The organism is Rheinheimera sp. B2H12 (assembly GCF_059620065.1).
Genome location: NZ_CM184363.1, coordinates 2477023 through 2707708 on the forward strand (window position 1 = coordinate 2477023; position 230686 = coordinate 2707708).

The window sequence follows — 230686 nt, forward strand, 5'->3', positions numbered from 1 at the left end:
ATCCCATCAACTGGAAGCGGCCGGTGATTTTTTTCTGATGCCGAGTTTATTTGAACCTTGTGGTTTGAACCAGATTTACAGTTTGCGTTATGGCACTGTGCCTTTAGTCAGAGCGACCGGTGGTTTAAAAGATACAGTGGTGGCATATCCGGCCGGTGATGCGACTGGTATCCGTTTTGACGAAGCCGAAGTGCCGGCTTTATTGGCGGCATTACAACAAGCTGAGCAGTTGTATGCTGATCCGGCACAATACCGGCTGGTGCAACAGCGTGGCATGCAACAAGTGTTTAGCTGGCAAGCGTCAGCCAGCCAATACCTGCAGCTATACCACCGTCTTCAGGCCTGAGCTGTGGTCATTTCTGCGGGTAGCTGCGCGTCAGCTTTGTCCATAGATACAGCAATCGGGGCAGCAACATGCGAAAACTGTTGTCTGCCTTTCACTTTGTTTGCTAGCCTTATCAGGACTTTTTTCAAGGGCTGACTTTATGGATGCGATTACCTTATTAACCACGCGATATTCTTCTTCTCGTTTGACTGAACCGGCACCGGCTGGCGAAGCCTTAGAAATCATTAAACAAGCAGCGTTAAGGGTACCGGATCATGGTGCATTAAAACCATGGCGTTTTGTTATTTTTAATGGCAAAGCCGCACTGTCCAAACTCGGCGATATTTTTGCAGAAGCGGCGGTGGAAGATGATCCTTCGATCGCTAATGAACTGCTGGAACGGGCGCGGCAGTTACCATTGCGGGCACCTATGGTGATTGCCTGTATTGCTAAATGCACTGAACATCACAAAGTGCCGGTACAGGAGCAGGTGCAGTCTGCAGCTTGCGCTGTGATGGCCATGCAACAAGCGGCCTTTGCCTTAGGTTTTGGCGGTATTTGGCGCACAGGTGCTTATACCCAGTATGAGTTTGTTAAACAAACCCTAGGGCTGGGTGAGGATGATGAAATTGTCGGTTATCTGTATCTGGGGACTTGCGTTGCAGAAGCATCTGAGCGTAAAGCAGTGGACAGTGCAGACTTTTTCTCTGACTTTAGTCAATAGCCAGCTGGGCTGAACACCGGCAGATAAATATTAAAAGCCATCAGAAGATGGCTTTTAGATTCGAAAGCTTAAAAAAATCAGAAGTCGGCATTGCCCGGTGTGCGTGGGAAAGCAATCACATCGCGGACGTTACCAACACCAGTGACATAAGACACCAGTCGTTCAAAACCTAAGCCAAAACCAGCATGCGGCACAGTGCCATAACGGCGCAGATCACGGTACCAGCTGTAGTCTTCTTTATTCAGACCCATGGCATCCATCCGTGCATCCAGGTGTTCCAGTCGTTCTTCCCGCTGCGAACCGCCAATAATTTCACCGATGCCTGGTGCCAGAATATCCATGGCTGCCACAGTTTTACCGTCTTCGTTCATCCGCATATAAAAGGCTTTGATGTCTTTTGGATAATTTTGCAGGATCACCGGGGCACCGACATGGACTTCGGCCAGATAACGTTCGTGCTCAGACTGTAAATCGACACCCCATTGCACCGGGTATTCGAATTTCTTACCGCAATTTTGCAAAATTTCCACAGCTTCGGTGTAATCCATCCGCACAAAGCTGGAGTTGATAATATCCTGTAACCGGCTGATGGCTTTATCGTCGACCCGCTCAGCAAAAAATGCCATGTCGTCAGCACGTTCTGCCAGTACGGCCTGGAATACAAACTTCAGCATGTCTTCGGCCAGTTGCGCCACATCTTTTAACTCGGCAAAGGCAACTTCTGGTTCAATCATCCAGAACTCTGCTAAGTGACGGGTGGTATTCGAATTTTCTGCCCGGAAGGTCGGACCGAAGGTATAGACATTGGACAGGGCGCAAGCATAGGTTTCTACGTTCAACTGACCTGACACTGTCAGGAAAGTCTCTTTGCCGAAGAAATCTTGTTTGTAGTCAATATGGCCTTTGTCATCCCGTGGCAAATTTTCCAGATCTAAGGTACTGACGCGGAACATTTCGCCGGCACCTTCAGCATCAGCACCTGTGATAATTGGGGTGCTTATCCAGTAAAAACCACGTTCATGGAAAAAACGATGGATAGCTTGAGCTAGACAATGACGGACGCGGGTGATAGCGCCAACCATATTGGTGCGCGAGCGCAAATGCGCCTGTTCGCGCAGGTATTCCATCGAATGGCGTTTAGGAGCCATTGGATAAGTATCCGGGTTTTCCACCCAGCCGACCACTTCGACGCTACTGGCCTGGATCTCAAAAGCCTGGCCCTGACCTTCAGAACGGGCGATAGTACCGCTGACAATCACAGAGCAGGCGGTGGTCAGGCGTTTAATTTCTGATTCGTAATTATTCAGTTCAGCCGGAGCGACGGCTTGCAGTGCATCAAAACAGCTGCCGTCATGTACGGCGAGAAATGAAATACCGGCTTTAGAATCACGGCGGGTACGGATCCAGCCTTTTACGGTTACCTGGTCGCCGACTGCATATTTGCCGGCTAAAACTTCTTTAATCACTGCATGGGTCATGCAATTGCTCCAACTTGCTATCTGAAAAGGTTTGAAAATCCGATAAGAGGTGTAATCATACGCAGGCCGCGTTTCAACACAAGTAAAAAATCACAGGAAGCCTGTTTTGACTGAGCAAAATTCACCGCCACAGCGCCCAAACCGGCGAAAAGGTCCAGATTGGTTATTGCATAGCCTGAGTTTGCTCTCTATTGCTGGCTGGGTGGTCTTTGTCATTGCGCTTGGCTTCGGGCATATGGCTAAACCTGAATTTAAATCTGGTTTGGTGAAATACTGGGGTATTCAAGTGCGTGAATATTGGCATCCGGAACTGACACCCCAATTGGTGTATTTGCTCTGGTGGTGCTGTGGCATCAGTTTGTTAAGTTTATTGCTCAATCGCGCCAGACTGCGCCGTGCCGGTGATCGACTGCGTTATAACCTGGTGGTCTTGCTGTTGGTGTCTGCTGTCATGTTGGTGTACCTCTACCAGGTGGTTTAGCTGGTTGCCTTCAGTTTCAGTTCAGTTTCAATAGATTAATGTTGCATTTTTATCAATAAAAGGTGCTGTTATGCGGGGTCTGTGTGCTGTTTTGGTGTTGCTGTTAACGGGGTGTGTTCAGGTGCAAACCGGTAATGATGTGATTGATGCAACATCAGCAGTGGCAACGGGTTTATATTTGCAAAATAAAATAGCTGAAGAACAAGAGAAATCGGCGCGGCCTGATCCCTTCAAGCAAGCAGATCCAACAGTGCAAAAATTAGATGCTGCTATTGAGAAGGCCAGGCAGCAGGCATTACCGGTCGAAAAACCTGCGGCCACTAGAGCACCGAACAGTTTAAAAAAGCGGCAGCAGCCGTGGGCAAAACAGCACTCAGACAAGGCAAATGTCTGAAGGTTTAGTGAACTAAACCGAAGGAATTTAACGCCGTATGAGGATGTTTTGCCCCGGCCCTGCGGGAGCGCCGGAAAAGCACGCATCCGGCGTTGGGCAAATTGCGCAATAGAATGACTATTGCTCAATTTCCCGCCTTGCCTGCGAGTTTTTCCGTCAGCTCTGCTGCTCGCTTTTTGAACTGATCGGTGCTCTAGGTAGCTATCTGGTGTAAGGCTTGAGATCCGGCTCTTGCCGCATGCTGATACAGTCTGGCTGCGTGTTCACAGCCAGACTGTCGAGCCGGCTTCAGGCGCCTGGTAATGGCATTTGCCGGCTGAAAATGTCTTGCTGGCACACTTGCAGCAGGGCAGACGTTAATTGGCTGAGTTGGTCTGGACTGATGATAAAAGGCGGCATCAGATAGAGCAGTTTACCAAAAGGCCGGATCCACACACCAAGTTCTACAAACAAACGCTGACAAAGCGCCACATCAACATTTTCCTTTAGCTCAATGACGCCAATGGCTCCCAACACCCGCACGTCTGCAACCTGCGGCAATTGCCGGGCCGGACTCAATTCAGCTTCGAGTTGCTGCGCTATGGCTGCAACCTGTGAGGGCCATTGCCCGTGGGCAATGAGTTGCAAGCTGGCGCAGGCGACACTACAGGCCAGCGGGTTGGCCATAAAGGTGGGGCCATGCATCAAAGCACCGATAATGCCATTGGCGACTTTGTCACTGCATAAGGTTGCCCCCAGCGACAGATAACCGCCACTCAGGGCTTTACCGACACAAAGAATATCCGGGCTGATGGCGGCATGTTCACAGGCAAATAATTTGCCGGTCCGGCCAAAACCGGTGGCGATCTCATCCACAATCAGCAGCACATCATACTGATCACACAAACGACGGCATAAGGCCAGATAGTCAGGGTGATAAAACCGCATGCCGCCAGCCCCTTGCACTATAGGCTCGACAATCATCGCAGCCAATTTCTGATGATGCTGGGCGAACAAGCTCTCCAGAGCCAGTGCATCAGCAGCAAGGAACTCAGCATCAAACTTACTTTGCGGCGCCGGCGCAAACAAATGCGGCGTCAGTTGACTGCGAAACATCTGATGCATGCCATCATGGGGATCGCAGACCGCCATCGCTGCAAAGGTATCACCATGATAAGCTTTTGACAGGCTTAATATTTTCTGTTTTTCCGGTTGCTGTGTTAACCAGTATTGCAGTGCCATTTTCAACGCAACTTCCACCGCAATAGAGCCACTGTCAGCAAAAAACACTTTAGTCAAATCCACTGGCGCCATCTGCAGTAATAACTGCGCCAGATTGACCGCCGGCTGATGCACAATGCCGCCAAACATCACATGGCTCATTCGGCTGAGCTGATCGGTAATAGCCGCGTTCAGCACTGGATGGTTATAACCGTGCGCTGCCGACCACCAACTGGCAGTGCCATCAATTAAACTGCGGCCATCTTCTAAATACAGCAAACAGCCATCAGCTCTGCTGATCGGATAGACCGGTAACGGCTGTTGCAATGAGGTGTAAGGGTGCCAGATATGCTGGCGATCAAATTCCAGATCTATTGCCATAGGGGACTCAGTAAAGGTTATTGCAACAGTAACGCTTAAATATTGTGCAATGGTAAACCTGCGCAACTGGTTGGCGTTGACTTCAAAGGGCAGGCGGCTAGACTAGCGACAAAATGTCAGAACTACAATGCTGATTTCAGCTGCAGGGAAATTTATGTCTTATTCTGAAGTGCGTCACAACTGGACCTTAACCGAAGTCAACGCGCTGTTTGCGTTGCCATTTAACGAGTTGATGTTTCAGGCGCAACTGACCCACAGAGCCAACTTTAATCCACAAGAAGTGCAAGTCAGCACCTTGTTATCAATCAAAACCGGTGCCTGTGCCGAAGATTGTAAATATTGCCCGCAAAGTGGTCATTATAATACCGGCCTAGAGCGGGAACGGCTGCTGGAAGTCGAAAAAGTACTGACCCAGGCCAAAGCGGCCAAAGACAAAGGCGCCAGTCGCTTTTGTATGGGGGCCGCCTGGAGTAATCCAAAGCAGCGTGACATGCCTTACATCATGGAAATGGTCAAAGGAGTCAAGGCGATGGGGCTGGAAACCTGTATGACGCTGGGTAAACTGGATGCGGGTCAGGCCCGTGAATTGGCGCAAGCCGGTTTGGATTTTTACAACCATAACCTCGATACTTCGCCTGAGTTTTATGGCGAAATCATTACCACCCGTACTTATCAGGACAGATTAGACACCCTGTCGCATGTGCGGGATGCCGGTATGAAAGTATGTTGTGGCGGTATTGTGGGGATGGGCGAAAGCGCCAACGACCGTTCAGCGCTGTTGATGCAAATTGCTAATTTGCCAGAACATCCACAAAGTGTGCCTATTAATATGCTGGTGAAAGTTGCCGGTACTCCACTGGAAAATGTCGAAGATTTAGATGGCTTTGAGTTTATCCGGACTATTGCGGTGGCACGTCTGATGTTGCCAAAAAGCCATGTCCGGTTATCAGCCGGCCGCTCGCGGATGAACGAACAAATGCAGGCTTTGTGTTTTATGGCCGGCGCTAACTCGATTTTTTACGGTGACAAACTGCTGACGACTGAAAATCCGGAAGCCGATGCCGATATGCAATTGTTTGCCAAACTTGGCTTAAAACCAGAGCAGCGGCATGACGTCTCCGACGAAGCACATGAAGCGGCCATGGCCGATGCCATTGCTGAGCAATTGACGCCAGCGTTATTTCACGCGGCCAGCTGATGCGGCAGGAAGTGATGCAAGCCCGGCTGGCTGAACGCCAGCAGGCCGGGTTATTCCGTCAGTTACCCCAGTTGCAGCAGGTCAAAGGGCGGCTGTTAACTTTTCAGGGCCGGGAATATCTGAATTTTTCTGGCAATGATTATCTTGGGCTGGCGACAGATCCGAGCGTGGTGGCTGCTTTCTGTCAGGGCGCGACTGATTATGGTGTCGGCAGCACCGGCTCGCCGCTGATCAGTGGCCAGCAGCGGCCACATCAGCAACTTTGCGCTGAAATTTGTGATTGGTTGAATGTTGAAGCTGTGCTGTTGTTCAGCTCAGGCTTTGCTGCCAATCAGGCGATGTTGTTAGGGCTGGTGGCTGCTGATGAATGTCTGCTGCTGGACAAGCTCAGTCATGCCTCGATGATAGACGCTGCGTTGCAATTGCCAGGTGGTTATAAAAGGTATTTGCATAATGATCTGTCCTCGTTACAAAAACTACTGTCGCACCAAACAACGCCAGCTGTGGTGGCCACCGAAGGGGTGTTCAGCATGGATGGCGATAGCCCGGATTTAGCGGCGCTGGCGGCTTTATGTCAGGCCGCACAGGTGCCATTCCTGCTTGATGATGCGCACGGGCTTGGTATTGTTGGGGCGCAAGGCGCGGGCTCATTGGCCGCAGCGGGAATAGCCACTGCCGCGGCGCAATGTCTGATGGCCAATTTTGGTAAAGCGCTGGGTGGACAGGGCGGATTTTTAGCCTGTAGCACCCTGGTGGCCGACTATCTGATGCAAAGTGCCCGGCATTTTATCTACAGTACGGCGTTATCACCGGCGCTGGCCGTGGCGATGCGGCAAAGTATCCTGTTATGCCGGCAGCAGCAATGGCGGCGTGACCAATTGCGCGATAACATTGTGCTGTGCCGGCAACTTGCTGCACACTATGACATCGCTTTGTTGCCTTCCAACAGCGCCATTCAGCCATTATTGATTGGTGACAGTCATAAAGCATTACAACTGAGTGCCGAATTGGCCACTGCAGGGATCTGGCTCAGTGCCATTCGTGCACCGACGGTACCGCGCCATCAGGCCAGGTTAAGGATCACCTTATCAGCGCTGCATCAGCCGGCTGATCTGCAGTTATTGTTTGCTACCTTAAGGTCGTTGTTATGAGCCTTAGTTTTGCCGAAACGCTGCTCTCTCAGCCACGGATTGCGGCACATTTTGATAAAGGTGCTGCTAGTTATCTCAATGCCGCCAGTTTGCAGCAAAAAGTTGCATCGCAATTGGCTGAGCTTTTACCCGCATATGTGCCGGTGATACTGGATTTGGGCTGCGGACCCGGCTGGCTGCAGCCGACCCTGGCCCGCCATTGTCAAAACCTGTGGGCGGCTGATTTAAGTGCGGCCATGCTGCAGCAAGCCAGGCAAATTGGCGCCGCCAGTCAATTTTTTCAGGCCGATGCCAGTGCCTTACCGCTGCCTGATGAAAGTGTTGATCTGGTGTTTAGCAGTCTGATGTTGCAGTGGTGCCCAGAGCCGGCGGCCGTGCTGGCAGAAATCAGCCGGCTATTAAAACCTGGCGGCCGCTTGCTGCTGACGACTTTAGTTGCAGGCTCACTGGCAGAATTCAGCCACAGCTGGGCCACAGTTGATAAGCAACCGCATCAACTGACGTTTTTGCCAGTTGATGCGTTATTACCGCAACTACAGCAGCCCGCACTGACGCAGACGTATCAGGTACAGCAGTATCAGCTGTTTTATCCGGATGTATTTAGCCTGGCCCGCAGTTTTCAGCAGATCGGTGCTAATTATGTGGCTGGGCGCCAGCCTGGCCTGACCGGCAAGCAACGTTGGCAGCAATTCGCCGCAGCTTATGAACAATTCCGCTGCCCGCAAGGACTGCCACTCAGTTATCAGGTGTTGCAGCTGCAGGCGGTGAAAACAACCGGGCTGCTGGTCTGAAGCCGCCCATTCCAATGCGCTGCTATTGTGCTGCCAAGATCATTTGCCCAATCTGAACAGGAGTTTTGATGTATTCAGTTTTTATTACGGCCACTGATACCGACGCGGGTAAAACCTATGTCAGTCGGTTATTGCTGCAAGGGTTTAAAGCCCATGGCAAAAAAGTGCTTGGATTAAAGCCAATCGCAGCTGGTGTTGATGCCGATGGTTTGAATGCCGATGCTAAAATTTTGCAAGCCATCTCGGATGGAGCCCCCGACTATAACTTCATCAATCCATTATTGCTGACACCACCGGTGGCGCCTCATCTGGCGGCAAAACTTACCGGTGTACAGCTGGATGGGGCTGTGCTGGATCAACAGTTGGCGCAAGCCAATCACATAGCACCAGATCTATGTCTGATTGAAGGCGCTGGTGGCTGGTTATTGCCCTTGTCAGAACAAGTCTACCTGGCTGATTGGGTGATAGCCCGGCAGTTGCCGGTTATTTTGGTGGTCGGCATGAAACTCGGCTGTTTAAACCATGCCATGCTAACGGCCAGAGAGCTACAAAGATCAGGGGGGACGGTGCTGGGCTGGATTGCCAATTGCGTCGATCCAAAGATGTTATTGCTGGATGAAAATATTGCCGATTTGAGCCAAAGACTGCCTTGGCCCAGACTCGCTATCTTGCCTTATCAGCCTTTGCAAATACAAGGCGTTACCACAGCAACAGCGGTGCCGGCCGAAGCGCTGCAATTGGCAACAGCAGTTGAGTCACTGCTGAAATAAAAAGGCGTGGGAGCTATTGCACCTTCGCATTAACATTGGCCGTGCCAGCACCATTCGCTTGCACGGCCTGTGGTTTTATAAAAATGCCGATAAATCCGCGCCAGGTAAAATCGCAGTTTTACTGCCGCCGATAAATAAATATCCGTCGCTTTGGCCGAGATAGGTCAGCTTATCAGCCTCCCGCCGTAACGCACTGCCTTCAGGTAGGGCGATAATCGCCGTACTGGGTTCCAGATGCATAAACTCAGCCAGTCGCATGTCGCGGGTTTCGCCATGAAATCCTGCCGGTTTATAGTCGGTATAGTGCGGATTCAATTGGCATGGCAACAATTGCAATGCTTCAAATGACGCTGGTTGTACAATCGGCATATCATTGGTGGTGCGGATGGTTAAACCGGCAATATTGGAGCCGGCACTCCAGCCGATATAAGGCGTGCCCTGCTGAACTTTGTCGCGAATGGCCGTCAGCAATTGCTGTTGATACAACAGATGCAGCAACTGAAAGGTGTTACCGCCGCCGACCATAATCGCCTTCGCCTGTTGCACAGCCCCCAGCGGGTCTGCCATTTGGTGAATACTCTGCACCTCAATACCCAGCGGGCTCAGCGCAGACTGAACCATCTGCTGATAGCCATCGTAACTGACGCTCACGCCAGCAAAAGGAATAAACAGTACCTGGTTGATGCCCGTAAGCTGATCGGCAATGAAGGGTAAACCCGGTGCCAGATAGTCGCTGTTGCCAGCTCTGGATGAGCTGAGTAATAACAATTTCATCGGTAAACTCCTGTCCTGAAGTTGTTATTGTACGGTAACTTGCAGCATTGGTGTGATACGATTTGTTACAAATCACGCTGCTGACAGTGTTGAAAGCTGGCGGCATGCCCATATAGTAACGGAGTCGGATTTGATTGTGCGTGCTATCGTCAGCTACGCAGTCAGATCTGGCATTGAATTCTGGTCATCATGAGGTAAATATGAAACGTATAATGCTGTTTTTACTGACGAACTTAGCAGTGATGCTGGTACTGTCAATCGTTCTCAGTGTCGTGTTTTCAGTGTTTGACATTGATCGGCGCAGCATGGGTGGATTATTAACGCTGGCTGCCGTGTTTGGTTTCGGTGGCTCGCTGATCTCGCTGGCAATGTCGAAATGGATGGCAAAACGCTCGACAGGCGCTGTGGTGATTGAACGGCCACAAAATGCCACTGAACAATGGTTATTTAACACGGTGAAACGTCAGGCGCAACAAGCTGGCATTGGTATGCCAGAAGTAGCGATCTATGATTCGCCGGAAATGAATGCCTTTGCCACCGGTATGAACCGGAATAACGCCCTGGTGGCGGTCAGTACCGGTCTGCTGCGCAATATGCGTGAAGATGAAGTTGAAGCTGTATTGGCGCATGAGGTATCCCACATTGCCAATGGCGATATGGTGACCCTGACGCTGATCCAGGGTGTGGTCAATACCTTTGTTATTTTCATGGCGCGGTTGATCGCCGGCGCTATTTCCAGTGCCACCCGCAGCAGCGATAGTGAAGAACCGGCGCAAGGTGGTTTTGCCTACATGATTACCGTGTTTGTGCTGGAAATGATTTTTGGCGTGCTGGCCAGTGTTATTGTGATGTGGTTCTCCCGCCAGCGTGAGTATCGCGCTGATGCCGGAGCTGCCAAATTGGTAGGTGCCAATAAAATGGTGGCTGCGCTGGAGAGATTGCGCAATAACCATGAAAGTCAGTTAGAAGGTTCGATGATGGCCTTTGGTATTGCCAATAAACCGGCGGCCTCTGAACTCTTTATGAGCCATCCACCGCTGGAAAAACGCATTGCAGCGTTAAAAGCAGTTTAAAGTGCAAACCCAGGTCTGATGTGGTGCTGATAAACCACTCAGGCACTGGGCCGGTGTTGCTGCCAGATATTTTTTTATTTCAGTTCCCAACCTCAGACCGCAACCGCGGTCTTTTTTATCGCTGCTGAAAACTACAGACTGCTTTAGGGCACTAAGCTACGCGGCGATCTAAGCTTCAGCGCCGCCACTAAACCAGTGCCTGAGGTGATCTGCCGTTTTTTTTACGCCCTGGAGTACATAATCTGCTCACTCTTTGTTATGTTGATGAAATCAAATATAAAAAGAGAAGATCACCATGTTCAAAGCTCGACTTAGTTTGTTGGCCAGTTGTTTATGTTGCCAAGTGGCTGTCGCCGCTGCCAGTCAGGGATATTACCGTGCACCGGCACTGCATGGCGAGCAACTGGTCTTCACTGCTGAAGGTGATTTGTGGCTGCAGGACTTAGCGAGCAAGCAACCCGCCGAACGTTTAACCACCCATCCAGCGGAAGAAATCAATGCACAGTGGTCTGCTGACGGGCAATATCTGGCTTATCAGGCTAATTATGTTGGCATCAGCGAAGTCTATTTGCTGGCCAAAGCGGGTGGTCAGCCAAAACGACTGACCTTTGAAAACAGTAAAGTCAGATTACAGGGCTGGACAGCGCAGGGTGAAGTCCTTTACAGCACCGACAGCAAAGCTGGCCCCGTCAATCAATGGCTGTTGAAAACTGTCGATCCGCTGACATTACAAAACCGCACCTTCCCTTTAACCGATGCGGTCGAAGGCGTCATCGATAGCAAAGGCGAGTATGTCTATTTCATCCGTTTTGGTTTGCAGGTCACCGGCGACAACGCCAGACAATACCGGGGTGGTGCTATGGGTCAGCTATGGCGCTACCGGCTCGATGGTCGCCAGGAAGCTGAACGTCTGGCCGCCGCACACCAGGGATCAGTGCGGCAGTTACAGTTGTGGCGCGATAAAATATTGCTGATCAGTGACCGGGATGGCCAGCCGAATATCTGGCAACTGGAATTGGATGGCAGTGGGGGGCAGGCCTTAACCACGCATCAGGATTTTTCGGTACGTTCGTTACGGGTGCATGGTGATCAGGCTGTTTATCAGCTGGGTGCCGATATACACCGACTGGATTTAACCAGCAAAGACAGTCAATTGTTACCTGTGAGTCTGCGTTCGGATTTTCCCTATCTGCGCACCCGCTATCTGGATAAACCGCTGACTTATCTGACCGCCGTAAGCCTGGCTGGTGCAGCCGACAAAGCGGTGCTGACCCTGCGGGGGCAACTGACTGTTGTTGGCAAGCCGCCGCTGCGAGCTGTCAATGTCGCGACCGCGGCCGGTAGCCGTTCCCGCAGTGCAGTGTTAAGTCCGGATGGCCGTTTTGTCTACGCCATCAACGATCAGAGTGGTGAAAATGAGCTGTGGCAATTTGCCGCTGACGGTAGTCAGAGTGCGAAACAACTGACCAAAGATGGCAGCACTTTTCGCTGGGGCATTTATCCTTCACCAGATGGCCGTTATCTGGCGCACGATGATAAACAAGGTCAACTCTGGTTACTGGATTTACAAAGTGGCCGCAATGAAAAAATTCAGTCACAAGGCAGCGGCCTGACGCCTTATACCGATGTGGTCTGGTCGGCTGATAGCCAGCAATTAGCCTTTACTTACCACCCGGTTGATGCTGAACGCAGTCGTATTGGCTTGTACCGGTTAGCGGATAAACAAAGTAAGCTGCTGACCAGTGAAAGTTATCTATCCTGGAGTCCGGCCTTTAGTCCTGATGGCCATTGGTTGTATTTTATTTCCGAGCGGCAGTTTACTGCTGAACCAGCCTCGCCCTGGGGCGACCGCAATATGGGACCAGCCTTTGACCGACGGGCTTTGGTGTATGCGATCCCATTGCAATCAAAACTCAGATCACCATTTGCTGCTGCCACTGAACTAAGCGCGGACCAGGCAACGGGTGCACCTTTAGCACTGGCGCAGCTCCCTGGCAGCTTATACCCGCTGCCTTTACCGGCTGGGAATTACGCTAAGCTATTGTTAAACGACAAATTTATCTATTTACTTGAAACTTCAGTCAACGGCGAGCCCGGTCAGTTGAAGTCAGTCGCCATCGGTAACAGTAAAGCAGAACTCAATTTGTTCAGTCGCGATGTCAGCGACGTGATGCTAAGTAATAATGGCAGTCAGTTGTTGCTGCACAAAGGCAGTGGCGATAAAACCGAGTTATTACTGCTGGACGCCACTGCGACAGCACCGGCCAACACCGCCGATAACATGCTGGCAACTCAGGCTGTCAGTGTGCAACTGGAACCAAAAACTGAATGGCGGCAAATGTTTAACGATGCCTGGATCATGCACCGCGACTCATTATTTGATGCCAGGATGCGCGGTCTCGATTGGCAAGCCCAGCGGCAGCATTATCAGCCATTACTGGCTAGGCTGACCGACAGATATGAGTTGGATGACGTGCTGGCACAACTGATTGGTGAGCTTGATGCGTTGCATTCTCAAGTGCGCGGTGGAGAATATGCCAAGGCCACTGAAACTGGTCAGCAAGCAACTTTGGGTGCGGCCTTGAGCCAGGATCAACAAGGGGTGGTGATCGAGCAGATTTATCAGACTGATGCAGAATTACCGCAACTGGCCGGGCCTTTGGCTAAAGCCGGTACTGATGTGCAAAACCAGGATCGTATTGTGGCGGTGAATGGTCGCAGTATCAGCAGTATTGCCGAGTTAAATCAGGCGTTATTACAGCAACAAAATAAACAAGTGTTGCTGCAACTGCAGCGTGATGGTCGCAGCCATCAAACCGTGGTCGAGGCCATCAGCCCGGCCCAGGAAGCACAACTGCGTTATCAACATTGGGTTGAAATAACCAAAGCCCAGGTGGCGTCACAAAGTCAGCAGCAAATTGGTTATTTACACTTAAATGCCATGACCGCGGCTGATTTAACTGTGTTTGTCCGTGACTTTTATGCCCAGTTGGAAAAGCCTGCTTTGATCATTGATGTCAGACGCAATCGTGGTGGCAACATTGACAGTATCATTATTGAAAAACTAATGCGCCGGGCCTGGGCCTTCTGGCAACCAATCCGGGGTCAGGCTTATCCGAATATGCAGCAAAGTTTCCAGGGTAAATTGGTGGTACTGGCCGACCAACTGACCTATTCCGATGGTGAAACCTTCACGGCCGGAGTGAAAGCTCTGGGGCTGGCCACTGTGATTGGTCAACCGACCGCGGGGGCAGGTGTTTGGTTATCAGGTGCTAATTTACTTAGTGATCATGGGGTGGCGAGGGTGGCGGAAACGGCCCAATTTGCCATGGATGGACGTTGGGTTATTGAAGGCCGGGGCGTTAGTCCGGATCTGGCGGTCGAAAATTACCCGCGTGCGAGCTTTGATGGGGCTGACGCCCAACTTTCTGCGGCAATTTCTTATTTAACTGAGCAACTTAAACAAAATCCGCCGGTCAGAATGCAAGCACAGCCGATTGGTCAGGGCATAGCTGCCGATGTTGTGCCATCATCTAAACAACAACAGGAATAAACCGATGAAATTATTAGCCGGATCAATGTTGCTGGTGCTGCTTATCCTCAGTGGTTGCGCCAGTCATCAGGGCAAAACAGTCGATAAACAACGTCAGAGCATTGAAGCGATGCGGGCCAATACCCTGAATGCACTTTACAAAGAAAAACCTTATGCTGCTGATACTATTGAACGTTCTGCCGGTTACGCGGTGTTTAGTAATGCCAATGTCAACCTGCTGTTTGCCAGTGCAGGGGGTGGTTATGGCGTCGTGCACAGCAACAGTGGTGCTGTCACCTACATGAAAATGGGCGAAATCGGTTTAGGCCTTGGTTTAGGGGCCAAAGATTACCGGCTGGTCTTTGTCTTTCATACCCATAAGGCGCTGCAACGTTTTGTCAATGACGGCTGGGCTTTCGGTGGTCAGGTTGATGCAGCCGCCAAGTCGAATGATAAAGGGGATGCCATCGGTGGGGAAATTACCGTTGATAATATTACCATTTATCAGCTCACTGAGTCGGGGCTGGCGCTGCAGGCAACGATTAAAGGGACGAAGTTCTGGCGAGATGCCAGTCTGAACTAACTGAGGATAAATGCCGTGGTATTGGGTTGGCGCATCAGGCCAACCAGGGCTATGGTTGTTGGGTATGTTGCAGAAGGAATGATTATGCCAGTGAATGCCGAGTTAAATGATGAAATTAAAATTTTAAATCTGTTTAATTTAGACAGTAGTCTGGAGGGGATAAAAGCGCACAAAACGGCAGATCCACAAAGTTTGGCTGCTATCGCCAGGCTGCATCAAAAAGGCTTACTGACGCAACCTGATGGCGGTTATCTGACCGATTTGGGCCGGCATTGTGCTGAACATATTCAGGCAGCTTTGCGAATTTTGACGGCTTAACGCTGTTATTGCCAAGGCAATTACCTGTTGAAATAGGGTTTTAATAACTTGGCCCTGAGTTGTTGTCTTCGCAGCTGAGCCTTGATCTGTTGCAACAATTGCAGACACTGGCTGGCGGTTTTTGCACTCTGATCAGTGGCAAAACTCAGTTGCTGGTAGTGCTCTGCCAGCAACTGTAGTTGCGATTGCAGCGCAGGTTGTTGATCCGCTATCTGTTGCAGATAGGCGCTGATGGTTTGTCCTTGCACTTTTGGTTGCCAGGGCGTCAGATATTGCAGGATCAAGGTCGCAGGGGCTGTCTGTAACAACAATCGTTGTTGCCAGATTCGATAGCGATGCCAGCTCCAAAACAACAGACTCGCAGATAACAAGCCAGTGCAAAGCAGCATCAGTCCGTGGCTGAGACTGAACACGCAGCCGCTGAATGCTGCAAGCCAGCGCTGCCAGCTTGTCACTGGCCAAGTTGCATTGACCTTGTTCAACTGCGCTTCCAATTGCGCTAGCATCACAGTTGCACTGTGCTGGATCTGTTGCCATAACTGCCATTGTGCGGCCGGGGTAAATCCTAAAATCCAGCGACTCCAGAAATAATCAAGTTCAGACAGCGGTTGCAATAACCAGCGTTGCCAGTGCTGTTGTAAAAACACCGCGACCGGACCTGCCAAACTGTCGGCCGCAAAGAGTTCATCCAGTCTGCTAAAAGCACGTGCTGGTGCCACTGCAAGCGTTGGGTCATATCGGTGCCACTGTCCTTGCTGATAATACTCCACCCAGGCATGGGCTTCTTTTTGCGTCACCTGCAGATAGCGGCCATTGGCCAACCATTCGCCGCCCAGATAACCACCGACGATCCGACTGGGGATCCCAGCTGCGCGCAGCAAAAATACTGCTGCTTGCGCATAATGACTACAAAAACCGTTTTTGCTGGCAAATAAGAATTGGTCGATTTGTTCGCCTTGTAATACGGGCGGGGTCAGGCTGTAGACAAAACCACCTTGTTGCAGATACTGCTGGATTTGCTGCACCAGCAAGTGGGCATCACCGCCAGCAACACGCTTCAAATCGAGTGCCAATTGCCGGCTGGTCGGGTTGCCGGACGGCAGCCGCAGATCGGCCTGCAGTGCGTTCGTTGGTCGCGGACGTAATTCGGGCAGTGGGCCTAACCAACTTTGCAAGGCGAACTGAGTTTGTTGACTCAGTGGCCGCCGGCTTTCCAACAAAGCCAAAGTGGTCAGCCGACTGCGTTCTGGTAGCGTGACCGGCAATGCCAGACTGAACAAATGTTGTTGCTGATGTGGTTCAAGTAATAAATTGTATTCAATCCGCTGGCCCGCTGCGGCTGGATTGGGCTGGCTTGCAGATAATATTTCCGCTTGTTGTAAGGCCCAGGCTGGATCCACGCTGCCGACTGAGTCGGCCTGAACCCAACTGTTGCCATCAAAATGCTGATAGATCCTGGCCCGCCAGTACAATTCGGCATCGGTGGGCGCAACCCCGTTAAACTCAGCCCGAAATACCAGCGCATCCGAACTGACCAGTTGGCTGATACTGCCTGGAGACAGCACTTCGGCTAAACCGGTTTGCGCCACGGACGTGACGGGTAATTGCCACAAGGGCGGTAGCCTTGGCAGAAACACAAACAACAGCGCCCACAGCGGCAAGATCACCAGGCTACTTTTCAGCAGCGCAATCGGCTGAAGCCGCACCGGTTGGCTGGCAAATGCGAGATAATGCGCCCCAAGTTGTCCTAAAAAGACCAGCAACACCACAAGTGCAATCACCAGGTCCTGCTGCAATATCAGCGCGCAAGCGAGCAGCAGGTAATGCACCAACATCAGTTGCTTGGCATCATTGAGCTCACTGGTGCGAAAACCAAGTAAACGCAATAATGCCGCCAGATAGAGCAAATGCACCATCAGCGCCAGTACCCCCTGGCTGCGGCTGGTCAGGATAAATAGTAGCACCAGTACTGCGGCCACCAGATTGGCTTCTGTCAGTCGCCAGGCCCGCCAGTGCCAGCGTAGTTGCAGTAATTTCAGCAACAGTAACAAAGCAAAACTCAGTAAACTGACACTGGAAAAGGCCGGACTCAGCAACCAGCACAATGCCAGTTGGACCAGCCATAACCGCCAACTCAGCGACTGTTGCAGCGCTAACATAACGCCAGCGCCTGCAAACAAAGTTGCTGTTGCTCCGGACCTGAGCCGTACTTGATCAATGCATCGGGTAGCTGCAGCGAGTAGGACTGACCTGCAGCACTCAAATCCAGTATTTGCCGGGTTAATTGTTGTAATTTCAGCTCAAGCGCAGCGCCTTCAAGCTGCGGTAGCACCAGGCAAAGCTGTGGGGGGCGCGCCTGCTCCGACTGATAGACTTTGACGACAGGTTGAGTGGGTTGACGGGCCAGCTTTTTCCAATCGATGCGTTGCAGTTTGTCGCCCTGAACATAAGGTTGCAGGTGAGACCAGCTTTGATCCGGGTTGCTGCTGCCAAGCGCCGGTGTTTGTGAATGCGGCAATGGGGTTGGATAGACCCAATACTGCTGCTGTAGTGCCAGATAACACCAGCATTTGACCAAGCCAAACGGATGCACTGAAGATAATTTCAGTCTGGGTAACTGATATAAACCCCGTTTGGTTGGCCGATGTTGCAATTGCAACCAGCCTTGTTGTTGCTGGCATTGCCAGTGTTCGAGTTCAAATTGCAACGATTGACGATGTTGCCATTGCTGCAGGGAAACGATCAACTGCAGTTGCTGTCCGGCAAAAGTCGCGACAGGCGGACCTGCCAGTAACCTGAGGCCAGCCAAGTTCTGATAACTTAATACGATACAAAGCAGCAGCAGGCTGAGCAGCAAATAGCTAAGCAGCAACACCAGATTATTCTGATAGTTAGTTCCAAGGATATAGAGCAATAAAATTAAGCCGCTAAAAGCAAGCCCATAGCGACTTGGCAACACCAATAAAAAACGATGGCGTAAGGTCAGACTTGCGACTGCAGGTTGGCGGCGTGCCAGCCAGCGCAGCAGACGTTGCCGGACCCAGGCCCGGCTGGTCAAGCGGCTCAGACCGGACATGGCGTTTGCGCCAGTAACAGTTGACTAAAGTGAGCCTGATGTTGCTGTGAATTGGTTGTGCTCTGTAAGCGGTGCTCAGCCACAGCGGCAAACACAGCCTGCACATCGTCTGAGGTGACAAAATTTCGCTGTTGCATATAGGCGTAGGCTTTCGCCGCCAGCAGCAGCGCCTTACCAGCTCTTGGTGATAAGGCCTGCATATCAGTACGGCCCCGGCTGTGCGAGAGCAAATCAAGCAGATAATTTAATAATGCAGCACTGGCATGGACTTGCGGAATTTGTTGCTGGATCTGTAATAACTGCGCTGCAGTCAATAACGGCAGTTCAATCTTTGGTTGATGTTGTTGCTGCAATAACTGCAGCTCTGCGACCCGGTCCGGAAACCCCAGCGTCAGCCGCATCAAAAATCTGTCCAGCTGAGATTCTGGCAATGGATGGGTACCACTGTGGTATTGCGGATTTTGCGTCGCGATGACAAAAAAAGGACAAGGCAAAGGCCGGCTTTCACCATCAACAGACACTTGCTGTTCTTCCATGGCTTCTAACAAAGCACTTTGCGTCTTTGGGCTGGCACGATTAATTTCATCGGCCAGCAGTACCTGACTGAACACCGGACCGGCCCGAAAACTAAAATGTTGACTGCTGGCATCATAAACACTAAAGCCGGTCAGATCTGCCGGTAATAAATCGCTGGTAAATTGGACCCGTTGATATTGTAAGCCAAGCGAAGATGCCAAGGCATGGGCGAGGGTGGTTTTGCCCATACCTGGTAAATCTTCCAGCAGTAAATGGCCTTTGGCCAGTAAACAACAAAGTGCCAGTCTGATTTGACTGCTTTTACCTAAGATCACCTGATTCAAGGTGTGTTCAACGGCGGCTATTGCACTGTACATGAGGCTCTGCTGAAAAAATGGACTAAGACCTTATCTTGCCTGAGCCTTCGTCTGTTGTCAGCAGCCGGACTAAAGCAAAGGTAGCTTTTCCAGCGATAAAAACTGGTCGAAACAAGGGCCGCAGTGGCGGCCCTTCGTTATCAGGATGAGCTTAAAACAGTGCCTTAACGCTCAAACCGTACCGTGACAGGCGCAGAGAATGCTGTGCTGCCCACTTGTTTGAGCTGATACACCGCTGTAGGTGCTGTCGAGTTAAAGCGATCACGGTACTTGCCGTTGTTGTCTAACTGGCCAACCAGCACACCATCACGATATAACTCCACATCAGCGGAGGCTCCACTCCAACGTAAGTCAACAATAGTTGAACCTGTTCTGGCGCGTTGCGAACGAAGTACAGACAATTCAATGCTGACATCGGCCAGACTTAAGGTCTGAGTCGAGGTGGCACTTAAATTGGTGGCATCCGTCACCGTCAAACTAACATCGTAACTCCCGCCTTGTGCGTAACTGTGCGTTGGGTTTTGCTCAGTTGATGTGCTGCCATCACCAAAGCTCCATAACCAGCTGATAATTTCGTTATCGGCATCTGTCGCCTGACTGGTGAAACTCAGGTTCAGGGTATCGGCACTGTAACTAAAGGCTGATACTGGTGCGATCGGATCCGGGCCGGTTTCTGGCAACACTTTCAGATTGAGTGACCACTTGTTCAGTGTACCGGTATCCAGATTGGCGGTATCACTGACAAACAACGACCAATCACCTTGTACCTGTTCACCATTAAACTGGCTTAAAGTCCAGGTTTTAACAATGTTATCAGCACTGCCACCTTCTTTATTGTGCAAGGTATACTCAGTGCCTGCCGGTGAGCGCAGTTTCACAGTCAAATCGCCAATCCAGGTATGGGTGATATCGACACTGACCGTCACCGCAAAAGCGGTCGCTGCATCAGGCACGTTGATCAGACTGGTGGTACCGGCTGGGTTATTATCAGGAATGGCAACTGGATTATTGTTTTCAAAAGGTAAATCCTGCAAGCCTTGCGGCAATACCGCCAGGGCAGCACTGACAGTTTTCACCAGCTCGCCGGTTGCGGCATCTGTGCCTGTGACCGTCAGTTCATAATTACCCCAGGCCGTTGCGGCTGTGGTTGGTGCTGTCAGCGTCAAGCTTTGTCCAGGCTGTGCCGAGCTGGCGGATAAAGCCAGGCCAGGTAAGGCCGGGTTGCTGCTGACGGTAAAATTGACCTGACCTTCCCAATCGGCAATATCAGAGACAGCCAACTGATAAACAGCATTCTGACCCGCGGTAATTTCTTGCCGGGCAGGCGTTAAACCAAGTCCAAAGCCAGGTACCGGATCGGCTGCTGCCAAAGCGGCATCCAGATTAATCCGTTTGCCGGATAAAATCTTCCCTGCCAGCGCCGGTAAACTTTCGCCACTGTCGAGCAGAATTTGTTTCACTTCGCTGATGGTCAGATGCGGTGACAATGACCAAATCAAGCCAGCAGCACCAGCCACATGCGGTGTCGCCATTGAAGTACCGGATAATGAACCGTAGGTGTTGCCCGGTAAAGTCGATAAAATGGCAGAGCCTGGCGCTGCCACATCTACCGTGGTTGGGCCATAGGTAGAGAAACTTGACAGGTTGTCATTGCGATCCGTTGAAGCCACCGCGACTATACCAGGCAAATCATAACCGGCCGGATAATGTGGCGTCACATCAGCGTTTTGGGCTGAGTTACCTGCCGCTGCAATAAACAGGATCTCGGCATCATTACCGGCTTTGATCGCCAGTTTTAACGCTTCAGAATAACCACCGCCGCCCCAGGAGTTGTTGGTGGCCCGCACGTTGACACCATGATTGAGCTTCAGATTGGTGAAATAGTTGATACAGGCAATAGCACCGGCCGTACTACCAGTGCCATCCGGGCCTAAAAACTGGCAAGGCAATAAAGTGGCATTCCAGTTGACCCCGACCACCCCGACGCCATTGTCACCGGCTGCACCTATAGTTCCAGCCACGTGGGTACCATGACCTTCACCATCAAATGGATCGCCATTGTTGCTAAAAGCAGAGTAACCATAGACATCATCAATCACGCCGTTATTGTCATCATCAAGACCATTACCGGCAATTTCGCCCGGGTTGACCCAGCGGTTGGCCGCTAAATCCGGGTGGTTATAGTCCAAGCCTGTGTCAATGATACCAATGATGGTATCCCGGCTGCCCTTGGTGATTTCCCAGGCTTCAGGTGCATCGATATCGGCATCGACCCGGCCACCGGCCTGTCCTGTGTTATGCAAGCCCCAGAGTTCGGCAAAACGTGGATCTGAAGGGGTCACTTGCTGCCGCTCTGTGCTGATAGCTTTGATGATGTAGTTCGGCTCAGCAATGCTGATGGCTTTGTGTTTGCTCAGCTTCTTCAGCAGCGCATCTCGGCTGACCCCTTTTGGCACGGCGATTTCGGCAATACGGCCATCTGCCAGATAACGACTACGGCGGTCCAGGCCGTCGGCATCGGCATAACGCAGCGATACGCCATTGGTTTTTAATACCGCAGCGCGCTCTTGTTGGCTGACGCCTGGTTTAAATACTACCAGCACTGAATCGCTGGCCGCTTCGATGCTATTTGCCTGCGCAGAGCCGCTGGCGAGTGCACTGAGCACCGCAAGCGTAAGAAAAGTTTTTTGACGCATGGTAAGTCCCTTATCAATTTAAGTTTGCTTATTGGGTGTCATCACAAAGACACCTATTAACCAATAACATCAAATTGGAATAAGAAAACAGTTTATCCAAAAAAAATGGAATAAAGTATTAGTTCTTTTGCCATATTTTATTCATTTTATTGCAATAACTTGCTGATTTTTCTCTGTTTTGACTACTCACCACTGCGGCTGGTTGCAGAAAAAATAGCCTTTTTGTCTGATTGTCGCGCCAAACCACTGCTTTAGATTGAATAAAGACAGCAAGGCATAAGAGGGCACCAATGAAACAACAAAGCTGGTTCGTACTGCTGGTTTTGCTGTTGCAAAGCAGTAGCTGCTGGGCTGAACCCGAACTGTCGGTGACGCTGTCAGCTTTGCTGGAGAGACAGAATCTGGCAAATCTGGCGCATATCCAGCAACAGGGGCAACACAACCAGTTGAATTTGCAGCAACAACAGGACGCTAATATGGCGCTGATCTGGCAATTCGGCCTGAATAATCAAGCTGATTTGTTACAGACTGGCCAAGGCAATGCACTGTTGTTGTTGCAAAAAGGAGATGACAACCACGCGACCATTTTGCAGCGGGGAAATCACAACTTTTTGCAACTGGAACAACAGGGAAGCGCCAGCTTCAGTATCGAGCAAATCGGTGATGGCGGCGCTGTTTCTGTAACGCAATATTAAAAATCAACAAGATAAAATCGAGCATGGAGAATTAAAGATGAAAACAACTGCACATAAATCAATGTTAGCGCTGGCGATTGGTCTGGCGATTGCGGGACCAGCAGCGGCGGCCAGCGATGACAATGAAGTCATTATCGTTCAAAGCTCTGTGGCTGGTGTCGCTGAAGGCAATACCGCAACTGTGGCACAGACCGGTACTTTAAACCTTGCCTTAGTCGGCCAGCAAGGTGAACTCAATAGCACCAGTATCAGTCAGAATGGCGAATGGCATGAAGCGAGCGCTGAAACTGAAGGTCAAAACAATACCCTATCCGTGCAGCAGCAGGATGACTGGCACATAGTGCAAATTCAGGCACAAGGCGATAATAATCAGATCAGCAGCAGCCAGACTGGTTTTTTCAACCAGGCTACGGTCGTCGTCAGCGGCGATAACAATCAGGTCGACTTCACGCAACAAGGCGAAGAAAACGAAGCCACCGCAGATATTGCGGGTTCCAGTAGTCAGATCACAGCTAGTCAAACTGGCGATCGCAATTGGGCCAATGGCACATTCAGCGGTGACGGCAACCAACTGACAGCCAGTCAAAGTGGCAATATCCAGGAAGCGGGTCTGATCAACGTCACTGGCAATAATAACCTGGCGGATGTTGAGCAGGAAGGCAATGCCAACGTGGGCGGGATCGTCGGGTTAACAGGGTCGCAGAATGAGTTTTTCATTCAACAGGATGGCAATCTGAATACATTCATCGCCCGTGATGTCAGTGGTGATGACAATCTGGTGGATGTCTATCAGCAAGGCGATGACAACCAATTTTTACTGCAGCCTTTTACCGGTGATGACAATGTGGTGTTCATCCAGCAAGAAGGCAATAGTAACCGCATTGAAGCAGCCGCAGGTCTGGTCGGCAATGACAACGTGGTGGATGTTTATCAGCGTGGTGATGAAAACTCCGCCACCATCGCCACCGGCGGTGACAGTCTGGACATCGAAATTATCCAACGCGGCGATGAAAACCTGGCGGTGGTTGATGTCAAAGGCGCGGATAACAGCATTGAGCTTAAGCAAAGCGGCAATAGCAATGAAGCTGTGGTCACCGGCGAAACGACCAATACTGTGGCGGATATTCAACAGAGTGGCGATCTGAACCTGGTTGATTTACTGGTGTCCGGTCAACAGAACGAATTAACAGTGCTGCAACGCGGCGATGGCAACTGGATCAGCGGGGATACTGCGCCTGCCAGTGTCGTGGGTAGCGATGGTGTAGTTGATGTCACTCAGACCGGCAATGATAACCTGGTGAACTTATCACAGGCAGGCAACGGTAATGTGCTGACTGTGCTGCAAACAGGTGATTTTAACGTTGCCTCTGTCAGCCAGAATTAACCCACTGATGAAATTTTGTCTCAAAAGTCACGCTGTGCTGCTGGTCTTAGGACTGGCAGTGTCGTGTGCCTCTGCGACTGAGCTTAGTTTAGGCGGCATGGTGCTTGACCGCACCTTGTCGCGTTTTGGCAAAGACTTTAGCTTCTATTTCGCCAGCTACTGGCGGGAGTTGCCAGGCACAGAAGGCACCACCATCGTGATCTATGAACAGGTGTACCCACAAGCCGGCACCAGATTGTGGATCGAAATGGACCAGCAGCGCATTTACCAAACGACATTTGGCCGGCGCCAAAATGATGTCAAAGCGCAGGCGGAACAGGCTATTTTGCAAAGTATTCAGCTATTGGCATTAAAAAATGCCGATGCTTTATTCGGTAGCGACCCTGAGTACGCTGCGACCGAATTGAACCCCGGGAGTCACTGATGAAGAAGTTGGTATTTTTGTCGCTGTGTTGTTGGCCGCTGCAGGCGACTGAGCTGGTGTATACACCAGTCAATCCTAGTTTTGGCGGCAATCCGATGAATGGCAATTTTCTGCTGCAAAAAGCCCAGCTTCAGAATAGCCATAAGGCTGAAGTTACGGATAAAACTTTTGTCGATAAATTCCGTGAAGCGCTGGAACGTAACATCATTAACACTTTAACCCGGCGTATTGCCGACGGTGAAATGGTGGAAGGCGTTTATAACACCGGGGAATTTAATGTGGTGGTCAGTCATGACACAGATGGCAGTATCATAGTGCAAATTACCCGGCTCGAAAATGGCGAAGTCACCCTCATCCGGATGCCAGCCGTCAGTGGAGACATCCAATGAAGTGGACTTTTGTCGTTGTTAGTCTGACTTTATGGTTGTCCGGTTGTGCTTTTGTGCCAAAACCAGAATTAAAACATGAAGCTGCCATGGTTGATGCCGCCAGTAGCACTATGCAGACATTGCAGCAGCAACCCAAACCCAAGTTTGCCATTCCGGTGTCCGTCTATGCTTTTCGTGATCAAACCGGTCAGTATAAACCGCAGGCCAATGTCTCCAGCTTTTCCACCGCAGTGACTCAGGGCGCGACGTCGATGCTGACCCAGACGTTGCTGGAATCCGGCTGGTTTGTGCCATTGGAGCGGGAAGGGCTGCAAAACTTGCTGACCGAGCGAAAAATTCATAGCGGCAACAAAAAAAATGTGGAATTACCCCCGCTAAAAGAGGCCCGTCTGGTGCTGGAAGGTGGCATTGTCGGTTATGAAAGTAATATCAGCACCGGCGGCATTGGTGCTGAGTATTTTGGTATTGGCGCTTCTGAGTTGTATCGGGAAGATCAAATTACCTTGTATTTAAGAGCAGTCGATGTGCATAGCGGCCAGGTCCTGTTGTCGGTCTCCAGCAATAAAAAAGTATTTTCGCAAGAATTACGCAGCGGCTTATTTCGCTATGTTGCTTTTAATCGGTTGGCGGAGATGGAAGGCGGCTATAGCACCAATGAACCTGTGCAACAAGCTGTTAAACTGGCATTAGAAGCTGCGGTGGTGGCTTTGACAGAGCAAGGTTTGCAAAAAGGCTTCTGGCAAGCAGAGCAGCCTGGCAATTAAACCTTGCCTGAATAATACAGTCCAGCCTGAATAGCCCGGAGAGAGCCCCGGGCATTCTGTTCAGATGGATCAGGCTTGCCTTGCAAAAGCTAATTGCAGCGGTTGTTGACCACTTTGCTGATACCAGCGTAATAGCTCCACTCGGTTGCGGGCCTGCGTTTTGCGAAAAATAGTCGACAGGTGTGCTTTCACAGTATGAGCACTGATATTTAAACTGTCGGCAATTTCCTTGTTACGTGCACCTTCAGCTACCAACTGAATAATTTTACGTTCTTGCCTGGTTAATAAGGCCGCATGTTGTAGTTGTAACTTATCCTCTGGTTGCTGTGCTGACTGGACAAACAAATCATCCACCACAGCTGATAACACGGCACGTGGGTAATATAACTGGCCCTGAAACAGCGCCTGGAGCGCTGTCATTACTTTATCCATCGCATCATCCCGATAAATCACCCCCCTCAGACCCAGCTGCAACGCCTGCGGTAAATCGAGTAAATTCTTTTCGGCCTGACATAAAAACAACGGCGCTTTTTGCTGCAGGTAACGAATGTCCTGTACTAAGCTGCGCTGGTCCAATTTTTTGCCGTAACAAGGCAGCGCAATCAGTGAATGAGAGCAGACGTCAAGTTGCAATAATTCGTGTTTAGGGATCTGGCTGGTTTTGATCCCAACGGACTGGGCCAGTAGTGTCAGATGTTGCAAAGGTTCGCGTTCGGTGATCACTATTAATTTATTAAATTTTTGCATTACCAATCCTGGGTCTGAGTTGAACTACATCCTGAAAGTTCGTGCTGACATTATTTCTGTTTTAAACTTTGCAACTTAATTATTATAACAATGCTGCATCAGTAATTAATTATGTAATAGCTTTAATGCAGAACTGCAAATAACAAATTGTTGTAAATTATGTGAAAGTTTGTGGTTGCTGTTATATTCGGCCATCCGGCCATATGATAAAAAATTGAGGTTGGCGGTCCAATGCGCAGTAATTGCGGATTTTGACTTTAATATTGCTGTGATGAATGCAACAAGACAGTGGTAGCATGACAATAAATATCAACAAAATGTCAGAAGGGAGTGTTGCCGGGAATGAAAATTTTATTTGTTTGCCTGGGGAATATTTGCCGCTCGCCGACCGCATTAGCGGTATTCCGGCAATTGGCCACCGAACATAACCTGCAGGTGGAAGCGGATTCGGCTGGTACGCATGCGATGAAAAACAGCCCGCCAGATCCTCGTAGTGTGCGGGCTGCCGTTGGTTATGACTTTCGCCATATCTATGGCAGGCAAATAAAAGCCAGTGATTTTGCCGATTTTGATTTGATCCTGGCGCTGGATAAGCAAAACCTGGCCGATTTAAAGCGTCAATGCCCGGCACCGCAGCAGACAAAACTGCAACTGCTGATGAGTTACCATCCAGCTTATCCGGCGCAATCTGAAGTGCCAGATCCCTATTATGGTGGCAGCAAAGGCTTTGAACTGGTGTTACAGATGATTGAACTCAGTTGCATGGGGTTATTGCAACATCTGAAGCAAGCAAGGCAGCAATAGCGGCGTTGATGTAGTGATTTTTTTTCATTTTAACGTTGCTGGCGCTGAATTCGCGTTTTATTTGTGCAGTAAGGCGAATAGTTTTGGCTTTTTTCCAAATAGCGATTGAATTTCGCGGTTAATAAATTTACTTTGTCTGTGGATTAATAGCCAAAGTGAACTCAAACCATTTCATAACCTAGATAGGATACGCAAAGTGACGACGTGGACGCCCCAAAGTTGGCGAGATTTTCCCATCCAACAACAACCTCATTACGATGATCTGAATTTATTGGCCAATGTTGAGAAACAACTGCATTCGTTTCCGCCTTTGGTCTTTGCTCAGGAAACCCGTGATCTCTTTAGTCAGTTAGGCCAGGTTGCCGAAGGCAAAGCCTTTTTACTGCAAGGAGGCGATTGTGCGGAAAGTTTTAGTAACTTTAATGCGCCAAAGATCCGCGATACCTTCAAAGTGTTACTGCAAATGGCGGTGGTGATGACTTTTGCTGGCGGCTGTCCAGTGGTCAAAGTTGCCAGAATGGCAGGACAGTATGCTAAACCTCGCTCCAGTGATCTGGAAACGATCAATGGGGTGAGTCTGCCAAGCTACCGGGGCGATATTGTTAACAGTTTCGAATTTAACGAAGCGGCCCGGACGCCGGATCCAAACCGGTTATTGACGGCCTATCATCATTCCGCGGCGACGCTGAACTTATTGCGGGCCTTTGCCCAAGGTGGTCTGGCTGATTTACATCAGGTCAGTCGCTGGAATATGGGCTTTGTTGAGTCAAACCCGCTCAAAGGCCGATATCAGGATATTGCGCAGCGTATTCAGGAGTCACTGCGCTTTATGGAAATTTGTGGTATTAGTGCGCAAAATTCGCCGTCTATCCGCGAAACCTCGTTGTACACTTCGCATGAAGCCTTATTACTCAATTATGAAGAAGCCTTAACGCGGCGTGATTCGCTGACCGGACTCTGGTATGACTGTTCGGCGCATATGGTGTGGATAGGTGAAAGAACCCGCCAACTTGACCATGCACATCTGGAATTTTTCCGCGGTATCCATAACCCTATCGGTGTCAAGATTGGTCCTGGGATGGATGAACTGGACTTAATCCGGCTGATTGATCAACTTAATCCGGACAATATTCCTGGTCGTTTGACGCTGATCACCCGGATGGGTGCCGATAAACTGGCGGAAAAATTACCAGCGCTGGTACGACGCGTCCAGCGCGAAGGCCGTAAAGTGGTATGGAGCTCGGATCCAATGCATGGGAATACCGTCAAAGCCAGCAATGATTATAAAACTCGTGATTTTGAAGCCATTCTGCGCGAGATCCGCAGTTTCTTCCAGGTCCATCAAGCCGAAGGCAGCCATGCCGGTGGTATTCATCTGGAAATGACCGGCGAGCATGTCACTGAATGCACTGGCGGCGCCTACGGCTTATCAGAACATGATTTAAGCCAACGTTACCTGACCCAGTGTGATCCGCGCTTAAATGCCGATCAGGTGCTGGAGCTGGCGTTTTTAATCGCCGATACCTTACAAAGCGTCCGCAAGTAAGCTTTGCCTGCAGCAAGCCTCAGTCATGCACCCGCCTGACTGAGGCTTTGTTATTTTTGGTCACACTGATGCCTTGCGTAGTGTCGTGTTGTGAGTTCTGAACTCTGTCGGCGGTTAAGCTGACAGCAGTTGCAGACTGAGGCCGGATAGCCCAGACTGATGATCTGAGTTAGTTGCCAGAGCCAACCGTCATGACAAATCAGGGTTTTGATACGATAACCAGCCGGCAGCCGCTGCTGATGACGATGCCACAGACCTTAGGTATTGTCGGTGCCGGTACTATTGGCTGTTTCCTCGGTGCCTTGCTGAGTCAGCACAAACAATTGGCGGTGCAATTTTTTGGCCGCGAATCATTAGCTCTGGAACTGGCTGCCTATGGGTTAACTGCCAGTTGCCCGGGACAATCGCCGCAATGTTGCAGTCCGGCTTTTTACACATCACTGGTCAGTCTGATTGAATGCGACTTGGTGCTGTTGACCGTCAAAGCTACCAGTTTGCCCAGTCTGATCCCACAATTGAAAAAGTTTCTGCGTCCGGAAGTCCCGGTGCTGGCGTTACAAAATGGCATTGGTATTGCTGAAATGTTGCAGCATGAACTGCCAAATCCGGTGTATCGGGCTATCGTGCCTTTTAATGTGGTAAAAAGCAGTGCTGGTCATTTCAGCATGGCCACTGAAGGCGCTTTGCTATGGCCGAAAACCGCTGATCAACGACTGAACTATTTGGCAGCTCTGTTACAACAGCAAGGGCTGACATTGCGTTATGTGGCTGATATGCAGCGGGCAGAGTACGGCAAGTTGCTGTTGAATCTAAATAATGCGCTCAATGCTGTGTCTGGTATGCCATTACGGGCGCAATTACGCGAGCCGCAATTGCGCCAGGTACTGGCTGCGGCGATGCAGGAATGGTTGGATGTTTGCAAGGCACTGGCATTGCAACCGCTGGCAATGACCCTATTACCCAATGCCTGGCTGCCGGCATTATTGCGCTTGCCGACTTGGCTTTTTCAACTCTTGGCCGGCTCAATGCTAAAAATTGAGCCGCATGCCCGCTCTTCGATGTGGGATGATATCCAGGCCAGAAGGCGTACCGAGATTATGTATCTCAATGGTGCAGTTATCCGGCTTGGGATCCAGACCGGGGTACCAACGCCGGTCAATTCGGCTATTGTCGAATTGGTAAAACATCTGGAGCAAGGTGAGGTGATGCAGTTTTCACCGACTGAGCTTTGCAGGCGTTTAACCAACAGGACTTGCTAATGGCGGTTTGGTCGGCACTGGCCGCTGTTAAACCACATCATCGGGTTCAAATGGAAAGATCCGTCGCCAGTCTTGTGCCATATCAACTAGTTGCCATTGATATTTAGCTGCCGCCTGTAAGGTTTTTGCGCCCGGGCTGTACTGGTATTCACGCTTGGCATCGGTATGGTGAACCAGCATGCATAAGGCTGCCGGATGTTGGCCCGCCCAACGTAACATCTTGATATCACCGCTACTATTGCCAAAGGCTGCGATTGGTTGGCGATCAATCCGGCTTGCTATTGCCAGCACTTTGCCACTGCCATTGTCGAGAAACCAGGGCACGGGCCTTAATTCAACCTGTAATCGACCGTTCTTTTCCGTCAGTCTCGTCAGTACCTGACTGCCAATCGCCTGCTCAGGTGGGATCTGATAACTGCTTTGCGCCATAGCACGGATAAAATAATTACTCCCCCCCGACACCAGATAGTTTTTAAAGCCATGCTGTTGCAGCAAGGCCAGCACCTCCAGCATCGGTTGATAAACCAGCTCCGGATAAAGACAGTCAAAGCGTGGATGGCGGGCATGTTGTAACCAATTTTTTGCAAAGTGCTGGTAATCATCTGTACTGATCCCATCAATAAACTCGCGTAACAGCCAACGGCCATCCGCCAGTAACTGCCGCATTAACAGCGCAAACCAGTGCCGGATATAACTGAGCCATTGGCCAAGATGATGACCAAATAAACCACCAAAAAAACTCTCACCCTCGGTCACGGCATGTGTTGGATCATGCCGCAGTAAATCGGCAATAAAAGCCAGTTCTGTCACCATAGGTTTTTCTACCCATAAAGTGCCATCATGATCAAACACCGCGACACGTTGCTCTATTGGCACAAAATGCTCACCGGCGTGGGTGACCCTATCAATAAATTGCAGGATGGCGTCTTTGGCTGCACCAGCTTGCCACGAGGCTAACGGATCTATCCTCTGCTGCATTGCACTCTCACTATAGCTTTATGATGATGATCTACTGATAGCATATAACAAAGTGCGTTTGACTGGTATCACTGATTCGGTCGAAGAAAAGTATATTTTTTTCATTTGAATCAATGAGTTTTAGCTTTTCTTCTGATTTCATCACAGATTTATCAACAGCTGGCACGGCGGTTTTTTTACATAAATTTGATGAATAGATTATTAATCAAGACATTGATTAACCATTTTTTTATTGTTTGATACCATCTTTGTGCAGTGACCGGCTGTGATGGACAAAACCGGTATTTCGTCGCGTTCGGATTTATCTGCAGCGCAGCTAGCAAAAAGAAGGGATGAATCATGAACTTAATCTGGCTGAGTTTGATCATGCAGTTTCATCTGACCAGTTCATGGTCAGACAGCTATAGACTGCATTCAATGCCACATCTTCGTCTGCTGGCCGCAGACTGGCAGCATAAAGTGACACCCGCAGCAACCAGATTGCTCGCTGGCAAGGGTGCAACGACAGCGCACCAAGCCCCGGTGGCGGTGGCGCATGTCAGCCGCAATTTTTATCTGCCACGACCAAATTCTCCAGTGCATGTGGCAAGGCTCAGCGCTGGTTTTTCCACTGACGCGGATGGCGAAATTGTCGAATTTTTGTGGCGGGTTGATGGAAGTTCCTATCGGGGAGCCGAAATAGACATTGTGTCTTTTCACGAACCAGCCGCACAAACCAGGGTTCAAGTGCAGCTGACGGTTCGTGATAATGATGGTCAATCCAGTACCCTAAACACAGAACTGGTGATCGCTAATATTTCTGTCGTTTCAGACCGGTCTCCGCCATGATTTTGGCTGAAATTTCTTCAATCGATAAGGTCGTTGAATTTAAAAATGGGATCCGTTCTTTTTTATACAAATTTTCCACTTCATCCAATTCAATTTTACATTGCCGCAGTGAGGCATATCTGCTATTTGGCCGACGCTGCTCACGAATTTGTGCCAGCCGCTCTGGTGTGATGGTCAGGCCAAATAGTTTGTTTTTATTGGCGCGTAATACTTCAGGTAAACGTAGCATATCCATATCTTCTTCGACAAAAGGATAATTGGCAGCTTTAATTCCATATTGCAGTGCCAGATATAAGCTGGTGGGGGTTTTACCAGAGCGGCTGACGCCCACCAGAATAATATCGGCTTTAGCGTAATCTTTTAAATTGGAGCCATCATCATTGGCCAACGCATAATTGACCGCATCAATGCGAAAATCATAAGTTTTTTCATGAATGCTGTGGGTGCGATGGGTTTTTGGCATGGCCTGAATGCCCAGTTCCTTTTGCATCGGCTCCACAAAGGCATTTAAAAAGTCGTAACAGACCGCTTCTGAGCTGTTAATAATGGCTCTGAGTTGTTCGTCAACAAAGGTAAAAAACACCAGCGGCCGTACGCCGGTTGTTTTATAACGATCGTTTATCCGTTGTTTGGTCTGTTGTGCTTTTTCAGTTGTTTCGACGAACGGGATGGTAACGTGGTCGAATTCAGCCTGAAACAGTGAGAGTAAGGCGTGTCCGAACACTTCTGAAGTGATACCGGTCCCATCCGAGATATAGAAGGCTGTTCTCACGTTATGCTCCTGATTGTTGTTATAAAATTACATGAAAAATTAAGGTTTTATTTAAGCCGTCTGGCAGTGTAAAATCATTTTGCTTATGTAGCCAGTCTCGTAAGCTTACCTAACCTGCAACAAAAATTGGAGACATACTGTGCAAGAATTCGTTGTTTGGTACCAGGATCTGGGCATGGAAGATGTCCCTCGGGTCGGCGGCAAAAATGCCTCATTGGGTGAGATGATCAGTAACCTGGCAAATGCCGGTGTACAAGTACCAGGCGGTTTCGCCACGACTGCAGAAGCTTTTAATCAGTTTCTTGAGCAAAGTGGTGTCAATGAGCGGATCTATCAGTTATTGGATAAAACTGATGTAGACAATGTCACTGAACTGGCCAAGGCCGGTGCGCAAATCCGGCAATGGGTGATTGAAACCCCATTCCAGACTGAATTTGAACAGGCTATCCGTAGTGCTTACGCCGAACTTTGTGCCGGTATGGGCGATGACGCTTCTTTTGCTGTTCGCTCTTCAGCGACTGCTGAAGATATGCCAGATGCTTCTTTTGCAGGACAACAGGAAACTTTCTTAAACGTACGTGGTTATGACGCAGTCATCGAAGCCGTCAAACATGTATTTGCCTCGTTATTTAATGACCGCGCCATTTCTTACCGCGTGCATCAGGGTTACGACCACCGTGGTGTTGCATTATCTGCCGGTATTCAGCGGATGGTGCGCTCAGATTGCGCCTCTTCTGGCGTGATGTTCTCTATTGATACTGAATCAGGTTTTGAAGATGTGGTGTTTGTCACCTCATCTTATGGTTTAGGTGAAATGGTGGTGCAGGGAGCCGTGAACCCTGACGAATTTTATGTGCATAAACCAACGGTCAGTGCCGGTCGTCCGGCCGTGGTACGTCGTACTTTGGGCTCTAAATTAGTGCAGATGGTTTATTCTGCCGAACAGGGCCATGGCAAACAGGTCAGGATTGAAGATGTTGCCATGGCGAAAAGCCGGCAATTTTCGCTCACTGACGCCGAAGTGGAAGAACTGGCCCGTCAGGCTATCATCATTGAGCAGCATTATGGCCGCGCCATGGATATCGAATGGGCTAAAGATGGGATTGATGGCAAGCTGTATATTGTGCAGGCCCGTCCTGAAACTGTGCGCTCTCGCGAAGACAGCAACTCGATGGAGCGTTATCAATTAGAAGGCAGCGCCGCTATCGTGGCTGAAGGCCGTGCCATCGGGCATAAAATCGGTTCAGGTACCGCCAAAGTGCTGGCCAGCATCGCCGATATGGACCAAATTCAGCCAGGGGATGTACTGGTCACCGACATGACGGATCCGGACTGGGAACCTATCATGAAACGGGCGTCGGCTATTGTCACCAACCGTGGTGGCCGGACTTGTCACGCCGCTATTATTGCCCGTGAACTTGGCATTCCGGCGGTGGTCGGTTGTGGTAATGCGACGGCCCTGATTAAAACCGGCCAGCAGGTGACTGTGTCTTGCGCTGAAGGCGACACAGGTTTTGTCTACGAAGGTTTGCTGCCATTTAATGTGGTGACCTCTCGGGTTGACCAGATGCCACCGCTGAAAATGAAAATCATGATGAACGTGGGTAATCCGGAGCGGGCGTTCAGCTTTGCTAAATTACCCCATGCCGGTATTGGTCTGGCGCGGCTGGAATTTATTATCAACCGTGGTATTGGCGTGCATCCTAAAGCCTTGCTGAACTATGATGTGCAGCCGGCAGATGTCAAAGCCACCATAGATCAGATGATGGCAGGTTACGCGTCACCGGTTGAATATTATGTTGGTAAACTCACTGAAGGTATTTCGACACTGGCAGCTGCATTTTCACCAGAACGTGTCATAGTGCGGATGTCCGATTTTAAATCCAATGAATATGCCAATCTGGTGGGTGGCCAGCAGTACGAACCGCATGAAGAAAACCCGATGATTGGTTTCCGCGGCGCGTCCCGTTATATTTCAGCAGATTTCCGGGATTGCTTTGCGCTCGAATGTGAAGCTTTAAAGCGTGTTCGCAATGACATGGGCTTTACCAATGTCGAAATTATGATCCCCTTTGTCCGGACATTAGAAGAAGCGGCGGCAGTGATTGATTTACTGGCAGAGCAAGGCTTGAGACGCGGTGAAAACGGTCTGAAAGTCATTATGATGTGCGAACTGCCAAGTAACTGTTTGCTGGCGGATGAGTTCCTGGAATATTTTGATGGTTTCTCTATCGGTTCCAATGACTTAACGCAGCTGACCTTAGGTCTGGACCGCGATTCAGGTTTGATCGCGCATTTATTTGATGAGCGTAATCCTGCCATCAAAAAATTGCTGTCGATGGCGATTTCAACGGCTAAAGCCAAAGGTAAATATGTCGGCATCTGTGGCCAGGGCCCTTCTGATCACGAAGACTTTGCGGCATGGCTAATGGAACAGGGCATTGATTCGGTGTCATTAAATCCTGATACCGTGCTCGAAACCTGGTTATATCTGGCGCAGAAATACGGCGGTTAAAGCAAGGTTAAGACCACAAGCCAGTGCCGGGTAGCCGGCACTCACAGCGCGAATGGCTGTTCTTGGGTAAGAAAGCTGAGGCATAGTTCTCAGCTTTTTTTGCTTGCTAAGACTTGTCAGCCTCTGGTCCAGTTAATAGAGGTAAAGCCCTGGCTGTGGTGATGTTCGCTGCAGGCTGGCTGCTCAACTGACCAATCAGGACAGATGCCAACACCAGCACCATGCCGATACTTTGTTGTAAATCCAGCTTTTGTTGCAACACCAGCAATCCCAGCAAGGTCGCACTGACCGGACTTAATAAACTGATACTCGACACCGCCGGTGCCGACAATCGCAACACACCGCGTAACCACAAAATATAGCTAAAACCTGTCCCCACCAGTCCGAGCCAGATGTAGGCCAGGATTTGACTGCCTGTCAGCGCAGGCGGCAGCTGTTCGAACCAGAGTGCCACAGGCAGCAGCACCAGACCACCGGCTGTGAGTTGCCAACTGGTCAGCACCATCGCATTGACCTTGGGTTGCCATTTTTTAGTCAGGATAGTGCCCACCGCCATTGCCGTCGCCCCTGTTGCAGCGGCAAGCAAACCGACCCCATCAAAACGAGCAGCCGGTCCTAGTACCAGCAGCGCAATCCCCGCCAGACCTCCCAGTGCAGCCAGCCAACTGGTCAAACGTGAAGGCTGGCGCAACACCAGCACACTTAACATCACCACGACCAAGGGTTGAATAGCACCCACAGTGGCTGCGACGCCGCCTGGTAACCGATAGGCGGCGACAAATAACAGCGCCTGAAATACGCCGATATTGAGCAGGCCGAGCACTATCGCTTTCCACCACCAATCGCCTGTTGGTAATTGTCTGAGCCAGCACAGCATGAATAAACCAACGGGTAAAGTGCGCAATGCGGCGGATAATAAAGGTACATCCGGTGGCAACAATTCACTGGTGAGTAAATAAGTACTACCCCAAATCAGTGGGGCCAGTGCGGTGAGCCATGGATCATACCATTGGACAGTTTTCACATTTTCTCCTCGGATCTGCCTTGGCAGAGTAATATCGGTTTAGGCAACCAAATCAGGCAAGGGCGACACTATAAAAGCTGAGGTTAACTTGAGGTCAAGCGTTTCACTGCTGTTTTTGTTGTGTTTTTTTTTATATTTAGCACAGAATCAAACTCTGATAATTTATCAACAGCAACTATGACGAGGAATGGTGATGTCAACGACGGTGATCAGATTGGCCGAAGCGAGCGATTTATGCCAACTTTTGAAATTATATCAGGAACTGCGACCCAATGATCCGGCCTTGACACCAGCATTGGCCCGGCAGCAATTAGACTTGATCCTGGCCAACCCGCAGCAACGACTGGTCGTTGCACAGACGGGTGAAGATTTAACTGCCACCGCCATGCTGGTGCTGGCGCACAATCTGGCTTATGGTGGCCGGCCGTTTGCACTGATTGAGCATGTCGTCACAGCCAGCCCATACCGTGGTCGGGGATTGGCTAAAGCAGTCATCCAATATTGCCTGGACCTGGCCTGGCAGCGTGACTGTGCCAAAGTGATGTTGTTATCTGGCCAACAAAGACCTAAAGCCCATGCCTTGTATCAAAGCCTGGGGTTTAATGGGGATACTGAGCGTGGTTTTGTGCTGAAAGCGCCCGATTTAACAAAAAACAGGGTTATATAACCATCAAAAACTGGTAAATAATCAATCCCTTATGTAAGCTCATTAGCATAAATTTCTAAGCGGAGCCGATAATGAAAGCAGCACAGCAGCCAACCCAGCAGCAGGCACAAATTTATCGGGCGCAAGCCGCCTGGCTGAGCTTTTTTGCCGCTGAAGCGCTGGGGAGTCAGGTTGAATTCGAGACGCCTGCACAGCGGCAGCAATACAGCCAAAACCAACTACTGACTTTGCATGAGCATGGGCCCTGGCATACGCTGGCAGGCCAGCCAACAGAAGATGGTGAATTGGTGTTATTACTTGGCAGGATGCTGCAATTTTATGCTGCTTATGATGAAGATCATGCCTTACATGCTTATCATTATTGGTTGCAAACCGACCCTTTTGCCGCTTCTGCAGCGATGAGCCACGCGCTGAAAGTACAGCCGGAAGAGCGTGATTTTAGCGCTGCCGCGTTAGCGCGGTTATTACCCATTGCTTGTTTGGGTGTGCAGGTGTCCTTGCCACAAATTGCCGCCTGGGCCATTGAAGATACTGCGTTGACCCAACCTGCACTGTTATGTCAGCAAACCAGCGCTTTGTATGCAATGATGTTGGCAAAAGCGATTGACACTGGTGCTGACGCTGAAATTTTGTATCAGGATCTGCTGTTGTGGGCAGACGAGCTGAAAGTTGAATATGCCTTGCATAAGGTGATTGAACAGGCTTTGTTTATGCCACCAGCCGATTTCACCACGCCGATTAAACCTGTGCTTTGTGCTTTTCATAATGCGATTTGGCAAATGCTTTACGCCAAAAGTGTGGAAGAAGCAGTGGTCGAAACGATCCGACAGGGTGGTGATACCGGTACTAACGCCGCCATCGCTGCGACTTTGGTGGCCGCAGTTCAAGGGATGCCGGAAAGCGGCGATCAGTGGCTGCAGGCGATAGAGCAATGCAAACCGCAGGAAGGGGTGACAGGTGTCGAACAACCCAGACCTCAGGCGTTATGGCCGCAAGATATTCTGCAACTGGCAGAAAAATTGATTTGCCTGATCCCACAAACAAAATAGTGGCAGCGAGTTAATGCTGCCACCTTAGACGATAGTTCAATCATTGACGATATGGCTGATCATCAGCCAATCATCCACCAGCCTAACAACAGATACCCAAGCAGGCTGAGCGCGGCACAAAATAACGCATAGGGCAATTGTGTGTGGACATGCTCCAATAAATTACAGCCAGCCGCGACTGAACTGACTGCTGTGGTATCTGAAATAGGTGAACAATGATCGCCAAAAATACCGCCGCCCAGGATAGCAGCCAAAATTAACGCCGGTGGCAATTGTAATTCCGCCACCAATGGCATGCCAATAGGGATCAGCAGGGCAAAAGTGCCCCAGGACGTGCCGGTGGTAAATGAGATCAGCGCACCAGCCAAAAACAACATCGCGGGCAATAACATCAGTGGCATCGACTGCGCCAGCAAAGATGCAATAAAACTACCGGTGCCGAGTGTCTTCATGCTGGCGCCCAGTGCTATGGCCAATAATAAAATGGTCACCAGGCTCAACAACTCGCTCATTCCTTTGTAACCCATATCTACCAGTTGCTGATGACTAAACTTTTTATCCATGACTAGCAGCAAATAAGCGACTATAGTGGCCAATCCGGTGGCATATAACACCGATTTAGAGCCTGAACCGGCGGTTAAATCGCCCTGGCCGGTCCAATACATAAAACCAACCATCGACAGCACCATCGTCAGCAGCGGCAGCAGCATATACCGAGCTTTACCCGGTACAATTTGACTTTCTGTTGGCAGCTCGCTGCCACTGATTTGTAATTGCTGATTGGCCAACCGCATCGGGCCATAATGCCGACCAGTCAGAATGGTAAATAACACCAGCGCCAATGTCAGCAGAGGGTAGAGATTCAGCGGAATGGTTTGGAGTAAAATACTGACTGGATTATCCGGCAACTGATAGCTACTTAATAAACCCAGCACATAAGCACCCCAGCCGTTGAGCAGGATCAGAATACAAATAGGTGCGCTGGTACTATCAATGATATAAGCCAGTTCGGCGCGTGATAACCGGAATTTATCAAACAATCCGCGGGATAAAATACCGGCAGTTAATACCGACAGATTCGATTCAATAAAAATCACCACCCCAGTGCTAAAGGCCAACAAGCGGGTTTGGCGGGCGTTTTTGGCAATACCGCGGTTGACCAGCTTATTGACCAGCGCACTGACACCGCCAGAGTAGCGCATATAAGCCATCAACACGCCGACTAACAGTGAAAACAACAGCAAACGGGCATTGCCTGCATCTGTCATCACCTTAACCAGCGCCTCCAGCGTCTGGATGCCACTCATCGCGATGGCGCTGCCGGTTGAGCTGCCAGTTTGCAATAATAACAACAGTTCGGCACAGAGCAGGGCTAACAACAACGCAACTATGACTTCTTTTTTCCACAACACCACCAGTAGCGCAACCAGCGCAGGTAGCAAGGTTAACCAATCCGACACATTTCACCTCAGTTGTTATTATTATGGCTTGATTTCAGCAGTCTGAACTGCCGCAGATTTTTGCTGCAAGGCTGCAGGCCGATATTTTGCCAATAAGGCAGCGAGCACAGCCAGGGTTTTACGATTCGGCTGGGCATCCATTTGCTCAGGCACAAAATGACGCTGAAAGGCCAGCAGATAACTATGGCTTTGTGCATCTAACTGGCCTGTGACTTCAATCGCATAACCATAATGTTTTAACGCCTGTTGCCAGGCTCTGACGTCTTCGGCCTGCCATAACGGCTGCTGCCAGAACTGTTTAAGCTGATGCTTGTCATACCAGGCGCCTATGCCACGGCTTGCCAGCCATTGCCAGGGAAAGCGTGGTCCTGGATCTTGTTTAAGCTCCGGCGCCACATCACTGTGCGCTAACACCCGATCCGGCGTGATATCCGGGTAACGCTTGAGTATATCCTGCAGTAACTCGGCCAGTAATAACAGCTGTGCCGGATCAAAGTCCGGTGTGATACACAGCGGTTGCTGCGGTTCTGCTAGCGCATCTGGCAGTTGTTCACATTGCGCTTCGTTGACTAATTCAATACCAATGGATTGATCGTTCAGATTATGCCTGTCCTGCCAGCGGCTGGGGCCAGCATGCCAGGCACGCTGCTGTTCGGATACCAACTGGTATATTTTCAACGGTTCTGCCGTTGGATAACTGGCATCCTGCGATTGTGGGATCAAATAATGACTGCTGACTGGCCTTACACTCTGCTCAGTCAGTGCCTGCAAGGATTGTTGCCAGTTGCCTGCGGTGTAATGCAAAATCACAAAGCGGATCCGCTGATTTTGATTGGCGGAAGGATAAAATACAGCGCCATGATGGTCCAACACCGGCTGGCGGATTGAACCGGGAGCAGTGGCACAGGCTGCCAACAGCAACAGACTTGCCAGCAGTATACAGTTCAGTTTGACTTCTTGACGGCACAAACGCATCGAAACAACCTGTGTTTCTTTTAAAATCAAACAATAACACATCAGAAGCTGCTGCAGCCAGTCCTGTACAAGGGCAACAGGGCGGTCGCGATTTTTTTGCGAACCATTTTTGGCGAATGAATGTGAATTGCGATGATGTCTGCAGTCATCAGACAAAGTGTAGCGTTGTCAGAACCACCTAACACAGCTCAAATCGCATTCAACTGAGCTGAAAGGACAGAAAATTTGTGCCGTGCTATGATTCGGGCATGACTTTAGGCACAAGCTGTTACCCTATCATGAACCTGGTGTATGTTTTGTCAGCCATGATGGTTGTTTGACCATCAGATCGATGCAACCTAAAAGTATTTGTGTGTTGTAGTTCCCGGGAGGACTCATGGATTACCCATTTAGAAGACAGGCATTTCAGATTTCGTTTTTTGTCAGCAGCGGCTTATTGTTGTTAGCTTTTGGCTTGGCCAGTTGGCATGGCAGCTGGCTGGCTGTGCTGTTGGTCGGTGTGCCTGCTTGGTTGGTTCCTGCGCTGTTATATCGGGCGGTTGGCGATCAATTAGTCAGTCGGGTGGCTTATGGCTGTAGTTATATGCTGTTTTGCGCCTTACATATTCACCAGTCGACAGGGATGACAGAACTACATTTTGGCATTTTTGTGTTACTCGCGTTACTGATTGCCTTCCGGGACTGGCTGGTGATTGCCATCGCCGCGGCCTTTATTGCCGTCCATCATTTGTTGTTTATGGGGTTACAGTTACAGGGGCATGCGGTTTACGTGCTGCCGCCAACGGATCTGTCCGTCAGCATGGTGTTGATCCATGCCGCTTATGTAGTCGCTGAAGCGCTGGTGTTGATGCTGATTTGCCATCATAGTCTGAAAGAAGCGCAGCAGGCCCAATTCTTTATGCAGACAACCAGCGAAATGCAGGACCAGCAAGGCCGGATCCGGCTGCAATTCCAGCAGCCTGAGATCCATACCAGATTAACCAAAAACTTTTGTAATGTATTGACAAGTTTGCAGGCTACAGTGGCCCTGATCGATGCTTCTGCCGCCAGATTGTCGGTTGAAACCAGTCAACTGGTGCAGGAAGGACTGACTTTATCTGATCGGATTGATCACAAGATGCGCGAAGTTGCGCGTATCGCGGCAGCGACTGAACAATTATCAGCTTCCAGCCGTGATTTAGTTGCACTGGCGGCACAGGTGCTGGCACTGGCACAACAATCCTCGGCTGCCGCTGGTACAGGCCAGGACACTGTGATGCGAACCATTGCGGTCGTTGATGAACTTTCTGACACCCTGACTGGTGCCAGAGATCAAGTGAATCAAATGGCGATGTCGACCAAAGAAATCCAGCATGTGCTGGATGTGATCCAGCAGATCGCTGAACAAACCAATTTATTGGCCCTGAATGCGGCGATTGAAGCCGCTCGTGCCGGTGAGCAAGGCCGGGGTTTTGCGGTGGTCGCCGATGAAGTTCGGACTCTGGCGTCCCGAACTCATAGTTCAACAGTTGAGATCAGGCAGATGATCAGCCGGTTAGTACAGAATAGCGCTGGCTCTGTGGCTGCAGTGGAACAATCTTTATTAAAACTGACAGCGACGGTTGAAATTGCCGGACGCAGTAAATCACAAATTCAGTTGATCAGCGCTCAGGTGCAGCAAGTGTTGAATTCAGTGAACCAGATGTCTGCAACCTTACAACAACAAGGACATGCCAGTGCCGAAATAGCCAGATCGACCGGCGAGTTAAGTGAGCTGGCCGCGGAACAACAATTACAAGGTCGTAAAGTTACCGAAATTGCCCATCATGTGGAAGGCATTACCACGCAACTGAAGCAAGAAGCTGAACATTTTATTCTGCCTGCAACCGATGAGCCGCGAGTCTAAGCGGATGCGCAAAAAAAGTTACCGTTGGTGTTGGCTGGTTATGTTGCTGTGGCTTGGCAGTGCACTCTCGACCTTAGCCTGGCTGCAACAACGCCAACAAGGTGTTTTTGATCCAGAGCGGCAACTACAACAATTACCGCTCAATTGGGCGGACTGGCGATTGATGGCGGGCAAAGTTCCAACTTCACTCGGTACCGCCGCTGGCTCTGAAAAAATATTATTGCTGGTGACCGACGATGCTTGTGCTTGCCAACAAACAACCAAAGCTCAGTTGACTACTTTAGTGCAGCAAACTGATTTCCAGTTGTTGGAAATCAGCAGTGCCGAGGTGTTGCGGGCAGGGATTTCTATACCGGCTGTTCCTTTACTGCTTATATTTGCCGGACAACAATTACGCTACGCAGGTCCGGTCGCGGCTGGCCAGTTCTGTGGTGCCAGCGATAATTTATTGCTGCCTCTGTTACAGCAGCCACAGTTGTTACCTTCCGTCTGGTTCAATTCCGAAAGTAGTAGCTGCCGCTGTGTGGTGCAGCAAGCCTGAATAGATCCTTATTCTAAGCTTGCCAGTTGATTCACCCAGCGGTCGAGCAGAGGTTTGCCGCGAGAAATCGCATCCGGGTGGTTGACCAGGCTGACCCAGACCCAGGGGCGTTGCTGCGCATCCCAGACAAAACCTGCCAGTGCAGTGACATCGCGTAAAGTGCCGGTTTTTAGCCGGGCCTTGCCAGCTGCCGGCTGATTGACAAAGCGATTTTTCAAAGTGCCATCCACTGCTGCCAGTGGCAAACTGGCGATCAGTTCCAGACTGGCAGGTGTTTGCCATTGCTTTTGCAGCAATTGCGCTAATAAAAGTGCTGTGATCCGTTCGGTTCTGGATAAGCCTGCGCCATTGTCGAGTTGTAAGCCACTGTGATTGAGCTGGTTTTTCTCCAGCCACTGCCGGATGCGCTGGCTGGCAAGTTGCTGATTTGGCATTCTTACTGGCAGTGGAGTGGTCTGCTTGCTTGTCTCTGAGACGCCAAGCTGTAAAAACAATAACCGGGTCAACGCATTATCCGATTGTTTATTAACGCGTTGCAATAACTCACGCAGCGGACGGCCACTGTGTTGGAGCAAAAAGTCTGCGTCCGTAGGTTTAGCACCAAAACGCAACTGCCCGCTGAAACTGGTCGGATCCGACGTTGTGCCTTGGCGGCGCCATAAAGTTTGCAGGGCCAATTGTAATTGCAGATCTCGATCCAACACCGCCAGCCATTGCTGTTGTTGACAGCCTCTGGCAAAGTCGCCGCTGATCCGCAATTGATAGCGCCTAGTTGCAGCGCTGGAGGGCAGCGGCAACTGCTTAGTTTCAAATTGCCAACGGTTAAAATCGGTGCCGCCACAAGGACGGTCGGTCAATCTGACGTTGGACCAGTCGAGTTCTAATCCATCCCAGCCAGGTTGCAGCTGGACAGATAATTGCTGTTGATCAGATTTAACCGTCAGTTGCTGCATATTTTGCGCAAGATCAAGTGCATCCGGTTGATGATTATAATAAGCGCGCGGGCTTTCATCAAAAGGCACGCCTTGCACATCAGTGCGCTGCGGGGCAAATAAACTGCGGTCCAATTGCACACCGGCCGGTAAATGCCGCACACCAAGTTCATACAGTTGCCGCAGGAGATCAGACAAAGCGCCATAATCCAGATCGGTATCGGCAGCGCCCACCAGATACAGCGGATCAACTAAACTATTGGCTCCCTGGGCCAGTCTGAGCTGATCTTGTTTACTCAAATACAAAGCGCTGCTGCCATGCCAGTCCGGGCCCAGTTCCGCCAGCGCCACAGTTGTGGTGAGTAGTTTCATGGTAGATGCCGGTGCCATTGGCACCTCAGCTCGATAATACACAGCTTTGCCAGCAGGATGCAGCGGGATGAGTGCTAAACCCAATGCATCAGAGGGTAAACCTGCCGCAGCCAAGTCTTGCTCAATTTGCTGTTGGCTCAGTGACTTTGTCGCCAACTGATGCTGTGAGTTACTGCAAGATGTCAACAGCAAGCTTAACGATAATAATAATAACTGGCTGCGATGACGGACATCAACACGGCGGGCAATGGTTCTCACCAGGGTCTGCGGCGAAATACTGCGGCTTAACATAACACCTCAACACAATCCATCAATGCAACCTATCAACGCAATTTGGCCAGGGCGCAGCAGCGCGGCCAACCAGTTAAAATAGGTATCTTAACGCACAGTCGGCTGACTACCAAGTGATGCCTATCGCTGCCGCACTGAGCTTTGTCAATTTCATTAAAATAAATGATTAAATGCTGCAAAAATGGTATTAAGTAAGTCTTTTGCACAAAGCTGAGTCAATGTCTGCGATAGCATAGCACCATCACAACAAGTCGTCGGGACTTGGCCTGATGCATGCTTTTAAGTCAACAGGAGAGAGGGATACGAATGTTGTGGATAGGGTTGTTGTTGCAAAGTTCAGCTGTGCTGGCAGCAGCTCAGCCTGCCGAGAGTCTGGAATTAACCCTCAAATTAGCACAGCAACATGGCTATTATGCTGCGAAAGTAGATTGGCCAAGGATTAGCAGTGAAGCCAGAGCCCGGGCGCAAAGTAAAAACGAGGATAGTGCCATCCATTATGTGCTATCAGCGTTGGGCGATGGTCACTCGTTTTACCGGCCACCGCCGCCACAGGCAGCAAGGTTCTGGGCCGACAAGCCGACCAAAGCATTACCGGCCAACAGTTTATCTAAACTCCGGCAACAGACCGCAGAAATTGCCGTCATCAGTATCCATGGCTGGTCTGGTAGCGGTAAAGCTGCTTTGGAGGCTGCTATGGCGTTGAAATCTCAGGTGCATCAAGCACTCACTGGCCAGCACTGTGGCATAGTGCTGGATTTTTCTGCCAACAGCGGCGGGAATATGTGGCCAATGTTAAGTGGATTAAGTCCATTGCTGAGCGAAGGACAATTAGGTGCTTTTCAGCATAGCAGCGGCGAAAAAATCATCATAGAAAAAAAGGCGGGCAGCATCTTTTATAACGGTCACATTGCTTCGGCGCAAGCTGCCACCTTCTATCAGCAGCATTATCCGGTCTTGCCTATTGCGGTGATTGTCAGTGCCAAAACCGCCAGTTCTGGTGAAATAGTGCCGATTATGTTTGATGGTCAGCCAAATGTGCGGAGCTTTGGCCAGCGCACCGCTGGGTATGCGACCGCAAACACCACGTACCACTTGCCAAACGGTGGCAAAGCGATGATAACCACCGCAGTGACTCTGAACCGCAAAGGGAAGGTGTTTGAACGTTTTATGATGCCGGATACCATCACTACAGAGCCGTTGGCCGCTGCGACATCCTGGCTTCAGGAGAGTTGCCAGCAAGGCAGTAGCAACGCCCGCGAATAAAATGGGACAACTGCCAACGTTGGGTGTCACACGTTGGATGCCAAGTGTTGGACTGCCCCGGCTTGCCGGGTCGAGTCCAACCTACCGAAAGTATATTATCAATCAAATGATAGCTTGACGCTGTCTGACCTGGTCAATTTGCTGACAGAGTTGCTTGAGCCCTGGCAACATCCGCAGTGTGGTGCGGTGCAATACATCGGCATTTGGCTGGATGATCTGTTGTTGTACCGCTTTGATCGCGGGCCATTGTTGCCAGTTCACCAGTTGCCGCTTCTCATTGGCGGATATCGGCTGGATAATCAGTGCTGGATTACGCACCAACACTTGTTCCAGGCCAATTTGCGGATAATCACCGACCGCATCGGCAAATACATTGCTGGCGCCACACAATTTCAGTTGCTGGGCAGGCCAGGCTTGATTGGCGGCTGTGGTCAGCGGATTGCCCCACAGCTCATAAAAGGCCGGCACTGGTTTGGCATGCTGATACTGCTGCGTGAGTTGTTGCAGTTGCAGCAAATACTGCCTGGCCAGAGGCCCGGCTTGTGCTGAAGTACCGGTGAGTTCACCCAGCAGTTCAATATGATGACCAAGCTCTGTCAGATCTTTGATATCGGTCACCACCACCGGCAAGCCCAACTGTTGCATTCGTGCTAAGTCAGCGGCCGGGGTGCCGGATCGCCAGGCCAGAATCAGATCTGGTTTGAGCGTGAGGATTTTTTCAATATCCACGCCGCTGTAATGACTGACTCTTGGGATCTTCAACGCAGCAGGCGGGTAATCGGCGTAATCCGAACTGCCGACAATCCGTTCGCCAGCCCCAATACTGTAGAGGTTTTCTACCAGATGAGGCGCCAGTGCAATAATACGTTGCGGATTTTTGGTCGCTGGCTCGACAGCCTCTGCAGCTGTCTTGGTCTGTGCTACAGCTGCAACTTTTAGGCTAGTGCAAAGCAGGGCGGTCACAATAAGCCGTGAACAAGTATTCGCGGTCACCAATCCACTCCTTGTTGCACCCGGATACCGGCATCAAAAGCGTGTTTGACACTGGCAATTTCGCTGACCGTATCGGCCAGTTCAATCAGACTGCGGTGACAATTGCGACCAGTGATCACCACATGTTGCATCGGCGGCCGTTCGTTGAGTGCTTTGATAACCCTCTCCAAGGGTAAATAATGATAGGCCACCATATAGGTCAGTTCATCCAGCAACAGCAAATGGATGCTGTCATCTTTAAGCAGTTGCTCCGCGCGCTGCCACACAGCTTCACAAGCGGCAATATCGGCGGCACGGTTTTGCGTCTCCCAGGTAAAACCTGTTGCCATCACCGCGAACTCGACGCCATGTTGTTGTAACAGATTACGCTCACCGCAGGCCCAGGTGCCTTTGATAAATTGCACCACCGCAGCTTTATAGCCATGACCGACACTGCGGCTGACCATACCAAAACCGGCGGTGGATTTACCTTTGCCATTGCCGGTGATCACCAGCAGCAAACCTTTGTCTGTGGTTGCTGCCTGGATCCTGGCATCGACTTTTTCTTTTACTTGCTGCTGTCGTTGCTGATGGCGTTGTTGTTGTCTGTTGTCATCTGTGCTCATAAGGGTCTCAATAAAAGGGTTAGGAATTTATCTGGCTGCCGTGACCGGTGTTAACAATTGACGTAAGCGGTCTAAATCTAAATGCTGTCTGCCTGCTGCGGCCAGCCGATCAAAACTATGTTGCTGGCGGCTATCCAGATCATCAACCAAATCAATAGGCCGGCCGGCCCAACTGGCAAGCAACTGCAACGCTGTCGGATCATCAAACAGACCATGCCAATAACAGCCAGCCACCTGATTATCTGCTGACAGATAACCAGGACAACTGCTGTTGCTGTCGCGAAATAACGGCCGGCAAGGCGCCGAAGTCGTGGTCTGCCCCAGATGTATTTCATAACCTTGCACTCTGGCGCTCCGATCCGCCAGTTGCAGTGTGCCTTTAATCCGGGTGAGGGTTTTTTCCTGTTGCAGCACAGTGTAGAGCGGCAGATAACCTAAACCTGCGCAACTTTGCTGCTCACTTTCCATGGCAAAAGGATCGGCAATATGCTGTCCCAGCATTTGCAGGCCACCACAAATACCAAAGATTTTGCCGCCATAGCGTAAATGCCGTGCCAGACAACCCGCCCAGTGCTGGCGTAAAAACGCCAGATCAGCAATGGTTTGTTTGGAGCCAGGTAAAATAATTAAATCACATGGGGGCAGCGGCTCTGGTGCATAGACCAGTTTTAAATCAACCTGTGGGTGAAACCGCAGTAAATCCACATCGGTGTGATTACTCATGCGGGGGAAGACCGGCACCACCACGGTCAGCCGGGTGTCCTGCTGTTGTTGCTGTTGATTGACCGCATCTTCTTCGGATAATTCCAGCCCATGCAAGTAGGGCAGTACACCAAGTACAGGCCGGCCGGTTTGTTGTTCTAACCAGGTCAAACCGGGCTGCAACAGCTGCAAATCGCCGCGGAATTTGTTAATGACAAAACCGACCACCCGGCTTTGTTCGCTGGCTGATAACAATAACAGCGTCCCCATCAGTTGCGCAAAGACACCACCACGGTCGATATCAGCCACCAGCACCACAGGCACATCGGCGCTCTCGGCAAAGCCCATATTGGCAATATCATTAAGGCGCAGATTGACCTCAGCCGGACTACCGGCACCTTCGACAATAATGGCCTGATACTGCTGACTTAGCCGCTCAAAAGATTGCAACACCGCTCGCTTGGCTTGCCGTTTATACGCCTGATAAGCCATCGCATCCATTAAACCAGCTTGGCTGATCAGTACTTTTCCCTGAATAATCACCTGAGCCCCGGTATCAGAGCCGGGTTTTAATAATACCGGATTCATATCCGTGGTTGGTTCAGTACGGGCGGCTAAAGCCTGGCTGGCGGTGGCGCGGCTGATTTCACCGCCATCGGCGGTCACTGCACTATTGAGCGCCATATTCTGCGGCTTAAAAGGGGCGACATGCAGGCCTTCATCGGCGAAAATACGACATAAAGTAGCCACCAGTAAAGATTTACCAGCATCAGAGCTGGTGCCCTGGATCATCAGCGCCGCGGCAGAAAAATGGCTGCGGACTGGCGAAAATTGCAACTTGGGCTGGATCATTTGCTCCGGGAGCAGGTATTGCAAAGTCATGCGAACTCCTTCAAACAGCTGCCGTTTCAACGGCGATAGCGACTTAGCATAATGACAATAAAAAACACACTGCCAAGGGCTGAGGTAATCACGCCCAGTGGAATTTCCTGGTTGGGTAAAGCCGAGCGGGCCAGCGTATCGACGGCCAATAAAAACCAGCCGCCGCCAAGGGCACAGCCGAGCATCAGCACAATGGTATTGTTACCGAGCAATAGCCGGATCAGATGGGGCACCATCAGGCCAACAAAGGCAATGCCGCCACAGTAAGCCACGATACCAGCGGTAATAGCGGCGCAGCACAGCAGTAAACCAAGCCTGAGCATAGTGACAGGCACACCCAGTGCGCTGGCGCCTTCGTCTCCCAGTTGCAGGGCATCGAGTTGACGACGAAACATCGCCATCAGGCCAAGCGCCAACAGTACCAACGGCAGCACCACAGTGACCGCCTGATAGTCCGCCCGCGCCAGACTGCCCATTAACCAGAACATCACCCGGTTTGCGGCAAAAGGTTCGGCCAGATAAAGCAATAATGTGCTGAGGGCACTGAGCATAAAACTGACGGCAACGCCAGAAAGCAATAAAGCTTCCACCCGGCCAAAACCACAGCGCCAACTCAGTGTCATCACCAGGATCACCGCTAGCATAGCGCCGACAAAAGCGCCAAAGGGCAGGCTCCAGTTGATCCACGCGGCCGATACACCAAGTTGGGGCAGCAGCAGACTGACTACAGTGGCACCTAGGGCGGCCCCTGACATCAAACCAAATAGATAAGGATCGGCCAGTGGATTCCGGGTCAGATTTTGCAGCATAGCACCACAAAGCGCTAAGCCGGCGCCGGCGCCCAGTGCCAGCAACACTCTGGGCAGTCGGATCTGCAGCAAAATACTCTGCTGCATCGGATCGGCACAGCTTTGCAGCAAACACTGCATTAATTCAGCTGTGCTGAGTTGCAAAGGGCCGGTTTGCAGTGCAAGGACCGCGGCGACAACAGTCAGTAGCGCCAGCCATAACAAACGCCAGTTGCGATGCTGCTGCCTTGGCCTGTTCAGAACCTGGCCTGTCGCTGTAGTGAACATCAGGTTGCTCCTGTCGTCAGCGGATTAGCCACTGTTGTCGTCGTAGCGAGCGCGAAACTGACGCGAATTTTGCCGGTTAAAGGATGGCGATCGACCACGCTGGGTAATTGAAACACCTGGCTCAGTACAGCTTGCTGCAACACTTGTTCCGGTGTCCCGCTGGCGACCAATTGCCCCTGGTGCAGTAAGAAGATGCGGTCACAATAAGTGGCTGCTAAATTCAGATCGTGAATTGACGTTAGCACAGTGATATCAAGCTGGCGCAGCAAAGCCAGCACCTGATGCTGGTAATGCACATCCAGATGGTTGGTCGGTTCATCCAGTAACAACAACTTTGGTTGTTGCACCAAAGCCCGCGCAATCAATACCCGTTGTTGTTCACCACCAGACAAGGTGGCGAAGGCGTGATCGGCAAACTGCGCCATCCCCACTTTGTGTAACGCACCAAGCAACTGTTGCTCGTCCTGCTGGTTGTCAGCCTGATACCAGTTTTTGTGTGGTAATAAGCCAAGCCGCACTACATCCAGTACCTTGCTGTGGAGCAATTCGCTTTGTTGCGAAACTACGGCGATCAGTTGTGCCAGTTGGCGGCGGCTGAAGTGAGAGAGTGGCTGTTGTAGCAGTTGGATTTGACCGGTGCTGGGAGACAACTGGCCTTGCAGTAGTTTTAATAAACTGGATTTCCCGGCACCATTAGGCCCAATCAGACCAACAATTTCGCCCGGTTGCAGACTAAAACTGATCTGACGAAGAATGTTTTGTGCACCGACCTGCCAGCCTAACGCACTGACAGTAAAAAACTGCTTCATCTGTGACTCCGCAGGTGGCGGTCACAGCTGAATTGCTCGTCACTGCTGCAAACCTGTGGCGCAACAGTGGACAAATTCACAACTGTGACCGTGTAAGCCCGCACGGTAAATATCAATAAACTGTTGCGTGGCAACAAGCGTCAAAGGCAGGTCTCCTGGCTCACCAAACCAAAAAATTTGGCCACAACAACCTTCCCACAGGCTTGTTCAGGCTGCAGTGGTCTTGTTATCAGTGTGTAGACACTGTGGTGTACAGTTGCGGGTACAGCCGGGTTGTGCCGAACCGAGTGCGCAGATATCAACATCTGCCGCCATCAGTAAAGCAGCCCTGTTCCCTTTTAACCGGCTATCGCCGGTACCTTCAGGGCGACAGTGTAGCAGAAAGCAGTTGGGCTCAGCCAGCGGCATGGTCAAACGCCACTGGCCGCTTCAGTTACATATAAGCTTTGGCAAACGCCTCTTTCGATTCGCGGATATACTGGCGGGCTTTACTGGCGTGTTGCTCCCAGGTGGCTTTGTCTTTGGCATCGCTAAACGGATTTTGCTCGGCGGCAATCGAACGTTCGAACCTATCATAGAAGGTTAACGCCTGGGAGGTGATTTGATTAAATCGTTCTTTAAATTCCTGCATGCCTTCGAGCTGCTCTGAGGTTTTTAATACATACTGCACCAATTGGGTATTGTCATTCAGTGCCAGATATTGCAAAGCTTTGCTGCTGACATTCAGGCTGAGTTCCTCCGCGATTTTGGCGCGGATACTTTCCTCTTTACTCATCACCCGGCTGTAGTTTTCCTGTGAGCGCGCCAGACCGCCATGGCGGATATAATCACGCAGATGTTTGTCTAAATCCTTGCGAAAACTTTCGACCGTGCGCAGCATCAGGTGTAATTCCTGCTCTAGCGCCGTCATCTGTTGCAGCTCACGTTCCAGCTCAGCAAGGAATTTTTCTGCTTGCTGATAAATTTTTAAGCCATTTTCTTCAGCAAATTTCCGATCTTTACGGCTAAGATCGGCATTTTCATAATTGGAGCGGTCAAAGGCGCTGGCTAAAAAGGATTTAAATGGCTCAGAAAAAGCGGCAAAGGCACCGGCACTGACCACAGTCAGCGTGGCCGTGACCAAATCTCCAAATGGCTTCACCATGGAGTTCAGCCGCTGCTGCTGGAGAGGGGATGCCACTCTTTTAGTATCGGCCAGGATGTTACGAAACGAGGTATAAGCCATCGGATTGGACATTTTATTCCGTTCTGAGCTGGCCAGCACAAAGGTAATACTGGAGTAAATGGCATTGGCATATTCCAGATACTGGCGCTGACTTTCTAATTGCGAAGCATAATTTTTGCCAAGGGTACGAAAAGATTCAGCCTGGACCTCATAGTTTTTGTTTTGTTTCAGTTGCTCTAGGATACCGCCGATAATTTTCTGCTCATTTTTTTGCAGCGCAGTATCAAGCAGAATGCGGTCTATGCTGACATCATCCAGCGCCACATCGCCATTGACGGCTTCAATATCCAGCCGGATATATTTACGACCCGGATCATCAATTGAAATGCGATGCGTCAGATAATCGGCCGAACTGGCCAGACTTTCAATCAAGCCAACTTGCTGCCATTCACTGCCCAATTGCATCGAAGCAGAGGTTAAAATGTGAATACGATAGCTGGTATTTTGTTGTTGCGGCTTTAACCAGAATTCCAGTAAGCCTGGCTCCGCCACCGGCTGACGTGTCACCAGCGAACTGTGCCCCTGTGCACATAACAGTGCTTTGTGGCCGGAGCGGGCAATTTCAGTGCTGATTTGGCAACCGGACAAAATATTAAAACTCTGCTGCTGTTCAAAATCACTGTTAAAAACCACTTCGGCGGCCTTGGCAGACACTGCACTCGTGTAGAGCGCACAGAACGGCAACAGCGTTTTTAACAAGCCATGGCTGACAGGTTTAAGCACAGTTCGGAGCATAACAGATCCTGTATTATCAAAAGGCTGGCACTGAATCGAGGCAGACAACGCCGCATATAAAGCCAACTTAACTGGCATAGACTTTACCAGAGCTGAATCAGCAGGTTAAGTCGGTCTGAGCTGACAGTGGCATTTTTCTGCGCGGGGGCAGTTTGACTTGTATTTTATGCAAATGATAACTATTATCAAGTGAGTGTGTGGGTAGTGTTCTGAGCTGCCCACTTTTAGTCGGGGCTAGCCTGTGGCAAGCCGCGCTGCGAAGGTCCCGGAACATCAACGAAAGGAGTTATTATGCCAAGTTATGCGCAATTGACCGCAGTCGCGGCTTTATCGGCGTTGTTAAGCCTCAGTGCCACTGCTCACGATGAGCGGCCTGATCATTTCAGCGGTAAAACAGTGACGACTGAAGCCGAGGCCCGCAGTTATTTCAGTCAATATAATCAGAAACTGGCTACCTTATTAGCGTTACCAGAGCTAAGCCCGGTGCAGTTGCTGGAAATTCATGAAATCACCTACACACTGGAAAATGCCTTAAAAAAATTACCTACTGAAGCTGCCTCAGTGGCTGATCTGCTGGAATCTTTACATTTAGCCTCGGAATATGCCAATGCGGCAGATGCAAAAAAACATGGTGAACAATATTTACAGGCTGTTGCCGCCCTGGCTGGCAAATAAGCGCTGAAGATTCACCATGACAGCCCTTGCAGTCAGGTCCATACTGCAAAATCATCAACTGACTGCTGCTTTGTGTTAGCACCAGTCAGTATCACGGCTTCCAGCACATGACCGTTTCGTTGCACAGCTTGCTAAGGACAAATTGCGATGACCGCAGAAAAAGCCGTTTTGGCTGACTCCGGGCAGGCGTCTGCCAGCTGGAGTGGTATTTTTTATCGTCAATTACGCCGTCACCCCTGGATTGGCAGCAGCTTACTCGGTTGCTTGTTGCTGTTTGGCTGGTTCAGTGGGCAAAGCCTATTTATTCTCAGCAGTCCCGGCATGTCGACAGTACTGGGTTATGTCGTGCTTGGTGGCATGGCAGGTTTCTTGGCGACGACGCTGGGAGCCTTACCTGCGCTGTTTTTGCAAAAGGTATCGCAACAGGCCGAAGACGGTTTACTTGGCTTTGCTGCTGGCATGATGCTGGCGGCCAGCGCTTTTTCTTTGATCCTGCCAGGTTTGGCGGCTGCTGGCACCTTATTTGGCTCAGCGCCAGCGGGTTCACTCTTTATTGCCACCGCTATCAGTTTTGGCGTATTGCTGATGCTGGGGTTAGATACTTTTACCCCGCATGAGCACAACAGCACCGGACCTTGTGGTCCCGGCCATCAGCATTGTCCGCGGTTATGGTTATTTGTGTTTGCCATCGCCATCCATAATTTGCCGGAAGGGATGGCCATTGGTGTCAGTTTTGTCGATGCCGATTTATCAGTGGGTGTCCCCCTGACCTCAGCCATCGCTATTCAGGACATTCCGGAAGGGCTGGCGGTTGCACTGGCATTGAGTCGACTGGGGTTGCGTCCGCTGCTGGCGGTGTTGATTGCTGCTGGTTCCGGTTTACTCGAACCCTTGGGCGCCTTGCTGGGGGTAGGGCTGGCTGCTGGCAGTCCGCTGGCTTATCCACTTGGCTTAGGTTTAGCAGCCGGCGCTATGTTATTTGTGGTGTCGCATGAAGTGATACCTGAGACTCATCGCAATGGTCATCAGACCACAGCTACCTTAGGTTTAATGGCTGGATTTATCCTGATGATGGTGCTGGATACGGCATTAGGCACTGCTTAATAACAGCGACTTCAGTCAGCACCTATGCTGGAAACAAAAAAGAATGACAAATGATACTGCAAATAGTTCGCAATAACTATTGACAGCGAACTGAGAATCACTATTATTGGCGCAAATTTTGTACCACACATCAATGCGTTGTGTGGCACAAGCAGTAGTTCAATAAGATTGACAGGAGTATCAGATGTTCAACACCAAACCGGCTAAGCTTGCGCTGGCATTACAACTCGCTTTGTTGCCAGTATCCGTGGTGCAGGCTGACACCAGTGCAGCGGCAGAGGATAAAACTGAGCGGATGGTGGTCACAGCTGCTGGTTTTGAGCAAAAGCTGGTCGAGGCACCGGCCAGTATCTCTGTGATTAGTTTAGAAGAACTGCAAAGCCGGCCCTTTACCACATTGCTGGACGCAGTGCGGGATGTGGAAGGGGTTGATATTGGTGAAACCCGTGATAAAACCGGCCAGGGCAGCATTAGCATGCGTGGCATGGGGTCGGATTACACCCTGATCCTGATTGATGGTAAACGGCAAAACAACCACGGTGATATTTATCCGAACAACTTTGGCGGTAACCAGTTTGGTCATATGGCACCGCTGGAAACCATTGAGCGAATTGAAATTATCCGTGGTCCTGCCTCTACTCTGTATGGTGCGGATGCCTTAGGTGGTGTCATTAATATCATTACCAAAAAATTTGCCAATGAGTGGCAGGGCTCTGTCAATCACAGCCGTAGTCTGCAAAGTAATGATAATTATGGCGATGAAATTACCACTGATTTTAACGTGATGGGCCCGCTGATTGCCGACAGCTTAGGTTTTGCCTTACGCGGTAGTGCTTATAACCGGATGGCTTCAACCCCAACTTATGCGCCAGTCACATACCCTGACGGCACTGTGCGTAACCGTTCATTGGGATTTGGTGCCGGTGGTAAAACAGTGGATAATGACAGCACCAGTCTTGGTGGTCGTTTAAGCTGGAAAATGGCTGAAAATCAAGAACTTTGGTTTGATATTGACAGCTCAACACAACAATATGACAACACACCTATCATCAATGATGATGGCAGCCGTGAATATCCGGTTGGCACTGTAGATAATATCAGCAGTGTCTGGCAAGCCGGCGGTTTTTGTCAGGGCGCGAGCGGGAACAATCAAAAAGCCTGTCTGGACAATAAAGGCAAATGGGCGCGACGTGCCAACCCACAAGTGGGTTACAGCGACACACAGGAATTCAGCCGCGATAGCTGGTCACTCAGCCACCAGGGGCGCTGGGCATTTGGTAACAGTTTTGCGGCTTTATCCTATGTTGATACTCAAAACCACGGCCGGACCTTGCCATTCAGCCTGGCTGAGCGCAATGAGCTGCTGAAAATGTTTGATGGTACTGGGATCTATGCCGGTCAAACCGAAGCACAACGTAAAGCACTGGCGGCAAAAACTTATCTGCCAAGACCAAAACGTACCATGGCCAGCAATCAATATACCTTTGATGCCAAACTGGATCTGCCATTTGAACTAGCCGGACAGCATACGGCCATTGTCGGTAGCCAAGTGATCCGCGGCGAGCTGGAAGACAGCGTGTTTGGTTTAGAATCTGGAATGGCTGGACAGGTGCAGGAGCACAATATGTGGTCTTTGTTTGTCGAAGATACCTGGCAAAGCACGGCAGATTTGGCACTGACTGGTGGTATTCGTCGTGACGATCACCAGGTGTTTGGCGCCCAGCTGAGTCCACGGTTATACGGCGTTTATGCACTGACTGAACAATGGACGGTGAAAGGTGGCGTCAGCACTGGTTTTAAAACGCCAAAAACCACCCAACTATACGATGGTGTGGTCGGTTTTGGTGGTCAGGGTACCATACCACTGTTTGGTAATCCGAATTTAAAAGCTGAAACCAGTGTTTCTACCGAAATTGCGGCGTACTGGGAACACCCGGATCGCCACAACTTTAATATCACTGTGTTTAACAATGAATTTGATGACAAGATCACGACACAGAATTGTGGCGCTGGCACTGACTTAGCATGTTCATCGACCGGTGAATACGCTAATTTGGGTTATGCCCTGAGTTCAATGTCAGTCAATATCGATAAAGTCACCATTAACGGTGCTGAGGTCGCTGGTCGTTGGCAAATACTGGACACACTGGCACTGCGCGGTAACTATACCTTTACTGACAGCGAACAAAAAAGTGGCGCCAACAAAGGTCAGCCACTGAATAACAGCGCCCGCCATATGACCAACCTGACGCTGGACTGGGAAGTGAACACCGATCTGAAACTGTCGCTGATTAGCGAGATCCGCACCAAAAGATACCGCAGCTGGGATACTGTGAAGAAAGAAGAGTTGTATTTTAAAGCCTATGAAGTGTTCCATCTGGGTGCCAGCTATAAAGCCAGCCCAACAGTGACTTTGAATGCCCGGATCAATAACTTATTGGATCAGGACTTTACCACTTACGATTTACAGTTTGCCAGTTGTGCCACCGGCACCAGTTGCTTTGATGGTATTCAAGCCAACTATGTTGATGATTACAACAACAAAGACAAAGCTCGGAATTTGTGGTTGAGTGTCAACGTACGTTTCTAATCTGCCACTGATAGTGGGCAACTGCTGCTAACAATGGTATTAAAAAGCAAAACCATCTCCCCGGAGATGGTTTTTTACTTTAGGTGCAGATAATAAGGAATAGCTTTGTGGTCGGCAACAAGCAAGGCGGGCTGGAAAAAAACAGTTGTTGTCGCTGCCAAGACAGGTTATACCAAAGCGAAATATTGTTTTTGGCCATGCTGTCATGCGACGACTTCGACGTTTATTGCGCCGCTTAATCCATCCCTTAGTCCAACGTACTATCAGCCGAACAATCCACCGCTGGCTCAGTTCAGCAGTGTCGGCAGCAGGGCATGCTGTGGCGACAACGGCGGACATCAGCATCACAACAGCTGAAATGCCTCCTTTGCAACCCTGGCTGGCGCCGCCGGTTGCTCAAGGACCACCAGAGTCAGCACATCAGCACAGACCCTGGTGGTGGACCCTGCCATTATGGCTTTACCAAAGTAATGACTGGCCATTGCTTTTATCCAGCATAGCGCACAAACCGCTGTTATTGCTGCCGGTGTTTAATCATGCGGCCGCGTTAGAGCAAACGATGCAGACCTTGCTTGTTAATGACAAAGGTTTTGATCAACTGATCCTGCTGGATGATGGCAGTACAGATCCAGCCGCGTTGCTATTACTGCAACAATATAAACAATTGCCTGGCATCCGGTTGATCCGTCATGCCAAACGTGCCGGGCTGGCAGCTTGCTGCCAAAAAGGACTGCAATTGGCTGTCAGTCGGAAGCAGGATTTGGTGTTGCTGAGCACTGATATTTTCGTCAGTCCAGGCTGGTTACTGCAATTGAAGCTGGCCGCTTATAGCCAGCCTCAGATCGCCAGCGTCAGCGCCAATCAACAGATCAAACTTGGTTTGCCACACTGGTGGTCAGGCAAACAACGACAACAGCAGCAACAAAACTGCGCCCGGGCTTTCGTACAAGCGGGTTATGCTGCCATTGCCAAAGATGAGATACCAGCTTCAGCTTGTCTTTATATCCGTGCTTTCGCTTTGGCGCTGGTACTTGCAGAGCAAACGGAGCCTGCTGCGATAGATTTAACCGGCTTTTTGCAAAGCAGCAGCCAGCTTGGACTGCAACATCTGCAAAGCTACAAAGCCGTCGTCTGGCCTTATGCAGGTCATCATAGTCACTATCGAAAGCCAGATCCTTTTCGCCAGAGTGTAGCGCATGGGCGCAGTTCTATTGGCAGAGCCGTAACCGCTGCGCCCAACACCTGCAGCAATGAAAATCTGGCTGCAACACAACAACAGCATATTTTACAGCAGCTTGCTTGGGCGTCATTCGCAGATTCAGGCGTCAAACCGAGAAAGTTATTGCTACTCGCAGGCGAATTGCAACACAGCCTGCTAACCTCTTTCAGTGAGCTGACAGCGGGGACTGTTGAATGGTTGTTGTGTCAGTTCAACGGCACAGAACTGCGGTTAGCTTATTGCAACCCAGATCCGGCCAGCAGTCAGCTGACACTAACCCTGGATCAGATTGCGCTGCCAAAGCACGGGCTGTTGGATGCAACATTGTTGCAGCACACTGTGATCCGCTGGTCGTTGCAATGGTCAGTTGAAGCTATTGATGTCAGTCTGGTGAGCGCCAATCCTTGTCCGGGCCTGCAATTATTGGTGGCCCAATGCCGTCAAATCAGCCAATTGCTTGAGCTTGAGCAAAGTGTTCACTGCGGCTATAACGGCAGTACTGCGCAGGCAAAAACAACCGGCAAGATGTTTATTTTGTAACCGCTCTTGACTATTATGAAATCCGCGAGTAAAACGATTAAGAGAGGATTGGTGATGAGAGACAGCAATTCTTTATTAATACCAAAACAACGCTACGTTGTTTTTTTTCATAACAATACTTAAACGATTAAGATTACTAATCCCGACAGGGGGCGATGCACATGTTCAGACCAAACAAAGTTTCAATGGCAGTACAACAGGTTTTATTCGTTTCATCTATTTTCGTCGCGACACCGCTGCTGGCACAGACCACTGCAGCTAAACCAGCCGACCAGCAGGAAAGCAAAGAAAAACAGGCGTTCGAAACCATAGTCGTCACCGGTAGTGTGGCAGGTAAAACCCAGATTGAATCCGCTGTGGCGGTAACCAGCGTTGATGCCGACATGATTAAAGACTTTCAGCCGAGTTCTGAATCTGAAGTGTTCCGGATGATCCCTGGTATTCAGGTTGCAGGGACTGCTGGTCCTGGTGGTAATTCTAATATCGCTGTCCGTGGTTTACCGGTCGCCACCGGTGGGTCGCCCTTTGTGCAAATTCAGGAAGATGGTTTGCCAACCGTGTTATTTGGCGATATGAATTTTGGTAACAATGATTATTGGACTCGTTTTGATGCCAGTGTTGACCGGGTCGAAGGGGTGCGTGGCGGTACTGCCGGTACTTTTGCATCGCAAGCTCCGGGCGCTATTATCAACTACATCAGTAATTACGGTGAAAGCGATGGCGGTTTTATCCGCTTGAACACCGGACTTGGCTTTGATGAAAATAAAGTAGATTTTCGTTATGGCGGTGCTGCCAGCGACAAAGTGAATTTTCATCTGGGTGGTTTTGTCAAAAGAGGTCGCGGACCACTGGATGCAGGCTTTAATGTCAGTGAGAGCGCCCAGCTTAAAGGTAACTTGACCAAATTTTTTGCTGATGACGTCAGTTATATCCGTTTCTTAGTCAAGGTTGCTGACACTCAGGAGCCAAACTATACCGGTGCGCCGGCGCTGGCGAGTTATGCCAACAAAAAGTTCAGCAATTTAAAGCCATTCCCTGGTTTTGATGGCCGCAAACAATCAAATTATTCTATTCATAATCAAGAATTTATGATTGTGAATAATCAAGGTGATGTCGAGCGCGTTGAGATGAGCGGGATCACCACCGAAGCGGTAGCGCTTGGCAATGAGCTGCATTACGAATTTGGCAATGAGATTGTACTCGATAACAAAATGCGCTGGACTGATATGAGCGGTGGTTTTACCGCACCATTTTTAAATACAGCCACTAGTGCCAGTGTGCTGGGGTCGACGGTCAATGGTGCAGTGGTGAAACAGTTGCGTTACGCCAATGGCCCAAGTGCCGGTCAGGTTTTCACTGGCAGTTACTTAAACAACAATACCAATGTACACACCAATATTGGCGATGTTGGCAGTTTCGTCAATGATTTAGCCATCGCAAAACAGTTTGCCATTGATCAGAATCAACTGACACTCAGAGCTGGTTATTTCTACATGGACCAGAATATTGCTGCCGACTGGCATACCAATAAAACTTATTCGGAACTCAGTGGCAATGACCCGGCAATGCTGGACTTGTTTGACGATGCCGGCAATAAACTGACCGCCAATGGTATTGCTGGCTTTAACAATAACTGGGGTGATTGTTGCAGCCGTGACTACAATCTGGGTTATACCGATACCGCACCTTATTTTGCCGCCGACTATGATACCGAATTATTCACCATTGACGGCAGTGTACGGCGCGACACCGTCGACGCTTCAGGCTGGGCGCAGGCGGGTGGCAAAGAGTTTAACACCTTGGTCAATGGGGTTGCCGTTCCCACCATGTTACCAAATGGCAACCGGGAAAATCTGAATTATTCTGTCAGCTATACCTCCTGGACCGTCGGTGGCCTGTATAAACTGAACGAAGATACCAGTTTGTTTACCCGTGCTTCCAAAGGGGGCCGTTTTAATGGCGACCGGCAAATTGTCAGCGGCAAAATTAATGCCGATGGTTCGCTTAATCAGGCCGGTCAAACCGCAGCGGTCGACTTTGTTCATCAATACGAAGCAGGGATTAAACAACGCGGTGATGTGCTGTCAGGCTATTACACTTTTGAACTGACCTTACTCAAAGGTGATTTTAAACAAAGCACCTACGAATTATCGGCGACCCGCTGTGGTGGGGCTGCTGGTGGTTGTGTGATTGACGCCGAATATAAATCCCGTGGCGCAGAAATTCTTGGGTCGGTCCGTTTTGGTGATTTTTCACTGGTCGGCAATGCCACTTATTCTGATGCGGAAAAACTGGCCGCTGGCGCCAGCGACTGGGTCAGAGCAGATGGCATTCCGGATCTGATTTATACCGTTTCTTCCAACTACCATCTGACTGAGCAAATTGTGGCAGGTCTGAATATGACTGGCCAAACAACCTCGATTGATGGCGTCGGCAATGAATATCCTTCCTCGATCACGCTTGGTGGTCATATCCGTTACAGCCCGGCGGAAAATCTTGAATTTGGTTTGCAGGCTTACAACCTGACTGATAAATTCGATTTACGTGGCAATGGCGGGGTGGCAGATGCAAGTACGAACCCGACAGTGATCGGCGGGGCTCCGGTGATTGGCCGGACAGTGATGGCGTCGGTTAAAGTCAGTTTCTAAGCTGATTGTACCGCCAGCCATGGAGTGCGGGTTGTGGTTGCAACATCATTGTTGTGGCCACAGCCGCTTGCTTGTTGCTTGCAGTAGCCGTATCGGTTGCTGTGCTGCTTTAGGATACTTGCCGCATGTATACTCAAACCGCAGCTGTTACATCTGCTTCAGAGCCGATCCGGCAAATTGTGATCGTTGGCGGTGGCACTGCTGGTTGGATGACCGCAGCAGCCCTTGCCAACGCATTGCAGCTCGATTGCCAAATCACCTTAATTGAATCAGCCGAGATCGGCACTGTGGGTGTGGGCGAAGCGACTATACCGCCGATCCGGTTGTTTAACCGCTCGTTAGGTATTGATGAGCACGATTTTGTCCGTTTCACCCAAGGTACCTTTAAACTTGGCATCCAGTTTGTCAATTGGGGGGCGATCGGGGATCGTTATTTTCATCCGTTTGGCAGTTATGGCCGGCCCTTTGATTTAGTGAGTTTTCACCATTTCTGGTTGCAAGCTTATCAGCAAGGCCAGACCAACAGCCTGGATCCCTATTGCATGGCCTGGGCTGCCGCCTCGCAACATAAATTTGCGCCGCCAGTCGGGGATCCGCTGCATTTATTATCCACTTACGAATACGCCTATCATTTTGATGCCGGACTTTACGCCGCCTATTTACGGCAATACGCCGAACGAAAAGGCGTGCGCCGGCTTGAAGGCAAAGTCTGTGCGGTTACACAACATGAAACTTCGGGTTTTATTCAGGCGGTGCAGCTTGTTGATGGTCAACGTATTGCAGGTCAGTTGTTTATCGATTGTTCAGGTTTTCGCGGTTTATTGATTGAAGAGACACTCAAAACAGGTTATCAGGACTGGTCGCACTGGTTACCCTGCGACCGCGCTTGGGCAGTGCCGACGGCAAGGCCAGCACAAGCGGACGCATTAGCACCTTATACCCGTTCCACCGCCCATGCGGCGGGCTGGCAGTGGCGCATCCCATTGCAACATCGCACTGGCAATGGCCATGTGTTCAGTTCAGCTTTTATGCCGGAGGCCGAGGCCTGCGATGTACTGCTTGATCATCTGGACAATGTGCCCGGGGCTGAGCCACGTTTACTGAAATTTGTCACAGGCCGGCGCAAATTGTGTTGGCACAAGAATGTCATTGCAATTGGTTTAGCCAGCGGTTTTCTCGAGCCGCTGGAGTCGACCAGTATCCATCTGATCCAGGCAGGGATTGCGAAGTTGCTGGCGTTATTTCCTGATCAGAGTTTTAACCCTTTACTGAGTCAGGAATACAACAGGGTAGCCAGCAAAGAAATGGAAAACATCCGCGACTTTCTGATTTTGCATTACCACCAGACCGAACGCACTGATAGCGATTTCTGGCGTTATTGCTCTGCCATGGCAGTGCCGGACAGCCTGGCCTATAAAATTGCTCATTTTCGTCAATCCGGCCGTTTGATTGGCGGTGAGATGGATTTGTTCGGTCAGGCCAGTTGGCTGGCTGTTCACCTGGGACAACGCAATTTCCCGCAGTCTACAGATGCCATGCTGTCGTATCGCACTGTGGATGGCGGCCAGCGCCTGGCGCAGCTACAACAAGCATTAGCGGCCGCCGCACAACAACTGCCCAGCCAGCAGCAGTATATTGCACGTTATTGTCAGGCTGGCCCAGGCTAAAAACGCAGATAAAAACAACAGGGAATCGGCCTTCATATTGCAACTTAAACGTTTAAGGTGTAGCTTGATCTTCAGCCTGGCAGGCTGTGGTTCCGACTACAGCGGCCGGCGTCGACGCATCGGGGCGGCTAACGGAGCACCTGCTGCGGCCAATAAAATAATCATAAAAAACTTCAAATCAGACAGGATAAACAGATGCAACCACAACAGACGCCGCCAGGCGCAAAACTGCAGGTGCAGACGACAGCCCTAACCAATGTTTCAACGAATGCTTCATTTGTGCAGGTCAAATGGATGACTTGCCTGATGTTTTTTGTGTTTGCCATGACCACTGATGCTGTTGGCGTTATTATTCCACAAGTGGTGGCACAGTTTTCGTTATCGCTGACTGAGGCTGCCGCCTTTCACTATGTTCCAATGCTGTTTATTGGTTTGTCAGGCTTATTTCTGGGCCGGCTCGCCGACAGGTTAGGCCGCAAGCCGGTGATACTGGCCGGTTTAGCCCTGTATAGTATCGCTTGTGTCGCTTTTGCCTTTGGCGATAACTTCACTTTTTATCTGATTTTACTCGGACTTTGTGGCTTAAGTATCGGCTTATTTAAAACCGGCGCGCTGGCACTGATTGGTGATGTCAGCCCGGATTGCGACAGTCACACCCGATTGATGAACCGGGTCGAAGGTTTTTTTGGTTTAGGTGCTATTGTTGGTCCGGCCTTAGTGGCGTTATTACTGGCGGCGAGCCTGGCCTGGACGCAATTGTATTTGCTGGCTGGTTTTATCTGCTTGTTATTGCTGTTATTGGCATGGCGGCTAGATTATCCACCTTATATAGCGCAGCAACAAAGTTCAATTTGGCAAAGTCTGCACTTGATGAAAGATGGCTACGCGCTCGGGTTTTCCTTAGCCATTGCCTGTTATGTCGCGACTGAAGTGGCGATTTTTGTCTGGTTGCCAACCTTATTACAGCAATACGATGGCCAATGGACCTTGTTGGCCAGTCATGCCATCACAGTATTTTTCATCTTAAGAACAGTCGGCAGATTCTTAGCTGAATGGCTGTTAAATCGTTTTGAGTGGACGCTATTACTGGCGTGGTTTGGCACAGCAATTTTGCTCTGTTTTGCCTTGAGTATGTGGTTTGGTGTCAGTTGGGCGCTGTGGTTAATGCCATTGTCCGGTTTGTTTATGTCAATGATGTATCCAACGCTGAATTCTAAAGGCATCAGTTGTTTTCCACGGCAACAACATGGCGCTGTGGCGGGACTGATCCTGGCCTTTACCGCACTGGCTGCCGCAGTTGGGCCTTTGCTGATGGGGCTGGTTGGCGATCTGTTTGGTAATTTAAGTTATGGCTTTTATCTCGCCACTGGCTTTGCTGCCTTACTGGCTGCTGGTTTATGGTGGAATCACTGGGCACAACCTGCCGCCGCCAGACTGGCGCAGCATCGCTAAAGCGGATATTCTGCCTGTTTTGGCCAGTCTCTGGCGCTGCGGGAGCTTTCCGATGGATATAGTCCGACTCAGTATTCACCCCAGGGTGTTTTTTCAGCTCGCGCAGCCGCGTCGGCTGGCCATCTACCTGATGGCCAGTTTTATGCTGGCGGTGAGCTTGCTTCATAGTTGGTATTTCCCGGCCTTAGCTAAAATCACCCAGCTTGAACTTAGTTTTTACTTTGAGCTGCTGATCCTGGCGGCTTTGTTGTTTATGTTTTGGGTGGTGCAATGTTCTCATGTCGATGCTGTTGCATATCGCTGGTTAACCTTTGGTATGGGTTTATGGCTGCTAGCAGCCAGCGCCGATGTGATGGATGAATTGGTACAGCAACCGCCCTGGATTTCAACCTGGTTTGAGGATTTGTGCCGGGCCTGTGGCATTACATTTGCCGGTTATGGCATGTTGCGCACTATGTATTTTGTCTGCGGCATTTATAGCCAATTAAAGCAGCAGGCCTTATCCGATGAACTGACCAGCTTACCTAATCGCCGTTATTTTCGGCAGGTGTTAGAGCAGCAACAAAGCAATCATTTCAGTGTGGCCATTCTTGATTTAGATTTTTTTAAGAAAATTAATGATCAATACGGGCATGATTGCGGTGACGTTGTGTTACGTAATTTTGCCGCCATGCTGCGCAGCACTGTGCCAGCAGATTGTATCGCAGCCCGTTTAGGAGGTGAGGAATTTGCCATGTTGCTGCCTGAACAGCATAGTGGCCAACTTGATGCTTTGTTTGAGAACTTATTGCAGGCAACGCGCAGCATCATGGTGGCACCAAATCATGCCTTGACGGTGAGTATTGGTGTTGCATGCCGTCAAGCAGGAGAAAATACCGAACAGTTATTAAAAAGGGCGGATCAAGCACTCTACCTGGCAAAAAATTCAGGCCGTAATAAAATGGTCCAACTTTAACATAGCCGTTTTAACAGATCAGAGGTGGCAACTTCAGCTTGCCGCAACACGGCGGCATCCAGCTGTTGCCAGAATGTCGCCTGCTGTAGACAACTAGTGAGAGTTATCGGCTGCAGTCAGCCACAACACCTGATAAGGTTGTAACCAGAGTTGTGCGCCTTGATAATGCTCGCCTGTCAGTTCATCCTGCCAATCATTTGCTGGCAATAATTCTGTCTGCTGGCGAAACTCGGAAAAATTAACCAGACAGAGCAATTGCTGACTGCCAAGCTCACGCTGGTAACAAAACAAATGTGGTTGCTGATTGGGCAGGATTTTGGTGCTGCCTGCACCAAGTACCGCTAACCGTGACCGCGTTTTGATCAGGTGTTGTAACTGCGCATAAATGCTGCCGGATAATTGCTTTGGATCAGTAGCGGCGGCAAGTTGACTGTCAGTGACCCGAACCCGGTTGACCCAGCGACTGTCATCTTTTTTGCTCGGATCTTGCTGATAGCTGTAGTCATTTAGCAAGCCAAGTTCATCACCCATATACAGCAGGGGTAAACCACCAATACTCAGAATGATGCTGTTGAGCAGATAAATTCTGGCTAAGGCATGGCTCAGATGTTGCTCATGTTGCTGCAATTGCGCTTGTTCAACACCAGCCAATGAAGCCAGCATCCCAGCAACACGGCAATCACCCGTCAACGGATTTTGCTGAAATGGCACGCCACTGGCAAAACTGCCATCAAATTGCCCGGTGTAAAACTGATTCAAAAACTGCCGGTGGTGATTGGGATTGATGCCCAGTTGCCAGGCTACATCATCATCAAAGGTCCAGCCGATATCATCATGGCAGCGGATATAATTCACCCAGCTGCAACTGGGAGAAATGTCAAAGCGCCGGCGCAAAGACTCGGTTAATAACCTTGTCTTACGGGTAGCCAGACTATTCCACAACAACGCCATCAATAGCGGGTTATATGACAATTGACATTCTTCCGCTGCAATATATTTCACCACTTCATCCGGATGCACTATGGCTTCGGATTTAAATTGCAGGGCAGGGGCCGCAATTCTGGCGACTGCATTAAAGGCCTGGATCAGCAGATGTGCTTTGGGTAAATTCTCGCAGCTGGTACCCGCTTGTTTCCAGACAAAAGCCAGCGCATCCAGCCTTAACACAGCTGCGCCCTGATTGGCCAGGAATAACATTTCCGCACTCATGGCATTAAATACCGCCGGATTGGCGTAATTCAGATCCCATTGAAAACTATTAAAAGTGGTCCAGATCCACAGGCCTGAGTTGTCGTCGCGGGTAAAACAACCGCGGCGGATTTCCGGGAAAATTTCCCTGAGCGTCGGGGCGTATTGATCACGCTGCTGCTCGGTCAGGAAAAAATAAAAATCGCGATAAGCCGCCACACCAGCTTTGGCTTGTTGCGCCCATTGATGTTCATCTGAGGTATGGTTAAAGACAAAATCTAATACAGGCCGGATGCCGTGCTGATGTAACTGCTGCATCAGCACGGCGAGCTGCGGCATAGTGCCAAGCTGTGGCATAGTGCAGCGATAATCAGACACCGCATAACCGCCATCACTGTGAGGCTCCGGTGCTTTAAACAGTGGCATTAAATGCAGGTAGTTAATGCCGGTCTGTTGTAAATAAGGAATACGCTGCGACAAACCTTGGAAATCACCGGCAAACAGATCGACATAACAGGCTGCGCCTAAGGCATTGTTTTCCTGAAACCATTGTTGCGGTTGCTCGTCCTCGGCTTGTAAATAAGCAGGTCTTTGCGCCACACTTTTTGCCAGCTGCAGCAATAATTGCTCCAGCTGGTAATAGCAGTCATATTGTTCGCCGTATAGCTGCAGATACAACAACAATAAACGGGGCAGCTGTTGCTGTAAGCGCTGCTGGAATTGAGGCCAGCTTTGTTTTGCCTGTTTTTTTAATTGCGAACTAAATCGTTTAAGTAAAATATTGGCTTCAAGCTCCAGCAGTGCCGGTTCTGCCAGCAGCCGCGCTGTATTTCTTGGCATCATAGCTATCCAAATTAAAATGACTACTGCTAATAGAACACCATTAAAGCGCATTTTCAAGCGTTAATCAGTACGGAAACGTTTTTTTCTGCCGAATATTTACACGCCGGTGCAGAACGGCTATCTTTTCATCTTAAACATTTAAGTTAAGTCATCCCAGTTGTCGGATGAACACCCAAAGAGGCGTTGCAATGCCAGCTACACAAAACCGTAAAAAATATCCCGTTTGTTGTTTTGGTGAAGTCCTGATCGATTTTTTACAGGATCCAGCCGATAGTGCGGTGTTTCGACGCTTTGCTGGCGGGGCGCCCGCCAATGTGGCTGTCGCTGTCGCCAAACTCGGTGGTGACAGCCAGTTTATCGGCATGCTTGGCCAGGATATGTTTGGTGATTTTTTACAGGCTGAGCTACAAAGATACGGCGTTGATTGTCAGGCTATTGCCCGCACCCATGCCGCTAAAACTGCCTTGGCTTTTGTTGCGCTGGACAACAAAGGCGATCGCAGTTTCTCCTTTTACCGGCCGCCTGCGGCCGATCTGCTCTATCAGCCAACAGATTGTCCGGCTGGGATTTGGGCGACGCCTGGTATTTTACATCTTTGTTCTAATAGCCTGACCGAGGCTGCGATTGCAGCGACCAGTTTTGCCTTGGTGCAGCAAGCACGGCAGCATGGCTGGTTGATTTCAGTGGATGCAAATTTACGGCATAATTTATGGCCTAGCGGGCAAGCCGATCGCGCGCTGGTGATATCATTATTGCAACAAGCTGATTTAATTAAACTCAGTGACGATGAATTGCAATTTATCGCCAATGGTCAAGACGGTGCTGAGTGGATTGGCCAATTGTTGCAAAGGACCCAAACAGAGCCGAAGTCACAACCACGCTGGTTGATCGTGACCGCCGGGGCGAGTGAGGTGCAAAGTTTTTGTCGGCAGCAGTTATTGTCAGTACCAGTCGTGCCGGTACAGGTACTGGATACCACCGCGGCTGGAGATGCCTTTGTCGGTGCCTGGCTGTATCAACTCAGTGGCCAGTTGGCGGCAGGGCGAAGCTTAGATTCGCTGCTGCAGGATCAGCAATGTGTTGAGCAAATACTGCAAGGTGCGATTGCAGCGGGTTCACTGACCTGTCAGCGATTTGGCTCTTTTGCCGCCTTACCAGAATTCTTCGAATGGCAAGCTGCGCTGGTATGAGCTATTGCCAACAGTGGGCGCAATCATCAAGGGTCGCGCCTAATGTTGAGTGACAAACGACTTAGCCGGCGCTGGCCGGTCGCTGTAAAATAGCGCTGACGGTATCAAAACCACGCCGGATGGTCTGAATTTTATTGCTGCTTTCATCATGTTCAATAAAATGATGCTTTAAACCAGCTTGGTCAGCGTTTTCGAAAATACGTTTAAAATCAATGGTGCCTGTCCCGACATCCGCCAATTCACCGGCTTTGCCCATATCTTTGACATGCCAGAGCGGGAAACGGCCCGGATGTTTGGCGAACAGCTGGAGCGGATCTAAACCTGCCTTCACTGTCCAGTATAAATCTAATTCCATCTTCACCAGATTGGCATCAGTTTCTTTCAATAACACCTCATAAGGCACCAGGCCTGATACCGGCTGAAACTCAAAATCATGGTTATGATACGCCATTTGCAAACCAGCAGCACGGCATTGTTCACCAAATTTATTCAGTTGCCCGGCCAGTTGCTGATAACGACTGATGTCAGTGCCACGCTGCTCTGTTGTCAAATAGGGCAACACCACATAATGATGACCAAGCGTTTTGGCCTGTTCAATCACCAGACCGAGATTGCTTTGTAAAGCTTCCAGCGGTACGTGGCAAGATGGCGCCGTTAAACCTTCACCATCCAGTATTTTTTTTAAGTTGGCGACAGGTTGATTAAAATAACCGGCAAACTCCAGTTCGGTATAACCCACAGCCGCCACCAGTTGCAGAGTCGACGCCACATTTTGTGCCATTAGATCCCGCACTGTATATAGTTGCAGTCCAATGCCCGCTTTTTTGCCAGGGCTTGCCAGCGCGCTCTGGCCAAAGGCAAAGCCGGTACTGCCAAGCACTGCGGCACCTAAAGCACTTAGTTTTAGAAAATTGCGCCTGCTGGATAAACTGGCGTCGCTGCGCTGATGGCGCTGCCCGCTGTTGTCTGTGACGGTTTGGCAATCTGCGTTGCATTCTGCATGGCCCATGGCAAAGCTCCTGTTGCTGCTGTGGCGGTCATGATAAAAGTGGTGCTCAGCCAGTGAGGGCCGGCACCGCGACTGGGCCAGTGCTGGCCCGTTCAATCAATTCAAAAGGCAAAATTACTTTCGGCGCTTTCTGCATGCGCCCTTCGAGTAAATCAATCAGCAGATTGACGGCAGTGCTGCCAAATTCTTCTGCCGGCTGCGCTATGGTGGTCAGGGGGGGATCAGAAAAAGCAGCAAAAGCGATGTCATCAAAGCCTGCGACTGAAATATCTGCCGGTACCCGCAAACCCTGTTGTTTAATCTGTTGCAGAGCGCCAATCGCCATTTCATCATTTTCACAAAAAATAGCTGTTGGAGGTTCTGCTAAAGCCAGCAAGCTGGCTGCGGCTTGATGACCAGACTGCAGCGTAAAATCACCTGGCACCAATAATTGTTCATCAAAGATCACAGCAGCCTGTTGTAGTGCATCCCGGTAACCTGCGACCCGATCCCGCGTTAGTGGACTACGGGCAGGCCCTTTGATCATGGCAATACGACGATGGCCCAGCGCCAGCAGATGGTGGGTCATGGCACTGGCAGCAGCTCTGTTGTCCAGCAATACCGTTGGGCAGGCGATGTTATCCAGCACCTCACAGAGGTTGACCATAGGGAGCAGGCTAGATTTCTGTGGTTCCAGCCTGGCAAAAGGGTTGTGCGCCCGCAATTGGATCAGTCCATCTGCCTGCGAAGTTTGCACCATGCGGGCATAACCGGCTTCAATCTGTTCATCGGCTTGGGTATTGCCAAGCAACAAGGCATATTGCCGCTGATGGGCAGCTTGTTGCATGCCACTGATCACCCTGGCAAAAAATACGTTTGCCACTGTTGGCACCAGCACCACCAGGTTACGGGTTTTACCGGAGCGGAATTTTACCGCCATCAAATTGGGTTTATAACCTGCGGTTTTGACCGCAGCCAACACTTTTTCCCGGGTTTTAGCCGACACTAGTGCCGGTTGTTGCAAGGCACGGGATACAGTTGCCACTGACACTCCCGCCAGTTCGGCCACTTCACGAATATTCGACATAACCACTCATCTTTTGCATTACCAGCATCCTGAGCACAGATCATACCCCCAGACCAGACTGACCGCATCTGCGTCGTGAATTGTCGGCAGGTTTTCTGCCAAAACAATCATGACCACCAATGTAACCGGTATCATTTATAACTGACATCTTGTCCAATGTGAAGCATTTTTCGGGGCAAAGCTTGCGCTAATTTAGTGCAAAAACTCGAAAATGCAGCTATTTATGGCGGATTAATCGCCAATAATTGCGTTATTTGTCCGATAAATACTTGACGCTACCAAATGTAATCCGTTACATTTTATTCGGTGTTGGAATATGATCAATCCCGGGTCAAACTTTTATTCAGCAATATAAAGGTTGAACCCACAGATCCAGAGTTGATAAATAGCATGCAGCAAAAAATACGTTTTGGGATGGTCGGTGGTGGTGAAGGTGCTTTTATCGGCGCAGTACACCGACACGCCGCAGCTTTAGATGGTCAGTATCAATTGGTGGCTGGCGCTTTTAGCCGCGATCAGGCCAACAATCAACGCAGTGGTCAGCAACTTGGTTTGACTGCACAGCAAATTTATCCGGATTGGCAGACGCTGATCGCAGCTCAGGCCGCACTGCCATCAGCAGAGCGGATGCAATTACTGGTGATCGTGACACCCAATCATACTCATGTCCCGATCAGTATTGCCGCTCTGCAAGCAGGTTTTGCTGTCTTTTGTGAAAAACCAGCCGGGATCAGCCTGGCTGAAACCGAACAATTGGCGCAAGTTTTGGCCCAAAGCCAGCAGTTGTATGGTCTGGCCCACACTTATCTTGGTTATCCCATGGTGTGGCAGGCGCGGCATCTGGTGCAACAGGGCATGCTTGGTAAGCTTAGGAAAATTTTTGTCGAATACCCGCAAGGCTGGCTAACCGACAACCTGGAAGCTGCCGCCAATAAACAAGCCAGTTGGCGGACAGATCCGGCGCAGGCTGGCAGCAGCGGTTGTATGGCCGATATCGGTACTCATGCCTTTGGTCTGGCTGAATTTATCAGTCAACAACAGATTAATCAGCTGTGTGCACAGTTACAAAGTCATGTGCCGGGTCGCCGGTTGGATGATGATGGCGCAGCACTGTTTCGCACCAATGGCGGTGCCAGCGGTGTGTTGCTGGCCAGTCAGATTTGTGCCGGTGAAGAAAATGCACTGAAAATTCGCTTATATGGCGATAAAGGTGGACTGGAATGGCAACAAATGGAGCCGAACAGCCTGATCTATCGCCCCCATGCTGCGCCGATGCAAGTATTGCGCGCTGGCCGCGGTCAGGCCGGACTGTGCCAGGATGCACTGCAACGTTGTCGGTTACCTGCAGGTCATCCGGAAGGCTATCTGGAGGCGATGGCCAATTTATACAGCGACTTTGCGACAGCTATCCGCGCGCAAGCACAGGGCACTGCAGCGGGTGTGCCGGGGATCAGCGCGGCATTGCGTGGCATGGCATTTATTGACACTGTCGCGGCCAGTCAGCACAGCGAACAAAAATGGTTACAGGTGCCGGCTGTTGGTTAATTCCGGCCTCAATTCTGACAGGCTTGAATCCCGACAACCCAACTAATAACAGCCGCCAGCCAGTGTATAGCTCGCTGGCTGGCAGGAGAAGCAGATGAATAAACCGCAACATATCCGTGGGCCAGCCATTTTCCTGGCGCAATTTAGCAGTGATTTTCAGGCACCGGCCGGGATTGTAGCTGGTGATCTGAGCCGATTCACCCAGATGGTGCAATGGGCTGCCGGTCTGGGTTATCTGGGCGTGCAGGTACCGACCAATGATGCCAGCCTGTTTGATTTGGAACTGGCGGCGCAAAGTCCCGACTATTGCCAGCAAGTGCAGCAGATTTGTGCCAAAGCTGGTGTACAAATCACTGAATTATCGACCCATTTGCAAGGTCAGTTGGTGGCCGTGCACCCGGCTTACGATGAATTATTTGATAATTTTGCCCCGGCCTCGTTGCGTGGCAAGCCAGCTGAACGTACCGCTTGGGCCATTGCCCAACTTAAACTGGCAGCAAAAGCCAGTCAGAACCTTGGCTTAACTGCACACGCCACTTTTTCCGGCGCCTTGTTGTGGCATCTGATGTATCCGTGGCCGCAGCGCCCAGCCGGCTTAGTCGAACAAGGTTTTGCCGAACTGGCCGCGCGTTGGCTGCCAATCCTTGATGCTTTTGAGCTGGCTGGGGTTGATCTTTGTTATGAGATCCATCCCGGCGAAGATTTGCATGATGGCGCTAGTTTTGAACGCTTTTTAGCAGCGACCAACCAGCATCCGCGGGCCTGTATTTTGTTTGATCCAAGCCATTTCTTGCTGCAGCAACTTGATTATCTTGATTTTATTGATCGCTACCACGACCGGATCAAAATGTTCCATGTCAAAGATGCGGAATTCAGACCGAACGGCCGTTCCGGCGTGTATGGTGGTTATCAGGATTGGCAGCAAAGAGCGGGGCGTTTTCGCTCCTTAGGTGACGGACAGGTCGATTTTCGCAGCATTTTCAGCAAGCTGACGCAATACAATTTTCAGGGCTGGGCGGTACTGGAATGGGAATGCTGCCTCAAAGACAGCCAACAAGGCGCAGCTGAAGGAGCCCCCTTTATTCGTCAGCATTTGATCAATAAAGCACAACGCGCTTTTGATGATTTTGCTGGTGCCGCTACCGATGTCGCCAGAAACCGCGCCATTCTGGGTTTGCCGCCGTTATAAAACGGTTTATCTCTGGCTGGTGAGAATGACCAGTCGCACACCATAACAACAGGATCACAATAGAAGTGACCACACATACGGGGAAGATGATGAACAGCATCAAAATACGCCTAAGTAGTATGATGTTTCTGCAATTTTTTATCTGGGGTGGCTGGTTTGTTACCTTAGGTACCTTTTTGTCGCAAAATTTACAGGCAGACGGACCCCAAGTGGGCATGGCGTTTTCAACCCAGTCCTGGGGCGCCATTATTGCGCCTTTTATCGTCGGTTTAATTGCTGACCGCTATATCAATGCTGAAAAGTTACTGGCAGTGCTGCATCTGTTAGGGGCAGTCTTGCTGTATATGATGTTTCAGGCCTCTGATTTTACAACCTTTTATCCGCTGGTATTAGGCTACATGCTGGCGTATATGCCGACACTGGCGCTGGTGAACTCAGTGGCCTTTGGCCAGTTAAAACAGCCGGAACTGGAATTTGGTCAAATCCGGGTCTGGGGCACCATTGGATGGATCGCGGCAGGCTTAGTCATTAGTTATCTGTTTGGCTGGGACAGTCAGCAGGCAATTGCCAGTGGTATGCTCAAATACACCTTCCTGATGTGTGCCATTGCGTCTTCTTTATTAGGCTTATACAGTCTGACCTTACCTGCCACACCACCGGCAGCGCGCGGTAGTGCGGTCAAACTCAGTCAATTGCTGGGACTGGATGCGTTAGCGATGCTCAAAGATCGCAATTTTGCGCTGTTTTTCCTCTCCTCAGTGCTGATTTGTATTCCACTGGCATTTTATTACCAGAATGCCAACCCCTTTCTGACTGAAACCGGCGTTGAAAACGCCACCGGTAAAATGACGCTCGGACAAGTGTCCGAAGTGTTATTTATGCTGGCGTTACCGTTGTTTTTAAACCGCTTTGGCATCCGGTTAACCTTATTACTTGGCATGGCTGCCTGGGTGCTGCGTTATGTACTATTTGCTTACGGTGACGCTGGCGAAGGCATGGCATTGCTGCTGATTGGTATTGCGCTGCATGGTATCTGTTATGACTTCTTCTTTGTATCGGGTCAGATCTATACCAACAGCAAAGCCGGCAGCCACTATAAAAGTGCTGCCCAAGGCTTAATCACGCTGGCAACCTATGGTGTCGGGATGTTGGTCGGCTTTAGCGTGGCCGGTCAGGTCACACAACTCTATACCCAACCAGGCGGGCATGACTGGCAACAAATTTGGTTATTCCCGGCGATATTTGCAGCTGTGGTACTGGTGCTGTTTGCGGTTATCTTCAAAAACGAAGCCATCAGCAATAGCCCTGCCCAGGACAGAACCGACAGCAAGCCGGTAACGGGAGATCAATCATGACTTTAAGTGTATCCAGACGTCAGTTATTAAAACAACTTGGTGCCGCCGGTATGGTGGTTGGCGCTGGCACTAGCTTGCTCGGCTCGCAGGCGCTGGCTGCGGCAACCCCAAGCGCGGCCACGTCAAAGCTAAAAGGGCAGATCCGCCATTCGGTCAGCCGCTGGACTTATGGTGACTTATCGCTTGATGAGCTCTGCCAGTTGGTGAAATCTTTAGGTTTTGCTGCTATTGACCTGGTTGGACCGGCAGATTGGCCGACGTTGAAGAAATACGGCATTGATGCGTCGATGTGTAATGGTGCCGAACTGAATCTGGTGGATGGCTGGAGCAATCCAAAGTTTCATCCAGAGCTTATTCAGCGTTATCTTGCGCATATCGATTTGGTGGCTGATGCAGGTTATAAAAACCTGATTTGTTTCTCTGGCAATGCCGGCGGTATGGATCGGGAAACGGCGCTAAAGCATGCAGTGACTGGTCTTTCTCAAATTTTGCCGCAGGCGCAAAAGCGCGGTGTGGTGCTACAGATGGAGCTGTTTAACAGCAAAGTGGACCACCCGGATTATCTGGCCGACAGTTCGCTGTGGGGGATTGAGCTTTGTAAACGGCTGCAATCTGATCACTTTAAACTTTTATACGACATCTACCATATGCAAATTATGGAAGGTGACATCATCCGCACTATTCAGAATCATCATCAATTCTTTGGCCACTATCATACAGCAGGGGTACCTGGACGCCATGAAATTGATGACAGTCAGGAGCTGAACTATCCGGCTATTGCTAAAGCTATAGTCGCCACCGGCTTTGGGGGCTATCTGGCGCAGGAATTTATTCCGACGCCAGCGACCAAACAAGGACGGGCGCAGTCTTTGGCACAAGCAATCCGGATCTGTGACGTCTGATCAGACACACTGACTTACACAGCTAACAACCGGACTTTGCTGTTAAGTCCGGTCTGATAAAAAAGGTAAATACCGATGGCAAATTCACAATATCACTACGACGCCATAGTCGTAGGGTCCGGCATCAGTGGTGGTTGGGCGGCAAAAGAACTGACTGAAAAAGGACTAAAAGTGCTGTTATTAGAGCGTGGCCGGCAGCACGAACATATTAAAGATTATAAAAATGCTTTTAATGAAGCCTGGGACTATCCACACCGGGATAGACCCACTGAGCAGATGAAGCAGGATTTCCCGGTACTGAAACGCGATTATCCACTGAATGAAAGTACCTATGGCATGTGGGCTGATGAAAAAGAAAACCCTTATGTCGAGAAAAAGCGCTTTGACTGGTACCGCGGCTATCAGATGGGCGGCCGCTCATTATTGTGGGGCCGGCAAAGTTATCGCTTTAATACTTTGGATTTCGAAGCCAACTTACTGGAAGGGATTGCGGTGGACTGGCCCATTCGCTACGCCGATTTAGCCCCCTGGTACGACTATGTTGAGCGTTTTGCGGGTATTGCCGGTAACAGAGATGGCTTAGACGTGCTGCCGGATGGTCAGTATTTACCGGCCATTGAGCTGAATCTGGTGGAAAAGGATGTCGCGGCGCGGGTGAAAAAAGCCTTTGCTGGTAAACGCCAGCTGATTTGCGGTCGCACTGCCAATATCACAGTGCCTAAACCAGAACAAAACCGGGTCAATTGCCAGTTCCGCAATAAGTGCTGGCTGGGTTGCCCCTTTGGTGCTTATTTCAGCACCCAATCCGCCACGTTACCAGCGGCGATGAAAACCGGCAATCTGACAGTCCGGCCTTATTCGATAGTGACCCAAGTCTTGTACGACAAAGACAAAAAGCGCGCCCGTGGCGTGGAAGTGCTGGATAGTGAAACCAAACAAACAATTGAATTTACTAGTGATATTGTGTTTTTAAATGCCTCTGCCTTTAATTCCACCTGGATATTGATGAATTCCGCGACGGATGTCTGGCCTGGTGGGCTTGGCAGCAGCAGCAATGCCTTAGGCCGTAACGTGATGGATCACCATCTCAATGCCGGTGCCTTTGGTGAAGTCGAAGGTTATCTGGATAAATATTATTTTGGCCGCCGCCCAACCGGTTTTTATGTGCCGAGGTTTCGAAACTGGCATGGCGATAAACGTGATTATTTACGTGGTTTTGGTTACCAGGGCAGCGCCAGCCGGCAAAATTGGCGGCGTGATGTCGCTGAGCTTGGCATAGGCGCTGATTTAAAAGCCGCCTTGGCTGAACCAGGTCATTGGACCATCGGCATGGGTGGTTTTGGGGAAATGTTGCCCCATCATGATAACCGTATTTATCTTGATCCGAAGGTGAAAGACAAGTGGGGCTTACCTGTGCTGGCGATGGATGTCGAACTGAAGCAAAACGAATTGCGGATGCGCCAGGACATGATGAATGATGCGATGGAAATTTTCAGCGCTGCCGGGGTGAAAAATGTGCAGGGTTACAATGGCGACTACGGCGTCGGCATGGGGATCCATGAAATGGGCACAGCGCGGATGGGCCGGGATCCAAAAACCTCGGTGCTCAACGCCAATAATCAGGTCTGGGATGCACCAAACGTCTTCATTACAGATGGCGCTTGTATGACCTCGGCGTCTTGTGTCAATCCATCTTTAACTTATATGGCCTTAACCGCCAGGGCAGCGCATTTTGCGGTCGAAGCCCTGAAAAAAGGGGAGCTGTAATATGGAAAGACGTGACTTACTGAAAATGATCGCCGCCGCTACCGGCTTTGCTGTGATTGGCGGGCAGGCGCTGGCCGCCGGCCTGACGCCACCAGCGGTCAGCAAACTGCAGTTCAGTGCTGCCGATATCAGTCTGTTGGATGACATCGCGGAAACGATATTACCGAAAACCACCACTCCGGGTGCGAAAGATGCCGGTGCCGGCCGTCAAATGGCTATCCAGGTGCAGGATTGTTACAGCAGCACTGAACAGGGCTGGTTTGTGGCCGGTTTAGCCACATTACAACAGCGTAGCCAACAGCAATTTCAACGCAGTTTCAGTGCGCTGAATGCCAGCGAAAAGTTGCAGTTACTCAGCAGTCTGGATCAAGAAGCCAAGGCCCATAATGATGTGCTCGCGGGCAATGACAGTACCAATGTCAGCAGTAAAAAAGCGCCGGATCCGAAAAAGCCGGTCGCCACTGCACCGCATTATTTTACTTTATTCAAGCAACTGACGTTATTTGTGTTTTTCACGTCAAAAGTGGGGGCCACCGAAGTGCTGCGCTATGTCGCAATCCCGGGTAAATATGATGGCAACTTACCTTATCAAAAAGGTGATCGGGCCTGGGCGACCTAACGAAAACAGACCCGATTGGCACTGATGTCTGATTTCTAAATCTATCAATTTTAAGATATATGCTGTTCGCTGTAACTTGTCAGGTCAATGATCCCCTGACAAGTCGTTTCATATAATCAGAGCTGGTTTTTCAGCATGTGCCTGACAAAATCAGGTCCTAACCACAAGTGAGTTGGTGATGAAGAGAATGTTGTTATCTTCGCTGGTGGCAGTGCTATCAGCTGCAGCGCTGCCGGTAAGTGCGGCTTCAAGTGAATTTCCATCGGCGGCAGAAATAGCCAAATTATCCGATGCAGAACGAATGAAACTGGCAGAAAAAACCGAAGTCTGGCAGCCGGAACCGACTGTTGTCAGTAGCGCAGCCGGTCAAGTGCCATCCGATGCGATTCAATTGCTGGATAGTACTTTATCGCAATGGCAAGCCGTCAATGGTAAAGCCGTCAGTTGGCAGATGGCCGATGGGGTGCTGACGGTCACGCCAGGCGGCGGTGACATTAAAACCAAAGCAGATTTTTGTGATATACAGCTGCACCTGGAGTGGCGGGCACCCTTGCCGGCAGACGGTAAATCTGGTCAACTGCGCAATAACAGTGGTATTTTTTTGCAGGAAAAATACGAAATTCAGATCCTGGATTCTTACCAGAATGCCACCTATCCAAATGGCCAAGCCGGCTCCGTCTATAAACAGACGCCGCCGTTAGTTAATGCCACGCGACCAGCCGGTGAGTGGCAAAGTTACGACATTATTTATCAGGCCCCTCGTTTTGACGGCAACAAGCTAACGCAACATGGTCATGTTACACTGCTGCATAACGGCGTTCTGGTGCAAAACCACAGCAAAATTCTCGGCACCACCGAGTGGATTGGACCACCACAACAACAGCCACATGGCTGTGCGCCATTAAAATTGCAGGATCATGGCGATCAGGTCAGTTTTCGCAATATCTGGGTGAGAAGGTTGAATTAAATCGCGGACGAAATAACAGCTAGGATGTAAATTTATAACAATAAAACCGACATAAAGTCGGTTTTATTGTTATAAAAGCTGGATATTCAGATTGTGTGATTAATGAAAATCGTTATTGGTTCCATGAATTTAAGACTGTGTATAAATTAGTGACATCCATCGTGAATTTTGTTGTAATCGACAACATTTCGAATTGATTGATGTTACCGACTCGCTAGCTTAATTTTACTTCATTTTTTCGAAAAATAGGGCCAGGTAATTGATCATGTTTGAAAAGAATTTAATTACTCTCGTTCGTAATGACGACTATTTAACAATAAACAATTAAAGGACTAATAATGGCAGTTGAACAAAAAATCGAGTTGTCTTGGTTGGTTCCAGATCTTTTCCAATTTATTCTGATCCCAAAAACCGGCGACGAGTTGAGCATAGTTTTTGTTCAGTTGCTAATCGTCGTCACTGTTGTCTTTTTTTTGTTTTTTGTCTACAAATGCATATCTGCATGGCGCAGGCTAAGTTGGTTTGAAAAAGTTTTAGAGCCACTTGAGCGAAAAGATATTGCTGACAAAAGATATGATTTAATTGAATTAGCGAGGCATAAAGATAAGAACATCGGTTTTTTGTGGATGGAGTTCGATGAAACTTTGGTCGAAGTTCGTCGAAATGGGCGTGTTGAGGTTCGAAATACTCTGGATGCCGGTCACTTTTTTAATTCATATACATTAGCTGGAAGCATCACTGAAAACAGACTGCTGGCAGCAGTGCCAGGTTTTCTAACGGCATTAGGTGTCATAGGGACCTTTATGGGTCTGCAGTTAGGTTTAGCTGATTTAAAACTAGGGGCTGGTGTTGACGTTAATCAAATGCAAGAAGGTGTTGCTTCTGTTGTCGATGGTGCAAAAGTAGCGTTTTTAACTTCCGTCTGGGGTGTGGCTCTCAGTGTTCTATTTAATTTCTCTGAGAAATTAGGCGAGCAAATCATCCGTCGTAAGATTCGTCATATTGAGAATATAGTTGACTGGCTTTTCCCCCGGATTCGTCCTGAAGAACAATTACAAATCATTTCAGATAACAGTTCTGAATCCAGGGAAGTGTTGCAAGGTTTGGCTGAAAAAATTGGCGAAAAAATGCAGGATGCTTTGGTTGTAGCAACACAGGGAATCCAAACAAGTTTAGAAGACAGCTTAACAAAAATAATGGCACCAGCCATTAACAAACTTGTTAATGAAACAGCAGAAGGCAATCAGAAGGCGCTCGAGAGCCTTCTGCAAAGTTTTATGGATGGTTTTGGGCAGGCAGGAAATCAACAGCGTGACGCACTTGATGATGTGTCTGCGAGAGTAAACAAGTCTGTCGAAGCGATGCAGTCAGCGATGAGTGGTTTTGTTGAGCAATTGCATAAATCACAAGCCGAATCAGGGGATCGAGAGAAAGCTCTGATTGCAGATATTTCAAATCAAGTAAGCAGTCTTTCTACTCAGTCAGAATCCATCCATCAAAAACTGTCGTTATTTGTTGAAAATCAGATTGGTGAGATGACTTCCCAAATGCAAAGCCGTGAGGCTGCCTCAGCAAAACGTGACGAAGAGTTAGTTAAGACAATCAAGGTGCAAGTTGATGAGTTGATTCTCAACTCCCGCAGTCAAGGCGAAAAGTTGAGCAGCTTTGTTGAAGCACAGCTAGGTGGATTGGTACAGTTGTTTGACAATAGAGAAAAGAGCGCATCTGAGTTAGAAACTGCTCGCAATGAGAGAATTGAACAGCAATCCAGGTCAATTTCACAATTATCAACTGAGATTATAAGTTCGGTAGAAAAGTCTGTGTCTGAACAGGTTAAGTCAGTTGAACAGCTTCTTTTACAGGGGCAAAAGCTGCAAAACAGCATCAATGCATCCGTCGAAGCGAGTGCTCAGGCTACTCAAGCGATGAAGGAATCATCAACAGAACTTCGTGTTTCAGCGGATAGCATGAAGGTTTTGAGTTCACATATCAATGAAGCAGGCAACAAGCTATCAGGAGCTATTCGTGCTGCTGTCGACAGTACTTCAGATCTGGCAAATCAAAATCAAGTCACAGCGCAGCGTATGGAAAAACTGCGCAGCGAATTGATTAGTGATGTTTCTCGATTCAGTGAGCTTACCGTACAGTTAAATAGCTTGATTTCTAGTGCGAGCTCAACGTTTGGTGAGCTGAAGAAAGCACATCAAGAATTTATTGGTGACCTCAAAGATGAAGTCGATGGGTTGAATCAGACGATGACTGGGCTTCTTAAAGACTATGCAGATCAAGCCAATGGACAAACGGCAGAACACCTTAAAGTATGGTCAAATTCTGTGACGGCCTATTCAACACAAATGAACAACGCCGTAAAAGCGTTATCCAGTGTGGTTGATGAAATGCAAGCAAAATTGGGGTAACAGATGGACAGGCTATCCTCACGTGGCAATTCCAATGTTGATGAAGAAAACCCTTATTGGATGTCTTTTTCCGACTTAATGTCGGCGCTGTTAGTGATATTCATTTTAGCGACAGTTGCATTAATCATTGAGCTAACACAGAAATCTGAAAAAATTGAGGCCAGTATTCAGGAGCTGCAGAGGGCTGAAGAGGCTCGTCGAAATATTCTTATAGATATAAAAGAAGAATTGGCCAATCAAAATATCCACGTTGAGATCGTAGAAAATGACACTGTCTTACGGATTCCTGAAAGTACGTTGTCTTTTGAATCTGGAAAGGACACCTTGCCCGAAGACGAAAAAACGCAAACTGAAGTCGCAGCAATTGGGGATGCTTTGCATAAAGCTATTACCAAACAGGAACGCTGGAAGTACTTAGATACAGTATTTGTTGAAGGGCATACCGACAGCGTGAATATAGGGTATCGCGGTAAAGGCAATTGGGGTCTTTCAACTGACAGGGCTGTATCAATTTGGAAGCTCTGGCAAGAAAAAAATATTTTGCAGCCCAAATTAAACGAGCTAACAAACTTTAATCGCCAACTGCTCTTTTCTGTTAGTGGTTATGCCGACACAAGGCGAGTCGATTTAGTCGAAAAAAGTGAAGAGCAACGTGCTCGAAATCGCAGGATTGATATTCGCTTTACCGTCAAAAAACCTAAGCTCGAGGACTATAAGAAGGCTAAAGATGTTTGAGGTTAGCCAGTTTAAGGACGGTTTACGATGAAATTCGTTTTGTCTGATACGAGTTATCAAAAAAACATTGAGGTTATGGAACACCTCACCCGAGAGCAAAAGTCTATTGCTAAAAGGGCGGGGACCGATAATCCAAAGTTTGAAGCTGCTTGGACTCGCTTGCTGAATTTCCTCACTAGAGACAGTTTTGATCTCTTTAAAATTGAAGATCGCTTTGATGTACGAGCGTTGTCGATTGCCTTGACAGAACATGCGACCTTACGCAAGGCAATCAAAGTCGATAGGCAATTGCTTAACTCTGTGTCAGAGGTTATTCCAAAGGGAAGTAACCTCTTTATAGAATCAATGTTACAGTTTTTCCTGAGTGATTTTGACTCAATTAGTGATCCAGATGCTGTAGGTGATTGGCTGTGCTTGGAACGCAAACGCAAAGGGCTTAATCTTCCTTTGGAAGAAAAAATTCTATGCGTTGATGGCCCCACATTTTTGGCGAAGCAGGCAATAAAAAAAGGTACGATATTCGAGCTGCAGGTGGGTCTTTGGAAGTTAGATGGATATGCGGCTGGTGATTTTGTTAAACGAGCACAATCAGTCTATTTTGTCGAACAACTGCAAAACATTCCGGCGAATAAACCTCATCCCTTGCTTGAAGAAATTAGTAAAGCGTCTGTTGCTGCCAGTCGTTATGATGCACACGATCTGATTGGACATGTCGCCCTTCGGATCTTGATTGACAGAGCTCCGGTACAGCAAGTACATGACAGCTGGCAAAACGCGGTAATAGCAATAGCTGGCGACCCCAGAATTCCTAAAAGCCATCCACGCTTTAGTAAGTGGTGGAGCCAACTTTCACCTCATCAAATTAAAAAGGTACAAGGCTGGCTCTCTAAGTTAGACCTTAAGTTATTTCTTGAAGCCCTTGAAGATTACTCTCGTAGCTCTCGAGACGATGACATGATGAGGATGTTCCCCTCACGGAAGCACTTTCTGGAAGGGTTGCATCAAGCTGGTGCTATTGTTCACACCAAGTTGTATCTGTCGAAAAAAGCAGACTGGTACATTCGCAAAAATTATAAAGCTGAGCATATCCCTGATTACTCCATCGTAGATGATGGCGACCGTTCAATTATTTATGCCGAACTCACCAATGGTCATATGATTGAGGGTAGCCACAACTGTCAAATTTGGTTCTACAGAAATCTACACGACTCGGCAAAAGTGCTTCAGTTTGGTAAGCAAAGAATTGGATATCGCTCGCTGACTGTGGGCTTAAACGAACAAATGTATGAGTACGGTTGCGAAGCATACGACTATTTTACGCACAGTCCCAAAAGTTTTAGCTGGCAACGTCGTTCAATCGAAGCTTTGAACGAGTTAGGCGTAAAAGTCAGGGCTGTAGATGTTCTGAGTGATGATGATTATCGAGTTTATAAACGCATGTACGGAGTGGGCTAGTGAGAAATTGGATTTCATCTTTTTTCGGGGTTAAAGAATCCGAAACTAAATTTTCTATTGATATTAGCAAAGAGAGTATCGATTTTTTCTGCGATCAATATCAGTTCATTAAGATAAAAAAAGGTGATGCCGACGAATTTATCACAGCTCAATTTGTTGCATTGCAAATGCTGACTGAAGAGGGCAACGCTGAAGCTATTCCAAATGGATTTATAGTTCCACATGAAGTAATTGTTTCGTTGGATGAAGATTCATTTCAATTATTGCAGTTGCCGGAAAGGTGGAGTGGCGAAGCCAAGGTTGATATCAGAGGAACCACAGCAAGTGAGTTATTTGAAGTTAGTATTAACGTTGATGCGCCTTCAGGTCGAATGACGGCAGCTTACCAAAGAGTTGGTGGCATCCTGTCATTTGGGGATAGTAGATATACCCTTACCGCATCAATGTTCGATGTTTTCACTGCTTTCAATGAACACGCACTATCCCCTAAAGGTGAGTCTGACAATTTACTTCTGCTTTATAGGCTACAGTTAGCTCAGAAAGCTGGTGCAAAGTTGTCCCTGAGTCACTTCGACAAGTTAAACATCCATGTTCCTGAAAAGATAACAGTTGAGGCTGAGCTCGATGAGAGTGGTAATTTAATCCTTACCCCTAACGTCGGGCAGGCTATCGGCAATGACCAAATTCAACGAGTCCTCGGACAAATGCAGTCTGAATCTGGCAGAACGCTGAAAGTTGGCAATCAGATCGTGCTCTTTAATGAAAAAACTGCCAATGCAGTCAAAGAAATTATCTATCACAGAAAAATTCCCAAATCTCAAGTTGAGCAGTTTTTGAAAGCTCCAGGGGCATTTCTGGATGCGAGCCTGGTCGATCTTGACGTCGGATTTGCATTACGAGTCAAAGGAGCAACTCGTTTTAAACATGCGTACTTTGGTGAAACCGATGAGTCGGGCATTAATTGGTTTCACCAAATTCAGGCATCAGGGACAATTCTTCCTATTAGTGCAGTATCAAAATTTGTGAAAACCTTGGAGGACTTAAAGCAGCTTGAGCAATTGATCAGTGATGCAAGAGCAACTGGTGCGTCAGAAGTGGTTTTTGAAGGCAAGGTTTATGATATCGGTAGTGAGTCTGAAGTAAATGCAACTTTAGAAAAGCTGGGCTACACACTTCGGAATCAACCTGACGATGGGGATGGGGAAGGAAATGGCGAGTCGAACGGTCCGAATGAGCCTGATGAGCCAGCGCAGCCGGATGATAGTCCAATTGTTATTGATATTGCTTTAAACGATGATGAATTAGATAGCCCCTCGAAGCTCGTAGAAGAAGCGCTTAACGATGTGCTGTACAAAGAAGAGTTAGATTGGACCAACCATAAAAGACAGCCGTTCCCGCATCAGCTAATAGGCGTGCAGTGGATACTCGGCCTTGAAGAAATGGCGCGCGAAAAAGAACTGGTTAACGGCGCTTTGCTAGCAGACGACATGGGCTTGGGCAAGACCTTCATGTCACTATCAGCCGTTGAACACTATTACCGGATCTGCGACGACAACGGCGAAACGTGCCGGCCCACGTTAATCATTGCTCCTTTAAGCCTTTTGGAGAATTGGAGAGACGAAGTAGGCGCAACTTTTCACGAGTCACCATTTAGAGATATTGTCATCTTACAATCAGATGGTGAGCTAGACCGTTTTCGGGATGGCAGCATTGAAATTAGATCTGCTAATTTTGATGAGGAAACCATTGAGCCTCGTTACTCGCTAAAGTTTGGCGAGGAGTATGGACTTGACCGGTTAGATTTACCTCGAAGATTAGTGATCACAACATACCAAACACTGCGCGATTATCAATTCTCGTTGTCCCAAATAGATTGGGGGTTAGCGATTTTTGATGAGGCTCAAAACACCAAAAACCCAAATGCTTTACAGACTCGCGCAGCTAAAGGTCTGAGAGCGAAGTTTAAACTGCTCGCGACAGGGACGCCTGTTGAAAATAGTCTTGCCGATTTTTGGTGCTTGATGGATACAGCCTGTCCTGGCTACCTTGGGACTTATCAGAGTTTTCGACATACCTATATAACGCCTATTTTGCAGGCTGCAGGTGACGAAGTCGATAGGGTTAGAGCAACATTAGGTCGACAGCTGAGGGAAAAGGTCGGAGCGTTAATGTTGCGTCGTGTCAAAGAGGACAATATTGAGGGGTTGCCGCAAAAGACAATGTTGGTTGGGATTGACTCCACTGCTTGGCTTTATGAGCCCAAGCTACATGCCGTCATGACTGCTTATCAGCAAAAAGTTTACGAAGGTGCTATTGAAGCACAGTTGGAAGATGAAGATAGTCATGTGCTTACGACATTGATGCGCTTGCGCGATAGTTCGCTGCATCCGCGCTTAGCGGATAGTGGTCGACTGGATGCTCCTAATTCTAAGCGTGAATTGCAGGCTATCTTCGATGAGTCAGCCAAGATGGCAAAAACTATTGAACTACTGTCTGAGATTCAATCTAGAAGAGAGAAATGCATCATATTCGCAGTGAATAAACGACTTCAACGTTTCTTGAGTATCGCACTTGGCAGTTACTTCGGTTTAGGACCTTTGCATGTCATTAATGGTGATACAAAGGCAGTTGTAAAAAAAGGAAGTGCTTTAAGCCGTAAGTCGCTGATTGCCGATTTTGAAGCACGAGACGGTTTTAATATCATTATTATGTCACCGGTTGCGGCAGGGGTAGGGTTAACAGTCATTGGTGCGAACAATGTCATCCATTTCGAAAGGCACTGGAACCCTGCGAAAGAAGCTCAGGCAACAGACAGGGTATACCGTATTGGTCAGACGAAAGATGTAAATATATACGTCCCTATACTTCACCACCCAACATTTGAATCTTTTGATGTGAATCTGCATCGCTTGTTATCGCAAAAGTCGATGTTAAAAGATGCTGTTGTAACGCCTGGCGAAGTCATGCCGAATCCAACCGGCTCAGGCGGTATACACCTTAGTATCGATAGCATAATCACATTTGAGGATATGCCACGATTGAGCTGGAAACAGTTTGAAGCCTATACGCTTGAGGTGCTTGCAAGAGAGTACCAAGCCGATAGCGCTTGGCTCACTAAAGACGGCTCGGATTTTGGCGCAGATGGTATATTGGCGACTAGCAATCACTCGATGCTTATACAAGCTAAACACAAGCACGGATCCTACAAAGGTCATAGTGCCGTTCAAGAAATATCGAATGCAAAAGTACTTTACGGAAAGCACTTAGGTCGAGAGAGCTCGAAACTTATCTTTGTGACTAACGCTACTCAACTTTCAAAAAGTGCCAGAGATATTGCGAATCAACTTGGAGTTACTGTTATCGATGGTAATGAACTTAAAAATTTATCAGAGGTACATAAGATTACCTTTGGACAGATCTTGAGCCGATTGTCCAAGGAACGCTATATGCTGCCTGACGGATCCCCACAAAACCTATAATCATATCAATAACTTACAGATTTAATACTTTTCCAATCCCACTTTTCAGCCCAAGTCATGATTTGCCTGATGGCGGCTTGGATATCCTGCGCTGAGATAGTCAGCCGTGCCAGACGACATAACCGCATTCCTAAATAATTGGGTAATCCTCCCATTTTTAACCGAAGTTAAAAGTAGAGTTCATGCAGCCATCAATGGCGGTTTTCCGCCATTTGCTTTGTGCGGCCGTTCATGATTGTAAAACCATAACCATTTTGTGGCATAGTCCTGAACTTCTTCAAGCGTATCAAATAAATGTTTGCTTACCCAGCTGTATCTGATTGTCTTATTGTGTCGTTCAATGTACGCATTTTGTTGCGGCTTACCAGGTTGAATGTAATCAATCCTGATCTCATGTTTTTTCGCCCATTCCGTAAATTCGTGGCTAATAAATTCAGGTCCATTGTCACAACGGATCGCGATTGGTTTGGGTCGCCCTTCAAGTAGCTGATTTAGGGTTCGCAGCACTCGCATTGTTGGCAATGAAAAACCTGCTTCAATCGCAAGCCCTTCACGTTTAAAGTCATCAATCACGTTGAACAGTCGATAGCTTCGTCCATCTGATAACTGGTCATGCATAAAATCTATCGACCAAACCTGATTGGCTTTAGTTGGCTCTTTCAGCGGCTCTGGTGCATTTCGTTTTAACCTTCTGCGTGGTTTTATCCGCAGATTTAACGCTAATTCGCAGTAAATTCGGTATACACGCTTGTGGTTCCAAGCAAAGCCTTTTACGTTGCGTAAGTAATTAAAACACTGACCAAATCCCCAATCCGATTCTTTTTCAGTTAATTCGACAAGAAATTCAGCAATCTCTGCATTTTCGTCGTCATTAACGCGCCGGTAGCGGTAACAGGTTTCGCTGATACAAAATGCTGCACAGGCCAAACGGATACTAATTTTTCGATTTGCAACTGCATGCTGAGCCATCGCTTTACGTTGCGACAGCTTTACCACTTTTTTGCCATGGCTTCCTGAATGACATCGGCCTTTAGCCGCTCTTCGGCATACATCTTTTTCAGTCGGGCATTTTCAGCTTCAAGCTCTTTTAGACGAGCCATCAATGACGCATCCATGCCGCCAAATTTGGCTCGCCACTTGTAAAAAGTCGCAGAGCTCATGCCATGTTCGCGGCACAATTCTGGGACTGGAGTACCGGCTTCAGCTTGTTTAAGGATTGCCATGATTTGGCTATCAGTGAATTTTGATGTTTTCATAGTGAATCTCCTGCGTTTATGTTACGAGAAAATTCTACTTTTGACGTCAGTTAATTTGAGGGGGGATTACCATTGCACGACAACACCCGTCGATGCTTGATGCTGTTGGCTTGCAACGACCTATGTTGGCCACTGATTTCCACCGCCAATCCCAGCATGTAATGAAGCCAATTGACGAGCGCAGCAAGCAGCAACAGCACTTTGAGACGTTCCTTTTTATAGGTTCGATGCGCGTTGCTGCCAAGACCATATGTCTGGCTTTTCTGGTCGCGGAAGCTCTCTTCAATTTGCATTCTGGCGCTGTAACACTTAGCGATTTTTGAAGCATAATCAGTTGTTTGCGCTAAAGAACTCACCAGTAACCACGGCTCTTTGTATGACTTATGTTTATCGCGTTTTCGAAGCTTCCAGTGCGTGCCGACTAACACTGCGGTGGTTACATAACGCTGGCTGCTGGTGAGTTTAATTCTACCCAAACATTGCGGCGTCGTTCTGGCTTTTTTGTAGAGCTGGTCCACACTGATAAATATTCTGGAATCAGGCAGTTGCAATGTCTGATTGCCACGCACCCGCGCAATATAATGCCAGCCCAACTTACGAATTTGTTTCAGCCACGGCACCTTAAAACCGGCGTCGGTAACGATAATCGGTCGGCAATCTGCTGGCAGGCTTGCCTTGAGGCGCAGTAAAAATGCCTGATGCACGCGTGGGCAGTTGTACTCATCAATCGCTTTCACTTCTTGCAGTAAGGTCAAAGAGCGGCCTTCGAGTGCGAGGCTGGCTCGTAAGATAAAGTGACGCTTTTTAGTGTCAGCGTTACTCCAATCAACCAAGATAAGTGGCTGTTTAGTTTGAACTAATGCCTTCGTCAGTGCCGCATAAATCAGCGGAATGTCATCTTGTAAACCTTCGTTACTCAGCAGCCGGTCGGCTCTTTTAATACAGCTTTTTTCAGTAGCGGCACTTTGAATTCCGCGACCGATGGCAGTAACCGTACATTTGCCGTTGGTGACCAAACTTTGCAACGACGCGCAAAGTGACGCCATTCTGGTTTTATGCATGTTTTTTGGCGTGACAAATGAGAGAAAATCGGCGAGCATTCGTTGAACATTCATGGCTTGGTCCACGGTTGAGTTTTTTTGGCGAAAGATCAGATCAGGAACTGCCATGAATGTTCCCATCTCGCCTAACTATTTGTTTTACCTACTCCATTTGTGGGGATTCCTCAGATATGCTGCGGTACTTTACCTACGAGTAAACAACAATTACTGCTTATGCTGTTAATTGTATGGAAATTCAATTGATTAATTGCTTGCGGCAGCCGGATTTGAACCGACGACCTTCGCCCGGTGGTGATGAAGAGGAGCCCGAGGGCGAATTTTCACAAAGTGATGAATTAAAACGCTAAATTTGAGTCGCAAAAAAACCGACACTAAGTCGGTTTAATTGGTTGCGGGAGCCGGATTTGAACCGACGACCTTCGGGTTATGAGCCCGACGAGCTACCAGGCTGCTCCATCCCGCGTCCGTATGTCAGATGACTGACGAGCGCTTGTTAACTACAGTACCAAAATGGTTGCGGGAGCCGGATTTGAACCGACGACCTTCGGGTTATGAGCCCGACGAGCTACCAGGCTGCTCCATCCCGCGACTGTAAATTTATGCTGAGCAGTAACATAAACAAGTTAACTGCAATGTAAGCTTCTGAAGTTGTTTGCACATCATCATCAGCAATTTGGTTGCGGGAGCCGGATTTGAACCGACGACCTTCGGGTTATGAGCCCGACGAGCTACCAGGCTGCTCCATCCCGCGTCCGTCATTGCGGGGCGCATCTTATTGTTTTTAGGGAGCAAGTGCAAGCAACAATTGCACTGATTTTGCCAAATACTGTCTGTATGCTGCTTTAATCGGCAATGTGCTGTTTAAAGCAGCCAATTGCTAGGGTTAAGGCTGACTTCAGGCGAATTTTAGCTGCCAGCACTTGCTGTTGGTGCTATTGATAAGAAGTGACCTATGGTGTTGGCTGATAAATTTAGCCGTTATTGCCACTTAAATCCTCCGGCGGTTTTGGCAAAGCTTCTGCTATAATGCCGCTCAATTTGGAAAAAGGTAGCGATATATGCATGAATTCTGGGCCTTAACCTCGAAAGGGGTTGAAGAAGTGTTAGCCACTGAAATAAAACAGCATGGCGGCGAAGTAGTGAAATTAGGTTTAGGTGTGGTCCGTTTTACGGCCGACACTGACACTGCTTATAAGTTATGTCTGTGGTCAAGGCTGGCCACCCGGATCATGCGGCAGATCCATGCGGTTGCAGTGGATGCCACTACAGATGTCTATGAAGTGGCAAGCACAATCGACTGGTCGCAGTTTATGCAGCTGCAACAAAGCCTGGCGGTGGAGTGTGTGGGTAAACACCCAACTATCGATAATACCCAGTTTGGCGCCATGCGGATTAAAGATGCCATCGTCGATCAGTTCAGAACGAAAACCGGCGATCGGCCTAACGTTGATCGGCTGGAGCCTGATGTCCGTTTTCAACTGCGGATGGAAAAGAACCAGTTTTATTTTGTGCAGGATTTTTCCGGCCCCTCGCTGCATCAGCGTGGCTATCGTAAAGAACAAGGCGAAGCACCGCTGAAAGAACATCTGGCAGCGGCTTTATTAATTCGCTCTGGTTGGCAGTTTGATCAGTCCCTGCTCGATCCTTTCTGCGGTAGCGGCACTTTACTGATTGAAGCCGTGCTGATGGCACGCAATATAGCGCCTGGTCTGAAAAGACCGCAGTTTGCCTTTGAAAAAATGGCCGATTTTGACTCATCTTTATGGCAGCAATTCCGTGCCGAAGCGCTTGGCGCACGCAAAGCCTTACTGCCTGGCGTGCGTTTTATTGGTTCTGATTTGGAACCACGGTCACTGGAAAAAGCCCGCCAGAATGCTGCCCGTGCCGGTTTAACCGAGGTGATTGAGTTTCGTCAGGCAGATGCCACCCAATTAGAAGCTATTGCAGGGGTGAGTGCTGGCGTGATAGTGACCAACCCGCCTTATGGCGAGCGATTAGGTGATTTACCAGCATTAATTCCGCTTTATGCTGAGTTTTCCCTGCGGCTGAAACAACATTTTCAGGGTTGGCGCCTGGCGGTGATCACGTCTAATGCCGACTTGCTGCGCGCCTTGAAGTTATCCAAGTTTAAAAACTATAAGTTCGCCAACGGCCCGCTGGATTGTGAATTTAGTATTTTTAATCTGACCGAACAACAAGTGCAGGTCAGTAGCACGGCGGCTCCGGCGTTATTTTTTGCCGAGAGTGAGTCCTTTGCCAATAGGCTGAAAAAAAATCTGAAACAACTGGAAAAATGGGCCAAACGGGAAAACATCAGTTGTTACCGCTTATATGATGCCGATATTCCTGAATACAACGTGGCCGTTGACTGGTATGACGGGGAAGTGGTGGTGCATGAATATGCAGCGCCTGCCAATGTTGATGAAAGTATCGCACAAAAACGTTTGTTTGATATCGTCAATCAGGTACCGAAAGTCCTTGGCATCAGCCCGGATAAAATGGTGCTGAAAGTCCGTGAGAAACAAAAAGGCAAAGAACAGTATCAAGTGCTGGCGAAAGCCGGACAATACAAAGAAGTTACTGAATATGGTGCCAAATTTCTGGTGAATTTGCGTGACTACCTGGATACCGGGTTATTTTTGGATCACCGCTTAACCCGCCGCGCTATTGCCGAGCAAAGCAAAGGCAAAGCCGTGCTGAATTTATTTGCCTATACCGGCACCGCCTCTGTGCATGCAGCTTTAGGCAGCGCCAGAACCGTGACTACTGTCGATATGTCCAACACCTATCTGGATTGGGCCAAACGCAATTTTGCGCTCAATCAGTTGGAAGGCAAACAGTATCAGTTTATTCAGGACAATGTGCTGGATTGGCTCAAAGGCTGTAAAAATCAGTTTGATTTGATTTTCGTAGATCCACCGACCTTTTCCAACTCAAAACGGATGGAAGATACCTGGGATGTGCAGCGCGATCATCTGAAATTACTGGCGCTGATCACGCCTTTGGTTGCCAGTGGCGGCAAAGTGATTTTCTCCAACAATAAACGCCGCTTTAAGCTTGATTATGCTGCGTTAGAACAAGCAGGTTGGCTGATTAAAGATATTTCGGCAGCGAGTTTACCGGAAGACTTTAAACGCAATCCGCATATTCACGTTTGTTTTGAGTTAAGCCGGGTTTAACTGATGACGCGCGAATTGATATTGTATAGCACCTGGGGCTGTCATCTGTGTGAACAGGCTGAGCAGTTATTAGTCGCTCAGAACTTACCCTTTAAACTCCTGGATATTGTTGACGATGCGGATGCTTTTGCCAGGTTTCGCACTTCGATTCCGGTATTAGCGGCAGATCAGCATTATTTATATTGGCCTTTTGATGAATTGACACTGGGTGACTTCGTCCGACAGCTTAGTTTGCAAGGAAATTAGTGTGGAATTACTTCGTTTTCAAAATGCCAGTCTGGCATTTGGTACCAATCCTGTGCTGGATCAGGTTGATTTCAGTTTATTTGTCGGTGAAAGAGTTTGTTTAGTCGGTCGCAATGGTGCCGGCAAATCCACCATGCTGAAATTGCTGACCGGTCAGCAAAATTTAGATGATGGTCAGATTGTTAAACAAAACAATGTATTACTTAGCAGGCTGGAACAGGATCCGCCAGCCAGAGTCGACGTCAAAATTGCTGATTTTATCCGTGAAGGCGCCGGTGATTTAGCGCAAAAATTGCACGACTTTTACCAGTTATCGGATCAACTGGCCGAAGCCACAGATGCGCAAATGACGCATTTTGGTGATCTGCAGGCCGAATTAGATGCCCGTGATGGCTGGCAATTAGAAGCCCGTATTTTGCAGCTATGCGAACAATTTGAGATGAACCCGGAAGCAACGCTCGCTTCGTTATCTGGCGGTTGGCTGCGTAAAGCCGCACTGGCACGCGCTTTAGTGGCAAAACCAAATATTTTGCTGCTGGATGAGCCAACCAACCATTTAGATGTGGCAGCCATTCAGTGGTTGGAGCAGTTTTTAATCAGTTTTAGCGGTGCCATTATTTTTGTCTCGCACGACCGGGCATTTATCCGCAATGTTGCGACCCGGATTATCGATTTGGATCGTGGAACTTTAACTTCGCATCCGGGTAATTATGCTGAATACCTGGAACGTAAACAAAAACAACTGGAAGTCGAGCAATCGCATAATGCCTTGTTTGATAAAAAGTTAGCGGATGAAGAAGTCTGGATCCGCCAGGGTATTAAAGCCCGCCGCACCCGTAATGAAGGTCGGGTACGGGCGCTGAAAGAATTACGCAAAGAGCGGGCTGCCAGGGTCGAGCAACTGGGTAAAGTGGATTTTGCTATTGAACAGGCGGCCAAGTCGGGCAAACTGGTGTTTGAAGGTCAGGGCATTCAGTTGCAATTTGACGGCAAAACAGTGCTGGATAATCTCGATTTACTGCTGATGCGTGGCGATCGGGTGGCTTTAATTGGCCCGAATGGGGTTGGTAAATCCAGTCTGATTAAAATTCTGCTGGATGAATATCAAGCTCAGGCTGGTAGTATCAAACGCGGCACCAATCTGGAAGTTGCTTATTTTGATCAGCACCGAATGGCGCTGGATCTGGATAAAACGGTCCAGGATAATGTGGCAGATGGCCGGCAGGAAATCACCCAAAATGGTCAAAGCCGCCATGTGCTGAGTTATTTGCAGGACTTTTTATTTCCACCAGCCAGGGCCAGAACGCCGGTGCGGGCGTTATCAGGTGGCGAGAAAAATCGGCTGTTACTGGCACGGTTATTTGCCAAACCGAGTAATTTACTGATCCTCGATGAACCAACCAACGATTTAGATGTTGAAACTTTAGAGTTATTAGAAGATATTCTGGAGCAGTATCAGGGCACTGTGATCCTGGTCAGTCACGACCGGGAATTCGTCAATAATACCGTGACGAGTTCGTTATGGTTTGCTGGCGAAGGTAAAGTGATTGAAATTGCAGGCGGTTACGATGATGTATTGGCTTACCAGCAACGTTATCAGCCGAGCGCCAAAGCGAAAACTGCCGTGGCTGAACCGGCCCCGGCAGTGGTAGCAACGACGGCAGCATCCCCAGACACAGAAACTGTGGTAACAGCTTCTGCTCAGACGGGTAAAAAGTTATCATATAAAGAAAAACGTGAACTTGAACAATTACCGGCCTTAATTGAAACTCTGGATGCCGAGTTAACAGCATTACAGGTGAAAGTGAATGCCGCAGATTTTTTCCGGCAAAGTGCCGAAGACACCACAGCTATATTGAACCAATTACAGCAGACTGAGTCGAAGCTGGCGCACGCATATGAGCGATGGGAACAATTAGAAGCTATAAACCAGCAGTAGTAGGGGATTTGAATGAAATTAACGCCTATCTTAATCGCAATGTTACCGGCGCTAGCGGTCACTGCGAGTCAGGCAGCTGTCTTCCAGGTGGTTGAACTGGGTGCAGCAGAAGGATATAAGTCCAGTTTTGCTGCGGCTATCAATAACAGTAATCAGTCTGTTGGCACTAACAGCAATCAGTTTAATTTTCCGGTGGATGTTAATGCGGTTGATTATACCAATTCTTTGATTACCACCAATCTGACAGCTGCGGAAATTGAAGAGGTCAAGAAAGGCAATATCAATGCCAAAGCCTTAGGTGTATTGTTAGGTTATTTAAAGAATAACGTTGCAGGATACACAGTACAGCGTTTTGCAGACGCCTTTGCCGTCCGCTTAGACACTAAACAGCGGATATTGCTGCGTCAAACATCGACAGTTCCGACCAACTATGAATATCTGGTCGGCATTAACGAGCAAAATCAGTTGTTAGGTTATGGTACTGCCCCCTTCACCCAACAATCATTCACCCCAGCAGCGACCACAGCTGTACCGGCACCCGTGGCAGTGAAAGTGTGGGTCCCGGCTCCTGGATATCAGTTAGGTGTGGTCGTGAGCCAAGGGCAACCACATTTGTTACCGCCGTTATATACCGATTTTGGTGGTGGCTTTAGTTTACCGCGTGATATCAATAACAATGGTCAAGTCATTGGCTCAGGCAGTATTGCGGTGCCTGAAACTACCCAAACCACGGTAAAAACCTTGTGTGATGGTAAAAATGAACCGGTGCAACTTTGTTATTATCGCCAGGCGATTGCAGGCACAATGTATACGTCGTCAGCCTTGTTATGGCAATTGGATGCCAATGGCAAACCAGGCACTCCAGTTAAAGTTGGCTATTTAGGCGATAAAAATACCGGTTTACCACACAACAAAACAGATTACTCTTCGGTCAACTATTACAGCCAGCTACAGGAAATTAATGATCAGGGCGTGATTGTGGGTAGCTCAGTGTTTACTGATTCTGATGACATTCGCATAAGTCCGCTGACGTATCGTGATGAAGTCTTCACGACGATGAAAGCTGTGCATATTGTAGATAACAAGGTTGAATCTTTTATCAATCAAAGCGAGTGGGAAAGCAATAATGCCACTGGCATCAACAATAAAAACATCATTGTTGGTTCTGCCCGTAAGCTGTGGTATCAAGGCCCGGATCGCTTTTTTGTCTATGATATGGCTGCGAAGAAACTCACCTTCCCAACAGATTTGTTTAACACCGCGAATACTATTCCGGAAGCAATCAATGACAATAATATCGTTGTCGGCACCACAGAAGCTTTTACCACAGGTTCATCGACACGGCGTAATGTCGGTTTTATGTACGACATCGCGACGGATAAATTCAGCGATCTGAATACCTTATTGCCTTGTGATAGCGGTTATAGCATTGTCAATGCGATGGGCATCAATGATAAGAATGTCATTGTAGCCACTGCCGTTAAAGCTGTTGATAAGCGGGATATCAAAGGTGAAATTGTTAAAGACAGCAATGGTGTCGTGGTGAAAGAAGAAATTGCCGTGGCCGTGCAGTTGAATCCGGTCGCTGGTGGTGTAGCAGATAATTGCAGCAAACCAGAAGACACCAACTACGAGCGTAAAGGCGGTGCCGGTGGCTGGTTGGCTTTGTGCTTATTACCGTTGTTGTTATTACGCCGTAAAATGGCCAAAGCCTGAGTCAGAGCCTAGGCACTGATTCCAGGCACTGATTCCAGGCACTGATTCCAGGCACTGATAACAGTCTGCGGCTTTGTACGCAGACTGTTATCAGATTATTCAACCTTGGCGCTCACTGTTTACTTCACGTCATCTTCATCCTGACTTTAGCCATCATCTGCAACGAAAAAACTTGCTATCGCAAGCAAGCTGTCTGTTGCGGTTAAACCGTGACACCTTGTGCTCTGTGCAGATGCGAATGGGCTGATTGCGACTCGCCAGCCCGCACTTTGCCCCTCCAATCCCCTGAATGGGCTTGCAATCAACAGTGCCGATCTGAGCTTTTTAGCATTTGTATTGGGATTTATCGTTTTTAGAGCAAATTTTTATAAAAAATATTTATTTATTTTTTCATCAAAATGCAATGAAGTTCAGTTTGTTAGGCATTGTCAAGCAATATTGCTACTAAATTCAGTTGAACCTTTAGTCCAACAAGACTATCTATTTAGCACAGTCAGTTGCAAAGCTGCTGACTGTATTGCTAATAACAGTTGAGGAAGACTGCCGTATGAAAAGACAAAAACGTGATCGTTTAGAACGTGCTCATGCTCAAGGTTACCGCGCTGGTGTAACAGGCCGTTCAAAAGAAATTTGTCCATATCAGAATCTTGATGCCCGCTCACAGTGGTTAGGTGGATACCGTGAAGCGATGGAGGACCGTGGTGGCGGTTTATTTAGCAAAGGCCAGTAGGGTAAGGCCTGTTGGATTGGGCCCTGCTGGAATCATGACATTGTGTCTATGACACCATCAACACAAACCTCACTGCAGTGAGGTTTGTTGCTTAAGAAGCTTCGCTGATGCTTTTCTGAAAAAGTCGGGGTTGGACGTCACACGTTGGACGCCAAGCGTTGGATGCTAAGCGTCAAGCATTAGACGTCATACGAAGAGTCCTACCTTTAATGATACGGACATTAGAAACTGGAAGTATCCTGGAATAGACCCACTTTTAACTCTTCAGCGGCATAAATTTCGCGACCATCCACACTGACCACGCCATCGCCAATCCCCATATAGAGTTTGCGCTTGATAACACGTTTCATATCAATGGTATAGGTGACTTTTTTTGCCGTTGGCAGGATTTGTCCGGTAAATTTAACTTCACCAACTCCCAAAGCCCGACCTTTGCCTGGTCCACCGGTCCAGCCCAGGAAAAAACCGACCAATTGCCACATAGCATCGAGGCCTAAACATCCTGGCATCACCGGATCACCTTCGAAGTGACAGGCGAAGAACCATAAGTCTGGATGAATATCAAATTCTGCCACAATTTGGCCTTTGCCATATTTACCGCCTTCTTCGGAAATATGGATCACCCGGTCAATCATTAGCATATTGCCAACAGGTAACTGACTATTGCCAGGACCAAATAATTTACCTTCACCGCACGAAATTAATTCTTCTTTTGTAAAGCTATTCTGAGTCATGTATGTTTAATCCGAAAAAAATTGTGTCCACTTTAGCGAACAGCTGTAAGCTAAACAAGTCCGATTAGTCAATTCTGGCTACTAATTCAGACAATTATTGCGCAAGTTCCGGCCATTGAGATGACAAAGGTGAAGCTTTATGACGCAAGACAGTAAAAAAAGTCTGTCCAACGCAGAAAAACAACAAAGATACCGACAACGGCAAAAACAATCTGGTCGCAAAGAGTTACGCGGTTATTTGAGCCCGGAAGCGCTGTTGTGCTATCAGGAAATTCAGGATAAAACCCAGTGGAATGACAGCCTGTTATTAAGCAATGCCATCCGGCTGATGTATGCCGCGCACAAGTTGGGGCAGGTTGGACTGCTCAATGGCTGGCTGGAAGATCATCAGCGCTGAGCTCAGATCACACGGCAGGCTTAATAAACTGCCGCAGTTACCGTATAATGCCGGTATCTTCAGCGCTTCAGAGTATATTATGATTTTATTTGTCCGCGATTTAACCGTGATCGACTTTTCGTATTTATGCCAACAGCGCGGTTTGCTGGGGGAAAGTTATATTGTTGATGTCGAATTAGAAGGTGAGTTGGACGCGACATCGATGGTATTTGATTTTGGTCATGTCAAAAAAGTGATTAAAAAGGCCATCGATCAACTGGTTGACCATAAACTGGCTTATCCGCAGGCAGCAGATTGTTATCAATTGCAGCAGCAAGCTGAGATTGAAGTGCTGAAGTTTCAATCGGCCAGAGGCTTGATCCAGGTGGCTTCGCCCACTGAAGCCCATGTTGCGATCCCGTGCCAACAGATCAACGAGCAAAGTGTTGCCGAGTTTTTGCAGCAACAGATTTTTTCCTTGTTGCCCGACAATGTGCAGGCGGTCCGTTTTGTGTTAAGGGCAGAAAAAAGCCAGAATTTCTATTACCACTACAGCCATGGCCTGAAAAAGCATGATGGTAACTGCCAGCGGATTGCCCATGGTCATCGTTCGACCATTGAGATTTATCAAAACGGCATGTTATCGCCAAGATTGAATAAATACTGGACCGAACGCTGGCAGGATATTTATCTGGGCACAGTGGAAGATCAAATCACAGCTGAGCAATTGCGTTATCTGCAAACAACAGCCGACGATTTATGTTTTAGCTACCAGGCGGCGCAAGGTTATTTTGAAATTGTGTTACCAGCAGCGCATTGTGAGCTGGTTGATTGTGACAGTACAGTGGAATGCCTGGCTGATTACATTGCCCGGCAGTTGCAACAATTGGAAGCCGCCAGCTACAAAGTTGTGGCTTATGAAGGTGTCGGCAAAGGCGCGGTGGCATATAACCCCGCGCGATGAGACTGTGACTATACCGCGTGCCAGGCCGTGATGCCCAGCACGCGGCTTTGTTAACCTTGGTTCAAAGGCGGAGCGGACGGCTGTAACCAACTTTGCGCTAAGGTTTCATCAGCTATCGCTAACTGCGCTATCTGTAATGGCGCGCTGCGCAGTTCCAGCTCAGCAGATAACAACCTTTGTTGCCTGAACCAATGCAAGCTCAGCTTCTCACCCACTGAATGGCGGCTGAGCATTTCAGCTAAAGTCGCTTCCGTTGCTTTCAAACCGGCAATGGCAATCAACACATCACCTGCCATTAAACCCGCCAGATAAGCGCTACTGCCTTGCACCACAGCACTGATTTGTAAACCTTCGGCCTGGCTCTGATAAAAAGCACCAAAATCTTTTTGATGCGCAAAAGTAGCTGCTTGACCGCCGAGATCTTTGCCGGACTGCGCCGCCCGATACTGCAGGCTGATGCCTAGACTTTGTAGTGCGACTGGTAATGGCAGTGCCATCGGTTGTTCCACCCATTGCCGGCAACGCTCAGTCAGGCAGCTATCCTGGCAGTAATGATTTAGCTGATGGAAAAACTCTTGCTCGTCACTGCCAGTACCATTGGCACCAAATTGCTGCCAGCATTGCAGCATAAAGCCATCCAGGCTCAGACCGCGCTGGCGTAATTCTGCATCCAGACACAAGGCCAGCAGGCTGCCTTTGGCGTAATAGCTGACCACAGTATTGATTGCATTTTCATCTTGTTGATAAAACTTGGTCCAGGCGGTAAAGCTGCTGTCAGCCAGACTTTGCGTCAGATTGCTCGGAGCCCGCTGCACCCGGCTGATGGTTTTGGCTAAGGTGGTTAAATATTGTTCGGCATTTATTACACCTGAGCGGAGTAAGGCTAAATCATCGTAGTAGGAGGTAAAACCTTCATACCACCATAATTGGCTGGTGTACTGTTCGGCTGCCAACTGATACTGTAAGAAACTGCTGGGTTTGGCTCGTTTTACCCACCAGGTGTGGAAATATTCATGACTACAGAGGGCGAGATAGTTCTGATATTCCTCAGTAAGTTGGCTAGGTTGTGCCGGATTGGGTAAATCAAATCTATTGCACATTAACAAGGTCGAATTTTGATGCTCCAGCCCGCCATAGCCCTGATCGACCACCCAGGTTAAAAACCAATATTCGGCCAAATCGGCCGGTAAACCGGCAAAAAGCTTGGCTTGTTGCTGACAAATGGGTAATAAATCGCGTCCGATACGCGCGATATCTGCTTGCACAGCACCGGCAAATACCAAGTGATGGTTGACCCCCGCCAGTTCAAAGCTGGTGGTTTGCAAGGCTCCCAACAGCAAGGGGCTATCAATCAACCGGGCATAGTCAGTCGCCAAATACTCGCCAAAACTAAAGCGGTCGGTGCCTGCGGCTCTGGTTAAGCCGGTGGCCAGTTGCCACTGCGCTTTACCTGACACCGGCAGGATCTGCACAACATGGGGTTGTTGTTGTTGGCCTTCGACAGCCAGACAACAAGCGGCCGGATTAATCACAATGACTTCATCGTTGATATAGCAGGCACGCACTGACAAATCAAAAGCATACACTTGATAACTCACCCGCACTGGCAGGCCACGATGCGACAACTGCCAACTATGCTTATCCAGCGCGGTCACAGCCAGTTCGCCGTTGGCGTCAGATGCTCGGAGCTGCTGCAGATGTCTGGCAAAATTGCGGATAAAATAACTGCCCGGGATCCAGGCGGCTAATGATAAGGTCACAGGACTGGCATCCACCGGGGTGAAAAAAATCTCGACCTGCAGCAAGTGCGCTGTGATATCACTGACTGAAAGCTGGTAACGTACCTGATCCATCCTTTATACTCGTTCGCAGAAAAAAAGCTGAGTATAACCATAAAGCATTGCACAGGAAGACAAAATCATGGCCGAAGAAACAATTTTCAGTAAAATTATCCGCCAGGAAATCCCCAGCACGTTGTTATATCAGGATGAACTGGTGACCGCGTTTCGGGATATTCACCCGCGCGCACCGGTACATATCCTGATTGTGCCTAATGTACTGATCCCGACAGTGAACGATGTTGCTGTTGAGCATGAAGCCGCACTCGGCCGCATGTTTACCGTTGCGGCCAAACTGGCCAAGGATGCCGGCATCGCCACTGACGGTTATCGTTTGATTGTGAACTGCAACCAGCATGGTGGCCAGGAAGTATATCATCTGCATATGCATCTGGTTGGTGGTCATGCGCTGGGTGCGATGCTGATGCGTTAAAACTGGTTGCGCGCTGTCCGCTGCGGCGTGTTTTTACTACGGCGTTGCTGGCTGTTTGGTACAGCCGGCCTTGGCTTTTACTGGCTTTGCCACTAAAATCCGCATTTTTCAGTGTTACCGAGGTTACCTATGTCAAATGATGCTTTACTTGCTATCCGGACTGAATATGCCGTGACGCGGGTCACCAAAACTGTATTCCCGGGCCGGACTAATCACCACAATACGTTATTTGGGGGAGAGGCGCTGGCCTGGATGGACGAGGCCGCTTTTATCGCCGCCACCCGATTTTGCCGTAAACCACTGGTGACCGTATCCTCAGATCGGGTTGATTTTAAAGAGTCCATTCCGGCTGGCACTATCATTGAACTGGTGGCGCGGATTGAACATGTGGGCCGTACCAGTATTAAAGTGAAGGTCGATATTTTTGTTGAGAATATGTATAGCGACGATCAACATAAAGCCATTTCAGGCACTTTCACTTTTGTCGCACTTGGACCTGATCGTAAGCCTACGCCGGTACTGGGTTAAAGCATCGTCGCCGCAAGCAAAGATTGCGGCATCCTTCCTGCTATGACTCATTCGAGATTGACCTCAACGCTGATTGCAGCGCGCTGCTTGCGACTAACGGAGATCTGACTGAGTTTAACACCCGAAGTCAGTTCAGCTTCTTTGGTATAATTCAGCACTCTGTATTGTGTTAGCTTGGTCTGACTGAGAATTATCTTTGCAAAAATTTCTTGAAGATCGCCACCGCCAGTTTTGGTTATTACATACCTTAGGCTGGATGGGATTTGCTGTGGTCGGTTACCTGGGCTCTTTATTTCAGGAGATGCGCCAGGCTTATCTCATTGTGGTGGCGCTGGATGCCTATGCCGGTTGGTTATTATCCATCCCATTACGATACGCCTTTCAGCGGATGTGGTTCTGGGCGCCCTGGCAAATGATTCTGTCTATTCTGTCACTGGCTTTTGTCATTGCCAGTGGCTGGACTGTGGTGAAAAACTTTAACTACTGGGAGATTTACCGGCATGGTTACCGGCCTGACGACTGGATCCAGTATTTCAATCAAACCTCGGTCGGCTTTTATGTCATTCTGAGCTGGAGCGGGCTTTATTTCGGCATCCGTTATTATCAGACGCTACAGCTGGAAAAACAAAAATCGCTCACCGCCTCCAATAAAGCGCATGAAGCCCAATTGAAAATGTTGCGTTATCAGCTCAACCCACATTTTTTGTTTAATACGCTTAATGCGATTTCAACCCTGGTGCTGATTAACGAAGCAGATACCGCCAATAAGATGCTTAGCCGGCTGAGCGATTTCTTGCGCTATTCCTTGTACAAAGATCCAATTAATAAAGTGCCATTGCAGCAGGAAATTTATGCGGCGAACTTGTATCTGGAAATTGAAAAAGTCAGATTCTCCGAGCGATTGACCATTGATATTGATATTGCAGAAAATACCAGCCAGGCGCTGGTCCCCAGCCTTATTTTGCAACCCTTAGTAGAAAATGCCATCAAATATGCAGTCGCCAGTCAGACCTGCGGCGGTACTATCAATATCAAGGCCAGCAAGTTCGGCCATGACTTACTGATTGAAGTGGCCGACAATGGCCCAGGCATGCCGATTGACGATGGTTTACCCAAAGACAGTGGCGGTGTTGGTCTGGTCAATACCCGAGAACGACTGGCAGCGTTATATGATAAAGATTTTTCCCTGGTGTTGACGCACAATCAGCCAAAAGGGGTAAAAGTAAATATCCGGATCCCGTTTGAGGTGGAAGTTAGCGATGAAGAACATGCTTAAAGTAGTAGTTGTTGATGATGAACCGTTAGCACGCAAAGGGATGTTAATGCGGCTGGCAGCTTTCCCGGAATTGCAGATTGTTGCACAGTGCAGCAATGGGGCGGAAGCTATTGAAGCTATTTGTGACCTGCAACCTGATGTGGTGTTTCTTGATGTAGAAATGCCGGTACTGGACGGTTTTGCGGTATTAAAGCAACTGCAACAAAAGCAGATCAGCTTACCTTACATCATTTTTGTCACTGCATTTGATCAATATGCGCTGAATGCCTTTGATGTCAATGCCGTAGACTATGTGTTAAAGCCGGTTGAAAACGAAAGATTAAAAGCCGCGGTGGAAAAGCTGTTAAAAGTATCGCTGGCACGCGACGACCATAAACACAAAGGTCAACTGGCACAGGCGGTGGCTAAACTGACCGGCGAAAATGCTGATCACATTTTGCAGCGGCTGGATCAGGAAGAACCAGTGATGAATGATCGTTATCCGGAAGCCATTAGTATCAAAGACAGTGGTGAAATTACCAGAGTTCCTGTAGCCAATATCGACTGGGTTGATGCGGCCGGCGATTATATGTGTATCCATACCAAAGATGGTCAAACCCACATTTTGCGCCGTACCATGAAAGAACTGGAGCAGGAACTGGATCCGCGGCAATTTGTGCGGGTACACCGTTCGGCGATCGTGAACGTCAATACCATCGCTAAATTGCAAATGCTAGCCAATGGAGAACATCAGTTAATGCTGACCAATGGTCAGGCAGTGAAAGTCAGCCGTAGTTACAAAGACCGGGTCAAAACGGTATTTAGTTCGTAACAGTCATCTTTCCTGCTCCTGAAGGGAGTACTGGGCCCGGCGCTTGCGCCGGGGTAGTGCGACATTGGCAAAACAAAGACCTAAAATAGCTATCTGCTGTATGACATTCATGTTGGAACGCAGCAATACAGCAAATGTTAGTCTTTTGATGCAGTTCTCAGGCCGGTTTGCTATCTTGCAGCAGCTTTTGTTGCCAGCCTAATAAATATTGATCCGCTAATTTTTTGCGCTCGCCGGTCAGTGCCAATGGGTACAACACCGCCTGACCTGCTTGCTCACCCGCCATCATCAGATGGGCATGACCGGCCAATAATTGCTCCACGGCAAAAGCGCCGAGTTTAGTCGCCAGGATCCGATCGGCCCCGACCGGACTACCACCACGTTGTAAATGCCCCAGCACACAAGCGCGGCACTCAGTGCCAGACAGAGTGGTTAATTCGCTGGCCAGCGCCGCTGCACCTGGCGGATACATAGTTTCTGCCATCACAATAATGTAACTGCCATGGCCATATTCGCGTTGTAACTGCTGAATATCCTGCACCAAATCAGCAATATCGACTTTGTCACCATATTCAGGACAAATAATCTGTTCGGCGCCACCAGCAATGCCGGCCGCTAACGCCAGATACCCACTGTGTCGTCCCATCACTTCAACCAGAAAAATACGTTCAAAAGCATCAGCGGTGTCGCGGATTTTATCAATCGCATCTAAAGCGGTATTGACCGCCGTGGCAAAACCAATCGTAAAATCAGTACCATCCACATCATTATCAATGGTGCCTGGAATACCGCAGATTTGGCCGGCAAAAAAAGGCGCGATAGCCTGGCAACCTCGGAAACTGCCGTCACCACCAATCACTAACAAGGCATCTAGCTGTAAATCCGTTAACAGCCGGCCTGCCAGCGCAGGGCCATCAGGGGTCTGTAGCTGTTGGCAGCGGGCACTTTTCAGTAAAGTGCCCCCGAGTTGAATACAGTGTTTCACCTCGGTTGGGGTTAGCCATTGCCAGTCGGCACTGAAAATACCATTAAAGCCATGCCGAAACCCCAGCACTTCGATGCCGGCTGCCGCTGCGGTCAGTACCACAGCGCGAATGGCTGCATTCATACCTGGCGCATCACCGCCTGAAGTTAACAAGCCAATCCGTTTGATCTTTGCCATTGATATCTCCTGGTCGCTGATAGCGATGGTTAGCATTTCATTATATAACCTGAACTCGGGTTAATGAGTGCCGAGCAGGGTGATTGATATCAGTCATTACATATTTCTAATTTAATCGGTAGATTTTCGTGGATATCAAGGCGGTTTTTCTAGCCATAGCTGGCTATGGCTAGAAAAAACAACGCAGAGAGGCACGAAAAGATGCCTATGAAACGGTATTGCTTAACCCGAATTCAGGTTATATAGAGCCTTACTAAGCAACTGACAGTGTGCCATGCCACAACGGCCTTTGTGTTGATTTGTCGCAATGAAATTCATGCTAGCCCTCAGCGTCTGCGAAGGCTGCAACGGCGCGTTTAACATCAGAAATATACGCTGAAAGCAGGCGACAGCCTGCAAAAAAACAGCCAAAATAGCCGCCTTGGGTTTATTGCAGTTTTTGTTACAGGAAAAATTATGCATCAGGCATCCGGTAATAGTTTGACCGGTTTTTTACTCGCGCTGATTACTGCAGTACTGTGGGGCATGTTACCAATTGCACTAAAAGTACTGCTGACTGAATTAACCGCCAATACCATTACTTGGGTTCGTTTCCTGGCGGCGGCTGTTTTTGTCTGTCTGGTGTTGTTTAAACAGGGCAATTTGCCTGGTTTTAGCAAGTTACGCGGCAAAGCCGGGATATTGATGCTGATTGCAGTAGCCGGTTTGTTATCAAACTACATTTTATATCTGATGGGGCTCAATTTACTGACTTCAGAGACTGCCCAGGTGGTGATCCAACTGGCGCCATTTCTGATGATGTTAGGGGGTATCTTTATTTTCCGCGAACGCTTGTTGTTGTGGCAAAAAATCGGTGCTGTTACCCTGGTCGCAGGCCTGTTGCTGTTCTTTAACGACCGGTTGTTACTGTTGTTAACGCAGCTCGGTCAGGATAGTTTTGGTGTGTTACTGGTGATTATCGCCGCCATTACCTGGGCTTGTTATGCCTTGGCGCAAAAACAGCTGTTGATGCATTACAGCTCCCAGCAAATTATGCTGTTTATTTATGCGGCTGGCACTTTGTGTTTTTTACCCTTGGCCGACATCAGCCCGGTACTGGAATTATCGTTGTTACACTGGGGCTTACTGCTGTTTTGTTGCCTGAATACCATTATCGCTTACGGCGCTTTTGCCGAAGCACTGCAACATTGGGAAGCCTCTAAAGTCAGTGCCGTTCTGGCCATTACGCCACTACTGACCATTTTATTTGCCAATCTTGCGGCCTGGTTATGGCCTGCAGCCCCCGAGCCACAAGCACTGAATGTCTGGTCTGTGGCCGGTGCTGTGATGGTGGTGATTGGCTCAGCAGTGACAGCTCTGGCACCAGTTCTGAAGCAGTGGCGGCTGGCACAACAGGCGCAGGCTTAGCTGATACTTTAAAGCAGCAACAAAAAATGCCGCATTTGCGGCATTTTTTTGCTCGGCTGCTGAGCTGATTCAGCAGCACTGTGCAGATCATTATTTCACAGTAACGATTTTACAGGTGTTTGAAGCACCAACAGTTTCCATCACATCACCATGCGTCAGGATCACTAAATCACCTGTTTGCAGACCTGCCACTTTTTTTACCGCTGCCACTGCATCATCCGCCAGATGATCATTACTGATGCCGTGGCTGTCAAAAAATACCGGGTAAACGCCACGATACAACGCCATTTTATTCAGCGTTTTGACATGACGGGATAAGGCATAAATCGCATGCGAAGAGGTAATGCGCGACATTAGTTTAGCAGTGTAACCTGATTCAGTCAGCGCAATAATGGCCTTGATGCCTTCTAAGTGATTGGCTGCATACATGGCTGATAACGCGATAGTTTCACTGATTTCAGTGAAAGTGACGTCCATCCGGTGTTTAGAAGACATCACTTTTGGATGTTTCTCAGCCCCATCACAAACCCGGCCCATGGCTTTTACAGTTTCAGTCGGATACTTACCGGCGGCAGTTTCAGCCGATAACATCACCGCATCTGTACCATCTAACACCGCGTTGGCAACATCCATCACTTCAGCACGGGTCGGCATCGGGCTTTCAATCATCGATTCCATCATCTGCGTTGCCGTGATCACCACGCGATTGAGCTGACGGGAACGGGCAATAATACGTTTTTGCTGACCCACTAATTCAGCGTCCCCAATTTCAACGCCTAAATCACCACGCGCCACCATAACCGCATCTGAAGCCCGGATAATATCATCCAGCGTAGCATCATCAGCAACTGCTTCAGCCCGTTCCACTTTAGATACAATCAAAGCCTCAGAACCGGCATCACGTGCCAGTTGTCGCGCCAGACGCAGATCATCACCAGTCCGCGGGAAAGATACTGCCAGATAATCAACATCAATGCTGGCTGCTAACGCGATGTCGGCTTTATCTTTATCAGTCAGGGCAGGGGCTGATAAACCGCCACCGAGCCGGTTAATGCCTTTGTTGTTACTCAGTTTGCCAGCCACTGAGACCTTGGTGTAAATCCGCGGACCGACCACATGATCAACCACCAGTTGAATGCGTCCGTCGTCTAATAACAACACATCGGCTGGTTTCACATCACCTGGCAATTCTTTGTAATCAATACCAACCTGAGTTTCGTCACCCAGGCCTTTAGCCAATTGTGCATCCAGCACAAAATCCTGACCTTCGGTCAGTTCAACACTACTGTTTTTAAAAGTGGAGACGCGAATTTTTGGGCCCTGCAGATCACCTAAAATAGCCACATGCGCTGAAGTCGCGGCAGCGGCGGCACGGACCATCACAGCACGTTGCAGATGGTCATCAGCACTACCATGGGAGAAATTAAAACGGAATACGGTGGCACCGGCCAGAATAAGTTTTTCGATAGCGGCCTGGGTATTGGTTGCCGGGCCTAGGGTGGCCACTATTTTCGTTCTTCTTGGCATCTGCTGCTCCTGGTTGGAAATATCCGGAAAATGAACTTTCTGCCGTTACCAACCCGCTGGGTAATTTTGCGGTAACGGCCGAATGTTCATCAGTGTAATGTAATTTAATTACAGAATATAGCGAAAAAGTGGATATAAGTTACAGATTGGCGCTGCTTATTGGCACCGAATCGGCTTAAAAATCTTTTTTATCGAATCTGGAGCCACGTAAACTGTCTTTTACTTTCTTCAGATTTTCCCGGAATTTTGTACCACGTCTTAAGGTAAAACCGGTAGCGAGGATATCAATCAACACCAATTGTGCGACCCGAGATGCCATCGGCATATACATATCGGTATCTTCCGGTACGTCCAGCGATAATACTAAGGTACATTCTTTTGCCAGTGGACTGTCATAAGCAGTTACCCCAATCACAGTGGCATCATTTTCACGGGCAATCGCTGCGATATCGCATAAATTTTTTGTCCGGCCGGTGTGACTGATGCAAACCACCACATCCCCTTCGCTGCTGTTAATGGCACTCATCCGCTGCATCACAATGTCATCAAAACACACCACTGGGACGTTAAAGCGGAAAAATTTATTTTGCGCATCGTGGGCGACAGAGGCAGAAGCTCCTAAGCCAAAAAAGGAGATTTTTTTCGCTTGGGTCAGCACGTCTACAGCGCGATTAATGGTATTAATATCAACGTTTTGTCTTGCCGCATCCAGCGCAGCCATCGTCGATTCGAAAATTTTGGCGGTGTAAGCTTCCGGGCCATCGTCTTCTTCGACGTGACGGTTTACATAAGGCGTGCCATTGGCGAGGCTTTGCGCCAGATGCAGTTTAAAATCAGGGAAACCTTTGGTATCAAGCCGGCGACAAAAACGGTTGACGGTTGGCTCAGACACATCAGCCATTTTGGCTAGGGCCGCAATACTGCTATGAATTGTGGTCTGCGGGTTGGCCAGGATCACATCAGCGACTTTGCGCTCAGACTTACTGAAACTGTTTACACTGTTTACGATCTTTTCCAGTACATTCATCCGAATTTATTCCTGCGTTGACTATCGCGCACCTGAGCCAGGCTCGTGATTGAGTATGTAATTAATTTTGTAGCCCAACCAGGGCGGCAACAACAAAAGTGATAAACTTACCACATAACTAATGATACAACTGAAAGACTGCCTTAAGATATAGGCTACGTCAAAACTTTAGCTAAGTTGTAATTTAATTACATCTTTTATGATTTACAAGCGGCAATCACTCGGCTAGTATGCGGTCAAGTGTTGTAAAATTACATCGAAACAAGGGTCAGCTTCATGACAGCAACAGCACAATCGAATAAAGCCTGTGATCTTATTCTGTTTGGCACCAAAGGCGATCTGGCACGCCGTAAACTTCTTCCTGCATTATATCAATTAGAGAAAGCGGGTTTATTGCATACCGATAGCCGTATTACCGGTGTTGCCAGAGATCAGATGACCCTGGCGGATTACGTTGAACTTGTTGAAACAAATTTACAGAAATTTGTCAAAGAGCCGCTGGACGCCGATGTGCTGACGCGGTTAAAAGCCAAGTTGCAATATGTACAAATTGATTTAACCCAGGCTGACGACTATCTGAAGCTGACCGCAGTCACTGACATTAAAAATCGCATCCCGGTCAGTTATTTCGCTACTGCGCCTTCTTTATTTGGCAACATTTCACAAGGTCTGGACGCAGCAGGTTTGGCAGTACAGCCTTCAAGAGTGGTGCTGGAAAAACCGATTGGCCATTGCCTGGAATCATCAAAAGTTATTAATGATGTAGTGGCGCGTTATTTTCAGGAAAATCAGATTTACCGTATTGACCACTACTTAGGTAAAGAAACTGTGCTGAACTTATTGGCACTGCGTTTTGCTAATGCCATTTTTGCCTCGAACTGGGATCACAATGCCATTGATCATGTGCAGATTTCAGTGGCAGAAGAAGTAGGGGTTGAAGGACGCTGGGGTTATTACGACGATGCTGGTCAGATGCGCGATATGGTGCAAAACCATTTACTGCAAGTATTGTCCCTGATCGCCATGGAACCACCAGCCAGTCTGGACGCTGACAGTATCCGTGATGAAAAATTAAAAGTGTTAAAAGCGTTACGACCAATCAATCTGCAAAACGTGCAGGAAAAAACCGTCCGTGGCCAATACAGTGCCGGTTTTGTTGGTGGTAAAGCTGTGCCTGGTTATCTGGAAGAAGAAGATGCCAGACCAAACAGTAAAACTGAAACCTTTGTCGCGATTAAAGTCGATATCGACAACTGGCGCTGGGCTGGTGTGCCATTTTATCTGCGCACCGGTAAACGGATGCCAAACAAAGTGTCTGAAGTGGTGATCTGCTTTAAACCGCAGCCGCACAATATTTTCCACGAAACTTACAAACAACTGCCAGCCAACAAGTTGATTATCCGTTTACAACCGGATGAAGGTGTGGAAATTCAAATCATGAATAAAATCCCCGGCCTTGGCGAAAATATGCAGTTGCAGCAAAGCAAACTGGATTTAAGTTTTGATGAAACTTTTAAAGCTCAGCGCATTGCTGATGCTTACGAGCGGCTGTTGCTCGAAGCCATGCTGGGTAATCAATATTTATTTGTCCGTCGTGATGAAGTTGAACAAGCCTGGAAATGGGTCGACGGCATTCTGGATGCATGGCGGATCAATAATGAACCACCAAAAGCATATCAGGCTGGTACCTGGGGTCCGGTTGCCGCCATTTCATTGTTAGCGCGCGACGATCGCAACTGGGACGAATAACATGCAGTTACATACATACGCGGATAGTCAGACGTTAAACCTGGCTTTTGCTGACCAACTGACCGAAATTTTGCGAAACGCCATTCAACAGCGCGGCGCAGCTTATCTGGTGGTGTCTGGTGGCCGCACACCACAAGCGCTGTTTCAACAGTTAGCGCAGACCGAACTGGACTGGTCAAAGGTCACTATCACGCTGGCTGATGATAGGTTTCTGCCTGACACTGAGCAAGACAGTAATGAGCGCTTAGTGAAAGCAAGTTTATTACAGCACAAGGCGGCGGCAGCCAGGTTTATCAGTTTATATGCTGATGCCGCGAGCGCTGAACAGGCGATCCCGACCTTACTGCAACGGGTGGCCGACTTACCTACTTTTGATGCCGTGATCCTCGGCATGGGGGAAGACGGCCATACTGCATCATTATTTCCATGTAGTGGCCAAATTAGCGCAGGTCTGGCCGCCGATGCGGCAGATTTATTAGCAGTGCAACCAACAACCGCACCTTATCAGCGGATTTCGTTCAGTAAAGTAAGATTATTAAACAGCCGTGCTTTGTTTTTACACTTGGTGGGTGAGTCTAAGCTCAAAGTGCTGAACGAAGCCGCGGCCGGAACCGACGAATTGGCAATGCCGATCCGTGCTTTTATACACCACACCGATGTTGAGTTATCGGTGATGTTCGCAGCCAAGTAGAGGTCATCATGCATCCGGTTATACAGCAAGTTACCGACAGGATCATCGCACGTAGTGCCAAAAGCCGTGCGATTTATCTGAGCCGTATTGAACAGGCCCGTATTCGTGGTCCACACCGTGGCGCTTTAGCCTGCGGTAATCTGGCGCATGGTTTTGCCGCCTGTAATGCTCAGGAAAAAGCAGACTTACGCAGTCTGACCAAGGCTAACATCGGCATTATTTCCAGCTATAACGATATGTTATCTGCGCATCAACCGTATGAAACTTATCCGGCACTGATTAAACAAGCTGTTGCCGATATTGGCAGTGTAGCGCAATTTGCCGGTGGTGTGCCTGCCATGTGCGACGGCGTGACCCAGGGTCAGCCGGGCATGGAACTGAGTTTATTAAGCCGCGATATCATTGCCATGTCGGCGGCCGTTGGCCTGTCGCACAATATGTTTGATGGTGGCTTGATGCTGGGCATTTGTGACAAAATCGTGCCGGGCCTGCTGATGGCTGCACTTAGTTTTGGCCACCTGCCATTTGTATTTATTCCTGCAGGTCCAATGCCGTCTGGTATCCCGAATAAAGAAAAAGCCAGGGTGCGCCAACTGTACGCCGAAGGCAAAGTGGGTAAAGAAGAATTACTGGAATCTGAGTCTGCGTCTTACCACAGTGCCGGCACCTGTACTTTTTATGGTACCGCCAATTCGAACCAACTGGTGGTCGAAATGATGGGTCTGCATTTACCAGGTTCATCCTTCGTCAACCCAGGCACAGCTTTGCGCGATGAACTGACCAAAGCAGCAGCGCGTCAGGTGACACGTTTAACAGATTTAGGGACTGAGTATTTGCCAATCGGCCATTTGGTTGATGCCAAGGCTGTGGTCAATGGCATTGTTGGTCTGTTAGCGACCGGTGGTTCCACCAACCATACCATGCACCTGGTTGCCGTTGCCCGCTCCGCTGGTTTTATTGTCAACTGGGATGATTTTGCTGATTTATCCAATGCCACCCCCTTATTAACCCGGATTTATCCAAATGGTCAGGCTGATATCAATCACTTCCAGCACGCAGGCGGCATGGCGTTTTTGATCCGCGAACTGCTCGATGCGGGTTTGTTGCATGAAGATGTCCACACAGTGGCAGGTTTTGGGTTACGCCGTTATACCCAGGTGCCGGTATTACAAGATGGGCATTTGGTATGGGTCGATGGTCCGGCCGTGTCTGGTGATGACACTGTACTGGCAACCGCGGCCAAGCCGTTTAAAGATCATGGTGGCTTACAGGTACTGTCAGGGAATGTCGGTCGTGGCGTGATCAAAACTTCAGCCCTGCGTCCGGGTACAGAAATTGTCAAAGCACCCGCAGTAGTGTTCTCCAGCCAGCACGAATTGGATGCCGCTTTTAAAGCCGGTGAACTGGATAAAGATTGTATTGTGGTCGTTCGATTCCAGGGACCAAAAGCCTGTGGTATGCCAGAGCTGCATAAACTGACCCCACCACTGGGTGTATTACAAGATCGCGGCTTTAAAGTCGCCCTGGTCACTGATGGCCGGATGTCTGGAGCCTCCGGTAAAGTGCCGGCCGCTATCCATGTCACACCGGAAGCGGTGGATGGTGGCGTGATCGCCAAAATCCAGACCGGTGATTTGATGCTGGTCGATGGCGAAACTGGTTTATTACAAGTGTTTGTTGCTGAAGAAGAACTGGCACAACGTCCAGCCGCAGTGCGGGATATGTCAGAAAGTTATTATGGCATGGGCCGCGAAATTTTCGGTGGTCTGCGCACAGTACTGACTGGGGCCGAGCAGGGTGCTTGCAGTCTGTTTACCACTGAGGAACATCTGCATGGTTAAGTTCGCCATTGTCGCTGATATTGGCGGCACCAATGCCCGTTTCAGCCGGGTCGATCTGGATACGCTGGCACTGGACCACGTGGTCGTCTACCCATGTGCTGATTTTGCCACGCTGGCACTGGCGTTAAGTTATTACCGCAACGAACAACAACTGCAGGACATTGCCCATGTCGCAGTGGCTATTGCTTGTCCGGTCAATGGCGATGTCGTGAAAATGACCAATTTTCACTGGCAGTTTTCGATTGAACAAACCAAAGCCGAACTGGCATTGGCCGAATTTATCGTCCTGAATGATTTTACCGCAGTGGCCATGTCGCTGCCGGCATTAAAACACAGCGAAAAAATTCAGTTTGGTGAAGGCAGTGCTGATGCGACCAAACCAATGGCGGTGTTAGGTGCCGGTACTGGTTTAGGCGTCGGTCATCTGATCCCAACCGCGCATGGCTTTATACCATTGCCAGGCGAAGGCGGTCACACCGACTGGACGGCACAAAATGAGCAGGAATGGTTTATTCAGCGGTATCTAGCGGCACATTATGGTCATGTGTCACCGGAGCGCTTGTTGTCAGGCCCAGGCATCGAAAGTTTGTATCTGGCATTAGCAGCTTATCAGGGCCTGACGGTTGAACCTATGTCGGCTGCTGCGATCAGTCAACATGCCCTTAATGGCAGCGATGCCTTATGTAGTGCTGTGATTGCGCAGTTCTTTGCCAGTTTAGGCGCGCTGGCCGGCGATTTAGCCCTGACCCTCAGCACTTTTGGTGGTGTTTATGTCGGCGGCGGTATTGTGCCGAAGTTATTGCCATTACTGGCAGACAGTCCATTTCGCGAGCGTTTTGAAGCAAAAGGACGTTTTACCGACTTTAACCGGCGTATTGCCACTTATGTCGTGACTGCAGAGCAACCGGGCTTACTGGGCTGCGCTGTCTACCTGAAACAAATTCTGGCGAGTTAAACTTATGTCTTTTCAAAATTGGCAATTACAACCTGACACTCTGTTTGCACAAGGACCTGTGGTTCCGGTCATTGTGATTAAAGATCTCGCTACTGCAGTGCCACTGGCAAAAGCGTTATTGGCCGGCGGCATTAAAGTTCTGGAAGTCACTTTACGTACCCCGGTGGCATTAGATGCCATCAAATTGTTATCGGTTGAAGTACCGGATGCGATTGTGGGGGCAGGGACTGTCACCACGGCAGAACAGTTACAAAAAGTGATAGCTGCCGGTGCCAAGTTTGCCATTAGCCCTGGTCTGACCAGGGAATTGCTGGCAGCCGGTAAAGACGCGCCAATCCCGCTGATCCCAGGTATTGCATCCATTTCTGAACTGATGGAAGGTACGGGGCTGGGGTACACCCACTTTAAGTTTTTCCCGGCAGAAGCCGCCGGTGGCGTGAAAACATTAAAATCGATTCACGGGCCATTTTCTGACATCCGTTTTTGCCCGACCGGCGGCATCAATGAGAAAAACTTCCTGGAATACCTGGCACTGCCAAATGTGCGTTGTGTCGGTGGCTCCTGGATAGTGCCGGACGATGCGATTGCCAGCGGTGACTGGCAACGGATCACAGATTTGTGTCTGGATGCGGTCGCCAAAGCCAATACAGTGTTATAAGTTATTCGTCACTGGCATGCCGTGCCTTCACAGGCCGCATGCCAAATCCAGTTGTTGCCAGAATTTATCCTCCAGACACTGGGTCACATTGACCCGCATAAACCTGTCCGCATCTGCTTGCAAACTGAAATGCGTGCCTGGCGCCAAAATAATCTGCCGCGTTGCCATCTTAGTTGCCAGCTCAGCTGCGCTGAGATGATCCGGCAAGGCTAACCACAATAAATAACCTGCTTCCGGCTGATACCATGGCAGAAAACCACGGCGGCGAAATTGCGCACTGACCTCGTTCATGGCAGCACTGAGGCGTTTTTTCAGTTGGTCCAGATGACGGCGGTAAGCGCCCCCCGTCAATACATGATAAACCAATCGTTCTACCGTCTGTGAGGTGGAGCTGCCGGTGATCAGTTTTAAATCAGTCAGGGAAGCAATTTGTTCGGCGCTGGCCGCGATATAACCCACTCTTAAATCGGCTGAAATGGTTTTAGACAGGCTGCCCAGATAAATTCCACGCCGCAATCCGGTCAGACTGGCATAACGGATCGCGCTCTGATGTTCAAAATCAGCGTAGATATCGTCCTCAATCAATAAACATTGATGCTGCTGTAGCAGTTCCAGCACCTGAAAGGCTTTTTGCGGACTGACGCAGGTACCGACCGGATTCGATAATACTGAATTGGTCAGATAAGCTTTGGGCTTGTCGTTGACAAGCAACTGTGCCAAAGCCGTCAAATCAGGGCCATCCACCTGGCGCGGCAGCGGCACGATTTTCAGTTGATAAAGCCGCAGCATCGCAAAGAAATTATAAAAGCCCGGATCATCGACCAGCACCGCATCCCCGGGCTTTAGATAAAGCCGCATGCAGAGATCCAACGCATGAGTGGCACTGGCGGTTAACAAAATTTGTTGCGGCTGTGCCGGAATATTCAACTGCGATAAGCGCTCCGATAAATAGCGGCGTAACAATAAATTGCCCTGGGCCGGACCATAATCGGACAAAGATTGTGGTAAGCGTGCCACTTCACGCATCGCCTGGCGAATTGCGGCGGCAGGCAGCCACTCCGGCATCAGCCAGCCAGCGGCAGGTTTCATCACGCTCGATTCCCGCTGCAGGGTTTGCCGTAATAACGCCACTTCTGACGACAAAGCACTGTGGCCGGCCGTGGCTTCAGCGAACAGCGCCACTTGCTGCGTTCTGGCCACATAGACACCACTGCCAGCCCGGCTCACCACCAGAGATTCAGCCGCTAACCGTTCATACAACTCGCTGATGGTAAATTTACTCACCTGTAACGACGCTGCTAATTGCCGGATGGAAGGCAGTTTCATCCCGGCTGGCCAACGGCCACAACTGATCTGGCCTCTGGCGTAGCTTAACAGTTGTTTTGACCAGCTTTGCGGACTGCTTTTGTCCAATGGCCAAAGCAGGTCAGCCGGTACGTTGGTGCTTGCGGTTGTGCTGACAAGTGTCATGGGTTTTGTTCCTGTACAGTTAGGTGCGTTATCGCACAACTGTCCTGATTGTCTGGCTTAATTGTCCAGTATAGTAACAAGCTGTCGCGACTTGTCTAGCCCGGATAACAAACCGCTAAAACCAGTAGCAACAGTCTTGTTGCCATCAACCGCAACAGAGGACAACTGATTTCAGTTGCACTGCTGCGCTTACCACGTCATAAAAAAGGATCTGAAGATGTCACTGCCAAAACCCTGTCCACCTGCTAGCGCTACGGCCATCAGCGCGCTGCCAGCAGCAAGCACTACTGATTATGTCCGGGGTTTAGGCTGGGGCATGCTTGGTGTGCTGATGTTTTCCGGCGGTATTCCAGCCACCCGCTTGGCAGTGGCCGAATTACCCGTCATCTTCGTTGGCAGTGGCCGCGCTGTCGTGGCAGCCTTATTAAGTTTGCTGTTGTTATTGCTGTTAAAGCAAAAAATACCAGCCCGGCAATATTGGCCGGCCTTAGCTGTCGTGGCTTTTGGCGCTGTGTTTGCTTATCCGATTTTTTCCGCTGTGGCGATGCAAACCGTGGATGCCAGCCATGGCATTCTGGTCAGTACTGTGATGCCACTTTTTACCGCTATTTTTGGTGCCTGGTTGGGTAAACAATGGCCCAAAGCCGGTTTCTGGGGCTGTGCGCTGGCCGGTTCAGCGGCGGTACTTTGGTACGCCGAAGGCTCTACCAGTGGCGGCTTGGCCAGTGGTGACTGGTGGCTGATCCTGGCTTGTATTTGTTGTGGTTTAAGTTATGCCCAAGGCGGGTTATTAGCCCGCCATATCGGTAGCTGGCAGGTGATTTGCTGGGCTCTGGTGTTTTCGCTGCCACTGTTACTGCCGCTGTGCTGGTATTATCAACCTGTTGATTATGCAGTGAGTTTGCAGAGTTGGCTCGGTTTTGCTTACTTAGCCATTTTTAGCATGTTCCTCGGTTTTTTTGCCTGGTACAAAGGTTTGGCGCTGGGTGGCGTCGCACAAATTGGTCAGTTGCAATTGCTGACACCCTTTTTAGCTTTCAGTTGGTCGGCCTTGTGGTTAGGCGAGAGCATCAGTGCGCTGCAGTGGCTGGTTGCGGCGGTGGTGGTGCTGGCTATTGCATTGGGAAAAAAACTGGCTTGAGGTGGTCAGGCTACACTGCCTGGCACTTTATTGTCATCTTTGCGTGATAATGTCGGCCGGGCTGCGGCTTTACTTTGTAATTTGCCGCTAAAAAGCGTATAGTACGGCGCTTTTTTAAAGGCATCTCCTGGCCCGGTTCTTGACCGGCGCCAGGCCAATTATCAACGCTGTGGCGATAGCCCCAGCAATTAAGCCAGGCGATTAATCCGTGATAGCTACCGCAAACATTACTATGCAATTTGGCGCTAAGCCGTTGTTTGAAAACATCTCAATCAAATTTGGTTCCGGCAACCGTTATGGTCTGATCGGCGCCAACGGCTGCGGTAAATCAACCTTTATGAAAATCCTGAGCCGCGAACTGGAACCCAGTGCCGGTAATGTCATGGTTGAACCCAATATGCGGGTAGCAAAACTGCATCAGGATCAGTTTGCTTTTGAGCAGTTTAGTGTCATCGACACTGTGATCATGGGCCATTCCGAGCTGTGGCGTGTGAAAGCTGAACGGGATCGGATTTACGGCAGTGCCGAGATGAGCGAAGAAGACGGCATGATTGTCGCCGATCTGGAAGTTGCCTTTGGTGAAATGGATGGGTATACCGCAGAATCCCGCGCCGGCGAACTGTTGTTAGGGGTAGGTATTCCGGTAGAACAACATTTTGGCCCGATGTCGGCGGTGGCACCAGGCTGGAAACTGCGGGTGTTACTGGCACAAGTACTGTTTGCCAATCCAGAAATCATGTTACTGGACGAACCCACCAACAACTTGGACATTCACACCATCCACTGGCTGGAAGACGTGTTATCCGAACGCAATTGCACCATGATCATCATTTCGCACGACCGTCACTTCCTGAACTCAGTTTGTACCCATATGGCTGATTTAGACTATGGCGAACTGCGCGTTTATCCGGGTAACTATGATGACTATATGTTTGCTGCCACTCAGGCTCGCGAGCGTTTGTTATCAGACAATGCCAAGAAAAAAGCGCAGATTGCTGAATTGCAGACCTTCGTCAGCCGCTTCTCTGCCAACGCTTCTAAAGCGCGGCAGGCCACATCTCGTGCTAAACAAATCGAAAAAATTCAGTTAGATGAAGTGAAAGCATCCAGCCGGGTCAATCCATTTATCCGCTTTGAACAGCAAAAACAACTCTATCGGATGGCGCTGGAAGTTGAAGGTCTGGACAAGAGCTTTGGCGATCTGCATCTGCTGAAAAATCTCAGCCTGAATATTGAAGTCGGTGAAAAAGTTGCGATTCTGGGCACCAACGGTATCGGTAAATCAACCTTACTGAAATGTCTGGTCGGTGAAATGCAACCTGAAGCCGGTATCGTCAAATGGTCTGAAAACTGCAACATCGGCTATTATGCGCAAGATCACGAATATGAATTTGCGGAAGATATGACGGTGTTTGACTGGATGGCACAGCATAAACAGCCTTCTGATGACGAACAGGCAGTGCGTGGCATTTTGGGTCGGTTATTATTTTCACAGGATGACATTAAGAAAAAAGTAAAAGTGTTGTCAGGTGGTGAAAAAGGTCGGATGTTATTTGGCAAACTGATGTTACAACGGCCAAATATTCTGGTGATGGATGAACCAACCAACCACTTGGATATGGAATCGATTGAGTCCTTAAACATGGCACTGGAAATGTACAAAGGCACCTTGCTGTTTGTCAGCCATGACCGTGAGTTTGTTTCATCGTTAGCCACCCGTATTATTGAAATTACCGATAAAGATACCCGTAACTTTGTCGGCAGCTACGATGACTACCTGGCACAGACCTTAGCACAAGGCTAAACAACAGCTGTTTGGTCGTCAGCAAAGGCAATCAATGGATTGCCTTTGTTGTTTAATCATCCAAATTCGAGTTGCGGCCGGAATGCTGGATCCGGTCTAGCACTATCACAGTCGCCAGCAAATGGGCCGTCCACTGTGGGGCAAAAATATCCACGCCATAGGTATCCGACCAGCTAAACCAAGCCTTGGAGATTTGCGCCAGCAACTGACCCTGTTGCCGGATTTGGTATTCGTGCTGCCATAAATTACCCTGAATTTCTAATTCCCCAGCCGGACTGTCAATGGTAAAACGACTGGTCCAGAACGGCCAGAATCTTTTGCGGATCAGCCACTCACTGCCATCAGTCCCCACCAGACGACAGGCTGGCAACAAGGTCAGGTACTTGCGTTTAATCTTGAGGATTTCCTGGCCACGGGCATCAAACAGGGTTTGGCTACTGGAGATACTAAAAAATTTTCCTTTGGCCGTCATGGCAATCCGGCCTTGTTCATCCTGAATATCAAAACTGTCGGTCAGGCTGAATATTTTTTGCTTGATCTGATATTTCATGGCACATCCGCTTGGTCATCTGATGCCAAGACGTTAAAACAAGCTCAATTGAAAAGATAGTCTGCGCAACACTTTGTTACTATTGTGCCTTGATTTGCGCCTGATCAATCTCCATCAATAATGTCATTGCTGATTGGGTTGTTTTTACCTAAGGTAAACCCAGTTTTTTTGGTGTGTTTCAATTACAGGTGACAAGATGAAAATTAATATTGGCATTGAAGAGCAAGACCGCAAAGAAATTGCCGCCGGTTTAGCAGCGCTGCTGGCTGATACCTACACTTTGTATTTAAAAACCCATAATTATCACTGGAATGTCACTGGGCCTATGTTTCAGGGGTTACATACACTGTTTGAAACTCAATATACTGAACTAGCTCTGGCGGTTGATTTAATCGCAGAGCGGATCCGGGCTTTAGGCGAATTTGCGCCGGGCTCTTACAAAGAATTTGCCAAACTGACCAGTATTAAAGAAGCCGATGGCCATCCAACGGCTGACGAAATGATTAAAGATCTGGTCAAAGGCCAGGAAGCTATCGCCAAAACCGCGCGCTCTATTGTGCCTGTGGCTGATAAGTCCTCCGATGAACCCACGTTAGATTTACTCACGCAGCGGATGCAGGTGCATGAAAAAAATGCCTGGATGTTGCGCAGCTTAATCAGCTGAATCATCCTCGCTGCCGGAAAACTGGTACCTTATAAAGGTACCAGTCGTCTATTTAATGCAAATACCTGTTTAAAAAGACCTTTCTTTGATTAAAAACATCAATGGCTCTTTTTTCCTGGCGCGCCATCCCTTAGGATGAAACTATCATTTTAAGCTTCGGGGCAACATGATGTTTAACAGCGCATTAAAACAAGAAAATCAGCAACTCAGACAACAAATCAAAGAAATGCAGCAGCAGTTGCAACAACAACAGCAATTGATGCAGCAACAGCAACAGCAGTTTGAGCAACAACAGCAACAAACCAACGCCAGTTTACTGCAACAAAAACAACTCAATAGCAGCCAACTTGCGGGTCATGCAGTGCTGCAACTGGTGCAGCAAACCGTTAACCAACTGGCAGACAGCCTGATTGATGAACGCGCAGCACTGGCTAAACTGGAAGATATTTTTGGCCAGACGCAAAGCGCCATTAAAATGCTGGAGAGTCGCGCTGTCCATATCACCGAACACGCCGACCAAAGTGCTGCCACCGCCAACGTATTGGATGGTACCGCCAGTGCTATTACCCAGCTCATTTCCAGTATCCAGGAAATATCCGACCAAACTAACTTATTGGCTCTCAATGCCGCCATTGAAGCCGCCAGAGCAGGCGAAGCCGGCCGTGGTTTTGCCGTGGTCGCCGATGAAGTGCGTACCCTGGCGGGCAAAGCCAATGATGCCAGTAAGCAAATTGAAAATTTGATCCGCAAAGTCATCGAACAAACCAATAATATCAAGGCCATGGTGTCACAAAGCCAGCAAAGCGCAGCCGATGTCTCCAGCTCGTCCCGTCAGATCGATCAGGTCGTCAATGAAGTGATTGAACGTTCAGAAGCGATGAAAAAACTGATCCGCAGCACCACCACCTTGACCTATTTAAACGGCCTGAAGCTGGATTATATTGATTGGAAAAATCAGGTTTTGCAGGCGCAGATGCAAGGTCAGAGCCTGAGTGCAACCCCAGTTGATCAAAAATATCAGCAGTGGTTCGGCCATGGCTGTTATGGTCAGCGTCACTATGGCCAGTTGAATAGTTTTAAAAATATCGAGCGCTCACATCGGTTGTTCCACGACAAAAGTCGTGAATTACTGCAACTGGGTCGGCAGGGCGAGGGCAACAAAATTAACCAATTGCTGACAGAAATCGACCAGCAGTGTCTTGCTGTAGTCCAAGCCATCACTGCCTTACAGCAGGATGTCGCAGTGTGAAGCAGGATAGAGGACGCAGTTTGTGATTGAGGCCAGGTCATCAGCTAGGCCTCGACCAAAGTCGGCATGACAAGTCATCAGATCTATGCATACTTAACAGCATAGTTGTAGTCTGACAAGGGCAGATCAGCTGGACCCAATATAGATAAAGAGGTACTGATGTTTTTCCAATCCCACCTGAAGCAACAGATCCAGCAGCTCGAGCATAGTTTGCAACAGCTACAACAGCAAAATAGTGCAGAGCAGCAACAGCAACAACAACAGTATCAACAAGAGTTAACCGGCTTAACCACGCAGTTAGTGCAACAACAACATCAGCAGCAAATTTGTGGTTGTATGCTCAGTGGCCATCATTTGTTAGGTTCTATTCGGGAGAATATTGCTGACAATGCCACAGTATTGCAGCAAGAACATCATGCCTTGCAAGAACTTGGTAGTCTGTTTAGCCAAACCAAATCAGCAGTGCGACACCTGGATGAACGAGCCAGACAAATCACCACAGATGCAGCGCAAAGTGCCAAAGTTGCCGCTGTGCTCGATGGTACTGCGGCATCTATTAACCAGCTGATTTCCAGTATTCAGGAGATTTCTGACCAAACCAATTTATTGGCACTTAATGCGGCCATCGAAGCAGCCAGAGCCGGTGAAGCCGGTCGTGGTTTTGCCGTGGTGGCGGATGAAGTCAGGACGCTGGCCGGTAAAGCTCATCAAGCCAGCAGCCAGATTGAACAACTGATCCGTCAGGTGATGGAGCAGACCAGCCATATCCGGCAAATGGTAGCGCAAAGTCAGCAAAGTGCTGATGCAGTAGCCAGCAGTTCAGCGCAGATTGATCAGGTGGTGAATCAGGTGATTGACAGTTCAGATCATATGCAACATGTGATTGCTGAATCGGCGACTATTGCTTTTTTAAACACGGTTAAACTTGATCATGTGGTGTGGAAAAACCGGGTTTATCAATTGTTGCAGCAGCAAAAGCTGCAAGAATCGGCCGGTACCCACCAACAGTGCAGGTTAGGGCAATGGTATTTTCAGGGCGAAGGCCACAAAAAATATAACCAGCTACGCAGTTTTAAACAACTGGATGCGCCGCATCAACAAGTCCATCAGGCTGGCCAGCAAGCTTTACATTGTGCCAGCCAACAGGATTATGATGGCATGCTCAAAGCGCTGCAACTGATGGAACAAAGCAGTGAACAAGTGGCCGCAGCGCTCACCGCCTTACAACACGAAGTATTACGACCTTAAAACGATAGCCGGGTCGTTGCAGTTGTTGCAATGACCTCCATGCAAGATAGCCACTTCAAAGCAATGCCTGCAACAAGCGAAACTGTGATCCCAGCCAAAGTCGACAGATATTTTCCCTAATTTATTCACAGGCATCGCAGGATAACAATGTTGTGCTAGGCTGAATTTACCACTAGAAAAGGCTATCTTCGCTGTGCTGCGCACATCATTCATGCTCAGCAAGATCTGGCTTCTGTGCAGTTATGGCACAGTGCCAGCGTAATGGAGTTCCTTTCCTATATCGACCTTGTCACTCTGTTGCACAGCCAACGGAGCCAAAGCTAAGGAACTGGCGATGAATCAACTTTTGCATATGCTGGAAAGACAAAGCCTGTCTGCTCGACTGACCTTTGGCCTGAGTGCCATGCTCTTAATGATGCTGGCACTGGGATTGAATAATCTTTACAACATCCGGGTGATGAACGAGCAGCTCAATCAATTACACAATCATGAGTTGCAATCGATTTATTTCAGTAAAGACAGTGAGCTCAATCTCGCTTTGATCGCGCATCAACTCGACCAACTGGCTTATCAGCAGGATAGCCAGCTCAGACAGCAGAGCATCAATCGGATTGCCAAAGCAGATAGCAGGCTCAATGCTGCGATCACTCAATTACAACAACGGGTGGTAGATCCTCGCTCTGATGCACTGCTGGCGAATTTTCAGCAGTTATACCAGCAATACAAATTACAACTGGATCAGGCGTTGTACGGCCAACAATCCCAATTCAGCAATCTGGTTGCAGACAAGGCTTTTCAGTCTTTATCACAACAAGCTCAGCAAAGTCTGTCGCAGCACAGTGATATTGAGCGGCAAATTGCCAGCCAGACCATCAATCGTGCAGCGGCTTTAGCCAATCAGTCTACCTGGAACAACGTCCTGGGGTTATTGGCCGCCATGCTGGCCGGTGGATTGCTGGCGACCTTATTAACGAAATCGATGCATGCCCCTTCCAAGCGACTGGAACAGCGGGTACAACAACTGGTTGAAGGCCTGCATGAGCTGGAAGTCCCTCATACCGATTATCCTAATGAAATTGGCCGGCTGGCACGTTGTGTCGATCAATTACGACACGTGGTGTGTGAAATGACGACCCAGCGTTGGGTGAAAACCAATCTGGCACAACTGTCTTCGAGTTTGCAGCAAGTGACCAGCTACCAGGAGTTGTCTGAACATTTTTTGCAACAACTCGGGCCTACATTGGAATTGGGGCATGCCGTCTATTATGTCAGTGATGAGGCAGAGAAAGTGTTAAAACTGGCCGGTAGTTATGCTTTTACCGAACGCAAACAACTGCGTCAGCGCATCGCGGTTGGCGACGGTATTCTGGGCCAGGTCGCACTGGACAAACAACCGATAATTCTGACGGAAGCACCTGCCGACTATGTGCAGATTAGCTCTGGCCTTGGTCAAAGCAAAGCGCTCCATTTGGCGGTGTACCCAGTGATCCGCAATGACCGACTGATGGCCGTGTTAGAAATGGCCAGTTTTCACCGTTTTACCGAGCGGCAATTATTGCTACTGGAAGGGGCTTTACCGCTGTTGGCAATGAGCCTTGAGATTATGCAGCGCACGCTGAAAACGAAAGATTTGCTGCAAGAAAGTCAGCAGCAGGCATTGTCATTACAGGAAAAGTCGGCGTTATTGGCCAGTCAGACCGCAGAATTGGAGCGGCAACAAACCGAGCTGAGAGTCACAGAACAATGGTATCGCGATATCATTAAATCGGCACCGGATGGTTTATTGGTGTGTGATGCACAGGGCATTATCGTGCTGGCCAATCCACAAGTTGCAGCGATGTTTGGCTATCATGAAGCTGAATTGCAGGGTCAGCAATTAGATGCGCTGGTCCCTGATGCAATCCGCCAGCAGCATCCTCAACTGCGGCAAAGTTATATTGCCAAAGGCACGACCCGACAAATGGCTGGTCGTGAGGTGCATGGCCGTTGTAAAGATGGCAGCGAAATATCGGTCGATGTCAGTCTGGCCAAGTTAACTGCAATTGATGGCCTTGGTGCTTGTGTCTGCGCTTCAGTACGGGATGTGACGGAGCGCAAAGCGGCTGAACATAAACTGCAACTGGCCTTTACCGAACTGGAAAAGTCGCAGGCTTTGGTACAAGCGGTGCTAGATAATTCACCCACCGATATTTACGTGAAAGACTTGCAGGGCCAGTTCTTATTGATTAATAAATCTTTTGCCGCATTTCTTGCCAGCCGGTTGCAACTGCAAGCCGGGCAGTTGATAGGGCACCGGCTGGATGAATTTTTAGTGACTGATTTGACCCAATGGATGGATCAAACCGATCAACAGGCATTATTGGCCGGTCAACTGACGGAGTTCGATTACAGCGATGGCGAAGATGAACAAAGTCAAAGCAGACAACTGCTGAAATTTCCGTTAAAAACCTCTGAAGGGGATGCTTTTGCCCTTTGTGTCATTGGTCAAGACACGTCGGAGCGGCAACGAATGCAGTTGCAAATGATGCGCGCGCGCGATGCAGCTGAAACAGCAACAAAAGCAAAAAGTGATTTTCTGGCCAATATGAGTCACGAAATCCGCACCCCGATGAACGCCATAATTGGCATGTCACACCTGGCACTACAGACAAACTTAGACAAAAAACAGCGTAACTATATCGCCAAAGTACATAAAGCGGCAGAAAACTTACTCGGCATCATCAATGACATTCTGGATTTTTCCAAAATTGAAGCGGGTAAACTGAGCCTGGAACAAATTCCGTTCCGCTTAGAAGATGTGCTGGAAAACTTCGCCAGTCTGGTTGGAATGAATGCCGATAATAAAGGGCTGGAGCTGCTGTTTGATTTAGAACCTGATTTACCGACAGCACTGATTGGCGATCCATTGCGGCTTGGTCAGGTGCTGACCAATCTTGGTAATAATGCGGTGAAATTTACTGAGCAAGGCGAAATTATTGTTGGCATCCGCACGTTACACACAACAACGGCACAAGTCAGGCTGCACTTTTGGATCCGTGACAGTGGCATTGGTATGACGGCTGATCAGTGTGCCCGGCTATTTCAGTCATTTTCACAGGCAGATAACTCCACCACCCGTAAATACGGCGGCACCGGGCTGGGTTTGGCGATATCAAAAAATTTGATAGAAATGATGGGCGGCCAGATTTGGGTGGACAGTCAGCCTGAGCAGGGGTCATGTTTCCACTTTGAAGTGAATTTAATACCGCAGATCAATCCGGTGCATAAACGAATGCTCAGAGCGGATGAACTGAGCCATTTACGAACTTTAGTGGTGGATGACAATGCGATGGCGCGTGAAATTCTGGCAACGATGAGCCAGCATTTTGGCCTGGTGACCACTGTCGCTGCAAACGGTGCGGCCTGTCTGGCGGCTTTAGCCAGTGCCGAACAACAAGGACTGCCGTTTGAACTGGTGCTGATGGACTGGAAAATGCCTGGATTGGATGGTATCGATACATTGCAGCAAATCCATCTTCTTTATCCGACCCCCCCTGCGGTAGTCATGGTGACGGCCTTTGGCAAAGATGATGCTCAGCTAAAAGCGCAACAAGTGGGTATACAGCTGCCTTTTGTCTTGAGTAAACCTGTGACACCGTCAACCTTGCTGGAAGCTATCGGCTGTGTGCTTGGAAAATCGGAGCTGACCGAAACACGGCAACAACAGTTACAGGATTTGACTGCTGATTGTACCCGTCAGTTAGCGGGTAAAAAAGTGTTGTTGGTAGAAGATAATGAAATGAATCAGGAATTGGCGCTCGACTTATTACAGCGGGCTGGCTTAAAGGTGGTTGTCGCAGAGCACGGTGCTATTGCGGTGGATATCTTACAACAACAATCCGATTTTGATGCGGTATTGATGGATTGTCAGATGCCGGTGCTGGATGGCTATGCTGCCACCCGGATTATTCGGCAGCGACTAGGGCTTCATTTGCCTATTCTGGCGATGACTGCCAATGCGATGGAAGGTGACCGCCAACTGGCACTGGCTGCTGGTATGAATGATCATATTGCCAAACCGCTGAATATCACGGTGATGTTTGCCACTATGGCCAAATGGTTTGGCACTGGCAGCGTTGGCTCTGACCAGACGCTTGCCACCCCCCAGCAGTCTGCAAGCCAGGTCATACTGCCACAGTTAGCCAGCCTCGATACTGCGGAAGGCTTAGCGCGTACCATGCATCAGCCTGAATTATACCGCCGGATGTTGGCTAAATTTGTTCAGAGCAATCACCATTTGGCGGCACAATTGCAGCAAAGTACCCAACAGCAGGATTGGCCGTTGTTAACCCGACTAGCCCATACCTTAAAAGCAAACGCCGGAACTATCGGTGCCATTAAATTAGCTGAAGCTTCGGCAGCCTTGGAACAGCAGGCCCTGCAAAGCAGCGAAACCGAGCAAATCAGCAATGAACTCAGCTATCAGATCCAATTAGTTGTCAGCTTGTTACAACCTTTACTGACAGCACTGCAGGCATTTTTCGATGGCGATGGCAACAGACCAGACACTCTGCCAGGTTCTGCCCAAGACAGCAGACAGTCGGCACGGTTGACAGCCAGCAACCGAGCCTGGTTTAACTGGAGCAGCCAATTGCAGCAGCTCCGCTTGTTGCTGCAAAGTTGTGATGTCGCCGCTATTGCTGCCACTGAACTGCTTTACCAGTTGCCTCTGGCCGAACCACAATACCAGCAACTGAACCATTTGCAGCAGTTAGTGAGTGGGTTTCAATTTGAAGAAGCAGAACAATGGCTGCAATCTCTGCTTGATGATGCTCAATCAGCAGCCCGTTAAACCGACTGCGGTCAGTAGCAGACCGGCGCTGTGTTCAGGACTGTTACTGATAGCCCCGTTGTATATCTGCCATGATTTGTTGTAACGCTGTCATACTGGCGCCAGTGACATACCAGGCTTGTGCATCAACCAGGATAATCTTGTTATTTTTCCAGGCTTTGGTTTGACGTATTAATGCATTGTCCAGCAATGTCGGTTCGAGCGACTGTTTTTTCGCCATCACTGCAGTGCGATCGATGACAAAAATGATGTCAGGATCATGGGAAAAAATATATTCATTGGAGACTGGTTGGCCATGTAAGCCGCTGGCATTTTCATCACCAGCCGCTTTGACCTGCAAATCCTGATAAATAAAACCATAACGTGATTTTTCACCCAAATAGCTAAAAGCGCCATTGTTATGCAGCAGAATCATTGCTTGTTCAGGTCGGTGCTCAAGTTGTTGCTGCAACTTGAGCCACTGTTGCTGGAGGGCATGGATCAGCTGTTCGGCTTGCTGTGCTTTGCCAAATAAGCTTCCCAGTTGGCGGAAATGACTGATCACCTTACTGATATGCCCAGTGCCACTCAACTGATAATCGATATCGTAATGAATACTGGGTGCCAGGGCGGCGAGCTTCGGATAGTGACTGGCTTGCAATGAAGACAGTAAAATCAGATCCGGTTTTAACTTATAAATCCGCTCCAGATTAGGCTGAACTATCGCACCTAAATCGATAATGGCCGGATCTTGACTGAGCTCAGCCAAAAATGCCGGCACATAATCTTTTGGCATGCCGGCAATCGGCACTTGTAGCAAGTGCAAATGGTCAACATCGTTCATATCCAGCACAGCAATACGTTCAGGCTTTTGCTTGATGATGGCACGACCCAACAGATGACTGATTTCCATCGGTGCAAAGGTGGACGTTTCCTGCACTGAGGCAGTGACGGCGCTATCCTTCATCTCTGGCTGGCAACCGGCACTGAGTAACAGACTGCCGCACAATAAAGCACGGCAACAGCACAACAGCGCAGGGGCCAAAGGTTTAACAGGCATAGAGTTTCTCCGGTTGATTAAAATAATGACAAAAACGACCCAATTCGGTGTGCAGCACCTGGATGGGTAATTGATAGAGTTCAGTGAGTGTGGTTGCCGTCATCACCTGACCGACGTCACCGGCATGACGGATACAGCCCTGCTGCATAGCAACCACCTGATCGGCATAATTGGCCGCCATATTCAGATCATGCAGCACCACAATCACGGTTTTTTGTTGCTGGTCGCGTAAGTGACACAGCACCTGCATCAACTGCACCGCATGTTTTAAATCCAGATTGTTCAGCGGTTCGTCGAGCAGCAAGTAAGGCGTCTGCTGCGCCACCACCATCGCCATAAATGCTAACTGGCGCTGACCGCCGCTGAGCTCATGTAATACTGCGTTTTGCAGTGGCGTCAGGCCCAATAAATCCAGGGCTTGCGCAATGGCATGATGATCGGCCTGCTGCAAGCGCCCCTGGCTGTGTGGAAAACGGCCAAAAGCCACCAGTTCACGCACGGTCAGTTGCAACTGCAGTGATTGAAACTGACATAAGCTCGCCACTTGTCTGGCATAATCCGGTAACGAAAAAGCTTGAATATCGCGGTCAGACAGCAAGATCTGGCCTGAATCGGCTGTGAGTAAACGCGCCAAACACATCAGTAAACTACTTTTACCGGCGCCATTGGGACCGATTAGTGCTGTCAGTTTGCCACTGGCAAATTCGACATTGAGATCCTGCAAAACTTGCCGGTTGCCATAACGCTTGGTTAAACCTTGCACGCTGATCATGACGTCTGCCTTTGTCTGATTAAAAACATGAAAAAATAACCTCCACAGCACAGTTGCAACAATAAACCGACGCTGGTTTTGAAATTAAACAGGTGTTCCACCAGCAACTGCGCCAGCAGAAATAACATCACTGCGAATACAGCTGCGAGCGGCAACCGATGGCGGTGCGACTGACTGCGGCTGAGTGTCGCACTGAGATTAGCGATCAGAATGCCGAAAAAGGCGGTTGGACCGAGCAGACTGGTTGATATCGCCACTAAGATGGCAATCAACGCCAGTTGCCGCTGCAACAGCAAAGGTCGGTTGACGCCAAGTGCACTGGCCTGAACTGCGCCCAGTTGCAGCACATCCAACTGATAACGCTGACGCCACAATAAGGTCGCCACCAGCAGTGTTAACAGGGCAGAGAACAAGGTTTGGTTTAGTTCTGCCCGCTGAAAAGAAGCCAGACTGAATTGTGATAACAAGGAAAACTCGGCCGGACTGCTGCTGTATTGAAAAAACTGCGTCAGACTATTGCCAACCAGGCTAAACACCAGCCCATACCACAACATTTGCCAGACATCCTGCAGGCTCCGGCTAAATAACCATCGTTGTAACAAGAGCGAATAGCACAGCAGCACCAACGCTGAGCAGACAAAGTTCAGTTGCAGATCCATCAGTAGTGGACTATTCAAACCAAACAACAGCACCAATAAGGCTTGCCACAATAGATACACACTTTCATAGCCCATAATGGCCGGGGTCAGAATACGATTCTCGGTGAGGGTCTGAAAACAAAGCGTTGAGCAAGCTACAGCGATCGCCCCCGTCAGCATGGCCAGCAATTTCACCAGCCGGTTTGGCAGGATAAATTCAGTGTCCAAGCCTGAATCAAATAACAGGTAGGTCAGCGCCAGCAGCAGACATAACAAGCCGCAAAAAAGCATCAGCCAGGACTTGTTCATGCCGATGTCCTTAAAAAGTGCAGCAGCAGTAAAGCACCGACACAACTTGCGGTCAGACCTATCGGTATTTCATAGGGATAAAGCAGTAGCCGGCTTAACAGATCACAGCTGATTAAAAACGCGGCACCGGCCAGCGCAATCTTTGGCAGGCTTTGCGCCAGATGCTCTCCACAGTGTTTTGCCACCAGTTGTGGGATCACCAGCCCAACAAAAGGGATAGCGCCAACCGTAATCAAACTACTGGCCACCATAGCAGCCACCAGCACTAAACCAAGCCAGACCAGCTGTTGATAACGTAAACCGAGACTGCCAGCCAACTGCTGCCCCATGCCAAGCAGGGTAAAATGGTGCGCAAACCAATAACTGCACAGCACCAGCGGCAGGATCAGATAAATCAGTTCGTAATGGCCTGTAATCACCTTGGAGAAATCGCCCAGCAACCAACCTTGCATGCTTTGCAGCAACTGCTGCTGATAGGCATAAAGTTCTGCTACGGCACTGAGCACACTGCCGTACATCAAACCTAAGATCGGCAGCAATTGCCGGTGACGCAGCTGTAGCTTATTGATTAGTAATATAAAAAATAGACAGCTGACTAAACAGCAAAGCAGGGCAACCAGCATACTGACCATCACCGAAGCGGCAGGAAACAATACCATCGCCAGCAGAATGCCAAGTTTGGCGGCATCTATCGCACCTGTGGTGCCAGGATCGGCAAACCTGTTTTGTAAAATTTGCTGCATCAACACGCCGCAGACCGCTAAAGCAGCGCCGGTCAACAGCAACGCCATCAGTCTTGGCAGTCGGCTGCTGGTCAAAGTGAGCCAGGCCACCGGGTCTGATTGCCATAGTTGTGAGAAAGAGAACTGCTTGGCGCCCAGGAGCAGCGACGCCAGACACAATAAACAAAAAGCGGCACCAAGGCCCAGGTACTTCAACATTTGCTGTCTTCTTAATTGGGCACCGCTGCTTCAGATGAAGCGACTAACACCCGTTGTCAGGATGGTGCTGCCGACAAAGGCGCTGCCAACTCGTGTTGTAGCTCCAGTTGCCGGCGGCTGGCGATACCCGCCAACACCACATCTCTTTTTTGTTCCCACCAGCGCCTTGCGCCAGCTTGCATGATGCCGACCATGGCATTAATTTGGCTGGCCAGCTCAGGGCAGGCGGCGGCTTCAGCCTGCCACAACGCCATCATCCGGTGCTTGCGCAAAGTGCCGTTACTGTCTTGTTTGCTGGCCGACCACCAGCCGACAAAACAGGCCTGCACCATATCCACCAGCATGTCGACCGTCAGTACTGCATCATCTAAGCTAAAGCCCTGTTGTTGTAAGCTGGCAACAGATTGGGCAAAAGCACGGATCCCAACCGTGGGGCTGACTTCTGCCTGGTGAAAACACTCGGCCAGGCCTGGATTGCTTTCATACAACAGCCAGATGGCATCTGTCAGCGCAATCAGTTGCTGTTGCCAATCTGCGCTGGCCGGCGCTTGCCATGCCAGTTCCGTTACCGCCAGTTCAGCGGCCAGCGTTAACACATCATCCCGGCCCTTGATATGATGATACAAAGAGGAATGATCGATATTCAGATGTGCCGCCAGCGCCGGGATCGTCACTTTATCCAGTCCCAGGGCTAAGGCTGCCCTGGCTATCACTTCACGGTTGATCCGACTTGGCCGGCCGCGTTTGGTACCGGTTTTAGCTATTTTTGCTGTAGTCATGGCTGACACTCCTGTGGCTGTCATTGATGCGACTGGCTAGCCTCAAAGCTGCCGGCAGAAAATCAGCTATACCGGCACAGTCGAGGCTATCGCAGAAAAGTCGCATTTTAGCCTGCTTGTCGTTGCCGGCGGCAGCTTTTCTGCCAGCAGCACAGCCAATCAAAGCTCACAGCGCTAAAAATTTGCTTTGAAGCCAATGCCGGCTTCCCTGGGTTCCAGCATGTAGGCATTGACGCCACCCGTGCTACGATCCGCCACTTTACGCAGTGCCGCTGTTTTATCGCTCAGGTTGCGGACATAGACAAAGGCCGATAACTGTGGACTCAACTGATAGCTGGTACGCACATCAGTACTGCTATAAGAGGCAACCCGCAACTCAGGCTCGTTAATATCGGTGGAGAAATAGCCGTCACTGATGCGGTGATCCAAACTCAGGCTCCAGCTGTCTGTCACGGCATAGTCAAGGCCAGCACTCGCCATAAAGCCGGGCGCTTTACTAAACTCTTTGCCAACAAAGACCTGACCACGGTAATCATCAAAGCGGGTGATTTCGGTTTCCAATAGGCCAAGACTGGCCGACCAACGCAGACGAGGGCTACTGCGATAATCCAGTCCCAGCTCCAGACCATAACTTTGTGCTTGATCCGCATTGATAATCACAGAGCCAAAGGGACGGCCATTCAGATAATCGGTTACCGAGCGCTGTGAATCGCTAAAGCGGGTGTAAAACAGGTTGCTACTGAGCGTCATCTGCCGCGGTAATTCAGTCCGGCTAAACAATTCATAATTCCAGGCCGACTCTTGTTCAAAACTGTAATATTGACCGGCCCGGAAATTAATACCGGTTCCACCCGGAATATACCCTTTATTGACTAAAGCACCGACGGTGGTGTGTTCGGTCACGCCATAGGACAAGGCCAGTTTGGGTAACACGGCATGAAAACTGCGTTGGTACTGATGAAACACGCCAGGCACATAGCTGGCAGTGCCGGCATGACTGATGTCATCACGCTGATAGCGTAGCCCGGTGCTCAATGTCCAGTCCGGCAGCAAACGCCAATTGAGCTCAGCATAAGGGGCGGCACTGGTATGTCCCAAGTCTGCATCAGCTTGACCAAAAGTATTGTTCAGCCAATTGCGGGTCTGATCTTTCCAGTAAAACAGTCCGGCGACGCCACTGAATTCTGCTGCAGTTTTATTAATCTCTAACCGCAGATCACTGGACATATTTTCGTTATCGCGCTTTGCTAAGCCCTGATAAGGCGCGGCGAAATGATAGTCAAAGACCCCATCAGAGTATTGCAGCAGATGATGGAATTTAATGTCATTGGCAAACTCATAATCCAGTTCCAACATACCGGCCTGATGGCTGACTTGTTGATTGTCCTGATACAGCGATAAATTCTGAAACTTAGCATAAGGTTCAGAAGCCATCTCACTGTTCGGGCGTTTGGCTTTGCTGTAAGAGTAGGTCAGTAGGGCAGACAGATCCGTGCCAGTGGGTTGCCATAATAGCTTGGCGCGCGCCTGCTGATTTTTCCAATTCAGGTCAAAATCGTGGGCAGTAAATTCAGCATTGCTATAACGGATAAAGGTATCGCGGGAACTCTGATCCAGCGCAATCCTGAAGGCAATATCTTCAGTGATACCGTCCGATGCCAGCAAGGACACACGCTTTTTATCCCGGCTGCCTACAATAACCTGGGCCGCTGACTCGCCACTAAACACCGGTTTATTGGTCCGCATCACCACTGCGCCAGCAATACTATTGGCGCCCTGACTGGTGGTCTGTGGGCCCCGATATACTTCAATGCCGGCCAAATCCCATAAACCAGCCGCACCTAAATCCAGTTCAGCCGCGGTCAGGTAACGACCATCCAGACTGATAGTGGCGCCCGGCACTGGTTTTGCCAGATAAGCGTTGCCCGCACTGACCGGTCCTTTGGTATCGGTACCGCGGATCACCGGCGCATCGGTATTGCCGGCATAATTGAAATTGGCGATGCCACGCAGGATTTCCGCCACAGTGGCTTGATCGGCATTGTCGTTGATATCATCGGCCGATAATACCACCACAGAGCTAGCAGTTTCCTGCAGTGAACGGGCAACTTTCTGACCGTAGACGATTATTTTTTCATAATTCTCAGTGTTCTCTTTCACTTTTACATTGGATTTTGCGCTATCTGCCGGCCCGGCAACCACAGCAGCACTGATGCCAAGCGCAACCAAACTCAGGGCAAATGGACCCGCCAATTTGTGACCACAGTACATCACTGAAAACTCCTTGCTATCGACAAAAATCATTATTGCGAACTATTCGCATTAAGGATATGATGCGACCGCCTTATTGTCAACATGATGTTGGTAATTATATTGGGACGAATCGTCGTCGTTGGTGCAAAGTTCTACAGAGGTAACAGATGCTAAAAAAATCCAAGCTAACCGCCACCCTTGGCGCTGCATTATCAAAGGGCTTACCGGCTTTGGCGGTTGCTTTACTGCTGGCAGTATCGGCCAGTGTTGCTGCACTTGGCGCTTTGTTATGTCTGGTGCAACTCTTGCTCAGTGGGGCAGAGCATTGGTGGTGGTGGTCTTTAGGCTGCTGGAGTGCAGCAGCTATCACGGCAGGGCTGGCCAGTTGGCTCAGTCATGTTGCAGAAGCCAATGTGGCTGCCAGGCTGAAACGACAAGTGGTACAGCATATGCTCAGATTGCCAGCCTCAACCTTGAGCCGGTATCAGCCACAGCAATTAAAAGCCTTGTTATCGGATGATATTGCCGCCTTACATCATCTGATTGCCCATGCCCCGCACGAATTCGTGACTTTATTGCTGCTGCCTGCGCTAACCTTGCTGCTCTGGATCATGCTCGCTGGCTGGCCCAGTTTATTGGCGCTGATCCCCGGCTTGCTGGCAGTCATCTGCCATCTATGGTGGATCCCACGCCTGTCAGCGCAGTTAGCGCCGATACAATTTAATTTACTGAGCAAAGTCGCAAGCGCAGTCAGTGATTATGGGCGGGCGGCAGATTTGCTAAAACTGACGGATCCCGCCGCCGGGCCGCTGGCCGAATTTAACCAGGCCAGTACCCAATTTATCGGCATGATCAGCCGCAGGGTGAGCAAAGTCTCGACTGCAGCTGCGCTGGCTACTGCCATGTTGCAAGCGGTCAGCACCTTTGCCATTGGCTATAGTGTGGTGATGTTCTGGCAGCCAGCCACCACAGATGCCGAGCAACTCAGAGCGCTCTGTGCGGTGTTGATGTTTAGTCTGGCGATTGTGACACCGGCCTTGCGGTTGGGACATGGTCTGGATTATGTCGCTGCTGGCCGCGCTGCTGCCTGGCGGCTGGCAGATTTTTTACACATCATGCCACTACAACAAGGCGAGCAGCAATTCAAGCCAACAGCAGCGCCAACATTACAGCTGATTGATCTTGGTTGGCAACTACAGGGACAGACGCTGTTTCAAGGTTTATCAACCAGCTTGCAGCCTGGCCAAATGTTAGCCATCACAGGCCACAGTGGGTCCGGTAAATCAACGTTGCTGCGGCTGATTGCCAGCTTAGAAAATTTACAGACTGGCACTGTGTTACTGGCAGATCAAGCACTGGCTGCCTTGACAGCAGTCAGCCGGCAACAACTCATCTTATTGATCCCACAGGGATTAGCTGTCATGCCAGGCACTGTGCAGCAAAATCTGGCGCTGACAGCACCTGCTGCCAGCGTTGATGAATATCAACAAGCACTGCACAAAGCGCAATTAAAAGCTGAACTGAGCGCCGATGCCGCACTGTTATCAGGTGGCGAAAAACAACGGCTGAATCTGGCGCGGGTGTTTTTAGCCAAAGCCGCAGTGCTGCTGCTGGATGAACCAACCTCCGGACTGGATCAGCAAACCAGCCAGGCAGTATTGCAAGCCCTGATCGCCCACGTCAGACAGCACAGCTGCATTTTACTGCTGGTGACCCATCAGCCGGAATACGCAGCCATGGCAGATCTGCAGTTGGTCCTGCCAAGGTTTGCCACAGAGGACAGAACATGAAACGCCACGCCCACATCTTACCAACATTGTTGTCACCGATGCGAAACGTGGTATTTGGCTGGTTGCTGGTCGCCTTGCTGGAAGCAGGTTGTTACCTTTGGCTCGCCACCGCCATTTATCAGCGGCAAGCATCAGGCTGGGTCCTGCTATTGGCGCTATTGGCTGTGATCTGTACTGTGCTGGTTGGTAAAGCAGGCTTTTTCGCTGGTGCCAGCTTGATCCAGCGGTTGTATCAGTTGGTTGCAGTAAAGCTGCAAAACTTGCAGTTGGACTGGTTTGTGCCGGCGCATCGCACTCTGCTCGCAATGCTGGTGAGTCAGGATATCCCCAGTCTGATGAAAATACCGGCCCATCAGTTACCCCATTATCTGTATGCACCGTTATTACCGCTGCTGTTGATCGGTGGCACCGGCTGGTTGGCTGGGCTAGGGACAATGGCATGGCTTTCTTTGTTATTAGTACTGGCATTTGGCTGCCACCTGTTGGCACAGCGGAGTTTAATGCGGGTAGATGCCAAGCGGGTGCAGGCCCGGCACCGCGAGTTACAGCAAGACTTACAATTGACCGAACAATTGGAATTACTGCGAACTGCAGCCGGATTTGCGCGTGCCAGTGCGGCACTTGAACAGAGCTGGCAACAGCAAGAGCAAGCGCTGGCACAAACCAACAGGGCAGCGGCAGTGGCCACTGGCTTGAACTTGTTGGCCACTGCCTTACCCATCGCCGGGTTTAGCCTGCTGCTCCAGCAATCGACCTATAGCAGTTTTGAGCAATTGGCGCTGTTGTTACTGGCGATGCGGGCATCGGCAGTGCTGGAATCGTTAGCGCTGACAGCGTTAACACTCAATGATCTCAAAGCAACGCTTGAGCGGCTGCAGCTGTTGTTACAAGCGCCTGTCCATGTCAGACCCCAACTGACTCAGACGTCGGCCATAACCCCGACGAATAGCAGTCTGGCCTTGCGGCAAGTTGCTGTTGGCTCCCGGCAACAGCCCATCACACTGCAACTGAAACCTGGTCAGACTTTGTTATTGAAGGGCAGCAGCGGTTGCGGTAAAACCACCTTACTGCGGCAAATCGCCGGCTTTTTGCCAACGAGCAGCGGTGAAATCCGACTCGGAAACATCAAGCTGGATGCACTGAGCTGGAGCCAGTTACGCCAGTTGCTGGCGTATGTGCCGCAACAACCCGTTATTTTTACTGGCACTATCGCCAGTAATATTCGCTGCGCTGCCGCCAACGCCAGTGACGAACAGGTGGCAGCCGTGGCACGGCTGGCGCTGTTAGGGCCGCTACTGGACAGATCCCCTGAAGGTATCTATCAGAGCGTTGGGCTGGATGGGACAGCGTTATCCGGTGGCGAAGCCCAGCGGCTGTCGATAGCCCGCGCCTTGCTGCAAGCAACGCCGGTACTATTGCTGGACGAGGCTACCTCGGCGCTGGACGAAGAGTCCGAGCGGCAACTGGCACAAAACCTGCGGCAACTGAAAGTCACCCTGGTGTTGGTGACTCATCGGCAAACAGAAATCTGGCGCGCTGATCAGGTGCTGGACTTATCTGCAGCAGCGCAATATTAATCCGGTAAAATAGTGATTTTTTCAATCACCACCGGCGTGGCTGGCTGGTGAAAGGCGATAGGTTTACCGCCCGGATTATCCAGCCATTTTTCGGCAATTTTCACCGCGGCGATTTTGTCCAGCACCTCTTCGCCGCTGATCAACTGGCCAAAATTGGTATATTTACCATCCAGATGAGCCCGTCTTTCCAGGCAGATGTAAAATTCAGTGCTGCCACTGTTTGGATCTTCACCACGCGCCAGACCCAGACTGCCTTTGATTTGCGGTAATTGGTCGGAAAATTCGGCTTTGACCTGATAGGTTTTCATATCCGGATGGTTATCATCATTCAAACCCGCCTGCGCCACATGGCCTGGCACCACCCGGTAAAAGGTTTTGCCCTGGTACCAGCCGCTGTTGGCCAGTTTGATAAAATTGGCGGTAGTCGCCGGGGTTTGCTGGTCATACAACTGGAACGTCATCTCGCCCAGACTGGTTTTGATCAGCGCTTTAGCAGCTAAAGCTGGTGCACTGGCGAGCAGCAAACTGCTGCAACACAAGGTTATGGCGAAGCGGGGTAAAGCGGCTATCGAAAAATTAGCAAACCTATTTACAAAGCTATTTACAAACATCAATGACATCTCCCTGATCTGACTGGCTTAGCTAGCCCCCTGTTGCTGCGCTGTAGTTTGGATATAGTTTGGCTGTAATTTGGCCACAGCGCAGCAGCAAGGGATATCAAGCCAAGCTAGCAGGTTGCCAGCCATGTCGCAAAGCAGCGCGACCAACAGCCCGCCAAGCAAGACCAATCACGATCCAGGGCTTGCCGGCAACGGATTTACAATTTTAGCCGGGCTGAGCTTTGCATCAGATGTTCACCCAGTTGCTGCTGGGCTCTGGCTTTATCGGCCAGTTCGCTCATGGCTTGATCGGTGGCAGTGGCACTTTGGCTGATATCCACCAGCGCCAGGCTGATCTGACTACTGCGCTCACATTCCTGCTGACAGAAACTGGTGATCTGGCTGGTAGCGATGGCAATAGTGGCAGCCGCATCTTTAGTTTGAGCCAGGCTCTGCTCTGTGATCACGGCACTTTCCAGACATAAAGTCGCACTGGCTTGCTCCTGCTGTAAACCCTGGGTGGTTTGTTGTACGGATTGCGCCAGTCTGGCCAGCATCTGCTGGATTTCGGCAGTGGCACTTTGAGTACTGCCGGACAAACGTCGAACTTCATCAGCCACCACCGCAAAACCACGACCATGTTCACCGGCTCTGGCCGCTTCAATCGCCGCGTTTAGTGCCAGTAAATTTGTTTGCTCAGCGACACCGCGAATGGTGTCCAGTACAGTGACAATTTGGGCGGCAGCTTGTTGTAAGTCCGTCATGCTATCGGTGGAATGACCGATTTGGCCAGCCAATTGCTGGATGAGCTGGTGCATCTGGTGTAACTGGAGTTGACCGGCGGCTGATTGTTGCTGCGCCAGGCTCGCCGCCTGACTGGCAGCACTAATTTGCTGACCAATACTTTGTTGTGCTTGCTGACTGGCTGCGGCCTCTTGTTGCAACTGCAACAAGGCTGTTTTTTGTTGAAATACCGCTTCTTTACAGTTATGACTGATCGCCAGTTGTTGTGTTGACGCTTGCTGCTGTGCACCAGCGGCCTGCACCAGTTGACCCAATAAATCGGCCAAACTGGCAAACAACTGATTCAGTGCTGCGGCAATGGATTGGACTTCCTCATCACCTTGTGCTTTGAAGCGGCTGGTTAAATCATGTTGATCCGCCGCCTGGCGAATTTGACCCGCCAGCGACTCCAGGGGGCGGGCGATGGCCACACCAGCCTGCCGCGCCAACAAGAGTGCAGCCAGCGCTAACACTGCGATCACCAGCAAGCCATACCATAACATTTGCTGCGTTAATTGTTGCAGGCTGGCAAATGCTTCCTGTTCATCCATCTGGGTGATCAGCGCATATTGCTGCTGGCCAATCAGCACCGGCTGATAACTCATCAGCACAGGTTGCTGCCGGTAATCATAAGTTTGCCGCATGCCCGACTGACCGCCCAGCGCAGCTTTGACTTCAGCACTGTCCAGCGTCAATTGTCCGGCCAGACCATAATGATTGGCCTTGGCCTTTAATTCCGGGTAACGGCTGGCAAATCCAGCAGCATCGGCTAATTCTGCCCGTAACGACGTCAGCAGGCGTTGGTTGGCACTGACCAGATAACTGTCGCCACTGTCGCCCAGGCCAATTTGCGGCCATTGCTGCTGCTGGTTAATCAGGGCCGTCAACGCAGTCACAGGCAATTGCAGCACTAGCACCCCAATAGGTTGGTCCGAGCCCGCCAGGCTATTAAACACCGGAGCGGCAAAAAACAATACCTGCTGCTCGACATAACCGCGAAATGGCGCTGGTGCTGACACTTGCCAACCAGCCTTGGCATTTTGCAGTACTTTTTTCACAGTGCTGGCTAATTCAGTGTCGGCAAAAGCACCTTGTTGTAATGAGGTAGCAAATACCGGGGTTTTATGGCTGGAATACACCACATTCAGGCCGTTGGCGGCCACCAGATAAAGCTCCTGCAACTTGTAGCGGTTGGTTACTTCAACAAAACTCTGGTGGAATTTTTTATGCTGTTGGCCATAGACAGAGCCATCAGCCCGGTCAACCAATTTGCTGGCACTGGCCGGCGGATGCGGGTTGGTTTGCAGATAATAATGTTGCAGTAACAGAGTTTCCAGACTGGCTTTGGTTAACCACTGACTGCTATCAGTGTTATATGCCGGATCCAGACTACGGGCAAAAGGCTGATACTGCTGCTGATACCATTGTTGTAATTCAGTACGCAGCTGTGCTTCACCCGGATTGGCCACTTCATAGCGATAGGAGCCAAAAGGTCGTTCCATGGCGTATAAAGCTTCCTGAGTCATCCGGTTATTAGCCAGACTCAGCAATAAATCCTGCAGACTTTGTAAATAAAGCTGCAAGGCCTGTTCACGGCCTTTGGCCACCGCAGTAAATTGTTGCTCGGCACTTTGGCTGAGCGCCGCTTTACTGTGGGAATAGGACAGGGTGCTGATTAAGCTAACACCAGTGATCACAGCGGTCAGCGTGGCTGCGGCCATGGTAAACATCAGTTTGCGGGCGATCTTCATACAACCTCGGGCGGTGACAACAAATGAAAGACCGGGGGATCCTAAAACTGATAGATGACAAAAATATGACACCAAGACGTTTGGCCGTCTAAATGTGTGAATAAACTGCAATAGCGCGCTGCCACAATCACACGAATGTGACAGCGCGACCTTGTTATTTCAGGTCCAGCGTTAACTGGCTAAACGTCTGAAAAGCCCGCAGCCCGATGTGCACCAGTTCGCCAGGCTGGACGGCGATAATGCAGCTTTCATTGTTGCCACTGCTATAAGGCCGGCAGTCATATAAGGTTGTCGTTGGCGCTACCGTTTTTTGTACATACAGATCTGCATCACCAGTACCACCGGCCGTACTGATTTTTAACTGGTTGACGCCTGCTGGCACCAGATACTGATATCTGAGCCACTGCGATTTAGCGGCACTGAGGCCGGTTTTTGGGTAACCGTTCGGCGGAGTTTGCTGGATCCTTGCCAACAATTGCACGCCAGTGAAGGCTTGCTGGCCAACAACCTGCAGATAAACATCACTGTTGCTGGTTAAGTACAAGCGGCAACTTTCCTGATTGCCGTTTTGTATCGAACGGCAGTCAAACAGGTTGACGTCAGGCGAGGCACCGACTCTGGCATATAACCCGGCATCGCCACTGCCTTGTGACAGCGTCAGTTCCAGTAGCTGGCCGGCGCTCAGGCCAGTGACACGATAATTCCAGTGTTGTTCCAGTGCGCCAGATAAGGTGACAACCTGCTCCGGCAGTAGTGGATAAACAATCGCATCTGATAGGCTGAACACGCTGGCTTTACTGGCCGTCAGTCCTTGTGGATCGGTCACATTTAACAATACTGAATAACGGCCTGGCCCCTGATACTGATGCGCAGTCTGTATGCCGGAACCTTGATTGCCATCGCCAAACTGCCAGCTGTAGCTGAGGGAGCCGCCTTCCGGATCCTGGCTGGCATGCCCATCAAACTGACATTGATAACCCTGACACTGTACTGTAAAAGCAGCGACTGGCGGCAAATTGCCATTGCCCTGATCATCCCCGACCGGAATTTGCTGGTTAAAAACAGCGGCTACCTGCGGCCAGATCTTGTTGATCAATACGCCCTGATTGGTGCAACCACCAAAGTGGTGCAGCGCAATCGCGCCATGACTGCCTTGCGCCAACACAGGTGAACCGGAGGAACCGCCAATAGTATCGCAGTAATAGCCGGTATCAGTCCCGGTTGCGCGGCCAGACGTGACGGCCTGATCAATTTCACAAAAACCACTGCTGTTCATCTCACTTTCAATCGCCAGCTCTTTTGGATTACCGGCACCATGTTGCGGAATATAAATACGTTCGCCCAGCGTGGGCAAGCGTACCGTCAGCCCCAGATGGCCAAAGCCGGCGATCGCCGCAAAATTATTGACGCTAAATAAGGTGTAATCGAGGTTGTAGTCGGTTTTAAACAGCTCGGCTCCCGTCACTTTCACCACAGTGGCCGGCGAACGGACACCGCACTGCAGGTTCTGATAGTTAAACCAGACTTCGGTATCCCGCAATTCACTGGCAGTGGCGACACAATGATTGTTGGTAAACAGGTGATTACCGGCGCCAACCCGCCAGCCGGTACATAAACCTGAACCGCCAATCAGCAGCCTGGCAACCGGCCGTGATCGGTCATATTCACGTGGCTGGCTGTTAACCGCACAAACAGCATCTTTGCGCTGATTACTGCCACAGGTCGAACTGGTGCCAGGGCCGGTTTCAGCCAGTGCTAGCGCTGCATCACTGAAGCCTGCACTAAAACCAGCGATCCGCAATTGATGCTCGGCTTGCCACTGGCTGCCGGCTGGTAGCACCAGGGTCACCAGGGCGCTATCACCAAACACTGACATGGCAGAAAATTGCTGTTCACCGTCTTCGCCGCGCAGGCTGTGGAAGGTTCGACCAGCCGCAGTGTCCGGATAACGATAACTTTCCCGACCATCAACACTACTGACGGTAACATATGCACCTACAGGCAATTGCATGGCACTGAACTGAACTTTGATGAAGCTCGCCCCCGGCTGACTAAGCCGCTGCTGCCATTGCTGTTGCTGGCTACGCTGGCCGACGGCTGGTGTGAGTGCTATCGGCTTTGCAATGAATTTAGCAATCACGGCAGGTTGAAGCCGGTCACTGGCTGCTGCTGCCTGAGCGGCTGGCAACAGCATGCCAACCGCCAGACTTAGCAAGAAAAACGGGGATGATTTCTGCATCACGGATCCTCTGGATGGGGGCCGAACCGACGGTTCAGCTGTGGCAGAACATAGTTAGTGGCGGGCAAAATATGTTGATATTATGCTGATACCCATTGATAAATTTTATATTTATTGTTTTATATCAGCATATTATGTGTGGCTAATTCAGATTTCCCGTTTTATTGACCACTGTCAGCAGCAATATTGACTTGGTTGCTTGTATCTGCGCGCGGCGGCGCCGGATCAAACAGCGCCAGTTTATCCGCTACATGATGCCAGTCGCTGGCATCCGGCAACGCTGCTTTCACCTGCTGGATGCCAGGCCATAAACTGGCATATTCGGCATTCAGCAGCGCCCAGAGCGGATCAGCCACTTCATAATCGGGCTGGATCGCTTGCACCGGGCATTCGGCTTCACAAACACCGCAATCAATACATTGCTCCGGATGGATCACCAGCATATTGGCGCCTTCATAAAAACAGTCGACCGGACAGACACTGACACAATCGGTGTATTTACACTGGATGCATTGCTCTGTTACCACATAGGTCATGTTAAAGCTCCGTCTGTGTGGGGGCCAGCATCTGTAGTGGCTTTGGGTCTAGGGATAAAATCTCTGCCAGTGGTTTTTTCAGCAGCGCCACCGCCGGCACAGTGGCACTTGGTGCAGGATGGCCGACCGCCAGGATCATGACCGGCTTTTCCTGCTCAGGCCGGCCCAGCAGGCTATTGAGAAATTTCATCGGATTGGGGGTGTGCGTCAGGCAAGATAATCCGGCCTGGTGGATCGCCGCAATTAAAAAACCGGTCGCGATACCGACACTTTCCGGCACATAATAATTTTTATATTTAGTCCCATCACTGAACTGACCCCAGCGCTGAGCAAATATGACAATCAGCCAGGCTGCATCTTCCAGATGAGGTTTAGCAACGCCGGTGCCAATAGGCTCTAGCGCTTTGAGCCACTCGTCCCCGGCGCCCCCCTGATAAAACACCCGTTCTTCTGCTTCTGCTGCGGCACGGATCTGTTGTTTGAGCAGCGGATCAGACACAGCCACAAAATGCCAGGGCTGATGATTGGCGCCGGACGGGGCGCTACCAGCAGTTAAAATACAACTTTCAATCACCGCCTGAGGTACTGGCCGACGCTGATAATCCCTGACAGTGCGGCGACTTTGCATTTGTTGCTGAAATAACTGCGCCTGCTGCAAAATTTCTGCATCTGTCCGCGCAACTGGCGCCGGCAATGCAATGGCCTGATACTGTAATTGTTGTTTGGCAAACATTTGAAACTCCGGTTGATGACATGAGCGATGGTTATAGCAAGCATCCAGCGAGAGTTCATTCCTCAGCAATGGGGAATCCGACCGTTGAGATGATAGTTCTCAGCTGCTAAGCTCAGCGGCATCGAGCTGCCACATAAGGAGCAAGTGATGGCAACTGTCAGTCCTGTTTGTTTACAATCTACCGAGCAACACTGTCATTTTGCTGCGTTAACGCCACTTGTAACCGCAATTGGTACAGATGACTTTGCCACTGCGTTATTGCAGTTTTGTCAGGCTGAACTGGCAGCTGATTTTGTCTCGGTGTTTTCATTTCGCGGCACTGCCATGCCTGAGCTGGTGGCAACTGCGACGAATACCCATCCGGCTAATCTGACCAAAGCAGCCAGCGGTTACCGGCAGTGTTTCAGCCAGGACATCAACTACAGTATTGCCGCAGCGTCAGACAAACCGGTGCAAACCTATTTAACTTATCAGCAGTATCAACAAATTCGGGACCGGCACTACCGTCACAGCTGTTATGAAAGAACCGGCATCGAAGACAGATTTTCGTTGTTGCGCACGGGTCAGCACCGGCAAATGGCGTTAAGTATCTACAAAGCTCAGGGCAAGGGCGCGTTTGCGGCCGAAGCCGGTCAACAGCTACTGGCTTGTGGTGCTTTGTTAATTGCGATTATTGACCAGCATTTTTATCGGCAAAAACGCTTGCAAGCACAGCAAGCCACTGACTTTGCACATCATTTACGGTTTAATTATCCAAAACTGAGTCCGCGGGAGTGTGAGGTCACCGCCAGAGTGCTGGCCGGTGAAACCGCCCAGCAGATAGCCGATGCTTTGCAACTGAGTGTCAGCACTATCATTACGCATCGCAAAAATGCCTATCAGCGGTTAGGCGTAGCGAACTTACGACAAATGATGCAGTTATTATTCTAGCTATATACCTTAAAAGAATAAGCTTAGCGCTTTTCGTTATGTAACATCTTTGTTATAGTCATCAAAGCAGCGACTGAGGTGGTTATGACGGCAATAATTCAGCATTTTTTTGATCAAGACTCCAATACATACAGTTACTTAGTGTTTTGCCCGCAAACAAAAGCCGCGGCCGTCATTGATCCGGTGCTGAATTTTGAGCTGGCCGCTAGCCGCACCAGCACCACTGGAGCCGATCAGATAGTGGCTGCGGTACAGCGACAACAGTTACAGTTGCAGTGGATCTTAGAAACCCATGTCCATGCTGATCATTTGTCGGCTGCACCTTATCTGCAGCAGCAGCTAGGCGGTCAGATCGTGATTGGTAGTCAGATCACCACAGTGCAGCAGTTGTTTGCCGGGGTGTTTCATGCTGGCAGTGAGTTTGCCCGCGATGGCAGTCAGTTTGATAAGCTGGCCGCTGATGGCGAACAATTGTCACTGGGCGCGCTGCAGATCAGGGTGCTACACACACCGGGGCATACGCCTGCTTGTGTATCCTATCTGATTGGCGACGCAGTATTTGTCGGTGATACTTTATTTATGCCGGATTATGGCAGCGCACGTTGCGATTTTCCCGGTGGCAGTGCTGCCACCTTATATCAATCGGTGCAACTGTTATTCAGCTTGCCCGACAGCACCCGGATGTTTTTATGTCATGACTATAAAGCAGCAGGCCGTGACGATTTTTGTTTTGAAACCACAGTGGGGGCGCAAAAACAGGCGAATATTCATTTACACCAGGGGATCAGTGCCACTGAGTTTATTCAGCTTCGCCAGCAAAGAGATGCTACCTTAAGCATGCCCAAACTGTTATTACCAGCGGTGCAGGTGAATATGCGGGCCGGTCATTTGCCACCTGCCGCAGACAATGGGATTGTCTACCTGCAATTACCACTCAATCAGTTTTAAACTCAGGTTCTATAGATGGTTCAGCAACAACAACCGGCCACTTTGCTGGTTTGCACCGATATTTTTGGTATCACAGCGGCGCTGCATCACTGGTTAGCTGCGCTGCCGGTCGAAGTGCAATTGTTGTCACCCTACAGCCAAATGCAGCAGTTCGAGCATGATCAGGCCGCTTATCAATTTTTTACTGCGCAAGGTGGACTGCCGGCTTATCAGCAGAAACTAACCCATTGGCTGGCCAGCCAAACTAAAGCTGTTGATGCCTTGGGCTTTAGTGCAGGTGCTGCAGTGTTATGGTCGGCCATTGCCGCACAGCCAAAGTCGCCGGTCAAACGCTGCTGGTTATTTTATGGCGGCCAGATCCGTCAGCAGCCAGAGTTGCAACCCAACTGTCCGACCCAACTGATTTGGGCAGAGGAAACGCATTTTGATGTGCTCGCTTTGCATCAGCAGTTAGCGGCCAAGCCATTGGTGCAATCTGAATTGACTCCGTATCCGCATGGTTTTATCAATCCGGCGTCCAGTGGTTATCGGTCAGCCGCTGCGGCCAGCTATCAGCAATGGCTGGCGACAGCATTGCAAGATGAAGGACGATCAGACGTGGCGGCAACTCAGGCAGCTGCATTATTGCAAGCTGCCTGCGCCAACAAAGGTTAAGCTTTCGCTTAGCTTTCGCTTAGCTTTCGCTTAGCTTTCGCTTAGCTTTCGCTTAGCGGGCGCTTAGCGGACGCTTAGCGGGAATTCGTACTTTCGAAAATTTTGTCGGCTGAGGCTGCCACAAAACCTGTGTACAGCTTGCCATTTGGCATTGGGTAGCGCAGGGCAAATTCATAAAAACAGCTTGGGATCAGTTGATCGCCATCAATAAATTCTGCCACAGCTTCATCCGCCAGGGTCGAAGACTGTTCCAGCAACACCTCAGGGCTGCCTTTAATTTCACCGCCTGAGGTATTCAGGGCAAAACCGCCTTGTTTCAGTGCAGCATTGACGCTTTGCAGGCTGCTGAAGTTGTTCAGTTCATTCACAGACACAGTAAAGTGATTGGCCCGGAACCCCCAGACCGCTGTCCAGGCAGCATATTCACTTTCTGCCAGCAGGGTGCGGTAGCTGGCTTGATCCAGTTGCCAATGTTTACCTGAATATAAAAAGTTCTCTGCCGTCACAGCAGCCGGATCCATTTGCGCCACCAGTGCCGTGATGATTTGTTGCAGTTGTGGCGAACATTGCTCTAATAACAATTCCGAGATAAAGACTTTCGGTTGTTTTGGATCCGGATGTTCAAAATGTTTGGCGTACAGTTTTTTCGCTTCGAAGTGATATTCCCCGCACTCGACATAACCCAGCGCCAGAAAATGCGCGGCCAGTTTTTCCAGGCCAATATGTGGCAGATTAAAAGTGCGCAGTGCAATGTGATCGTTAATCACATCATCTTGTTGTGACGAGCCGAGCAGGGCATGAATTTTTCTGGCAGAAGGGGTTACTGTCAGATAGTTTTCCCATAATTTGGCAAATAATTCATTGACGTTGGTATGCATGGTTGATCCTTGTTGATCGAAAACGCTAAGTGAACACCGGACAATCTAATGCTATAGCTTTTTTCTGCTGTCCGGTTTGATCTAGTTAAAACAACTTGGCTTTTAGCACTAAATGCTCAGTCCGGGGTTTAAACTGGCCGGTAAACTGACCGCTGCAGCTTCCACCGAAGCCACCGGATAAGCGCAATAATCTGCCGCGTAATAAGCGCTGGCGCGATGGTTACCACTTTTGCCGATGCCGCCAAAAGGCGCCGCACTGGAAGCACCGGTAATAGGTTTATTCCAGTTCACAATGCCGGCACGAATGCGGGCAAAAAAGTACTGATAATCTGCTTCGTTATCAGCCAGTAAACCGGCGGATAAACCATAGGCGGTGTTATTGGCTTCGGTAATGGCACTGTCAAAGTCGTCGTAGCGATACACTTTGAGTAAAGGGCCAAAATGCTCTTCGTCCGGCAATGGCGCGGCATCTGTCACATCAATAATGCCTGGTGTGACAAAGCCGGTGCCTGGCTGAATATGACTGAGCTCAAGCAAAGACACGCCGCCAGCAGCACGGATGGCCTGCTGCGCCTGTACCATGCCAAGTGCCGCTTTTTCACTGATCATGGCACCATAAAACGGCTGCTCAGTGGCCAGTGGCGGGCCGACTTTGATTTGTTTGCTGGCACTGATCAGCTTGGCTAAAATGGCATCGCCATTGGCCGACTTGGCTAAAAACAAGCGACGGGCACAAGTACAGCGTTGGCCGCTGCTTAAAAAGGCCGACTGAATAATATCGTGCACAGCAGCGTCAATATTGGCCACGTCTTTGACGATCAGCGGATTATTGCCGCCCATTTCCAGCGCCAGAATTTTGCCCGGCTGACCGGCAAATTGCTGATGCAACAGATGCCCGGTGTTGGAGCTGCCAGTAAAAAACAAGCCATCGAGTCCGGGATGAGAAGCCAAAGCTTTGCCGGTCATCACTTCACCTTGCAATAACGACAGCACACCCGCCGGCAGACCGGCTTGTTGCCACAACTCAACGGTGAACTGCGCGACTTTTGGCGTTAATTCTGAAGGCTTAAAAATCACCGCATTGCCCGCGATCAGCGCCGGCACTATATGCCCATTCGGCAAATGCCCAGGGAAGTTATAAGGACCAAACACCGCCACCACACCATGCGGTTTATGCCGGATAAATGCTTTAGCGCCCGGCATCGGGTTTTCCACTGTGCCGGTTCTTTCCTGATGGGCTTTGCTGGAAATGGCAATTTTGCCAATCATCGCCGCCACTTCAGTCCGGCTTTCCCATAAGGCTTTACCGGTTTCTTCGGCAATCAATACCGCCATGGCTTCTGTGTGCAGCTTTAAAAGCTCAGCAAACGCCTGTACGACTGTCACACGCTCAGACAACGCTTGTTGCGCCCAACCAATAAAGGCCTGCCGGGCGGTTTTGACGGCTAAATCGACTTGTAATTCATCCGCCGCCTGACCTTGCCAAATCACGTCGCCAGTGGCCGGATTGACAGAGCTGAACAGACCGCCATTACCACTTTGCCACTGACCTTGAATAAATTGAATTGCTTGACTCATTTGGCACCTTTATCGAGGTTTAAATAACGGACAAAATCACCTGTGGTGACCTTCAATGCATCGGCAGCGGCCGGGCTTAACAACAGCACATTCTGCTCTGGTTCTAACCGGCAATCATCGGTAAAAGTGGCGCGAAACATCGCGGTTTCGCAGTTGCAGACCGCTAATTGATTGAGGCCACGGCGTTTTTGTGCATCAGTTTCAATCTGTACCGCCACTTTATGGCTGTGCCGCACTGATTTAATTTGCTTCAGTTGCGCTTCAACTGTCGGGCCTGCGTCAAATAAATCGACGTAACCGCGATGAATAAAGCCTTCATTTTCCAGCAGTTTTAATGCAGGCTTGGTATTTTCATGCACTTCACCAATCACTTTTTGCGCTGATTCTGGCAACAAGCTGACATAAATCGGATGACGTGGCATCAGATCGGCAATAAAGCCTTTGTTACCAATCCCAATCAGATGGTCGGCCGTTGGAAAATCTATGCTGAAAAAATAAGTTTGCAACCATTGCCAGAACGGCGGTAAGGCGTTGTCATCGGCAACACCGCGCATTTCTGCGATCACCAGCTTGGCAAATCGTTTTGGCTGTTCGGCCATAAACAAAAACCGCACCTTGGATAAAAAGCGGCCATTTAAGCCAGAGCGGTAGGGCTCACGCAAAAACAAAGTACAAATCTCTGAAACACCAGTGTAATCATTACACATAGTCAGCACTTCGACCGGGTTAAATACATTGAGCTCGTTCGAGTGATGCACCACAGTGCTCTGATGAAAATGGTACAGCGGTGTGCTCAGACCCACCGAGGCTTCAATGCCGGAAGTCCCCATAATTTCGCCAGTGGCGGTATCTTCCAGCACAAACAAATAGCCTTGATTACCAGGTTTGTCGGTGTCAATGGCAAAACTGTGTTCGGAATGGGCAATTTTTTGCTTTAATTTCTGCTCATTGACTGGCAGTGATGTAAAGCCAGCGCCTGATTCTTCTGCAATTTGCAGCAGGGCCTGGTAGTCCGATTGTTGGATCGGGCGGATCAATAACATCTTCGGTTGTCCTCAATTGAGCGAGCGCCTGGCGCAGTGACGCCAGGCGGGTTTGTCATTATGCTGGATTTTTCGCCGCGACTTTTTTTGCCGCGACTAAAGTGGCGATAGCAGCGTCAAAACGGGCCAGACCTTGTTCGATATCCTGGGTTGGAATGATCAAGGATGGCGCAAAACGAACGACATTGTAACCAGCCATCAGCACCAACAGGCCTTGTTCAGCTGCCGCCAGCATAAAATCACGGGATTTGCCGGCATAATCGGCATTCAGCGCAGCACCTAACAATAAACCTTTACCACGGATCTCACTAAAGACCTGATATTTATTGTTGATGGCCTGTAAACCAGCCCGGAATAACTGCTCGCGCTCTTTGACACCATTCAGGACTTCCGGCGTATTGACCGTATCAAAGGCCGCTAAACCGACAGCACAAGCCAATGGATTGCCACCATAAGTACTGCCATGGGTGCCGACCACCAAATGTTTCGCCAGCTCAGTGGTCGTCAGCATAGCGCCGATTGGAAAACCGCCGCCCAAAGCTTTGGCAGTGGTCAGCACGTCCGGCGTGACGCCAAGCCCCATATAAGCATATAACTCGCCGGTGCGGCCCACGCCAGACTGCACTTCATCAAACACCAACAGCGCCTGATACTGATCACACAAAGCCCGCACACCCTGAATAAATTCAACCGTTGGACTGATAATACCGCCTTCACCTTGCAAAGGTTCCAGCACCACAGCGCAGGTGCGTTCTGACATCAGTGCTTTCAGACTGTCCAGATTATTGTATTCGGCGTGATCAATGTCCGCCGGTTTAGGACCAAAACCGTCTGAATAGGCGGGTTGACCACCGACAGAGACGGTAAACAGGGTGCGGCCATGGAAACCTTGTTTAAAAGCGATAATCTGCGTTTTTTCCGCACCGTGATTATTCAGCGCCACCCGGCGCACCAGTTTTAACGCCGCTTCATTGGCTTCAGCGCCAGAGTTGGCGAAATAAACTTTTTCCGCAAAAGTATGATCAACCAAACGTTTTGCCAATAACAGCGCCGGTTCATTGGTCATAGTATTCGATAAATGCCACAGTTTACCGGCTTGTTCTGTTAAAGCCTGCACCAAGGCCGGATGACAGTGGCCTAAACAATTCACCGCGATACCACCGGCAAAATCAATATACTCGCGACCTTGCTGATCCCATAATCTGGACCCTAGGCCACGGACCGGAATAATTGGCGACGGCGCGTAATTAGGTACCATCACTTCATCAAATAAACTTCTGCTGACTTGCATTTTTTGCCTCGACTTATGCTGTGAACCGCTTTAGCGGTTTTTATGTCTGTTGTCATTATTATATTGAGCCAACCAAGCAAAATGCAGTAGCATTCTGAGCATTATAATTTTTTATTTAAGCAATTTAACGAAAGGTTTTAGCAATATGCTTAGCAAAGAAGATGAAAGGTTACTTTCTGTGCTGCGGACCAATGCCAGAACCAGCGTGTCAGATTTGGCGCGTTTGCTGAATTTGTCGCGTTCAACAGTGCAAAGCCGGATCGCCAGATTAGAGCAGACCGGCGTAATTAAAGGCTATGTGGTTGAGTATGGTGAAAAGTTTGTCAGTACCTTAGTGTCGGCCCATGTCTCCATCAAGGTGCGACAAAAGCTGACCACCAAAACCAATGTTGAACTGAAACAAATTCCTCAAATCTCAGAGCTGTATGCCATCAGTGGTGAATATGACCTGATTGCGGTGGTGCAGGCACAAAGTACCGAGCAACTGAGCCATTTACTGGATGATATCGGTAATCTGGACGGCGTGGAACGCACCAATTCTGCCGTGGTACTGGAAACCAAATTCAAACGCTAGCCGTATCTGTCACTACGGTAAAAGCCGGTTTGCTGCAGCCTTTTCGCCGCAAGCCGGCTAAAATACTGTAATAAAACCACAATGTTGCATAATTGTGGCTTGTCTTACCAGTCAGATGAAATTTTACTACCGAAGGTAACAGCGGTAAAATCCGTTAACTTTTACGCCAGATGGCAGCTATTTCAGGAATTTTATGCGTCAGTCAGAGCAAAATACCCCATTGTATATTCATTACGCCGGTCCAGCCCTGCTCGAAACCCCGTTATTAAACAAAGGCAGTGCCTTTAGCCGGGAAGAAAGAGCCGCCTTTAACCTGACCGGTTTGTTACCGCCACGTTATGAAAGCATCGAAGAGCAGGCCGCTCGTGCCTATATGCAATATTCATCTTTTGAAGAACCGATTAATAAACATATTTATCTGCGGGTGGTGCAGGATAACAATGAAACCCTGTTTCACCGGTTATTACAAAACCATCTGGAAGAAATGCTGCCTATTATCTACACCCCAACGGTTGGCGACGCTTGTGAGCGATTTTCTGATATCTACCGCAGCGCCCGTGGTTTATTTATTTCTTACAGCGACCGTGATCAGCTCGATGATGTGCTCAGAAGCGCCACCAAGAAAAAAGTCAAAGTTATAGTCGTGACTGATGGTGAACGCGTGCTTGGTTTGGGCGACCAGGGCATTGGCGGTATGGGCATTTCGATTGGTAAACTATCGCTCTACACCGCTTGTGGTGGCATCAGCCCGGCTTATACCTTACCAGTCTGTCTGGATGTGGGTACCAATAACGAAAAACTGCTGAACGATCCTTATTACATGGGCAATCGCCATCGCCGCATCAGCGGTGATGAGTACTATGAATTTGTCGATAAGTTTATCCAGGCCGTCAAACGGCGCTGGCCGGAAGCTATGGTGCAGTTTGAAGATTTTGCCCAGCCAAATGCCATGCCGCTGCTCAAACGCTACCGTGATCAGATCTGCTGCTTTAATGATGATATCCAGGGCACTGCCGCTGTGACTGTCGGTACCTTATTAGCCGCCTGCCGTTCTAAGGGTCAGGCTTTATCCAGTCAGAAAGTGGTGTTCGTTGGCGCTGGCTCTGCCGGTTGTGGTATTGCCGAACAGGTGATTAGCCAGATGGTATCTGAAGGTCTAACCGATGCACAGGCGCGCAGCCAGGTGTTTATGGTGGACCGTTTTGGTTTGCTGACTGAAGATATGCCGGATTTACGTGATTTCCAGCAAGCCCTGGTGCAAGAAAAACAAGCCATTGCTGATTGGTCCTTCAGTGGTGATTATGCGTCGTTACGTGATGTGATGAACTGTGCCAAACCAGATATTTTAATTGGCGTGTCAGGTGTGGCCGGTTTATTCACCGAAGCCGTGGTCAAAGCTATGAAGAAACACTGTGCTTTACCCATTATTATGCCACTGAGTAACCCCATCAAACAAATTGAAGCCCGGCCGGAAAAAATCATCGAATGGACCGAAGGCGAAGTGATTATAGCCACCGGCAGCCCGTTCAAACCTATTGAATACAAAGGTAAAACCTATCCGGTTGCCCAGTGTAACAACAGCTATATTTTCCCGGGTATTGGCCTGGGTGTACTGGCCGTAAAAGCCCGTCGTATCAGTGACGAAATGTTACGCGTTGCCAGTGAAACCTTAGCGGCAGCGTCGCCGCTGGCGAATACCGGCACTGGTGGTATTCTGCCGCCATTAACCCAGCTGGCAGACTTGTCGAAGAAAATTGCCTTTGAGGTAGCCAAGGTGGCGATGGCTCAAGGCCATGCGCTAGAACTTGACGATGCCATGTTACAACGTAAAATTGACGCCAATTTCTGGAAACCAGAATATCGGCAGTATAAAAGAGTCAGTAGCTAACTGCTGATTTTTTATGATGATGAAATGGCGGTTTAACCGCCATTTTTTTATCTGTCAGGCTGCAAGCCCCCGGTTAGCTTTGTGAAAATGGACAGGCAAGCCTTGCTTTGTCTTAAAAGGAGTCAACTTTGTTATACGTGGTGATGCTGGGTGGTAAACATCCCAAAGCAAAAATTGAAGTGCATGATGTGGTGTTTGTTCAGGCCGAACACATCACAGAGGCTTATCCGACACTGCGGCAGCAATGGTTTGGCAGCCCGCAGGGACTGCATATTGATTCCTGGCTGGCTGTTGATGGCGTCGACCAGTATAAAGTCAGCTTCAGTCATGAAGCGCCGGCGGCAGGGGAGTTGCGGCTGTTTTTTATTAATTTAGGCGGTTATCAGGCTGGATGTTTTGGTGAAGATCATCGTTATGTGTTAGTGGTGGCGCCCGATAAAGTTGCCGCCAAACAACGTGGCAAACAACTGATGCTGACCAACTGGGAAAAACCTCATACCGATCAATTATTTGATGTCGATGATTGTCTGGAGATTGACGCTATTGAGGGTCGTTATCTGCATCTGACCGCAGCGCCGCATCAGGGCATCGAACTGCAAAGTGATTATATTATTCTGTCCTGAGCTGAGGTGAGGTGAGGTGAGGTGAGGTGAGGTGAGGTGAGGTGAGGTGCACTCAGGCTAACGAAATTAGCCTGAGTGCGTCAACCCCTTACAACCAACCGCGCCGTTTAAAAAACAAATAGGGCGCTACTGCAGCTAAAACCATCAGACCCAGCGCCATCGGATAACCAAAACTCCATTCCAGCTCCGGCATTTTACTGAAGTTCATGCCATAACTGCTGGCGACTAAAGTTGGTGGCAGGAAAATAACCGACACCACCGAGAAGATTTTAATGATGCGGTTTTGTTCTATATTGATAAAACCCATCGCTGATTGCAGTAAGAAGTTCACTTTTTGAAATAACGATTCGTTATGCGGCAACAGTGACTCAACGTCCCGTAATACTTCGCGCGCCTGCGCAATCTGCTCCACCGGCAAGCGGGCTTTGCGTAATAAAAAATTCACCGCTCTTTGAGTATCCATCAGACAAAGCCGGACTTTCCAGCTCCAGTCTTCCAGCTCCGTCAGTCTGGATAACGAGGAATGAAAAGCTTCATTTTGCTGACCTTTTAAAATAACCTGGCTGATGGCTTCCAGTGCGCCGGATATTTCTTCAATACTGTCAGCAAGTTGGTCAATTTTGATTTCAAATAAATCCAGCAGCACTTCAAAAGCGCCACCGGACAATAACGGCTGTGATTTGGCGCGCATCCGATAGAGCCGGAACACCGGTAATTCACGTTCCCGCAGGGTAAACAGCCGGCCATCCCGGATGGTAAAAGCCACTGTGGTATTACCGGCTTGCTCTTCATTAAAGAAAAATAACGAATGCACGTGCAAACCGTCTTCATCTTCAAAAAAACGCGCTGTCGCTTCGATATCATCCAGCTCATGCCGCCGCGCCAGTTCTTGTCCCAGGTGCAGATTTACCACATCCCGTTCGATGTCATTGGGTGCGACCAAATCCAGCCAGAGTGCAGCGCGCAAATCCTCTGCGCCGGTAAAATTGCCGTCAAATTCCATCCGCTGTAAAAACTGCTGCCGTAACTCAAAAGCTCTTAACATAAAACTGCTCCAAAAAAACGCAAGACCGTGGAGGCGGGATGTCAGAGATTGTACACCATTCGGGCTTTTAAAAAAAATGCCAATAAAATTCAAGATGATTGCGAAATAATGACAAATAGCCTGCAGCGATGCAAAGTGCTAAAGCGTTCGATTTCGTGAGCGGCTGGCAGAGGATAATCAGTCGCTGTCGTGGCGACACAATAACCTCAACAACGGGTCTTTGCCGGCATTAAAACCTGTTGCTGACACTCAGCTCGATTTCCCAGCTGTCGACAGCAGGGGACGATCGCAAGGGGAACGACAGATCGATATGGATGACATGGTCATTGCTCGATTTGGCAGAATAGATCCGCATGCCAACGCCAACACTGCCCAGCCATTGCTCAGTTACATTAGGCCTTAACATATCGCTGTCGCTGCGGCTAAGTTGTGACGTGGCCGTAAGTTGTGACGTGGCCGGCAAAACCCCACTCCATTGCAGCCCGGTATTCGCAGGCAATAGCGCGCTGCTGGCAAGTGCCTGCAGGTTCAGCTCATCGATCTCCGCCACCCGGCCCGCCGTGACCCGACCGATGTCGCTAAATGCGACAAAGCCAAGATCTAACATTTGATACAGATTAATACGCGGATACCAACGGAGTTCAGTGGTCAGCAGTGATTTACGGATCCCGAGCTGATATTGCAACGGGTAACCACGCAGCCCGCTGTCACCGCCAAGTTCCAGTGGTTGATCAATAAAATTGCGATTACGCCGGCTATATTCGGCTTTGTTGTACCAGGTAAAATTGGCCGATAACTGATAAAAATCTTCCAGCTTGAACCGCCACTCCCGCAGATCGCCGCCCGGTAAGCCAAGCATCCAATCAACCTCGCCCTGGAGTAACAACAGATGCTGATCCTCAGCAAAACCTTTACTGCTGGCTGCTGAAACACGGTAACCCAAGTTGCGCTCTGCGCTGAGTTTGCTGCTTTGGGCTGCCATTTTCAGCAGATATTGCCAACCCAGATTGACGTCTTCAGCCCGATCAATAAACAAAATATCGCGCAGTACCCGATAATCGTGTTGTTTATATTCAACACCCAGCCAGGGGTAAGCCCAGTCGCGGTCAGTCGGTAAAGCCAGACTAGGTTGTCGCAACGCGGGGGCAAAACGCCAGTTTTCGACCAGCACACCAGCCAGTAAGCGGGTCGATGCCTGGTGCTGATAAGACCATAATAAACCGGTACTGAAGTCGAACCGCCGATGTTCAGTGGCAAACACATTTTCCAGCGCGCCATTGTGAAATAGCTGACTTTGCTGCTGCTCACTGAACCATTCAGTCCGGTACATCCACTGACTGTCATCCTGATAAAATGGCTTTTCTACTTTGAATTGCCGCACCTGGCCATCGTCATTCCGGGTCCATTCTGCAGTGACATCACTATGAGCCAACCAGTCATTGCTGCCCGGTTCAGTTAATAAGGATAACGGCATTTCCAGCTTCAACTCATAACCGCTGCGCTGAGCGTCACTTTGGTATTTGACTGAGGTGCGTACACCAAAACCAAGTAAATTATCTTCTTTAAAACCAAAAGCATATTTGTTTTGTCCGCCGCTGCGGCCAAGGCCAAACGAAGGTAACAAGCTCCAATTATCTGAAGTTTCGACGTGCACATCATAACTTTGATCGGCATTACAAACCGGGTTTAACCGTACTTTGGCGTCATGCAAATATGATTTGTCCCGCAGCAAACGCTCAGCTTCGGCCAGATCACTGAGCCGGATCACGGAGCCGCTGGCAAAGGGTAACGCCCTTTGTACCGTATCGGGTCTAGAGCACCGAGCAGTTCAAAAAACGAGCAGCAGAGCTGACAGAAAACCTCGCAGGCAAGGCGGGCAAAATGAGCAATAGTCATTCTATTGCTCATTTTGCCCAACGCCGGATGCGAGGTTTTCCGGCGCTCCCGCCGGGCCGGGGCAAAATATCCTCATACGGCGTTAAATTCCTTCGGTTTAGTTCACTAAACCTTCAGAAATTTGCCTTGTCTGAGCCCTATTTTGCCCACGGCTGCTGCCGTTTTTTTAAACTGTTCGGTGCTCAAGTGGTCACATGGGCCCAATTGGCCAGCCGATGCAACCAGAGATCGTCGGGATCCGATTTGAAAATCGGTTTGGGTTCCAGTTGAACCTGGCCAAGGCGGATTTGCGGGTCGGCCACAGCCTCAGTTGTAGCAGGCACCTTCGCTGCAGGCGTTTTTTTTGTTGCCACCAATCACACAGCAACTCACTGGATACCGCGTCTTTTTGCTGCGCGCCGGCTGCTACAGCTGCCGGACTCTGCAGCAAGATGGCCACGGCATAACACAGACCCCAGCGCCAATCGTTTTGGCATGGTGATGGCATATTTAACTCCCGGTACAACCAGCAAATAGATTGAGTTCGGGCCTGAACAGCTGACTGGCACGACCAAACAAAGCGGGCAAACTATGAAACAGATGGTCATGGCTCAGCGGCTGTGCTTGCTGTTGTTGCAGGCAGGCAAGGCTTAATTGCTGGTTTTTGGCAAACTCAGCGGACATCCACCAAATCAGCGGTACATTGGTTTGGGCTTTCGGCGCCATCCAGTAAGGCAAACCATGCAAATACACGCCATTTTCACCTAAAGATTCCCCATGATCTGAGATATACAGCATGGCGCTGTTGGGTTGTTGCTGCAGTTGTGCTATGGCACTAGCCAGCAGTTCGTCTGTCGCCAGCAGGCTATTGTCATAAGCGTTGATAATATGTTGCGGCTGACAATGGTTCAGTTCTTTCTGCTGGCATTCGGGGGCAAATACCTTTTGCGAGGCCAGACTGCGGCGAAAATATTCAGGTCCGTGACTGCCGAGCTGATGCAACACAATAAGCCGGTCTTTACTGGCAGGTATGGCCAATACTTGCTGTAACGCCTGCAGTAAAACGGCGTCAGTACAATCTTGCTGCTGGCAACGCGGCTGGGCAAATAACATCTGATGCGGCAACCGGTCGCAGACACCTTTACAACCAGAATTATGATCATACCAACTGACCTCGACGCCACTGCTTTGCAAAATATCTAAAATGTTGCTGCTATTTTTAGCGATGCTTTCGTCATAGCGTTCGCGCCCCAGGTGGGAGAACATGCAAGGTACCGAGTGCGCTGTGGCCGTGCCACAGGAACTGACCTGGGTAAAACTAACCACTGGTAACTTGCCCAGCCTTGGGTTGGTTGCACGCGGATAACCGTTCAACTGGAAATGATCGGCACGGGCAGTTTCGCCCAATACCAGCACTAAGGTTCTCGGCGCTGCCGCCGGTTGCTGATTACGTACATCCATAGCTAACACTTGAAAAGTCGGCGGAAAATGCGCCGCTAGCTGTTGTTTTGTCACTGCAATACCGGCCACCAACGGACTGATAGGTAAAGCATAAAACTTCACTGCCCGGTAATTACGAAAAAAGCTGGCCAACTCGGCATAGTGCGTGCTGGCAATCACGCCAAGGCCGGCAAAGACCAGCAACAAGCCAAGCAGCCACTGTTTGACACTTCGCTGCCAGTGTTGTGCTTTGAACTGAATATGGCGCTGCAGCCAGCCTAATAACAACAGCCAACCCAGGGTGCTGAGGATCAGATCTGCATGGAGCAGACCACTGGCTTCAGCGATATCGGTTTCCAGCACGTTTTGCAACATGGCCCTGTCAATCACAATGCCAAAATGACTGATAAAATAATGGCTGATTGCCGCGATCAAAAATAAGCTACTGAGCAAAACGCGTTGTAACAGCGGCAGTCCAGGCACACTCAGTAAGATAAACAAACCGCAGTTCAGCAACCACAACACCAGTACCAGGATTGCCTGTAAGCTGTATTGGCCCGGAATATGCTTTTGCAGTTGCGTCATAAATGGTGCCAGAAACAACAGCGTGCTCAGGCTTGCCAATAACAAAGCCAGTAACAGCGGGGTTACCACAAAGCGCTGGCGGGGATGTAATAAAAAACTATGACTGCGATGCAGCCACTGTAACGTCAGCGCATTCATTGCGGTGTCCTTGCTGTGATGGGTTGATGAGAATTTCCGGTCCAGCTTTGGCCAGCGCGCCGCCAGATATTGCGCGGCAAAGGCCAATAAGCACATAAACAAGCTATGCTCCAGCACCAGGCCGCACTGGCAATATCATGGGAAATAAAGTGAGCACCACGCAGTTGCTGCACCAGACCCAGACTGAAGCCGAGCAGGGCGCTGCCAACAAGGGCTGGCCGCGCCAGTCGTGGATAAAGTTGCAGGCAGAAAAAATACAACCCAAACCAGGCAAAACCAATACTGGCATGGCCTGCCGGAAAACAGGCATTACTGGCCCGATCGGCTGGCCAGCGACTGAATAAACCGGTGAAACTATAGGGACCGCCAAAAACTTGCAGATCCCAGGGACAATCCATCGGTAACAGTCGTTTTAATAGCGCCACCCCGGCCAGACTGAGTGCCAGCGTCAGCAGTAAGCGGCCATGAGCCTGCCGCCGGGTGCCATGCCAATCACCGGACGCAGCCGACCAGCAAAGCCGCACTAAGAAGTGCAGCAGCAGCCCCAAGATCACCGCTTGGTTACAGAGTCGGACTGCCCGATGCAGTAGTTGTTCAGTCAGCCAGAAATGCTGCAAAGACCACTGCTGGTGTTGCAATTGATACCAGAAATTTGCCAGGACAAAGTCCAGCTCCAGGCCATAACAGAGGGCAAATAGCAACACCAACAGCAGCAATGGCTGCAGCCACAGTTGTTGAGCAGAGGGTAACATCGCAGCGAAAGACACACCGTCTCCTGACAGACACAAGCCAATCAGGTGAGCCTAATGGGAAAGACTTAAAGCAACCTTAAGTCAGCCATGCTTTGCTGGTTTTCGCAAAAATAACAGTATTGAGGCTGGTTAGTCGATGCCATGTAATGAGGGAAAATCAGCGCCGTAACGGCTTACAACGACGCTGAGCAGGCAGATTAGTTACTAAATTCGTTTTCTTCGTGCAGATAAATCATCGTCGTTGAAACGTCAGAATGACCTAAACGGGTCATGGTTAATTTCAGATTTTGATTACTCATTTTCAGGAAATAAGTGGCGTGCGAGTGTCTTAACCAGTGCGCGCTGGCTTTTTCCAGGATACTGGCATCACGCAGTAACATGCCTTTTTCATCCTGATTATCACATTGTGAGGCTTGTTCCTGCTTAATTTTGCTAGCATGATCAAAGGTTTCCCGCATGATTTGAATAATTCGCCGCGAGCTGATTTGCTTGGTTGGCTGAGCGCCTGGGATCAAAGACATGGTATCTTTATAAAGTGGAGTAGGGTGACAACCTATCGAAACCCTGAATTCCTTCATCACAGCTTTTAAATCTTCAAATATTTCAATTGAACGTGGCTTATCGCCTTTACCGATAATATTTAATACCCATCTGTCGTTGCTTAAAATATCCACAGCTGCATAGGTATGATCAGCTGCTTCTGACAAACGTAAACCAGTGCCAACCAGCAGCGTCAGGATATAACGGGCGCGGATCCATTTAAATTGTTCAGCCGGCGTGGTCGCGGCACGTTGCGCCACAAATGTCTGATCGATGGTAAAATTGACTAAATCATCAGAAATGGCACGATCGGAAAAAGACTTTTTTACCGCGGAACTGCGGTTACGGCTTCGTGGTGACATCGCCGGATTGGCATTTAAGTGGCCGGCAATCACTAAAAAAGTAAACATGGCTTCGACAATACGCTTAGCCAATGCCTGGCTGGAATCACTCAAGCCGGACACAATTTGGGGCTGTTCAATTGACAACGGATTGGTTCTTTCCAGCGGCTGATATTCCTGGCGCAATTCAAAGGGCCGCCAGTTCAGATTGATGCTGGCTGGTTGCTGGTCAAGAAATTTTCGTTGTTTGGTACAGCACCAATGTTTCGGCGGCGCTTTAATAAACTCCAGATAAGCCAGCCAATCTGAGCGATTGACGGCACTGAGCGGTTTTTGCTTTTCATGGATCAACCAAAGCGCAAAGCGTTCAACTTCTTTTAAGTAATTCGCCAAAGTATTAGGTTTAGATTGGTACTGCGTCAGAAACTCAAGAATGACATCCCAATCTGATTCGGCATCCAGCATCGACATGGCTTCATTACGATTGAAACCAGGTTCAAAATGTGGCGGCTTAGTGATATATACAGGTTTGCCATTTTTAATCGCGATCAGAGGCTTAATCATGTAATAATTCTACTGTGGTTTTTGCCCATTATAGACTACTCACAATAAGAGTAGTGAGAAATCTTTTATGGGTAAATTGCCTTTTTGGCTATTTCCACGACTTCCTGCTGTATCCTCGTGTATGGGGTTGTTCAGTATTAGACACCAAAAATTTCGACCCCGTCCCGCAAAGCCAATAAATTCGCGGCTTTCCAGTTTTAACCCCATTTTTAAATTCGGTAAGATTCTGGACAAAACCTCTCAAAAACGCTCAGAATCTGAGAGGTTCTGCTCATTTTACGATAGGTTTTGGATCGTTTAATGAGAGCCTCTGTTCATTTTAACTGGCTTTAAATTTTCTTTAAACGCCATTTAAAGCCTGATTAAAGCAATCCAAGCAATTGCAGCAAACCAGCTATCCACACCAACCGCAATTTCCGTTCGCCACTTTGCACAGTTAACACGCCAGCGCCGCTATCGTATTGCGCCTGATCTGCATTGGCCAGCAACGCCATTAAATCCTGCATCGCGTTTGGCATCGTTGCACTTAATTGCGCAGCTATAGCACCAGACACCAACACAACTGAATTCGGCACCGCAATATTTGCCTTATATAAAGCAGAGATTGCTTCCGGCGGAATATGGCCAGCTACAAATCTGCTCCTGGCTGCATACTCTGGTGTTTGTGCTGACATATCGGCCAACCAAGCGCGATAGCTCGGCACTTGTTCCTGCAGTTTGGTATTCACCGCCGAGATACTGGTTTTTCTCACTACTGGTGGCAGCTTTACCAGCTCACGGCCAAGTGCAATATCTGGCGCAACCCAAGCCATACCCGGATTATAATCCCAGCCAAGATCCACACCAGGGAATTTTTCAATCACTTCGCCAGTGACTGTATCGGTCTGGCTTATTTTGCGCAAATCTACATTGCCGGGTTCTGTGAGTTTTAAATTCTGCCGTTTAAGGTCTCGCTCAGATAACGAAATAACTTTGCAGCGGCAGTTCCAGCCATTGGGCGGATAATGGGTTAGCCAAAATGGATGATCCACAGGTAATAAATAGTAGTGCCAGCGCTGGTGATCTGGTCGAACACGGGTATCGGCTGCAGTGCTATATAAAAGATAGGGTCGTGTGCCCTTCACTCTTTGCTGTTGAGTCCAGCGCCCTGCCGCATTGGCCGTGTTTTTGTTGTTTTGGTAAATCACGTTTGTTCGCCAGCCACGCTTGCCTTTATAAGACCAGCCATACTTGGCCACTGCAGTATCAAACTTCTTCCGAAAGTCCTGCAGCGTATCGCCGTTACTAATAGCTGCAGTGACAGCCTGGTGCAAATCATTCAGCAGCGCCAGATTAGTCGCACCAGCCACAGTAAAAGCCCTGGCATGAATGGAACCTTGTAAATCCCGCCAGGTTTCGCTGGGCAGCTGTAATTTCTGCAGGTGGTAAGCGATTGCTTCCTCAAAAGGAATAATAGTGCTGCTGTATTGGGCTTTTGGCATGTTTAAACCTGTTTAAACTGGGTTTTAAATGGACTTTAATAACTTTAAATAGCGTTTAATAAGCAAAAAAAGGGCGTCCGTGCCCTGCTCGCTTTTACCAGTTTTTGATGATCAGCTCCTTCGTTGGATCCGATTTTCCGCTACCGCCGACGGTATAAGTGATATCAACGGTTTCCATGGTTAAACCGGCGAAGACTTTGCGCATCATCGGCACGTCATTGACGCTGATAATCACTTTTCCTTTGGCGTTTTTGGCGATTTCTGCCATTTTTTGGTACTGATCCAGCCCAAAATCAACGCCATAACCGGTGGTCTGGAAATAAGGCGGATCCAGGTAAAACAAGGTGTAATCCCGGTCATAGCGCCGCATACATTCTTGCCAGTCCAGGTGTTCAATCAGGGTTCTGGACAGCCTTAAGTGCGCCTGGCTTAAATCATCTTCAATCCGCAGTAAATTCAGCTTTGGCGGCGCACTGGCGGCAGTTCCAAAGGTTTGGCCTGAGACTTTTCCGCCAAACGAAAGCTTTTGCAGGTAGTAAAAACGGGCCGCGCGTTGGATATCGGTCAGGGTGTCCGGGTTGATGACTTTTTGCGTTAAGTATTCCTCGCGACTCACTAAACACCATTTAAAATGGCGGATAAACTCCTCCAGATGGTTCTTGATCACCCGGTACAGATTCACCAGCTCACCATTCACATCGTTGATGATCTCCACTTTGGCGGGCTGTTTCATAAAGAACAGTGCCGCGCCACCGGCGAAGGGTTCAACATAGGTCTGATGCGCCGGGAACAGCGGTAACAGGTGTTTTGCAAGACGGCGTTTTCCACCCATCCAAGGTACTACTGGTTTCATTTTTATGAGCCTTATCATTGATTTGATTTAAAATTTTTTGTAGGCTTCTCGCACCGTTCGCGAGCGGTAGAGAAGCCATGGTTGGCTCACAAGGCTAGACTTGTGTGTTAATGGAGTTAAACAAGTTCGCGCTTGCGTAACTCCGCTTCTCTTTTTTCTTCCTTTACGCCGTTATTTCAGCGTTTTCATCATCCGCAGCATGTCTTGCTGCAGCCGTTCAACCGACTGCAAATCCCCGCGCTTTTCATTGCCATGGCTGCTGCCAAAGAAAAAAGCGATGATGCTGGCGATAATGGTGCCGAGCACAAAACCCAAAATCGTATCGGCAAAGCGGATACTGGTTTCCGGGATGGTGGTAAAGGTGATCAGCGTCACATATCCGGCCGCAAAGCAGCTCCAGAAGATGGTCAGGTAGTAAATAAAACGCTTGGAAAAGGTGTCGTTTTGCTCCAGCGCCGCGCGTTGCAGCGCCCTGGCGTCAGCTTTGTCCTGGTAGGCCATTCGCTCGAGTTCAGTTTCATTAGCCATCACCGCGCGGCTAAATTCAATCTGCAACTGCTTGTCGTTATTGAGCTTTTGCAAGGCGGCTTCAGGCGTTGATGCGCCTGTAATCGCCTGGGCGGTTGCCGTTACTTTTTCCGCAATAGCAGCACCATTATCACCGCCAATCCAGCGCCCTAATTTAGCGTCAATTCCGGTTAATCTGGCCAGCGCCAGGGCAATTGTTAAAGGTTCCATATCATTTCCTCGCTTTGTTTAAAGGTTATTTAAAGGGTTTAAAGTGGGTCTGTGTCGGCATCGCTCATGCCTTGTAAAAATTCCAGCGTCAGCATTTGGCGTGTGACTTCGGCCATTGAACTTGCGGTAATCCCAGGCATGGCTTGTTCGATGCGTTGCTTTAAGTCCTGTAGGTCGTTTGCGTTTTTGGCAAACTGGAAAATCGCCGTGATGTCCGCGTCGGTCGCTTTATCAAAACCATTAAAAGGCTCAGGCTGGCTAACGTCCGGCGCTGCAAAGTCCGCTTTGGCGGGTGTGGCAATACCGGAGCTTTCCTCGGTGATCTCCAGCACTTCTTCATTGTCTTTTGGCTCGGGCACACCCAGCTCGTTGTAGGCCCATTTTTTACTGACCGGCACCAGACGGCCGGTTTCGCGCACCCGGTTGACCGCTTCCAGATTGACATCGCGCTTGTCCTTGAACATAAACACCGGCGGCTCGCCGCCGTTAAAGTTGATTTCATGCAGAATTTGCAGGATTTGATTGCGTCCATCCGATACCAGCGCGCGGTCTGCGCGTTGGTTTTCGCCAGCGCGTTTGGCGTGGGTTTCACTGGCTGCACGTGCACCCTGGCCATTCTGTTCAGTGGCCAGCGTTTGGCTGGTCAGCGCCTTGGACATCTCACGGTTGCAGAGGTCAATCAGCTGGGCTTGCACAGGTTCGCCGCCGCCTTTACGCTCTAAAATCTCGACACTGGTATCGTCTGGAATGGCCGCAATGCCATCCGTTACCAGCTTCGACAGACCATCCAGCAAATCGTCGATATCCTTGCTTTCTGCGCCCTGTGGATATTTACCAATCGGGAATGGCACGCCAAAGCGCTCACACAACTGCACAAAAAACTGAAAACCGCCATGCTTAAAAGTCCAGGGCCAAAAGCAGGAGGATAAAAGTGCAATGCCATAGGCGTTATCAGGCGCTGGCATGTGCCTGACGCAGAAAAAGCGGCGGCTATCGACGTCAACGCCTTGCGGTTGCAGCTTGGTTTTCAGCAGTAACTGGTGATCCGGGTTAAATGAAAAGCGACGGTTCTCCCAGGCTTCAATGGTGCTGGGTAGCCAGCGCTGATCATCAGATTTTTCATAAGGGCCGAGGTGCAGCACTGAGAAGCCATGCAGGATGGCACTGTATAAATGCCAGTCCAAATCAGCCCAGCGCAAATTGATGCTCGGCGGCCTGTTAAATAGCTTTTTAGCCATCAAATAGCTGTCTTGCGATGCCTGATCTTCGCCACCTGGTACCAGTTCGGTTTGAAAAGCTAATAAGCCAGCCCGCATCGTGCGCAACTCACCAATCACATGGGCGTCGCGGCTGATAGAGTGATAAATCTCGGCGGTTTTACCGGCCTTTCTAAGAATGGGATCCGGGTTCGGCAATTCGCGTAGCAGCGCCCAGCTCTGGGGATCGGTTGCGGCGCGGCTGAATAGCACTTTTAAGTTATTAAATTGGCGGGTGCTCATACTCGGTAGCCTTTGATTTGATTAGTAACACGCTTCGAACCAATGCGGGGCATGCCGCCCATGCCAGTGCTGGCGATCATCCAAAGGATTGACGCAGCACACAGCAAGTCGAAGTGATGACCGGGTTGTTTTTGTGGCCAGTCTTCCAGCTCACCTTTGAGCAAGGTGCATTTCTCGTGAATGGCGATTTGGGCCGGTGAATCGGTCACGAATGGCTCTAATGCTGCGATCCGTTCTTCCTGGCTGATGATGGATGTAACCCCGCGCAAAGGCAGCGCAACGCTTTCGTCCAGGCCGCGCTTTTTAAAGTCGCTGCGCATATAGTCAAAGGCGTTATTGTTCTCGAACCCCCACACCAGGCAGCCGAATTCTTTCTGCACCTTGATAATGTCTTTGAGTAATAAACTGGCCCCGCGCACCTTGCGGCTTTCGTATTCGATATGCAGTTTTTTCAGCTCACGCGACCAGAAGCCAGCGACTATTGCACTGGGATCAGCAGTAGTGGTTTTGCCCATCGATGGGTCACAAGCCCCATACGGCAACCAGTCGGCTAAGCGATTGACCCAAATTTCATAGCGATAAAAAATCTGCTCATCATCGCCCTTGGCAATGCCCTGCATCTCGCGGTTAAACTCGCGCGGGTTGCTGGCCCACATGGCCATCAGGTCATATAAACTGCGGACACTGGGCCAGCTGGTTTCAGCACCGGCAGACATCGCTTTTTGATGTTTAAGCCAGAATTTAAAGGATGGCCGCGCCTCTTTGGCCAACGCATCACCGCGCGAAGCTGCGGCTTTTTCTGCTTCTTTGTCGGCATAAATCATCAGCTCGCGGCATTCACTCCAGCGGTCCATATCGCGCGGGAATGTCTTGATGGCTTTGAATTTATGCACGATATGGCCAGGCGCATGTTCGGCCCGGCTAATCGGGTCGTCGTTGTTTAAAACCGTGTTGACACCTAAGAATTTAACGCTGCCATCTGGTGGCCCCAGGTATTGCACCGAGGCTTCCAGAAAGCGCCAGCGGGATTCGCGTTCGGTCGGTGATTTGGCTTCGGCGTCAGTAATAATATCGTCTGATAACAGTACCTTTGGACGGCTGGCTCCATGGAAAGCACCGCGCACCGCCTGATCAGCCCCTCGGCTTTCAAACCGTACCCCTTGAGCCGTCGTAAATTCGCCAATCTTCCAGTGGGCACTGGGTTTACATAGCTCCGGGAAGTCCAGCGCCAGGTTGTTATTGTTCAGAAGTTCTGTTTTAACCACCTCCAGCGTTTTAGCGGGCATACGGGCTTCAGCACCGAATAAAATGACATAATCAAGGAACAAAGACGGCTCTGGCAGTCCAGTTTCCATCCGCACCGATTCCAGCTGCAATAAGCCCTGAGCCGCCAAAAATAACGGCAAAATCTTACAAGCCAGCGTGGATTTGGCTTCACCGCGTGGGGCCACATACCAGTGCTTCCAGCCGGTAGCCAGCGCCAGGGCTTTTGGCACCCACTGCATAAATTGCTGCTGAAAATCGGACGGCTGAGCGCCAGGCTCAAGCCACATATGATGCGGAAAATACGTGTAGACAAAATACTCAAAATCGCCTCCAAGCACGCGCTTACGGCGCGCAGTAATGGCCGCTGGCGATGGGTCCATCTGCCGGGCTTTGGCTTCAATATCACGGCGCAGCAGCGCAGCCGCGCGCTCCAGTTCGTCCAGAAATTCCTTGCTGGTTAAATCAGCCATGCTCGGACATCTCACGGTCAATCACAGGCGCGAAGGCTTGCAAGATCACCACAAACTGCGGCGCAAAATCAGGAAAGCGCGTGCTGACAAATTCAGCCAGTTTCTTGATGACTTCGGCCGCGACTGTTCTGCGGGCGATATTGGCGTTGCCGCCGGAGACCTTCATGACTTTGCTCATCATGTCGGTCAGGGAGGACAGGATTTTGGTGCGTTGATCCAGCGGTAAATCATCGCCTTTGGACTTTAACAGCTCAAAAGTAGCAGCCACTTGCAGGCTGAACTCTTCCACAAAATCAGTGGTAAATTCCCCAACCGGGCCTTTGGCGCGCCTGGCGGCAGTGCGGGCCAGATCCCAATCATCGCCCTGCTTCGCCGCTTCGGCTTTCCAGCGCCGGACCGTGCCTTCAGCCACATCCACGCACGCGGCCGCAGCAGTTAGTGACAGCAAGCCGTTGACGTAACTATCGCGCACCTGGTGCTTTTTATCGGTGCCGTGGGCCATTACTTCATTGCCCCTTTAACCAGTTCCGCGACCAGCATGGTAATGACACCAGCGGCACCGCCATAAACTGCGACTTTGACCTTTAAGTTTGAAAGCTCATTGGCATGATGTTGCTGTGCAGACTCAGTGGCACTGACGCGGTTATTAATTTCCACAAAACGCCGGTCGATATCGTTTTCAAGCCTGTCTAAGCGGTCGTTGACTGTGGCGGCAGATTCACGGATAGCCACTTGCTGCGAGCGTAGCGCTTCCAGAATTGCCTGCTGGGTGGCCTCAATAGAACCCACGCTATGAAATAATTTATGCTCCTGTTCTGGTGTCATGGCGCGATCACCTTCACTTCAGCAGAATTGGTGGTAGCCACATCAAAGTGCAGCCAAGTCACATCACGTTCAATGCGGGTTAAATGAGGGAACCGATGCGGGTTGGCCAGGATAAACTTGCGAGCTTGCTCAGCCGTGACGTGCTTAAAATTCACGTCAAAGGCGCGGCCGAATTTATGCTGGCTGTGAATAGCCCCGACCACACAGTTAAACGGACGCCAGCCGCGATATTGGTTGGACCCACCGGCCGCCCAATTGTTGACTGTGGCTGGACCAAACTCATCCCGTAACGCCTGCAGGGTTTTCAGTGCCCGGTCGTCGAACAGGTTTAAGAATTTCTCCGGCGTTTTTTCAAACTTTCTGTAATAGCTTTCTGGCATTAACTCATGCCAGAAAAACGAGGGTGCCAGTGGGCACTCAATTGGGTTTGTGATCATGTCGCGCGTCCTTGGTAAAGTGGCGACACCATTAGATCAGTTGGTTAAGAGAATGGACGTTGTAAAATCATTTGCACTACTGGGGCTGGAATGGCCTGGCTTACTCAAACAGTAAGCCAAGCTGTTTTTTATTCGCATCGTGTTCGCGGTAAATGTTTGTGATCTGCTGCCGGGTGATATGGTACCGGCGCACCAGTTGCTGGATGGTGCTGGTTTTGTTGTCCAGCTCCTGGCAGATTCGCTGGTTACGGATCTGCATCAGTACCTTGTCGACCATTGGCACCTGGTAGTGCTGTTTTGGCATTAAATCCGCCCAGTAATCGGCCAGCGCCTGGCCGAATACCTGCACCACCACATGCTGCGGTTTGGGATACTCAGGGATAAAAAACAGCTGTCCCTGGTACTCCTGCAGCACGTTGATGGCCTGCTCAACGCCCAGCACTTCGACAATCTTCCGCACCCCATACGGCAGTGCTTTTAAGTCAAACTCCAACGGCAACCTCCTGTTGTTGCAGGTAGGTTTTGCGCACCTGGTGATAGCTCTGGTGGCGCAGGGTGTCCCCGGCTTTGCCAAGCGCTTTGATCATTTCGCGTTTGGCCCACAGCTTCAGCGTGTTAATCACATAAGCCGCATCGTCATCCCGCAGCCAGGTGCATTCCGCAATGCCTTCACCACCGTTCTTTTGCGCTGTCATCCGTTTGATATAGCTATTCAGCGCAGTTTCGCTGCTATCGCGGATAAAACGCTGTTCAGCCATAAACAGCCACAAGGCTCGGATCACACTGCGCGCATCCGGCTGCGCTTTGGTGGATGGACTGATGCGCTTCACCGGCGCTGGCTTCACCCAGGCTTTAAACCCCAGCTGATGGAAGCGCGCCAGGGCGGCTTCCAGCTGTGGCAGTGTCAAGTCTTTACTGCTGGTTTTACCGTCACTGACAGCCGCCAGATTAGCGCGGTAACAGGCATCATCCATCTGCAGCTGAGTTTTCGCCACATGCAACAGGCGGATCAGGCGTTGCATCTCTTTCATTGCCGGGACTCCCCTGGTTGCGGCCCGTCCCCAACAATCTGCGCAGCCAGCTTCAGCCCTTCGATAAAGCCCTGATGTTCAGGCGTACCCGCGACCAGCACAGCGCCATTGTCCAGCCGATATGACTGGTGCTGATTGGCCAGAATGGCGCGCAGTTTGTGTTTTGATTTGATGTCTTGTAATACGTTATTCAGCATCTTCGTTATCCCTTATGTCTGCTTGATCCCGGTTGCCACTGACAACCAACTTGATGGCCACGACAGCGAACACCAGCCACATGAAAATCCATTCCCAAAGGTCCATGACGCATCCCTCAAAAGTGGCCAATCCGGTCACTGTGATTGCCATCCAGCCCCTGATTAATTTTCACCTGGCGGCCATCTTTGAGTCCGTCCCAGCGGGCGTCCTGGTCGCGCTTTACATCTTTGCTGTCGCGGCCCTGCAGGGTCTTTAATTCGCCGTGTTTGTTATTCTTGTAGCTCTGGATCAGCTTTTCTTCATCGTCGCTGACACGCCAGCTACTTAAGTTGCTGGCTGCGCCACAAACCCAACCTTCGCAATACAAATCGGCACGATTGACTTTGGTCGCGCGTTTCAATCGTTTATTCAGACTGGCCTGATAATCCCGGCGCGCTTTTTGGAGTAATTTGCCTAATACCGAGTAGCAATATGCGGCAATCTGCACCCGATCTGTTGGCCCTACAAACTCGATAAACTTGCCTAAAAAGTTATGGATCCGAATAGAGCGGACACCGAAGGTGCTGTTCACTAACGCATTCAAAGACACCGACCAACGTGGCGGCTTTTCGCTTGTATTGATATCGCGAATAATCTCTGATGCCATCGACTGCAACTGTACGTCGGTCATGGTCAGGTTATGCTCGGCCATAAGCTTCTGTGCCATCCGTAAGGCAGTTGCAGCCTCGTTCGGGTTTTTGCTTTCACTCAGGGCGATCAGTTTTTTAATTTTTTGCAAAATACGTTCTGACAATTTCAATCTCCTTCGCTGCTCATCAGTACCAGGCCACGACGCCTGGCAGACGCAACCGGCGAACCGGCTGCGTTTCGCGCTTTACGAGTTGAGTTGATCCAGCAACTGCTTGGCAGGCGAAAACTTCACAGCGTTTTTGGCGGCAATTGTCAGGCTTTCACCGGTCTTCGGATTACGGCCTACCCGAGCGGCTTTGGCCTGCAGCTTGAACTTGCCAAGCCCAACCAGTGCAGGTTCATCACCGCGAGCAATGGCATCCGTGACCACTGTGGTCAGGCTATCCAGCAGTGCTGTCACGTCTGCTTTGCTGACTGCGCGGTCATGACTGATGGTCATTTTTTCAGTGACGGCGGCGATTAATTGTTGTTTGTTCATGGTCTTTTCCTTTTTTGGTGATTTAAGTTGTTAACTTCTTTCTTAAAAAAACTGGTTTTTAATTCGTTTCTTTTGCAATCGAAACGTACGCCTTCAGCACTTCAAAATCGGGCTGCTCTGTTTCTACAAAATCCACAAATTCCTCGACATTGAGCTGATAGGTTTGGGCTACACCGGCCAGCAATTCGTCATACCCTGGCAGCAACGGCTGCCACTCCATCTTGTACATTTCCGCCAGTGCCTTGGCATGGCTTTGCATGGCGACCACGCTGTGCAGCAATGGGTCGGCCAGCGCTGCAGCTTTGAAATATTCGTCAAAGTCACTCATTGCCGCCCCACATAGGGCGACGTCAGTGGCTCAGCACCTTCGCCCAGGACCCATTTCAGTGCGGCGGCCACACCGTCTTCAAACGTCATATCTGGCGCGTTTGTGCCGTATGTGGCTTTCAGGCGTTGCGCTGCAGCCAGTTCAATTTGGATTTGTTCAGAGGTGATGGCTGCCATGGCTACTGCGCTCCAAACAGAAACGGATCCAGTTCAACCGCCGAGAACTGGAGCGTGATGGGCCGGTATTCGCCGTTTTCGCCCCGGTAATAAAACAGGTAGTAACTGGCGGTATCATGGACTTCCAGCGCGCTTTCCAGTGCTTCCACGGCTTGACGCCACAGCGGATGGTCGATGTCGATGTTCTTGATGTCGATTAAGCGGCTCACGCTAATGCTGTTTTCTTTACCTGAGCCAAAGGCGCGGCCAATCAGCTTTTTGGTGGCTTCATCTGCGCCCACCGTCACCGCTGAGTGGTATTGCATAAAGAGCTGACGCGCCGCTTCGATATTGGCGTTGACCTGAATTTTGTCCTGCATCGAGCGCTTTAACTTCAGGGTGCCGTCAAAGCTATTCATCTCAATATTGCCCTTGATGCGGCCCATCTTTTTCACGCCATGGTCGCGGGCGAGCTTGGCGATAAAGGCCGGGATATCATTGGTCAGTTCGGTTTTTAACGTCACCAGCTGCCGGTGAATGTCCACTGCGCGCGGGATGTATTTACGCACAATCTCATCGGCTTCAAGTTTGTCGGCACTGACGTTTTCACGGCGAATAAGGTTGCCGGTTGGGTCTTGCATATAGCCTTCCGGCGGCTGTTGCGGGTTGATGTATTGCTCAATGGTCATCGTGTTTTCCTTGTTTAAATGGAAGTTAAAAAGCGTTTAAAGTGCAGGCTTGTTCAGCACTTGCTTAAAAATGGAGTTCACCAGCATGCGGTCGACCTTCTTGCTGGGATCCCGGCTGCACACGCTTACCAGGTGTGGCAGCAGGTTTTCACACAGCAGACGGGCGTTGCCTTCCACACGCTGATGCAGCCATGCCCACCAGGTGGCGTCTTGGTCAGCCAGCGGCAGTGCTTGCTGGGTTAAGCTCAGAAACAATTGTTTAATATCGTCGCTATCAAGCTGGCCTTTGGGCATTGGCCAGAAACAGACGCGGCTGGCGATGAGTTCGTAGCGGTCTTCTGACTGCAGCCGGTCAGTCAGTTTGGTATTGCCAATCAGCACCACACCGACATGGGCGCGGTCGCTGATGGTGCGAAGTGGATCCAGTGCGTTCGGTTTGCACTTATCGGCCTCGTCCAAAATGATGATCCGGTCGGCCATATGCAGGGTTCGGATGATCCCATCCAACAGGCGGCTGGAGACTGGCATTTTGGGTAGCCCCAACTTTGACGCCAGTGCAGCCAGCAGAATGTTGGCGGTCATTTGCTCATGGCCCACAACCAGCAGGGTTTGTGGGTTTTGCCGGATGTATTCCTCCAGGCCGTAGGTTTTACCCAGCCCTGGCGCACCGGCAAACACTGAAAAGCGGCGGGCACGTTTGGCGTGGGCGCAGGTGTATTCAATCAGTTCAGACATGCTGGTTTTGACAAAAGGCACATCGCCATAACGCAGATTGATTTGCGCCAGTTTCGCTTTGTTGGCTTCAGCGTCCATCTCAGCTGTTGGCGCGGTCTGCTCCGCAATATGCGCAGGCTCAATGGCGGCCCAAATGCTGCGCAGGTGCTTGGATGGATCTGCGGTATATTTACCGTTCACAATCTGGCTGAACCAACCCGGTGTTTTGCCGAGTTTTTTCGCCACAGCGGCGGCGGTGACGCCACTGACGCGCAGCTCATGATCATCCAGTCTTTTCAGGATTTGGCGCGACAGTTCGATATCTTCAGCCGAGTATTTCGGGCTGTATTGGCCATCAAAATCACCGACGTCGGTGAGCGTTTCCTGAACGAAAATCACCTGCCACAGCGCGTCCAGGACATCGCTTGGATCATAACAACACTGCTGGTCCAGCACCGTTTTCACCATCTCAGCGCCAAACTTGGTGCTGTAATCTTCCGGCGTTAATTCGCGTTGTTTAATCGCCAGGTTCAGCTTTTCAATCATCCGCAGATGCTTTTGCGTGTATTGAAAAGGCTGTTCAAGCCGTGGGTAAAAAGCCTTCATATCTTCCATTTTCATCTTTGCTCCAGTAACTGGGTTAACAGGTTTTCAGAAGGGCTGGACTGGAACTGCACCAAGTCAGCCATCAGCGGGGAGTTCTCTTGTTGCACTGGTAATTGCAGTGGGATCACGTTATTCATTGCCGGTAAGTCGGCGCTTAATTCAGTCAGTTGCTGCAGGTCAATGGTGCTGGTGAGGGCCGCACGATGGCGCACTTCCAGTACCTTGCGTTGCAAGCGTTTTTCCTGACCGACCAGGCGGTTTTGGGTGGCTTCTTCGATGCGGCTGCTTGGTAGCGCCGCCACTTTGGTTTTGAGCTGCGCCAACATCAGGAAACTGCCGTCCAGCTGTAATAACGCCACCTGGCTGTCATCGTGCAGGTCGTATTCAGCCAGTAATTCCTGACCGTTAAACTGATGCAGATAATCAGCGGCATAGTCGCGTTTGTGCAGGCGTACCCTGCCCCGCAGCACGTTGACTTTGGCGCGCGGCCGGATTTGATAATCCGCCATGCCAACCGGCACCCGCTCTAATTCCTGCCAGACATCCCAGCGGGTTTTGCCCGCAACTTCCGGGTGTGGTTCGTGGTGATACCAGTCTAAAAAGTCTTTAAAAGCGGCAATCCATTCGTCCAGGCTTGGCAGGTCAATCTCACCGGCTTTGACGCGGCGAAGCACTTCGGCTTTATGGCGTTCGTCATGGTCGCGGCCGCAGTAGCTGGTAAATGTTTTGCCGAGGCGGTCTTCCAAGGTTAAGAAAAACCGTTCAATCCACTTGGCGCGGGCGTTGCCTGGGATGGCAAAAATCGGTTCGATATTAAACTGAGCATAAAAGCCAGCCGTATCGTCATTCATCATGGCTGACTTGTAGCCAGAGCCGTTATCCAGATACAGCATGGCGGGCACATGGTCGTGGGTGGCCATAGCGCGGCTAAGTGCAGTCAGTGTGCTGATAGCGCTTTCGGATTCGGAAATTTCCCAGCCGACAATGACGCGGCTTCTCACATCCATAAAGGCAGTGAGTTCAGCGCGCCAGGGTTTACCGGTATTCGGGTGCGCCAGGTACACATCCAACGTATGGCCGTCGGCGTTATATAAAAAACCGGCCGGAATGGTGTCGGTGTGGCGGATACGGTGGTCTTTATGCCGTTCGCGGTAAAGCTTAGCGCCAACCCGATAAATGCTGTCCGGGCCTAATTCATGCGGCATGGCATTGATAAATGAGCGCAGCCGGCTCGCAGTGGCACTCTGAAAACCAAGCCGCTGCAAATGGTCGGCCACCATTTCAAGGCTGGGTTTGTTGGGGCTGTGAAAAATCTCCAGGCACTTGGCTTCCCAGCCATAGTCCTTGCGGGCTTTGCCCTGATGGCCCGGCACCAAGCCATCCATGCCAAGAGTTTTATACTGCGTCATCCAGTTATACAAGGTGGCGCGGCTTGGGAATTTCTTCAGCTGCAACAGCGCAGTTTTCACCAGCGGGCTGGCGGCACCGGTTTGCAGCTCTTGCTGCAGTTGGGTAAGAGCCACATCAATTTTGCCGCCCTTGCGCTGGATTTCGCTGACCAGGCAATAACGCGCCTGGGCAGTACGCTTGGCCGTATCGGATGCTTTGGTAAAGCTGGCTGCCACTTCAACCTGGGCAGGTAATTGTGAAAAACGATAGACAGCGGGATGCATTATTTCGCCCCCTTCTGGAATTCATACATCGACAGCATGTACTGGCGGTTGGCCATGGCATGCTCCCATTCGGTCGGGCTGTAACTTGGCAGGTTTTCGCTGCCGGCAAGTTCACCGGCAAATTCGCGCTCTAACATCGACAACATGCTGCCAATCCCGGCACAAACCCCAGACCAGGCATGCCAAACCGCCCTTGCTGCGGCCAGGCGTTCATCCGGGGATAAATGGCGGGCGTTTAATAAAGCATTCACTTCGGCAGCAGACTCATTAGCGGCAACATCAGCCACCGAGCTTTTACCCAGGCAATTCTCACGGATTTGGCAGACCAGCTCAGGCCAGCCCATCCGCTCGGTTTGGCGGGTTTTAAGTTGCAGAAGGTTCAGCTCGTTAATGGCCGCCGCCGCTTTGTCCTCGACTTCGGCTTTTTCCAACCGCAGGCGTTTTACTTCTTTGGCGAGTTCGCGGCTGCTAAGCTCGGATAAACCTTCTAAAGTTTCGTCATCCAGCTTGTCTAAGACTTGAATTGGTAGCCTTGCCATTTCACGCAGTTGGGCATGGTTCATGCTCAAAAGGGTCCGCGCGGACCTTTTTGCTTCAGGCAGTTCGATAAACATTTTGGCTATTGAAATACACTGCTTTGCTGTTTCGTATGGGAAACAACCATCAATAAGCTTTTGCTTAAACTCACCATGTGAACATTGGCTTTTAACCTGCAGCAACAGCAGACCTTGCTTCAGCGACGCCAGCTGCTTTTTCTCCTCCAGGCGCACAACTTCTTCCATCGCTTCATCAGCCGAATCTGGAAAAATCAGCTGTACTTGAGTCGCCAGCGCTTCCAGCCGTTCAATTGGCATCGAAGTATCGTTATCAAGGATTACTGGGTTCTTGGCCATTTGTGATTACTCCGGCCGTGTTAAGCGAAGTAAGTTTGATGCCAACTGATCAGCGGCACGGATTTTTTCAGTGCCTTCAATCGACAAGGTCGCATACTGCTGTAGCAACTGACCACGTTCATCAATTGCAGTAAACATGATCGGTTTTAGCAGCGCATTGGCAGGCTCAATACTTGAAACTGCCCAACATAAAGCAGGCAAAAAGTGGACAGGCATATGCTGATCGGTTTCCATAGATAGCCATTTGTTCAGCTTTACAGGGGTAACAACCTGAGTTCCGCCCAGGGCTTCGTTCATACGGTCTGCAACCATGACCCTGCTATAGCCACTTAGGCGGATCGCTTTGTTCAATTCACCAATAAAGAAGTGATAAATATCTGCATTAGGTGGTGTTTCACTTTTGAGGATGCTTGTTTGCAAACTTTTGATAAGTTCTTCCATGCTGTTCTCCGGTAATAATTTCAGTAACAATTACTTGTGATTTTCACTAGCAAAAACTTATGACTAAGCAGAGGATGGCACTGTAATTCCTGCTCGAATTGCGGCAACAACTTGTGCTCTGCGCTCTGTTCTTGGTTTGCGACCTCGGGAAGGAATAGATTTTGTTCCGAATACAAGGGCAATATTCAGGTTTAAAGCCAGTGAAACAGCTTTTTGTACCGGGTATGAAGAGCTTTTCCGTCGAATAACATTGCTAACATGGCCTGGTGTCACCTCCAGAGCCTTAGCGATATCCGAGACCAGAACGTCTCTTTTTGTTAGTTCTTCAAGGATTAAATCAGGAGTCATTCCCTCTTTTTCCTTAATGTTTACTGGGCTTTTTTGATTTTGCATGTGTTAAACTCCTTTGGTTATGACATGCTAAAACTGTTTGGTCATTAGCATATGCTATTAGTAATAGCTTATGCTTTCTGCGAGGTCAATGGTTTTTTTGATTTTATTAACTATTGCTATTAGGCGTTGCTTATGGAATTATCTAGTGATACCCTAAATTCGTTTGATTTAGAAACTGCGATTGAAAATATAAAGTCAGTCTCAAAAACCAAAAGTATCAATGGCTTAGCTTCTGCCTTAGGTGTTTCTGGTCCAGGTTTGCATGGTGCGATTAAGAAGGGAGAACTCCCTTACAAAGCTTTAATTAACACTGCTGTGAAACAAGGCTGGTCTTTAGATGAAATTTTTGGGATCAAGGTCAAGCAAGGCGCTATGGAACAGGCCAGGCCAGTTGCTGTAGAAGAACAGCAAACCAAGCCTAAAGTTGATAAAGGTGAAGCCCTCCGTTATTACACGGTGGTTGAATCAGTTATTAACAAATATTTACGTGGACCTGACATGGCAAAACGAAATCTGGCACCTGAGACAGTTGCAGATATCCGGGCGAAACTGTTCAAGATTTTATTTGAGCAGGCCATTCAGTTTGATGGCAATCAAACTCTGATAGACGCAGTGGCAAGGAGTGCTTTAGAGCTTATATAAGAGAGTATTATGCACAAGTTATTGTTATTATGTTCATTTATATCAATCAGTTGCTATGCATCAACCCCACTAAAAGACCGTGCCGTGGTAGAACGAATGGAAGCAACCATACGACTACCTGATCAATCCAGCATGGTGGTCGATATGGACTTCGATTGCGGCAGTGATTTTGCCTCCACGGCCATGATCATCACTTCTGATCATGGCGCAAAAATGTTGGCAGAATTATACAGCCATCGTTATGGGCCAGCCGCAGGCAAGAAAGTGATGAAAACCTGGAACTCCAAGAAGAAACCATCGGATCCAAGAAAACCGACCTTCTTAATTGTCCGGGAAACCCCACCGCAAACGACATCGTTAACAAAAACTACTGAAGCAGCAGAAATGCAAAGTGTCGAATATGCCGAAAGTATTATTGGTTTCTGTGGCACACGCGAACATCCAAATAATCGTTTAAATTAAAAATTTCTGGGGGTAAGACAATTACCCCCATTTTTTTAGATAGTGGTGTTAACTAAATGGATAGGTTATTAATATCATTGGTTTTATTATTGATTAATTTCAGTGCTATTGCCTTTGAACACTTCACATCTGGACAATTTATAAATGGTGCTGTCCAAGACGAGCAAGGTTATCTCTACATGGGCGGCCATAAGGGGTTGTTTCGTTATGATGGCTATACCGAGTTCAAAATAGACCAACAATTAAAATTGGGCAGCGGTTGGATAAGGTCATTATCAAAAACACCGGAAGGCCAGTTGTTGATCACGAGCCAGGACAACGGATTATGGCTGGCTGATACCAAAACCGGCTCCAGTCGGCAGCTTTTTAAACAAGAACACAAATCTGCAGCTGCCGATTATGAAGATGTGTTTATCACCCTGGCAGATTCAGTGATCAGATTGCAGCCCAGTGGCAAAACTGAAGTCGTGCTGGAACAAGTCAAAGTGGGTTCATTGCAATTCGGCCATGATGCAGTTTATGCCTTTACCGATAAGGGCATTTATCAGTTACAGCGAAATAGAAAACGCCTAATGGCTGCGGGGCATTACATCAGAGGAACTGTCACAGCTACAGGTTTAGTCGGCATCAGCAACGATGCTGCGAGTATCATCAATCACCTGACTGGCAGCATACGTCGCATTCCTATTGTGGGATTGACTGATGTTGCACCAGCTGACCCAGGTTTTTTATGGGTGATTCAGGAAGGTGAAGTTCACGTTGTAACGAGCGATGACTTTCAGAAAGTCCGTACCAATGTGTTAAACCGGAAAATACCGCGTCAGAATATCCTGGTTGATCATCAAGGTTCGCTTTGGGTATTCAGTATTAATGATGTCTACCAGATCCCACGCGCTATTTTTGAAATTCCAAGCCCTTCGCTTGCCCGCTCCCCTGAATCTTCGATTGGCAGAGTTGGCAAAGATATTATCCTAGCATTTCGAGGCGCAGGTCTTTTCAAACTTAACCAATTTTCGCTGGAACCACTTAACGAAAAGCTGCCAGCTGACTCGTTTTCAACTGTCATTTTCGAGCACAACCACAAAGCTTTAATAGGCACAGAATACGGTGTGCAATATTTAGATGGCAGTAAAAAAGTTGAACTTGGGTATGTGCTGGATATAACCATGCATGAAAACAAACTGTACGTGGCCACTGACAGTAACGGCTTTTTTATCCTCGATAACAACCTGGCAATCCTGGAACACTACACAGTTAAAACTGGTTTAACATCCAATGAAGTCCTGCGCATTAAGGTACTCAATGGCATCATTTGGGTTGTTAGTGCAAATGGCATTCAAACTCTTGAAAGTGGCCAGCTCAAAACCAGCACTTATCCTGAAAAATTGGTTTCTAAACTCAGTGATATCAATCTTTTAAATGGGCAAACTTTCGTCAGCACTTATGGCTCTGGCATTTATAAACTGGTTGAGCAAAACTGGGTACGTGTACCATCGCCAGATGCAGTAGTGGCCAGCGTGGTGTTTGACGACAAACTGTATGTATCCGCGCGTGAAGGTCTTTGTGTTATTACCATTGAGGTGTGTTCACCAATTCCTGGCGTCAGTAATGTGATGTTTAGTGCCAATTCACTCGATATTGATACGGGAATGCTGATAGCAGCAGGAATGAAAGGCGTGGTGATGTTTAATGTCAATTCGTTAGCTAACGATGAAATCCAGCCCAAATTATCCTGGTTGCGTGTTAATGAAAAACTTCAAACCTTTCTGACTGGGGATCTCGAAGTTGAACATGGCGACACCATCAAATTAGGTGTAACCGGCAATGATTTTCTGCAAAAGAACCGGCGCTGGAGACTGCAAGTTGGTTCTGACTCTTACGAATCTTCAACAGGTGAATTTGTCTTCCCGGCGATGCGTGAGGGCTACCATTCGATCACGCTCAGTTATCAAAAAATGGATGGTGAATGGCATCGTCCTTACTCCATGGAATGGTTGAATGTTAAAATGCCATTTTATAAAAATGCTGCTGCCATTGGTTTGTATATTGGATTGCCGCTTAGCTTGCTGATTGTTGGGTTACTTGCCGCACTTACGGCTGTTCGCATGTACCGTACTCAAATTATCAATATGGAAAGTAAGTCGCTTGACCATCAAATCCATGAAATCTTTGGTCTTGCCACCCATCTGAGTCACTACCTGAACCACACGGGCGGACTAGAAAGTGGTCAAGCCCCATCCATTGCAGATGAGCTGCTCGACAAGTTATTACCTTTAACCAAAAGTTGCGGCGCGCTTGGTAACTCATCATTGGAAAACGCACTGAATTTGCTTGCCATGAAGTTAAGGTTTCAGCATAACAAAACGGAATCGGAAATTAATCTCTGCTGTGCCATCCCTGAACCGTTGCAGGAACTGGTATACCGGTTTGTTTTTTATACCGTTCATTATTATCTGAATGATCTTAAAGCCAGCAAAATAGAAATTTATATCGAATCTTCCAAAGGCAGAGTGATCATTACGGGTATGAACAATGGTATCAAGCGGCCCTGGCGTGAACGTATCTTTTATGAGCCTGTGAACCTGCATATGCTGAAGGATGTCGCCGAAAAGCTTCAGGCAATCTTGGATATCAAATCTAATGGCAATTTCGAGATGGCTTTAGGTAACGCCAAGGTACATTAAACACCAACGCCATGGATGGCGTTTGCGCTTGCGAACGGTAAAAACCTCTCTTTTCAAAATACGCGCCAGAATCGATTCTAAGCCCCTCACCACCCGACCCACTACCACGCGCTTGCTCAAACCCGTTTAAACAAAATTAAACTATGTTTAAACGGCAATTAAACATGGCCACAGGCTGGCTCACAGCAACATTTTGCCATCGGCGGTAAAAATGCGGTCAGTGAGATGGGATCCAGTTCATGGTGGCCAAAGGTGCACCACCTTCACATGCGCAGTAACCAGGCTTCCCCAAATAATCTCGGATATATTTATTGGCGGAATTTATCAGCCCTGGGTTTTCCTTAAGCCTTTGCATGAATCCACTTGAAACCTTAGTCTCAGCGCAGTGCTTATTTCTACAGAAAAAAAATGTACTGTCACCGTTGTCTCTTACTTCGGTATTGCATTCTTGTCCACAAAACAGGCATTTCTGAACTTCGTTCTTCATCATTATTTCCATGTATCAGCCAATATCGGCTTGCTCGAGTGTAGCGAAAAAAAACCAACAGCCATAAGGCTTTTTGAAGGTTTAGAGGGGCATTAATTGCTAGACCTTTAGCTAATATCGCGGTAGATTTACCTAAAATGGCTCATGGATGAGTCGAGCAATCTTTATGACCCCTCCTCTCATCCATGTGTTTCATAGCTAAAACAAATCAATGCTACTAGGCATTCGTTTCCACAAAATTCTATGGCTTTAAAGGCAAATTAATGGCTACTTTGAAACGATTTATAATTCATGAACTTTTCAGGCACGGTGACCCGGATATCGCTAAAAAACTTCTTGATCTTAATATTGAGGTTATTGCGAATCTTGCACATGACTTAATCAAAGTTAAAGATGACAGAACTTCTGTTTTATGGGGTAAATTTAGGGAGCCGTCACCCTTCCCATCTTTGTTGAGCTCATTATACCAAGAAGGCTCGAATAACAACCTTGACGAATCATTCAGGAAATTAACCATATCAGCAATGAAAAGGCTTCATGATGAAATAAAATCCACAAACAGTAATGGGGGGTATATTTGTTTTGTAGAATATACATCTCGAAGCAAAACAAAACTGCTTGTAGTAATGATTACCAATACAGCTGGCATTAAACTTACAAAGCTAACGCCAAAACATGATGTTCATGTCGACAAGACCAAGCTCCATCAGGCTGTTGATATATCAATAACAGACTATTTAAACTCTACAACGGCTGAAAACCCAAAAAACTACCTTAGCTTTATAGGCAAGGGGAAGAAAACGGATTATTTTGCTAATGCGTTTGATTGTGAGCAGAGAATAGTACAAAGCAAAATGCCATCAATGGTCCTTGACGCAGCAAGAGACTTTCTCAAGCACCATGGAGCTGATAAGCCAGCACAGAAAGCAGCAAGAGAGCAAATAATAAAACACTTTAAAGAAAACGAAAACAAAGAAGTTTTTGTATCTAAAATAGAAGATTTTATAAAAGCAAACCTACCTGCAAGCCTAACTGATGAACAGAAAAATAGTTTCCTGCAGTTCTGTAATGAAAATGACTATCAAATGCCGACAAGCTTTCTTGCTCAAGCTGATGCTATCGCAAGATTAAACAACATTAGCTACTACACAGATGACTTTAAGTTAAATACTGAAACAGATTCAATAGGATTATTAAACAACGAGAATGGCTGCGATAAAAAAATACTATACAACCCTGAAAATGACGACTTAATATTGCGAGGAAAAAACATGCCACAGCATGTAAAGGATGCTATAATTCAGAATCTATTTTCTTTGCAGAAAACCGGTAAGTAAAGATGGGAAAAGATCAGCTTTTTGTAGTCATTGTAGAGTTATATAAATCACTAAAAAATCAGCTTGAATTTTCAAGCGGGATTATTTCAAGTGACTGTAAGGTAATCATCAATGCGCGACAAGCTGAAATATTAAAGTTAATATATGATAACAAATCGGAATTTAGGACATTAAATATTGAGATCGATTATAGTGAGATCGTTAGCTCTAATCAAATTGTAGATGGTGTAGAGTTTACAAATATAAAAATAAGCTTACCATCGGGAATGTTTTTTTTCAAAAACACAGCGGAACTCTTAGACTCAAATTCGTCATTCTTATTTCAAGGTAGCCAGTTACCATCATTATTTTACCTAACGGATATTGATTATATTAGCACTAACAACCTAAAGCTGCCGGATTTGGAAAAAATAAAACCAGTTCTCGAATGGGTAGATTTTTTAAAGAAAATAGCCGACATCGAGAAAAAAACAGACAGCGGCATATCATTGTATTTTTTTATAAAAAGTGGTGATGATAAATTTTCAAAGCCGCTTGAAATTGTTTTTTCAAATATCATTAAAATTTGTACTTTAGAAAAAATATCATCAGTTGATGATGTCAAGTTTTTGATTCAAGAGTCTGATTTAGGCAATCTTTATAGCAAAGATAAACAGGCGTTTTTTAAACTAGCATTAGTCGAAACGCTAAAATCTGCAGGAATAGCAGAGGTAAAGCCTCAAGAGCACGCTTTACTACTTTTCAAAAACTTAGATAACGTAAAAAGTAATTACTACGAACACTACGAAATTTTTATTCACAACTTTGCTATAGGTGAATTCCAGCAGCAAGTTCAAGATAAATGGTTTGACTACTCTGAAAAAATAAGTAGCGTCCTGAATGATATAAAAACGAAATTGTATTCAGTCCCTATAGCGCTTGTAAGCTTAGGAACGCTCACTGCTTTGACTGATGCATATAGTTATTATTTTATAATTATAGGCGTTTTGGTCACAGGCTGGATCAACCATTTGATGGTCAAGGAGCAAGATGAACGACTAAGTCAGATTAGCAGCAGCAGTAACTTCATCTTTGAAAAGCTGGTTAAAAAAAGCAAGGAAAGCACTGAGCCCCCAGAAACCTTTATTGTGCTCGACGAAGTTGTCGAAAAAATAAATAAACGGGTTGAATCAGGTCATGCTCAAATCAAAAACTATAAATATTTTTGCTGGCTTCCAACAATAGTCATGTTCATCTTGTTCTTTGCAAAGGAAAGAAATCAAATAATTGAATTTTTATCCATAGATCTGAGCTGTATTTATTGCGAGATATTTAAAGTAATATGGAAATTGCTGATTATTGCTTTCTACGTAATCATGGGAGTCTGTTAATAGCCTAAAAAGTCCATTCACAAAACCACTGTAAAGTCTTTTCCGTCCAACCCCATCCCTGACAAACGTCATTCTAGCTCTAGAACTTCACTCTGGAGCCTGTTATGCCTGGCATCACCAAACCAAAAAACACGCAATTCAATTGGTTCGAAATCTTTCGAGCTGGCACCCATACCGATAGCAAAGGCCAATCTGCTGAATTTACTGCAGCCGATTTGCAGTCTGTTGTTAGCAATTTCAAACCCAAAACCGCCCCGCTGGTCATTGGCCATCCTGAGCAGAACGACCCCGCCTGGGGCTGGGCTGCTGAGCTTAAAATCGAGGGCGATAAGCTGTTTGCCCGCGCCGATGATGTCGACCATGAATTTGCCCAGGCGGTGGAAAACCGCCGTTATCCAAACCGCTCCGTGCGTCTGGTTAAAACTGCCAATGGTTATGAGCTTGGCCATATCGGCTTTTTAGGCGCGAAGCCACCTGCTGTTGGCGGCATGCAGTGGCAATTCAATGCAGCTGATGCAGAAGCCGTCAGCTTCGAATTCGCCCTGGAAGACCAAATCAAATCGCTGACCGTGGATACCAGCAATGCTGTGGTGACGCTGTTTCGCAAGCTGAAGTCGTTTTTTATTGAGCGCCATGGTGCAGAAACCGCCGACAACATGTTGCCAGATTGGCACATTGACGGCTTAGCCGCTCAAGCCACGATTGCCTCTGAAGAAATGTGGAAAGCGCGCCAGGCTGAATTTAGCGCCACCCTGAGCGCTAAAGATGTCGAATTACAAGCCGCCCGGACCGAGCTTGAAAACCTTCGTCAGGCCAGCAAAACCCTGTCGTTTGCGGCGGCCCTGACGGATGCGCAGCAGTTTGTGGCAGAGCTTAACAGCGGTGCCGCGCCCCGCTTCACCAAAACCGATGGCCTGGCGGACTTTCTGGCGCATCTGTCGACTCAGGACGTCACCTTTGATTTTGCCGCACCGGATGGCAGCGCCCAAACCAGCACCCAGGCGCAGTGGCTGAAGGACTTTTTAAAGTCTATCCCCGAGCAAACCGTGCTCACCCAGCCTTTTGATAAAACCGCACCGGCAGTTTTAAGCGCCAACGATTTGGCCAAGCTTGCCAGCGATTACCAGCAGAACCAGCACAGCCAGGGCGTCGTCATTAGCCTGAGCAGCGCGATGGAACACGTTAAACAACAACACAAGGTCATCAATACAAGGTAACTAGCCCATGAACCCGATCCGCAATTACGAAATTACTGCGCCCATCTTCAAAGGCCACATCGTGGCCTACACCCAGGTGGAGCGCCAGGTCGAAAAAGCCAATACCACCGTCAAGGCAATCTGTGGCGTCACAGATCAGGATTCCACCAACAATGGCCGGGTGGATGTCATTAAATCCGGTCCGGCGCTGGTTGAGTTCGGCGGCCCGGTGGATGCCGGGGACATTCTGGTGGCGGACGCCGAAGGGCGTGCCATTGAATTTAACAAAGCGCCACTGGCGGAGGATGCGACCTGTTGGATCCTCGGCGTGGCAGAAGAAAGCGGCGTGCTCGGCTCTTACGGCATCGTGTACGTCAACCCGCATATCATTGTCAAATAAGGACTTAACAGATGTCTAACGGCTTCCCCTTTACCCCGAATACCGAACAAACGGCGATTGCGATTGCCTATCGCAACCGGCAAATGATTGCAGATCAGGTATGCCCACGGGCACCGGTCGGTTTAATGCAATTTAAATATCTGGAGTTTGACCCATCCGAAACCATGACCGAAGTTGACACCAAGGTGGGTCGTAAATCATCACCGAACAAGGTTGAATTCAGCGCCAAAGAGAAAACCGACTCGGTCTCCGATGAAGGTTTAAGTGATGTGGTCCCGAACGATGACATCACCAATGCGCCGACAAACTACAACCCGCTGAACCATGCGGTTGAATCCATCACGGATTTAATTGAGCTGGGGCGTGAAGTGCGGGTCGCTCAACTGTTCAGCACGAAAGCGAATTATGGCTATACGCAATCGCTGGCTGCAAACGGTCTGAAAAAAATCACCGATCCTGACTGCAACATTTTTGAGTTGCTGACTGAGATGTTAGAGCGCCCTTTAATGCGTCCGAATTCAATGGTGTTGAACTCCTTTGTCGCCACCAAAATCCGCATGAACAAATCTTTGATCAAAGGCTATAACGGCTCTGTAGCAGACACAGGCATGGTGCCTTGGCAGTACATCAAAGACACCTTCGAATTGCAGAATATTTATGTGGGCCAGGCGCGGGTCAATATCAAAAAGAAAGGCCAGGAAATGGAGCTGGCCAGTGCCTGGAGTAACTTTATCAGTTTGCCCTATATCGATCCTCTGGCACGCACGACCAACAACCGGATGACCTTTGCGCTCACCGCGCAATATGGCGACCGTATTTCAGGTAACCGGGATGTGTCTGCTGGTATTCGCGGTGGTGTCGAAGTGATGGTGGGTGAATCGGTCAAAGAGCTGATCATCGCCAAACAAGCGGCCATCCTGCTGACGGACGTTGTGTAATGCTGACCGCCCAGCGCTTTATCGACAAAGTGGGCATCAACCTGCTGGTTCAGTACGCCTCCGGGCGTCTGGCCACGCCAGGGCAATTTATCACTGTGCAGGATGTGCAGCTGGCGCTGATTGACCAGGCGCAGACGGAATTGCAGGAGTCGATTGCGAACTGGTACCAGGTGTCTTTGCAGCATGTGCAGTCGGTGGTGACAGGCTATATCAGCCGGTTTAGCGTGACCAGCGATGAGCTGGCACAAAGCCTGGTGCCGGGCCTGGCGATTGATTTGCTGCAGTATGAACTGTGCCCCAATCCGTCAGAGGAGCTGATCCGGCGGCGTGATTACGCCACGGCACGCCTGAAGGATATTGAAAAAGGCGTGATTAAGCTGACCGAGCATGATCCAGCCAGAGTGCCAACCACGGGCCTTAAAACGGTGCGTGCCGGCAGTCGGTTTGACTGGAACGGTTATTAATGGCCTGGGTGTTTGTCGGCATTAGCGGTGATGCCATTGATGGCTTAAAAGCCCTGGCGGCGCGCACCGGAAGCGCCCGCGATGTGCTGGATGACATCGGGGCGTTTTTGGACAGTGATGTCCAGCTGCGGTTTTTGCAGGAGCAAGCACCGGATGGCACCCGCTGGGAACAATCTGCCGCAGCTGAAGAGCGCGGCGGCTTGACACTCACAGACACCCGGCAACTGGCCAGCAGTGTGACGCACAGTGCTACGGATGATGAGTTAATCCATGGCCTGGGCGAGAAATACGCTGCCATCCACCACTTTGGCGGCAAAACCGGCCGCAATAAGTCGGTGACGCTCCCTGCCCGCCCCATCCTTGGCATTGCGCTGATGCAGCGTGACGAAATCGACAACATTGTGAAGGATTGGCTGGTATGAACGCCCAACACGCAAGTTTTAACCTCGATTTAAACGCCATTGAAAGCCGGTTAAAACAGGATTTAAACGGCCAGGCGCATGTCGGCTTTGCTTCGGACTTTAACGCTGTTCGAGCCCAGGGCGTGCAAATGCCGACGCTGTTTGTGCTGGCACTGGATGAAGACTACAAGGCCGCTGATGAAGTCACCTGCGAAATCACCCTCAAACTTAACGAGCTGTTTGCCGTGATGATTGTACTGCCGGTCATGGTCGGTAATGCCAATTCAGATTTGCAAATCAAAACCCTGCGCGGCTTAGTCCGCCAAAGTCTGACTGGCTTAGTGCCAGAAGGCTGGTCGCCTATTTTGCCGCACCGGGGCCGAATGGTAGAGCTTAACCGCGACACCAACAACCTGATTTATCAGGCGCAGTTTATGACCGAGCGCTTGATTGAAGTGACCACGAGGCCGCTATGACGCAAAAACCGAACAAAGCCGATGCTGTGCCGGTGCCTGCAGCGCTGACTGCAGATGAAGTGATCGCCCTGGCGCAGCAAACCGGCGAGATTTTACAGGGTGCCATTGACGCCCAAAGCTATCAACGTAAAGGAGAACCCGACGATGTGGCGATTTAAAGACAAATTAGTGTTGTTCGCCTCCCAGGGCGCAACGCTGGGTGTGGCACATGCCATCTATGCGCTGGATGTGGAGTTCAGCATTGAACATGAATCCGAAAACGAGCGCCCTGCCAGTAATTATTCAGGCGCGGAGCTGCAGACGTTTTATGGCCATCATGTGACGTTAAACTTTAAAACCCCGCTGGCCATTAGCGGCGTGGCAGGCACAGCGCCGGTGACGTCGCCGCTTTGGCTGGCCTGTGGCTTTGCACAGGTATCTGATGCCACCAAGGTGGTCTATAGCCGGGGGGCGGCAACTCCGGCGGTTGCCAGCTTTATCTTTGGCAAGCACACCCACGCCATCACGGGGCTTAAAGGCAACTTTAGCCTGGCGTTTGAAAAAGGCCGCCCGATGGTGCAGTGGCAGTTTAAAGGCGTGTTTGCGCCACCCACGGCCAGCGCTGCAGCATTACAGCCGAACTGGGATAACTGGAAAAAACCGGACGTGCTGGGGCCGGAGTATGGCAGCAGCTTTAAGCTCAATAACATCGCCATGACGCTGCATAAATTGAGCGTCGATGCGGGCAATAAGGTCATTTATGACCGCACTATCACCAGTTCTGCCATCGAAATCACCGGCCACGAAAGCAAGGGCCAGTTGACCGTGACTGCCACAGAACTGGCCACCTTTAACCCGTTCGCGATGGCGGGCGAAGTGGTGCCCTTTGAGTTTAAGCACGGCACTGCAGCGGGCAAAAAAATCACCATTAGCGGCCGCCTGCAGCTGCCGGTGCCCAAATACGCCAACCTCAGCAGCGAGCTGACCGGCTATGAGCTGGAAGGGAATTTAATCCCCTTACTTGGCAATGATGAACTGAAAATCACTTTAGAGTAATAAAACATGAAACTTAAATTCTTAGAAAAACTGGCAAATTACCAGATTAAAAAGCCGATTGAATTCACCTATCACGGCACGCTGATTAAATTCACGGCCCACATCCGTCTGGTAAAAACGGAAGAACTGCAACAGCTCACCAGCACCGGTGCCAGCGATGCACAAACCGTGCGGGAGCTGTTATTGGGCTGGGAAGGTTTTAGCGATGACGGCCAGGAAGTCACTTTTGATGCCGACACCTTAAACGAGCTTTTGGAATACGGCGGCATCGCCGGACGCCTGGCGGTGGAAGTCGTCAACGCCCAGTACGAGGTGCGCGAAAAAAACTAGCCCAGGTGGCCGCCTGGTATGTCGGTGAAGCCCCAAGCGAAGCCGACAGTGACCTTGCCCAGTTTATGGATAAAGCCGGGCTGCCACCCCCGCCACCGGTTGAAAAAGTAGCTCTGTTATTGCCGGAGCTGGAGACCACTGTAAAGTCATTTACTGCCGTCACAACGCAGTTTTTACGCGATAAAGACAACATCGAAATCGCCCTGAATTATCAGGCGGCCGATGTTGCCTGGAGATACCTCGGGCTGACATTGCTGCCCCGCGATTTTGACAACATCCAGCGCATTGAGCGCTATGTATTAAGTCTGATCCGGGATAGCAATGAGCAACCTGAATTTACTGCTGAAATTACGCTACGACGGTAAAGAAGTCAGCTCTGGTGCGAACCAGAGCGTGGCTGATTTACAGCGCATTGAGCAGCAAACCCGCACCCAAATTAGCACAAACCAGCAAGCGGCCAGCTCAGTCAACACAATCACCAGCGGTTATCACGCCATGGCCGCTGCTATGGGTACTGTGGTCGGCATTGGCACCGCTCAGAAGATTGTCAACGATACAGCCAGCGCCCAGCTGCTGGAATCACGTCTGCAAAGCTTATCCGGGACTACAGCAGATTATGCGGCCAACCAGGAATATCTGTTCGCCACCGCTGACAAGCTGAATATCAGTTATGAAGCCTTAGCTGGCTCTTTTACCAGCATGCTGAACCTGCAGCGCTCCGGCACAGTTACCATGACCGAAGGTAAAGCTATCACAGAGGGACTGGTCAATGCCGGTGCGGCCTTGGGAGCCAGCAATGACCAGTTAGCCAACAGTCTTTATGGTTTAAACCAGGCGTTATCCAGCGGCGTGCTGCAGACCGATGAATTAAACCAGGTGATGGATCCACTGCCTGGCTTATTGGGCGAACTGGACAAGCAAGTCGCCAAAACCGGCATGACATTCCGGCAGTTGACCGGCACTGGCCAGGTTACCTCGGCCATGTTTAAACAGTATTTAATCGAAGCTTTAAAAAGCTATGAAGGCGCAGCCGAGCGTACCGAAGGCAAAATCACCGCCTCTTTTGCGGAGATGGGTAACGCTTATCAGAAGCTTATTCGTGAATACGAGAAAGACGTCAATTTTGGTGTCGTCGCCTTAGCCGGTGTACTCACTAGCAGCATGAATGCCCTGCGGGAAAACCAAACCCTGGTCGAAGGGTTAACCGTGTCCGCCACTGCGCTGGCGTTGGTTTTGGCAGGCCGCATGGTTGGCAGTTTGACCATGGCAACTGTAGCCAAATTCAAAGACATTCAGGCCACTAAAGCCCAGGCACTGGCGGAAAAAGAGCGCTTGGCTGGCGTGATGCAAACCGCAACGGTCGAGCATGCCCGCGCTGTGCAAATGCGTGAATACTACACACATAACCTCAGCGCAGCGCAATCGGATCACTTTCGGGGCGTGGCGATCACCAATCTGGCCGCCGCCAACGGTCGCGCTATTGTCACAGAGCGCGCGTTAACGGTTGCCACCGCCAATTACACCGCAGTTGCCACCCAGGCAACACTGGCAAGCCGGATGCTGGCCGGCTCGTTAGCCTTCGTCGGTGGTGTCCCTGGCCTCATTGCCATCCTGGGCATTGGAGCTGTGGCCATGATGTCATTTGGCAATAGCAGCGTTGCCGCGACGCAAAGTGTCAGCGAGTTTGATGGCGAAGTCAAAACCCTGACCGCTTCACTGGATGGCTTATCTAAAGCCCAGTTGGGTGCCCGTAAAGTCAATATCGACAGCAAGCTTGAAGACGCCCGGAACGCGGCCCGAGCGCTGAGCACTGAATTAGCCACCATCAATCGCGAACTGACCAAGGGCAAAGCGATGTATGTGGCACCGGTGGTGAGTCAGTATGGTGCTGTTATTTCAGAAGCCAAAACAGTCGCCGTGTCGCTGACCGAGGTTGAGCGTAAAGAGCATATCAAACGCCAGACCCTGCTGACCGCCGAACTGGAGACCCGGCAAGCCAATATCACCGAGCTTGAAAGCAGCATTCAGCGTATTGCAGCACTGAGCAAAGGAGATCAACAGCAAAGCGCCCGCCCACTGCCAGCCAATATCCAGCAACTGCAGGTTGAGCTGTTAGGCGAAGAAGCCAAGCTGCGCGAGAGTTATCAGCGTCGCCGCGATATGGTCACCATGTCGATGGCAAGCGACGCGGCCAACAAGCAAAAATATACCCAAATCCTCAAAGACATCGATGCGGCTGAGCACAAAGCCCTGGCAGAGCAAGGCCAAAAGGCGCGCGATGAAAAAATTCGGGCTGAAAACGAAGCCCGGCGTAAAGTCGAGCAGGATAAAAAAGACGCCCAGGAGCTATCCCTCGCCCAGGCGCGCGGTTTTGCCACCCGCGAAGCCGCAGAAGCCTATGCCAACACCTATGCGGTCGAAAAAGCCAAAATCGAAGCGCGCGTTGATGCGGCGCGGCGGGCAGAAAAAGGCTTGGCAGCCAATGACGAAATTGGCGAGCTGAAATATGACGCCAGGCAGGATGAAGCGCAGCAGGCGCATGAGAAAAAGCTGCTGCAAATTCGTGGCTTTGCGACCCGTGAAGCGGCAGAGACCTATGCCAATACCATGGCCATCAGGCAAGCCGAACACCAGGCCACGATGGATGCGATGCGCCTTCGTAGCAAAGGCATTGATCCAACGGACTTGCCTAAAGGGCTGGCGCTTGAGCAACGGGATGACAACGCCCTGGAAAAACGCCGCGCCCAGCTCGAAGCTAAATTCCAGTTAGAAGAAGAAAAAGTCACCAAACATTTAACCCGGATGGAAGAACTGCAGAATGAGTTTACCAACCGGGAAATTGCCTTACATGCGGGCCGAACCGGTGAAATGCGCGGCGCTATTTTGCAGTTCACGGACTGGCAAAAGAAAAACGAAGCCAATAAAGCCATTGCTTTACTGGGGATCGGTGAGCATGCCGCCAAAGCCTTTGCCGGGCAAAGTAAAACCGCCTTTAAAATTTTCAAAGCGTACTCCATTGGCCAGGCACTGATTAAGACCTACGAATCCGCGACCGGTGCTTATGCGGCACTGTCGACCATTCCGGTGGTTGGCCCTGCCCTTGGTGCAGCAGCTGCTGCGGCGGCAGTGGCGATGGGTCTTGGCCAGGTACGGATGATCCAGCAACAACAGCCTGCCGGTATCGCGCACGGTGGTTTGGACTATGTGCCGTCAGAATCCACCTACGTGCTGCAGCGCGGTGAGCGCGTGTTATCACCGCGCCAGAACATTGAAATCACCGAAAAAGTCCGCCGTATTGATGAACGCTCACAAGCAAATAACGCCGGTGGCAACGTCAATCTGACCGTGGTGGTCCACAGCCAGGGCGGCGCTAAAGCCAATGCGCAGATGGAGCAGCGCGGCGATAAAGATTACATCGTGAACCTGTTTTTATCCGATGTGCAAAACGGCGGCGAGATGGCCAGAACCCTTGAACAAACCTATCAACTGAAGAGGGCTGGCTAATGTGGCCCAGTGAACTGCCCACCCCACAACGCGACGAATTTGCGCTGCAGCAGCGGCCAAATTTGGCCGTGACGCCGATGGATAGCGGCTATACGCGCACCCGCGCCAAGTTTCGCTCAGTGCCGACCCATGTGCCGGTGATTTATCGCTGTGAAGCCAGTCGCGCGGCGCTTTTTGAGGGTTTTGTGACCCATACCCTCAAAGGCGCAACGCTCACCTTTACCACGCCGCTGCTGTTTCCAAGCGGCATGCAGCGGGTCAATGCCAGGTTTCTCAGCAACCCATTAGAGCAAGCCAAGCTGCTGGCCGGTGGCCAGTGGTGGGAATACCGCGCGACTTTAGAGATTGACCGCCCGGTATTAAGCCCGGAAGACACCCAGTTTTTACTCGACAACGATATCGCGTCCTTAAATGGCGTGATTGATAAAATTAAAGGGGCCATTACCAAATGAGTTTAGCCGCAGCCGCCACCAGGTTTAATGCCATCACCGATGCTATCCGGTCGATGATGACCGCCTCCAGTAGCGCCGATGTCAATATTGAAGGCGTGCTGGTGCCGTCACTTCGCAAGCAAATCGCCAATGAAACCGGCACCTTTTTGTTTGCCAAAACTGCTGAAGTGAACGCCTCTGCGCGCCTGGCAGCCAGCTATGCCCAGAGTGCAAGCGCTGCGCTTGCGCTGATGATGCAGGATAAAAACGCCATTGATGCGCTGGCCAGTGATATTCAGAACAAAAGCCGCCAAACCGCGACCCACGCGGCGACTGTGGCCGGTTTATCGGCGCTGACCACGGCAGCTGCGGCTGATATTGATGCCAAGCATGATGAGGTAATCGCCAAAACTGCACAGGTGCTGTTTGCAGAGCGCAATGTCAACGCTAAGGCAGCTACCGTGGTCGCCGCAGAAGCTGCAACATCCAATGCCCTGGCGCGCGTGATGACTGATAAAACTGCAGCCACAGATGCGGCTATGCAAGCCAAAAGGGATGCGCAGCAAAGCACCGCAAATACCGCTGCCGTCAGTGCCAATACGGCGCTCAGTAGTCTGATGCTCAATGAAGCGGCCGAGATTGCAGAAGGTGCACAACAAGCCGCGCGGGATGTGCTGGCCACCGGCGCCCAGGTGCGTATTGGCCAGACGCAGGTGGCGGTGACTCACTTGAACGTCACTGCGCTCAATCAATCGTTGCAGCAAAGGGATGCGGCCGCAGACACCTCAGCGCGCTTGCTCAATCTCAAAGCCAAAGCGGTTGAAACCTTATCGGTGCTCAATGCGCTGTTGCATAACGAAATCAAAGATACCGCCACCGATGCGCAAAACGCCGTCGGGGCTGCGGCGCATCATGCCAATATCGCGGACCAGTACCGCCAATCCATCTTGCACCACCGCGATGCGGTCAATGCTATTGCCGATGAAATGGCGTTGATTAAATCCAGTTTAAACACCCTGTCAGACGAATTTACAGCACAAGCCCAACAAGACATGACGGCCATGTCTGATTTGCTGATGCAGGCCCAAAACGCGGCGGCGCTGGCTGTTCGGGTGGCCTTTGATACGTCGCCACTGCAAGAATTACCCGCACCAGGCAAAGCACCACTGGCCGGTGGTGACAGTCAAATCGCGGAGCAGTGGCTGAACTGCGAAACAGCTTATAGCGCCTTTGTGGTGGGTTTTGCGAATTTGATGAGCGCACAGCTGCAGCTTAAAACCAAAGATGATTTACACAGCCAGGCATTGGCTGATTTTGTCTATCGCACCGACCGCGCCATCGCACAAATTGACCGGCATTTAGAAAAAGTCCGCACCAGCAACAGTTTGCCGGAAGAGTATTTTCAGGGCTATCACGACGCCGGTAAATCGCATCGCTTGCCGGTCTTTAACATGATGGAGCGAGACTTTTTAGCTGAAGCCGCCCAGGAAGAAGGTTATGCCGAGTTTTTAAGAAGCCAGGGTGCCAGCGGTATCGTCAATACCCGCCAATACCAGGCTGACCGCACCTTTGAATTAGGGTATCGCGTACATGATGTCAGTTACGCGGCACTGAATATCCACAACCACCCCAACTATAAAAGCCAGCCCGGCATGGCGGAAATTGCTGCCTGTATCAATGGCTACTATTTTCGCACGCGCCACATGGATTACGCCATGGCGTATCCCATTCAGGGCCGTTACCTGGAGCGTGTGGCGCTCAATGCCCCCGATATTCCAACCGCCATTGCCGCACTGCCAACCGGCATCAACCCGGACGGCAGTATCAATTTTGCCAATACCCAGGCCGGTTATATGCGCGATGTCAAAACAGCCAACCCACAGGACTGTCAGTGGCATTTAGCATACCTGGAATGCTGGCTGGAGCAGTCCGAAGATGATGCACTGGACGACCCAGCTGATTCATTCCGCCATGCCAATGACGCCAAAGGCTATCGCGAGATGTTCGACAAAGGCCGCTACCTCAACGCCAGCGGCCATAAAAATCGGCTGGAGAATCTCAGCTATCAGCCCTTCACGGTGCGTTATGTCGACGCCCAGGGCGTGCCACGTTTTGGCACCCTACAGTACCGGATTAACAGCTATCCGGTCGGTGATTTACGCGCCCTAGGTGGCGCTGAGCAATCGCCACGCTTTGTGGTCGGCAACAGCAACAGCCATTACCACAGTCTGGAGGTCGTGCTCACCAACGCTCAAATGACGTCGATTAAGTCCGGCGTCCCTCTGGAGCTGACCACAAGTAACGACTTTGGCCATACCCATCAGGTCCGCGTCACCTGGGATGGTACACAGTACCAGGCACTGGATTTACATGCTGGCCATCAGCACCCGGTGGCCGTGATTGCCGATAGCAATGGTCGCTTACCCTATAACGAGGCCAAAGCCGTCGCAGGCACCATTGATAACACCAACCGCTTTAAGCTGGTTCGGGATTTAAGAAGCCGCGCCCATCAAAGCAGCTGGGCCAATTTGGCCAAAAGCCGGATGGCCCGTTTTGAGTGCGTCGACCTGCTGGCGCTTTGCGAAAAGTTACCCGGCCTTGAAGGCGATGGCGCAGTTTTGGAAGAAAGCTATACCCAGTATGGCCTCAATGATGTGCTGGACAGCCACACCGGCTCCGGCCGCTTAAATGCGGCGCGTTATAACCGTCGCTATAAGTTCAACCGGGGTGATGCGTCAGGCCGTGTTGCGGCCAACCGGGGCTTTAATGACCCCACACTTTTTGTCGCAAAAACCAGCCACCCGCGCGTGGTCGGTGGTTTTAGCTGGATGATCCCGTTAGAGCTCATTCTGAGAACGCCAAGAGAAAACTGGAACCCCTACAACCTGACCACCGGCGATTATGCGTTACTCAAAGCCGAAGAAGCTGCTGGCCATGGCACCCAGGCCAAGCCTTTTAGCGGCACGCATCCGCTGCACTTTTACTATGGCACGCCGGTTGGCGTGGTAGCTGAAGTGCCGGGACAAGTCGATCCGGCAGACACGGCCAATACCGCCTGGGTCAAAGACGCAAACGGCACACCGCGCCAGGTGCTGGGCAATGGCATTCGCGTGCAGGACGTCGACGGCATGCGCCAGCGCTTTCCGATTTATCCGCTTTTTAGCGATCACGGTTACAACCAGACCCAGCAACATTGGCTTCGCAAAACCCTCACCGATTTACTGAAAAAAGCCGCTGCCGGCACGTTAACGGCAGCTGATATTGATAACAACCTTTAGGAGTGCCCCATGGCCACCACATCAGAACAACTCGCGCAGGCGGTTTCGTCCATTAATGCGCTACAACAAACATATGCTCAAGAAGTCGGTAAATGGCAAACCGAGCGCTCAGCCCTGACCACATTGCTGGCCAATGCAATTGCGGCTGTACCCGGCATGAAAAAAACATTTTATGTCGACTCCGTTAATGGCAACAACGCCAATGAAGGCTCGGCCACAAAACCCTTAGCGACATTGGATAAAGCGCTGGAACTTGCCAGCGCCATGTACGCTGGCAGTGTCGATATTCTGCTTAAAGCTGGCGTTTATGACGTCACCGTGAAGCGGACTTACTCCAACATTAACCTGGTGATTGCAGGCACTTCTCTGGCGAACGTCGATAACATCGTTGTGAACTGGCAATCCAATGCACATGACTTATTTAATGGCCTGCTGTCTATGTACTATTTGACCATCAATCGAGTGAAGGTGGCCGCTGCACAACACCAACAAGCGGTTTTCAAACTGACGAACGCAGGCGCTGCTTTTGGCTTGCCTATTGGCGGCGCGGTCAGTTCAACCTATCGCGCGTTTCACTTTATTTCTCAGGAATGTCCACTGGCGAGTGCTGAACGTGTTGGCGGCTTTGTGTCATGCGAGTTTATGTATGCCGAAAATACCGGCGCAACCTCAACGGTCCTCGTCAATCAGCGCCTGATGACTCTGTTATATAAAACCGTTAACAGCATCCTCAGCAACTTCACGACCCCTGCCACTGAAATTAAACATGCGAGCGTATCCTTATGATGTTTTCAATGATGCACAACGCCCTGAACTACCAGGGCATTGACTTAGAAACCCTACTGACCCTCGTTGGCGAAGCAGAAGCCGCAAACATGGTGCGCCAGGAGCTGGTTAAACAAGTCAAAGCAGCCAGCGCCGCCGAGCTTGCCAAATACGACTGGATGTATATCCGCGAGTATCGCATGGCCAATACCAACACACCCTCGCCGGTGCCTGCCCATATCGTGGCGCACTATGATGTGGTGAGAAACTGGGTTGACCAGCAGGAGCAGACTATCGCGACGCTCACTGCCCAGGCAGGGATTGACTACCAGTTTACAGTACCGACGCTTTAAACCATGAGCCAATTGCTTGAAGTGGTCTACGCCAGCGCGCCGGTGGATGAAATCATCCACCACACCATTGAACTCATCAGCAGCAAAGGCACCAGGCGACTGGTGCAAGGCTATGAAGACCTGGTGGCGACGTTAGAAACTGGCAGCACTGTGACGTTTGCGCGCTCGTTCTTTGCGGTGAGTTTGCCGCAAAAGTCCATTAAAGGCGCGCAGGAGCTGCAGTTTCAGATTGATAACGTCTCAGGCGATGCCATGGCCTTTATTGAAGCAGCGATGGAAGCTGGCAGCCGGGTGACGGTGATTTATCGGGCCTATTTGGGTAGCAACTTATCTGCGCCTTCTGAAACCCCGATGCGGTTAACCGTCACCGCAAGTTCAGTTGATGTGAAAAGCGCATCACTGCGGGCAACCTTTCATGATTTGGTCAATGCGCCATGGCCAAAGCGCCGTTATACCGCTGCTTTTGCTCCGGGGCTGATTTATGGCTAATAGCATTGAGCGTTATCTGCAGGTGCCTTATCAAGACTTTGGGCGTGATTTAAGTGGCTGGGATTGCTGGGGTCTGGTGCGGCATGTGCTGCACCATGACTTTGGCCAGCCGCTCTTTGCTGCCTTTGGCACTATCCATCCGCATGATGTAAACAATTTAAACATCGCCTTTAAACAGAGTTTAAATCAGTTTAAACCCACGCAAGCCATGCCTGGCGCAGTGGCGTGCCTGTTTAAATTTGGCGTGCTGGTGCATGTTGGGGTCTGTATCGACAGCAGCGATATTTTACACACCACCCAAAGCACAGGAACCGCACTCATTAGCCACCGCCAGTTTAAACGCCTTGGTCTTCACACAGAGTTTTATCGATATGATCCGCATTTTCAGCAATAAATTCAGCACTGCCCCGGATGAAGTGTATCCACTCACCGCCCCAGTCAGCCTCAAAGCGTGGCTACGGGATAACGTCAAAAATTATGATGACCGGACAGCACCTTTTAGCTGTACCGTGAATGGTAAGCACTGGCCTGAAGCGCGCTTTAATGAGCTGCTGCCCCTCGATGGCACCATTGATTTAATGCTGGAACCCAAAGATGCAGCAACGGCGGTGATTGCCATTATGGCGGTGGTTGGTGGTGCTGTGGCCGCCAAAGCCATGGCTAAGAAAATGCCGGATACCTACAACAGAACAACGCCTGCCGGTTCATCCATTTATGATGTGAACCTGCAGGGCAACCGCGCCCGCTTAAACGGCATTATTCCCGAAATTGCAGGCACCCATGGCGTATTCCCGGACTATTTAAACCAGCCACACCGCTTTTATAAAAACGGCGTGCCTTGTGTCGATTTGCTGTTTTCGATTGGGGTTGGCCAGTATCAGCTCAGCGCTGATGATATTAAAATCGCCCAAACGCCGATTAGCAGGTATTTGGATAACATTAGCTATGCGCTGTTTGAGCCGGGTGCCAATATCAGCAGCCATCCGGCGTATCAAAACTGGTTCCAAAGTGCGGAAGTGAGTGAATCCGGCTTTGAACTCACCACACCACCAGGCTTGATGGATGGCAATGCCAACACCTATATCGTCACTAACCAAAACCGCTTCACGGTCAGCAAAACCGGCCAGTATGGCCCGGCGGTTGAACTGCTGTTTAAACTCGATGACTATCTCTATATCAATGGCCGAACCAATAACCTGACTACTTTTGAAGGCATTGCTGCAGTCAGCGGCAACATCATTTCCGCGCCAGGCATTGGCCGCCATCAGGTGGCTGGTCAAATCATTGGCTTGATGGGCAAAGGCATCAATGGTGGCTATTTGGTTGAAACCGTCAGCGCCAACCAAATCACCCTGACCGGCATGGCCGGTGAAGCCGTGAGTCTCCCGGCAGCGGTATCCCAATACATCCGCATCGCCAAAACCCGCACCACCGGCATTCTCGGCTTATATAAGGTCACGAACGCCAGTAGTGATAAAAAGGAATTCACAGTCACTAAAGTCGACCAGCCCGGCTGGACTGCTTTTCCGACCGATTACCGCTTTTACTACAACACTTATATCGAACCGATTACCGATTTAAAAAACTGGCAGCTCGGCCCTTATCTGATTTGCCCGCAGAACGAAACCACCGACAAAATTGAAGTCGACTTTTTTATCCCAGGCATGGGCCGGATTAATGATGATGGCACCATCAGCACCATTGATGTGTACGTCAATATTATGTACCGGGTGCTGGGCACCATCGATTGGACCATTCAGACGGTGAAATTCAGTCGCCGCTCGATGGATGAATACGGCCAGACCGTCATCATTAGCGTGGCCAAAGCGACCTATGAAGTCGCGATTATCCGCACCACGGCGGCTTTTGATGATATCCAGGTCAAAGATAAAGTGGTGTGTAAGCGCGTGAAGAGCCGTTTAAATACAGTGACCCGCTACAGCGGCATCACCACCATGGCCATGAGCATCATCGGCAATAACGCCCTGGCTGATAGCGCCGAAAGCCGCATTCTATGTAAGCCAACCCGCATTTTACCAAGGCTGAGTAACAACAGCTGGATTGAGGCTGGCCCCACCAATGCCATTGCGGACTTTTTTGGCTATGCGGTCAAAGACGCAGGCCACAGCGACAGCACGTTATCGCTGCCAGATTTGCAGACCTTTAAAGACAAATGCACCGCGCAAAACCAAAGCTTTAACGCCGTGTTTGATAACGACAGCACCTTGCTGGATGTGCTGCAGCGCATCCTTTATACCGGCTACGCCGAGCCAGTGCTGGAATTTGGGCAGCTCTACCCAGTACGCGAAGACCCTCAGACCATCCACCGGCAATTTTTTAGCCCAGACAATATGCTGACCGACAGTTTAAAAATTGAGTTTAGCAACTTTAAACCGGACGAACCCGATGGCGTAGAAGTGGAATACATGGACCCTGACACCTGGAAAACCGCCACCATCAAATGCCTGCTACCAGGTGATGCCGGGATTAAGCCCGAGAAAATCCGCGCTTTTGGGGTCACTAACAAAACGCAAGCCTGGCGCATTGGCATGCGAGTGCGCGCCCGAATGAAATACGTACGCAAGTTTATCAACTTCTCCACCGAGCTGGACGCCCATAACGCCCAGTTCGCAAGCTTAATTGCCGTGGCTGACAACATCCGCAACCAATCCGGCCGCGTCACCGCAGTGACCGCTGGAAATAGACTGAAACTAAACCAGCCACTCACCTGGACAGCCAACGCCCAGCACGTCATCGCCATCCGACGCCCCAACGGCAGCCTATTCGGGCCGGTCAATTGCAGCAAGGGCAGCAGCGATGATGAAGTGATTTTGGAGCGCAATCTGGACTTTAGCGCCAGCACCAACGGCCGGATGGAGCCGCCCTTTTATATCTTCGGAACCACCGACCGCTGGGCGCATAGCATGGTGGTGAAAAACGTCACCCCAAGCGGTTCCGACAAGCTCAAAGTCGAAGCCGAAAGCTATGACGCGCGGGTGTTTTTAAACGATTTAAACTTGCCGGGATAAGGGTTTAAATTGGTTTTAAATTGTTTAAATCTGGTTTAGGATGGCTTTTAGGGATGGATGCTGCGGCTTTGTTACGTAATTCGCTCAATTCGGGTAATCCGTTTAGTGCAATTTTGCGGATACTGACGTTGGTAGTTACTGAATGTATTAAAGACTGATTTAACGACTAGAATCACACATGACTTTTTAATCTCCGTCTTGCGTGCATAAAACCGCTCCCGCGCTTACCAAATTTGGTAATTAGGTTTAGAAGTGATTGATTTAACTTGGGTTAAAGGATTATTTCTTCTGAGTAAAATTCATGAACAAAGGCAATAAAATTTGCGTCTTGCGGGTTCCTTGCCTTTGATAAAGTACTGTTAGGCAACACAATTTGGACATTCACTATTTTGCGATAGGAAGAGTTAAATTTTTAATTGGCTTTTATGAGAGAGCTTTGTATCCATTCGTCGAGATAGTACGCTTGATAGAAGAGGAACGGCCTCCCTATGAGCCGGAATATTCCGAAAGTGGCGAGCCCCAATTTCAAATTGAGTGGTCGGACGCAAATGAATCGATTGAATTGCTCGGTCTTCAATGTGTGTCATTGCTAAGCTCCACATTGAAACTCTTTATGAAGCAGAGTCTTTATGGAGTGCTTCGTAGGAAGCCGAGAAGGCTAACAAAAGAGCTGAGATTAGAAGAACACTATGGGGCCGCCTTCAAGAAGGGCTGGTTCAATGGTTATCGTGAGCTTTTTAAAGCTGAATTTGGCATTGATTTGAATAGCTCTACAGTCAAATGTGAGCTGATAGAAGAGCTAGCATTGGCGCGAAATAGAGCGCAACACCCAGAAGATATAGTCTCAATGGGTAGCAGGTATTCGGAGCAAGATCTAGAAAGAATTTCGGATCCATACTTTATCGATGAATCCATGCATGAGCCAGGTTATAGGCATTGGTTTCCGCCTTTAATTAAGGTGTCACCCGAGAAAATGCATGAAGTATTTAACGAAGCCATATGTCTCATAGATTGGTTAGAAGAAAAGATCGAAAACTGGGGAAAAACCGATGCCTAACAAGGCGTTCAACTCGGACAGTTTAGCGGTTAACTTGGCGTTATGTGGTTGGAGGTATTTTCTGAAACTCGGTAACTTCTTGCTGTATTGGAATAGCCACAGAACTGCTATTTTTACCATGGTATTCGTTGGTGCAGTGCCTGCGAGTTTGATTGCATATGAACATGCTTTGATAAGGGGCGTTCTGTTTTTTATTGGTTTTATCTGCATTTTCCTTGTGGCAACTCTCATACCGTTCAGGAATTCGTTGAGGTCAAAGTATGGTAAAAACCCGTTTAACTAAAAGCTCACATAACAAGCCGGGCCATTTGCAGCCTCCGGCTGCTGCGACGCTCACAAGTTCGCGCGCTTGCGCGGGACGTTATGTGTAGGTCTTACCTCGCAAGTTATATATCTAAAGGATAAAGATGATAAAGCTTATTGTTAACACTCCGAAAGGTGGTGTTGGAAAAACGACAACAGCAACAAATATCGCATTACTGTTAGCTCAAAAGGGTTACAGGGTATGGGCGATTGACTTGGCTGGAGGACTTCTTATGAGTCAAGCACTCCAAAATACGCCTGAATTTGCAACAACAACACACAATAGAATTGAGCAGAAAGAAACAGAGCGAGTTCCGACAAGTTTTCCAGGAGCTTCAAATTTTGACTTCGCCGTTCTTGATACTGATGATAGTTTCACTGTTGGTGAAGACATGTTGTTGGGTAATCGGCCAAGCTGGAGAGTTATCTCACCTATAAACCCGCATGATAAAGTGGGATTACAAAGAATTCCAAGAGATATAAGAGCCCTTGCTGCTGGAGCATTTCTATCTCCAAACGAGCTTCAAATGACCATTGTTGCCAACATGGCTTATGGTGGTGATATAGAGCAAGGATTCATAGAGTTGAAAACTGCATTGTCGGAATGTGGAATTGAGGGGTTGTTGACGGTTTTGCATTTGCCATATGCACCCACGAAAACTTCGCCGATTCTGTTAAATGATGTTAATTACAGAGAGTCACTTGATAATTTTCTAACAGGTATTGGAATATGAAAACAAGAACAAAAATGGAGAAAATTGGCCTCAAGAACCTCGTAAGTGAAGCGAAAATAAATTTGACAGTATCTATTGAAAAAAATGATTTTTTGCATAATAAAGCTTTAAGATTACATGATTTTTTCGGGACGAAGTCAGTAAAATCTATCATTGAGCGATCGATTATTCATACGGCATCGATTTTAATTATTAAGGACGAGGATCTTCTGGAACATTTAAAAATAAATAGGCTAGACTTTCTCAAGTCAATTAAATCCATAAAGAAATCTGACAGCCAATCATCAGAAAATGCAGAAAAAACCATTAGATTCAAAGCTATGATCTGGCAACTTATTATAATTATCAGCTTCTCTAAAGATGTAATCAACAAAGTTGAAGATCTAGTGAGTTTTTGCTTAGATACATCTTTGAAAAGTAAAAACACTCTATTTGGAGAAGAGTAGTGGGCGTCCTTGAAGAGGCAATAATACGTAGTCTTCTGGATACAGATTCTGGATTTAAACGTGACATTATGGAATCGCGAATTCGCACAATTTTGGGTGCTGAACCTTTCACTGATGTGACCGCGTTACCACCTCGCCGAGGGCGAGCTGATGGAGGCATAGATGGAATTGTTAATTTTCGCGACCTCAGCCACACTGATTCTTCTGTCTTAAGGGCTGCAGTAAATATTAAAGTTCGAAGAACTGATTTCACCAGAGAGCAGCTTGGAGGTTTTATCCTTGACATGGATCGGGAGAGCATATCGGTTGGAATTATAATTACAGCCGCTAACCTTTCGCCTGATGCAAAATCTGAGTTAGAACGAAAAAATACTCAGGGACAGATTTCCCTATATCATATCCGACTATCGGACATTATCAGCCCAAACAGTAATTTACCTAACATTGAAATCAATGGTGGATGCATCCATCTCGTACTATCCCAAAATATTAGAAATATTATTACATCTTGATAGCAGAGTGTTTAGAAAACAAATAACAAGAAAATGCAGCGGACCCACAAAGCTCTCGGCTTTGCGGTCCGCTGATTTAGGGTTTAAGTTTCAGGTGGAGGCAAGGAATCTATAAGGCAGAGAGTTTACCAAATTTCGCACGTCCTTTGATTTTAGATTTTTTGACGCAAAGGGTTGAGATGTAAGGAGGCAGGTAACTGTCAGAGAAAGTCGAGACTAATTCATATAAAAACATTCAAAGATGTTGGTTTCTATCAAATCCAAAAACAAACGTTAAAAAATCCAAATTCAAACAGCGCGCTACAACGGCATATTCTGGTTTAAATACCGAAATTGCGTTGAGCCACTGTCGAAATACGTACGGTCGGTTGTTTCTACTATTTGTATCATTACCAAATATAGAAAAAACTTGTTGTATTAAATGTAATGGAATTTCGATTGGATCAATTTTTTTTCGGAAAATGTTGTCCATTCGACTAGCGACAGCCGAAGCTGTCACAACGGTAGTACTTAACCAAGCTGCAATACCAACAAAACATTGCTCCTGAGCATTTCTAAGGTTTCTGGTATTCGTCCAGACATCAGCCGCACCAAGCCAAGCAAACTCATTGTTTAATCGTTTAATTTCCAACAAAAAATTATCAAAATCGAGTTGCTTATCCATTGCTGTCAGTGCTGAAATTCGTCCCCAAGTTTGCAGCTCTTCACCACATCCTTCCTGATATAAACGCAGCAGTTGCGGTCCAACCAGCTCGAAATGTTTGCGATAAGCCTGATAAAGATAAGGTTCAGCGATTAACCAAAGCCTTTTGGCATCTTGTATTGCAAGGATAAAAAGCTCCCAACTGACTTCAAACATCTTGCTTTGCAAATATGGTAGCCTTCGCAACATTAAAGCGCGGATTGCAGGATGCTCATCATTCGCAAATCGCTTTAACTGTAGTGGTCAACTAATTTTGGCCACATCGTTGTAGCCAAGCCAGTACCTGCGCTCGGATTCATTCGGAGCCAAACCACCGTTATAGTGATGTGGCCTGAGCTGGCTGTAATAGCCCAGCATGTAATTCAGTATCTCTCGTTCTGCTTGAGCAAATGAGCTGTAACCTACGGTCGGAACCCATTCTGTCTTTAAGCTTCTGAAGAAGCGCTCCATCGGGCTATTGTCCCAGCAATTACCACGACGACTCATGCTTTGCCGAATTTGAAAGCGCCACAGCAATTGCCGGAACTTGGTACTGGTGTAATGGCTGCCTTGGTCTGAATGGAACATCACTCCTTCAGGCCGACCTCTGGATTCAAACGCATGACTAAGCGCCTTGCCGGTTAATTCACTGTCAGGCGAGAACGACATGGCCCAACCAATTGGTTTTCTTGCAAATAAATCCATCACTACAGCTAAGTAAGCCCAGCGGTTGCCTGTCCAGATGTAGGTCACATCGCCACACCACACCTGATTTGGTTTGGTTACGGCAAACTGGCGCGCCAGCAAGTTTGGGATATCAATCCGTTCACTGCCTGTCTTTTTATATGAATGCGCCGGTTGCTGGCAGCTGATAAACCCTAGTTTTTCCATGCATTTAGCCGCCAGGTATCGGCTCATTTTAACACCCTGAGTGCTTGCCATCGTTGCAATGCTGCGAGAGCCTGCGGAGCCATTGCTGGCATCAAACAGCTCACGGACTTTGCTTAGCCGAACAACCTGCTCTGGCTGAATCGCCTTGGGCTTTTTCCAATACTTAAAGCTGCTGCGATGGACTTCAAACACCCGGCACAACTGCGCCACGGCATAACTCTGCTTGAGCTGAGCAATTATCGTGAATTGTTCAGCGAGTCCGACATCAAGAGAGCTGTAGCCTTTTTTAGGATTTCTTTTTCCAGCTCTATCTGTTTGATTCGCTTCTCTAATTCGCGAATTTTAAGTTGGTCTGGCGTCATCGGTGTGGCTTTGGGCGTGATGCCTGAGCGCTCTTCACGCAACTGCCGAACCCATTTATCCATGGTGGATTTACCAACATTCATCGCTGCCGCTGCTTTAGCAACCGAGTAACCTTGGTCGAGCACCAGTTGGGCACATTCCAGACGAAATTCTGGGCTAAAAGTAGGTCTTGTCTTTTTGTTCATCATGTCACCTAATTGCTTACGAGGTATAGCATAACACCTCTAATCAGGTGGCCAAATTCAGTGTGCCACTACAAACACCGGCAACAACAAGCTTGGGAGCACGATGTTTTCATTGGCGAAATTCGTTATAAGTATCATCAAAGCTTCTGCCACCTGGCCTTTTGCCATATTGATACCTACATTAACCAGATCAAGTTCTTCATCGTCGATACTGTCTTTTTCTCGCACCCCAAAAAAACTTATTGCTAAAAATACTAACCGATCAGCTTGCTTGGTGTTTTTAATCACGTTGGCACAAGCAGACAAAGCTTTGGCCATTGGTCGTCGATGTCGCCAATGAATTTGATGTTGTTCAAGTTCATCAAGTATCAGCCCTGCTAAAATTTGACCATCCGGTTGTTCTCGTGGTTGCCACGGTTCATTGCTGCGCAAATTGCCAAAACGGTAATGCAAATGTGTGACAATACCGTCCATGATGTTATCAAGAAATTGCCCGGAAATAATTGTCCAATAATTTGATAAAATTGTTAAAAACCGAGTGGGATTGCGGGATGCAGCTTCTTGCAGTTGCATTCCTACTTCCCTCGGGCCCCCAATCAGAAATTCAGAGCCGAATTTTTGCCAATCCGAGTAATCGGTATAGTGTGCAAGCAGACGAGTTACTGCAGAATCGCTTGTATCAAGAAATACCTCAAATGAAAATGGGGCGATAACAAAACCACCACGCGAGCGGATATCTGGTTGATGAATCAACATTTTATGATGTTTTTCATAGGTATCCAAAATGGCTTGAGCTACAGGCGTCCGTAAATGGCATGGGATGACCGAAATCATTTTGGCTTGTAACTTTAATTTCCAACTATCTTCCTGATTATCATCAATCCGTTCTTCCCGAATAGCTAAGATAGTTGCAATAACAGCATCTTGTATTTGATTATCTAGATCTAAAAACGCTAACCGCAACATAAGGCCTAATTCGTAATTCAGTTCTGATTGCAGCAGTTTACCGTTCGACAACATTTGCCCTATTAAATCGAGATTATGATTTCGATATTCTGTACATGCGCGAATGCCAAAATAAAGCAAAGATCCCTCTTGGTTAAAGCACAAACGTTCACGATGAGCGCGCCACCATGTAGAGTTTTCTCTAGCGTGCTGCAAAATTGAGGATTCGACAGCATAGAGCAGAATGATCTGATCCAATACTTTTGGACACCACGCTAAGTGAGTAAAATGACTTAACGAGGTGAATATGACAACCAAAAAGACCCGCAAGACCCACACTGCTGAATTTAAAGCTGAAGCCCTGAAACTAGCCGAACGTGTCGGTGTTGCTGAAGCGGCCAGGCAGCTCAAAATCTACGAATCACAACTTTATAACTGGCGCTCTGCCATTGAGAAGAAATCGACAACCAGCCAACGCGAAGCCGAGCTTGCTGCGGAAGTCGCCAAGTTAAAACGCCAGTTAGCTGACCAAGCCGAGGATTTAGCCATCCTAAAAAAGGCGGCCACCTACTTCGCGAAGAATCAAAAATAGAACGATTCGAATTTATGCTCGAACACCAGCACCTGTTTCGCCTAAAGCCAATGGCGACGGTGCTTGGCGTGACGCGAAGTGGGTATTATGCCTGGCGAAAATCAAGCAAAGAACCGAGTGCGCGTTTGCTCAAACAGCACAGTCGTGATGAGCAAATCAAAGCTATTTTTGAAAAGAGCAAGGAGCGCTCAGGCGCTCGGCGTATTCAAGTCGACCTAGCGGAAAATGGAGAATGCGCGGATCTAAAAACGATTATAAACAGCATGACAAGGCAGAATTTGGTGGCTAAAGCTGCACGTAAATTCAAAACAACCACTGACAGCGATCACCAGCTTCCGGTAGCGCCAAACCTATTGGAACAGAACTTCGATGCCAGCGTTGCGAACCAAAAGTGGGTCGGTGATATCACGTATCTGATGACGAGCGAAGGCTGGCTGTATCTGGCGGTGATTATCGATTTGTACTCACGCGCCGTGATTGGCTGGTCGATGAGTAATCGTATGACGGCTCAGCTGGCTTGTGATGCGCTTACCATGGCACTGTTTCGTCGTGGCTTTCCTAAAAACGTGATTGTTCATAGCGACCGCGGCAGTCAATATTGTTCACATGCATATCGAGATCTGATTGAAAAACATCAGCTTATCCAAAGCATGAGCCGTAAAGCCTGCTGCTGGGACAACGCATGTGCAGAAAGCTTCTTCCATTCACTGAAGGTTGAGGCCATTCAGTACGAGCCAATCATGGACCGGGAAACCATGAAACAAACCGTATTTGAGTACATAGAAGTTGATTACAACAAAACCAGAAGGCATAGTTCACTTGGCTATTTAAGCCCTGAGAATTTTGAACTGAAACACAGTGCTTAGTTAAGTGTCCAGAGTTAGCGGATCAGATCATTTATTACACCAATCCGCATGGTGTATGGATGCTGGACGAACGCGCATTGGTTGCAGAGCCGAAACTGCAGTATGCGATTTATCAGCAACGGCCATTGCTGGATAAAAATATTAGTCTGGCGGCTGGTGAGTCGATTGCGCTGCATTTTTATTTAAAAGACGGAACCGCTTATATCGCCGGTACTGAATACCCAATTTACAATCATCTGGTGATGTTAACCCCAGATACTGATTTTGCTGTTGATGGCTGGTACTTTGACGTGAAAAAGCCTATCAGCTGGTTCTGGACCTTCCTGGGCGCAGCGTTAGCAGTGTTATCGGCTTTTATCTGGGCACTGCACCGGGCTAAAACCCTGGCAAATGCCGAATTTGTCCGGTTGTCACGCTATCAGTTACATGCTGATGAAATTCGCCGCGCTTGTGATATGTCGGTGGTCATTACAGATAACCTGAACGCAAACACCGATCTGGCGTTTAACCATGCTATTCATATTTCCCACGAATTGCAGGAACTGCTGTCGCCTTTGGCCATGAATGCCCGGCTGCGTGAAAGTGATGACCTGAATTTTGCGCTGAAAAGCCATGTCACCAGTATTTTCAGTATTCACCCCGAACTGGATGTAAAAATTGGTGACTGTGATCAAATAAACGGCAAGCTCAATGCTGATGCCTATCATCTGCTGCTGCACATGATGCGTTACGCCATAGGGCGTCTGGGCGCAAATAGCATTCGGATCCATGTATTGGAAGAGTCAGATACAGACGCCCTGCTTTGCGTTGAACATAATGGCCAGCACGAAACCTTATTCCAGCGCTTACTGAACCGGTCAACGGATCATCTGATCATGACATCCATCGCCAGGGAATATGGCCAACAGATTAAATTCTATCGCTCAGAAATGAATGTACACCTGCATTACGACCCGGCAGCACTGCCAACGCCAAAGCAAGCTTATTTTTCGGCGTCGGCGTCGAAGTTTGGATCATAGCTTATAGTTGGGTTCGCTGACACCACGGACGGTTTCAGCGAGTAAAAAAAGCGGTAACTTTATTTTTTAAGAATACGCGCCAGAATCCATTCTAAGCCCTTCACCACCAGACCCGCTACCTTGCCCTTACTCAAACCCGTTTAAACAAAATTAAACTATGTTTAAACGGCAATTAAACAGGGTCGGCTAAGGCAGTCCGACACCAAACTCATGTATTTATCAAGAGCCACCAAAAAAATGCGATATCATTAATGGTGGCTTTGAGCGTGAAGCAGACATTAACGCCAAGTTCAGCGGTGGTTTGTATGTGGTGCAACCGCAATTAAAATTTGCGCAGCAAATGGCGGTTGTGCCACATGAAAACCATCCGATGCAACGCCTTGTTATGACTGATTATTGAAAAGATCATTATAAAAATTTCTTACATTAGATGTTTGATATCTAATAGCATTCAATAAATCATAGGAGTTTGGAGTATAAGGGAAGACAAACAGAGTATTTTCTAAATAGTCTACAATTTCAAAAACAACACTTTCATCCCACGTAAAATTTGACTCATCAAAATAGTACTTGAAATGATTTTGATACACTCTTAAATTTTGATTCATATAGAATGCGCGATAAACCAAATCAACTCTAGAATTTGGGCTATTTAAATAGTCAGGCGGAGTTCTGCCACTCCAAACAATGGTATTGTGTTGTGTTAGCTCGATTAACTTTTCAATTATTTCTATAGTTTCATTTTTAGAAGTCATGTTATTTTCCACCGATAGTCAAATTTCGTTTTACATGCTCAATTTCCGCTGGAATAGGAAGCAAAGCCTTTCGTATCTCACGAACTGCCTTCTCACTTTTATTTTTTTCTGATTTTATAAACCACCAGATATATTGATATTCACGTATTAAAGATCTAGATTTTTTAACGTCAGAAAGCAGATTTCCACTTGAGCCTCTCTTCATGGCTCTAAGCTCTACATCAATCAATATAAGTTTTTCATCAATTTCATGAAAATTCTTTTCGTAGTCCCCAAGTAAAGAAAGCAATTCATCTTGCATCACTCTAATATTGTTTCTGTGATTATCAATATTTGAATTAAAGCTAAATTCATTTTTTAGGTGCCACAAAAAGTAAAGGTTAACTGAGCCGACTATAAAATTGACAAAGGGCATAAAACCTTTGACCGTTTCGATGAATTTAGATATATCTTGCAAAGTCAATTTTTGCCTCGCGTATTAATTTCATAAAACCCGCGTCATTTGCCGCAGCGAAGCGGAGGTCAAATGCACGCGTTTGTTATGCACTCTCTTTCTTCAGAAGGTGATAGCCACTGAAAAACCTCAGGGTCAGGTCTTTCCTTTTGAGTTAGATGCCAAAAGGCAAGACCTGACCCTGTAAATTACTCTTTAAACGGTAATCAAACGGGGTAGGTTTGGCACTCACAGAAGTAAACTCAATTGCTGCTGAAAATAAACATACTTGTCAAATTAGCAGCAATTATCGAATGCTATAGTTTATGGGTTAGCAATCAAGGTACTACGAAATGCTGGAGTTTATCTTTTGAGCCAGCGTAATTATCTATCTTTCCAACACCTAATCTAGTGTAAGTACCATCAGTGATTTTATTAACGAGTTCCTTTTCAAGCGTCGCAAAGGAACCGTGAAACCGTCTCATGTCCTTCCCAAATATCTTTGCTAATGGGATCTCGTCGCCAGACTTATGGTCTTCAAGGTGGTTTTCAAGGAGTTTAGTGAACCGATCGTATGTGCGAATGATCGTTTCTAAATTTCCATCTGCCTCTCCATCCAATATGTAGATATTAACCAACAAATGCTCGATGATTCGCAGTGCGATGAGCAAGTTTTTCGGGTCAGCGTTCTTGATTTCATGAGCAGCATCATTCCCCATGAAGCGTATTGCATGGAGTCGCTCAGAGTCTTTTTGTGAAATCAATCCTTCTTTTGCAAGAGCGTCAATTCTCTTGTCTAGTGTTTTTCCTGCGATGCTTCGCTCAATACAAATCGCCTCAATGGTTGCCCGCAACCCGATTCCAGCAAGAATATTCGAGTCATTCTTGATGGCTTGAATCGATTGTGTATAGATATCACGCACTGTTACTGGCAGACTCCAAATGTTTTGTAGCTCCCGATGACCTTTAAGAATGCTTGGAAAGCAAGTTACATATTCCGGCACTTCCCATTCATCATCTGCCATTGGGTAGGCAGATTCATAGTCTGAAATAACTTTTCGAAAACTGACCGTCCGGCACCCACAACATTGAACGATTTGATGCGCGATATCGGCTCGGTAATCGTATTCGGATTCAACATGCGTAAAGACTATAGAATGCCATGTGTCTCGGTCGCAAGCTGCACACGAGTGATAAACCTGTTTTATTTTTTCTGAGCTAGACATTATGGAAACATTCCTTATTACCGACGAAGCGTGCAGGGGCAGAAAAACCTAAGTGAAGCGATGTACCCTAACAGGCTTTGTTATGATTTTTATCAAGTTCTATGGATGCCGTTGCATGTAGGACTTGTAAAATGAAGATGGTTTGTTGAATACTGACGTATTCAGTGCTTTTTTCATATATGTAACGCCAGTTAACGAAAGCATTATTTATATTTTTCAGATGATCTTTGAATAAAATGCCTGGCTTTACTTCATACTGAGTTTCAAACTGTTTACAGTTTTTGTTTATACTGTCTTTTACTTTGTTGGGCAGCGACCTATAAAGAGCAGTTAAAGCATGAGACTCTGTCACTTCACCATGAATTTCTTGAAGACACTTGAGATACATTTCGGCGCTAAAAGAAGCATTTACGACAAAAGGAGCGATTCCTTGTGAATCTCTAGGTAACGAACTTAAATCCTTCTCATAAATAAGGGCAGATGCATTTGCAAATGACTTAGCTTGACTGTAGATCATCTCTGCCTTTGATATGTCGCGCAAAAGCCCTTTAGACTTCAGTAATTCTTTGGCTAGCTTAGCCGCTTCTTGTCGATCGTCAACATCTTTTACATAGCCTATAGGATTATTGTCAAATATGACTGTTCTCATACCTTCCGGTGGTTTGATGTCAATAACCATTCCTACTCCGAGCTATCGTCTCTAATTTCAACAATATATTTAAAATTAGCTATGGTTCATTATGCGAAAAGGACGATTTTTTGCACCAGCAAAATCCAAAAGTTACACATTTAAATGCTTAAATGTCATTTGGCACAAACCTCTATCTTCTAGGTACATCGTACTTGAAGTGACTTTGGCTTGGCAACTGAAATCACTGTAAATCCCTTTCCGACTAATCCTGCGCTTAAATAACGGCATTCTGGCTCTAGAACATCACTCTGGAGCCTGTTATGCCTGGCAACACCAAACCCAAAAACACGCAATTCAATTGGTTCGAAATCTTTCGAGCTGGCACCCATACCGATAGCAAAGGCCAATCTGCTGAATTTACCGCAGCCGATTTGCAGTCTGTGGTCAGTAACTTTAAGCCCAAAACCGCCCCGCTGGTCATTGGCCATCCTGAGCAGAACGACCCCGCCTGGGGCTGGGCTGCTGAGCTTAAAATCGAGGGCGATAAGCTCTTTGCCCGCGCTGATGATGTCGACCATGAATTCGCCCAGGCCGTGGAAAACCGCCGTTATCCAAACCGCTCCGTGCGCCTGGTTAAAACCGCCAATGGTTATGAGCTTGGCCATATTGGCTTTTTAGATGCCAAACCGCCTGCCGTGGGTGGCATGCAGTGGCAGTTTAATGCTGCGGAAGCTGAGGCCGTCAGCTTCGAGTTTGCACTGGAAGACCAAATCAACAGCCTCACGCTCGATACCAGTCATACCGTGGTGCGGATTTTTCGCAAGTTAAAAAGCTTTTTCACCGAACGCCATGGGGCCGAAGAAGCCGACCGCATGCTGCCGGACTGGGAGATTGATAGCCTCGCCGGTCAGGCCGCTGTGGTCGGGGAAGATTTATACCGGCAGCGCCTGGAGCAGCAGCAAAGCGAATTTAGCCAGCAGTTAAGTCAAAAGGATGTTGAGCTTAAAGCCACTCAAGAGCAGCTGGCGGCCCTGCAGCTCGAAAAGCTCCAGCTCGACCAGCAAAAGCAGCAATTGGCCTTTACTGCCGCGCTCAGTGATGCGCAGCAGTTTGTGGCAGAGCTGAACAGCGGTGCCGCGCCCCGCTTCACCAAAACCGATGGCCTGGCGGACTTTCTGGCGCATCTGTCGACCCAGGACGTCACCTTTGATTTTGCCGCCCCGGATGGCAGCGCACAAACCAGCACCCAGGCGCAGTGGCTGAAGGACTTTTTAAAGTCTATCCCCGAGCAAACGGTGCTGACCCAGCCTTTTGATAAAACCGCCCCGGCAGTTTTAAGCGCCAACGATTTGGCAAAGCTTGCCAGCGATTACCAGCAGAACCAGCACAGCCAGGGCGTCGTCATTAGCCTTAGCAGCGCCATGGAACACGTTAAACAACAACACAAGGTCATCAATACAAGGTAACTAGCCCATGAACCCGATCCGCAATTACGAAATTACTGCGCCCATCTTCAAAGGCCACATCGTGGCCTACACCCAGGTGGAGCGCCAGGTCGAAAAAGCCAATAACACCGTCAAGGCAATCTGTGGCGTCACAGATCAGGATTCCACCAACAATGGCCGGGTGGATGTCATCAAATCCGGTCCGGCGCTGGTTGAGTTCGGCGGCCCGGTCGATGCCGGGGACATTCTGGTGGCGGACGCCGAAGGGCGTGCCATTGAATTTAACAAAGCGCCACTGGCGGAGGATGCGACCTGCTGGATCCTCGGTGTGGCAGAAGAAAGCGGCGTGCTTGGCCCCTATCTGATTTGCCCGCAGAACGAGACCACCGACAAAATTGAAGTCGACTTCTTTATCCCAGGCATGGGCCGGATTAATGATGACGGCACCATCAGCACCATTGATGTGTACGTCAATATTATGTACAGGGTACTTGGCACCATCGACTGGACCATTCAGACGGTGAAGTTCAGTCGCCGCTCGATGGATGAATATGGCCAAACTGTGATTATCAGCGTGGCCAAGGCGACCTATGAAGTCGCGATTATCCGCACCACAGCGGCTTTTGATGATATCAAGGTCAAAGATAAAGTGGTCTGCAAGCGGGTGAAAAGCCGGTTAAACACAGTAACCCGCTACAGCGGTATCACCACCATGGCCATGAGCATCATCGGCAATAACGCACTGGCCGATAGCGCCGAAAGCCGCATTCTATGTAAGCCAACCCGTATTTTACCAAGGCTGAGTAACAACAGCTGGATTGAGGCTGGCCCCACCAACGCCATCGCGGACTTTTTTGGTTATGCTGTCAAAGACGCAGGCCATAGCGACAGCACGTTATCACTGCCCGACCTGCAGAGCTTTAAAAACAAATGCACCGCGCAAAACCAAACCTTTAACGCGGTCTTTGATAACGACAGCACGCTGCTGGATGTACTGCAGCGCATCCTTTATACCGGCTACGCTGAACCAGTGTTGGAATTTGGCCAGCTCTACCCGGTGCGCGAAGACCCACAGACCATCCACCGGCAATTTTTTAGCCCGGACAATATGCTGACCGACAGTTTAAAGATTGAGTTTAGCAACTTTAAACCCGACAAACCCGATGGTGTTGAAGTGGAATATATGGACCCGGACACCTGGAAAACCGCCACCATCAAATGCCTGCTACCAGGCGATGCCGGGATTAAGCCCGAGAAAATCCGCGCCTTTGGGGTGACTAACAAAACCCAAGCCTGGCGCATTGGCATGCGGGTTCGCGCCCGAATGAAATACGTGCGCAAGTTTATCAACTTCTCCACCGAGCTGGACGCCCATAACGCCCAGTTCTCAAGCCTGATTGCAGTGGCCGATAACATCCGCAACCAATCAGGCCGCGTCACAAGCGTTACTGCAGGCAGAACACTGAAACTGAATCAGCCACTGACCTGGACAGCCAACGCCCAGCACGTCATCGCCATCCGACGCCCAAATGGCAGCCTGTTTGGGCCGGTGAATTGCAGCAAAGGCAGCGGCGATGATGAAGTGATATTGGAGCGCAACCTCGATTTTAGCGCCACCACCAACGGTCGGATGGAACCACCCTTTTATATCTTCGGCACCACCGACCGCTGGGCGCATAGCATGGTGGTGAAAAACGTCACCCCAAGCGGCAGCGACAAGCTTAAAGTCGAAGCCGAAAGTTATGATACACGGGTGTTTTTAAACGATTTAAACTTGCCGGGATAAGGGTTTAAATTGGTTTTAAATTGTTTAAATCTGGTTTAGGATCGGATTTAGGGATGGCAGTTGCAGCATTGTTACAGAATTTGTTCAATTCGATCTGTTTGTTTAGTGCAATTTCGCAGATATTGGCTTTGGTTAACACGTTAGCCAGCCATGAGTGTTCTCAGTCTGCGGGATGTTCACACGTTCAATCCCTGGGCTTATAGTTACTAAAAAGGAGGATTAAATGAGAAAATTGATTTTATTAATGTTGTTGGTTGCGTCTGTAAGTACAAAGGCTGGAACTCAATCAGGAACAGTTGATTACATTGTTGTAAGTGCAACTGAAGGATTAGTTTATTTTGCGTTAAAAGGAGGAGCAAAGAATAATTCGCCATCTTGTGCAACTATAGGTTATTGGATGATAAAAGATGAAAATTCAAATATAGGTAAACTGCAATATTCAATGATCTTATCTGCTCATGCCTCAGGGAAAACTGTTCACGTAGGTGGAATGAACACTTGCACCAGGTGGTCTGATGGCGAAGACGTAAACTTCATCAAAATGGTGAACTAGCTAACAAGGTCAGTCAATCGGATTCCGCTTTGGTTATCAAGTTTAGAAGTGATTGATTTAAAGTGAGTTACAGGTTAATTTCTTCTGAGTAAAACTCATGAAAGAAGGCAATAAAATTTGCGTCTTACGGGTTATTTCCCTTTGAAAAAATACTGTTATGTGCAGGATAGTTGTCGCTGCTTAAAATTTAACCACATGGGGCGTTAAGGCTTAATGGTGCCAAGTTAAAGTGAAGAACGTAAGCAACAGATTTTGAATAAGTTACTGCCTCCTTCGAATATGACCGTAGTAGAAGTATCAAGAAACGAAGGGATTGGTGTGCAAACTTTGTATAATTGGCGGGGTAAAGCCAAACAGCAAGGTCGTCCTGTGCCCGGAAGTAAACCAACCTCAGAATATTGGTCAGCAGAAGCTAAGTTTGTCACAGTGCTTGAAACATTCGTTGAACATTCATGGCATGGTCCGCAGTGGGTTTAGTTTTGGCGAAAGATCAGATCAGGAACTGCCATGAATGTTCCCATCTCGCCTAACTATTTGTTTTACCTACTCCATTTGTGGGGATTCCTCATATTTTCTGTAAAAGTTGCGAGTATCAAAATGAGATAGAGTTCGACGTGCCCATCACCAGAAAGCTCTTTCGATGGGTAATGAAACGAGACATAAAAAACGAATATTTGAAACGTCTCTAACAAAAAGATAGCTATCAATAGCTTGTCTCGCTACATAATTGTTACTGGCAAGATATAAAGGAAGAAAATAATGATAGAAATTAAAGTTTCCAAAAAATTTGTTTGGCCGGTCAGGATACTTTTTTTAGCCTTAGCGCTATTTGTTACCAATATCATTTTCGATAAGTACCAACAAGGATACATAATCAGCTCCGGAACAACAAAATCCGAATATGGAAGCCCAGTGTATTTTACACATATGCTTAAATATGTTGCCTTCACTTTTGTATTGATACTCTTTGCAGTCAGAACGATCGAAAAAAAATAATCTGCCATAGATGAAAGTGTTAAGGGGAGTGAAATTTTATAAAATTCAGATTCAAACGACAATACTATAGGACAATTTAATGTATACAGCTTCTAAAACTCTGTTCGCCTTACTCACCTTATCAATATCAAGTTATGCATCAGCTTACGGATATTTAACAGATCTTGGAGGACCTGGGGTCACAATTAAACGATACTTCGTTCACAACGAAGGCGGAGTCAGCTTAATACTGAATGAAAACTTACCCCATAACCCAGATGGGTGCGGTCTTACCAACCATGTATACATAAAAGGAGATAAACAGGGCCATAAAGCTATGGTTTCAGCGGCTCTCGCTGCGTTTGCTTCGGGTAAGCAAATTGGTCTTCATGGCTACGGTTGTGAAATAATCCCATTTTGGGGGGGCACTGTCACCAGACCCACAGTATCAGAATTATGGGTAATTCAGTAAAAATATGTAACTGGTTTATCAACCTGCATGTAAAGCTCATGGCGGGAACCCGGTTGAACACGCTGCTGGCGATGATTAAGAGCCTGCAGCAGTTCTGTTTGCTTGCGGCCTGTATCTGGCATGTTCCGGCAATCTGAGCAAAACAGTTGCATTTAACAGCTCGTCACTTTATGTTAACGACTTTTCTTGTTCAGCATTAAGCCTTGGACCGACCAGCCATGCCCTACCCGTCTTTTCATTTTCTCACTGCCTTGCCAACCATAGCCAATACGGTTCCATGCCTCCAACAAGTACAGATCTTCACTGCATTGGAGCAATCACTGCTGCTGGGCTACTGCGATTTTTCTGTGACCGCTTACCGGCCAACTGATTTTGCGCAGTTGCAATTGGACTATCCTGTACAACTGCAGCAGTCGGTGGTTAAACGACAAGCTGAGTATCTGGCTGGTCGTTATCTTTGCAGGGTTTTGCTCAAACATAGCGGCTTATTTGGCAACCAGCCGCCACAAATTGCCACAGGTTTATTACGCGCACCGGCCTGGCCTGCCGGGATCTCCGGCTCTATCACCCATCACCAGCACAGTGCCAGCGTGTTAATTCTGACAGGTCCAAGTTCTGCCAGCCATTTTGCCGGCATTGATACTGAACTTTGGCTTGATGGAGCTCAAGCCGAGCAGATAGCTGCATCCGTGCACAAACCGACAGAGCGCAAGATACTCTGTGCGGCAGGCTTTAGTCCGGCGCAGGCGACCACTCTGCTATTTTCAGCAAAAGAGGCATTGTTTAAAGCGATTTGTAGTTTTGTCGGTGAATATTTCGGTTTCGAAGCTGCTGAGCTAGTTGATTGTGGTATCACGGTAACAACAGATGTGGCTGTCGTCAGTGGCTGGTTAGAATTCAGACTCAGCAGTATCCGGGTGATGGCAAAAGCACCACAACAGTACTATCGCTGCTGGTTTGATTGCAGCGCGACAGCGGTGTTCAACATGGTTTGCAGCGATGCGATCAACGCGCAATTGCAGCCAGCCTGAAGTCAGCAACTGTTGGCCGACAAACAAAACCGGAACAAAATTATTTTATATCAACACATCAGCGGAAACTTGGCACGGCTGCTGCTTTTTTAATCGCAACCAAGTATCATCTTGCACGCGGGAGACACAGATTAACTGAATGCAGGAGTTCGATCATGGCAGCTAAAAGTGAATTCGTCAGACAAATCCATCTTGATTCGGTACGTGACATGTTACGGCATGGGCGTGCTGCACCTGAAATATCCGCCCATTTAAAGCGGGTCTGGTGTGATGATGAGGATATCAATGCCCTGTTGCGGGAAGCGCAAAGCAGTTTGTCAGCCCAATCCGCCGCTCGTATGGAACTGTCCGAGTAACATCGTTAGTAGGTTGGACTTACCACAAAGCGTTACGGCAGTCCGACAGCTGCGATGAATCATCTTTGCAGCGCAAGGTGTCGGACTGCCCAGGCTTGCCTGGTCGAGTCCGACCTACGCATGACACAACCACTGATTTATATAAAATTATCGATGGATAAATGTTATTGCCACACATCTAGCTTGGCCTCAAGGGAGAACTAAGCGGCCATCGATAACTTAGTGCCGGATTTCCTGATAAATCGCCTGCAACGCCTGCAATGGATTGGCAGCTTTGGTAATAGGACGGCCAATCACCAGATAATCCACCCCGACCGCCAAAGCTTGCGATGGTGTCATCACCCGTTTCTGATCATCGCTGCCGGCAAAGGCAGGTCGGATCCCAGGTGTTACCAGACAAAAATCATTACCACATTGCTGCTTTAGCAGCATGGCTTCCTGCGCTGAACAGACCACGCCGTCCAGGCCGGCTTGTTTGGTCAGGCCAGCCAGATGACTCACCTGCTCTGCCACGCTGCGGGTAATACCAAGCTCAGTTAAATCGGTTTGTTCCATCGAGGTCAGTACCGTCACCGCAATCAGCAATGGTTTATCACCACCAAAATCTGCTAACGCCTGAGCTGCCGCTTGCATCATTTTACTGCCGCCACTGGCGTGCACATTCACCATCCAAACCCCTAAATCGGCCGCTGCGCGCACCGCTTTGGCGACTGTATTCGGGATATCGTGAAATTTTAAATCCAGGAAAACGTCAAATTTGCGTTGCTGCAGCTCGGTGACAAAACCAGGCCCAAAGTGCGTGAACATCTCTTTGCCAACTTTCAACCGGCATAAAGTCGGATCCAGCTGGCTGACCAGATCTAAAGCTGCAGCTTTTTGTTCAAAATCCAGTGCGACTACAACTGGGTTCGTTGCCATGATAATTTCCTCTGATTAACGGCCATCAATGCCACTTAATGGTTCCACCGTTTCCCATTGCTGACAGGATGGGCACAACCAATAAGCTTGCCGGGTTTTAAAGCCACAATTGCGGCAACTGTATAAAATTTTGGTTTCCAGATAAGCGTTCACCAGCTCAGCCACACTTTGTAAGGCTTCGCGGTGCTCGGGCTCGGTCATTTGCCGCAATTGCAGTAACCGGGCAAATAAGCGGATATTGGGTTGTTGCTGTAATTTCTCAAGCAACAGCTGTTCTGCCGCACTGGCTGAACCGGTTTGCAACAACCAGTCGGCCAGATAAATGGTGGCAGTGACATTTTTATGCTGTTGTGCCAACTGGCTGAGCAGTTGATACCATTCCTGCGCTGGCAATTGGCAGCGCTGTAAACCCGGTAACACTTCAGCCGCCCAGCGATGTTTCTGCTGCAACACAGCTTTAAAGGCAACGGCCGCTTCTTCCGGTAACTGTTGCTCCAGCAATAACGCCGCCAGTTGCATCTTCGGCCGCACCGACTGCGGGTATTGTTGGGCCAGCAAGCGTAAACTCAGCACATCGAGCGGCTGACGTTTATCTTCGCAGCGCATATTGGCCAGTGCAATGCGCAATGAACGCGATTCACTTTGTTGCACCACAGCAGCAAATTCGGCAGCTTTGTGAAAATCGTGGGTGGCAATAAACAAACTGAATAATTGTTTCAGTGCTTTATCTTGCCATAACTCGGTATGGACTAAAGCACGCAATAATGGTTCAGCGCGGTCATAAAAACCGGCCGAAAAGTAGTCATTGGCTAATTCAAACTGAATTTGCTGGGCCTGCGCTTTTGGCAGTTTCAGATGATGTAATTTTTCGTGAATACGGATGGCTTTATCCCAGTCACCACGACGGCGGAATAAATTGGCCAGTGCCAGGTAGGTATCAATAGTAGCGGCTTCTATGTCTAACAGCTGCAGCAACTGTTCAATCGCTTTATCTTCTTGATCGGTCAGTAAAAAATTGAGACCCGAAGATAAATTACGCGCCACCGAGGCTTTGTCTTTCAGCAGCTCCTGCCGCAGTCGGTTACGCCCATTAAACCAACCGTAAGCAGCGGCAACAGGCAGTAACAGAAATAACCATTCCATAACGAATCAGGTCTTGGGGGTGGCTTTGGCAAACCAACGTTTGGTTTTCAGTTTAACCAGAATAGACAGCGATAAGCTCAGACCGATAGCAAAACCAAGCAGCAAAAATAACAGGGCGATATCAACCACCCGCAATTCTGCTTTGGCAATAAAGTAGTTGAGTTCGGCAGCCTGCTGATTAATAGAGCCGAAAAACAGGCCTGTCACGATAAGTGCAAGAAAGCACAAGATAAAAATCAGTTTTCTCAAACTCAACTCCGGCTAGAGGTCAATAACATGCACTATCAGGTATTGGTTTTTACGCGGTCGCGTAACTCTTTACCTGGTTTGAAATGTGGCACGTATTTGCCGTCGAGTTCAACTTTGTCACCCGTTTTTGGATTACGTCCAACACGAGGTGCACGATAATGCAGGGAAAAACTACCAAAACCACGGATCTCAATGCGCTCATTGGCAGCTAAAGAACTGGCCATTTGCTCCAGAATTTCTTTGACTGACGATTCAACATCTTTGACCTGGACGTGAGGAAAATCACTTGCGAGCTTTTCGATCAATTCAGATTTGGTCATAGACCCTCCGGTTAACTTGTGGTCTGGAGATGTTGGCCGGGTTACCCCGGCCAACCGGCTAACACTTCAATTAGTCAGCTTTTTGAGCTGCTTTGAAGGCTTCTGCCATTGCGTTGCCACCAAAATCAGCATCATCTTGCTTCTTAATAGTGTCCATCGCTTCTTTTTCTTCAGCTTCGAATTTCGCTTTGATTGACAGGCTGATAACGCGGTTTTTGCGATCAACACCCATCAGACGAGCTTCAACTTCTTCGCCTACTTTCAGCACTGTAGATGCATCTTCGATCCGCTCACGCGCGATGTCTGATACACGAACATAACCTTCAACGCCGCCTTCCAGCAACACTGTAGCGCCTTTAGCGTCAACAGCTGTTACGTTGCCTTTAACGATAGCACCTTTTTTGTTATCAGCAAGGTAGCCGTTGAACGGATCTTCGTCTAATTGCTTGATGCCTAAAGAGATACGCTCGCGCTCTGGGTCAACTTGCAGTACAACGGCAGAAACTTCGTCACCTTTCTTGAATTCGCGAACCGCGTCTTCACCGGTAGAGTTCCAGCTGATGTCAGATAAGTGAACCAGACCATCGATGCCACCGTCCAGGCCGATGAAGATACCGAAGTCAGTGATTGACTTGATCTTACCGGAAACGCGGTCACCCTTGTTGAAGCCCTTCGCGAACTCTTCCCATGGGTTAGCTTTACACTGTTTCAGACCTAAAGAAATACGACGACGTTCTTCGTCGATTTCCAGCACCATCACTTCCACTGAATCACCTAAGTTAACAACTTTAGATGGGTGGATGTTTTTGTTGGTCCAGTCCATTTCTGAAACGTGTACCAGACCTTCCACGCCTTCTTCGATTTCAACGAAGCAGCCGTAATCTGTCAGGTTGGTTACGCGACCAGTGATGCGAGCACCTTCTGGGTAACGAGAAGCGATAGCTGCCCATGGATCTTCGCCCATCTGTTTCAGACCCAGAGAAACACGTTGCTTCTCGCGGTCGAACTTCAGAACTTTTACTGGAATTTCGTCGCCAACATTGACGATTTCGCTTGGGTGCTTCACGCGTTTCCAAGCCATGTCAGTGATGTGCAGTAAGCCGTCTACGCCACCTAAGTCAACGAATGCACCGTAGTCAGTCAGGTTCTTAACGATACCCTTAACTTCCATGCCTTCTTCCAGGTTTTGCAGCAGAGTATCACGTTCTGCACTGCTTTCAGATTCGATCACAGCACGACGTGAAACTACAACGTTGTTGCGCTTCTGGTCTAATTTGATAACTTTGAACTCAAGTTCTTTGTGTTCTAAGTGCAGCGTGTCGCGTACTGGACGTACATCGACTAATGAACCAGGCAGGAATGCACGGATACCGTCGACTTCGACAGTGAAACCGCCTTTAACTTTACCTGTGATAACACCGATAACGGTAACTTTATCTTCACAAGCTTTTTCCAGGCGTACCCAAGATTCGTGACGTTTGGCTTTCTCACGAGACAGTAAAGTCTCACCGAAACCATCTTCCACTGCATCCAGAGCTACGTCGATGATGTCACCAACGTTCACTTCAATCTCGCCAGCCAGGTTTTTGAATTGTTCAACCGGAATAGCAGCTTCAGACTTCAGACCGGCATCAACCAGTACGACGTCTTTATGAATAGCTACGATTCTACCTTTAACGATTGAACCTGGACGAGTTTCGATAGTCTTGAGGCTTTCCTCAAATAATTGTGCAAAATTTTCAGTCATTTTTCACTGTTTCAGTTAGTTGCTCCACTTTGCATCCGAATAAAGTGGGGTTGCTTAATTTACCGTTAACATTCCTTGTCAGCGGCTGTCCAAAGTGCAGGCTCAGGCCTGGTTCAATTGCTTCTTGGTGAAGCTCAGAACCTCTTCCAACACTTGATCAATAGTTTTATTGGTCGAATCCAGCATATATGCATCTGCTGCAGGCTTTAACGGCGCCACTGCACGATTCATATCACGCTCATCACGTGTCTGAATTTCGTTCAAAAGGTCGTCGATGTTAACATCAAGACCTTTTTGTTTCAACTCTAAATAACGACGTCTGGCGCGCTCTGTGGCATCGGCTGTGAGGAAAATCTTCACTTCGGCGCTAGGAAACACCACTGTGCCCATGTCACGACCATCGGCAACTAAACCAGGGGCTTCCCGAAATGCCCGCTGGCGTCTGAGTAAAGCTTCGCGCACCCGCGGTAAGGAGGCAATTTTCGACGCCACAGAACCGACCTGTTCGGTACGAATAGTCTGACTGACGTTTTCGCCTTCAAGCGTAATGCGGACATTGGATTGTTCGTCACAGGTAAACTGAACATCCAGGTGGGCGGCCAGCGGTTGTAACGCTTCTTCGTCCTCTGGAGCAATGTTGTGATGAATGGCAGCTAACGCCAATACTCGATAGATAGCACCGCTGTCCAGCAAATGCCAGCCGAGCTTTTGTGCGACTAAACGACAGATGGTACCTTTACCCGAGCCTCCCGGGCCATCAATGGTAATAACCGGCGCTTGTGTCATCATCCCTCCAACTCACTTATCACAACCTATAAAGTGGCGGCATTATACAGACAATTGCGACAAAAAGCGCGGTTAAAACAGCAATTTCGGCTGGGTAAAGCGTAACCGTTTTGGTTACGCGTTTTGCGTTACCAGCGAGGCAAATACCTCAAAATATTGCGGAAAGGTTTTGCGGGTGCAGTCCGGATCTTCAATAGTGACGCCGGCACTGGCAAATGCCAGCAGCGAAAAACACATCGCCATCCGATGATCATTGTAAGTCGCAATGCTGGCGTGCTGAATTTCTGCTGGGGGTTCAATCCGGATATAATCAACACCTTCTTCCACCACAGCACCGACTTTACGCAGTTCAGTCGCCATCGCGGCCAACCTGTCAGTTTCTTTCACCCGCCAGTTATAGACGTTGCTGATCAGCGTCGGCCCTTTGGCAAACAAGGCTGTAGTGGCAATCGTCATTGCCGCATCCGGAATGGCATTATAATCACGCGAAATACCATGCAACTGGTTTCGCGTAACCGAAATATAATCAAAACCCCAATCAACACGGGCACCCATAGCTTCCAGCGCATCGGCAAAATGAATATCACCCTGCACCGCGTTTTTGCCAATACCGGTAACTTTGATGGTGCCACCGGCAATAGCGGCCGCCGCCAGGAAATAACTGGCAGAAGACGCATCACCTTCAACCAGGAAATCACCCGGTGCCTGATAGTGTTGCTGGCCCTTGATGACAAAACGCTGGTAGTTGTGGTTCTGCACTTCTACACCAAAACGGTTCATCAGTGCCAGCGTGATATCGATATATGGTTTTGACACCAGCTCGCCTTCGATGACAATCACCGAATCACCGGCTAATAACGGCGCCACCATCAGCACTGCAGTCAAAAATTGGCTGGATACGCTGCCATCAATACTGACCGCCCCCGGCGTTAACTGCTTGCCGCGGATCCGCAGTGGCGGAAAATCTGCCTGGCCCAAATACTGGATATCGGCCTGCCACTGCGCCAGCGCATCGACCAGATGACCAATTGGCCGCTCATACATCCGTGGCTCACCCGTCAGCGTGACATCGACATTTGACGCCGCCAGGGCCGCTGTCAGTGGTCGCATCGCAGTACCGGCATTGCCAAGATAAAGCTCGAGCGGCGTCCTGACATCAAACAAGCCTGCCAGGCCTTGCACCACACAATTAGTTTTATCGGCCGACAGCTGGTAACTGACGCCTAATTGGGTCAGCGCATTGAGCATATGCTCAACATCTTCACTGTGCAGTAAATTGCTGATGCGGGTTTCACCTTGCGCCAATGCCGCCAGTAACAACACCCGGTTGGAAATACTTTTTGACCCTGGTAAATGCACAGTGCCATTGACTTGTGTTACATGCGATAAGGTTAAAGTCTTCATCAGCCGTGCACCCGCTCAAATTCCTGCATAAAGGTCACTAATGTCTGTACCCCCGCCAATGGCATGGCGTTGTAAATACTGGCGCGCATGCCACCAACCATGCGGTGACCTTTTAATGCCAAAAGACCTGCTTGTTCAGCTTGTGCGACAAACAAATCGTTTAAGCGCTCATCAGCCAGCAAAAACGGCACATTCATCCAGGAGCGATAGCACAGCGCCACATCATTGCGATAAAAATCGCTTTGGTCGATAAAGTTATACAGCGTCTGGGCTTTTTGCTGATTTATCAGCCCCATCGCCTGCACACCGCCCTGACGTTTTAACCAGTCAAACACCAGGCCCGCCAGATACCAGGCATAGGTTGGCGGCGTGTTAAACATCGAATCGTTTTCAGCAGCCAGCCGGTAATCTAAGATGGCTGGAATGGCGCTGCCTGCGGCTGGCAATAAATCTTCCCGCACTATGACCACAGTTAAGCCTGAAGGGCCGATATTTTTTTGTGCGCCTGCGTAAATGACACCATAACGGCTGACATCCAGTGGCCGCGATAAAATCGTCGAAGATAAATCAGCTACTAAAGGTGCTGTCGTATCTGGTAAATCGGTAAACTCGAGACCATCCACAGTTTCATTCGGGCAAAAATGCACAAAGCTGGCGTTTGGATCAAGGTTCCATTGATGCGCTGGCACCAGCGTGCGTAGGCCATCGGCTTTCAGTTGGATCTGTTGGGTTTTGATAGTGCTAAACTTCAGCGCTTCTTCCGCTGCCGCTTTAGACCAGGCCCCTGAGACAATATAATCGGCCTTTTTACCGGCTTGTTGCAGGTTCAATGGTACAGCGGAAAACTGGCCACGACCCCCACCATGCATAAACAGCACTTTATAATTGGCCGGCACTTGCAGTAAATCCCGCAGATCCTGCTCAGCTTTGGCGGCAACCGCCATAAAATCTTTGCCCCTATGGCTCATTTCCATAATGGAACAGCCGCGACCATGCCAGTTGATCAATTCTTCCTGCGCCTGTTGCATCACTTCGGTCGGTAACATCGCCGGACCAGCGCAAAAGTTATAAGTTGTCATGATTTCCTCATTGTGTGCTGAACATATGTGCTGAAAATGATTCGGGCCTGGCGTGGACCTGGCGCTGTCAGTACGACCTTTGCCGGACTGTCTGACAGTAGCTGCCATCTGGATGGCTTTTTTTATGGGCTTTACTCTACCGTAAAATAGCCGCGGCACCAATGGGAAATCGCGCCGAAGCTTGGTTTTTGCTGCTTTTCACCGCAACTGACGCAAGCAATGTGGTCAAATCAGCCGACAACTGCTGAGCAAAAAAAATCAGCCGTTTGCGCCGGCCTGTTGCAGAAAACAAAACAGGCGCCGCAGCGCCTGTTTATTGATACCCATCAGCTCAAAACGAGTGATTACTCTTCAGAATCATCGGCTTCGTCAGCTTCTGCTGGTTCGGCGTCAACCACCCCCACGTTTTGCTGATCCAGTAACGCGACTTCAGCTTCAGCAGCAGCCAGTTCTTCCTGATCCTGGATTTCATCAATCCGCTGCACGCCAACCACTTTTTCGCCTTCCTGGGTGCGGATCAAAATAACACCGGCGGTATTACGACCGACCTGAGAGACTTCTTTCACCCGCGTCCGCACTAGGGTACCTTTGTTAGAAATCAACATGATTTCATCCAGGGCATTGACCTGCACGGCACCCACCACTAAGCCATTACGCTCAGAGACTTTAATTGATACCACACCTTGGGTGGCACGGCTCTTCTCTGGGTATTCAGCCAGTGCTGTGCGTTTACCGTAACCGTTTTCGGTCACCGTTAAGATAGCGCCATCAGACTTCGGCACAATCAGAGACACCACAGAACCATTTTCGCGCAGTTTAATACCACGCACACCAGTGGCGGTCCGGCCCATACCACGCACTTGCTCTTCGTGGAAACGAACCACTTTACCGTCATCGGAGAACAACATGATCTGACTGTTGCCATCGGTGATATCAACCCCGATCAGTTGATCGCCTTCGTTCAGGTTGACGGCAATAATACCGTTGCTGCGCGGCCGTGAGTATTCAGTTAAAGAGGTTTTCTTCACAGTACCGTTGGCAGTTGCCATAAAGACATATTTGCCTTCTTCATATTCCCGTACCGGCAGAATAGCAGTAATCCGCTCACCTTCTTCCAGCGGCAACAGGTTAATGATTGGCTTGCCACGGGCCTGGCGTGAGGCCAGCGGTAACTGATAGACTTTCAGCCAGTATAAACGGCCACGGTCCGAGAAGCACAAAATGGTATCGTGGGTGCTGGCGATCAATAACTGGTCAACGAAGTCTTCATCTTTGACCGTCGTTGCCGCTTTACCACGACCACCACGACGCTGCGCTTCATAATCAGACAGCGCCTGGTACTTGGCGTAGCCTAAATGCGATAAGGTGACGACCACGTCTTCTTCGGCAATCAAATCTTCCATATTGATATCCAGTGCGTTGTCCTGGATTTCAGTGCGACGTTCGTCGCCATACATGGTTTTAGCCGCGACCAGTTCTTCACAGATCACTTGCATCAAGCGCTCCGGGCTCGCCAGAATAAACAGTAATTCCGCAATCAGATCCAGCAGCTCTTTGTATTCGCCGAGGATTTTTTCATGCTCCAGACCGGTCAGCTTGTGCAGACGTAAGTCGAGGATCGCTTGTGCCTGTTGTTCGGTCAGGAAATAATAGCCGTCACGGATACCAAAATGCTCTTCCAGCCATTCTGGCCGTGCTGCGCTTTCACCAGCGCGCTCCAGCATGTCTTTGACATTACCCAGCAACCAGCCACGCGCCACTAAACCTGATTTGGCTTCACTTGGGCTTGGCGAGTTTTTAATCAGCTCAATAATTTCATCGATATTGGTCAGTGCAATCGCCAGACCTTCTAAGATATGCGCGCGATCGCGGGCTTTCTTCAGGTCGTACACAGTACGACGTGTCACGACTTCACGGCGGTGCAACACAAAACACTGCAGAATTTCTTTTAAACCCAACAGCTTAGGTTGACCTTGGTCCAGTGCAACCATGTTGATACCAAACACAGTTTGCATCTGGGTCTGGGTATACAGTTGGTTGAGCATCACATCAGAAGATTCACCGCGTTTAAGTTCGATGACAATGCGCATGCCGTCTTTATCGGACTCATCGCGCAGTGCCGAAATACCTTCAATGCGTTTTTCTTTTACCAGCTCAGCGATTTTCTCAATCAAGCGGGCTTTGTTGACCTGATACGGAATTTCATCAACGATAATAGTTTCACGGCCAGTTTTATCGTCGGTTTCAATATGGGTTTTGGCACGGATGTAGACTTTACCGCGACCGGTACGATAGGCTTCTTCGATGCCACGACGACCGTTGATAATAGCTGCGGTTGGAAAATCCGGACCCGGCAGGTAT

202 protein-coding genes, 3 tRNA genes, 1 other RNA gene, 3 pseudogenes and 1 riboswitch (2 of these 210 running past the window's edge) are annotated in these 230686 nt (G+C 49.2%); of the genes and pseudogenes, 116 read left to right on the forward strand and 93 right to left on the reverse strand.

Annotated elements, in window-relative coordinates; all coding sequences use genetic code 11:
- Positions 1-346: the 3' end of a glycogen synthase gene (locus AC53GJ_RS10635; protein ID WP_496732652.1), read on the forward strand. 1067 nt of this gene lie to the left of the window's left edge; only the last 346 of its 1413 coding nucleotides appear in the window; its start codon lies off the left edge, out of view; it ends in the stop codon at positions 344-346.
- Positions 347-485: 139 nt separating this feature from the next.
- Complete coding sequence (locus AC53GJ_RS10640; RefSeq protein WP_496732653.1) at positions 486-1049, forward strand: NAD(P)H nitroreductase; 564 nt, start codon at positions 486-488, stop codon at positions 1047-1049.
- Positions 1050-1126: 77 nt separating this feature from the next.
- Here the strand turns inward: AC53GJ_RS10640 and asnS are convergent, their stop codons facing one another.
- Positions 1127-2527, reverse strand: a complete 1401-nt coding sequence (gene asnS, locus AC53GJ_RS10645) for an asparagine--tRNA ligase (RefSeq protein WP_496732654.1) — start codon at positions 2525-2527, stop codon at positions 1127-1129.
- A gap of 106 nt (positions 2528-2633) precedes the next feature.
- On the opposite strand from asnS, the gene AC53GJ_RS10650 reads away from it, so the two are divergent.
- Positions 2634-3008: a hypothetical protein gene (locus tag AC53GJ_RS10650; protein ID WP_496732655.1), complete on the forward strand. Its 375-nt coding sequence runs from the start codon at positions 2634-2636 to the stop codon at positions 3006-3008.
- 70 nt (positions 3009-3078) lie between these two features.
- Positions 3079-3402 (forward strand): hypothetical protein, encoded by a 324-nt coding sequence (locus AC53GJ_RS10655; RefSeq protein WP_496732656.1) that lies wholly within the window; start codon positions 3079-3081, stop codon positions 3400-3402.
- A 288-nt stretch (positions 3403-3690) separates the two neighbouring features.
- On the opposite strand, the gene bioA is transcribed toward AC53GJ_RS10655, so the two are convergent.
- Positions 3691-4983: an adenosylmethionine--8-amino-7-oxononanoate transaminase gene (gene bioA / locus AC53GJ_RS10660; RefSeq protein WP_496732657.1), complete on the reverse strand. Its 1293-nt coding sequence runs from the start codon at positions 4981-4983 to the stop codon at positions 3691-3693.
- Between the two features lie 154 nt (positions 4984-5137).
- Between bioA and bioB the strand changes: the two genes are divergently transcribed.
- From bioB to bioD, 4 genes are all read left to right on the forward strand, one after another.
- Positions 5138-6181: a biotin synthase BioB gene (bioB, locus tag AC53GJ_RS10665; protein WP_496732658.1), complete on the forward strand. Its 1044-nt coding sequence runs from the start codon at positions 5138-5140 to the stop codon at positions 6179-6181.
- Positions 6181-7332 carry an aminotransferase class I/II-fold pyridoxal phosphate-dependent enzyme gene (locus tag AC53GJ_RS10670; protein WP_496732659.1) on the forward strand — a complete coding sequence of 384 codons (1152 nt, stop codon included), beginning with the start codon at positions 6181-6183 and terminating at the stop codon, positions 7330-7332. The genes bioB and AC53GJ_RS10670 overlap by 1 nt, the downstream gene beginning before the upstream one ends.
- Positions 7329-8123 (forward strand): malonyl-ACP O-methyltransferase BioC, encoded by a 795-nt coding sequence (bioC, locus tag AC53GJ_RS10675; protein ID WP_496732660.1) that lies wholly within the window; start codon positions 7329-7331, stop codon positions 8121-8123. The genes AC53GJ_RS10670 and bioC overlap by 4 nt, the downstream gene beginning before the upstream one ends.
- A 68-nt stretch (positions 8124-8191) precedes the next feature.
- A complete protein-coding gene (gene bioD, locus AC53GJ_RS10680) occupies positions 8192-8893 on the forward strand; it encodes a dethiobiotin synthase (protein WP_496732661.1) in 702 nt (233 codons plus the stop codon).
- Between the two features lie 75 nt (positions 8894-8968).
- Here bioD and pepE read toward each other — a convergent pair whose 3' ends face one another.
- Entirely contained in the window at positions 8969-9667 is a 699-nt protein-coding gene (pepE, locus tag AC53GJ_RS10685) for a dipeptidase PepE (RefSeq protein ID WP_496732662.1), read from the reverse strand.
- 200 nt (positions 9668-9867) lie between these two features.
- Between pepE and htpX the strand changes: the two genes are divergently transcribed.
- The 4 genes from htpX to AC53GJ_RS10705 all read left to right on the forward strand — a co-directional run bounded on the left by htpX (position 9868) and on the right by AC53GJ_RS10705 (position 15173).
- The gene (gene htpX, locus AC53GJ_RS10690) at positions 9868-10740 is read left to right on the forward strand and encodes a protease HtpX (protein WP_496732663.1); all 873 of its coding nucleotides are present in this window, start codon (positions 9868-9870) and stop codon (positions 10738-10740) included.
- 295 nt (positions 10741-11035) lie between these two features.
- Positions 11036-14293, forward strand: a complete 3258-nt coding sequence (locus AC53GJ_RS10695) for a S41 family peptidase (protein WP_496732664.1) — start codon at positions 11036-11038, stop codon at positions 14291-14293.
- Positions 14294-14297: 4 nt separating this feature from the next.
- The gene (locus AC53GJ_RS10700) at positions 14298-14855 is read left to right on the forward strand and encodes a lipid-binding SYLF domain-containing protein (protein WP_496732665.1); all 558 of its coding nucleotides are present in this window, start codon (positions 14298-14300) and stop codon (positions 14853-14855) included.
- 84 nt (positions 14856-14939) lie between these two features.
- Positions 14940-15173: a TIGR02647 family protein gene (locus tag AC53GJ_RS10705; RefSeq protein WP_496732666.1), complete on the forward strand. Its 234-nt coding sequence runs from the start codon at positions 14940-14942 to the stop codon at positions 15171-15173.
- A gap of 20 nt (positions 15174-15193) precedes the next feature.
- Here AC53GJ_RS10705 and AC53GJ_RS10710 read toward each other — a convergent pair whose 3' ends face one another.
- From AC53GJ_RS10710 to AC53GJ_RS10725, 4 genes are all read right to left on the reverse strand, one after another.
- Positions 15194-17332, reverse strand: a complete 2139-nt coding sequence (locus AC53GJ_RS10710) for a transglutaminase TgpA family protein (RefSeq protein WP_496732667.1) — start codon at positions 17330-17332, stop codon at positions 15194-15196.
- Entirely contained in the window at positions 17326-18249 is a 924-nt protein-coding gene (locus AC53GJ_RS10715; protein WP_496732668.1) for a DUF58 domain-containing protein, read from the reverse strand. The genes AC53GJ_RS10710 and AC53GJ_RS10715 overlap by 7 nt, the downstream gene beginning before the upstream one ends.
- Positions 18237-19142 (reverse strand): AAA family ATPase, encoded by a 906-nt coding sequence (locus tag AC53GJ_RS10720; protein WP_496732669.1) that lies wholly within the window; start codon positions 19140-19142, stop codon positions 18237-18239. Before AC53GJ_RS10720 ends, AC53GJ_RS10715 begins: the two co-directional genes overlap by 13 nt.
- 164 nt (positions 19143-19306) lie before the next feature.
- Positions 19307-21838 carry a S8 family serine peptidase gene (locus tag AC53GJ_RS10725; protein WP_496732670.1) on the reverse strand — a complete coding sequence of 844 codons (2532 nt, stop codon included), beginning with the start codon at positions 21836-21838 and terminating at the stop codon, positions 19307-19309.
- Positions 21839-22128: 290 nt separating this feature from the next.
- Here AC53GJ_RS10725 and AC53GJ_RS10730 point away from each other — a divergent pair, with 290 nt between their 5' ends.
- The 5 genes from AC53GJ_RS10730 to AC53GJ_RS10750 are packed head-to-tail and all read left to right on the forward strand — an operon-like array spanning position 22129 to position 25494.
- Positions 22129-22533: a hypothetical protein gene (locus AC53GJ_RS10730; RefSeq protein ID WP_496732671.1), complete on the forward strand. Its 405-nt coding sequence runs from the start codon at positions 22129-22131 to the stop codon at positions 22531-22533.
- Positions 22534-22570: 37 nt separating this feature from the next.
- A complete protein-coding gene (locus tag AC53GJ_RS10735) occupies positions 22571-23917 on the forward strand; it encodes a hypothetical protein (protein ID WP_496732672.1) in 1347 nt (448 codons plus the stop codon).
- Between the two features lie 58 nt (positions 23918-23975).
- The gene (locus AC53GJ_RS10740; RefSeq protein WP_496732673.1) at positions 23976-24341 is read left to right on the forward strand and encodes a curli production assembly/transport protein CsgE; all 366 of its coding nucleotides are present in this window, start codon (positions 23976-23978) and stop codon (positions 24339-24341) included.
- Positions 24341-24730: a curli assembly protein CsgF gene (locus tag AC53GJ_RS10745; RefSeq protein ID WP_496732674.1), complete on the forward strand. Its 390-nt coding sequence runs from the start codon at positions 24341-24343 to the stop codon at positions 24728-24730. Before AC53GJ_RS10740 ends, AC53GJ_RS10745 begins: the two co-directional genes overlap by 1 nt.
- Entirely contained in the window at positions 24727-25494 is a 768-nt protein-coding gene (locus tag AC53GJ_RS10750) for a CsgG/HfaB family protein (RefSeq protein ID WP_496732675.1), read from the forward strand. The genes AC53GJ_RS10745 and AC53GJ_RS10750 overlap by 4 nt, the downstream gene beginning before the upstream one ends.
- Positions 25495-25563: 69 nt before the next feature.
- Here AC53GJ_RS10750 and AC53GJ_RS10755 read toward each other — a convergent pair whose 3' ends face one another.
- A complete protein-coding gene (locus AC53GJ_RS10755) occupies positions 25564-26241 on the reverse strand; it encodes a response regulator transcription factor (RefSeq protein WP_496732676.1) in 678 nt (225 codons plus the stop codon).
- Between the two features lie 342 nt (positions 26242-26583).
- Here AC53GJ_RS10755 and AC53GJ_RS10760 point away from each other — a divergent pair, with 342 nt between their 5' ends.
- The 3 genes from AC53GJ_RS10760 (at position 26584) to AC53GJ_RS10770 (ending at position 29850) form a co-directional block, all read left to right on the forward strand.
- Entirely contained in the window at positions 26584-27045 is a 462-nt protein-coding gene (locus AC53GJ_RS10760) for a low molecular weight protein-tyrosine-phosphatase (protein ID WP_496732677.1), read from the forward strand.
- Positions 27046-27241: 196 nt separating this feature from the next.
- Positions 27242-28591: a class II 3-deoxy-7-phosphoheptulonate synthase gene (locus AC53GJ_RS10765; RefSeq protein WP_496732678.1), complete on the forward strand. Its 1350-nt coding sequence runs from the start codon at positions 27242-27244 to the stop codon at positions 28589-28591.
- Between the two features lie 191 nt (positions 28592-28782).
- Complete coding sequence (locus AC53GJ_RS10770) at positions 28783-29850, forward strand: 2-dehydropantoate 2-reductase (protein WP_496732679.1); 1068 nt, start codon at positions 28783-28785, stop codon at positions 29848-29850.
- Between the two features lie 27 nt (positions 29851-29877).
- Here the strand turns inward: AC53GJ_RS10770 and AC53GJ_RS10775 are convergent, their stop codons facing one another.
- Positions 29878-30828 (reverse strand): HAD family hydrolase, encoded by a 951-nt coding sequence (locus tag AC53GJ_RS10775; RefSeq protein WP_496732680.1) that lies wholly within the window; start codon positions 30826-30828, stop codon positions 29878-29880.
- Positions 30829-31245: 417 nt separating this feature from the next.
- Between AC53GJ_RS10775 and AC53GJ_RS10780 the strand changes: the two genes are divergently transcribed.
- Complete coding sequence (locus tag AC53GJ_RS10780; protein ID WP_496732681.1) at positions 31246-31656, forward strand: hypothetical protein; 411 nt, start codon at positions 31246-31248, stop codon at positions 31654-31656.
- Here the strand turns inward: AC53GJ_RS10780 and ppsR are convergent.
- Positions 31619-32428, reverse strand: coding sequence for a posphoenolpyruvate synthetase regulatory kinase/phosphorylase PpsR (gene ppsR / locus AC53GJ_RS10785; protein WP_496732682.1), 810 nt, complete (start codon positions 32426-32428; stop codon positions 31619-31621). The genes AC53GJ_RS10780 and ppsR overlap by 38 nt on opposite strands.
- A gap of 139 nt (positions 32429-32567) precedes the next feature.
- On the opposite strand from ppsR, the gene ppsA reads away from it, so the two are divergent.
- Positions 32568-34943 carry a phosphoenolpyruvate synthase gene (gene ppsA, locus AC53GJ_RS10790; protein ID WP_496732683.1) on the forward strand — a complete coding sequence of 792 codons (2376 nt, stop codon included), beginning with the start codon at positions 32568-32570 and terminating at the stop codon, positions 34941-34943.
- A gap of 106 nt (positions 34944-35049) precedes the next feature.
- On the opposite strand, the gene AC53GJ_RS10795 is transcribed toward ppsA, so the two are convergent.
- Positions 35050-35967: an EamA family transporter gene (locus tag AC53GJ_RS10795; RefSeq protein ID WP_496732684.1), complete on the reverse strand. Its 918-nt coding sequence runs from the start codon at positions 35965-35967 to the stop codon at positions 35050-35052.
- Positions 35968-36160: 193 nt separating this feature from the next.
- Here AC53GJ_RS10795 and AC53GJ_RS10800 point away from each other — a divergent pair, with 193 nt between their 5' ends.
- Both AC53GJ_RS10800 and AC53GJ_RS10805 read left to right on the forward strand, forming a co-directional pair.
- Positions 36161-36634 (forward strand): GNAT family N-acetyltransferase, encoded by a 474-nt coding sequence (locus tag AC53GJ_RS10800; protein ID WP_496732685.1) that lies wholly within the window; start codon positions 36161-36163, stop codon positions 36632-36634.
- Between the two features lie 71 nt (positions 36635-36705).
- The gene (locus AC53GJ_RS10805; RefSeq protein WP_496732686.1) at positions 36706-37683 is read left to right on the forward strand and encodes an ADP-ribosylglycohydrolase family protein; all 978 of its coding nucleotides are present in this window, start codon (positions 36706-36708) and stop codon (positions 37681-37683) included.
- Between the two features lie 62 nt (positions 37684-37745).
- Here the strand turns inward: AC53GJ_RS10805 and AC53GJ_RS10810 are convergent, their stop codons facing one another.
- A complete protein-coding gene (locus AC53GJ_RS10810; RefSeq protein WP_496732687.1) occupies positions 37746-39143 on the reverse strand; it encodes a Na+/H+ antiporter NhaC family protein in 1398 nt (465 codons plus the stop codon).
- A gap of 21 nt (positions 39144-39164) precedes the next feature.
- Positions 39165-40118: an N-acetylmuramoyl-L-alanine amidase gene (locus AC53GJ_RS10815; RefSeq protein ID WP_496732688.1), complete on the reverse strand. Its 954-nt coding sequence runs from the start codon at positions 40116-40118 to the stop codon at positions 39165-39167.
- A 376-nt stretch (positions 40119-40494) separates the two neighbouring features.
- Between AC53GJ_RS10815 and AC53GJ_RS10820 the strand changes: the two genes are divergently transcribed.
- Positions 40495-42003, forward strand: a complete 1509-nt coding sequence (locus AC53GJ_RS10820; RefSeq protein ID WP_496732689.1) for a methyl-accepting chemotaxis protein — start codon at positions 40495-40497, stop codon at positions 42001-42003.
- A gap of 40 nt (positions 42004-42043) precedes the next feature.
- Positions 42044-42544 carry a DUF6436 domain-containing protein gene (locus tag AC53GJ_RS10825; RefSeq protein WP_496732690.1) on the forward strand — a complete coding sequence of 167 codons (501 nt, stop codon included), beginning with the start codon at positions 42044-42046 and terminating at the stop codon, positions 42542-42544.
- A gap of 8 nt (positions 42545-42552) precedes the next feature.
- Here AC53GJ_RS10825 and dacB read toward each other — a convergent pair whose 3' ends face one another.
- Positions 42553-44139, reverse strand: coding sequence for a D-alanyl-D-alanine carboxypeptidase/D-alanyl-D-alanine endopeptidase (gene dacB, locus AC53GJ_RS10830; protein ID WP_496732691.1), 1587 nt, complete (start codon positions 44137-44139; stop codon positions 42553-42555).
- Between the two features lie 306 nt (positions 44140-44445).
- Between dacB and AC53GJ_RS10835 the strand changes: the two genes are divergently transcribed.
- A complete protein-coding gene (locus tag AC53GJ_RS10835) occupies positions 44446-45402 on the forward strand; it encodes a S41 family peptidase (RefSeq protein ID WP_496732692.1) in 957 nt (318 codons plus the stop codon).
- A gap of 102 nt (positions 45403-45504) precedes the next feature.
- Here the strand turns inward: AC53GJ_RS10835 and AC53GJ_RS10840 are convergent, their stop codons facing one another.
- From AC53GJ_RS10840 to bdpA, 6 genes are all read right to left on the reverse strand, one after another.
- A complete protein-coding gene (locus AC53GJ_RS10840; protein WP_496732693.1) occupies positions 45505-46395 on the reverse strand; it encodes a cobalamin-binding protein in 891 nt (296 codons plus the stop codon).
- Positions 46392-47000 carry a cob(I)yrinic acid a,c-diamide adenosyltransferase gene (cobO, locus tag AC53GJ_RS10845; RefSeq protein ID WP_496732694.1) on the reverse strand — a complete coding sequence of 203 codons (609 nt, stop codon included), beginning with the start codon at positions 46998-47000 and terminating at the stop codon, positions 46392-46394. The genes AC53GJ_RS10840 and cobO overlap by 4 nt, the downstream gene beginning before the upstream one ends.
- Positions 47001-47027: 27 nt before the next feature.
- Complete coding sequence (locus AC53GJ_RS10850; RefSeq protein WP_496732785.1) at positions 47028-48494, reverse strand: cobyric acid synthase; 1467 nt, start codon at positions 48492-48494, stop codon at positions 47028-47030.
- 116 nt (positions 48495-48610) lie between these two features.
- Positions 48611-49660, reverse strand: coding sequence for a FecCD family ABC transporter permease (locus AC53GJ_RS10855; protein WP_496732695.1), 1050 nt, complete (start codon positions 49658-49660; stop codon positions 48611-48613).
- On the reverse strand, positions 49660-50469 hold the full coding sequence (locus tag AC53GJ_RS10860; RefSeq protein ID WP_496732696.1) for an ABC transporter ATP-binding protein: 810 nt from the start codon (positions 50467-50469) through the stop codon (positions 49660-49662). The genes AC53GJ_RS10855 and AC53GJ_RS10860 overlap by 1 nt, the downstream gene beginning before the upstream one ends.
- 128 nt (positions 50470-50597) lie before the next feature.
- Positions 50598-50847, reverse strand: a riboswitch (cobalamin riboswitch).
- Between the two features lie 55 nt (positions 50848-50902).
- Positions 50903-52429 (reverse strand): BAR domain-like protein A BdpA, encoded by a 1527-nt coding sequence (bdpA, locus tag AC53GJ_RS10865; RefSeq protein WP_496732697.1) that lies wholly within the window; start codon positions 52427-52429, stop codon positions 50903-50905.
- 291 nt (positions 52430-52720) lie between these two features.
- On the opposite strand from bdpA, the gene AC53GJ_RS10870 reads away from it, so the two are divergent.
- The 8 genes from AC53GJ_RS10870 to AC53GJ_RS10905 all read left to right on the forward strand — a co-directional run bounded on the left by AC53GJ_RS10870 (position 52721) and on the right by AC53GJ_RS10905 (position 65279).
- The gene (locus tag AC53GJ_RS10870; RefSeq protein WP_496732698.1) at positions 52721-53104 is read left to right on the forward strand and encodes a DUF6746 family protein; all 384 of its coding nucleotides are present in this window, start codon (positions 52721-52723) and stop codon (positions 53102-53104) included.
- A gap of 147 nt (positions 53105-53251) precedes the next feature.
- A complete protein-coding gene (locus tag AC53GJ_RS10875) occupies positions 53252-54208 on the forward strand; it encodes a ZIP family metal transporter (protein WP_496732699.1) in 957 nt (318 codons plus the stop codon).
- Positions 54209-54392: 184 nt separating this feature from the next.
- Positions 54393-56798 carry a TonB-dependent receptor domain-containing protein gene (locus AC53GJ_RS10880; protein ID WP_496732700.1) on the forward strand — a complete coding sequence of 802 codons (2406 nt, stop codon included), beginning with the start codon at positions 54393-54395 and terminating at the stop codon, positions 56796-56798.
- A gap of 319 nt (positions 56799-57117) precedes the next feature.
- Complete coding sequence (locus AC53GJ_RS10885) at positions 57118-58557, forward strand: glycosyltransferase family A protein (protein ID WP_496732701.1); 1440 nt, start codon at positions 57118-57120, stop codon at positions 58555-58557.
- A gap of 161 nt (positions 58558-58718) precedes the next feature.
- Complete coding sequence (locus AC53GJ_RS10890) at positions 58719-61205, forward strand: TonB-dependent receptor domain-containing protein (protein ID WP_496732702.1); 2487 nt, start codon at positions 58719-58721, stop codon at positions 61203-61205.
- Positions 61206-61330: 125 nt separating this feature from the next.
- Positions 61331-62872, forward strand: a complete 1542-nt coding sequence (locus AC53GJ_RS10895) for a tryptophan halogenase family protein (protein ID WP_496732703.1) — start codon at positions 61331-61333, stop codon at positions 62870-62872.
- 195 nt (positions 62873-63067) lie between these two features.
- Positions 63068-64324: an MFS transporter gene (locus tag AC53GJ_RS10900; RefSeq protein ID WP_496732704.1), complete on the forward strand. Its 1257-nt coding sequence runs from the start codon at positions 63068-63070 to the stop codon at positions 64322-64324.
- A 52-nt stretch (positions 64325-64376) separates the two neighbouring features.
- A complete protein-coding gene (locus tag AC53GJ_RS10905) occupies positions 64377-65279 on the forward strand; it encodes a GGDEF domain-containing protein (RefSeq protein WP_496732705.1) in 903 nt (300 codons plus the stop codon).
- Positions 65280-65372: 93 nt separating this feature from the next.
- Here the strand turns inward: AC53GJ_RS10905 and AC53GJ_RS10910 are convergent, their stop codons facing one another.
- Positions 65373-67310, reverse strand: coding sequence for an amylosucrase (locus tag AC53GJ_RS10910; protein WP_496732706.1), 1938 nt, complete (start codon positions 67308-67310; stop codon positions 65373-65375).
- Positions 67311-67498: 188 nt separating this feature from the next.
- On the opposite strand from AC53GJ_RS10910, the gene AC53GJ_RS10915 reads away from it, so the two are divergent.
- Entirely contained in the window at positions 67499-68500 is a 1002-nt protein-coding gene (locus tag AC53GJ_RS10915) for a carbohydrate kinase family protein (protein ID WP_496732707.1), read from the forward strand.
- 61 nt (positions 68501-68561) lie between these two features.
- Here the strand turns inward: AC53GJ_RS10915 and AC53GJ_RS10920 are convergent, their stop codons facing one another.
- Together AC53GJ_RS10920 and AC53GJ_RS10925 are read right to left on the reverse strand one after the other, a co-directional pair.
- A complete protein-coding gene (locus AC53GJ_RS10920; protein ID WP_496732708.1) occupies positions 68562-69509 on the reverse strand; it encodes a sugar phosphate isomerase/epimerase family protein in 948 nt (315 codons plus the stop codon).
- A gap of 46 nt (positions 69510-69555) precedes the next feature.
- Positions 69556-70575, reverse strand: coding sequence for a LacI family DNA-binding transcriptional regulator (locus AC53GJ_RS10925; protein ID WP_496732709.1), 1020 nt, complete (start codon positions 70573-70575; stop codon positions 69556-69558).
- Positions 70576-70965: 390 nt separating this feature from the next.
- Between AC53GJ_RS10925 and AC53GJ_RS10930 the strand changes: the two genes are divergently transcribed.
- The 11 genes from AC53GJ_RS10930 (at position 70966) to AC53GJ_RS10980 (ending at position 87005) form a co-directional block, all read left to right on the forward strand.
- A complete protein-coding gene (locus tag AC53GJ_RS10930; RefSeq protein ID WP_496732710.1) occupies positions 70966-72120 on the forward strand; it encodes a Gfo/Idh/MocA family protein in 1155 nt (384 codons plus the stop codon).
- Between the two features lie 94 nt (positions 72121-72214).
- Positions 72215-73309 (forward strand): sugar phosphate isomerase/epimerase family protein, encoded by a 1095-nt coding sequence (locus AC53GJ_RS10935; RefSeq protein ID WP_496732711.1) that lies wholly within the window; start codon positions 72215-72217, stop codon positions 73307-73309.
- Positions 73310-73428: 119 nt separating this feature from the next.
- A complete protein-coding gene (locus AC53GJ_RS10940; protein WP_496732712.1) occupies positions 73429-74664 on the forward strand; it encodes a nucleoside permease in 1236 nt (411 codons plus the stop codon).
- Complete coding sequence (locus tag AC53GJ_RS10945) at positions 74661-75566, forward strand: hydroxypyruvate isomerase family protein (RefSeq protein WP_496732713.1); 906 nt, start codon at positions 74661-74663, stop codon at positions 75564-75566. Before AC53GJ_RS10940 ends, AC53GJ_RS10945 begins: the two co-directional genes overlap by 4 nt.
- Before the next feature lie 75 nt (positions 75567-75641).
- Positions 75642-77333 (forward strand): GMC oxidoreductase, encoded by a 1692-nt coding sequence (locus AC53GJ_RS10950; RefSeq protein ID WP_496732714.1) that lies wholly within the window; start codon positions 75642-75644, stop codon positions 77331-77333.
- A 1-nt stretch (position 77334) separates the two neighbouring features.
- Positions 77335-77952, forward strand: a complete 618-nt coding sequence (locus AC53GJ_RS10955) for a gluconate 2-dehydrogenase subunit 3 family protein (protein WP_496732715.1) — start codon at positions 77335-77337, stop codon at positions 77950-77952.
- 178 nt (positions 77953-78130) lie between these two features.
- A complete protein-coding gene (locus tag AC53GJ_RS10960; protein ID WP_496732716.1) occupies positions 78131-78919 on the forward strand; it encodes a 3-keto-disaccharide hydrolase in 789 nt (262 codons plus the stop codon).
- A 338-nt stretch (positions 78920-79257) separates the two neighbouring features.
- Positions 79258-81336, forward strand: coding sequence for an anti-phage ZorAB system protein ZorA (gene zorA / locus AC53GJ_RS10965; protein WP_496732717.1), 2079 nt, complete (start codon positions 79258-79260; stop codon positions 81334-81336).
- 3 nt (positions 81337-81339) lie between these two features.
- Positions 81340-82071 carry an OmpA/MotB family protein gene (locus tag AC53GJ_RS10970; RefSeq protein ID WP_496732718.1) on the forward strand — a complete coding sequence of 244 codons (732 nt, stop codon included), beginning with the start codon at positions 81340-81342 and terminating at the stop codon, positions 82069-82071.
- Positions 82072-82098: 27 nt separating this feature from the next.
- Positions 82099-83526, forward strand: a complete 1428-nt coding sequence (locus AC53GJ_RS10975; RefSeq protein ID WP_496732719.1) for an EH signature domain-containing protein — start codon at positions 82099-82101, stop codon at positions 83524-83526.
- Positions 83526-87005: an SNF2-related protein gene (locus AC53GJ_RS10980; protein ID WP_496732720.1), complete on the forward strand. Its 3480-nt coding sequence runs from the start codon at positions 83526-83528 to the stop codon at positions 87003-87005. Before AC53GJ_RS10975 ends, AC53GJ_RS10980 begins: the two co-directional genes overlap by 1 nt.
- Positions 87006-87185: 180 nt before the next feature.
- On the opposite strand, the gene AC53GJ_RS10985 is transcribed toward AC53GJ_RS10980, so the two are convergent.
- The 5 genes and pseudogenes from AC53GJ_RS10985 to AC53GJ_RS11005 form a co-directional block, all read right to left on the reverse strand.
- Positions 87186-88261, reverse strand: a protein-coding gene (locus AC53GJ_RS10985) for an IS3-like element ISSod2 family transposase (RefSeq protein ID WP_496731216.1) whose coding sequence is annotated in 2 segments (ribosomal slippage) — positions 87186-88009 and positions 88009-88261 — 1077 coding nt in all. Because the reading frame shifts where the segments join, the coding sequence is not laid out codon by codon here.
- A 71-nt stretch (positions 88262-88332) separates the two neighbouring features.
- Positions 88333-89376: pseudogene (locus tag AC53GJ_RS10990) on the reverse strand (IS4 family transposase); the annotation flags it as partial.
- 332 nt (positions 89377-89708) lie between these two features.
- Positions 89709-89785 (reverse strand) — tRNA-Met (locus tag AC53GJ_RS10995).
- 48 nt (positions 89786-89833) lie between these two features.
- Positions 89834-89910, reverse strand: a tRNA-Met gene (locus tag AC53GJ_RS11000).
- Between the two features lie 86 nt (positions 89911-89996).
- A tRNA-Met gene (locus AC53GJ_RS11005) sits at positions 89997-90073 on the reverse strand.
- A gap of 307 nt (positions 90074-90380) precedes the next feature.
- Here AC53GJ_RS11005 and rlmKL point away from each other — a divergent pair.
- The 5 genes from rlmKL to rmf all read left to right on the forward strand — a co-directional run bounded on the left by rlmKL (position 90381) and on the right by rmf (position 97132).
- The gene (gene rlmKL, locus AC53GJ_RS11010; RefSeq protein ID WP_496732721.1) at positions 90381-92501 is read left to right on the forward strand and encodes a bifunctional 23S rRNA (guanine(2069)-N(7))-methyltransferase RlmK/23S rRNA (guanine(2445)-N(2))-methyltransferase RlmL; all 2121 of its coding nucleotides are present in this window, start codon (positions 90381-90383) and stop codon (positions 92499-92501) included.
- 3 nt (positions 92502-92504) lie between these two features.
- Complete coding sequence (locus AC53GJ_RS11015) at positions 92505-92747, forward strand: glutaredoxin family protein (RefSeq protein ID WP_496732722.1); 243 nt, start codon at positions 92505-92507, stop codon at positions 92745-92747.
- Between the two features lies 1 nt (position 92748).
- Positions 92749-94686: an ATP-binding cassette ATPase Uup gene (uup, locus tag AC53GJ_RS11020; RefSeq protein ID WP_496732723.1), complete on the forward strand. Its 1938-nt coding sequence runs from the start codon at positions 92749-92751 to the stop codon at positions 94684-94686.
- Between the two features lie 12 nt (positions 94687-94698).
- A complete protein-coding gene (locus AC53GJ_RS11025; RefSeq protein ID WP_496732724.1) occupies positions 94699-96402 on the forward strand; it encodes a DUF3466 family protein in 1704 nt (567 codons plus the stop codon).
- Positions 96403-96949: 547 nt separating this feature from the next.
- Positions 96950-97132, forward strand: coding sequence for a ribosome modulation factor (gene rmf, locus AC53GJ_RS11030; protein WP_068065521.1), 183 nt, complete (start codon positions 96950-96952; stop codon positions 97130-97132).
- Positions 97133-97353: 221 nt separating this feature from the next.
- On the opposite strand, the gene fabA is transcribed toward rmf, so the two are convergent.
- Complete coding sequence (gene fabA / locus AC53GJ_RS11035) at positions 97354-97866, reverse strand: 3-hydroxyacyl-[acyl-carrier-protein] dehydratase FabA (protein ID WP_496732725.1); 513 nt, start codon at positions 97864-97866, stop codon at positions 97354-97356.
- 139 nt (positions 97867-98005) lie between these two features.
- Here fabA and AC53GJ_RS11040 point away from each other — a divergent pair, with 139 nt between their 5' ends.
- Both AC53GJ_RS11040 and AC53GJ_RS11045 read left to right on the forward strand, forming a co-directional pair.
- Positions 98006-98263: a hypothetical protein gene (locus AC53GJ_RS11040; protein ID WP_496732726.1), complete on the forward strand. Its 258-nt coding sequence runs from the start codon at positions 98006-98008 to the stop codon at positions 98261-98263.
- Between the two features lie 79 nt (positions 98264-98342).
- Positions 98343-99206, forward strand: a complete 864-nt coding sequence (locus AC53GJ_RS11045) for a 6-pyruvoyl trahydropterin synthase family protein (RefSeq protein WP_496732727.1) — start codon at positions 98343-98345, stop codon at positions 99204-99206.
- A 50-nt stretch (positions 99207-99256) separates the two neighbouring features.
- Here the strand turns inward: AC53GJ_RS11045 and AC53GJ_RS11050 are convergent, their stop codons facing one another.
- On the reverse strand, positions 99257-101059 hold the full coding sequence (locus tag AC53GJ_RS11050) for a M61 family metallopeptidase (RefSeq protein WP_496732728.1): 1803 nt from the start codon (positions 101057-101059) through the stop codon (positions 99257-99259).
- A 67-nt stretch (positions 101060-101126) separates the two neighbouring features.
- Between AC53GJ_RS11050 and hinT the strand changes: the two genes are divergently transcribed.
- The 4 genes from hinT (at position 101127) to AC53GJ_RS11070 (ending at position 104092) form a co-directional block, all read left to right on the forward strand.
- Positions 101127-101477 carry a purine nucleoside phosphoramidase gene (gene hinT / locus AC53GJ_RS11055; protein WP_496732729.1) on the forward strand — a complete coding sequence of 117 codons (351 nt, stop codon included), beginning with the start codon at positions 101127-101129 and terminating at the stop codon, positions 101475-101477.
- 129 nt (positions 101478-101606) lie between these two features.
- Positions 101607-102005 carry an acyl-CoA thioesterase gene (locus AC53GJ_RS11060; RefSeq protein ID WP_496732730.1) on the forward strand — a complete coding sequence of 133 codons (399 nt, stop codon included), beginning with the start codon at positions 101607-101609 and terminating at the stop codon, positions 102003-102005.
- 196 nt (positions 102006-102201) lie between these two features.
- A complete protein-coding gene (locus AC53GJ_RS11065; protein WP_496732731.1) occupies positions 102202-103281 on the forward strand; it encodes a sensor histidine kinase in 1080 nt (359 codons plus the stop codon).
- Positions 103265-104092, forward strand: a complete 828-nt coding sequence (locus AC53GJ_RS11070; protein ID WP_496732732.1) for a LytR/AlgR family response regulator transcription factor — start codon at positions 103265-103267, stop codon at positions 104090-104092. Before AC53GJ_RS11065 ends, AC53GJ_RS11070 begins: the two co-directional genes overlap by 17 nt.
- A gap of 157 nt (positions 104093-104249) precedes the next feature.
- Here the strand turns inward: AC53GJ_RS11070 and AC53GJ_RS11075 are convergent, their stop codons facing one another.
- The gene (locus AC53GJ_RS11075; protein ID WP_496732733.1) at positions 104250-105254 is read right to left on the reverse strand and encodes an ATP-dependent 6-phosphofructokinase; all 1005 of its coding nucleotides are present in this window, start codon (positions 105252-105254) and stop codon (positions 104250-104252) included.
- Between the two features lie 456 nt (positions 105255-105710).
- Between AC53GJ_RS11075 and AC53GJ_RS11080 the strand changes: the two genes are divergently transcribed.
- A complete protein-coding gene (locus AC53GJ_RS11080) occupies positions 105711-106661 on the forward strand; it encodes a DMT family transporter (RefSeq protein WP_496732734.1) in 951 nt (316 codons plus the stop codon).
- A gap of 90 nt (positions 106662-106751) precedes the next feature.
- On the opposite strand, the gene pyk is transcribed toward AC53GJ_RS11080, so the two are convergent.
- Together pyk and AC53GJ_RS11090 are read right to left on the reverse strand one after the other, a co-directional pair.
- Positions 106752-108188, reverse strand: a complete 1437-nt coding sequence (gene pyk, locus AC53GJ_RS11085) for a pyruvate kinase (protein ID WP_496732735.1) — start codon at positions 108186-108188, stop codon at positions 106752-106754.
- Between the two features lie 175 nt (positions 108189-108363).
- Complete coding sequence (locus tag AC53GJ_RS11090; RefSeq protein WP_496732736.1) at positions 108364-109215, reverse strand: MurR/RpiR family transcriptional regulator; 852 nt, start codon at positions 109213-109215, stop codon at positions 108364-108366.
- Positions 109216-109491: 276 nt separating this feature from the next.
- Between AC53GJ_RS11090 and zwf the strand changes: the two genes are divergently transcribed.
- From zwf to AC53GJ_RS11115, 5 genes are read left to right on the forward strand one after another with little or no spacing between them, the layout of a single operon-like run.
- Positions 109492-110964, forward strand: coding sequence for a glucose-6-phosphate dehydrogenase (zwf, locus tag AC53GJ_RS11095; protein ID WP_496732737.1), 1473 nt, complete (start codon positions 109492-109494; stop codon positions 110962-110964).
- A gap of 1 nt (position 110965) precedes the next feature.
- Entirely contained in the window at positions 110966-111655 is a 690-nt protein-coding gene (gene pgl / locus AC53GJ_RS11100) for a 6-phosphogluconolactonase (protein WP_496732738.1), read from the forward strand.
- An 8-nt stretch (positions 111656-111663) separates the two neighbouring features.
- Positions 111664-113496 (forward strand): phosphogluconate dehydratase, encoded by a 1833-nt coding sequence (gene edd / locus AC53GJ_RS11105; RefSeq protein WP_496732739.1) that lies wholly within the window; start codon positions 111664-111666, stop codon positions 113494-113496.
- Positions 113489-114451 carry a glucokinase gene (gene glk / locus AC53GJ_RS11110; RefSeq protein WP_496732740.1) on the forward strand — a complete coding sequence of 321 codons (963 nt, stop codon included), beginning with the start codon at positions 113489-113491 and terminating at the stop codon, positions 114449-114451. The genes edd and glk overlap by 8 nt, the downstream gene beginning before the upstream one ends.
- 4 nt (positions 114452-114455) lie before the next feature.
- The gene (locus tag AC53GJ_RS11115) at positions 114456-115109 is read left to right on the forward strand and encodes a bifunctional 4-hydroxy-2-oxoglutarate aldolase/2-dehydro-3-deoxy-phosphogluconate aldolase (RefSeq protein WP_496732741.1); all 654 of its coding nucleotides are present in this window, start codon (positions 114456-114458) and stop codon (positions 115107-115109) included.
- 27 nt (positions 115110-115136) lie between these two features.
- On the opposite strand, the gene AC53GJ_RS11120 is transcribed toward AC53GJ_RS11115, so the two are convergent.
- On the reverse strand, positions 115137-116579 hold the full coding sequence (locus AC53GJ_RS11120) for an aminotransferase-like domain-containing protein (RefSeq protein WP_496732742.1): 1443 nt from the start codon (positions 116577-116579) through the stop codon (positions 115137-115139).
- Positions 116580-116796: 217 nt separating this feature from the next.
- Between AC53GJ_RS11120 and AC53GJ_RS11125 the strand changes: the two genes are divergently transcribed.
- On the forward strand, positions 116797-117720 hold the full coding sequence (locus AC53GJ_RS11125) for a DMT family transporter (protein WP_496727777.1): 924 nt from the start codon (positions 116797-116799) through the stop codon (positions 117718-117720).
- A 232-nt stretch (positions 117721-117952) separates the two neighbouring features.
- Entirely contained in the window at positions 117953-119524 is a 1572-nt protein-coding gene (locus AC53GJ_RS11130; RefSeq protein ID WP_496727778.1) for an ABC-F family ATPase, read from the forward strand.
- A 52-nt stretch (positions 119525-119576) separates the two neighbouring features.
- Here the strand turns inward: AC53GJ_RS11130 and AC53GJ_RS11135 are convergent, their stop codons facing one another.
- Positions 119577-120074 (reverse strand): LURP-one-related/scramblase family protein, encoded by a 498-nt coding sequence (locus tag AC53GJ_RS11135; protein WP_496727779.1) that lies wholly within the window; start codon positions 120072-120074, stop codon positions 119577-119579.
- Positions 120075-120270: 196 nt separating this feature from the next.
- Between AC53GJ_RS11135 and AC53GJ_RS11140 the strand changes: the two genes are divergently transcribed.
- The 5 genes and pseudogenes from AC53GJ_RS11140 (at position 120271) to AC53GJ_RS11160 (ending at position 128066) form a co-directional block, all read left to right on the forward strand.
- A complete protein-coding gene (locus AC53GJ_RS11140) occupies positions 120271-120738 on the forward strand; it encodes a Dps family protein (protein ID WP_496727780.1) in 468 nt (155 codons plus the stop codon).
- Positions 120739-121213: 475 nt separating this feature from the next.
- The gene (locus AC53GJ_RS11145) at positions 121214-121987 is read left to right on the forward strand and encodes a methyl-accepting chemotaxis protein (RefSeq protein ID WP_496732786.1); all 774 of its coding nucleotides are present in this window, start codon (positions 121214-121216) and stop codon (positions 121985-121987) included.
- Between the two features lie 336 nt (positions 121988-122323).
- A pseudogene (locus tag AC53GJ_RS11150) lies at positions 122324-122824 on the forward strand (methyl-accepting chemotaxis protein); the annotation flags it as partial.
- A 33-nt stretch (positions 122825-122857) separates the two neighbouring features.
- On the forward strand, positions 122858-123235 hold the full coding sequence (locus AC53GJ_RS11155) for a CZB domain-containing protein (RefSeq protein ID WP_496732787.1): 378 nt from the start codon (positions 122858-122860) through the stop codon (positions 123233-123235).
- 334 nt (positions 123236-123569) lie between these two features.
- Positions 123570-128066 (forward strand): response regulator, encoded by a 4497-nt coding sequence (locus AC53GJ_RS11160; RefSeq protein ID WP_496727781.1) that lies wholly within the window; start codon positions 123570-123572, stop codon positions 128064-128066.
- Between the two features lie 43 nt (positions 128067-128109).
- Here AC53GJ_RS11160 and AC53GJ_RS11165 read toward each other — a convergent pair whose 3' ends face one another.
- The 6 genes from AC53GJ_RS11165 to AC53GJ_RS11190 all read right to left on the reverse strand — a co-directional run bounded on the left by AC53GJ_RS11165 (position 128110) and on the right by AC53GJ_RS11190 (position 134815).
- The gene (locus AC53GJ_RS11165; RefSeq protein WP_496727782.1) at positions 128110-129105 is read right to left on the reverse strand and encodes a siderophore ABC transporter substrate-binding protein; all 996 of its coding nucleotides are present in this window, start codon (positions 129103-129105) and stop codon (positions 128110-128112) included.
- Positions 129095-129877: an iron ABC transporter ATP-binding protein gene (locus AC53GJ_RS11170; RefSeq protein ID WP_496727783.1), complete on the reverse strand. Its 783-nt coding sequence runs from the start codon at positions 129875-129877 to the stop codon at positions 129095-129097. Before AC53GJ_RS11170 ends, AC53GJ_RS11165 begins: the two co-directional genes overlap by 11 nt.
- Entirely contained in the window at positions 129874-130824 is a 951-nt protein-coding gene (locus AC53GJ_RS11175; RefSeq protein WP_496727784.1) for an iron chelate uptake ABC transporter family permease subunit, read from the reverse strand. The genes AC53GJ_RS11170 and AC53GJ_RS11175 overlap by 4 nt, the downstream gene beginning before the upstream one ends.
- Complete coding sequence (locus AC53GJ_RS11180) at positions 130821-131765, reverse strand: ABC transporter permease (RefSeq protein WP_496727785.1); 945 nt, start codon at positions 131763-131765, stop codon at positions 130821-130823. The genes AC53GJ_RS11175 and AC53GJ_RS11180 overlap by 4 nt, the downstream gene beginning before the upstream one ends.
- A gap of 56 nt (positions 131766-131821) precedes the next feature.
- Positions 131822-132544 (reverse strand): TetR/AcrR family transcriptional regulator, encoded by a 723-nt coding sequence (locus AC53GJ_RS11185; RefSeq protein WP_496727786.1) that lies wholly within the window; start codon positions 132542-132544, stop codon positions 131822-131824.
- 174 nt (positions 132545-132718) lie between these two features.
- Positions 132719-134815, reverse strand: coding sequence for a TonB-dependent receptor (locus AC53GJ_RS11190; RefSeq protein ID WP_496727787.1), 2097 nt, complete (start codon positions 134813-134815; stop codon positions 132719-132721).
- Positions 134816-134964: 149 nt separating this feature from the next.
- Between AC53GJ_RS11190 and AC53GJ_RS11195 the strand changes: the two genes are divergently transcribed.
- Complete coding sequence (locus tag AC53GJ_RS11195) at positions 134965-136587, forward strand: ATP-binding cassette domain-containing protein (protein WP_496727788.1); 1623 nt, start codon at positions 134965-134967, stop codon at positions 136585-136587.
- Positions 136584-138164 carry an ATP-binding cassette domain-containing protein gene (locus AC53GJ_RS11200; RefSeq protein ID WP_496727789.1) on the forward strand — a complete coding sequence of 527 codons (1581 nt, stop codon included), beginning with the start codon at positions 136584-136586 and terminating at the stop codon, positions 138162-138164. The genes AC53GJ_RS11195 and AC53GJ_RS11200 overlap by 4 nt, the downstream gene beginning before the upstream one ends.
- Here the strand turns inward: AC53GJ_RS11200 and AC53GJ_RS11205 are convergent.
- The 5 genes from AC53GJ_RS11205 to AC53GJ_RS11225 all read right to left on the reverse strand — a co-directional run bounded on the left by AC53GJ_RS11205 (position 138161) and on the right by AC53GJ_RS11225 (position 144805).
- A complete protein-coding gene (locus AC53GJ_RS11205; RefSeq protein WP_496727790.1) occupies positions 138161-138775 on the reverse strand; it encodes a peptidylprolyl isomerase in 615 nt (204 codons plus the stop codon). The genes AC53GJ_RS11200 and AC53GJ_RS11205 overlap by 4 nt on opposite strands.
- 206 nt (positions 138776-138981) lie before the next feature.
- Entirely contained in the window at positions 138982-141297 is a 2316-nt protein-coding gene (locus AC53GJ_RS11210; RefSeq protein WP_496727791.1) for a methyl-accepting chemotaxis protein, read from the reverse strand.
- A 154-nt stretch (positions 141298-141451) separates the two neighbouring features.
- Positions 141452-143536 (reverse strand): pre-peptidase C-terminal domain-containing protein, encoded by a 2085-nt coding sequence (locus AC53GJ_RS11215; RefSeq protein WP_496727792.1) that lies wholly within the window; start codon positions 143534-143536, stop codon positions 141452-141454.
- A 161-nt stretch (positions 143537-143697) separates the two neighbouring features.
- On the reverse strand, positions 143698-144072 hold the full coding sequence (gene fdxA / locus AC53GJ_RS11220; protein ID WP_496727793.1) for a ferredoxin FdxA: 375 nt from the start codon (positions 144070-144072) through the stop codon (positions 143698-143700).
- A 1-nt stretch (position 144073) separates the two neighbouring features.
- Positions 144074-144805, reverse strand: coding sequence for a nitroreductase family protein (locus AC53GJ_RS11225; RefSeq protein ID WP_496727794.1), 732 nt, complete (start codon positions 144803-144805; stop codon positions 144074-144076).
- A 147-nt stretch (positions 144806-144952) separates the two neighbouring features.
- Here AC53GJ_RS11225 and AC53GJ_RS11230 point away from each other — a divergent pair, with 147 nt between their 5' ends.
- The 3 genes from AC53GJ_RS11230 to AC53GJ_RS11240 all read left to right on the forward strand — a co-directional run bounded on the left by AC53GJ_RS11230 (position 144953) and on the right by AC53GJ_RS11240 (position 147337).
- Complete coding sequence (locus AC53GJ_RS11230; RefSeq protein ID WP_496727795.1) at positions 144953-145735, forward strand: helix-turn-helix domain-containing protein; 783 nt, start codon at positions 144953-144955, stop codon at positions 145733-145735.
- An 84-nt stretch (positions 145736-145819) separates the two neighbouring features.
- The gene (locus AC53GJ_RS11235; protein ID WP_496727796.1) at positions 145820-146683 is read left to right on the forward strand and encodes an MBL fold metallo-hydrolase; all 864 of its coding nucleotides are present in this window, start codon (positions 145820-145822) and stop codon (positions 146681-146683) included.
- A gap of 15 nt (positions 146684-146698) precedes the next feature.
- Positions 146699-147337 carry a dienelactone hydrolase family protein gene (locus AC53GJ_RS11240; RefSeq protein WP_496727797.1) on the forward strand — a complete coding sequence of 213 codons (639 nt, stop codon included), beginning with the start codon at positions 146699-146701 and terminating at the stop codon, positions 147335-147337.
- 74 nt (positions 147338-147411) lie between these two features.
- On the opposite strand, the gene AC53GJ_RS11245 is transcribed toward AC53GJ_RS11240, so the two are convergent.
- The 4 genes from AC53GJ_RS11245 to AC53GJ_RS11260 all read right to left on the reverse strand — a co-directional run bounded on the left by AC53GJ_RS11245 (position 147412) and on the right by AC53GJ_RS11260 (position 152127).
- Entirely contained in the window at positions 147412-148215 is an 804-nt protein-coding gene (locus AC53GJ_RS11245; protein WP_496727798.1) for a DUF1338 domain-containing protein, read from the reverse strand.
- A 108-nt stretch (positions 148216-148323) separates the two neighbouring features.
- Entirely contained in the window at positions 148324-149793 is a 1470-nt protein-coding gene (gene astD, locus AC53GJ_RS11250; protein WP_496727799.1) for a succinylglutamate-semialdehyde dehydrogenase, read from the reverse strand.
- Positions 149790-150836 (reverse strand): arginine N-succinyltransferase, encoded by a 1047-nt coding sequence (astA, locus tag AC53GJ_RS11255; RefSeq protein ID WP_496727800.1) that lies wholly within the window; start codon positions 150834-150836, stop codon positions 149790-149792. Before astA ends, astD begins: the two co-directional genes overlap by 4 nt.
- Positions 150837-150894: 58 nt before the next feature.
- Complete coding sequence (locus tag AC53GJ_RS11260) at positions 150895-152127, reverse strand: aspartate aminotransferase family protein (protein ID WP_496727801.1); 1233 nt, start codon at positions 152125-152127, stop codon at positions 150895-150897.
- A 145-nt stretch (positions 152128-152272) separates the two neighbouring features.
- On the opposite strand from AC53GJ_RS11260, the gene AC53GJ_RS11265 reads away from it, so the two are divergent.
- The 3 genes from AC53GJ_RS11265 to AC53GJ_RS11275 all read left to right on the forward strand — a co-directional run bounded on the left by AC53GJ_RS11265 (position 152273) and on the right by AC53GJ_RS11275 (position 155212).
- On the forward strand, positions 152273-152701 hold the full coding sequence (locus tag AC53GJ_RS11265; protein WP_496727802.1) for an Lrp/AsnC family transcriptional regulator: 429 nt from the start codon (positions 152273-152275) through the stop codon (positions 152699-152701).
- Between the two features lie 193 nt (positions 152702-152894).
- Positions 152895-154589, forward strand: coding sequence for an NAD-dependent malic enzyme (locus AC53GJ_RS11270; RefSeq protein ID WP_496727803.1), 1695 nt, complete (start codon positions 152895-152897; stop codon positions 154587-154589).
- 137 nt (positions 154590-154726) lie between these two features.
- Complete coding sequence (locus AC53GJ_RS11275) at positions 154727-155212, forward strand: DUF1543 domain-containing protein (protein ID WP_496732788.1); 486 nt, start codon at positions 154727-154729, stop codon at positions 155210-155212.
- Between the two features lie 88 nt (positions 155213-155300).
- On the opposite strand, the gene corA is transcribed toward AC53GJ_RS11275, so the two are convergent.
- The 10 genes from corA to AC53GJ_RS11325 all read right to left on the reverse strand — a co-directional run bounded on the left by corA (position 155301) and on the right by AC53GJ_RS11325 (position 168418).
- A complete protein-coding gene (gene corA / locus AC53GJ_RS11280; RefSeq protein WP_496727804.1) occupies positions 155301-156257 on the reverse strand; it encodes a magnesium/cobalt transporter CorA in 957 nt (318 codons plus the stop codon).
- A 229-nt stretch (positions 156258-156486) separates the two neighbouring features.
- A complete protein-coding gene (locus AC53GJ_RS11285) occupies positions 156487-158025 on the reverse strand; it encodes a BamA/TamA family outer membrane protein (RefSeq protein WP_496727805.1) in 1539 nt (512 codons plus the stop codon).
- Between the two features lie 617 nt (positions 158026-158642).
- Complete coding sequence (locus AC53GJ_RS11290; protein ID WP_496727806.1) at positions 158643-160295, reverse strand: phosphoethanolamine transferase; 1653 nt, start codon at positions 160293-160295, stop codon at positions 158643-158645.
- Positions 160292-161062 (reverse strand): phosphatase PAP2 family protein, encoded by a 771-nt coding sequence (locus AC53GJ_RS11295; RefSeq protein ID WP_496727807.1) that lies wholly within the window; start codon positions 161060-161062, stop codon positions 160292-160294. Before AC53GJ_RS11295 ends, AC53GJ_RS11290 begins: the two co-directional genes overlap by 4 nt.
- Positions 161063-161244: 182 nt before the next feature.
- Complete coding sequence (locus AC53GJ_RS11300) at positions 161245-162492, reverse strand: tyrosine-type recombinase/integrase (protein WP_496727808.1); 1248 nt, start codon at positions 162490-162492, stop codon at positions 161245-161247.
- A 362-nt stretch (positions 162493-162854) separates the two neighbouring features.
- Positions 162855-163973 carry a phage head morphogenesis protein gene (locus AC53GJ_RS11305; RefSeq protein WP_496727809.1) on the reverse strand — a complete coding sequence of 373 codons (1119 nt, stop codon included), beginning with the start codon at positions 163971-163973 and terminating at the stop codon, positions 162855-162857.
- A gap of 94 nt (positions 163974-164067) precedes the next feature.
- On the reverse strand, positions 164068-164826 hold the full coding sequence (locus AC53GJ_RS11310) for a DNA adenine methylase (RefSeq protein ID WP_496727810.1): 759 nt from the start codon (positions 164824-164826) through the stop codon (positions 164068-164070).
- Between the two features lie 171 nt (positions 164827-164997).
- On the reverse strand, positions 164998-165564 hold the full coding sequence (locus tag AC53GJ_RS11315; RefSeq protein ID WP_496727811.1) for a hypothetical protein: 567 nt from the start codon (positions 165562-165564) through the stop codon (positions 164998-165000).
- 38 nt (positions 165565-165602) lie between these two features.
- Positions 165603-167063, reverse strand: coding sequence for a phage portal protein family protein (locus AC53GJ_RS11320; protein WP_496727812.1), 1461 nt, complete (start codon positions 167061-167063; stop codon positions 165603-165605).
- Positions 167060-168418 (reverse strand): hypothetical protein, encoded by a 1359-nt coding sequence (locus AC53GJ_RS11325; protein ID WP_496727813.1) that lies wholly within the window; start codon positions 168416-168418, stop codon positions 167060-167062. The genes AC53GJ_RS11320 and AC53GJ_RS11325 overlap by 4 nt, the downstream gene beginning before the upstream one ends.
- A 102-nt stretch (positions 168419-168520) precedes the next feature.
- Here AC53GJ_RS11325 and AC53GJ_RS11330 point away from each other — a divergent pair, with 102 nt between their 5' ends.
- Entirely contained in the window at positions 168521-168790 is a 270-nt protein-coding gene (locus AC53GJ_RS11330) for a hypothetical protein (RefSeq protein WP_496727814.1), read from the forward strand.
- Position 168791: 1 nt separating this feature from the next.
- Here the strand turns inward: AC53GJ_RS11330 and AC53GJ_RS11335 are convergent, their stop codons facing one another.
- From AC53GJ_RS11335 to AC53GJ_RS11415, 17 genes are all read right to left on the reverse strand, one after another.
- A complete protein-coding gene (locus AC53GJ_RS11335) occupies positions 168792-169301 on the reverse strand; it encodes a DUF1804 family protein (RefSeq protein ID WP_496727815.1) in 510 nt (169 codons plus the stop codon).
- Entirely contained in the window at positions 169301-169624 is a 324-nt protein-coding gene (locus AC53GJ_RS11340; RefSeq protein WP_496727816.1) for a hypothetical protein, read from the reverse strand. The genes AC53GJ_RS11335 and AC53GJ_RS11340 overlap by 1 nt, the downstream gene beginning before the upstream one ends.
- The gene (locus tag AC53GJ_RS11345) at positions 169621-170061 is read right to left on the reverse strand and encodes a hypothetical protein (protein ID WP_496727817.1); all 441 of its coding nucleotides are present in this window, start codon (positions 170059-170061) and stop codon (positions 169621-169623) included. Before AC53GJ_RS11345 ends, AC53GJ_RS11340 begins: the two co-directional genes overlap by 4 nt.
- A gap of 100 nt (positions 170062-170161) precedes the next feature.
- Positions 170162-170554 carry a Mor transcription activator family protein gene (locus AC53GJ_RS11350; RefSeq protein ID WP_496727818.1) on the reverse strand — a complete coding sequence of 131 codons (393 nt, stop codon included), beginning with the start codon at positions 170552-170554 and terminating at the stop codon, positions 170162-170164.
- Positions 170544-171092, reverse strand: a complete 549-nt coding sequence (locus tag AC53GJ_RS11355) for a gp16 family protein (protein WP_496727819.1) — start codon at positions 171090-171092, stop codon at positions 170544-170546. The genes AC53GJ_RS11350 and AC53GJ_RS11355 overlap by 11 nt, the downstream gene beginning before the upstream one ends.
- Complete coding sequence (locus AC53GJ_RS11360) at positions 171089-171289, reverse strand: hypothetical protein (RefSeq protein WP_496727820.1); 201 nt, start codon at positions 171287-171289, stop codon at positions 171089-171091. Before AC53GJ_RS11360 ends, AC53GJ_RS11355 begins: the two co-directional genes overlap by 4 nt.
- A gap of 116 nt (positions 171290-171405) precedes the next feature.
- A complete protein-coding gene (locus tag AC53GJ_RS11365; RefSeq protein ID WP_496727821.1) occupies positions 171406-172083 on the reverse strand; it encodes a DUF2786 domain-containing protein in 678 nt (225 codons plus the stop codon).
- Positions 172084-172092: 9 nt separating this feature from the next.
- Positions 172093-172163, reverse strand: an RNA gene (locus AC53GJ_RS11370) — hammerhead ribozyme type II.
- Position 172164: 1 nt separating this feature from the next.
- Entirely contained in the window at positions 172165-172458 is a 294-nt protein-coding gene (locus AC53GJ_RS11375) for an HU family DNA-binding protein (protein WP_496727822.1), read from the reverse strand.
- Between the two features lie 58 nt (positions 172459-172516).
- Positions 172517-172786, reverse strand: coding sequence for a hypothetical protein (locus AC53GJ_RS11380; RefSeq protein ID WP_496727823.1), 270 nt, complete (start codon positions 172784-172786; stop codon positions 172517-172519).
- On the reverse strand, positions 172783-172962 hold the full coding sequence (locus tag AC53GJ_RS11385) for a hypothetical protein (protein ID WP_496727824.1): 180 nt from the start codon (positions 172960-172962) through the stop codon (positions 172783-172785). The genes AC53GJ_RS11380 and AC53GJ_RS11385 overlap by 4 nt, the downstream gene beginning before the upstream one ends.
- Before the next feature lie 2 nt (positions 172963-172964).
- Entirely contained in the window at positions 172965-173630 is a 666-nt protein-coding gene (locus AC53GJ_RS11390; protein WP_496727825.1) for a DUF3164 family protein, read from the reverse strand.
- A 36-nt stretch (positions 173631-173666) separates the two neighbouring features.
- The gene (locus tag AC53GJ_RS11395) at positions 173667-174965 is read right to left on the reverse strand and encodes an AAA family ATPase (protein WP_496727826.1); all 1299 of its coding nucleotides are present in this window, start codon (positions 174963-174965) and stop codon (positions 173667-173669) included.
- Positions 174962-176623, reverse strand: a complete 1662-nt coding sequence (locus tag AC53GJ_RS11400) for a transposase (RefSeq protein WP_496727827.1) — start codon at positions 176621-176623, stop codon at positions 174962-174964. The genes AC53GJ_RS11395 and AC53GJ_RS11400 overlap by 4 nt, the downstream gene beginning before the upstream one ends.
- On the reverse strand, positions 176623-177516 hold the full coding sequence (locus AC53GJ_RS11405) for a hypothetical protein (protein ID WP_496727828.1): 894 nt from the start codon (positions 177514-177516) through the stop codon (positions 176623-176625). The genes AC53GJ_RS11400 and AC53GJ_RS11405 overlap by 1 nt, the downstream gene beginning before the upstream one ends.
- Before the next feature lie 6 nt (positions 177517-177522).
- Positions 177523-177957 carry a hypothetical protein gene (locus tag AC53GJ_RS11410; RefSeq protein WP_496727829.1) on the reverse strand — a complete coding sequence of 145 codons (435 nt, stop codon included), beginning with the start codon at positions 177955-177957 and terminating at the stop codon, positions 177523-177525.
- Between the two features lie 63 nt (positions 177958-178020).
- Positions 178021-178350: a hypothetical protein gene (locus AC53GJ_RS11415; protein ID WP_496727830.1), complete on the reverse strand. Its 330-nt coding sequence runs from the start codon at positions 178348-178350 to the stop codon at positions 178021-178023.
- Between the two features lie 132 nt (positions 178351-178482).
- Here AC53GJ_RS11415 and AC53GJ_RS11420 point away from each other — a divergent pair, with 132 nt between their 5' ends.
- The 27 genes from AC53GJ_RS11420 to AC53GJ_RS11550 all read left to right on the forward strand — a co-directional run bounded on the left by AC53GJ_RS11420 (position 178483) and on the right by AC53GJ_RS11550 (position 205473).
- Positions 178483-178992 (forward strand): hypothetical protein, encoded by a 510-nt coding sequence (locus AC53GJ_RS11420; RefSeq protein ID WP_496727831.1) that lies wholly within the window; start codon positions 178483-178485, stop codon positions 178990-178992.
- Between the two features lie 96 nt (positions 178993-179088).
- Complete coding sequence (locus tag AC53GJ_RS11425; protein ID WP_496727832.1) at positions 179089-179454, forward strand: hypothetical protein; 366 nt, start codon at positions 179089-179091, stop codon at positions 179452-179454.
- Between the two features lie 56 nt (positions 179455-179510).
- Positions 179511-182138, forward strand: a complete 2628-nt coding sequence (locus AC53GJ_RS11430; protein ID WP_496727833.1) for a ligand-binding sensor domain-containing protein — start codon at positions 179511-179513, stop codon at positions 182136-182138.
- Positions 182139-182888: 750 nt separating this feature from the next.
- The gene (locus AC53GJ_RS11435) at positions 182889-183962 is read left to right on the forward strand and encodes a nucleoid-associated protein (protein ID WP_496727834.1); all 1074 of its coding nucleotides are present in this window, start codon (positions 182889-182891) and stop codon (positions 183960-183962) included.
- A 2-nt stretch (positions 183963-183964) separates the two neighbouring features.
- On the forward strand, positions 183965-185332 hold the full coding sequence (locus AC53GJ_RS11440; protein WP_496727835.1) for a hypothetical protein: 1368 nt from the start codon (positions 183965-183967) through the stop codon (positions 185330-185332).
- A 104-nt stretch (positions 185333-185436) separates the two neighbouring features.
- Complete coding sequence (locus AC53GJ_RS11445; RefSeq protein WP_496727836.1) at positions 185437-186549, forward strand: hypothetical protein; 1113 nt, start codon at positions 185437-185439, stop codon at positions 186547-186549.
- A gap of 7 nt (positions 186550-186556) precedes the next feature.
- Positions 186557-186928 (forward strand): hypothetical protein, encoded by a 372-nt coding sequence (locus tag AC53GJ_RS11450; RefSeq protein WP_496727837.1) that lies wholly within the window; start codon positions 186557-186559, stop codon positions 186926-186928.
- 11 nt (positions 186929-186939) lie between these two features.
- Positions 186940-187866, forward strand: a complete 927-nt coding sequence (locus AC53GJ_RS11455; RefSeq protein WP_496727838.1) for a phage capsid protein — start codon at positions 186940-186942, stop codon at positions 187864-187866.
- Positions 187866-188330, forward strand: a complete 465-nt coding sequence (locus tag AC53GJ_RS11460; protein ID WP_496727839.1) for a hypothetical protein — start codon at positions 187866-187868, stop codon at positions 188328-188330. The genes AC53GJ_RS11455 and AC53GJ_RS11460 overlap by 1 nt, the downstream gene beginning before the upstream one ends.
- The gene (locus AC53GJ_RS11465) at positions 188330-188752 is read left to right on the forward strand and encodes a phage virion morphogenesis protein (protein ID WP_496727840.1); all 423 of its coding nucleotides are present in this window, start codon (positions 188330-188332) and stop codon (positions 188750-188752) included. The genes AC53GJ_RS11460 and AC53GJ_RS11465 overlap by 1 nt, the downstream gene beginning before the upstream one ends.
- Positions 188749-189207, forward strand: coding sequence for a phage tail terminator protein (locus AC53GJ_RS11470; RefSeq protein WP_496727841.1), 459 nt, complete (start codon positions 188749-188751; stop codon positions 189205-189207). Before AC53GJ_RS11465 ends, AC53GJ_RS11470 begins: the two co-directional genes overlap by 4 nt.
- A complete protein-coding gene (locus AC53GJ_RS11475; RefSeq protein WP_496727842.1) occupies positions 189204-189365 on the forward strand; it encodes a hypothetical protein in 162 nt (53 codons plus the stop codon). The genes AC53GJ_RS11470 and AC53GJ_RS11475 overlap by 4 nt, the downstream gene beginning before the upstream one ends.
- A complete protein-coding gene (locus AC53GJ_RS11480) occupies positions 189352-190242 on the forward strand; it encodes a hypothetical protein (protein WP_496727843.1) in 891 nt (296 codons plus the stop codon). The genes AC53GJ_RS11475 and AC53GJ_RS11480 overlap by 14 nt, the downstream gene beginning before the upstream one ends.
- 6 nt (positions 190243-190248) lie before the next feature.
- Positions 190249-190572, forward strand: coding sequence for a hypothetical protein (locus AC53GJ_RS11485; protein WP_496727844.1), 324 nt, complete (start codon positions 190249-190251; stop codon positions 190570-190572).
- 5 nt (positions 190573-190577) lie between these two features.
- On the forward strand, positions 190578-190937 hold the full coding sequence (locus AC53GJ_RS11490; protein ID WP_496727845.1) for a hypothetical protein: 360 nt from the start codon (positions 190578-190580) through the stop codon (positions 190935-190937).
- A complete protein-coding gene (locus tag AC53GJ_RS11495; RefSeq protein WP_496727846.1) occupies positions 190894-194076 on the forward strand; it encodes a tape measure protein in 3183 nt (1060 codons plus the stop codon). Before AC53GJ_RS11490 ends, AC53GJ_RS11495 begins: the two co-directional genes overlap by 44 nt.
- A complete protein-coding gene (locus tag AC53GJ_RS11500) occupies positions 194076-194528 on the forward strand; it encodes a hypothetical protein (protein WP_496727847.1) in 453 nt (150 codons plus the stop codon). The genes AC53GJ_RS11495 and AC53GJ_RS11500 overlap by 1 nt, the downstream gene beginning before the upstream one ends.
- Entirely contained in the window at positions 194525-197785 is a 3261-nt protein-coding gene (locus AC53GJ_RS11505) for a hypothetical protein (protein ID WP_496727848.1), read from the forward strand. The genes AC53GJ_RS11500 and AC53GJ_RS11505 overlap by 4 nt, the downstream gene beginning before the upstream one ends.
- A gap of 156 nt (positions 197786-197941) precedes the next feature.
- Complete coding sequence (locus AC53GJ_RS11510) at positions 197942-198571, forward strand: DUF1565 domain-containing protein (RefSeq protein WP_496727849.1); 630 nt, start codon at positions 197942-197944, stop codon at positions 198569-198571.
- Positions 198568-198903: a hypothetical protein gene (locus AC53GJ_RS11515; protein WP_496727850.1), complete on the forward strand. Its 336-nt coding sequence runs from the start codon at positions 198568-198570 to the stop codon at positions 198901-198903. The genes AC53GJ_RS11510 and AC53GJ_RS11515 overlap by 4 nt, the downstream gene beginning before the upstream one ends.
- A gap of 3 nt (positions 198904-198906) precedes the next feature.
- Positions 198907-199392, forward strand: a complete 486-nt coding sequence (locus AC53GJ_RS11520; RefSeq protein WP_496727851.1) for a DUF1833 family protein — start codon at positions 198907-198909, stop codon at positions 199390-199392.
- Positions 199385-199786: an NlpC/P60 family protein gene (locus AC53GJ_RS11525; RefSeq protein ID WP_496727852.1), complete on the forward strand. Its 402-nt coding sequence runs from the start codon at positions 199385-199387 to the stop codon at positions 199784-199786. The genes AC53GJ_RS11520 and AC53GJ_RS11525 overlap by 8 nt, the downstream gene beginning before the upstream one ends.
- Positions 199764-202421, forward strand: coding sequence for a host specificity factor TipJ family phage tail protein (locus tag AC53GJ_RS11530; protein ID WP_496727853.1), 2658 nt, complete (start codon positions 199764-199766; stop codon positions 202419-202421). Before AC53GJ_RS11525 ends, AC53GJ_RS11530 begins: the two co-directional genes overlap by 23 nt.
- A gap of 373 nt (positions 202422-202794) precedes the next feature.
- Positions 202795-203478: a hypothetical protein gene (locus AC53GJ_RS11535; RefSeq protein WP_496727854.1), complete on the forward strand. Its 684-nt coding sequence runs from the start codon at positions 202795-202797 to the stop codon at positions 203476-203478.
- Between the two features lie 407 nt (positions 203479-203885).
- A complete protein-coding gene (locus tag AC53GJ_RS11540; protein ID WP_496727855.1) occupies positions 203886-204515 on the forward strand; it encodes a nucleotide-binding protein in 630 nt (209 codons plus the stop codon).
- Entirely contained in the window at positions 204512-204961 is a 450-nt protein-coding gene (locus AC53GJ_RS11545) for a hypothetical protein (protein ID WP_496727856.1), read from the forward strand. The genes AC53GJ_RS11540 and AC53GJ_RS11545 overlap by 4 nt, the downstream gene beginning before the upstream one ends.
- Entirely contained in the window at positions 204961-205473 is a 513-nt protein-coding gene (locus AC53GJ_RS11550) for a restriction endonuclease (protein WP_496727857.1), read from the forward strand. The genes AC53GJ_RS11545 and AC53GJ_RS11550 overlap by 1 nt, the downstream gene beginning before the upstream one ends.
- A gap of 235 nt (positions 205474-205708) precedes the next feature.
- Here the strand turns inward: AC53GJ_RS11550 and AC53GJ_RS11555 are convergent, their stop codons facing one another.
- The 3 genes from AC53GJ_RS11555 to AC53GJ_RS11565 all read right to left on the reverse strand — a co-directional run bounded on the left by AC53GJ_RS11555 (position 205709) and on the right by AC53GJ_RS11565 (position 208797).
- Positions 205709-206332, reverse strand: coding sequence for a hypothetical protein (locus tag AC53GJ_RS11555; protein WP_496727858.1), 624 nt, complete (start codon positions 206330-206332; stop codon positions 205709-205711).
- 87 nt (positions 206333-206419) lie between these two features.
- Positions 206420-207594 (reverse strand): IS3 family transposase gene (locus AC53GJ_RS11560; RefSeq protein WP_496732760.1). Its coding sequence is split into 2 segments (ribosomal slippage): positions 206420-207327 and positions 207327-207594, totalling 1176 coding nucleotides; the frame shifts between segments, so codons are not numbered across the junction.
- A 57-nt stretch (positions 207595-207651) separates the two neighbouring features.
- Positions 207652-208797, reverse strand: coding sequence for a hypothetical protein (locus AC53GJ_RS11565; protein ID WP_496727859.1), 1146 nt, complete (start codon positions 208795-208797; stop codon positions 207652-207654).
- A 49-nt stretch (positions 208798-208846) separates the two neighbouring features.
- Between AC53GJ_RS11565 and AC53GJ_RS11570 the strand changes: the two genes are divergently transcribed.
- Positions 208847-209997 (forward strand): IS3 family transposase gene (locus AC53GJ_RS11570; protein ID WP_496727860.1). Its coding sequence is split into 2 segments (ribosomal slippage): positions 208847-209090 and positions 209090-209997, totalling 1152 coding nucleotides; the frame shifts between segments, so codons are not numbered across the junction.
- A gap of 59 nt (positions 209998-210056) precedes the next feature.
- The gene (locus AC53GJ_RS11575; RefSeq protein WP_496727861.1) at positions 210057-211016 is read left to right on the forward strand and encodes a hypothetical protein; all 960 of its coding nucleotides are present in this window, start codon (positions 210057-210059) and stop codon (positions 211014-211016) included.
- A gap of 383 nt (positions 211017-211399) precedes the next feature.
- On the opposite strand, the gene AC53GJ_RS11580 is transcribed toward AC53GJ_RS11575, so the two are convergent.
- The 4 genes from AC53GJ_RS11580 to AC53GJ_RS11595 form a co-directional block, all read right to left on the reverse strand.
- Positions 211400-211771, reverse strand: a complete 372-nt coding sequence (locus AC53GJ_RS11580) for a hypothetical protein (RefSeq protein WP_496727862.1) — start codon at positions 211769-211771, stop codon at positions 211400-211402.
- Between the two features lies 1 nt (position 211772).
- Positions 211773-212228: a hypothetical protein gene (locus AC53GJ_RS11585; RefSeq protein ID WP_496727863.1), complete on the reverse strand. Its 456-nt coding sequence runs from the start codon at positions 212226-212228 to the stop codon at positions 211773-211775.
- Positions 212229-212542: 314 nt separating this feature from the next.
- Positions 212543-213430 (reverse strand): DUF4145 domain-containing protein, encoded by an 888-nt coding sequence (locus AC53GJ_RS11590; RefSeq protein ID WP_496727864.1) that lies wholly within the window; start codon positions 213428-213430, stop codon positions 212543-212545.
- Between the two features lie 67 nt (positions 213431-213497).
- Entirely contained in the window at positions 213498-214109 is a 612-nt protein-coding gene (locus tag AC53GJ_RS11595) for a hypothetical protein (protein ID WP_496727865.1), read from the reverse strand.
- Positions 214110-214381: 272 nt separating this feature from the next.
- Between AC53GJ_RS11595 and AC53GJ_RS11600 the strand changes: the two genes are divergently transcribed.
- From AC53GJ_RS11600 to AC53GJ_RS11630, 7 genes and pseudogenes are all read left to right on the forward strand, one after another.
- Complete coding sequence (locus AC53GJ_RS11600; RefSeq protein ID WP_496727866.1) at positions 214382-215527, forward strand: hypothetical protein; 1146 nt, start codon at positions 214382-214384, stop codon at positions 215525-215527.
- A gap of 7 nt (positions 215528-215534) precedes the next feature.
- On the forward strand, positions 215535-217292 hold the full coding sequence (locus AC53GJ_RS11605; RefSeq protein WP_496727867.1) for a host specificity factor TipJ family phage tail protein: 1758 nt from the start codon (positions 215535-215537) through the stop codon (positions 217290-217292).
- A 223-nt stretch (positions 217293-217515) separates the two neighbouring features.
- Entirely contained in the window at positions 217516-217845 is a 330-nt protein-coding gene (locus tag AC53GJ_RS11610) for a hypothetical protein (protein ID WP_496727868.1), read from the forward strand.
- Positions 217846-218094: 249 nt separating this feature from the next.
- Positions 218095-218283: pseudogene (locus AC53GJ_RS11615) on the forward strand (transposase); the annotation flags it as partial.
- Between the two features lie 637 nt (positions 218284-218920).
- Positions 218921-219292: a hypothetical protein gene (locus tag AC53GJ_RS11620; RefSeq protein ID WP_496727869.1), complete on the forward strand. Its 372-nt coding sequence runs from the start codon at positions 218921-218923 to the stop codon at positions 219290-219292.
- Positions 219293-219510: 218 nt separating this feature from the next.
- Positions 219511-220323: a 4'-phosphopantetheinyl transferase family protein gene (locus AC53GJ_RS11625; protein WP_496727870.1), complete on the forward strand. Its 813-nt coding sequence runs from the start codon at positions 219511-219513 to the stop codon at positions 220321-220323.
- 155 nt (positions 220324-220478) lie between these two features.
- Complete coding sequence (locus AC53GJ_RS11630) at positions 220479-220679, forward strand: hypothetical protein (RefSeq protein WP_496727871.1); 201 nt, start codon at positions 220479-220481, stop codon at positions 220677-220679.
- A 219-nt stretch (positions 220680-220898) separates the two neighbouring features.
- On the opposite strand, the gene pyrF is transcribed toward AC53GJ_RS11630, so the two are convergent.
- From pyrF to gyrA, 9 genes are all read right to left on the reverse strand, one after another.
- Positions 220899-221597: an orotidine-5'-phosphate decarboxylase gene (gene pyrF / locus AC53GJ_RS11635; RefSeq protein WP_496727872.1), complete on the reverse strand. Its 699-nt coding sequence runs from the start codon at positions 221595-221597 to the stop codon at positions 220899-220901.
- A 15-nt stretch (positions 221598-221612) separates the two neighbouring features.
- The gene (locus AC53GJ_RS11640) at positions 221613-222740 is read right to left on the reverse strand and encodes an N-acetylglucosaminyl transferase (protein ID WP_496727873.1); all 1128 of its coding nucleotides are present in this window, start codon (positions 222738-222740) and stop codon (positions 221613-221615) included.
- Between the two features lie 6 nt (positions 222741-222746).
- Positions 222747-222989 (reverse strand): lipopolysaccharide assembly protein LapA domain-containing protein, encoded by a 243-nt coding sequence (locus tag AC53GJ_RS11645; protein WP_496727874.1) that lies wholly within the window; start codon positions 222987-222989, stop codon positions 222747-222749.
- 35 nt (positions 222990-223024) lie between these two features.
- The gene (ihfB, locus tag AC53GJ_RS11650) at positions 223025-223309 is read right to left on the reverse strand and encodes an integration host factor subunit beta (RefSeq protein WP_496727875.1); all 285 of its coding nucleotides are present in this window, start codon (positions 223307-223309) and stop codon (positions 223025-223027) included.
- A 70-nt stretch (positions 223310-223379) separates the two neighbouring features.
- Positions 223380-225056: a 30S ribosomal protein S1 gene (rpsA, locus tag AC53GJ_RS11655; RefSeq protein ID WP_496727876.1), complete on the reverse strand. Its 1677-nt coding sequence runs from the start codon at positions 225054-225056 to the stop codon at positions 223380-223382.
- Positions 225057-225158: 102 nt separating this feature from the next.
- Positions 225159-225845, reverse strand: coding sequence for a (d)CMP kinase (cmk, locus tag AC53GJ_RS11660; protein WP_496727877.1), 687 nt, complete (start codon positions 225843-225845; stop codon positions 225159-225161).
- Positions 225846-225956: 111 nt separating this feature from the next.
- Positions 225957-227246, reverse strand: a complete 1290-nt coding sequence (gene aroA / locus AC53GJ_RS11665) for a 3-phosphoshikimate 1-carboxyvinyltransferase (protein ID WP_496727878.1) — start codon at positions 227244-227246, stop codon at positions 225957-225959.
- Positions 227246-228328 (reverse strand): 3-phosphoserine/phosphohydroxythreonine transaminase, encoded by a 1083-nt coding sequence (gene serC / locus AC53GJ_RS11670; RefSeq protein ID WP_496732789.1) that lies wholly within the window; start codon positions 228326-228328, stop codon positions 227246-227248. The genes aroA and serC overlap by 1 nt, the downstream gene beginning before the upstream one ends.
- Before the next feature lie 341 nt (positions 228329-228669).
- Positions 228670-230686, reverse strand: partial view of a DNA gyrase subunit A gene (gene gyrA, locus AC53GJ_RS11675; RefSeq protein WP_496727879.1) — the 3' portion only. Its footprint extends 629 nt past the window's final position; only the last 2017 of its 2646 coding nucleotides appear in the window; the start codon falls outside the window, past its right edge — the gene reads right to left on this strand; its stop codon occupies positions 228670-228672.

Bases quoted from the DNA above. Each gene is read 5' to 3' on its own strand.
- AC53GJ_RS10640 (WP_496732653.1), top strand. From the start codon at position 486: ATGGATGCGATTACCTTATTAACCACGCGATATTCTTCTTCTCGTTTG.
- asnS (WP_496732654.1), bottom strand. From the start codon at position 2,527: ATGACCCATGCAGTGATTAAAGAAGTTTTAGCCGGCAAATATGCAGTC.
- AC53GJ_RS10655 (WP_496732656.1), top strand. From the start codon at position 3,079: ATGCGGGGTCTGTGTGCTGTTTTGGTGTTGCTGTTAACGGGGTGTGTT.
- bioA (WP_496732657.1), bottom strand. From the start codon at position 4,983: ATGGCAATAGATCTGGAATTTGATCGCCAGCATATCTGGCACCCTTAC.
- bioB (WP_496732658.1), top strand. From the start codon at position 5,138: ATGTCTTATTCTGAAGTGCGTCACAACTGGACCTTAACCGAAGTCAAC.
- AC53GJ_RS10670 (WP_496732659.1), top strand. From the start codon at position 6,181: ATGCGGCAGGAAGTGATGCAAGCCCGGCTGGCTGAACGCCAGCAGGCC.
- bioC (WP_496732660.1), top strand. From the start codon at position 7,329: ATGAGCCTTAGTTTTGCCGAAACGCTGCTCTCTCAGCCACGGATTGCG.
- bioD (WP_496732661.1), top strand. From the start codon at position 8,192: ATGTATTCAGTTTTTATTACGGCCACTGATACCGACGCGGGTAAAACC.
- pepE (WP_496732662.1), bottom strand. From the start codon at position 9,667: ATGAAATTGTTATTACTCAGCTCATCCAGAGCTGGCAACAGCGACTAT.
- htpX (WP_496732663.1), top strand. From the start codon at position 9,868: ATGAAACGTATAATGCTGTTTTTACTGACGAACTTAGCAGTGATGCTG.
- AC53GJ_RS10695 (WP_496732664.1), top strand. From the start codon at position 11,036: ATGTTCAAAGCTCGACTTAGTTTGTTGGCCAGTTGTTTATGTTGCCAA.
- AC53GJ_RS10700 (WP_496732665.1), top strand. From the start codon at position 14,298: ATGAAATTATTAGCCGGATCAATGTTGCTGGTGCTGCTTATCCTCAGT.
- AC53GJ_RS10705 (WP_496732666.1), top strand. From the start codon at position 14,940: ATGCCAGTGAATGCCGAGTTAAATGATGAAATTAAAATTTTAAATCTG.
- AC53GJ_RS10710 (WP_496732667.1), bottom strand. From the start codon at position 17,332: ATGTTAGCGCTGCAACAGTCGCTGAGTTGGCGGTTATGGCTGGTCCAA.
- AC53GJ_RS10715 (WP_496732668.1), bottom strand. From the start codon at position 18,249: ATGTCCGGTCTGAGCCGCTTGACCAGCCGGGCCTGGGTCCGGCAACGT.
- AC53GJ_RS10720 (WP_496732669.1), bottom strand. From the start codon at position 19,142: ATGTACAGTGCAATAGCCGCCGTTGAACACACCTTGAATCAGGTGATC.
- AC53GJ_RS10725 (WP_496732670.1), bottom strand. From the start codon at position 21,838: ATGCGTCAAAAAACTTTTCTTACGCTTGCGGTGCTCAGTGCACTCGCC.
- AC53GJ_RS10730 (WP_496732671.1), top strand. From the start codon at position 22,129: ATGAAACAACAAAGCTGGTTCGTACTGCTGGTTTTGCTGTTGCAAAGC.
- AC53GJ_RS10735 (WP_496732672.1), top strand. From the start codon at position 22,571: ATGAAAACAACTGCACATAAATCAATGTTAGCGCTGGCGATTGGTCTG.
- AC53GJ_RS10745 (WP_496732674.1), top strand. From the start codon at position 24,341: ATGAAGAAGTTGGTATTTTTGTCGCTGTGTTGTTGGCCGCTGCAGGCG.
- AC53GJ_RS10750 (WP_496732675.1), top strand. From the start codon at position 24,727: ATGAAGTGGACTTTTGTCGTTGTTAGTCTGACTTTATGGTTGTCCGGT.
- AC53GJ_RS10755 (WP_496732676.1), bottom strand. From the start codon at position 26,241: ATGCAAAAATTTAATAAATTAATAGTGATCACCGAACGCGAACCTTTG.
- AC53GJ_RS10760 (WP_496732677.1), top strand. From the start codon at position 26,584: ATGAAAATTTTATTTGTTTGCCTGGGGAATATTTGCCGCTCGCCGACC.
- AC53GJ_RS10770 (WP_496732679.1), top strand. From the start codon at position 28,783: ATGACAAATCAGGGTTTTGATACGATAACCAGCCGGCAGCCGCTGCTG.
- AC53GJ_RS10775 (WP_496732680.1), bottom strand. From the start codon at position 30,828: ATGCAGCAGAGGATAGATCCGTTAGCCTCGTGGCAAGCTGGTGCAGCC.
- AC53GJ_RS10780 (WP_496732681.1), top strand. From the start codon at position 31,246: ATGCCACATCTTCGTCTGCTGGCCGCAGACTGGCAGCATAAAGTGACA.
- AC53GJ_RS10800 (WP_496732685.1), top strand. From the start codon at position 36,161: ATGTCAACGACGGTGATCAGATTGGCCGAAGCGAGCGATTTATGCCAA.
- AC53GJ_RS10805 (WP_496732686.1), top strand. From the start codon at position 36,706: ATGAAAGCAGCACAGCAGCCAACCCAGCAGCAGGCACAAATTTATCGG.
- AC53GJ_RS10815 (WP_496732688.1), bottom strand. From the start codon at position 40,118: ATGCGTTTGTGCCGTCAAGAAGTCAAACTGAACTGTATACTGCTGGCA.
- AC53GJ_RS10820 (WP_496732689.1), top strand. From the start codon at position 40,495: ATGGATTACCCATTTAGAAGACAGGCATTTCAGATTTCGTTTTTTGTC.
- AC53GJ_RS10825 (WP_496732690.1), top strand. From the start codon at position 42,044: ATGTTGCTGTGGCTTGGCAGTGCACTCTCGACCTTAGCCTGGCTGCAA.
- dacB (WP_496732691.1), bottom strand. From the start codon at position 44,139: ATGTTAAGCCGCAGTATTTCGCCGCAGACCCTGGTGAGAACCATTGCC.
- AC53GJ_RS10835 (WP_496732692.1), top strand. From the start codon at position 44,446: ATGTTGTGGATAGGGTTGTTGTTGCAAAGTTCAGCTGTGCTGGCAGCA.
- cobO (WP_496732694.1), bottom strand. From the start codon at position 47,000: ATGAGCACAGATGACAACAGACAACAACAACGCCATCAGCAACGACAG.
- AC53GJ_RS10850 (WP_496732785.1), bottom strand. From the start codon at position 48,494: ATGATCCAGGGCACCAGCTCTGATGCTGGTAAATCTTTACTGGTGGCT.
- AC53GJ_RS10855 (WP_496732695.1), bottom strand. From the start codon at position 49,660: ATGTTCACTACAGCGACAGGCCAGGTTCTGAACAGGCCAAGGCAGCAG.
- AC53GJ_RS10860 (WP_496732696.1), bottom strand. From the start codon at position 50,469: ATGAAGCAGTTTTTTACTGTCAGTGCGTTAGGCTGGCAGGTCGGTGCA.
- bdpA (WP_496732697.1), bottom strand. From the start codon at position 52,429: ATGCTCCGAACTGTGCTTAAACCTGTCAGCCATGGCTTGTTAAAAACG.
- AC53GJ_RS10870 (WP_496732698.1), top strand. From the start codon at position 52,721: ATGCCAAGTTATGCGCAATTGACCGCAGTCGCGGCTTTATCGGCGTTG.
- AC53GJ_RS10875 (WP_496732699.1), top strand. From the start codon at position 53,252: ATGACCGCAGAAAAAGCCGTTTTGGCTGACTCCGGGCAGGCGTCTGCC.
- AC53GJ_RS10880 (WP_496732700.1), top strand. From the start codon at position 54,393: ATGTTCAACACCAAACCGGCTAAGCTTGCGCTGGCATTACAACTCGCT.
- AC53GJ_RS10890 (WP_496732702.1), top strand. From the start codon at position 58,719: ATGTTCAGACCAAACAAAGTTTCAATGGCAGTACAACAGGTTTTATTC.
- AC53GJ_RS10895 (WP_496732703.1), top strand. From the start codon at position 61,331: ATGTATACTCAAACCGCAGCTGTTACATCTGCTTCAGAGCCGATCCGG.
- AC53GJ_RS10900 (WP_496732704.1), top strand. From the start codon at position 63,068: ATGCAACCACAACAGACGCCGCCAGGCGCAAAACTGCAGGTGCAGACG.
- AC53GJ_RS10905 (WP_496732705.1), top strand. From the start codon at position 64,377: ATGGATATAGTCCGACTCAGTATTCACCCCAGGGTGTTTTTTCAGCTC.
- AC53GJ_RS10910 (WP_496732706.1), bottom strand. From the start codon at position 67,310: ATGATGCCAAGAAATACAGCGCGGCTGCTGGCAGAACCGGCACTGCTG.
- AC53GJ_RS10915 (WP_496732707.1), top strand. From the start codon at position 67,499: ATGCCAGCTACACAAAACCGTAAAAAATATCCCGTTTGTTGTTTTGGT.
- AC53GJ_RS10920 (WP_496732708.1), bottom strand. From the start codon at position 69,509: ATGGGCCATGCAGAATGCAACGCAGATTGCCAAACCGTCACAGACAAC.
- AC53GJ_RS10925 (WP_496732709.1), bottom strand. From the start codon at position 70,575: ATGTCGAATATTCGTGAAGTGGCCGAACTGGCGGGAGTGTCAGTGGCA.
- AC53GJ_RS10930 (WP_496732710.1), top strand. From the start codon at position 70,966: ATGCAGCAAAAAATACGTTTTGGGATGGTCGGTGGTGGTGAAGGTGCT.
- AC53GJ_RS10935 (WP_496732711.1), top strand. From the start codon at position 72,215: ATGAATAAACCGCAACATATCCGTGGGCCAGCCATTTTCCTGGCGCAA.
- AC53GJ_RS10940 (WP_496732712.1), top strand. From the start codon at position 73,429: ATGATGTTTCTGCAATTTTTTATCTGGGGTGGCTGGTTTGTTACCTTA.
- AC53GJ_RS10945 (WP_496732713.1), top strand. From the start codon at position 74,661: ATGACTTTAAGTGTATCCAGACGTCAGTTATTAAAACAACTTGGTGCC.
- AC53GJ_RS10950 (WP_496732714.1), top strand. From the start codon at position 75,642: ATGGCAAATTCACAATATCACTACGACGCCATAGTCGTAGGGTCCGGC.
- AC53GJ_RS10955 (WP_496732715.1), top strand. From the start codon at position 77,335: ATGGAAAGACGTGACTTACTGAAAATGATCGCCGCCGCTACCGGCTTT.
- AC53GJ_RS10960 (WP_496732716.1), top strand. From the start codon at position 78,131: ATGAAGAGAATGTTGTTATCTTCGCTGGTGGCAGTGCTATCAGCTGCA.
- zorA (WP_496732717.1), top strand. From the start codon at position 79,258: ATGGCAGTTGAACAAAAAATCGAGTTGTCTTGGTTGGTTCCAGATCTT.
- AC53GJ_RS10970 (WP_496732718.1), top strand. From the start codon at position 81,340: ATGGACAGGCTATCCTCACGTGGCAATTCCAATGTTGATGAAGAAAAC.
- AC53GJ_RS10975 (WP_496732719.1), top strand. From the start codon at position 82,099: ATGAAATTCGTTTTGTCTGATACGAGTTATCAAAAAAACATTGAGGTT.
- rlmKL (WP_496732721.1), top strand. From the start codon at position 90,381: ATGCATGAATTCTGGGCCTTAACCTCGAAAGGGGTTGAAGAAGTGTTA.
- AC53GJ_RS11015 (WP_496732722.1), top strand. From the start codon at position 92,505: ATGACGCGCGAATTGATATTGTATAGCACCTGGGGCTGTCATCTGTGT.
- AC53GJ_RS11025 (WP_496732724.1), top strand. From the start codon at position 94,699: ATGAAATTAACGCCTATCTTAATCGCAATGTTACCGGCGCTAGCGGTC.
- rmf (WP_068065521.1), top strand. From the start codon at position 96,950: ATGAAAAGACAAAAACGTGATCGTTTAGAACGTGCTCATGCTCAAGGT.
- fabA (WP_496732725.1), bottom strand. From the start codon at position 97,866: ATGACTCAGAATAGCTTTACAAAAGAAGAATTAATTTCGTGCGGTGAA.
- AC53GJ_RS11040 (WP_496732726.1), top strand. From the start codon at position 98,006: ATGACGCAAGACAGTAAAAAAAGTCTGTCCAACGCAGAAAAACAACAA.
- AC53GJ_RS11045 (WP_496732727.1), top strand. From the start codon at position 98,343: ATGATTTTATTTGTCCGCGATTTAACCGTGATCGACTTTTCGTATTTA.
- AC53GJ_RS11050 (WP_496732728.1), bottom strand. From the start codon at position 101,059: ATGGATCAGGTACGTTACCAGCTTTCAGTCAGTGATATCACAGCGCAC.
- hinT (WP_496732729.1), top strand. From the start codon at position 101,127: ATGGCCGAAGAAACAATTTTCAGTAAAATTATCCGCCAGGAAATCCCC.
- AC53GJ_RS11060 (WP_496732730.1), top strand. From the start codon at position 101,607: ATGTCAAATGATGCTTTACTTGCTATCCGGACTGAATATGCCGTGACG.
- AC53GJ_RS11070 (WP_496732732.1), top strand. From the start codon at position 103,265: ATGAAGAACATGCTTAAAGTAGTAGTTGTTGATGATGAACCGTTAGCA.
- AC53GJ_RS11075 (WP_496732733.1), bottom strand. From the start codon at position 105,254: ATGGCAAAGATCAAACGGATTGGCTTGTTAACTTCAGGCGGTGATGCG.
- AC53GJ_RS11080 (WP_496732734.1), top strand. From the start codon at position 105,711: ATGCATCAGGCATCCGGTAATAGTTTGACCGGTTTTTTACTCGCGCTG.
- pyk (WP_496732735.1), bottom strand. From the start codon at position 108,188: ATGCCAAGAAGAACGAAAATAGTGGCCACCCTAGGCCCGGCAACCAAT.
- AC53GJ_RS11090 (WP_496732736.1), bottom strand. From the start codon at position 109,215: ATGAATGTACTGGAAAAGATCGTAAACAGTGTAAACAGTTTCAGTAAG.
- zwf (WP_496732737.1), top strand. From the start codon at position 109,492: ATGACAGCAACAGCACAATCGAATAAAGCCTGTGATCTTATTCTGTTT.
- pgl (WP_496732738.1), top strand. From the start codon at position 110,966: ATGCAGTTACATACATACGCGGATAGTCAGACGTTAAACCTGGCTTTT.
- edd (WP_496732739.1), top strand. From the start codon at position 111,664: ATGCATCCGGTTATACAGCAAGTTACCGACAGGATCATCGCACGTAGT.
- glk (WP_496732740.1), top strand. From the start codon at position 113,489: ATGGTTAAGTTCGCCATTGTCGCTGATATTGGCGGCACCAATGCCCGT.
- AC53GJ_RS11115 (WP_496732741.1), top strand. From the start codon at position 114,456: ATGTCTTTTCAAAATTGGCAATTACAACCTGACACTCTGTTTGCACAA.
- AC53GJ_RS11120 (WP_496732742.1), bottom strand. From the start codon at position 116,579: ATGACACTTGTCAGCACAACCGCAAGCACCAACGTACCGGCTGACCTG.
- AC53GJ_RS11125 (WP_496727777.1), top strand. From the start codon at position 116,797: ATGTCACTGCCAAAACCCTGTCCACCTGCTAGCGCTACGGCCATCAGC.
- AC53GJ_RS11130 (WP_496727778.1), top strand. From the start codon at position 117,953: ATGCAATTTGGCGCTAAGCCGTTGTTTGAAAACATCTCAATCAAATTT.
- AC53GJ_RS11135 (WP_496727779.1), bottom strand. From the start codon at position 120,074: ATGAAATATCAGATCAAGCAAAAAATATTCAGCCTGACCGACAGTTTT.
- AC53GJ_RS11140 (WP_496727780.1), top strand. From the start codon at position 120,271: ATGAAAATTAATATTGGCATTGAAGAGCAAGACCGCAAAGAAATTGCC.
- AC53GJ_RS11145 (WP_496732786.1), top strand. From the start codon at position 121,214: ATGCTGGAGAGTCGCGCTGTCCATATCACCGAACACGCCGACCAAAGT.
- AC53GJ_RS11155 (WP_496732787.1), top strand. From the start codon at position 122,858: ATGCAACATGTGATTGCTGAATCGGCGACTATTGCTTTTTTAAACACG.
- AC53GJ_RS11160 (WP_496727781.1), top strand. From the start codon at position 123,570: ATGAATCAACTTTTGCATATGCTGGAAAGACAAAGCCTGTCTGCTCGA.
- AC53GJ_RS11165 (WP_496727782.1), bottom strand. From the start codon at position 129,105: ATGCCTGTTAAACCTTTGGCCCCTGCGCTGTTGTGCTGTTGCCGTGCT.
- AC53GJ_RS11170 (WP_496727783.1), bottom strand. From the start codon at position 129,877: ATGATCAGCGTGCAAGGTTTAACCAAGCGTTATGGCAACCGGCAAGTT.
- AC53GJ_RS11175 (WP_496727784.1), bottom strand. From the start codon at position 130,824: ATGAACAAGTCCTGGCTGATGCTTTTTTGCGGCTTGTTATGTCTGCTG.
- AC53GJ_RS11180 (WP_496727785.1), bottom strand. From the start codon at position 131,765: ATGTTGAAGTACCTGGGCCTTGGTGCCGCTTTTTGTTTATTGTGTCTG.
- AC53GJ_RS11185 (WP_496727786.1), bottom strand. From the start codon at position 132,544: ATGACTACAGCAAAAATAGCTAAAACCGGTACCAAACGCGGCCGGCCA.
- AC53GJ_RS11190 (WP_496727787.1), bottom strand. From the start codon at position 134,815: ATGTACTGTGGTCACAAATTGGCGGGTCCATTTGCCCTGAGTTTGGTT.
- AC53GJ_RS11195 (WP_496727788.1), top strand. From the start codon at position 134,965: ATGCTAAAAAAATCCAAGCTAACCGCCACCCTTGGCGCTGCATTATCA.
- AC53GJ_RS11200 (WP_496727789.1), top strand. From the start codon at position 136,584: ATGAAACGCCACGCCCACATCTTACCAACATTGTTGTCACCGATGCGA.
- AC53GJ_RS11205 (WP_496727790.1), bottom strand. From the start codon at position 138,775: ATGTTTGTAAATAGCTTTGTAAATAGGTTTGCTAATTTTTCGATAGCC.
- AC53GJ_RS11210 (WP_496727791.1), bottom strand. From the start codon at position 141,297: ATGAAGATCGCCCGCAAACTGATGTTTACCATGGCCGCAGCCACGCTG.
- AC53GJ_RS11215 (WP_496727792.1), bottom strand. From the start codon at position 143,536: ATGCAGAAATCATCCCCGTTTTTCTTGCTAAGTCTGGCGGTTGGCATG.
- fdxA (WP_496727793.1), bottom strand. From the start codon at position 144,072: ATGACCTATGTGGTAACAGAGCAATGCATCCAGTGTAAATACACCGAT.
- AC53GJ_RS11225 (WP_496727794.1), bottom strand. From the start codon at position 144,805: ATGTTTGCCAAACAACAATTACAGTATCAGGCCATTGCATTGCCGGCG.
- AC53GJ_RS11230 (WP_496727795.1), top strand. From the start codon at position 144,953: ATGGCAACTGTCAGTCCTGTTTGTTTACAATCTACCGAGCAACACTGT.
- AC53GJ_RS11235 (WP_496727796.1), top strand. From the start codon at position 145,820: ATGACGGCAATAATTCAGCATTTTTTTGATCAAGACTCCAATACATAC.
- AC53GJ_RS11240 (WP_496727797.1), top strand. From the start codon at position 146,699: ATGGTTCAGCAACAACAACCGGCCACTTTGCTGGTTTGCACCGATATT.
- AC53GJ_RS11245 (WP_496727798.1), bottom strand. From the start codon at position 148,215: ATGCATACCAACGTCAATGAATTATTTGCCAAATTATGGGAAAACTAT.
- astD (WP_496727799.1), bottom strand. From the start codon at position 149,793: ATGAGTCAAGCAATTCAATTTATTCAAGGTCAGTGGCAAAGTGGTAAT.
- astA (WP_496727800.1), bottom strand. From the start codon at position 150,836: ATGTTATTGATCCGCCCGATCCAACAATCGGACTACCAGGCCCTGCTG.
- AC53GJ_RS11260 (WP_496727801.1), bottom strand. From the start codon at position 152,127: ATGCAAGTCAGCAGAAGTTTATTTGATGAAGTGATGGTACCTAATTAC.
- AC53GJ_RS11265 (WP_496727802.1), top strand. From the start codon at position 152,273: ATGCTTAGCAAAGAAGATGAAAGGTTACTTTCTGTGCTGCGGACCAAT.
- AC53GJ_RS11270 (WP_496727803.1), top strand. From the start codon at position 152,895: ATGCGTCAGTCAGAGCAAAATACCCCATTGTATATTCATTACGCCGGT.
- corA (WP_496727804.1), bottom strand. From the start codon at position 156,257: ATGTTAAGAGCTTTTGAGTTACGGCAGCAGTTTTTACAGCGGATGGAA.
- AC53GJ_RS11290 (WP_496727806.1), bottom strand. From the start codon at position 160,295: ATGAATGCGCTGACGTTACAGTGGCTGCATCGCAGTCATAGTTTTTTA.
- AC53GJ_RS11300 (WP_496727808.1), bottom strand. From the start codon at position 162,492: ATGATTAAGCCTCTGATCGCGATTAAAAATGGCAAACCTGTATATATC.
- AC53GJ_RS11305 (WP_496727809.1), bottom strand. From the start codon at position 163,973: ATGCCAAAAGCCCAATACAGCAGCACTATTATTCCTTTTGAGGAAGCA.
- AC53GJ_RS11310 (WP_496727810.1), bottom strand. From the start codon at position 164,826: ATGAAACCAGTAGTACCTTGGATGGGTGGAAAACGCCGTCTTGCAAAA.
- AC53GJ_RS11315 (WP_496727811.1), bottom strand. From the start codon at position 165,564: ATGGAACCTTTAACAATTGCCCTGGCGCTGGCCAGATTAACCGGAATT.
- AC53GJ_RS11320 (WP_496727812.1), bottom strand. From the start codon at position 167,063: ATGAGCACCCGCCAATTTAATAACTTAAAAGTGCTATTCAGCCGCGCC.
- AC53GJ_RS11325 (WP_496727813.1), bottom strand. From the start codon at position 168,418: ATGGAAACTGGACTGCCAGAGCCGTCTTTGTTCCTTGATTATGTCATT.
- AC53GJ_RS11335 (WP_496727815.1), bottom strand. From the start codon at position 169,301: ATGGCCCACGGCACCGATAAAAAGCACCAGGTGCGCGATAGTTACGTC.
- AC53GJ_RS11340 (WP_496727816.1), bottom strand. From the start codon at position 169,624: ATGACACCAGAACAGGAGCATAAATTATTTCATAGCGTGGGTTCTATT.
- AC53GJ_RS11345 (WP_496727817.1), bottom strand. From the start codon at position 170,061: ATGATCACAAACCCAATTGAGTGCCCACTGGCACCCTCGTTTTTCTGG.
- AC53GJ_RS11355 (WP_496727819.1), bottom strand. From the start codon at position 171,092: ATGAAAGAGATGCAACGCCTGATCCGCCTGTTGCATGTGGCGAAAACT.
- AC53GJ_RS11360 (WP_496727820.1), bottom strand. From the start codon at position 171,289: ATGCTGAATAACGTATTACAAGACATCAAATCAAAACACAAACTGCGC.
- AC53GJ_RS11375 (WP_496727822.1), bottom strand. From the start codon at position 172,458: ATGAACAAACAACAATTAATCGCCGCCGTCACTGAAAAAATGACCATC.
- AC53GJ_RS11380 (WP_496727823.1), bottom strand. From the start codon at position 172,786: ATGAGTGACTTTGACGAATATTTCAAAGCTGCAGCGCTGGCCGACCCA.
- AC53GJ_RS11385 (WP_496727824.1), bottom strand. From the start codon at position 172,962: ATGGCAGCCATCACCTCTGAACAAATCCAAATTGAACTGGCTGCAGCG.
- AC53GJ_RS11390 (WP_496727825.1), bottom strand. From the start codon at position 173,630: ATGACCATTGAGCAATACATCAACCCGCAACAGCCGCCGGAAGGCTAT.
- AC53GJ_RS11395 (WP_496727826.1), bottom strand. From the start codon at position 174,965: ATGAAAATGGAAGATATGAAGGCTTTTTACCCACGGCTTGAACAGCCT.
- AC53GJ_RS11400 (WP_496727827.1), bottom strand. From the start codon at position 176,623: ATGCATCCCGCTGTCTATCGTTTTTCACAATTACCTGCCCAGGTTGAA.
- AC53GJ_RS11405 (WP_496727828.1), bottom strand. From the start codon at position 177,516: ATGGCCAAGAACCCAGTAATCCTTGATAACGATACTTCGATGCCAATT.
- AC53GJ_RS11410 (WP_496727829.1), bottom strand. From the start codon at position 177,957: ATGGAAGAACTTATCAAAAGTTTGCAAACAAGCATCCTCAAAAGTGAA.
- AC53GJ_RS11415 (WP_496727830.1), bottom strand. From the start codon at position 178,350: ATGCAAAATCAAAAAAGCCCAGTAAACATTAAGGAAAAAGAGGGAATG.
- AC53GJ_RS11420 (WP_496727831.1), top strand. From the start codon at position 178,483: ATGGAATTATCTAGTGATACCCTAAATTCGTTTGATTTAGAAACTGCG.
- AC53GJ_RS11425 (WP_496727832.1), top strand. From the start codon at position 179,089: ATGGAAGCAACCATACGACTACCTGATCAATCCAGCATGGTGGTCGAT.
- AC53GJ_RS11430 (WP_496727833.1), top strand. From the start codon at position 179,511: ATGGATAGGTTATTAATATCATTGGTTTTATTATTGATTAATTTCAGT.
- AC53GJ_RS11435 (WP_496727834.1), top strand. From the start codon at position 182,889: ATGGCTACTTTGAAACGATTTATAATTCATGAACTTTTCAGGCACGGT.
- AC53GJ_RS11440 (WP_496727835.1), top strand. From the start codon at position 183,965: ATGGGAAAAGATCAGCTTTTTGTAGTCATTGTAGAGTTATATAAATCA.
- AC53GJ_RS11445 (WP_496727836.1), top strand. From the start codon at position 185,437: ATGCCTGGCATCACCAAACCAAAAAACACGCAATTCAATTGGTTCGAA.
- AC53GJ_RS11450 (WP_496727837.1), top strand. From the start codon at position 186,557: ATGAACCCGATCCGCAATTACGAAATTACTGCGCCCATCTTCAAAGGC.
- AC53GJ_RS11455 (WP_496727838.1), top strand. From the start codon at position 186,940: ATGTCTAACGGCTTCCCCTTTACCCCGAATACCGAACAAACGGCGATT.
- AC53GJ_RS11460 (WP_496727839.1), top strand. From the start codon at position 187,866: ATGCTGACCGCCCAGCGCTTTATCGACAAAGTGGGCATCAACCTGCTG.
- AC53GJ_RS11465 (WP_496727840.1), top strand. From the start codon at position 188,330: ATGGCCTGGGTGTTTGTCGGCATTAGCGGTGATGCCATTGATGGCTTA.
- AC53GJ_RS11470 (WP_496727841.1), top strand. From the start codon at position 188,749: ATGAACGCCCAACACGCAAGTTTTAACCTCGATTTAAACGCCATTGAA.
- AC53GJ_RS11475 (WP_496727842.1), top strand. From the start codon at position 189,204: ATGACGCAAAAACCGAACAAAGCCGATGCTGTGCCGGTGCCTGCAGCG.
- AC53GJ_RS11480 (WP_496727843.1), top strand. From the start codon at position 189,352: ATGTGGCGATTTAAAGACAAATTAGTGTTGTTCGCCTCCCAGGGCGCA.
- AC53GJ_RS11485 (WP_496727844.1), top strand. From the start codon at position 190,249: ATGAAACTTAAATTCTTAGAAAAACTGGCAAATTACCAGATTAAAAAG.
- AC53GJ_RS11495 (WP_496727846.1), top strand. From the start codon at position 190,894: ATGAGCAACCTGAATTTACTGCTGAAATTACGCTACGACGGTAAAGAA.
- AC53GJ_RS11500 (WP_496727847.1), top strand. From the start codon at position 194,076: ATGTGGCCCAGTGAACTGCCCACCCCACAACGCGACGAATTTGCGCTG.
- AC53GJ_RS11505 (WP_496727848.1), top strand. From the start codon at position 194,525: ATGAGTTTAGCCGCAGCCGCCACCAGGTTTAATGCCATCACCGATGCT.
- AC53GJ_RS11510 (WP_496727849.1), top strand. From the start codon at position 197,942: ATGAAAAAAACATTTTATGTCGACTCCGTTAATGGCAACAACGCCAAT.
- AC53GJ_RS11515 (WP_496727850.1), top strand. From the start codon at position 198,568: ATGATGTTTTCAATGATGCACAACGCCCTGAACTACCAGGGCATTGAC.
- AC53GJ_RS11520 (WP_496727851.1), top strand. From the start codon at position 198,907: ATGAGCCAATTGCTTGAAGTGGTCTACGCCAGCGCGCCGGTGGATGAA.
- AC53GJ_RS11525 (WP_496727852.1), top strand. From the start codon at position 199,385: ATGGCTAATAGCATTGAGCGTTATCTGCAGGTGCCTTATCAAGACTTT.
- AC53GJ_RS11530 (WP_496727853.1), top strand. From the start codon at position 199,764: ATGATCCGCATTTTCAGCAATAAATTCAGCACTGCCCCGGATGAAGTG.
- AC53GJ_RS11540 (WP_496727855.1), top strand. From the start codon at position 203,886: ATGATAAAGCTTATTGTTAACACTCCGAAAGGTGGTGTTGGAAAAACG.
- AC53GJ_RS11545 (WP_496727856.1), top strand. From the start codon at position 204,512: ATGAAAACAAGAACAAAAATGGAGAAAATTGGCCTCAAGAACCTCGTA.
- AC53GJ_RS11555 (WP_496727858.1), bottom strand. From the start codon at position 206,332: ATGTTTGAAGTCAGTTGGGAGCTTTTTATCCTTGCAATACAAGATGCC.
- AC53GJ_RS11575 (WP_496727861.1), top strand. From the start codon at position 210,057: ATGCTGGACGAACGCGCATTGGTTGCAGAGCCGAAACTGCAGTATGCG.
- AC53GJ_RS11580 (WP_496727862.1), bottom strand. From the start codon at position 211,771: ATGACTTCTAAAAATGAAACTATAGAAATAATTGAAAAGTTAATCGAG.
- AC53GJ_RS11590 (WP_496727864.1), bottom strand. From the start codon at position 213,430: ATGTCTAGCTCAGAAAAAATAAAACAGGTTTATCACTCGTGTGCAGCT.
- AC53GJ_RS11595 (WP_496727865.1), bottom strand. From the start codon at position 214,109: ATGGTTATTGACATCAAACCACCGGAAGGTATGAGAACAGTCATATTT.
- AC53GJ_RS11600 (WP_496727866.1), top strand. From the start codon at position 214,382: ATGCCTGGCAACACCAAACCCAAAAACACGCAATTCAATTGGTTCGAA.
- AC53GJ_RS11605 (WP_496727867.1), top strand. From the start codon at position 215,535: ATGAACCCGATCCGCAATTACGAAATTACTGCGCCCATCTTCAAAGGC.
- AC53GJ_RS11610 (WP_496727868.1), top strand. From the start codon at position 217,516: ATGAGAAAATTGATTTTATTAATGTTGTTGGTTGCGTCTGTAAGTACA.
- AC53GJ_RS11620 (WP_496727869.1), top strand. From the start codon at position 218,921: ATGTATACAGCTTCTAAAACTCTGTTCGCCTTACTCACCTTATCAATA.
- AC53GJ_RS11625 (WP_496727870.1), top strand. From the start codon at position 219,511: ATGCCCTACCCGTCTTTTCATTTTCTCACTGCCTTGCCAACCATAGCC.
- AC53GJ_RS11630 (WP_496727871.1), top strand. From the start codon at position 220,479: ATGGCAGCTAAAAGTGAATTCGTCAGACAAATCCATCTTGATTCGGTA.
- pyrF (WP_496727872.1), bottom strand. From the start codon at position 221,597: ATGGCAACGAACCCAGTTGTAGTCGCACTGGATTTTGAACAAAAAGCT.
- AC53GJ_RS11640 (WP_496727873.1), bottom strand. From the start codon at position 222,740: ATGGAATGGTTATTTCTGTTACTGCCTGTTGCCGCTGCTTACGGTTGG.
- ihfB (WP_496727875.1), bottom strand. From the start codon at position 223,309: ATGACCAAATCTGAATTGATCGAAAAGCTCGCAAGTGATTTTCCTCAC.
- rpsA (WP_496727876.1), bottom strand. From the start codon at position 225,056: ATGACTGAAAATTTTGCACAATTATTTGAGGAAAGCCTCAAGACTATC.
- cmk (WP_496727877.1), bottom strand. From the start codon at position 225,845: ATGATGACACAAGCGCCGGTTATTACCATTGATGGCCCGGGAGGCTCG.
- aroA (WP_496727878.1), bottom strand. From the start codon at position 227,246: ATGAAGACTTTAACCTTATCGCATGTAACACAAGTCAATGGCACTGTG.